This window comes from Treponema sp. B152 (assembly GCF_024181665.1).
Lineage (GTDB): Bacteria > Spirochaetota > Spirochaetia > Treponematales > Treponemataceae > Treponema_B > Treponema_B denticola.
The window spans coordinates 1,210,851-1,441,536 of record NZ_CP058668.1; the positions used below are offsets into that span (position 1 = coordinate 1,210,851).

General features: G+C 37.2%; 205 protein-coding genes, 3 tRNA genes, 1 other RNA gene and 4 pseudogenes (2 of these 213 only partly in view). 66 read left to right on the forward strand and 147 right to left on the reverse strand.

Features of this window, described 5'->3' with window-relative positions:
* The 4 genes in view from HYB91_RS05660 to HYB91_RS05675 are tightly spaced (at most 3 nt apart) and all read left to right on the forward strand, a layout consistent with a single transcriptional unit that may run on beyond the window.
* Positions 1-734, forward strand: the 3' portion of a protein-coding gene (locus HYB91_RS05660; protein WP_002678222.1) for a polyprenyl synthetase family protein. Its footprint begins 301 nt before the window's first position; the window shows 734 of its 1,035 coding nt (coding positions 302-1,035); its start codon lies beyond the left edge, outside the window; its stop codon occupies positions 732-734.
* 3 nt (positions 735-737) lie between these two features.
* The gene (locus HYB91_RS05665) at positions 738-1,262 is read left to right on the forward strand and encodes a tetratricopeptide repeat protein (protein ID WP_002671188.1); all 525 of its coding nucleotides are present in this window, start codon (positions 738-740) and stop codon (positions 1,260-1,262) included.
* A gap of 3 nt (positions 1,263-1,265) precedes the next feature.
* On the forward strand, positions 1,266-2,069 hold the full coding sequence (locus HYB91_RS05670) for a TIGR00282 family metallophosphoesterase (RefSeq protein WP_002678220.1): 804 nt from the start codon (positions 1,266-1,268) through the stop codon (positions 2,067-2,069).
* Positions 2,051-2,539, forward strand: a complete 489-nt coding sequence (locus tag HYB91_RS05675; protein WP_002678219.1) for a SoxR reducing system RseC family protein — start codon at positions 2,051-2,053, stop codon at positions 2,537-2,539. The genes HYB91_RS05670 and HYB91_RS05675 overlap by 19 nt, the downstream gene beginning before the upstream one ends.
* Before the next feature lie 38 nt (positions 2,540-2,577).
* Here the strand turns inward: HYB91_RS05675 and HYB91_RS05680 are convergent, their stop codons facing one another.
* The 16 genes from HYB91_RS05680 to HYB91_RS05755 form a co-directional block, all read right to left on the reverse strand.
* The gene (locus HYB91_RS05680) at positions 2,578-4,041 is read right to left on the reverse strand and encodes a hypothetical protein (protein ID WP_002678218.1); all 1,464 of its coding nucleotides are present in this window, start codon (positions 4,039-4,041) and stop codon (positions 2,578-2,580) included.
* A gap of 95 nt (positions 4,042-4,136) precedes the next feature.
* The gene (gene citX, locus HYB91_RS05685; RefSeq protein ID WP_002678217.1) at positions 4,137-5,432 is read right to left on the reverse strand and encodes a citrate lyase holo-[acyl-carrier protein] synthase; all 1,296 of its coding nucleotides are present in this window, start codon (positions 5,430-5,432) and stop codon (positions 4,137-4,139) included.
* Positions 5,433-5,449: 17 nt separating this feature from the next.
* The gene (locus HYB91_RS05690) at positions 5,450-6,478 is read right to left on the reverse strand and encodes a nucleotidyl transferase family protein (RefSeq protein ID WP_002678216.1); all 1,029 of its coding nucleotides are present in this window, start codon (positions 6,476-6,478) and stop codon (positions 5,450-5,452) included.
* A gap of 7 nt (positions 6,479-6,485) precedes the next feature.
* On the reverse strand, positions 6,486-7,049 hold the full coding sequence (locus HYB91_RS05695) for a Fe-S-containing hydro-lyase (RefSeq protein ID WP_002669045.1): 564 nt from the start codon (positions 7,047-7,049) through the stop codon (positions 6,486-6,488).
* A 14-nt stretch (positions 7,050-7,063) separates the two neighbouring features.
* Positions 7,064-7,909, reverse strand: a complete 846-nt coding sequence (locus HYB91_RS05700; protein ID WP_002671202.1) for a fumarate hydratase — start codon at positions 7,907-7,909, stop codon at positions 7,064-7,066.
* Between the two features lie 78 nt (positions 7,910-7,987).
* Positions 7,988-8,659 carry a DUF2259 domain-containing protein gene (locus HYB91_RS05705; RefSeq protein WP_002678215.1) on the reverse strand — a complete coding sequence of 224 codons (672 nt, stop codon included), beginning with the start codon at positions 8,657-8,659 and terminating at the stop codon, positions 7,988-7,990.
* 105 nt (positions 8,660-8,764) lie between these two features.
* Positions 8,765-9,976 carry an ABC transporter permease gene (locus HYB91_RS05710; protein WP_002678213.1) on the reverse strand — a complete coding sequence of 404 codons (1,212 nt, stop codon included), beginning with the start codon at positions 9,974-9,976 and terminating at the stop codon, positions 8,765-8,767.
* Positions 9,977-9,994: 18 nt separating this feature from the next.
* Complete coding sequence (locus tag HYB91_RS05715) at positions 9,995-10,444, reverse strand: FMN-binding protein (RefSeq protein WP_002678212.1); 450 nt, start codon at positions 10,442-10,444, stop codon at positions 9,995-9,997.
* On the reverse strand, positions 10,441-11,133 hold the full coding sequence (locus HYB91_RS05720; RefSeq protein ID WP_002678210.1) for an ABC transporter ATP-binding protein: 693 nt from the start codon (positions 11,131-11,133) through the stop codon (positions 10,441-10,443). Before HYB91_RS05720 ends, HYB91_RS05715 begins: the two co-directional genes overlap by 4 nt.
* A gap of 28 nt (positions 11,134-11,161) precedes the next feature.
* Positions 11,162-12,298: an ABC transporter permease gene (locus HYB91_RS05725; RefSeq protein WP_002678201.1), complete on the reverse strand. Its 1,137-nt coding sequence runs from the start codon at positions 12,296-12,298 to the stop codon at positions 11,162-11,164.
* A gap of 33 nt (positions 12,299-12,331) precedes the next feature.
* Entirely contained in the window at positions 12,332-13,609 is a 1,278-nt protein-coding gene (locus tag HYB91_RS05730) for an ABC transporter permease (protein ID WP_002678199.1), read from the reverse strand.
* A gap of 179 nt (positions 13,610-13,788) precedes the next feature.
* Complete coding sequence (locus tag HYB91_RS05735; RefSeq protein ID WP_002678197.1) at positions 13,789-15,057, reverse strand: Fe-S-containing protein; 1,269 nt, start codon at positions 15,055-15,057, stop codon at positions 13,789-13,791.
* Between the two features lie 88 nt (positions 15,058-15,145).
* Positions 15,146-15,772: an iron transporter gene (locus HYB91_RS05740; protein ID WP_002669021.1), complete on the reverse strand. Its 627-nt coding sequence runs from the start codon at positions 15,770-15,772 to the stop codon at positions 15,146-15,148.
* Positions 15,773-15,811: 39 nt separating this feature from the next.
* Positions 15,812-17,080, reverse strand: a complete 1,269-nt coding sequence (locus HYB91_RS05745) for an FTR1 family iron permease (RefSeq protein WP_002678195.1) — start codon at positions 17,078-17,080, stop codon at positions 15,812-15,814.
* Between the two features lie 125 nt (positions 17,081-17,205).
* A complete protein-coding gene (locus tag HYB91_RS05750) occupies positions 17,206-17,871 on the reverse strand; it encodes an ABC transporter ATP-binding protein (RefSeq protein WP_002678193.1) in 666 nt (221 codons plus the stop codon).
* Positions 17,872-17,902: 31 nt separating this feature from the next.
* Positions 17,903-18,298: a DUF4418 family protein gene (locus HYB91_RS05755; RefSeq protein ID WP_002678191.1), complete on the reverse strand. Its 396-nt coding sequence runs from the start codon at positions 18,296-18,298 to the stop codon at positions 17,903-17,905.
* Between the two features lie 217 nt (positions 18,299-18,515).
* Between HYB91_RS05755 and sdaAB the strand changes: the two genes are divergently transcribed.
* Together sdaAB and sdaAA are read left to right on the forward strand one after the other, a co-directional pair.
* On the forward strand, positions 18,516-19,178 hold the full coding sequence (sdaAB, locus tag HYB91_RS05760; protein ID WP_002671219.1) for an L-serine ammonia-lyase, iron-sulfur-dependent subunit beta: 663 nt from the start codon (positions 18,516-18,518) through the stop codon (positions 19,176-19,178).
* 19 nt (positions 19,179-19,197) lie between these two features.
* Positions 19,198-20,088, forward strand: a complete 891-nt coding sequence (sdaAA, locus tag HYB91_RS05765; protein ID WP_002671221.1) for an L-serine ammonia-lyase, iron-sulfur-dependent, subunit alpha — start codon at positions 19,198-19,200, stop codon at positions 20,086-20,088.
* A gap of 44 nt (positions 20,089-20,132) precedes the next feature.
* Here sdaAA and HYB91_RS05770 read toward each other — a convergent pair whose 3' ends face one another.
* The 6 genes and pseudogenes from HYB91_RS05770 to ppdK all read right to left on the reverse strand — a co-directional run bounded on the left by HYB91_RS05770 (position 20,133) and on the right by ppdK (position 26,148).
* The gene (locus HYB91_RS05770; protein WP_002678181.1) at positions 20,133-20,576 is read right to left on the reverse strand and encodes an NfeD family protein; all 444 of its coding nucleotides are present in this window, start codon (positions 20,574-20,576) and stop codon (positions 20,133-20,135) included.
* Positions 20,577-20,636: 60 nt separating this feature from the next.
* Entirely contained in the window at positions 20,637-20,840 is a 204-nt protein-coding gene (rpmE, locus tag HYB91_RS05775; RefSeq protein ID WP_002669000.1) for a 50S ribosomal protein L31, read from the reverse strand.
* 36 nt (positions 20,841-20,876) lie between these two features.
* Positions 20,877-22,142: pseudogene (rho, locus tag HYB91_RS05780) on the reverse strand (transcription termination factor Rho); the annotation flags it as partial.
* Positions 22,143-22,724: 582 nt separating this feature from the next.
* Positions 22,725-22,796 (reverse strand) — tRNA-Glu (locus HYB91_RS05785).
* Positions 22,797-22,891: 95 nt separating this feature from the next.
* A complete protein-coding gene (gene aroH, locus HYB91_RS05790; protein ID WP_002678162.1) occupies positions 22,892-23,269 on the reverse strand; it encodes a chorismate mutase in 378 nt (125 codons plus the stop codon).
* Positions 23,270-23,346: 77 nt separating this feature from the next.
* On the reverse strand, positions 23,347-26,148 hold the full coding sequence (gene ppdK, locus HYB91_RS05795) for a pyruvate, phosphate dikinase (RefSeq protein ID WP_002678161.1): 2,802 nt from the start codon (positions 26,146-26,148) through the stop codon (positions 23,347-23,349).
* Between the two features lie 95 nt (positions 26,149-26,243).
* Here ppdK and HYB91_RS05800 point away from each other — a divergent pair, with 95 nt between their 5' ends.
* Positions 26,244-27,497 (forward strand): CapA family protein, encoded by a 1,254-nt coding sequence (locus HYB91_RS05800; protein WP_002678160.1) that lies wholly within the window; start codon positions 26,244-26,246, stop codon positions 27,495-27,497.
* Positions 27,498-27,513: 16 nt separating this feature from the next.
* Here the strand turns inward: HYB91_RS05800 and HYB91_RS05805 are convergent, their stop codons facing one another.
* From HYB91_RS05805 to HYB91_RS05820, 4 genes are all read right to left on the reverse strand, one after another.
* A complete protein-coding gene (locus HYB91_RS05805; protein WP_002671232.1) occupies positions 27,514-28,956 on the reverse strand; it encodes a lyase family protein in 1,443 nt (480 codons plus the stop codon).
* Positions 28,957-29,047: 91 nt separating this feature from the next.
* Positions 29,048-30,607, reverse strand: a complete 1,560-nt coding sequence (gene bamD / locus HYB91_RS05810) for an outer membrane protein assembly factor BamD (RefSeq protein ID WP_002678159.1) — start codon at positions 30,605-30,607, stop codon at positions 29,048-29,050.
* Positions 30,604-31,020 (reverse strand): hypothetical protein, encoded by a 417-nt coding sequence (locus tag HYB91_RS05815; protein WP_002678158.1) that lies wholly within the window; start codon positions 31,018-31,020, stop codon positions 30,604-30,606. The genes bamD and HYB91_RS05815 overlap by 4 nt, the downstream gene beginning before the upstream one ends.
* Entirely contained in the window at positions 31,001-33,943 is a 2,943-nt protein-coding gene (locus HYB91_RS05820) for a chromosome segregation protein SMC (protein ID WP_002678156.1), read from the reverse strand. The genes HYB91_RS05815 and HYB91_RS05820 overlap by 20 nt, the downstream gene beginning before the upstream one ends.
* Positions 33,944-34,061: 118 nt before the next feature.
* Between HYB91_RS05820 and HYB91_RS05825 the strand changes: the two genes are divergently transcribed.
* Entirely contained in the window at positions 34,062-34,682 is a 621-nt protein-coding gene (locus HYB91_RS05825; protein WP_002671240.1) for a helix-turn-helix domain-containing protein, read from the forward strand.
* A gap of 29 nt (positions 34,683-34,711) precedes the next feature.
* Here the strand turns inward: HYB91_RS05825 and HYB91_RS05830 are convergent, their stop codons facing one another.
* From HYB91_RS05830 to HYB91_RS05845, 4 genes and pseudogenes are all read right to left on the reverse strand, one after another.
* Positions 34,712-35,152: a response regulator gene (locus tag HYB91_RS05830; RefSeq protein WP_002668975.1), complete on the reverse strand. Its 441-nt coding sequence runs from the start codon at positions 35,150-35,152 to the stop codon at positions 34,712-34,714.
* A 21-nt stretch (positions 35,153-35,173) separates the two neighbouring features.
* Positions 35,174-35,638, reverse strand: a complete 465-nt coding sequence (locus HYB91_RS05835; RefSeq protein ID WP_002668974.1) for a chemotaxis protein CheX — start codon at positions 35,636-35,638, stop codon at positions 35,174-35,176.
* 24 nt (positions 35,639-35,662) lie between these two features.
* Positions 35,663-36,997 carry a CheR family methyltransferase gene (locus HYB91_RS05840; RefSeq protein ID WP_002678152.1) on the reverse strand — a complete coding sequence of 445 codons (1,335 nt, stop codon included), beginning with the start codon at positions 36,995-36,997 and terminating at the stop codon, positions 35,663-35,665.
* A gap of 16 nt (positions 36,998-37,013) precedes the next feature.
* Positions 37,014-39,418 (reverse strand): annotated as a pseudogene (locus HYB91_RS05845) (chemotaxis protein CheW).
* A 129-nt stretch (positions 39,419-39,547) separates the two neighbouring features.
* Here HYB91_RS05845 and HYB91_RS05850 point away from each other — a divergent pair.
* From HYB91_RS05850 to gap, 3 genes are all read left to right on the forward strand, one after another.
* Positions 39,548-40,705 carry a hypothetical protein gene (locus tag HYB91_RS05850; RefSeq protein ID WP_002678148.1) on the forward strand — a complete coding sequence of 386 codons (1,158 nt, stop codon included), beginning with the start codon at positions 39,548-39,550 and terminating at the stop codon, positions 40,703-40,705.
* Complete coding sequence (locus HYB91_RS05855) at positions 40,705-41,547, forward strand: hypothetical protein (RefSeq protein WP_002668969.1); 843 nt, start codon at positions 40,705-40,707, stop codon at positions 41,545-41,547. Before HYB91_RS05850 ends, HYB91_RS05855 begins: the two co-directional genes overlap by 1 nt.
* A gap of 76 nt (positions 41,548-41,623) precedes the next feature.
* Positions 41,624-42,673: a type I glyceraldehyde-3-phosphate dehydrogenase gene (gene gap, locus HYB91_RS05860; RefSeq protein WP_002678146.1), complete on the forward strand. Its 1,050-nt coding sequence runs from the start codon at positions 41,624-41,626 to the stop codon at positions 42,671-42,673.
* Positions 42,674-42,789: 116 nt separating this feature from the next.
* Here the strand turns inward: gap and HYB91_RS05865 are convergent, their stop codons facing one another.
* From HYB91_RS05865 to HYB91_RS05895, 7 genes are all read right to left on the reverse strand, one after another.
* Entirely contained in the window at positions 42,790-43,533 is a 744-nt protein-coding gene (locus tag HYB91_RS05865; RefSeq protein WP_002668967.1) for a YebC/PmpR family DNA-binding transcriptional regulator, read from the reverse strand.
* 92 nt (positions 43,534-43,625) lie between these two features.
* The gene (locus HYB91_RS05870; protein ID WP_002668966.1) at positions 43,626-43,940 is read right to left on the reverse strand and encodes a winged helix-turn-helix domain-containing protein; all 315 of its coding nucleotides are present in this window, start codon (positions 43,938-43,940) and stop codon (positions 43,626-43,628) included.
* Positions 43,937-44,542, reverse strand: coding sequence for a hypothetical protein (locus tag HYB91_RS05875; RefSeq protein WP_002678142.1), 606 nt, complete (start codon positions 44,540-44,542; stop codon positions 43,937-43,939). Before HYB91_RS05875 ends, HYB91_RS05870 begins: the two co-directional genes overlap by 4 nt.
* 32 nt (positions 44,543-44,574) lie before the next feature.
* Positions 44,575-45,081, reverse strand: a complete 507-nt coding sequence (locus tag HYB91_RS05880) for a hypothetical protein (protein ID WP_002671262.1) — start codon at positions 45,079-45,081, stop codon at positions 44,575-44,577.
* Between the two features lie 167 nt (positions 45,082-45,248).
* The gene (locus tag HYB91_RS05885) at positions 45,249-45,473 is read right to left on the reverse strand and encodes a hypothetical protein (protein WP_002668962.1); all 225 of its coding nucleotides are present in this window, start codon (positions 45,471-45,473) and stop codon (positions 45,249-45,251) included.
* Positions 45,474-45,582: 109 nt separating this feature from the next.
* The gene (locus HYB91_RS05890; protein ID WP_002678140.1) at positions 45,583-47,340 is read right to left on the reverse strand and encodes an aminopeptidase P family protein; all 1,758 of its coding nucleotides are present in this window, start codon (positions 47,338-47,340) and stop codon (positions 45,583-45,585) included.
* Positions 47,341-47,442: 102 nt separating this feature from the next.
* On the reverse strand, positions 47,443-48,579 hold the full coding sequence (locus HYB91_RS05895; RefSeq protein ID WP_002678139.1) for a hypothetical protein: 1,137 nt from the start codon (positions 48,577-48,579) through the stop codon (positions 47,443-47,445).
* A 125-nt stretch (positions 48,580-48,704) separates the two neighbouring features.
* On the opposite strand from HYB91_RS05895, the gene HYB91_RS05900 reads away from it, so the two are divergent.
* The 12 genes from HYB91_RS05900 (at position 48,705) to HYB91_RS05955 (ending at position 58,678) form a co-directional block, all read left to right on the forward strand.
* Positions 48,705-49,124 carry a hypothetical protein gene (locus tag HYB91_RS05900; protein WP_002678138.1) on the forward strand — a complete coding sequence of 140 codons (420 nt, stop codon included), beginning with the start codon at positions 48,705-48,707 and terminating at the stop codon, positions 49,122-49,124.
* Between the two features lie 69 nt (positions 49,125-49,193).
* Entirely contained in the window at positions 49,194-50,195 is a 1,002-nt protein-coding gene (locus HYB91_RS05905; protein ID WP_002678136.1) for a DHH family phosphoesterase, read from the forward strand.
* Between the two features lie 73 nt (positions 50,196-50,268).
* Entirely contained in the window at positions 50,269-50,811 is a 543-nt protein-coding gene (locus HYB91_RS05910; RefSeq protein ID WP_002668953.1) for a hypothetical protein, read from the forward strand.
* 141 nt (positions 50,812-50,952) lie between these two features.
* Positions 50,953-51,813: a flagellin N-terminal helical domain-containing protein gene (locus tag HYB91_RS05915; RefSeq protein WP_002678135.1), complete on the forward strand. Its 861-nt coding sequence runs from the start codon at positions 50,953-50,955 to the stop codon at positions 51,811-51,813.
* A 280-nt stretch (positions 51,814-52,093) separates the two neighbouring features.
* A complete protein-coding gene (locus HYB91_RS05920; RefSeq protein ID WP_002668950.1) occupies positions 52,094-52,951 on the forward strand; it encodes a flagellin N-terminal helical domain-containing protein in 858 nt (285 codons plus the stop codon).
* A 202-nt stretch (positions 52,952-53,153) separates the two neighbouring features.
* A complete protein-coding gene (locus tag HYB91_RS05925; protein ID WP_002668949.1) occupies positions 53,154-53,525 on the forward strand; it encodes a flagellar protein FlaG in 372 nt (123 codons plus the stop codon).
* A gap of 44 nt (positions 53,526-53,569) precedes the next feature.
* Positions 53,570-55,528 carry a flagellar filament capping protein FliD gene (gene fliD, locus HYB91_RS05930; protein ID WP_002678134.1) on the forward strand — a complete coding sequence of 653 codons (1,959 nt, stop codon included), beginning with the start codon at positions 53,570-53,572 and terminating at the stop codon, positions 55,526-55,528.
* A gap of 9 nt (positions 55,529-55,537) precedes the next feature.
* Positions 55,538-56,146, forward strand: coding sequence for a hypothetical protein (locus HYB91_RS05935; protein WP_002671277.1), 609 nt, complete (start codon positions 55,538-55,540; stop codon positions 56,144-56,146).
* Entirely contained in the window at positions 56,143-56,403 is a 261-nt protein-coding gene (locus tag HYB91_RS05940; protein WP_002678133.1) for a hypothetical protein, read from the forward strand. The genes HYB91_RS05935 and HYB91_RS05940 overlap by 4 nt, the downstream gene beginning before the upstream one ends.
* 1 nt (position 56,404) lies before the next feature.
* On the forward strand, positions 56,405-56,836 hold the full coding sequence (tsaE, locus tag HYB91_RS05945) for a tRNA (adenosine(37)-N6)-threonylcarbamoyltransferase complex ATPase subunit type 1 TsaE (RefSeq protein ID WP_002678132.1): 432 nt from the start codon (positions 56,405-56,407) through the stop codon (positions 56,834-56,836).
* Positions 56,833-57,489, forward strand: a complete 657-nt coding sequence (gene tsaB, locus HYB91_RS05950; RefSeq protein ID WP_002678131.1) for a tRNA (adenosine(37)-N6)-threonylcarbamoyltransferase complex dimerization subunit type 1 TsaB — start codon at positions 56,833-56,835, stop codon at positions 57,487-57,489. Before tsaE ends, tsaB begins: the two co-directional genes overlap by 4 nt.
* Before the next feature lie 28 nt (positions 57,490-57,517).
* Positions 57,518-58,678: an HD-GYP domain-containing protein gene (locus tag HYB91_RS05955; RefSeq protein ID WP_002678129.1), complete on the forward strand. Its 1,161-nt coding sequence runs from the start codon at positions 57,518-57,520 to the stop codon at positions 58,676-58,678.
* A gap of 3 nt (positions 58,679-58,681) precedes the next feature.
* On the opposite strand, the gene hemW is transcribed toward HYB91_RS05955, so the two are convergent.
* Together hemW and lepB (HYB91_RS05965) are read right to left on the reverse strand one after the other, a co-directional pair.
* Entirely contained in the window at positions 58,682-59,854 is a 1,173-nt protein-coding gene (hemW, locus tag HYB91_RS05960; RefSeq protein WP_002678127.1) for a radical SAM family heme chaperone HemW, read from the reverse strand.
* Positions 59,854-60,555 carry a signal peptidase I gene (gene lepB, locus HYB91_RS05965; RefSeq protein ID WP_002668934.1) on the reverse strand — a complete coding sequence of 234 codons (702 nt, stop codon included), beginning with the start codon at positions 60,553-60,555 and terminating at the stop codon, positions 59,854-59,856. Before lepB (HYB91_RS05965) ends, hemW begins: the two co-directional genes overlap by 1 nt.
* A gap of 73 nt (positions 60,556-60,628) precedes the next feature.
* On the opposite strand from lepB (HYB91_RS05965), the gene smpB reads away from it, so the two are divergent.
* Together smpB and HYB91_RS05975 are read left to right on the forward strand one after the other, a co-directional pair.
* Positions 60,629-61,093, forward strand: a complete 465-nt coding sequence (gene smpB / locus HYB91_RS05970; protein WP_002668932.1) for an SsrA-binding protein SmpB — start codon at positions 60,629-60,631, stop codon at positions 61,091-61,093.
* Between the two features lie 3 nt (positions 61,094-61,096).
* Positions 61,097-61,963: a TP0183 family DNA metabolism protein gene (locus HYB91_RS05975; RefSeq protein ID WP_002671294.1), complete on the forward strand. Its 867-nt coding sequence runs from the start codon at positions 61,097-61,099 to the stop codon at positions 61,961-61,963.
* Here the strand turns inward: HYB91_RS05975 and HYB91_RS05980 are convergent.
* Together HYB91_RS05980 and HYB91_RS05985 are read right to left on the reverse strand one after the other, a co-directional pair.
* Positions 61,960-62,514 carry an L-threonylcarbamoyladenylate synthase gene (locus tag HYB91_RS05980; protein ID WP_002678121.1) on the reverse strand — a complete coding sequence of 185 codons (555 nt, stop codon included), beginning with the start codon at positions 62,512-62,514 and terminating at the stop codon, positions 61,960-61,962. The genes HYB91_RS05975 and HYB91_RS05980 overlap by 4 nt on opposite strands.
* Positions 62,489-62,938, reverse strand: coding sequence for a septum formation initiator family protein (locus tag HYB91_RS05985; protein ID WP_002671296.1), 450 nt, complete (start codon positions 62,936-62,938; stop codon positions 62,489-62,491). Before HYB91_RS05985 ends, HYB91_RS05980 begins: the two co-directional genes overlap by 26 nt.
* A gap of 139 nt (positions 62,939-63,077) precedes the next feature.
* Here HYB91_RS05985 and HYB91_RS05990 point away from each other — a divergent pair, with 139 nt between their 5' ends.
* The 7 genes from HYB91_RS05990 (at position 63,078) to HYB91_RS06020 (ending at position 74,343) form a co-directional block, all read left to right on the forward strand.
* A complete protein-coding gene (locus tag HYB91_RS05990) occupies positions 63,078-65,462 on the forward strand; it encodes a hypothetical protein (RefSeq protein WP_002678118.1) in 2,385 nt (794 codons plus the stop codon).
* Entirely contained in the window at positions 65,462-66,397 is a 936-nt protein-coding gene (locus tag HYB91_RS05995) for a hypothetical protein (protein WP_002678116.1), read from the forward strand. The genes HYB91_RS05990 and HYB91_RS05995 overlap by 1 nt, the downstream gene beginning before the upstream one ends.
* Positions 66,381-67,910, forward strand: coding sequence for a 6-hydroxymethylpterin diphosphokinase MptE-like protein (locus HYB91_RS06000; RefSeq protein ID WP_002678102.1), 1,530 nt, complete (start codon positions 66,381-66,383; stop codon positions 67,908-67,910). The genes HYB91_RS05995 and HYB91_RS06000 overlap by 17 nt, the downstream gene beginning before the upstream one ends.
* Positions 67,907-69,430 carry a motility associated factor glycosyltransferase family protein gene (locus HYB91_RS06005; protein ID WP_002678100.1) on the forward strand — a complete coding sequence of 508 codons (1,524 nt, stop codon included), beginning with the start codon at positions 67,907-67,909 and terminating at the stop codon, positions 69,428-69,430. The genes HYB91_RS06000 and HYB91_RS06005 overlap by 4 nt, the downstream gene beginning before the upstream one ends.
* Positions 69,430-70,860, forward strand: a complete 1,431-nt coding sequence (locus HYB91_RS06010) for a diguanylate cyclase domain-containing protein (RefSeq protein ID WP_002678097.1) — start codon at positions 69,430-69,432, stop codon at positions 70,858-70,860. Before HYB91_RS06005 ends, HYB91_RS06010 begins: the two co-directional genes overlap by 1 nt.
* 193 nt (positions 70,861-71,053) lie before the next feature.
* Positions 71,054-71,749: an ABC transporter ATP-binding protein gene (locus HYB91_RS06015; protein WP_002678096.1), complete on the forward strand. Its 696-nt coding sequence runs from the start codon at positions 71,054-71,056 to the stop codon at positions 71,747-71,749.
* On the forward strand, positions 71,746-74,343 hold the full coding sequence (locus tag HYB91_RS06020) for an ABC transporter permease (RefSeq protein ID WP_002678094.1): 2,598 nt from the start codon (positions 71,746-71,748) through the stop codon (positions 74,341-74,343). The genes HYB91_RS06015 and HYB91_RS06020 overlap by 4 nt, the downstream gene beginning before the upstream one ends.
* A gap of 3 nt (positions 74,344-74,346) precedes the next feature.
* On the opposite strand, the gene HYB91_RS06025 is transcribed toward HYB91_RS06020, so the two are convergent.
* The 5 genes from HYB91_RS06025 to HYB91_RS06045 form a co-directional block, all read right to left on the reverse strand.
* A complete protein-coding gene (locus HYB91_RS06025) occupies positions 74,347-75,480 on the reverse strand; it encodes a sensor histidine kinase (RefSeq protein ID WP_002678092.1) in 1,134 nt (377 codons plus the stop codon).
* A gap of 1 nt (position 75,481) precedes the next feature.
* Positions 75,482-76,096, reverse strand: a complete 615-nt coding sequence (locus HYB91_RS06030; RefSeq protein WP_002678086.1) for a response regulator transcription factor — start codon at positions 76,094-76,096, stop codon at positions 75,482-75,484.
* Positions 76,097-76,137: 41 nt separating this feature from the next.
* Positions 76,138-76,404: a type II toxin-antitoxin system Phd/YefM family antitoxin gene (locus tag HYB91_RS06035; protein WP_002671306.1), complete on the reverse strand. Its 267-nt coding sequence runs from the start codon at positions 76,402-76,404 to the stop codon at positions 76,138-76,140.
* Positions 76,405-76,466: 62 nt separating this feature from the next.
* On the reverse strand, positions 76,467-77,831 hold the full coding sequence (locus HYB91_RS06040) for a glycoside-pentoside-hexuronide (GPH):cation symporter (protein ID WP_002678079.1): 1,365 nt from the start codon (positions 77,829-77,831) through the stop codon (positions 76,467-76,469).
* A 1-nt stretch (position 77,832) separates the two neighbouring features.
* Complete coding sequence (locus HYB91_RS06045) at positions 77,833-80,157, reverse strand: alpha-galactosidase (protein WP_002678071.1); 2,325 nt, start codon at positions 80,155-80,157, stop codon at positions 77,833-77,835.
* A 112-nt stretch (positions 80,158-80,269) separates the two neighbouring features.
* Here HYB91_RS06045 and HYB91_RS06050 point away from each other — a divergent pair, with 112 nt between their 5' ends.
* Entirely contained in the window at positions 80,270-81,469 is a 1,200-nt protein-coding gene (locus HYB91_RS06050; RefSeq protein WP_002678070.1) for a transglutaminase domain-containing protein, read from the forward strand.
* A 23-nt stretch (positions 81,470-81,492) separates the two neighbouring features.
* On the opposite strand, the gene HYB91_RS06055 is transcribed toward HYB91_RS06050, so the two are convergent.
* The 5 genes from HYB91_RS06055 to HYB91_RS06075 all read right to left on the reverse strand — a co-directional run bounded on the left by HYB91_RS06055 (position 81,493) and on the right by HYB91_RS06075 (position 87,442).
* Complete coding sequence (locus HYB91_RS06055; RefSeq protein WP_002678069.1) at positions 81,493-83,949, reverse strand: endonuclease MutS2; 2,457 nt, start codon at positions 83,947-83,949, stop codon at positions 81,493-81,495.
* Between the two features lie 20 nt (positions 83,950-83,969).
* Positions 83,970-84,917: a ribosome small subunit-dependent GTPase A gene (gene rsgA / locus HYB91_RS06060; RefSeq protein WP_002678068.1), complete on the reverse strand. Its 948-nt coding sequence runs from the start codon at positions 84,915-84,917 to the stop codon at positions 83,970-83,972.
* Positions 84,918-85,061: 144 nt separating this feature from the next.
* Positions 85,062-85,877 carry a glutamate racemase gene (gene murI / locus HYB91_RS06065; RefSeq protein WP_002678066.1) on the reverse strand — a complete coding sequence of 272 codons (816 nt, stop codon included), beginning with the start codon at positions 85,875-85,877 and terminating at the stop codon, positions 85,062-85,064.
* Between the two features lie 26 nt (positions 85,878-85,903).
* Entirely contained in the window at positions 85,904-86,800 is an 897-nt protein-coding gene (gene miaA, locus HYB91_RS06070) for a tRNA (adenosine(37)-N6)-dimethylallyltransferase MiaA (protein WP_002678064.1), read from the reverse strand.
* Positions 86,801-86,812: 12 nt separating this feature from the next.
* On the reverse strand, positions 86,813-87,442 hold the full coding sequence (locus HYB91_RS06075) for a hypothetical protein (RefSeq protein WP_002678063.1): 630 nt from the start codon (positions 87,440-87,442) through the stop codon (positions 86,813-86,815).
* A 92-nt stretch (positions 87,443-87,534) separates the two neighbouring features.
* Between HYB91_RS06075 and HYB91_RS06080 the strand changes: the two genes are divergently transcribed.
* The 3 genes from HYB91_RS06080 (at position 87,535) to rlmB (ending at position 90,652) form a co-directional block, all read left to right on the forward strand.
* On the forward strand, positions 87,535-88,383 hold the full coding sequence (locus tag HYB91_RS06080; protein WP_002678060.1) for a hypothetical protein: 849 nt from the start codon (positions 87,535-87,537) through the stop codon (positions 88,381-88,383).
* Positions 88,384-88,457: 74 nt separating this feature from the next.
* Positions 88,458-89,870 (forward strand): MBL fold metallo-hydrolase RNA specificity domain-containing protein, encoded by a 1,413-nt coding sequence (locus tag HYB91_RS06085; RefSeq protein WP_002678058.1) that lies wholly within the window; start codon positions 88,458-88,460, stop codon positions 89,868-89,870.
* Between the two features lie 5 nt (positions 89,871-89,875).
* Positions 89,876-90,652 carry a 23S rRNA (guanosine(2251)-2'-O)-methyltransferase RlmB gene (gene rlmB, locus HYB91_RS06090; RefSeq protein WP_002678056.1) on the forward strand — a complete coding sequence of 259 codons (777 nt, stop codon included), beginning with the start codon at positions 89,876-89,878 and terminating at the stop codon, positions 90,650-90,652.
* Here the strand turns inward: rlmB and hisS are convergent.
* The 30 genes from hisS to HYB91_RS06240 form a co-directional block, all read right to left on the reverse strand.
* Positions 90,649-91,995 (reverse strand): histidine--tRNA ligase, encoded by a 1,347-nt coding sequence (hisS, locus tag HYB91_RS06095; protein WP_002678055.1) that lies wholly within the window; start codon positions 91,993-91,995, stop codon positions 90,649-90,651. The two genes, rlmB and hisS, sit on opposite strands and share 4 nt — an antisense overlap.
* A gap of 74 nt (positions 91,996-92,069) precedes the next feature.
* The gene (rfbB, locus tag HYB91_RS06100) at positions 92,070-93,158 is read right to left on the reverse strand and encodes a dTDP-glucose 4,6-dehydratase (protein WP_002678053.1); all 1,089 of its coding nucleotides are present in this window, start codon (positions 93,156-93,158) and stop codon (positions 92,070-92,072) included.
* Between the two features lie 18 nt (positions 93,159-93,176).
* On the reverse strand, positions 93,177-94,052 hold the full coding sequence (gene rfbA / locus HYB91_RS06105; protein ID WP_002678051.1) for a glucose-1-phosphate thymidylyltransferase RfbA: 876 nt from the start codon (positions 94,050-94,052) through the stop codon (positions 93,177-93,179).
* A 47-nt stretch (positions 94,053-94,099) separates the two neighbouring features.
* Complete coding sequence (locus tag HYB91_RS06110) at positions 94,100-95,089, reverse strand: NAD-dependent epimerase/dehydratase family protein (RefSeq protein WP_002678049.1); 990 nt, start codon at positions 95,087-95,089, stop codon at positions 94,100-94,102.
* Positions 95,090-95,094: 5 nt separating this feature from the next.
* Complete coding sequence (locus tag HYB91_RS06115) at positions 95,095-96,165, reverse strand: glycosyltransferase (protein ID WP_002678048.1); 1,071 nt, start codon at positions 96,163-96,165, stop codon at positions 95,095-95,097.
* Positions 96,166-96,202: 37 nt separating this feature from the next.
* Positions 96,203-97,177 carry a glycosyltransferase family 2 protein gene (locus tag HYB91_RS06120; protein ID WP_002678042.1) on the reverse strand — a complete coding sequence of 325 codons (975 nt, stop codon included), beginning with the start codon at positions 97,175-97,177 and terminating at the stop codon, positions 96,203-96,205.
* A gap of 21 nt (positions 97,178-97,198) precedes the next feature.
* Entirely contained in the window at positions 97,199-99,925 is a 2,727-nt protein-coding gene (locus tag HYB91_RS06125) for a YidC/Oxa1 family membrane protein insertase (protein WP_002678040.1), read from the reverse strand.
* Positions 99,922-101,136, reverse strand: a complete 1,215-nt coding sequence (locus HYB91_RS06130; RefSeq protein ID WP_002678038.1) for a CDP-glycerol glycerophosphotransferase family protein — start codon at positions 101,134-101,136, stop codon at positions 99,922-99,924. The genes HYB91_RS06125 and HYB91_RS06130 overlap by 4 nt, the downstream gene beginning before the upstream one ends.
* Before the next feature lie 26 nt (positions 101,137-101,162).
* Positions 101,163-102,185, reverse strand: a complete 1,023-nt coding sequence (locus HYB91_RS06135) for a glycosyltransferase family 2 protein (protein WP_002678036.1) — start codon at positions 102,183-102,185, stop codon at positions 101,163-101,165.
* Positions 102,186-102,187: 2 nt separating this feature from the next.
* Complete coding sequence (locus HYB91_RS06140) at positions 102,188-103,507, reverse strand: sulfotransferase family protein (protein WP_002678033.1); 1,320 nt, start codon at positions 103,505-103,507, stop codon at positions 102,188-102,190.
* A complete protein-coding gene (locus HYB91_RS06145) occupies positions 103,495-104,928 on the reverse strand; it encodes a glycosyltransferase (RefSeq protein ID WP_002678031.1) in 1,434 nt (477 codons plus the stop codon). Before HYB91_RS06145 ends, HYB91_RS06140 begins: the two co-directional genes overlap by 13 nt.
* A 25-nt stretch (positions 104,929-104,953) precedes the next feature.
* Entirely contained in the window at positions 104,954-105,961 is a 1,008-nt protein-coding gene (locus HYB91_RS06150) for a glycosyltransferase family 2 protein (protein WP_002678028.1), read from the reverse strand.
* On the reverse strand, positions 105,958-106,941 hold the full coding sequence (locus HYB91_RS06155) for a glycosyltransferase family 2 protein (RefSeq protein WP_002678026.1): 984 nt from the start codon (positions 106,939-106,941) through the stop codon (positions 105,958-105,960). Before HYB91_RS06155 ends, HYB91_RS06150 begins: the two co-directional genes overlap by 4 nt.
* Positions 106,938-108,278 carry a hypothetical protein gene (locus HYB91_RS06160; RefSeq protein ID WP_002678024.1) on the reverse strand — a complete coding sequence of 447 codons (1,341 nt, stop codon included), beginning with the start codon at positions 108,276-108,278 and terminating at the stop codon, positions 106,938-106,940. Before HYB91_RS06160 ends, HYB91_RS06155 begins: the two co-directional genes overlap by 4 nt.
* Positions 108,275-109,672: a glycosyltransferase gene (locus HYB91_RS06165; protein WP_002678022.1), complete on the reverse strand. Its 1,398-nt coding sequence runs from the start codon at positions 109,670-109,672 to the stop codon at positions 108,275-108,277. Before HYB91_RS06165 ends, HYB91_RS06160 begins: the two co-directional genes overlap by 4 nt.
* A complete protein-coding gene (locus HYB91_RS06170) occupies positions 109,660-110,766 on the reverse strand; it encodes a DegT/DnrJ/EryC1/StrS family aminotransferase (RefSeq protein WP_002678020.1) in 1,107 nt (368 codons plus the stop codon). The genes HYB91_RS06165 and HYB91_RS06170 overlap by 13 nt, the downstream gene beginning before the upstream one ends.
* 62 nt (positions 110,767-110,828) lie before the next feature.
* A complete protein-coding gene (locus HYB91_RS06175; RefSeq protein WP_002678018.1) occupies positions 110,829-111,836 on the reverse strand; it encodes a hypothetical protein in 1,008 nt (335 codons plus the stop codon).
* On the reverse strand, positions 111,833-112,264 hold the full coding sequence (locus HYB91_RS06180; RefSeq protein ID WP_002678016.1) for a sugar 3,4-ketoisomerase: 432 nt from the start codon (positions 112,262-112,264) through the stop codon (positions 111,833-111,835). The genes HYB91_RS06175 and HYB91_RS06180 overlap by 4 nt, the downstream gene beginning before the upstream one ends.
* Positions 112,261-112,653, reverse strand: coding sequence for a sugar 3,4-ketoisomerase (locus HYB91_RS06185; RefSeq protein WP_002678015.1), 393 nt, complete (start codon positions 112,651-112,653; stop codon positions 112,261-112,263). Before HYB91_RS06185 ends, HYB91_RS06180 begins: the two co-directional genes overlap by 4 nt.
* A gap of 7 nt (positions 112,654-112,660) precedes the next feature.
* Positions 112,661-113,680, reverse strand: a complete 1,020-nt coding sequence (locus HYB91_RS06190) for a glycosyltransferase family 2 protein (protein ID WP_002678013.1) — start codon at positions 113,678-113,680, stop codon at positions 112,661-112,663.
* A 37-nt stretch (positions 113,681-113,717) separates the two neighbouring features.
* Positions 113,718-114,764, reverse strand: coding sequence for a glycosyltransferase (locus HYB91_RS06195; RefSeq protein WP_002678010.1), 1,047 nt, complete (start codon positions 114,762-114,764; stop codon positions 113,718-113,720).
* Positions 114,765-114,778: 14 nt separating this feature from the next.
* Positions 114,779-116,125, reverse strand: coding sequence for a sulfotransferase family protein (locus tag HYB91_RS06200; protein WP_002678009.1), 1,347 nt, complete (start codon positions 116,123-116,125; stop codon positions 114,779-114,781).
* A gap of 74 nt (positions 116,126-116,199) precedes the next feature.
* Positions 116,200-117,123 carry a hypothetical protein gene (locus tag HYB91_RS06205; RefSeq protein WP_002678007.1) on the reverse strand — a complete coding sequence of 308 codons (924 nt, stop codon included), beginning with the start codon at positions 117,121-117,123 and terminating at the stop codon, positions 116,200-116,202.
* A 32-nt stretch (positions 117,124-117,155) separates the two neighbouring features.
* On the reverse strand, positions 117,156-118,418 hold the full coding sequence (locus HYB91_RS06210; RefSeq protein ID WP_002678005.1) for a CDP-glycerol glycerophosphotransferase family protein: 1,263 nt from the start codon (positions 118,416-118,418) through the stop codon (positions 117,156-117,158).
* 9 nt (positions 118,419-118,427) lie between these two features.
* On the reverse strand, positions 118,428-119,714 hold the full coding sequence (locus HYB91_RS06215; protein WP_002678004.1) for an ABC transporter ATP-binding protein: 1,287 nt from the start codon (positions 119,712-119,714) through the stop codon (positions 118,428-118,430).
* A gap of 8 nt (positions 119,715-119,722) precedes the next feature.
* Positions 119,723-120,574, reverse strand: coding sequence for an ABC transporter permease (locus HYB91_RS06220; protein ID WP_002678002.1), 852 nt, complete (start codon positions 120,572-120,574; stop codon positions 119,723-119,725).
* A gap of 4 nt (positions 120,575-120,578) precedes the next feature.
* Positions 120,579-122,429 (reverse strand): 2-aminoethylphosphonate aminotransferase, encoded by a 1,851-nt coding sequence (locus HYB91_RS06225; protein WP_002678000.1) that lies wholly within the window; start codon positions 122,427-122,429, stop codon positions 120,579-120,581.
* The gene (aepY, locus tag HYB91_RS06230) at positions 122,422-123,558 is read right to left on the reverse strand and encodes a phosphonopyruvate decarboxylase (protein WP_002677994.1); all 1,137 of its coding nucleotides are present in this window, start codon (positions 123,556-123,558) and stop codon (positions 122,422-122,424) included. The genes HYB91_RS06225 and aepY overlap by 8 nt, the downstream gene beginning before the upstream one ends.
* Positions 123,559-124,860 (reverse strand): phosphoenolpyruvate mutase, encoded by a 1,302-nt coding sequence (gene aepX, locus HYB91_RS06235; protein WP_002677993.1) that lies wholly within the window; start codon positions 124,858-124,860, stop codon positions 123,559-123,561.
* A gap of 323 nt (positions 124,861-125,183) precedes the next feature.
* Entirely contained in the window at positions 125,184-126,908 is a 1,725-nt protein-coding gene (locus tag HYB91_RS06240) for a cation:proton antiporter domain-containing protein (protein WP_002677992.1), read from the reverse strand.
* A gap of 150 nt (positions 126,909-127,058) precedes the next feature.
* On the opposite strand from HYB91_RS06240, the gene HYB91_RS06245 reads away from it, so the two are divergent.
* Positions 127,059-127,298 (forward strand): hypothetical protein, encoded by a 240-nt coding sequence (locus HYB91_RS06245; protein ID WP_002677991.1) that lies wholly within the window; start codon positions 127,059-127,061, stop codon positions 127,296-127,298.
* A gap of 23 nt (positions 127,299-127,321) precedes the next feature.
* The gene (locus HYB91_RS06250; RefSeq protein ID WP_002677989.1) at positions 127,322-127,987 is read left to right on the forward strand and encodes a DUF8091 domain-containing protein; all 666 of its coding nucleotides are present in this window, start codon (positions 127,322-127,324) and stop codon (positions 127,985-127,987) included.
* A gap of 122 nt (positions 127,988-128,109) precedes the next feature.
* On the opposite strand, the gene HYB91_RS06255 is transcribed toward HYB91_RS06250, so the two are convergent.
* Together HYB91_RS06255 and HYB91_RS06260 are read right to left on the reverse strand one after the other, a co-directional pair.
* On the reverse strand, positions 128,110-128,850 hold the full coding sequence (locus HYB91_RS06255) for a flagellar filament outer layer protein FlaA (RefSeq protein WP_002677987.1): 741 nt from the start codon (positions 128,848-128,850) through the stop codon (positions 128,110-128,112).
* A 21-nt stretch (positions 128,851-128,871) separates the two neighbouring features.
* Positions 128,872-129,582 carry a flagellar filament outer layer protein FlaA gene (locus HYB91_RS06260; protein WP_002668794.1) on the reverse strand — a complete coding sequence of 237 codons (711 nt, stop codon included), beginning with the start codon at positions 129,580-129,582 and terminating at the stop codon, positions 128,872-128,874.
* A gap of 207 nt (positions 129,583-129,789) precedes the next feature.
* On the opposite strand from HYB91_RS06260, the gene HYB91_RS06265 reads away from it, so the two are divergent.
* The 5 genes from HYB91_RS06265 to HYB91_RS06285 are packed head-to-tail and all read left to right on the forward strand — an operon-like array spanning position 129,790 to position 135,961.
* Positions 129,790-131,028 carry an HD domain-containing protein gene (locus tag HYB91_RS06265; RefSeq protein ID WP_002677985.1) on the forward strand — a complete coding sequence of 413 codons (1,239 nt, stop codon included), beginning with the start codon at positions 129,790-129,792 and terminating at the stop codon, positions 131,026-131,028.
* A 54-nt stretch (positions 131,029-131,082) separates the two neighbouring features.
* A complete protein-coding gene (locus HYB91_RS06270) occupies positions 131,083-131,784 on the forward strand; it encodes a late competence development ComFB family protein (protein WP_002668791.1) in 702 nt (233 codons plus the stop codon).
* Positions 131,784-132,599, forward strand: a complete 816-nt coding sequence (gene purQ / locus HYB91_RS06275) for a phosphoribosylformylglycinamidine synthase I (RefSeq protein WP_002677984.1) — start codon at positions 131,784-131,786, stop codon at positions 132,597-132,599. Before HYB91_RS06270 ends, purQ begins: the two co-directional genes overlap by 1 nt.
* A 34-nt stretch (positions 132,600-132,633) precedes the next feature.
* Positions 132,634-133,953 carry an SH3 domain-containing protein gene (locus HYB91_RS06280; protein WP_002677983.1) on the forward strand — a complete coding sequence of 440 codons (1,320 nt, stop codon included), beginning with the start codon at positions 132,634-132,636 and terminating at the stop codon, positions 133,951-133,953.
* 4 nt (positions 133,954-133,957) lie between these two features.
* The gene (locus tag HYB91_RS06285) at positions 133,958-135,961 is read left to right on the forward strand and encodes an ABC-F family ATP-binding cassette domain-containing protein (protein WP_002677976.1); all 2,004 of its coding nucleotides are present in this window, start codon (positions 133,958-133,960) and stop codon (positions 135,959-135,961) included.
* A 14-nt stretch (positions 135,962-135,975) separates the two neighbouring features.
* Here HYB91_RS06285 and HYB91_RS06290 read toward each other — a convergent pair whose 3' ends face one another.
* The 15 genes from HYB91_RS06290 to HYB91_RS06355 all read right to left on the reverse strand — a co-directional run bounded on the left by HYB91_RS06290 (position 135,976) and on the right by HYB91_RS06355 (position 152,667).
* On the reverse strand, positions 135,976-137,253 hold the full coding sequence (locus HYB91_RS06290) for an ATP-binding protein (RefSeq protein ID WP_002677975.1): 1,278 nt from the start codon (positions 137,251-137,253) through the stop codon (positions 135,976-135,978).
* Between the two features lie 169 nt (positions 137,254-137,422).
* The gene (locus tag HYB91_RS06295) at positions 137,423-138,046 is read right to left on the reverse strand and encodes a DedA family protein (protein WP_002668779.1); all 624 of its coding nucleotides are present in this window, start codon (positions 138,044-138,046) and stop codon (positions 137,423-137,425) included.
* A 10-nt stretch (positions 138,047-138,056) separates the two neighbouring features.
* Positions 138,057-140,009 (reverse strand): NAD(+) synthase, encoded by a 1,953-nt coding sequence (locus tag HYB91_RS06300; RefSeq protein WP_002677974.1) that lies wholly within the window; start codon positions 140,007-140,009, stop codon positions 138,057-138,059.
* Positions 140,010-141,017 (reverse strand): prolipoprotein diacylglyceryl transferase, encoded by a 1,008-nt coding sequence (gene lgt / locus HYB91_RS06305; protein ID WP_002677973.1) that lies wholly within the window; start codon positions 141,015-141,017, stop codon positions 140,010-140,012.
* Between the two features lie 15 nt (positions 141,018-141,032).
* Complete coding sequence (locus tag HYB91_RS06310; RefSeq protein WP_002677972.1) at positions 141,033-143,219, reverse strand: FapA family protein; 2,187 nt, start codon at positions 143,217-143,219, stop codon at positions 141,033-141,035.
* 11 nt (positions 143,220-143,230) lie between these two features.
* The gene (locus HYB91_RS06315) at positions 143,231-144,373 is read right to left on the reverse strand and encodes a nucleotide-binding protein (RefSeq protein ID WP_002677971.1); all 1,143 of its coding nucleotides are present in this window, start codon (positions 144,371-144,373) and stop codon (positions 143,231-143,233) included.
* The gene (locus HYB91_RS12995) at positions 144,364-144,762 is read right to left on the reverse strand and encodes a hypothetical protein (RefSeq protein WP_002677970.1); all 399 of its coding nucleotides are present in this window, start codon (positions 144,760-144,762) and stop codon (positions 144,364-144,366) included. Before HYB91_RS12995 ends, HYB91_RS06315 begins: the two co-directional genes overlap by 10 nt.
* 50 nt (positions 144,763-144,812) lie before the next feature.
* Positions 144,813-146,696: an alpha-amylase/4-alpha-glucanotransferase domain-containing protein gene (locus tag HYB91_RS06320; RefSeq protein ID WP_002677966.1), complete on the reverse strand. Its 1,884-nt coding sequence runs from the start codon at positions 146,694-146,696 to the stop codon at positions 144,813-144,815.
* A gap of 91 nt (positions 146,697-146,787) precedes the next feature.
* On the reverse strand, positions 146,788-147,327 hold the full coding sequence (locus HYB91_RS06325; RefSeq protein WP_002677964.1) for a hypothetical protein: 540 nt from the start codon (positions 147,325-147,327) through the stop codon (positions 146,788-146,790).
* Positions 147,324-147,917: a hypothetical protein gene (locus tag HYB91_RS06330; RefSeq protein WP_002677962.1), complete on the reverse strand. Its 594-nt coding sequence runs from the start codon at positions 147,915-147,917 to the stop codon at positions 147,324-147,326. The genes HYB91_RS06325 and HYB91_RS06330 overlap by 4 nt, the downstream gene beginning before the upstream one ends.
* The gene (locus HYB91_RS06335; protein ID WP_002677960.1) at positions 147,918-148,409 is read right to left on the reverse strand and encodes a hypothetical protein; all 492 of its coding nucleotides are present in this window, start codon (positions 148,407-148,409) and stop codon (positions 147,918-147,920) included.
* Positions 148,402-149,436, reverse strand: coding sequence for an RnfABCDGE type electron transport complex subunit D (locus HYB91_RS06340; RefSeq protein WP_002677954.1), 1,035 nt, complete (start codon positions 149,434-149,436; stop codon positions 148,402-148,404). Before HYB91_RS06340 ends, HYB91_RS06335 begins: the two co-directional genes overlap by 8 nt.
* Positions 149,433-150,719, reverse strand: a complete 1,287-nt coding sequence (locus tag HYB91_RS06345; protein WP_002677953.1) for an SLBB domain-containing protein — start codon at positions 150,717-150,719, stop codon at positions 149,433-149,435. The genes HYB91_RS06340 and HYB91_RS06345 overlap by 4 nt, the downstream gene beginning before the upstream one ends.
* A complete protein-coding gene (locus HYB91_RS06350; RefSeq protein ID WP_002677952.1) occupies positions 150,716-152,173 on the reverse strand; it encodes a hypothetical protein in 1,458 nt (485 codons plus the stop codon). The genes HYB91_RS06345 and HYB91_RS06350 overlap by 4 nt, the downstream gene beginning before the upstream one ends.
* 5 nt (positions 152,174-152,178) lie before the next feature.
* Positions 152,179-152,667 carry a divergent PAP2 family protein gene (locus HYB91_RS06355; RefSeq protein ID WP_002671411.1) on the reverse strand — a complete coding sequence of 163 codons (489 nt, stop codon included), beginning with the start codon at positions 152,665-152,667 and terminating at the stop codon, positions 152,179-152,181.
* A gap of 61 nt (positions 152,668-152,728) precedes the next feature.
* Between HYB91_RS06355 and HYB91_RS06360 the strand changes: the two genes are divergently transcribed.
* Positions 152,729-153,646: a pseudouridine synthase gene (locus HYB91_RS06360; protein WP_002677951.1), complete on the forward strand. Its 918-nt coding sequence runs from the start codon at positions 152,729-152,731 to the stop codon at positions 153,644-153,646.
* Here HYB91_RS06360 and HYB91_RS06365 read toward each other — a convergent pair.
* From HYB91_RS06365 to HYB91_RS06375, 3 genes are all read right to left on the reverse strand, one after another.
* Entirely contained in the window at positions 153,635-155,464 is a 1,830-nt protein-coding gene (locus HYB91_RS06365) for a methyl-accepting chemotaxis protein (protein WP_002677950.1), read from the reverse strand. The genes HYB91_RS06360 and HYB91_RS06365 overlap by 12 nt on opposite strands.
* 191 nt (positions 155,465-155,655) lie before the next feature.
* Complete coding sequence (locus tag HYB91_RS06370; RefSeq protein WP_253719657.1) at positions 155,656-158,121, reverse strand: heavy metal translocating P-type ATPase; 2,466 nt, start codon at positions 158,119-158,121, stop codon at positions 155,656-155,658.
* Between the two features lies 1 nt (position 158,122).
* A complete protein-coding gene (locus HYB91_RS06375) occupies positions 158,123-158,476 on the reverse strand; it encodes an ArsR/SmtB family transcription factor (protein WP_002668756.1) in 354 nt (117 codons plus the stop codon).
* A gap of 144 nt (positions 158,477-158,620) precedes the next feature.
* Here HYB91_RS06375 and HYB91_RS06380 point away from each other — a divergent pair, with 144 nt between their 5' ends.
* The 6 genes from HYB91_RS06380 (at position 158,621) to HYB91_RS06405 (ending at position 161,909) form a co-directional block, all read left to right on the forward strand.
* A complete protein-coding gene (locus HYB91_RS06380) occupies positions 158,621-159,238 on the forward strand; it encodes a V-type ATP synthase subunit E (protein ID WP_002677944.1) in 618 nt (205 codons plus the stop codon).
* Between the two features lie 3 nt (positions 159,239-159,241).
* Positions 159,242-159,793 (forward strand): hypothetical protein, encoded by a 552-nt coding sequence (locus HYB91_RS06385; RefSeq protein WP_002677942.1) that lies wholly within the window; start codon positions 159,242-159,244, stop codon positions 159,791-159,793.
* Positions 159,794-159,867: 74 nt separating this feature from the next.
* A complete protein-coding gene (locus tag HYB91_RS06390) occupies positions 159,868-160,512 on the forward strand; it encodes a YoaK family protein (protein WP_002677941.1) in 645 nt (214 codons plus the stop codon).
* Between the two features lie 56 nt (positions 160,513-160,568).
* Positions 160,569-160,751: a type II toxin-antitoxin system HicA family toxin gene (locus HYB91_RS06395; RefSeq protein ID WP_002671420.1), complete on the forward strand. Its 183-nt coding sequence runs from the start codon at positions 160,569-160,571 to the stop codon at positions 160,749-160,751.
* A gap of 10 nt (positions 160,752-160,761) precedes the next feature.
* Positions 160,762-161,151 carry a type II toxin-antitoxin system HicB family antitoxin gene (locus HYB91_RS06400; RefSeq protein WP_002671421.1) on the forward strand — a complete coding sequence of 130 codons (390 nt, stop codon included), beginning with the start codon at positions 160,762-160,764 and terminating at the stop codon, positions 161,149-161,151.
* A gap of 8 nt (positions 161,152-161,159) precedes the next feature.
* Positions 161,160-161,909, forward strand: coding sequence for a hypothetical protein (locus tag HYB91_RS06405; protein WP_002677935.1), 750 nt, complete (start codon positions 161,160-161,162; stop codon positions 161,907-161,909).
* 18 nt (positions 161,910-161,927) lie between these two features.
* On the opposite strand, the gene HYB91_RS06410 is transcribed toward HYB91_RS06405, so the two are convergent.
* The 4 genes from HYB91_RS06410 to HYB91_RS06420 form a co-directional block, all read right to left on the reverse strand.
* Positions 161,928-162,356, reverse strand: a complete 429-nt coding sequence (locus HYB91_RS06410) for a hypothetical protein (RefSeq protein ID WP_002677933.1) — start codon at positions 162,354-162,356, stop codon at positions 161,928-161,930.
* 22 nt (positions 162,357-162,378) lie between these two features.
* Positions 162,379-162,861 carry a pantetheine-phosphate adenylyltransferase gene (gene coaD / locus HYB91_RS06415; RefSeq protein WP_002668745.1) on the reverse strand — a complete coding sequence of 161 codons (483 nt, stop codon included), beginning with the start codon at positions 162,859-162,861 and terminating at the stop codon, positions 162,379-162,381.
* Between the two features lie 68 nt (positions 162,862-162,929).
* Positions 162,930-163,019 (reverse strand): type II toxin-antitoxin system YoeB family toxin, encoded by a 90-nt coding sequence (locus HYB91_RS12955; RefSeq protein WP_080612210.1) that lies wholly within the window; start codon positions 163,017-163,019, stop codon positions 162,930-162,932.
* A gap of 74 nt (positions 163,020-163,093) precedes the next feature.
* Entirely contained in the window at positions 163,094-163,552 is a 459-nt protein-coding gene (locus tag HYB91_RS06420; RefSeq protein WP_002677932.1) for a hypothetical protein, read from the reverse strand.
* A gap of 256 nt (positions 163,553-163,808) precedes the next feature.
* On the opposite strand from HYB91_RS06420, the gene HYB91_RS06425 reads away from it, so the two are divergent.
* The 6 genes from HYB91_RS06425 (at position 163,809) to HYB91_RS06450 (ending at position 172,237) form a co-directional block, all read left to right on the forward strand.
* Positions 163,809-164,471 (forward strand): HD domain-containing protein, encoded by a 663-nt coding sequence (locus HYB91_RS06425; RefSeq protein ID WP_002677931.1) that lies wholly within the window; start codon positions 163,809-163,811, stop codon positions 164,469-164,471.
* A 77-nt stretch (positions 164,472-164,548) separates the two neighbouring features.
* Positions 164,549-166,417, forward strand: a complete 1,869-nt coding sequence (locus HYB91_RS06430; protein ID WP_002677930.1) for a hypothetical protein — start codon at positions 164,549-164,551, stop codon at positions 166,415-166,417.
* A gap of 77 nt (positions 166,418-166,494) precedes the next feature.
* On the forward strand, positions 166,495-168,366 hold the full coding sequence (locus tag HYB91_RS06435) for a ribonuclease catalytic domain-containing protein (RefSeq protein WP_002677929.1): 1,872 nt from the start codon (positions 166,495-166,497) through the stop codon (positions 168,364-168,366).
* Positions 168,367-168,379: 13 nt separating this feature from the next.
* On the forward strand, positions 168,380-169,870 hold the full coding sequence (locus HYB91_RS06440; RefSeq protein ID WP_002677928.1) for a bifunctional ADP-dependent NAD(P)H-hydrate dehydratase/NAD(P)H-hydrate epimerase: 1,491 nt from the start codon (positions 168,380-168,382) through the stop codon (positions 169,868-169,870).
* A gap of 1 nt (position 169,871) precedes the next feature.
* The gene (gene uvrB / locus HYB91_RS06445) at positions 169,872-171,860 is read left to right on the forward strand and encodes an excinuclease ABC subunit UvrB (RefSeq protein ID WP_002677926.1); all 1,989 of its coding nucleotides are present in this window, start codon (positions 169,872-169,874) and stop codon (positions 171,858-171,860) included.
* Between the two features lie 8 nt (positions 171,861-171,868).
* On the forward strand, positions 171,869-172,237 hold the full coding sequence (locus HYB91_RS06450) for a nuclear transport factor 2 family protein (protein ID WP_002668728.1): 369 nt from the start codon (positions 171,869-171,871) through the stop codon (positions 172,235-172,237).
* Positions 172,238-172,253: 16 nt separating this feature from the next.
* Here HYB91_RS06450 and HYB91_RS06455 read toward each other — a convergent pair whose 3' ends face one another.
* The 4 genes from HYB91_RS06455 to HYB91_RS06470 form a co-directional block, all read right to left on the reverse strand.
* Positions 172,254-172,637: a VOC family protein gene (locus HYB91_RS06455; protein WP_002671440.1), complete on the reverse strand. Its 384-nt coding sequence runs from the start codon at positions 172,635-172,637 to the stop codon at positions 172,254-172,256.
* 37 nt (positions 172,638-172,674) lie between these two features.
* Positions 172,675-173,256 carry a CDP-alcohol phosphatidyltransferase family protein gene (locus tag HYB91_RS06460; protein ID WP_002677923.1) on the reverse strand — a complete coding sequence of 194 codons (582 nt, stop codon included), beginning with the start codon at positions 173,254-173,256 and terminating at the stop codon, positions 172,675-172,677.
* A 24-nt stretch (positions 173,257-173,280) separates the two neighbouring features.
* Complete coding sequence (locus HYB91_RS06465) at positions 173,281-173,859, reverse strand: TetR/AcrR family transcriptional regulator (RefSeq protein ID WP_002668724.1); 579 nt, start codon at positions 173,857-173,859, stop codon at positions 173,281-173,283.
* Positions 173,860-174,120: 261 nt separating this feature from the next.
* Complete coding sequence (locus tag HYB91_RS06470; protein WP_002677921.1) at positions 174,121-176,850, reverse strand: valine--tRNA ligase; 2,730 nt, start codon at positions 176,848-176,850, stop codon at positions 174,121-174,123.
* 346 nt (positions 176,851-177,196) lie between these two features.
* Here HYB91_RS06470 and HYB91_RS06475 point away from each other — a divergent pair, with 346 nt between their 5' ends.
* On the forward strand, positions 177,197-177,733 hold the full coding sequence (locus tag HYB91_RS06475) for a nitroreductase family protein (protein ID WP_002677918.1): 537 nt from the start codon (positions 177,197-177,199) through the stop codon (positions 177,731-177,733).
* A gap of 12 nt (positions 177,734-177,745) precedes the next feature.
* Here the strand turns inward: HYB91_RS06475 and HYB91_RS06480 are convergent.
* Positions 177,746-181,109 (reverse strand): annotated as a pseudogene (locus tag HYB91_RS06480) (hypothetical protein).
* 86 nt (positions 181,110-181,195) lie between these two features.
* The gene (locus tag HYB91_RS06495; RefSeq protein WP_253719441.1) at positions 181,196-182,500 is read right to left on the reverse strand and encodes an NCS2 family permease; all 1,305 of its coding nucleotides are present in this window, start codon (positions 182,498-182,500) and stop codon (positions 181,196-181,198) included.
* Positions 182,501-182,683: 183 nt separating this feature from the next.
* Between HYB91_RS06495 and HYB91_RS06500 the strand changes: the two genes are divergently transcribed.
* Complete coding sequence (locus HYB91_RS06500; RefSeq protein ID WP_253719442.1) at positions 182,684-184,051, forward strand: hypothetical protein; 1,368 nt, start codon at positions 182,684-182,686, stop codon at positions 184,049-184,051.
* Here HYB91_RS06500 and HYB91_RS06505 read toward each other — a convergent pair.
* A complete protein-coding gene (locus HYB91_RS06505; protein WP_002668712.1) occupies positions 184,048-185,103 on the reverse strand; it encodes an aldose epimerase family protein in 1,056 nt (351 codons plus the stop codon). The genes HYB91_RS06500 and HYB91_RS06505 overlap by 4 nt on opposite strands.
* A 75-nt stretch (positions 185,104-185,178) precedes the next feature.
* Here HYB91_RS06505 and HYB91_RS06510 point away from each other — a divergent pair, with 75 nt between their 5' ends.
* Entirely contained in the window at positions 185,179-186,174 is a 996-nt protein-coding gene (locus tag HYB91_RS06510) for a phosphate/phosphite/phosphonate ABC transporter substrate-binding protein (RefSeq protein WP_002677914.1), read from the forward strand.
* 64 nt (positions 186,175-186,238) lie between these two features.
* A tRNA-Met gene (locus tag HYB91_RS06515) sits at positions 186,239-186,311 on the forward strand.
* Between the two features lie 53 nt (positions 186,312-186,364).
* Here HYB91_RS06515 and rodA read toward each other — a convergent pair.
* From rodA to ispE, 18 genes are all read right to left on the reverse strand, one after another.
* A complete protein-coding gene (gene rodA, locus HYB91_RS06520) occupies positions 186,365-187,666 on the reverse strand; it encodes a rod shape-determining protein RodA (protein WP_002677908.1) in 1,302 nt (433 codons plus the stop codon).
* Positions 187,663-189,516: a penicillin-binding protein 2 gene (gene mrdA / locus HYB91_RS06525; RefSeq protein ID WP_002671463.1), complete on the reverse strand. Its 1,854-nt coding sequence runs from the start codon at positions 189,514-189,516 to the stop codon at positions 187,663-187,665. The genes rodA and mrdA overlap by 4 nt, the downstream gene beginning before the upstream one ends.
* Positions 189,503-190,021 (reverse strand): rod shape-determining protein MreD, encoded by a 519-nt coding sequence (mreD, locus tag HYB91_RS06530; RefSeq protein WP_002671465.1) that lies wholly within the window; start codon positions 190,019-190,021, stop codon positions 189,503-189,505. The genes mrdA and mreD overlap by 14 nt, the downstream gene beginning before the upstream one ends.
* 4 nt (positions 190,022-190,025) lie before the next feature.
* On the reverse strand, positions 190,026-190,889 hold the full coding sequence (gene mreC / locus HYB91_RS06535) for a rod shape-determining protein MreC (RefSeq protein WP_002668697.1): 864 nt from the start codon (positions 190,887-190,889) through the stop codon (positions 190,026-190,028).
* Positions 190,890-190,895: 6 nt separating this feature from the next.
* Positions 190,896-191,930, reverse strand: coding sequence for a rod shape-determining protein (locus tag HYB91_RS06540; RefSeq protein WP_002668696.1), 1,035 nt, complete (start codon positions 191,928-191,930; stop codon positions 190,896-190,898).
* A 17-nt stretch (positions 191,931-191,947) separates the two neighbouring features.
* Positions 191,948-192,883 (reverse strand): tetratricopeptide repeat protein, encoded by a 936-nt coding sequence (locus HYB91_RS06545; RefSeq protein ID WP_002677905.1) that lies wholly within the window; start codon positions 192,881-192,883, stop codon positions 191,948-191,950.
* A gap of 16 nt (positions 192,884-192,899) precedes the next feature.
* Positions 192,900-193,245: RNase P RNA component class A (rnpB, locus tag HYB91_RS06550), an RNA gene on the reverse strand.
* A 17-nt stretch (positions 193,246-193,262) separates the two neighbouring features.
* On the reverse strand, positions 193,263-194,090 hold the full coding sequence (locus HYB91_RS06555) for a zinc ribbon domain-containing protein (protein WP_002677903.1): 828 nt from the start codon (positions 194,088-194,090) through the stop codon (positions 193,263-193,265).
* A gap of 46 nt (positions 194,091-194,136) precedes the next feature.
* On the reverse strand, positions 194,137-195,996 hold the full coding sequence (rpoD, locus tag HYB91_RS06560) for an RNA polymerase sigma factor RpoD (protein WP_002677901.1): 1,860 nt from the start codon (positions 195,994-195,996) through the stop codon (positions 194,137-194,139).
* Positions 195,989-197,776 carry a DNA primase gene (gene dnaG / locus HYB91_RS06565; RefSeq protein WP_002671478.1) on the reverse strand — a complete coding sequence of 596 codons (1,788 nt, stop codon included), beginning with the start codon at positions 197,774-197,776 and terminating at the stop codon, positions 195,989-195,991. The genes rpoD and dnaG overlap by 8 nt, the downstream gene beginning before the upstream one ends.
* Before the next feature lie 174 nt (positions 197,777-197,950).
* On the reverse strand, positions 197,951-198,829 hold the full coding sequence (locus tag HYB91_RS06570; RefSeq protein WP_002677900.1) for an Rpn family recombination-promoting nuclease/putative transposase: 879 nt from the start codon (positions 198,827-198,829) through the stop codon (positions 197,951-197,953).
* A gap of 235 nt (positions 198,830-199,064) precedes the next feature.
* Entirely contained in the window at positions 199,065-200,675 is a 1,611-nt protein-coding gene (locus tag HYB91_RS06575; RefSeq protein WP_002677899.1) for a S1C family serine protease, read from the reverse strand.
* 64 nt (positions 200,676-200,739) lie between these two features.
* A complete protein-coding gene (locus HYB91_RS06580; RefSeq protein ID WP_002677898.1) occupies positions 200,740-202,779 on the reverse strand; it encodes a tetratricopeptide repeat protein in 2,040 nt (679 codons plus the stop codon).
* Positions 202,776-204,140, reverse strand: a complete 1,365-nt coding sequence (tilS, locus tag HYB91_RS06585) for a tRNA lysidine(34) synthetase TilS (protein WP_002677897.1) — start codon at positions 204,138-204,140, stop codon at positions 202,776-202,778. Before tilS ends, HYB91_RS06580 begins: the two co-directional genes overlap by 4 nt.
* Before the next feature lie 128 nt (positions 204,141-204,268).
* On the reverse strand, positions 204,269-204,904 hold the full coding sequence (locus HYB91_RS06590) for a 50S ribosomal protein L25 (RefSeq protein ID WP_002668686.1): 636 nt from the start codon (positions 204,902-204,904) through the stop codon (positions 204,269-204,271).
* Between the two features lie 70 nt (positions 204,905-204,974).
* Positions 204,975-205,047 (reverse strand) — tRNA-Gln (locus HYB91_RS06595).
* A gap of 85 nt (positions 205,048-205,132) precedes the next feature.
* Positions 205,133-205,414 carry a septation regulator SpoVG gene (gene spoVG / locus HYB91_RS06600; RefSeq protein WP_002677896.1) on the reverse strand — a complete coding sequence of 94 codons (282 nt, stop codon included), beginning with the start codon at positions 205,412-205,414 and terminating at the stop codon, positions 205,133-205,135.
* Positions 205,415-205,477: 63 nt separating this feature from the next.
* Positions 205,478-206,332 (reverse strand): 4-(cytidine 5'-diphospho)-2-C-methyl-D-erythritol kinase, encoded by an 855-nt coding sequence (gene ispE, locus HYB91_RS06605; RefSeq protein ID WP_002677894.1) that lies wholly within the window; start codon positions 206,330-206,332, stop codon positions 205,478-205,480.
* Positions 206,333-206,464: 132 nt separating this feature from the next.
* On the opposite strand from ispE, the gene HYB91_RS06610 reads away from it, so the two are divergent.
* Complete coding sequence (locus HYB91_RS06610; protein WP_002677892.1) at positions 206,465-207,505, forward strand: DUF2804 domain-containing protein; 1,041 nt, start codon at positions 206,465-206,467, stop codon at positions 207,503-207,505.
* 15 nt (positions 207,506-207,520) lie between these two features.
* Here HYB91_RS06610 and HYB91_RS06615 read toward each other — a convergent pair whose 3' ends face one another.
* From HYB91_RS06615 to HYB91_RS06650, 8 genes are all read right to left on the reverse strand, one after another.
* The gene (locus HYB91_RS06615; RefSeq protein ID WP_002677891.1) at positions 207,521-208,918 is read right to left on the reverse strand and encodes an SGNH/GDSL hydrolase family protein; all 1,398 of its coding nucleotides are present in this window, start codon (positions 208,916-208,918) and stop codon (positions 207,521-207,523) included.
* A 14-nt stretch (positions 208,919-208,932) separates the two neighbouring features.
* Positions 208,933-210,405: an MBOAT family O-acyltransferase gene (locus tag HYB91_RS06620; protein ID WP_002677889.1), complete on the reverse strand. Its 1,473-nt coding sequence runs from the start codon at positions 210,403-210,405 to the stop codon at positions 208,933-208,935.
* Between the two features lie 21 nt (positions 210,406-210,426).
* Complete coding sequence (locus HYB91_RS06625; RefSeq protein WP_002668666.1) at positions 210,427-211,053, reverse strand: periplasmic-type flagellar collar protein FlbB; 627 nt, start codon at positions 211,051-211,053, stop codon at positions 210,427-210,429.
* Between the two features lie 99 nt (positions 211,054-211,152).
* Complete coding sequence (gene hflC / locus HYB91_RS06630) at positions 211,153-212,211, reverse strand: protease modulator HflC (RefSeq protein ID WP_002677887.1); 1,059 nt, start codon at positions 212,209-212,211, stop codon at positions 211,153-211,155.
* A 5-nt stretch (positions 212,212-212,216) separates the two neighbouring features.
* Positions 212,217-213,173 carry an FtsH protease activity modulator HflK gene (hflK, locus tag HYB91_RS06635; RefSeq protein WP_002677886.1) on the reverse strand — a complete coding sequence of 319 codons (957 nt, stop codon included), beginning with the start codon at positions 213,171-213,173 and terminating at the stop codon, positions 212,217-212,219.
* A gap of 48 nt (positions 213,174-213,221) precedes the next feature.
* Positions 213,222-215,348, reverse strand: a complete 2,127-nt coding sequence (locus HYB91_RS06640) for a ribonucleoside triphosphate reductase (RefSeq protein ID WP_002668663.1) — start codon at positions 215,346-215,348, stop codon at positions 213,222-213,224.
* 31 nt (positions 215,349-215,379) lie between these two features.
* Positions 215,380-215,835: a transcriptional regulator NrdR gene (gene nrdR, locus HYB91_RS06645; protein WP_002668662.1), complete on the reverse strand. Its 456-nt coding sequence runs from the start codon at positions 215,833-215,835 to the stop codon at positions 215,380-215,382.
* Between the two features lie 112 nt (positions 215,836-215,947).
* Entirely contained in the window at positions 215,948-217,711 is a 1,764-nt protein-coding gene (locus HYB91_RS06650) for an ATP-binding protein (protein ID WP_002668661.1), read from the reverse strand.
* Between the two features lie 150 nt (positions 217,712-217,861).
* Here HYB91_RS06650 and HYB91_RS06655 point away from each other — a divergent pair, with 150 nt between their 5' ends.
* Genes HYB91_RS06655 through HYB91_RS06665 form a run of 3 tightly spaced genes read left to right on the forward strand, consistent with a single transcriptional unit; the run spans position 217,862 to position 220,198 of the window.
* Positions 217,862-218,302 (forward strand): hypothetical protein, encoded by a 441-nt coding sequence (locus HYB91_RS06655; RefSeq protein WP_002668656.1) that lies wholly within the window; start codon positions 217,862-217,864, stop codon positions 218,300-218,302.
* Positions 218,303-218,314: 12 nt separating this feature from the next.
* Positions 218,315-219,475 (forward strand): hypothetical protein, encoded by a 1,161-nt coding sequence (locus tag HYB91_RS06660; protein ID WP_002677883.1) that lies wholly within the window; start codon positions 218,315-218,317, stop codon positions 219,473-219,475.
* A 27-nt stretch (positions 219,476-219,502) separates the two neighbouring features.
* Positions 219,503-220,198, forward strand: a complete 696-nt coding sequence (locus HYB91_RS06665; RefSeq protein WP_002677881.1) for a FecR family protein — start codon at positions 219,503-219,505, stop codon at positions 220,196-220,198.
* Here HYB91_RS06665 and HYB91_RS13000 read toward each other — a convergent pair.
* Positions 220,175-220,294: pseudogene (locus HYB91_RS13000) on the reverse strand (YigZ family protein); the annotation flags it as partial. The gene HYB91_RS06665 and the pseudogene HYB91_RS13000 overlap by 24 nt on opposite strands.
* A gap of 82 nt (positions 220,295-220,376) precedes the next feature.
* Between HYB91_RS13000 and HYB91_RS06670 the strand changes: the two are divergent.
* Positions 220,377-221,093, forward strand: a complete 717-nt coding sequence (locus HYB91_RS06670) for a hypothetical protein (protein WP_002677880.1) — start codon at positions 220,377-220,379, stop codon at positions 221,091-221,093.
* Positions 221,094-221,131: 38 nt separating this feature from the next.
* Here HYB91_RS06670 and HYB91_RS06675 read toward each other — a convergent pair whose 3' ends face one another.
* The 4 genes from HYB91_RS06675 to HYB91_RS06690 are packed head-to-tail and all read right to left on the reverse strand — an operon-like array spanning position 221,132 to position 225,619.
* Positions 221,132-221,731 (reverse strand): YigZ family protein, encoded by a 600-nt coding sequence (locus HYB91_RS06675; RefSeq protein ID WP_002677879.1) that lies wholly within the window; start codon positions 221,729-221,731, stop codon positions 221,132-221,134.
* On the reverse strand, positions 221,728-223,302 hold the full coding sequence (locus tag HYB91_RS06680) for a ComEC/Rec2 family competence protein (protein WP_002677877.1): 1,575 nt from the start codon (positions 223,300-223,302) through the stop codon (positions 221,728-221,730). Before HYB91_RS06680 ends, HYB91_RS06675 begins: the two co-directional genes overlap by 4 nt.
* The gene (locus HYB91_RS06685) at positions 223,296-224,468 is read right to left on the reverse strand and encodes a hypothetical protein (RefSeq protein ID WP_002677874.1); all 1,173 of its coding nucleotides are present in this window, start codon (positions 224,466-224,468) and stop codon (positions 223,296-223,298) included. Before HYB91_RS06685 ends, HYB91_RS06680 begins: the two co-directional genes overlap by 7 nt.
* Positions 224,465-225,619, reverse strand: coding sequence for a PilZ domain-containing protein (locus HYB91_RS06690; protein ID WP_002677871.1), 1,155 nt, complete (start codon positions 225,617-225,619; stop codon positions 224,465-224,467). Before HYB91_RS06690 ends, HYB91_RS06685 begins: the two co-directional genes overlap by 4 nt.
* Positions 225,620-225,651: 32 nt before the next feature.
* Between HYB91_RS06690 and HYB91_RS06695 the strand changes: the two genes are divergently transcribed.
* Positions 225,652-226,146 carry a CPBP family intramembrane glutamic endopeptidase gene (locus HYB91_RS06695; RefSeq protein ID WP_002677870.1) on the forward strand — a complete coding sequence of 165 codons (495 nt, stop codon included), beginning with the start codon at positions 225,652-225,654 and terminating at the stop codon, positions 226,144-226,146.
* Here HYB91_RS06695 and HYB91_RS06700 read toward each other — a convergent pair.
* The 4 genes in view from HYB91_RS06700 to HYB91_RS06715 are tightly spaced (at most 14 nt apart) and all read right to left on the reverse strand, a layout consistent with a single transcriptional unit that may run on beyond the window.
* The gene (locus tag HYB91_RS06700; RefSeq protein ID WP_002677868.1) at positions 226,122-228,050 is read right to left on the reverse strand and encodes a motility associated factor glycosyltransferase family protein; all 1,929 of its coding nucleotides are present in this window, start codon (positions 228,048-228,050) and stop codon (positions 226,122-226,124) included. The genes HYB91_RS06695 and HYB91_RS06700 overlap by 25 nt on opposite strands.
* On the reverse strand, positions 228,031-229,893 hold the full coding sequence (locus tag HYB91_RS06705) for a penicillin-binding protein (protein WP_002677867.1): 1,863 nt from the start codon (positions 229,891-229,893) through the stop codon (positions 228,031-228,033). The genes HYB91_RS06700 and HYB91_RS06705 overlap by 20 nt, the downstream gene beginning before the upstream one ends.
* On the reverse strand, positions 229,881-230,417 hold the full coding sequence (gene lepB, locus HYB91_RS06710; RefSeq protein WP_002677866.1) for a signal peptidase I: 537 nt from the start codon (positions 230,415-230,417) through the stop codon (positions 229,881-229,883). The genes HYB91_RS06705 and lepB (HYB91_RS06710) overlap by 13 nt, the downstream gene beginning before the upstream one ends.
* A gap of 14 nt (positions 230,418-230,431) precedes the next feature.
* A protein-coding gene (locus tag HYB91_RS06715) for a helicase HerA-like domain-containing protein (RefSeq protein WP_002677865.1) crosses the window boundary here: on the reverse strand, positions 230,432-230,686 show its end. 1,293 nt of this gene lie beyond the right edge of the window; 255 of the gene's 1,548 nt are visible here — the last part of the coding sequence; its start codon lies off the right edge, out of view — the gene reads right to left on this strand; it ends in the stop codon at positions 230,432-230,434.

The window sequence follows — 230,686 nt, forward strand, 5'->3', positions numbered from 1 at the left end:
TAGAGGATAAATCCGATACCCGCAGAGGGGCTCCTGCGACTCACATAAAATACGGGCTTGATACGGCTTTAAATTCCGCCTCATGGCTTTATTTTGAAGCCCTTAATCCCCTGACAAATTATGAAACTTCCGAATCCGTAAGGGCCGAAATATACTCGCTTTACACGCAAAATTTAAGAAGGCTTCATTTAGGGCAATCTATGGATATAGGCTGGCATTCAAATCCCGATATAATTCCGTCAGTCGACGAATACATAACTATGATAAGCCTAAAAACGGGCTCTCTTGCAAAGTTGGCAGGAGAATTAGGCTTTATAGCTGCCGGTAGACCTATCAATGAAGTTCTGGAATACGGAAAACTTATGACCGATATGGGTATAGGTTTTCAGATCTTGGACGATGTAAAAAATATTACTGAAGGCAACGCCGGTAAAAGGCGTGGCGATGACATAGTTGAAGGCAAAAAAAGCCTCCCTCTAATTTTTTACACGGAAGAAAATCCTGAAGGTGCCGAAAAAATAAAGCTTTTATTTAAGCAGGCTTCAAAGGAAGGCATAGAATCTCCAGCAGTCGAAGCCTCGATTTCGGCTATTTGTTCTTCAAAGGCTGTAAAAAGGGCAGAAGATTACGGCAAAAAGATTGTAGAAGCTTCATTGATAAAGCTTCAAAATAATTACAAACAAAACGAAGCAAAAGAACTTATCTTCGATTTGTTTAACACGATATTGAGGTAGAAAATGCAAGAATCGGCTCAATTTTTTAACGATACGGGAGTGAGCATGTCTATGCAGGGCTTTCACAATGAAGCTATAGCCTGCTTAAAAAAAGGGCTTGCCCTTGAACCCGATAACAGCCTGATGTGGCTCAACCTAGGATTGAGCTACTATGCTGCTAAAAGACAAAACGACAGTAAGTTCGCCCTTTTTCAATCCTTAAAATACAATCCCTATGAGGCTGATGCTTGGGATTCATTAGGGCTTGTTTTATTTGAAACGGGAGACATCGATCAGGCAGAAAGAGCCTTTGAAAGTGCTATAAAACTGGAGCCCGAAAACGGAAGGGTTTGGAATAATTACGGAACGGTTTTGTTTAATAAGGAAAACTATAGGGCTGCACGGAGAGCCTTTGAATCGGCCGTTACACTTGACCCTGAAATGGGAGATGCGGTTTTTAACTTGCGTGATACCTATCTTGAATTGGGAATGAATGATTTGGCTGAAAGATGCAATAAAATTTTAAAAGAGATGGATTATCAAGAATAAATAATGAATATTTTATATATTGCCGAAATTACAGGCAAGGCCGGTGTATGGCTAGTAAAAACACAACTTCCAAATTTAAAAGAAAAATATAAGGCCGATTTTGTTATTGCTAATGCAAATTCGGCTACGGGCTCAGGGGGGCTTGGAAAACAGCATGCAGTCTACTTAAAAAAACTAGGCATCGACTGTATCACTTCAGGAGATTTAATCTTTCAAAAAAAAGACTTGGTAGATGACCTTCCTAAAACACCCCATGTACTACGCCCCTTTAATCTGCCGTCGGAATCTCCCGGCAACGGATGGAAGATTTTTAATTTAAAACCGAACAAAAAAATAGCCGTCGTTTCAGTCATCGGCAGAATAGGACATCACAAAATAATGGCTGAAAATCCCTTTACTGAAACCGAAAAACTTGTTTCCCGATTAAAAGAAGAAGCGGATATCATCTTTGTGGATTTTTCCTCTTTTGCAACTGCCGAAAAACAAGCCCTAGGCTTTTTGCTTTCAGGCAAGGTTTCAGCCCTGATCGGATCGGGAACAAGGGTGCAGACAGCCGATGAGTGTATTTTAGAAAATAAAACCGCCTACATAACGGATGCAGGCAGAACAGGAAGCCTTAATTCTGTGGGCGGATATGCGATTGAAGATAAAATAAGAGAATACCGCACCTGCCTTCCCGATTTCGGAAAAGACGCTTGGGCACGCCCCGTCCTTCAAGGCCTTTTTATCAAAACCGATGATGAGGGGAACGCAATAGAAATAAAAAGAATTTTTGAGGAGTCGGAACTTTGCAAAGATACGGAATAGTTACATCAGTGTGGACTGATAAAAACAATGTAGAAAAGATAAACATAGATTTGGATAATTCAAAGACTGAAAACGCCTGCTCCATAAAACAAAAAGATTGCTATGCGGTAAAAAGCTGTGCAACTTGCGGAGGCTGCGGTTTTGCCGGTAAGAATAAGGAAAGAGGGCTTTTGGCAGTCAGCGGAAATAAGATTACGGCCTTAAACAATAGCGGGAAAAATTTAAAAAAAGGAGACTTCGTTATTGTAGAAATTAATGAAAACCAAACAAGGATTCAAACCCTTTCTTCGGTTATTATTCCCATACTCCTAGCCTTTGTTTTCAGTTTGAGCTCCTACCTCATTTTTTACACCGAAAAAGCGGCTGTAGGAGGCCTTTTTTTAGGGCTTTTAACGGGAACTGCCCTAGCCTTTTTATTAAAAAATAAAATGGGAGATAAGGCCCTGCCTCAAGTAATAAGCAGTCTATAGACAGCCTATCGGCGGACTATAGACCATTACGGCTTATCTTAAGGATTGAATACTCCGGGTTGGGGAGCCCTGATTCTGACCAAGGCTGTAAAGGCATCAGAGTTCAAGCTCATAAATTGCTCTATTGAAGTTTCTTTTCCGCTTTCGTAAACATCAATATGAAAATTACCGAAAACGTCAAAATAAGGGAAAAAAGCGGCAATATGATGATATTGTCTAAGAGGCGGACTTCCTTTTTCAGGACTTACAGTACGGCTTACCGCTCCTAAATAAAAATGCCCCGGCTCGCTTATGGCAAGGTAATAAAGGAGAGCTTGCAAATACGAAGTCTGATAACCCGCTGTTTTTTCATATCCCTTAAACGAAGCAAAATCTTCTTTTACATTCTTTTGCTTTATGGGAGGCACAAGAGCAAAGGGTTCAACCGTAACATCAAGGCCCGAGCCTATGGGCTTTACAGTACGCTTTACGTTTAAACTTAACGCTGCAGCCGCAAGATTACGTATCCACTCAAGACCGAAATAGAGTTCTCTTTCTTTGTAAGGCTTGGTAAAATAAGTATCAGGTACATCGGTTTCTGTTTTAAGGCTTTTAATAAAGATACCCTGCCCTGCGATGGGCCGAATCATTCCGTCCACTATCCATTTGGCAAAACCTGAACAGTTTACGCCGCCTTTTACATCTTTAAGCCTTTGGTCGGGCCGAACGGCTTTAACAATATCATCTTCAGTCTGAGGCCTTCCGTCTGTTAAATGAATGGGTTCACCGAATTCATCAAAGGCTCCGTCTTGAATATAAACCAAGGTCTTTAACCTGTCCCGAATTGTATCTGAAGCTGCTTCAACACCGTTATAAAAAATGGGCGGATTGAAGATGTCCCAAGGGAGCATATCCTTTGTAATGTCCCTTAGTTTTAAAAGAGATAAATAATATAAATTCTCAAAAGGAATACCTACGGAAATATCTTTTCTGACATAAGTATTAAAAAGACAAATACTTATAAGCGATTTATCTTTTGATGATGAAGGTCTTATGCTTAAATAAAGTTCAGGATTTTCACGCGGATAAATTTTAATACATTCAGGAGCTCCCGTTTCATAATTCCGGTATAAAATCCATGTCCCTTGCGGAACCTTTTCGAGGTTTGAAAACTCGGTATCGATGGGGCTTATAACTACGGCAAGAAGCTTTTTCTCTTTTAGATATACCGATCTTATTTTAAAAAGGTTTCCGGCCGAATCCGCGTCAATGTGTAAATGCCGGGAAGCAATTTCTTCAGGAGCCGCTAAAAGCCATGATTTTGCAATATCCCTTCTAACCAAAGCGGAATCAGGCACTCTATCTAAAGGAACCAGAGGAATCAGCCCATCATCAACCTTTAAAAATTCGCTGTCATAAGACTCCTTAATATCATCATCAGAATAAACGGAAAAAAACGAAAGAGAAAAAAACAAAATAAAAATATATTTTTTAAAGTTTATATTAAAACTGCCCATGTTCATAGTATCGGCTAAATTAATAGGGAACTTAAAGTGAAGATATTAAAGAGTCTTAGCGTTTTTAGGGCTTATTTTTTATTCCATTCTTATAAGCTCTGTCAAACAAAAATCTCCCTCACCAACTCCAGATTATACAAAATGATAATTTTATCGGCGGTGCCGCCTGTGGAGATATTGTTTTTTTCGCACCATGCCGAGAATTCCGTGATAGCGATTTCTTGGGCCGGTTTATCGTTTATACAAAGAAGGCTGTGAGCTTTTTTTTGTACCTCAAGTAAGGCGTTTTCTCCTTTGCGTTTTATAATTGTAGTGTCGCAGGTAGTTTCAATCATCTTAACAATAATTTTTACAAAGTCCTCGCCTTCCGAAAAAGTTTTTTTATAGAGAGGTAGCCAATTTTGAAAGTGTTCTGCAAAGCCTGAAAGGGCTAAGCCCCTCACTCCCCCGCTCCCCAAATTATTAAAGGCTTGTAAAGAAGACGGGGAGCAGGCTTTAAGCTCAAAATCTTTTTTTAGGGGAAGAGAAAAGTCTGCAATTTCTTTGCTTAAATCGGTGAAGGCTTTTTTTTCTTTTATTATACGGAAGATGCAGGCATTTAAGATAAGAAGCAAAAATAAGGCACCCTTATAGGTGTTTACCCCGCCCGTTAAATCGAAAAGTTTTTTTTCTTGTTTTTTCCCGTATTCACGCAGGGCCTCAAAGGATTTGCAATCTTTTCCGCTTAAATTTTTAATTGCATTCCCTATCAGGGGAATACATTCAAGCATGAGTAAAAAATCCATATCCCTGTGGGAGCCTTGGGAATTAGCCGTAACACAGCCGAATCCCAATGGACGGCAAAGCTCTGCAAGGAGGGAGCTTTCGGTTAAATTACCCAAAAGTTCAAAAATATCCCCATCGTAAGACCAATTTTCATGAACTTTTTTTAAGATAAAATCCATTATTTCTTTTTGGGAATGAGCACGGCTCCTCGCACAGATCACGGCATCTTTTTCGCATAAAAAACATTTCCGCCTCTTATTCTCATGGGGAAAATCATTACGCGAAAAAAGTTTTTCCGAAGTTAAAACATCGATATCGGCAAGGCGGCCAAGGGCTTCATCATCTTCACTTTTTATGCTCAAAGCCTTCACTTCCAAGGGAGGTGCATTTACAATCAAAAAAAAGATTAAGCCTTCTTCATCGGTGTAGGAATGAAAAATTTTTAGCGGAGCCATCTTTTTTTTACATTCCAAAAAAATGCGGTATACAATCCAATTCGATTCGATTGAGCCCTTCTTTCCGCCCGGAATATTGGCTCTGATTACTACAAGTGTTTTAAAAGGAGAACGGCTTAAAAGTTCTTTTTCAAAAAAATCGGTTTTTTCTCTTTTTTCCAATAAAGATAAACTCATCTTTTCTCCGGTATCAATTAGTTTTTTTGTTTTAAAGACCTTAAAAAATTATAAGTCGTTTCCGGTAAAAAGGAACGCACTTCTTCAAGACTATTATTTTGAAATGCTTTTCTAACCTGCGTTGCGGAAATGATTTGCTGATTTTGAGTTTTTTTACGCTTAATTATTTTTACCTCACATTGAGGAGGGAGTTCATTCAATAGAGTTTGATTATATATTTCGGTACTCGGGTCTAAGGGTTCTTCTCCCAAAAAGCGAATTTTAATATTAAAAAGAGGTACAAAGTATTTTAAAAATATCCTTGCATCAAGCTGGGTTTGATTTTTGCTTATTAAACTTTTTTCTTTTAAAAAATAGGACGGAAATGTTGCTCCGCTTATTAAAAATTGAGATGAGGGAAGCACTACTACATTTTTTAAGTCGTCCGTATTTTTTTTGATAAGCATAAAACGGTCATTAAAAGAAAAAAAACTTTTGTCGGTCTCAACGGCAAAAACAAAAAGGCGGCTCTTGCTTCCGCAATAGTCTAAGGCTTTTTCTATTAAATATCTGTGGCCGAGGGTAAAGGGATTTGCATTCATAACTATGGCTGCATTTCCCTCATCGCTTATACTGTCAAGTATACTGTCGGGGCAATAAGGAAAAAGCTCATTCTTTAAAACCTCCTCTACGGTTTTTTCTCCCCTGTATAATAAGGAAGAATCATCCGATGAGGCTAAGTTTATAAATCCTGCCCCCGTAAAAAAGGAAACGCTTGATCTTTTTGTAAATATAAAAAAGAACTTATAACCTTCTCCGTAAGCGTCTTTTAAGAGGGCCGAAAGAATCTCATCGGTAAGACCGATGCCCTTAAATTCATCTTTTACGGCAAAGCATTTTAAGATATTTTTTTCTCGCCCTCCGCAGGCGGCCAAATTGTCGGCTTCATCAAAAATGCCGTAAACACTTTCAAGGGAGTCCGCAATAAGGCCGTTTTCTTTTAAAAGAGCTGTAAATTTTTCTTTTTGACTTTTAAGCTCTAGGTTAATTTTTTGTAAATTAGTCATCTACCTTTTAGTTTAGGCTTTTTAGGTATTCTTCGCGTCCCAGTTTATAAAGGTTGTTCCCCTTGGAATCGATTATGCAAGTTACGGGAAAGTCTTCAACATAGAGCTTACGGACAGCTTCAGCTCCCAAATCTTCATAGCAGATAACTTCGGCCGATTTAATTCGGCTTTTAATCAAGGCAGCGGCTCCTCCTATGGCGGCAAAATAACAAGCTCCATGTTCTATTATTTTTGCAACTACCTCATCGTTTCTTTTTCCTTTTCCGACCATAGCCATAAGCCCCTCATCTAAAAGCTGAGGTGTATAGGCATCCATTCGGTAACTGGTTGTAGGCCCTGCAGAACCTATGGGCTCTCCGGGCTTTGCAGGACTCGGTCCTACATAGTACATGACAGCCCCCTTTACATCTATGGGGAGTTTTTCTCCCTTTTCTAAAAGTTCGCATAGGCGTTTGTGAGCTGCATCTCTTCCCGTATAAATATAGCCGTTTAATAAAACAATATCTCCGGCCTTAACATCTTTTAAATCTTCCCTTGTAAATGGTGTTGTAAGTTTTTTCATCTCAGACATTTTTCCTTCCTCCCTTATAAAGTAACTTCCTTATGGCGTGTTGCATGACAGTTTATATTTACACAAATAGGAAGACCTGCAATATGTGTGGGATAGGTTTCGATTAAAACCCTTAAAGCCGTAGTCTTGCCTCCGTAACCTTGGGGGCCTATACCTAAGGCGTTTACCTTCTCAAGCATTTCTTTTTCGAGGTTGGCATAGAAAGGATCGGGATTATAACTATCCATCGGTCTCATCAAGGCTTTTTTTGCTATTAAGGTTACCTTATCTACGGTACCGCCTATTCCGACACCTACAACTATGGGAGGACAGGGGTTGGGGCCTGCAAGTTCTACAGTTTCCAATATGAATTTTTTTACCCCCTCAAGGCCGTCGGAGGGTTTTAACATTCCAAGGCGGGACATGTTCTCGGAGCCGAAGCCCTTTCCTGCAAACATAATATGAAGTTTATCGCCGGGTACGATATTATAATGAATTACGGCAGGTGTATTATCCTTTGTGTTTACCCTGTTGTAAACGGGATCGGCAACAACGGATTTTCTTAAATAACCTTCCGTGTAACCCTGTCTTACGCCCTCATTTATAGCATCTTCGATATAGCCGCCTTCAATGTGAACGTCTTGCCCAATCGTAACAAAAACTACGGCCATTCCCGTATCTTGGCACATGGGCGAATTCGTATTTTTTGCAATATCGGCGTTTTCTATAATCTGATCGAGAGTATCACGGGCTAAGCTCCATTTTTCAGCTTCCCGCGACATCTTTAAACTTGTCAATACATCTTGCGGAAGATAATAAGCGGCTTCAATAGCCATCCTCTTAACTTCTTCCGTAATTTTTTTTGCTTCTACAATGTGCATACTCAAAAATACCCCCAAAAGTTATTCTTGGGGGTAATTATAGAACATTAAAAGATTACTGTCAATTGATGAGGAGAGTTATAGCTTAATAGTTTCTACCATGTAGCGGATGGAGTTTCCCAGTTTATCATATTGATGTTTTTCGATTACAAAGATGAGGCTTGTGTTTGTGTTATCGATAATTACTTTTTTTATTGCGTAGTCCCGTACACCTGATCTGGTTTTTCCTTTTTGACCGGCTGCTTTTTTTATCTTATTGCCGTTAGGTTTGATGATTTCGACTTCAATATAGAAAGAAGCTTCTAAATTGGATTTTTTATCCTTGTACAGCATTACCTTATACTCGTCATTGGTTTCAAAGTCTTTAAAAATCAAGGTAGTTTCGTTTATTGTAGAATCCGTAGCTGCATAAATAGCCCTTCCCTCGTTTTTATCGCTTATCTTCCATTTTAAAAGAGAAGGATTAGCCCTATCCAAAAGGCTTAAAAATATATTTTTACTGTCTTTATCGGCCGTTTCAGATGTCGGACTTGTTATAAAGCGTCCTGAAGGTAAAAACTTATTTTCTGCTACATCTACCCCATAAATTTCTGCATAGGCACGATAGGTTTGATCGGTTAATCCGTATTGTCCGAAAGCAAATTTACTTCCGTCAGCCGAAAAACCTAAATTAACAAAGGTCGCAATATCGCCTGCAAACAGACAAAAAGAACAAAAAATAAAACAAAAAGAAATCATAGCTTTACGCATAATACACCTCTCATCTGCTTAAAATATCGGTTTTTTTAAAAATAACTAAAGCCTTTTTAAAATTGAGATAAAGTCAAACTTTTACACTTGCAATAAATCAGGCTTTTAAGATTTTGATAAAGCCGGTTCTTCTTTTGTAAAACTATACATAGTTTTAAGGGCTGCAAGGGGGCCTATTACCGAAATAAGGGCAAAGGTCAAAAGAAAGCAAACAAATGTCCAAAGAAAAGATGGGTTTAAAAAAGGCATCTTCATTCCTGTAACAATTGCCTGATTAAATAAAAACATAATCAAACATGAAAGAACCGTTCCTATAATTGCTCCCGACATACTTATCATAAGAGATTCTAAAACCGCAAGTTCAAATAACTTCTTTTTAGTACTTCCTATTATCCTCAACATTCCGAATTCTTCTTTACGCTCATTAAAAATCGAAGAAAAAGAAACGGCCAATACGATAAACGAAAGAACCCATAGGATCGCAATAAGGATATAAACATAGATATTTAAGCTTGAAATACTTGAAGATATATTTGTCATCATCCTCTTCGATATTAAAGGATAAATTTCTTCTCCCTTAAATTCTTCTCTTATTTTTTTGGCTACCTCACCTGCATCGTATTTCGGATTAATCTTTACCATAACACTTGAAATCAAATTTTCATTTTTTGCAACAGGATGCTGCATAATTCTTTCGTACTCTTTTGCAAGCTTCCTTGCATTTTCTATTGTCATAAAAATGGAATTATCAAAGCCCATTCCCGTTTTAGTCAAACGGCCTGCAATCACAAAGGGTTGATTAAAAAATTTTACTTGAGAATTATAATCGCCTGATATATTACTTCCGGCTACAATTTGATTATCCAAAAGAGGAAGTTTTATCTGTTTTTTAAGCCAAGGTTTTACATTAAAATCTGAATCAAAATCGATACCTATAATCTGTAAAGGAAAAGAGCAGCAGCCTGCAGAGAGGGTTGCAATAAAAAGCTGGGGAGATGCAAGTTCAACCCCTTCAATTTTTTTTACACGTTCTACGACTTCCGTATCAAAATAAAAACTATTAGGTTCTCCTCTCAATAAGGCGCTTTCAATCTTTGAGTCATAACCTTGGGGTACGACAATAATATCAGCACCCAGACGATTTGAAAGCGACAACATTCCGCCCCTTAAACTTTTTACCAAAAAACTGCCTGCAAAAAGACTAAAGGCTAAAACAGCCGTAAGAATAATTAGGCTTGCAGTTCTAAAAGGTTTTCTTTTGATATTTAATTTTGCAAGCTCAAACACGGTCAGTTTTTTTGTTTGTAAATTTTCCATAGTTTTTTAGAGGTTTCCTTAATTTTCTTTTGCATTTTGCATTGCACCCTGCAATGCATTTTCAACCGCATCTTTAAACAGTTTATAAGAAATTGAAGCACCGGCTATTACATCGACATCATCAATATTTTGAGTTTCAATTAATTTTTGACCGTACTCCGCAGCTTTTAAAACAGAGGCTTGAGCAATTTTATAAAGGCCCATATTTTTTATAACTCCGTCAACCTTTCCGTATTCAGGCCCTTTTAGATTGCCGTTTTTTTCGTAAGACAAAAATGTACACTCAACAATCTTACCTTCTTCAATTTTTATTTCAACCTCGGCTGTTCCGCCCCAATCGTCTTTAATATTGGCAAAAGACTTATAAACGCCGTCTTTGTATTTTATACTCTTCTTTGTTTCCGTTTTTGAACAAGAAAAAATACAGATAAAACACAGTGCAGCCAAAATAATTTTATAATTTTTCATACATTCTCTCCTCTTGAGGGTCTTACCCTGCTCATTTTTTCAATTCTTGCTATTTTACCGTGCTCAAGGACAACCATCCGTTCAGCCTGATCCGCAACCTCAGGATCGTGGGTTACAACTATGATGGTGCTTCCCGCATTATGGAGTTTTTCAAAAATTTCCATTACAAGTTTTTCGTTCTTTTCGTCAAGGTTTCCCGTAGGTTCATCAGCAAGCAGGAGCTTGGGATGATTTATCAGAGCACGGGCAATACAGACACGCTGCTGTTCTCCTCCCGATAATTGATTGGGCAGATGCTTGGCTCTTTCTTTTAAACCTACACTTTCAAGGGCATCAAGAGCTTCCTTTTCATCCGGGAGGCTGTGATAGTACTGGGCCATCATAACATTTTCAAGGGCTGTAAGATAGTTTACAAGGTGAAATTGTTGAAAAACCAAACCTATCATATCCCGCCTGACTATCGTCAATTCTTTAGAAGAAAGTTTTGAAATGTCCTGACCAGCCAAATCAATTTTTCCTAAAGAAGGCTTATCCATACAGCCGATTATGTTCATCAATGTGGTTTTACCTGAACCCGAAGGCCCCATTATGGAAAGCCACTCTCCTTCTTCAACCGTTAAATTTATTTTATCGAGGGCTTTTAGATCTCCATATATTTTTGAAATTTCGGTTAAGGTTAAAATATTCATAAATTAAAATTCTCCTTAAAATTTAAGATTACTCTCCGCGCAAAACAAGAGCAGGGTCAACATCCACAGTTGCCCTTACGGGAAAGAGGGAAGCAACAATAGTTATAACGATGGAAGAAATTACGGTAAAAGGTGCCAGCCTTATAGGAAAGGAAACTTCTCTTGCAAAGACACTTATACTTACATTATTTGCAAATAAGTAACCGAACCCTATTCCCAAAATACCGCCCATGAGCCCAAGCATAACCGCTTCTCCCAAAAAATCTATAACAACACTTTTATTTGAAGCACCTAAAGCTTTTTTTAAGCCTATTTCTTTTCTGCGTTCCACAACTACGGCCATCATGGTAGTGGTTACACATATCATAGTCAAAAACAAAACAATGATGGTAACTATCCAAACAAGGGCCTGAAGTTTACTTAAAACCGTATCCTGAGATTCGGTAACGCGCTTTACAAGACGGGGGGTAATACCTTTTACATCGTTTGAAACTTTTTCGGCAATTAAATTAAGATAGTCCCTGTTTCCGTCAATACTGCACTCAATTACATCGAAGGCATCATTATAGCCTATAATATTTTTTATATCCTCAAGGCTCATAAAGATAAACTCTTCTTCGACACCCCCTGTTGTAACTATGCCCGAAACCTTAAACTCGTTTACGGTTACATCTCCGTCAGGTTTCGGAGTGTTTACAATAAAATTATCTCCTATAGATAAACCTATAGCCTTACTTATTTCATGGCCTATTAAAACTTCCTTTTTTTTGTCAGGCCATTGTCCGCGTACAAGCCAATAGGGACTATTGTTCTTTGCACTTATAAGATCGGTAGCTGCTATCATATAGGGCTGCTCGTTTACCTTTGCAGGTTTGTAAATATAAGGAGCAAAACCTACAAGTTTGCCTGAGTCGATTTCTTTTTTTATTTTATCGATTTGCTCTTTTTTTATTTTTGCATCGCTTTCGGAAGGAAGAAATATCATATTTGCCCCGTATGAGCGGAACACCGTTCCCATCTGCCGCGGAATGTCGTAGTAAATAGTCAATAAGCCCGATAAAACGGTTGAGCCGATTGCAATAGCCATTAAAGCTACCAACATTCTTGAACGGCGCCGCAATAAAGAACTCATTATCATTTTAAAATACATCTTATTTTTAGTCATATCTTACATCCTTAACACCTTAAACGGGAATGTTTATTTTCCGTGCAAAACTTCCGTGGGGTTTAACTTTAATAAATATCTTACCGACGGAAGACTTCCCAAAAGGGTGATCAAAAAAATTATAAGTACCACAATAGGAATAACCATGGGAGCCGGCGGAATTGCAGAACCGAAAACGCTTCGGCCTATTATCTGCGTTAAACCCAATCCTACAAAATATCCGGCGGCACCGCCGATAATTCCTATTACCATAACCTCAGTTAAAACCGAAACGGTAACGGCCGTATTACTTGCCCCGATTGCTTTTTTTAAGCCGATTTCAGCCCTTCTATCCATAACACTCGCCGTTACCAAGTTTGAAATACCGAGAGCCGAAGCGATCAAACTTAAAACGGTAATTAAAAGCATTAACAAGCTTGTCTTATTTAAGATAGCACCCTCGGATTCGGCCACCTGTCTTATCGGCTTTGCAACCGCATCCGTTATAACCTCCTGAATCTGATAACAAATACTGCTTACATAGGCGGTGCAATACCATATTTCCATTTCTTTTATCGTTAAACTTAAAGGGTTTCTTGCGGCCTTTCTTGCCAAATCATTATCGGGAGTTGTCAAAGCACTTACTTCGATGCTTTCACAAACATTTGTCTTTCCTAAAAATTCTTGGGCCGTATGCAATGTAGTAAAAATTACCTCATCTTCATTGCTTCCCGAATTAAAAATTGCAGAGACTTTTAAAGTTTTAGAGGCTGCAGCACTTGTAAGTTTTATCTCGTCCCCTACTTTTAAGTTATTCCTTCCTGCAAAAAGACTTCCTACCATACAGGAAGAATTATCATCATCCGAAACCCAGTTTCCGTTTACTTCCCACCATGTACGCATTCTTCTTATTCCGGTTATAACTTCCTGCCCCGTATGTAAGTCTATCCTAAAATCGAACCATGTACCCGACAGGCGGACAGGTTTATCCGCTCCGTCATAATCTACTTGCACATTTAAAAAAGGTGCATAATCGACAATATTGTATGCCCAAAATATGGTTTTAATTTTATACAATTCATCTTCTTTTAAGAATTTTTTTGTGTTTCCGGATTCTTCTCCGTAAATATCATCTAAAAGAGAAGATTCTTTATGAGCAACATTGATATTGGCTCCGTATGTTTTAAGTTCTTGGTTTACCTTATCCCCTACACCAAGCATTGTGTTAAGCATAGAAGTTGAAAGACTTGCACCTAGGGCAATGGTAAAAGCTATCATCACCATTTTTCCTTTTTGTCTAAAAAGCGCCCCCGCTATCATTCTCCAAAACATAACTTCTCCTATAAAAACTTTTTGCAGCAAATATTAATTTGCGAAAAAAGTTTTTTCAAGCGGTTTGTTTACAAACCGTATACAATAATGCGATGTTTGCCGAAAGGCAAACTCGTCAGCTAAACAGAGAGGTGCCATTTGCACCGAACTGTTTAGCACTTCTCCCATAAAAACTTTTGCTATTTAAAACGATGAGCCTCGGACTCAAGGTCTGATATCTTTATTTTAATATTCCCGTCATGTACAATATAAGGAATCGGAACCGGATTACATCCTCCGGGAAAACCTATGGTAGCCTTATTCATAACTACATCGCAAAGTTTACAGATTACTTCATTATTCCGTTCAAAATAACCGCTGGGACCGCATATATCGCAGGCATCAAGGCCTACACCGTAAGAACCTTCACTTTTTTTTATGGCAATAAAACGCATACCGATTCCTTGCTCCGTTATATATTCATAGCGGTGAAGTTTATCATCTTCCAACTGCTCTAAAGAAATAACAGCCATACCGTCTGCAATCGTATAATTTTCAGGCGGAGACAAAGGAACTTCTCTGTCTACATAAAAACGCAAAAAAGATAAAGAAAAAATCGAAATCACTAAAAGGCTTAAAGAAAATCGAGCCCACCTTTTTGCATTACGTTTTTTTGCTTTTATTTTTCTTAATTCGGCATTGTTATTATATGCTTCCGTAATTTTAATATTTTTTTTCCATAAAAGAATCGGAGCAAACATTATAAACACAATGACGGCAAATATAAAAAAGTTTCCATTATTCACCACCATTGCAATAAACCAAAAAATAAAATTATTCCGCGGAATTATTCTTAAAGAATATAAACGCTGGATTATTACCACAATTTGAGTTATCCCTAAAATACAAAGAGAAGCTATTACAGTAATATTTAATTCGATATCGGATAACTTTATTAAGGTTTTATAAATTGAAAGACTTGCAAGAACAATAAAAACTATTCCGAGCAAGTAGCCTATAAGTCTATATAAAACGAGGGTGCTTACCGCACTTTCGCCGTAATTAACCAAGGTTGTAGAAAGAGTTATTATAACGGGAAGATAATAAAATATTGTTGCAGCCGTATATAAAAAAACGGTTGTACCGAAAATATTTTCGTACAATAAAGATTTTTTCGCTTTTGTTTTAAACAGTAAAAGAACAATTAAAATTAAGAAAAATATACTGACGGGAATCATCGACCAAAAGGCAAAATTGGTTCTATTTATGTAATTAGGAATAGATCTTAATATTGCAGAAACAATACTGCCGATAAATCCTGTGAGTATACCTAAAAAAACAATATACCGTTTTTTTTCGGGTCTTTGGGTTCTAAATGAAGCAAAAACAACTGCAAGAACTAAGGCAAAGCCTATGCCTGCTTCAATAACCCTTATATAAAATTTTAAAATGGTGCACCTCCAAAGCATCAAAAGTAACCGCCCAAGCTAAAGCCTCGGCGGTTACAAATTGAATGAGTAATTAGTATTAGATTATACTACTACCGATTGGACAAGTTTACCACTGAGGTCCTGTCCATTCAAAATCTTTCCATTCAACAACGATGGGTTCCGTCCAGAAACGTCCGGTAACGCCTGTTTCTTTGTCGACATGAAGAAGATAATCATTTCCCGGTGCCTTAATTTCAAACTTGATATTGTACTTACCTAAGCCTTCTTCAAATTTTACGTTAGCACCATAGTGAGGTCCGTCACTGGCATTCATCGGCATAAATGCAACTTCCTGTACCTTTGAAGAACCTACTTTTTGGATGTAAGCCTTAACATGTAAGTAAGGAACAAAGTCGCCGGCACCGTAACCCAATGTTGCGCCTTTTTCATTGGCAGAAATATCGGCTTCCATGTGGCAATCAGCTTCGTTCTTTGACAAACTGTTACCGGCAGGTTCCATATCTACAGGCTGAAAATAAACACCTGCAACCGTTAATATTCCGGCATCTTGCTCATCGCCGATGGGGAACTCGTCAAAACCGGCAGCGCCTTCCTCGTGGGGTTTAGGGGCAGCCGTTTTCTCTTCAGTAGGAGCAGGTTTCGCAGCCTGCTGTACCGCTTCTTTTTTTTCGCATGATGTAATTACAAAAGCAATTGCAAGCAATGCAAAAATACAAGATAAAGTTTTTTTCATTTAAAAACTCTCCTCTATATTTAATTTTTTTGGACTAAATTAATTATCCCCGCCTTCTTCTTTCTTTTTTAATTCGGCAAGAATCTTTTTATTTTTTTTGACATATAAACTTGAAAACACAATAATCGTAATTAAAACTATTATTTGAGGTATCAAGCTTTCATAGGTTGCATATATGCCTAAAAAATCCAACTCAAAACTTTGCATCCACGGGATTATAGTCTTTCCGACCACACCTGCAGCCTGCAATTCCGAAACGCCCTTTCCCGTAAACGAAAAACAAAGTATGTACATCAAAATACTTGTTACGGTAAAAAACGGCTTTAAGGGCAGTTTTACACTTAAAAATCTAAATGCAAGAAAAACACCGGCTAAAATAATCACCGATAATACAATAGCTAAAATCATAGCTCTTTGACCGCTTGCACCTTGAACGGGAACTCCTTGGAAGAATAAAATAAGTTCGGCTCCTTCCCTTGCTACGGCAATAAAGGCAGCAAAAATCAAGACCCACTTATTACCGGTCGATACCGAAGATTCAACCTTCTTTTTAATATATCTTTCCCATGCTTCCGTTTCCGATTTTGAAATCATCCAGTTGCTTACATAGAACAAAACTATTACGGCAACGAACATTCCGATGCCTTCAAAAACCTCTTGAGCTATACCGCTTTGCGCACCTGCCAATAAACCGAATAAAAAAGCTAAAACTATACTTACAAGAATACCGGCAAGAGCTCCGATATAAACGGAAGATATGTACTTCTTTTTTCCGGTTTTTACAAGATAAGCGATAATAGCCGCTATAACCAAAATAGCTTCCAAGCCTTCACGCAGTATAAGCACAAAGCAGGAAATAAAGGTTGCAACAGCCGCCGATTTTCCGCTTCCTCCCTTATCATTGGAAGTGCCGTCAAGCTCGGCTGCATCATGGTAGAGCATTGCAATAAGAGCATCCTTATGAGCTCTTATCATTTCGTTATCCTTATCGCTTTTTACGTTTTTCCTGTACTCATAAAAAGCATTTTCGACAGCCGTTTTGCGTGCACCGGAAAGATAGCTCATCGTTATCTTTTCCATTCCCTTGGATTCGTAATATCTAAAATAAGCAGCATTTACTTCGTCATAGGCTTCACGGGTTTTCCCCTGTGTATACAATTCGTATGCATTATTCAGGTGAATTTCCATTTTTTCGACTATTTTAGTCCAAGTGCTCAAGTCTTCTTTTTCTTTGGCTGAAACAGAAAACAAAAAGACAAAGAAAATCAAAAAAATCGATAAAAATCTTTTAAAACTATTATTAAACATATTAACTCCAATTTTGTAGCCAATACTTACAAAATTCTACTTAAAGTATATCAAGTCAAAAAAACAATGTCAAGATTCTCTTACATATTTTTTTAATTTTTTTAATAACATAAACGGTACTAAAATCAAGTTTTCGTTAATTCTCCATCATTCATTCTATATATGGTACTATTCTCATTTAAAATTTCAAAATCATGTGTTACAATCAAAACGGCGGTTCCCAGTTTATTAACACTTTTTATAAGATTCATAACCGTTTCAGAAGTTTCCTTGTCAAGATTTGCCGTAGGTTCATCTGCAATAAGTAATTTAGGAGAATTCATAAGAGCTCTTGCAATCAACATTCGCTTTAGTTCTCCGCCGGATAAATTGTGAGGCATCTCATTCTTTAAATGAGCTATATCCATAAGCTCCAAGAGGCTTAAAGCCCTACCCTCACTGTCGCCGTCCCTGTTAAATAAAAAAAACGGAACCCTTACATTATCAAAGACCGAAAGGTTCGGCAAATAAGCTAAAGACTGAGGAACAAAGCCTATCGACTCGTTTCGGTAAAAGCTTTTATCGGTATCATTCATAGAAGAAATATCCTGATCTTCAAAAAAAACCTGCCCTTGGGTAGGATCTAAAATACCGGATATCAAATTAAGAAAGGTTGTTTTTCCCGAACCCGAACGCCCTACAATGAATACAAAATCGGAAGCCGAAATGGAAAAGTCAACATCTTTTACCGCAAAAAAAGAGTTCCTGCCTCTGGTAAAGGATTTGGAAAGCGATTTTGTTTTTAAAAGCATTAAGTTTCCTTTTTATCGATTACTTTATAGATTATTCAAATTTTTCTTTGCGTGAAAGAACAACATAAACAAGACTTACCGCAATCAAAGCAATAGCCAATAGAATAACTATAGGCTTTGTATAAACATTACAGCTCATATTTGGGTGCTTACAGGTGCCTATAACAAGGGTTTCAAGTAAAATAAGACTTACTCCGGTTCCGATATTATAGACGGATATTCCAAAGCGCGATTTTTTACAAATAAAAAAAACAAGGCCAGATAAGGCTATCAGCCCCCCTAACAACCTCACAGCTTCTCCCATCCAATGACATTTCATAAAACTGCCGTCAGCCTTAGGATGACATACATGGGCAAAGCCGAACGGAGCAAATAAAACCAATAAACCGATTATAATAATAAGAGCACTGAATATATATCTTTTCATATTTTCCCTTCCTATACCTATAATTTATAAAATTTAAAATATCATATGGAGTATAGACTCATCAAAAAAAAATGTCAACATAATATTACATAAACAATGTTATTTTTTGCAATTTAATTTATGGTAACCTCTAAAAACTTCAGTTTTTAGAGGTTTTCCTTAAATCCAACTTGCGATATTGACCTCAGCAATTTTTTTTTATATAATATCGCCAATTATGGATATCTTTGATATTATAGGCCCGATTATGATAGGGCCGTCCAGTTCGCATACGGCAGGAGCCGTAAGAATAGGCTATTTAACAAGGGTTCTTCTTGCAGAACCTGCTATAAAAGCAAGAGTGTACTTACACGGATCTTTTGCCTACACCTATAAGGGGCACGGTACCGACAGGGCTATTGCAGCAGGTATTATGGGAATGAAACCCGAAAACGAGCGTATAAGAAACAGCCTAACCCTTGCAAAAGAACAAGGCTTGGACATCACCTTTGAACCTATAGATATTCCTAATGCCCATCCCAACACGGCATTGATTGAAGTTACCGGTATTGACGGAAAGGAGCTTTCAGTTCAAGGCTCCTCCATAGGGGGCGGGAATATTCTAATTACCAAAATAAACGGAAAACCTGTAGAGCTAAGCGGTAAAAACCCTACACTGGTAGTAGAATATCAAGATATCCCCGGAAGAATAGCCGCCATAACAAGCGTAACGGCAAAACACAAGATAAATATTTCGCAAATTCATATCGGAAGAGATTACCGAGGGGGAACCGCCACAATGTGCCTTCAAATGGACGGTTTAAGCGTCGGCCCGGAATTAAAGGAGGACATTTTGCAAATAGACCACATCTACAATGTTATCCTGATTCAGCCGGTATAATTTTAAAAGGGTATAAACTATGAAAACAATAGAGTATAAAAAAATAGAAGACCTGATACAAAAAGCAGCCGAAAACTCTTTAAGAATTTCGGATATTATTTTAGAAGACCAAAGCTCCGCCCTTGAAGAAACTAAGGAACAGTGCTTTGAGAGAATGCAGGAGCATTTAAACGTAATGCTTGAAGCAATTGACAAAGGAACAAACCCGGATATACGCTCTACAAGCGGGCTTACGGGCGGAGATGCCTATAAAATATACGAAAGATCGGAAAACGGAAAAGCACTCTGCGGCCCACTCCTTGCAAATGGCATAAGAATGGCAATGGCCGTTTCCGAATTAAATGCTTCAATGGGAAAAATAGTCGCAGCTCCCACTGCCGGCTCTTGCGGTATTCTCCCCGGTGCAATCGGAGCCGTTCTAAAAACAAAGGATGTAAAAAAAGAAGATGCAGTTATGTCTCTTTTTACGGCGGGAGCTATCGGCATGGTTATAGCCAACACGGCTTCCATTTCAGGAGCTGAAGGCGGATGTCAAGCCGAATGCGGCTCAGCCTCAGCCATGGCAGCAGGAGCCATAGTAGAAATGTGCGGAGGAACCCCTGAAATGGTAGGCCATGCAACGGCTATTGCCCTTAAATGTATCTTGGGTCTTGTTTGCGATCCTGTAGCAGGCTTGGTTGAAGTTCCTTGCGTAAAACGGAATGCTTCCGGTGTAAGCCTTGCCTTTACGGCAGCAGAGCTTGCCCTGGCTGGAATCAAAAGTGCTATCCCGGTAGACGAGGTTATAATAGCCATGAAAAAAGTCGGAGATTCTATACCTTCAGCCTTGAGAGAAACTGCCGAAGGAGGTCTCGCCTGTACAGCCACAGGCAAAAGACTTCAAAAAGAAATATTCGGAAAAACTTTATAAGATGGTATCTTCTAAAAACCGATTTTTTTAAAGGTGCCTAAAAGTTATTTTTCAGCCTTTTCAACAATGTAGGTAAGCCCTTCGCGTCTGAGAACCCTCACCATTGAGCCTGCAGGAATTTCTTCCGAAAGGGAGCGGGCACTCCATGTCGTACCCTGATACTTTATTCTGCCTTCCTTGTTATGAAAAACCGTTTCAATAACATCGGCAAACTCTTCCGCTTCTTTGTCGCTTTTTTTATCAGAATAGAAAATAGTACCTTTAAAAATAGGAGTAAATTTTTTACGTAAAAAAGCCAAAGAAAGAACCGAAAAAATAACAAATATTATTATTTGAAGCCAAAGAGCTTGATTAATAAAAGGAATTAAACTAAAAACGGAAGTAAAAACAGCTCCGAAGCCGAAGAAGATAATAACAAGGCCGGGAATTATAAGCTCCAAGCCTATACACAACACACCTACCAAAAGCCAGATAGACCACCATCCCATAAACTACCCCCTAGAAAAAGCATAAGCACGAGAAAACCCGTGCTTAGCTTATAAAGACAATTAGTCTTTAATATTGTATCGTTTCTTAAAGCGATCAATTCGTCCTGCAGTGTCAACAAGCTTTTGTTTTCCCGTAAAAAAAGGATGACACTGAGAGCAGATTTCAACCTTGATATCTTTTACTGTAGAACGCGTATTTATTACGTTTCCGCAAGCGCAAGTAACGGTTGTTTCTTCATATTTCGGATGAATATCTTTTTTCATACAAACCTCCCAAGGTAGTGTTATAATATACAATATTTACTCTTTTTGTGCAAGACCGGCATTCATTGATTTTAAGAAAGCTTCATTATTCTTGCTCTTATTCATTTTATCTATTAAGAATTCGATAATATCGGCATCATCCATCGAGCTGATGAATTTGCGTAATATCCACATAAGTTGCATTTCTGCTTCCGTTAATAAAAGCTCTTCTTTTCGAGTTCCCGAGCGCTTTATATTGATTGCAGGGAATAAACGGCGGTCTGAAAGTTTTCTGTCTAAGTTTACTTCCATATTGCCGGTTCCCTTAAATTCTTCAAAAATAACCTCGTCCATCTTGCTGCCGGTTTCAATAAGAGCCGTAGCTATTATCGTTAAACTTCCGCCTTCTTCGATATTTCTTGCAGCACCGAAAAAGCGTTTGGGTTTATGGAGAGAGTTTGAATCCACACCTCCGGATAGGACCTTACCCGAAGTAGGCATCGTCTGGTTATAGGCCCTTGCCAGACGGGTAATTGAATCCAAAAGAATAACTACATCCCTCTTGTGCTCAACGAGGCGTTTTGCCTTTTCAAGTACCATTTCAGCAACTTGAACATGGCGGGTTGCCTGCTCATCGAAGGTAGAAGAAATAACTTCCGCATTTACAGTGCGCTCCATATCGGTAACTTCTTCAGGACGTTCATCTATCAAAAGAACTATAAGATAAACTTCAGGATGATTGGCCGTAATTGCATTGGCTATCTTTTGAAGCATTATCGTTTTTCCCGTACGAGGAGGAGCTACAATCAATCCTCTCTGTCCTTTTCCTATCGGACAAAAAAGATTCATAATTCGGGTAGATATTTCCTGAGTAGTTGTTTCAAGGTTTAATTTTTCTCTAGGATAAAGGGGGGTGAGGTTATCAAACGGAATACGGCGCTGCGATTTTGCAGGCTCATCAAAGTTGACCGTTTCAACCCTTAAAAGGGCAAAATATCTTTCACCCTCTTTTGGAGAACGGATTTGGCCATAAACCGTATCACCCGTTTTAAGATTAAAAAGCCTTATCTGGCTGGGAGAAACATAGACGTCATCAGTTCCCGTCAAATAGCTGTTTTGAGGCGAACGTAAAAAACCGTATCCGTCAGGAAGGGTCTCTAAAGAACCGGAAGCGAAAATAGTACCGCCCTGATTGGTATGGTTTTTAAGAATGTGGTAAATCACATCCTGTTTTTTCATTAATGAAAGTTCATCCTCCGGTACTCCGTATTTAATGGCCATATCCCTTAAATCATGCATACGCATCTTTGTAAGATCGTTTATTATGATTTTAAAAGAACTATCTGATGCGGGCGGGACTTCTTCTTTTTCTTCTTGAATATCTTTAGGTATACGTTTTTTTGCGGTTACACTAGTTCTTTTTGCCGGTTTGGTTTCAGCTTCATCCGAAAAGCTTTCTGTTTTTTTTCTTCCGCGGGAGCGGACAACAACTTTTTTTTCAAGAACTTCATCGTCTGCTTCATTGTTTTGCTCAATTCTTGTCTGCTCTACAGCAGCTTGAATCTCATTTGCAGGACTAAGGGATGGATCATCAGCCTGTACATCGGATTGGCTAAAACCTAAGTTTTCATCGGAATTAATCCCCGTATCAAACAAGGTATCCTCAGAAACCTGCGGCAAAGTTTTTCTTTTTCTTATTGTCATCGGATTTTTCTCCTATGCTTGTAACTTAAATACATCATTCCAAAATTCAGTATTCGGCTTAAGGAACCGAAAAAGACATGTAAAATGAATTGTTACTGTTGAATAGATTTTTAGTCTAACAAATTTATTTTATTTTGTCAAGTAAAGCTTTTTTAGCTTTCAGACTTCTAAAAAAATACCCTCGATTAAATCGAGGGTATCCATCTCCTAGGGGAATTGAACCCCTGTTGTCGGGATGAAAACCCGATGTCCTAACCACTAGACGAAGGAGACATGGTAAAACGCATAACATTGAAACGCATTGCGTTGACAAGAAAGGAATATATCATATTTTTATAATTATGTCAAGCAAAATTACAAAAATTCTTTTATTTATCCGTCTTTCTTATCCAATCAGGTCTTAACACTTCTGCTCCGCCCATATAAATATGAATCGGCTTTTTCCTGGAATAATAATAGATTAAAATTCTAATAGTTTTAGGTAAGCCGCCCTTCATACCGGGTTCTAAAGCACAAAAAAGGGCCGTATTTTTTGCAAAGCCGTTCTTTCTTAAAGCCGATGCAGGATTTAAAGCCCTTATATCGGAGGTAACCGTAAAATGTATTGAAATTATGTCCTTTTCAGACAGGGAATTTTCCCTTAAGATTCGGCTATAAAGGTTTACAACTGCCGAAGATATACTTTCTTCACTATCTTCACAGCATACGGCCCCGCGCAAGGCTCTTAATTTTTTTATCAAGCTCATTTTTTTTGCTTAAAATCTTTAAATTAAAGCACTGCACCTTAGCTTATTACAATGGTGCAGTGCTTTAAAATTAATTGTTATTTGGCAGGCTTATTAGCCGGCTTTTTACCGGTTTTAGCCTTTGCTTTTTCGGAAGCCTTTGAAGTTTTAGCGGCAGGCTTTGCAGGTTTTTTTGCGGCCGACTTGGATTTTAAGGCTTCAACTTCAGCCTGAGCTGCGGCAAGTCTTGCTATAGGAACTCGTAAGGGTGAAGCGGAAACATAGTCCATTCCTGCTCTGCAGAAGAACTTAACCGAATTTAAGTCTCCTCCGTGTTCACCGCATACACCTATTTCCAAGTTCTTTTTAACTTCTCTTCCTTTTTGAATAGCAGTAGATACCAAGATACCCACGCCTTCTTGATCCAATGACTGGAAAGGATCAGCCTTAAATACGCCGGCCTTGTTTTCATCTACATATTCAGGGAGGAATTTACCTGCATCATCCCGGCTTATACCTATGGTCATCTGCGTAAGGTCGTTTGTACCGAAGGAGAAAAATTCCGCATATTCTGCTATTTTGTCTGCAAGAAGGGCTGCTCTCGGAGTTTCAATCATAGTACCGACCATGTACTTAAGTTTTTTATCCTTAGCTTTTTTCTCGATGATATCGTCTGCAACAGCTCGAACCCTCTTTTCCAAAATCCTAAATTCTTTTGCATCGATTGTAAGAGGAATCATTATTTCGGGTAAAACGGCAATTCCTTTCTTTTGAACCGTGCAGGCAGCATTTATAATGGCAGTAACCTGCATCTCAAGAATTTCAGGATAGGTAATGCTCAAGCGGCAGCCCCTGTGTCCCAACATAGGATTTGCTTCAGTCAGCTGGTCTACTCTGTTTTTAACACTTGCAAAACTTATATTAAGTTTTTCGGCCAACTTTTGCTGACCTTCTTTGTCATGAGGAACAAATTCGTGTAAGGGCGGGTCAATCAAGCGGATGGTTACGGGATATCCGTTCATAGCTTTAAAGATACCCTCAAAATCCTTCGTCTGATACGGAAGAAGTTTTTTTAGAGCCTTTTCCCTTGCTTCCTTGTTTTCTGCAATAATCATTTCACGGATTGCCTGTATCCTGCTCTCATCGCTAAAGAACATATGTTCGGTTCGGCAAAGACCGATACCTTGGGCTCCGTGGCCTACGGCAATCTTAGCATCTTCGGGCGTATCGGCATTTGTTCTTACCTTTATTTTTCGTATCTGATCAACCCATTCCATGATTTTTTTATAGGCTGCAGGAGGCTTGGGAGTAATTAAGGGTAACTCGCCCTTATAAACAGCTCCTTTTGAACCGTCCAAGGTAATGTAGTCTCCTTCTTTTAAGACTATACCCTTAGCCGAAATTGCTTTTTTCTCGTAATCGATTCTTAAATTTTCACAGCCTACTATACAGCATTTTCCCCAACCTCTGGCAACTACGGCTGCGTGGCTGGTTTTTCCTCCGGTTGCGGTTAAAATACCCTCGGCAGCATGCATACCGCCTACATCTTCGGGGCTTGTTTCATGACGAACAAGAACAGCTCTTTTACCGTCCTTTGAAGCAGCTTCCGCAGCCTCTGCCGAAAGACAGATTATACCGCGTGCAGCTCCCGGAACGGCAGGAATACCGTCAACAAGGTGAGAGCTTTTTATTTCGGAAGCTTTAGAATAATCCAAGGCCTTGTAGAAGACTCCTTCAATGTCTGAAGCCTTAATACGGCTAACAGCTTCTTCCTTGGTTATAAGTTTTTCTTCCACCATATCTACAGCCATCTGGAAGGCTGCTGCAGGAAGCCTCTTACCTGTGCGGCACTGGAGCATGTATAATTCACCTTCTTCAACGGTAAATTCCATATCCTGCATATCCTTATAATGCTTTTCAAGGATTTTGCGTGCATCGCAAAGTTTTTTATAAGCATCCGGATCTTTTTTTGCAAATACATCGAGTTTAATAGGAGTTCTGATTCCTGCAACAACGTCCTCACCTTGTGCATTAAAGAGGTATTCACCGTAAAAGTCGTTTTTACCCGAATTCGGGTCGCGTGTAAAGCAGACTCCTGTTCCGGAATTATCTCCTTTGTTTCCGAATACCATCTGCATAACATTTACAGCCGTACCGCGGATTCCTACAATGTTCTCAACCCTTCTGTAAGTAACGGCCTTATCGGACATCCAAGAACCGAAGACTGCTCCGATAGCACCCCAAAGCTGCTTTATGGGATCTTGGGGGAAGGGAGATTTTATTTCTTTTTCATAAAGTTTTTTGGATCTATCTATAACATCCTGTAATTCCGGTTCGTTTACATCGGTATCCGAAACCTTTGCAGTCTGAGCAAGATTAAGACGTTTTTTTGTTCTTTTTTCTTTTACATCATCAAAAATTTTATCGAATTTTTCACGTTCAATGTTCATTGCCGTAGAACCGTACATCAAAATAAACCTACGATAAGCATCCAGGGCAAACCTTAAATTTCCGGTCTTCTCGGCCAAACCTTGAACGGATTGGTCATTTAAGCCTAAATTCAAAATTGTCTCCATCATTCCGGGCATCGAAACGGGAGCCCCCGATCGAACGGAAACCAAAAGAGGATCTTTTTTGTCCCCAAGTTTTTTTCCGGTAATTTTTTCCAATTTTGAAAGATAAGATTCAACTTGAGTTTTTAGTTCGACAGGATACTTTCTGTTATTTTTATAATACTCTTCGCAAACCTCGGTTGTAATAGTAAATCCGGCAGGAACAGGAAGTCCTATAGCCGTCATTTCGGCCAAACCGGCACCCTTGCCGCCCAATACTTCCCTCATCGTACCATTACCTTCAGCGCTACCTCCGCCAAAAAAATATACATATTTTGACTTTGCCATTGCATTGTCCTCCTTGAACATTGAACAATTATTACAATATATTTATATATTGTATCTTGTATAATATCAATTGTCAATGTATAATTATAACAATTATGAAAAAAAATCTTAACTATTATTTATTTTTATTTATCACAGCGGCGGTTTTTGTTTTAAATTCCTGTAATTCAACCGAAATTTCCGAATCAAATTTACCTCAAAAAGAAAATGATATAAGCGAACTTGTTTTAAGCTTCTCAGGCGATATTATGGCTCATGACGTCAATTTTAAAATGAAAGACTATAATAGAATTTATGATGATGTCAGGGATATTCTTTTAAACGATGATTTAACTTTTGGAAATGTAGAAACACCTGTCTGTGAAGAAAGACCGCTTTCAAGCTTTCCATGCTTTAATATACATAAAGACTATCTAAGAGCCGCTATTGAAGGGGGCTTCGATGTTTTCTCGTTTGCCAATAATCACACTAACGATCAGGGTATTCAAGGAATAGACGGAACTATTAAAAGTTTTAATGCTTTAAAAGAAGAGTATAAAAATAAAGAGCTTTTTTCTTCCGGTTTAAAAAACAAAGAAGATGAAGACTTTAATCCTGTCTTAATCGAAAAAAAAGGCTGGAAGATTTTATTTTTATCGGTAACGGAACTTATCAACTCTCACGGCAAATCAAAACACAGACTTTATTACTCGGAACCCACAAAGACAGGAAGGGAAAAACTTCTTTTATCCATAAAAAAAATGAAGGAAGAAAATCCTTGCGATATTTTTATTCTGTCTCTTCATCTAAACGAGGCGGAATACGGCCTTAAGGTTTTAGCTAGTAAAAAGACATGGTTTAAGGCTTTAGCCCAAGCAGGAATAGATGTAGTCTGGGCTAATCATCCCCATGTTTTACAGGATTGGGAACTTTCAGAGGTGGAAATCTTAATCGATGATTCCAAAAAAGATATTATTCAAATCAATAAAGGAGAGAATAATGAACCTCTTGACTCTTTTCTCACACATAAAAAAAATGCCTTTTTTATGTACTCTATGGGAAATTTTATTTCGGGTCAAAGGTGGAAGGTAAACTATGCCGATCCGGCTTACTACAGGGAATATACGGGAGACTCAATAATAATGCAGTTACGCTTTAAAAAAATAGACGGTATTTTGCAGCCTGAGATAGAGGCAGCCCCTGTTTTAATTACAAACTATAACGAAAAAGATACGCCCGTAATAAAACGCTTTACCCAGGAATGGGTTGAGACCCTTTCCGAAAAAGAAAGGGCCTACTATCTTAAAAGGCTTGAACTTATGAGGGACTACTTACCTAAGCTAAAATCAACAACCCCGACGTACGAATAAAAAGTTTAGATAAAACTTACATTAAGGCCTTATACTTTTCGGCCAAGGCTTTTGCCTTTACATTTGCAAGACCTCGGTAGCGTTCGGGGTTTGCAAAAAACTCTTCCGGTTTATCAAAGTTAAGCTCTTTTAATCTTTCCGTAACAAGAGCAAAGACCTTTTCTTCGGCCTTTAAGGCCTCATAAAAACTTATCTTTTGATTTTCGGCAGCAAGGGTAATCTTGCGTATTACCTCGTGGGCATCGGAAACGCCGCATTCCGCCAAAAGGATATAAGCGGGCTCGGCCATAACGCCTCCCCTAACCTTTCCACCGCCCTGTAAAAGGTTTTTGAGCATATTTTCCCTATCGGCCTGTAAGCCCTTTAAAATTGAATTCATACGGTTAAAGGCCAAGGCAAGGCCTGTCAGATAATCGGCTATAAACCTTTGGCTTGCAGAGTTGGATAAATCCCTTTGGTGCTCCGAGATTTGGTCCATATAAAAACTCATTATGCGGGGAGAAAAAGCCTTCCACAAGCTTTTTACATGCTCGGAATTCCATGGGTTACGCTTTTGAGGCATAGTAGAAGAGCCTACCTGTGTTGCACTAAAATATTCAAAAACCTCCCCTATCTCGGTTCTTTGCAAATTGCGTAAATCGTCTGCAAGGTTTGCAATTATGCCGAAGGCAATATTTGCTTCAAGAAGGAGGCGGAGCATGTATTCGGGCTCCACAAGCTGATGAGAATATTCTGAAGGCTTTAAGCCGAGATAATCAAGGTAGATTTTTTCAAATCTCATCGGATCGGAAACTATTAAAGATGCCGCATTATAAGCCCCGACGGCTCCGGCAAATTTTCCGCGTAAATCTTTTACAAGCTCTTCCATTTTTAAAATCGACTTGCCTAAACGGGCTACATATTCGGAAACGGCATAACCGAAGGTAATCGGAACCGCATGTTGGCCGTGAGTGCGCCCGACTTGAGGCGTTTCAGCCTCTCTTTCAGCTATATCGCAAAGTAAAAGCTCGGTTTTCTTTAAAAGAGGAATTATTACTTTTATGACAGCGTCCCTTATCCTCATAGAAAAGGCCGTGTCGAGGATGTCGGCACTGGTAGCTCCAAGGTGAACCAAGGGAGCCGTATTTTCGGGGACTTTTTTCTTTAAGACATTTACCAAGGCTCTTATATTGTGCTGGGTCTTATGTTCTTCTTCATAAACTTCGGAAGGATCAATATTTAAGGCAATATCGTCCAATGTTTTTTCAAGCTCGCCGCTTAGTTTTGGAAGTAAAGAGCCTTTTTTTTCTTCTGCAATTTTAAGATGAGCCTTTACAAGGGCCATTTCGGCCATGGCACAATAAACGATGCCTGCTTCTTCCGATAAAAAAACCGACAGTTCATCATAAAGACCTCCTTGCGGGAGGGAATAACGATGATCTATCGGCGATATATTTTTAAAAATACTTCTAGTTTCCATGTCCGATATAATGACCTAAAGAAGATGTTTAGTCAAGCGGTTTAAAATCGGCTTATAACTTAGCCTTTACAATTACAACCACTAGTAAATCCTATTTTATATCGATATAGAATTTTTTTATGTACCTTATTCTTGCATCCGCTTTATCCCAAAATTTGCTTTCTGGATAGGCTTTAGTCAGGGTTTGATAGGCTTCCAAGGCTTTTTTTATGTTTTTATTCGGTCCGTTTAACTCGTATGCTTGACCGCGTAAAAATAAGGCTTCATCCAAATTTACCGAATAATTTTTAAAAAAATCTTCTGCCGAATTTAGAGCACTTGCTGCATTTCCTTCCGAAATATAGCCCCTTATCATATCCAACAACTCGGAAGCCGATTTAAAATCCTGTCCGGATGTTTTAGACTCTGACTTTTCGGTTACGGTTAAAAGATCGGGAGCATCATAAACCTTAGTATTCTCTCTTTTTTTAACTGAAGACTCCGCTTTTAACGGTGTTCCGGCCGAAACTTCATCCAATGTCTTAGATGAAGATGTATCATTATTAACCTTCCCTTTATCCGTACCATATTTACTTTCATTTTTTAAATCAGGTTTATTTTCCTTCTGAGCGTTTATAGATCCCTTATAGTCAGGTGCTTTAACCGTATTATTAAGCTTTGTTTTTGCTTTTTCAACATGAACGGCAATAGAATCCGAAATAAAGTTATCCGAAAAAACATCAAAATATGAAAAGTTAAGAATATATGAGCCTTCATCTCCAGCTCCAAAATGGAAGATAGAGGTACCGCTTTGAAGTTTTCTTTGTTGATACTTTATACCTTTTTGTGCAGTGGACTCACCTAAATACACCCAACCCTCTCCCGGGTATACAACTTCAAGCCTTTGTCCCGTATAAAGCTTTACCGAACGGGAGGCTTTTTCTTCTTTTGAGTCATCAGGTTCAGTGCTTGGAAATTCCGAAAAAACGCGGGTAGGATCACTACCATCTTTAATTTTTTCCTCGTTCACAATATTCTTATCATTAACACCTGAAACTTCCGGAGCTGAGGGTTTTGTTTCTGCAGCTGTAGGAGCTTTATCGGAACTTATTACGGGTTTTTCTAAAGATTCTTTTTTAATTTCAGGTTTCGTAACCTTATTAGGATCATCGGCCGGCTTTACTATTTGTTTTTTATCAGGCACGCTTATGGTGGCCTGATTAGATGTTGAAGGCGCCGAATCCTGAGGCTTTTTTTCTTCAGGCTTCTTTAAAGGCTCCGGTTCAATTACAGAAGGTAACTTGGAATCCGTATCTTTCGATGAGCCGGCTTCATTATTTGATGAGGCAGGTTCATTTTCATCTTCCGTATCAACTATCAGCTCCAATGCCGGTTTATCGGCAACAGGCTTAGGATCGGAAACGGATTCTACCGATTCGGCTTCAGGTACTTTCATGATTATAATCTTTTCGGAATTCTTAGTATTTTCAGAATCCTTGGAAGTATCAGTATCGGATTCCTTATCGGTTTCAGTTTTGGGCTCATTGACCGCAATATTTTCAGTTTTTTTATCTTCAATTAAAGTTTCGCCTGTATTTTTTTTGGTACTTGCACAGGAATTCAAAAAGATAAAAATCAAAAATAATATTAATATATAACGTATCGATTTCATGGAGCCGCCTCCAGTATTTTATCGGCAATTTTTTTGTTCTGTTTATGCAGTTCCTCCATATCCTTTTCGGCAGGAGGCTCATACCAATAGTCAACCTCTTCTTTTTCCCATATTTTATGCTGTTCCCGCGAAAACTGAATAGGAGGCAGATAAAGCGGTTCATCTATAATTTGCAGTTTATCCGTGTCTACCTTACCGGATTTAAAATCGGAATTTTTAGATGATAAGACAGCTTTTTTTGTTTCGGAATATGATGCATCATCTTTTTTTTGTGAAAATATAATCAAAAGGAGGCTTAACGTTAAGATAAAAATCAAGGCACATACAATTATAATAACCGGCTTTCTGTGATGAGAAAAAGAAACCTGCATGTTTTTAAAAATACCGCTTATTTTACTCTTGAGGTCTATCATTTTCTGAAATTTCCTCCTCATCGTTTACGGTTTTTATCCTTTTAGGCGGATGAGGCGGAATATAAACTCCCTCCTCAGGTTCAACTTCTTCTTCTACAAAGGGCTCATTAACCAAGTCTATAGTTTTTGATTCAAGTTCCGTTTCATTATCCAGCCTTATGGCTATAACCTTTGAAACACCGGATTCTTCCATGGTAACACCCAGCATGGCATTTGCACCCAAAACAGTCTTTTTATTATGAGTAATAACAATGTACTGGCTTACATTTGCGAATTCACGAAGCGTGGTAACAAAGCGGGTAACGTTTTGCTCATCAAGGGCTGCGTCAATTTCGTCAAGAAGACAGAACGGGGAAGGCTTAACCATATAGGTTGCAAATAAAAGAGCTACCGCAGTCATAGATTTTTCTCCGCCCGATAACAGACTGATATTTTCAAGTTTTTTTCCGGGGGGCTGTGCAAAAATTTCTATTCCCGATTCAAGCACATTTTTCGGATCGGTTAAGCGTATTTCAGCCCTTCCTCCTCCAAAAAGCCTTCTAAACATATTATGAAAATTCTTTTTAATCTTATTGTAGGTGTCCAAAAAAAGTTCGGTGGATTCGGCCGTAATCTCGTCTGTAATTCTCTGCAAGTCTGCACGGGCCTTATCAAGATCGCTTATATGTTTAGTTAAAAACTCATACCGCTCTTTAACGCTTTCAAATTCTTCAGGAGCCATAAAGTTTACTCTTCCTAAAGAATCAAGCTTTTGTTTAATTGAAGAAAGACTGTCTCGAAGATCATTTACCGATGAGGTAATAGTAAACATCCTCTCCTCAAATTCCATAAGCTCTCGGGAATGCTTTTCTCTAAAATTTTCTTTTGTGTTACGGATATCGGCTTCAATCCCTGCAAGATCCAAATGGAATTTTTCCAAAAGAGAGTTTGCTTTTGAAAGCTCTGCGTTAAGCTTGTCAACCTTCCCCCTCTTACTGGCAAGGTCGGAGTTTTTTATCGAGATTTCATTTTCAAGTTTTTCAAGCTCGGCACTTATCTTTCTTCCCTCATATTCCAAAGAATTTATCTCGCCTTCAAGTTCCGAAATATCTTCTTCCGTTTGCTTTAATTGTTTTTCTTCGGTAAAAAATTCGTTTTCAAGGTCATGAAGTATTTTTTTCTCTGAAGAAAGCTGACGTTCTAAAAGCTTAACCTGATCTTCGGCATTTTTTGCCTGAGCATCTACCTTGGCTCTGTTTACACGCAAGTCTTCAAGGGTTTTGCGATAGTCGTTTATCTTGACGGAAAGTTCGTTATTTTCTTCTATCAGAGCGGCAATTTTAGTACGGTTATTTTCGATAGATTGCCTGTTTTCCAAGATAGCGGCATCGACGGCTCTTTTTTTGGTAATAATACCTTCCGGGGCCAAAAACTCATCAATAAAACCTGCCGAAGATTTTTTATATTTTTCAAGAGCGTTTTGAATTTCATCGCTTATGGATAAAAGTGAAGAAAAACTTTGAACGGAATCTTCTGCGAATTTTTTTACATCATCTGCAGAGTGATTTTCTATCGAGGCAAAGTCGGAAAATATAGCCTTTTTTCCCGTAATTAAAACCTTTAACCGGTTTAAAGCACCATCCAAGTCTTTTTCGGCTTCCAAGCGATTTGCCGAGGAATAACCTGCCGATCTTAAATTTTTATCAAGTTCGGTAACAATATCTTCGGTTATGGACTTTAATTCAAGCTCCATATCCCCTCTCATATCGTCAAGCCTTTTTATATCGTCTTCAAGCCTTTTTACTTCTTCCTTGTTTGAAGTAATCTTATGGCTTGCCAAGTCTATGTTTTTTTCAAAGTCTTCGGCGTTTTTTTCTATTGCAGAAACCTGTTTTTTAAACTCAAAAACATCGGCATTTTTTTCGGAAATATCGTCTTCAAGGCTTTCAATATTTTCCTTGGTTGAAGAGGTCTTAGCCTCCAGCTGGTTAAGCTTTAGCTTAAGCTCGGAACGGCGTTTATTGTAAATTTGAACCTGCTCCTGCTTACCTTTTTGTTCTATGGCCAGGTTTAGAACCTTTGTTCGGTAAGCATTAAACTTCTCTTCCATTTCATTTACGATATCCATATTTTCCGAAAGGAGCCCGTGAATACCGTCAATTTGCTCCTGTATGGAATCTCTTTTTTCGGAGGCTTCTTTTAAGCTCTGTTTTTTTGCGGCAAGACCGTCTACAAAACTTTTTAAGCGTAAAAGCTGAATATCCCTTTCATGTTCAAAAACGGCATCTTTTAGCTCACGGTATTTGATTGTTTGTTCAGACTGAATTTTTAAGGTATCATAGGATCTTCGGACCTCGGCCAAAGCAGCTTCAATCTGTTTCATATTTTCTTGGGTTTTTTCGAGCTTTCTTTCCGCATCCTGTCTTTTTACCTTAAATTTCGTTATACCGGCAGCTTCTTCAAAAAGATAGCGCCTTTCTTCAGGCTTACTCGAAAGAATCTGGTCGATTTTGCCCTGCTCCATAACGGAATATGCAGCCTTTCCGACACCTGTGTCCCAAAAAAGCTCTCTAATTTCACGCAGCTTTGCCGGCTGGTTATTGATAAAATATTCGCTTTCCCCTGAACGGTAAAGCCGCCTCTTTATAGCTATTTCGCTTAAATCCAAATTCAAGAGGCCCTTTTCATTGCTTATAGTTAAGGTTACTTCTGCAATATTAAGCTGATTTCTCTTTTCGGTACCGTTAAATATAACGTCTTCCATTTTGTCGGCCCGTAAAGTACGGGACGATTGTTCTCCCAATACCCATTTTACTGCATCTACTACATTACTTTTTCCGCAACCGTTAGGTCCCAGGAGGGCTGTTATACCATCCGCAAATTCAATTTTTACTCTATCGGGAAAGGACTTAAATCCGAAAATTTCAAGACTTTTAAGAAACATAACCCGAACATCCTTTTAACATGTACATATAAAAGATTATACAATTTATTTGCTTGTTTGTCATTAGGAATTGAAAAGTTTTTAAGGGATAGGATAATTTTTCCGATAAAAGGGTGTTATGAAAGTGTTGGTTTTTGATAGAAAAATAGAAACTCTCGCCTTTTTGTGTGAAAAGCTGGAAAATCATGGAATTATAACTATTGCTGCAGAAAACGGCAGTAAATTTATATGTAATTATTTGGATCCCGAATTGGATGCCATCATTGTAGCGACAAAAGAATTGGCCCATTATAGTTTGAATGAAGCTCGATTGATAAAAAAGATATACAAGGATATTACAATTTGCACTTATTTTCACGAAGATTGCTATAATATAAAAAATATCAATATAGTGAGCTCTTCCGGAATACCTGAAAACATAAGAGGAAACGAAAAAATCCTCAAAATAATTCTTTCAAAATGTAAAAGAAGGCCGGATCTTAATAAGGACTATATTTACAGCCTGCCTAAAAAATCCGGAATCTTACTAAAGCATTTAATTATAAACAGACAAAAAGGATTAAGCGATGAAGAGATAAGCACAATTTTTTGGGGAGAAAAAATTCCTTCAAAACAAAACAGCATCTATAATCACGTTTACAACCTAAAAAAATCTCTCAAAAAAAGTTTTAGCAATAGATATACTATTTTAAAAGCAAACAAGCGTTACAGACTTATAAAACTAAAAAAAGAGGCTTAAACCATGAGATTTAAGCCTCTTTTATAAGATTAGGAAATACCTAGGACACCGGCGACACGCTCCAAAACTTTTTTGCGGTCAAGCGGCTTTACGATATAGTTTTTGGCTCCAAGTAAAAGAGCTTTTTTTACAAGTTCTTCCTTTCCCAGAGCACTTATCATAACCACCTTGGCATTTTTATCGAATGCCATTATCTGTTCCAAGGCAGTTAAACCGTCCATTTTAGGCATAGTAATATCCATTGTTACGAGGTCAACATTGGGACATAACTCTTTATATTTTTCAACGCCCTCAAATCCGTCAACAGCTGTAGCAACAACTTCATAGCCCTCGCTATTCAATATCTGTCCTATCTGCTTTGTAACAAATATAGAATCATCAACAACCAAAATCTTGTAAGGCGTTCCATCCGGTTTTTTCCCTTCAGGTGCCCTCTCGTTAATATTGGGAAAGTCCTGTTTCGATATCATAATAAAACTCCTTTAACTTTTTTATACTCGGTCACGAATTGCAACGTTGATTTCTACTCTACCTTGCGGAGCCGTCATCGGCACAATTAAAGCTTCGATATCATTATTGGATATCTTCATGTTTTCGCCCGTAAACAGAGCCGGAGGAGTTAAGTCAAACTTAAATCCTAAGTCATGAAGCTTTGTTACAGCCTGCGCCGTAATAAGATTAGCCAATTCCGTAATCGTTGCGCGAGCAAGCTCATCAAATTCTGCCAATTCCTCGTTATTCATTGCAGAGGCAATCTTTAAAGCCGTATCCAAGGTCATATCAAAGATGACTCGGCCCTCAACATCCCCGGCAAGACCTACAATAGCTGCGACGCCCATAACCGGCATACAAGTCGATTTTAGGTACAAGTCGCCGCGTTTTATATCCTCACTTAAAACTTGTGACAGGATATTGTAAGCAGCTTCGCTAAACGGATTAATATACTCTACACGCATTTATTTCTCCTTATCCTTTTATATTTATTCTTTTGTAAAAATTACAATATCACCTGAGCTGTTTCTCAGCCAGCCGTCCTGCTTGGGCATTGCCTCATTATGACCCAGAATTATAAGTCCGGAATCCTTAAGTTTTTCCCTAAATTCTTCTATCAGGGTTCTCTGAACATTTGGGTTCATAAACGATAAAACATCCCTTGCAACAATTATATCTACATCGGGAACGGCATTTTGATGAGTACAATCATGGTACTCAAAAAGAATCATATCTTTTATCTCTTTTGAAAATGTCAAATTTCCGGAAGCAGTCTTTGTAATATGGGGCTCATAAATACCGGAAGCAATATCATCGGGAACCGAAAGCATGGGAGCATTCGAAATAGCCAACAAATCCGAATCATTTGCATAAATCTTTACATGAGCACGAGGATAACGCATTTTTAATAGAACAGCAAGGCTGTATGCTTCATATCCTTGACCGCATCCTATACACCAAACATTAATTACGGAAGAAGCATTCTCCGGAAGCATTTTATAATAGGCATTTATATAGGCCTCGCTCCAAAAGCTCTTTGTAAAAGGTGACAAGAAAGAGGATAAAAATTCTCCGGCATCTTTTTCGGATTGAATTTGTAAGCTTCCTGAAGGACGCATATCCTTCCACTCCAAATACCTTTCCTTGACCCAATCTTCATTAACTGCAGAAATATAGAATTTACCCATAGCAGATAATGTATCGCCTATAAATTTTATATCCAGATTTTCTGAAGATTGGCCGCCTTGAAGCTTTACAGGTTCCTTTACTACACTTGCCGCAACCGGAGCCAAGTCTTCCTTGACTTCTTCTTTTTGACGCGAAGCAAATATCTTATCGACATCAAGAAGAATGTACAGATGACCTCCGTTTTCTACAACACCGTGAATATATTTAATATTTATATCGCCGAAGATAGGATGAGGGGGTTGAATTGTACTGCTGGATACACCCACAACCTTATCAATAAAGTCAACTACAACACCGAAGGTCTGATCTTGAACATTTATGATAACCATACTTTCAGGCTGGTTTTTTTTGCGGGCCGGTACCGGAATATTAAAGAAAATACGTAAATCGATTATCGGAATAATATCACCGCGGAGGTTGTATACTCCCAAAACAAAGGGAGAAGTATTGGGTACATAGGTAAAATTTCCGGCCTTTGCTATTTCCTTAACACGCATAATGTCTATTGCATAATCTTTACCGGCAAGAGAAAATGTTACCATCTTAAAATCTACAACAATCATCTGCTCGTGTAGAGAATCAGTATCTCCGATGCCTACGCCCGTATTTACCTTTAGTTCTTTCATTTCTTCCATAATGTCTTTCCTTAACCTACCAAATTGAAGCCTCGCGGCGCTCCCTAGCCTGCATTTCCTGCTTTAAGCCAAGCTCAAGCAGCTGTGCAACATCTATAATCAACGAAACGGAGCCGTCGCCTAAAATAGAAGCACCGGCAATTCCCGGAGAATTAGTAAACTGATCCTTCAAGGGCTTTATTACAACAGCCTCTTCACCAATCAGACTGTCTACCATAAGACCTACTTTTTTTTCTTCGGTTCCCACAACAACTATATAATTATATCCGTCATCATCGGTTTCTGCCGATGTAATACCGAACAGGCGGTTAAGCCTTAAAAGGCTGTATACCTCATCACGGACATTAAAAACTTCATAATTATCTATGCGGTTAATTTCATCCGGTTTTACCCTGTGACTTTCTATAACCGAAGTAATAGGAATCGAGTAAACTTCGTCCCCTACCCTGATCAAAAGCCCCTGTATAATAGCCAGAGTCAAGGGAAGTTTTATAATAAAACGGGTTCCGACATTGGGTTCGGATTCTACCATAACGGTTCCGTTTAATTTTTCTATATGAGTCTTAACTACATCAAGACCTACACCTCGGCCAGATACGCTCGAAATCGTTTTACTTGTCGAAAAACCGGGAGCAAAAACCAACTGGAAGGCCTCAACATCGGTAAGGCTTTTATTCGGGTGTAAAATTCCTCTTTCAACAGCCTTTTGCTTTACCGCTTCAACATCAATTCCATGACCGTCATCGGCGACTTCAATAACAATCATATTGCCTTCGTTACTGGCTTTAAGAAGAAGGATTCCCTGCTCCGGCTTACCAAGACCTTTTCTTACCTCCGGAGACTCAACACCATGATCAAGAGAGTTCCTTACACAGTGCATTATAGGATCAAGCAAGTCTTCGACAACCGACTTGTCAAGTTCAGTATCTTCACCTTCAATTACAAGTTGAACATTTTTATTTAAGTCTCTTGAAAGGTCTCGAACCACACGAGGGAAGCGGCTGAAAATCTGACTGATGGGAACCATTCGTATTTTCATAACCCCTTCTTGAAGTTCGCCGGAAATACGGCCCAAGTTTTGAGATGAAGACTTAAACTTTGTAACGGCAGCCTTCATTAAAGAGTCAAAATCTCCGAAAACCTCCAAGAGGCTTGAATATTCGTTTAAAACATCCTGTTTTATGGAATTGATATCATAACCCTGCTGAATTTTTTCAAGGTATTCGGGCATCTTATCCAATAGCCTTCTCGTTTTATCCTTGTAAATTGTACTGGAGTTTTGAAACTTATCGTAGAGCTCTGCAAATTCAATAGTGCTTTGATTTAAAGAGGCCTTAGTTATAACGGTCTCACTTACCAAGTTCAAAAGATAATCTATTCTGTTTGCATCTACACGCAATATGGAACCGGATGAATGGCCGCTTCCTTGCGGGCTTGTTTGAGACTGTTTTTTCTCAGGTTTTGAAGGCTGCTCTTTAGATTCTTCAGCAATTTTTTCTTCCGTCTTTTCGGAAACTTTTACCTCAGAAACGCTAGCTTCGGGAGCAGACTGTGCAGGAGCAGCCTTTGCAGGTTTGGGACTTTCAGGAGTTTTATCCTTAATGTCAAGTCTTTCGGCACTTGCAGAAAGAGTAACATCGCCTATAAAGGCTGCCTTTTCCAATATTTTGCTGTCCGATGCTGAAGATAAAAAGTAAATTACCGTTTCATGGAATTCGTCTTCATATAAGGCATCAAAATCGGGAACTGTTTTTAAAACGCTGCCATAATCTTTTAAGGCGGCAAAAACCTGAATACCGCCTACGGAATTCATTAAATTGGATTCATCGAATTTTACTATAACGGCATATAAGTCTTCACCTTTTTGGATTGTCTCTGCCAACTCAAGAATTTCATACTCTGAAAAATAATCTTTGATATCCAAATTTGAAGCCGAAGCCTGAACTTTCGGTGCAGAAACAGGAGAAACTGATGCAGGAATAGAAACCTTAGGTGCCGAAGCCTTACTGCTCTTTTTTTCTGCCTTTGCAGGAATAAATGATCTTAATTGATTTACAATACCGGACACATCATCCGAGTATATGGAACCTGAGGCTCTGGCATCCAACATAAGTTTAATTATATCTATGGATTTTAACAGCAAATCTACGGTTTCTCCGGTTACTTTAACTGAACCGCTTCTAATCTCATCAAGAAGATCTTCCATTGCGTGAGTAAATTTAGACAACTCCAACATCTCTACAGTAGCAGAACGCCCTTTAAAGTATGAGCAGCTCTGAATATCTCATCAATGGAGTTACGATCCTCGGGATTTTGCTCTATAACCAAAACATTGCTTTCAAGTATTTCGACCTGTTGTTCAGCTTCACTGAAAAAATCTTTTAAAAGTTCTTCGTTATTGATATCAAGATAATCACTCATACGTATATTCTATACTATTTGCAATATTAGTCAAGAAGAAAACTGCTTTTTTTTAGTTTTTTTATTTATAAGAGCTTTTTTTTAAACTTAACTAGATTTTTTTTTAAATTTATTGTAAAATATGCAGGTATGAGTATCAAAAGCAAAAAAATAAAATTTTTATTATTCTTCTTTTTAATAAAGACTTCCCTTGTTTTTTCCCAAGGATTTTCGGTCCCTCATTTTGAAAACACCAATACTTTTTACGGCTTAACTACCAAACCATATGTAACCGCCGACTCTCTAATACAGCTCAAACTCAGGATGGAACCGTCTAATAAGTTTTACTTTGATATGAATATCGATGCAAATATTGACAAGCTTATAGATTTTTTTTCTCAGGCTCAAGATCCGAAGTTCGATGGAAATTTCCGCTTTTTAGGAGCATCCCTCAATTTTCCTAAAATACAAAATCGCCCTCTTTCTTTTGCTGTCTTTACCGGCACATATGATACCTTAGGTTCAGACTCCATTTTACAGGAACACCTTAAAGTAAAAATGCCTGATCCCGAATTTAGGCGTTATCATCCCGCTTCGGCTTTCCGTCCGCGCAATTTTGTACAAGGAACCGGATTTGGAATTTATGGAGCCTTTTTTTCCGGTTTTTACCTTGGAACATACCTGACTTGGAATGAAAAATTGGGAGATAATCTTCAAATAAAATCGGATTTTAGAATGGGCGGAGCCTTTGACTTTTTTGCCTTTGATTTTTTTGCCGGAGCCTCTTTTCCAAAAAATGTGATAAAAACAAAAATCAGGTCAGGTCTTGCAATGCTTTTTCAGGCAGATGACAGCTATGACTTTTTTACCGAGGTAGGTATAGCGGAAATAAAAATCGAAAATATTGATGTTAAAGACTTTACTTCAAATTTTTATGCATCATTTGAGGCGAGAATAAAAAAAGATTTGATAAGATCAAACATAGCTTGTTTTGTAGCACCTGTTTTTTTACTTCCCAAAAGCATCAATGATCCCTTATTAAAAGATTCTTTTTTTACCGGTTTAAGCGCTGATGTAGGCCTTGGAAATCTTGAAACAAAAAACATGGAAGGCGGAATCCATCTGATGGGAACGGTAAATCCATTAAAACCTACAATGATAACCCCCTTCTCGTTTTTAATCAGTCCTTTTTATACCATAAGAGCAGACGGCTTTACACTCGATTTTCGTCTACCTGTAAATCCCTTGCTTTACAACGATATATCAAAAATGATAACGGCACAAATATCAATAAAGGCGGTGTATTAATGAAAAAGATACTGGGTATTTTAGTTTTTTTTACATGCGTGAGTATTTTGTTTTCTCTTGATGTTACGGCATCTATAACCGTGGGAAACACACCTTTTAACTCAAATGGTTATACAGGAAAAATACCTGACTTCGGATTTAAGTTGATCTTAAATGAAGATCTTGGTAAAAATGTAAACGGAAAATTAGCTATTGAAAGACATTTAGGCATAGGAAACATAATTTGGGGAAGAATAGCTTATACAACCGATATGATAAATATCGCAATCGGTCCGACGTTAAGTGTATTTAATGCAGGATTTGACAATAAAAATGTAAGCACAATCTTTCAGCCGGGTTTAGGAACATCCTTATCCTTTAAATTACCGATAGGTTTTTTTACATCATTGGATACAAATTTTTCGATTCCATTAGCATCGGTAAAAACTAAAAACGTATATCTTCAAAACGGACACTTTGACTTGGGCTGGAGATTTCCAAACATAATTGCATCCATAAAGTTGAGTCAAAAAAACAAAAGTATTGTTGACAATCCGGACGAAACGCATATTTCAATATCCGATATAGGATTTTATACGGTATCATATTCAAAACCGTCGGGAATAAGAATTCCCTTAAATATAATTTATAGAGTAAATCATTTTCAAAAGACAGGATCACTAAATGAAAAAATAGCCGATATTGTGTTGGAAACAGGAATAAGTCATTCTGCTTCGAGCGATATTGAGTGGTTTGTTAATTTAGGCGCTTCGGTATTTTCTTTTTCTTTAACAAATGCCGGAAGCCGGGTTAAAAAGTTTTTTTTCAATGCTGAAGCCGGTATTGTGTTAAATTTTAACTAAATGGCATGAACTTAAATAAAGTTGACATATGACCTAATATAGGTTAATATAAAAACAATAAAAATAAGGAGTTTTTATGAAAGTAGCTATCAACGGATTCGGAAGAATCGGAAGACTTGTTTTTCAAGCCTTGGTAAATCAAAACTTGCTTGGAAAAGACAAATTCGATGTTGTTGCGGTTGTTGACCTTTCAACGGATGCAAAGTATTTTGCCTATCAACTAAAATACGATTCGGTTCAAGGCAAGATGGACGCCAAAATAGGCACTGACGGAGATGATGTCCTTGTAGTAAACGGCCATAAAATTAAGTGTATATCGGGAAAGGGATTAACTCCCGCACAATTACCGTGGAAGGAACTTGGAATAGATGTTGTAATTGAAAGCACCGGTATTTATACAAATGAAAAGGCCTATGAACACCTTGAAGCCGGAGCAAAAAAGGTTATTATCTCCGCTCCCGGAAAAAGTAAGGATCCTGCAAAGCCAATTAAAACATTTGTTATGGGCGTAAACGAAAACGAGTATAAGGCATCAGAGCATCATGTAGTTTCAAATGCAAGCTGTACTACAAACTGCCTGGCTCCTGTTGTGCACGTTCTTTTAAAAGAAGGTTTCGGCATTGAAACAGGTCTTATGACAACCATTCATGCCTACACGGCAACTCAAAAAACTGTAGACGGTGTTTCTCTAAAAGACTGGAGAGGCGGACGGGCTGCAGCCGTAAATATTATCCCCTCAACCACAGGCGCTGCAAAAGCTGTAGGAGAAGTTCTTCCTACTACAAAAGGAAAACTGACAGGTATGTCCTTTAGGGTTCCTACCCCCACAGGCTCCGTTGTGGACTTAACAATCCGCACAGAAAAAAATACCTCTATCGAAGAAATTGATAAGGCAATAAAAAAAGCCTCGGAAAGCTATCTAAAAGGTGTTTTAGCCTATTGTGATGAAGAAATAGTTTCTACCGATATTATTCACGATCCTCATTCTTCAATCTATGACAGCAAGGCAACTTTACAAAACAACCTTCCAGGTGAAAAGAGATTCTTTAAACTTGTTTCATGGTATGATAATGAGTGGGGTTATTCCAATAGAGTAATCGATTTGCTTAAATTTATAACAAAGTAAAATTTGATTAAGAATAAAAAAGCCCTTGCAGTTTTTGATTAAGCTGCAAGGGCTTTTTTTATAGCCAAACCTTTAAAAACTTAAGTTTCTAGAGGCTGCCAAAGCATTTTCGAACATTATTCCGGCATCTCAAAACCTTCAGGGATTTCGATATTTGAGGAAACGGTCTGAACATCATCATCTTCTTCCAATTTATCGATCATCTTTAAGGCTTTTTGAGTCGTATCGGCATCCAAGGCTACATAGGTATCGGGAACCATCGATACGGCAGCAGAAACCGATTCAAATCCCTTTTCCTGTAAAGCTTCAAGAACCGAAGCAAAGTCGTTGGGATCGGTTGTTACGGTAATAACACCGTCTTCAGTTGCAATATCTTCGGCTCCTGCCTCAAGAGCAGCTTCCATAATTGCTTCTTCACTGACCACCTCGGCATCATACTCTATAACACCTTTTCGGTTAAACATATAAGCTACGGAACCTGTTGCACCCAAGTTTCCGCCGCTCTTTGTAAAAATATTTCGAACACTGGCTGCTGTTCTGTTTTTGTTGTCCGTTAAAACTTCAACCAAAACGGCAACTCCGCCGGGGCCGTAGCCTTCATACAAAAGCTCCTCATAGTTTACAGCTCCAAGCTCTCCTGTACCCTTCTTAATTGCTCTTTCTATGTTGTCTTTAGGCATGTTTGCAGCACGAGCTTTTAAAACAGCTGTTCTAAGTCTTGGGTTAGTGGCCGGATCTCCGCCTCCCATTTTTGCAGCAATTGAAATTTCTTTGATAAATTTAGTAAACAGCTGACCTCTTTTAGCATCAGCTGCGCCCTTGGCATGTTTAATTGTCGCCCATTTACTATGTCCTGACATGAAAACTCCTTACTCTCTTTCTAAAAAAAATAGATTTTAATATTACACAAAAAGACAAAATATGTCAATGGAGCCTGAGAAAAAAACACTACCTATTCTATAAGGGATGTAAGCTGTTTTATATAATTTTTTACGGCCTTACGCCCCTCATCCGTCACAGAATAAAGGGTAAGGGGCTTGCGGTTTACAAAAAGTTTTTCAACCTTCAAATATCCTGCATTTTCCAGCTTTTTACAGTGTGCGGTTAAATTGCCGTCGGTTGCATTTACCTTTTCCCTTAGCAGGGTAAATTCTATTTTTTCACAGCCGATTAAGACGGACATTACCGCAAGCCTAAGACGAGACGATAGCTGTTCATCAATAAGACGATGATCAAAAGAAGTTTCCGTATTATCGGGTATACTCATTTCGCTTTTACCGTTTTTTTCCGTTTACCTATAACTATAGCAACAGCGGCAGGTAATCCGAGCAATATGAAGGTTGCCACTCCGATTATAAGAGGAGCCGTATATTGTGCGGCAAAAAGACAGACAACTCCACATCCTGCCCAGCACAAAGCTTCAATACATAAAAAAAGGCGCAGTTTTTTTTGTACCATAGCTGCGGTTGCGGCATGACCTATGGCAAGACAAAGGCCGATATTAAAAAAGTTTGTATTAAAATCAAGTTTTCCTAAAATACCCAGTATCATGCCTAAAATAAGGCCGACACCGATACTTCCCCACAAGGCAGCAAGAATCCTGTCGGTAGCCCTTTTAATCTTTATTTTTTGCTTACGCTTCATAAAAAGAGCTAAAAACAATTGACATGCCGTCATTATAAAAAGCCAAAGCAGAGGGATAAACAAACTAAAACCTGACTTCGCCAAAAAATAGGATATAAAAGTGCCTATAGGAATCGTAATTCCGTACAGTAAAAAAGGCACTATCATATCTTCAAGCCCTTCTTGAACATCTTCAGTTAATGCACTTATTAGAGCCAACCTTTCTTTTATCTCTTTATCATTCATAAAAGTTCCCTTACAATACTAAAAAGTTAATGCTATTTTTCACGATACAGCATCGGAAACGTATAACGTAAACCGGTCTTTGCAGTAAAACCGAAGCCTCCGCCGCCCATTTCTATAAAAAAGCTCAAACCAGCCGGGCTTTTTCCCATAAAAAACTCAAAACCGAAAAATCCTTGTCCCGTTACAAGCACCTTGGGCTTATTTTTTTGAACCGGAAAAATTAATATGGGACCTCCTCCTCCGTAAACTCGGATGTTTGCTGTTTGCATCAATGACCCGCCAAGAACAGAAAAATCAAGCACATAATATGGAGTTCTTCGCTGTGAATTAGGAAAAAAACAATCAGCATTTAAGTGTAATGCAAAGGCATTATGAAAAAGCCAAGGAGAAGTAATGGCTAGCGATATACCGAAATCACTTTGCCTGCCGATAAGCCCATACTCTAATGCAAGGCCGGTAACATCACGGTTTTCCTGCTCCGCATGAATAAAGGTAAAAACACTTAAAAACAAACAGATAGAAAGAATATTTTTTTTCATTATGAACCTCCTTAGATTCCTATATGATAATAGCATACCTACTTTATTTTGTAAAGTACTTTATTTTATAAATTTATAATTCTACCCTGTTGTGATTATTTTTATTAAAGGTTTAATCAAAAAAAAAGACCCGATTACATATCGGGTCCTTTTCAAACCATAATCTCTTATGGGCGTCTTGCAGCAACACCTTTTTCAATAAGTGCTATGAACTCATGTTCATACCAATCTTGAGAATAAGGAAAATGCTTTCGGATAATGGGTTTTAATTTAAATTCGATAGCATCTTTACAAGCTTCACAGACGTCATATTCGCGGATATGCCAGTAAGTCATTCCCGTAACAGGATTCACCAGCTCTTTTCTACAAATATCACAGTTTAATGTCTTCATAATAATACTCCTTACTTTGTTTATATCAGTATATAACATTCTATATCATTTTTCATACTTTGTCGAGTAAAAAAATGATTTTTTTCAATTTTAAAGCATTTTTTATAGCTTAAATTGCCTTTGTTCTTTCTTTTAAGAAAATTTTATGATCTTCATCCAAATAAGGTATAAGTCTTTCACAAACTTCTTTATGATACTCATTAAGCCATTTAATATCCTCATCCGAAAGAATTCCTGGTACAATAGGTCTTGTATCAATTGGACAAAGAGTTATTGTTTTAAATTGATAGAATTCTCCGTCTTCGGTGGTTTTAAATTCGGTGGTAACAACTAGACTTTCAATTCGGATTCCATGGCTTCCGGCAACATAAAGGCCGGGCTCATTGGATGTTACCATACCAAGCTTCATAGGAACATCTAAAAAACGGCTTGAAATAGATTGAGGTCCCTCATGAACTGAAAGAACATAACCTACCCCGTGACCCGTACCATGTTTGTAGTCCCTTCCATAAGCCCAAAGATGCTCTCTGGGGATAGTATCTATGGCATGGCCTGTAGTTCCGGCCTTAAACTTGGCCCTGGCAAGAGAAATATGAGACTTTAGAACAAGTGTATAGTCCATTTTCTCTTGTTCTGAAAGTTCTCCAAGCTTAATGGTTCGAGTAATATCGGTTGTACCGTTTAGATACTGACCGCCGCTGTCCAAAAGCAAAAAACTTTTGGCTTCAAGTTTTGCAGAATTGGAAGGTGAAGGAGCATAGTGAATAATAGCTCCGTTCGGTCCGTAACCTGAAATAGTTTCAAAACTTTCTTCCAAAAAATCCTTGCCTTCGGCACGGAATTTTAAGAGCTGTTCGCTTACATCCCATTCGGTAATACCCTTTCCGGCATTTTCTTCTACCCATTTTAGGATTTTTACCATGGCAGCGCCGTCTTTTTCCATAGCATAATCGAAGTTTTTAAGTTCAACTTCATTTTTTATTGCTTTAAGAGTCGAGGTTAAGTTTAAGCCCTTTTCGGTTTTAGCTTTTATTTGGTTGTATAGATAAACATTTGTTCTTGCAGGATCTATGTAAACTTTCCCTGTAAGTTTTGCGGCTTCTGTAAATACGTCTTCATATCCCATCACCGTAATACCTTGTGAAGCAAAGTATGACTTAACATCATCAGTTAATTGCTTCTCCGAAATAAAAATAACGGCTATTGCTTTATCTACCAGCGCATACGCAGTAACTACGGGATTGCATCTTATATCTCTTCCTCGGACATTAAAAAGGTAACAGACGTCCTCCAGGGCTCCGATAACCGTAGAATCTGCCTTTTTTTCGGCAAGCATTGAGCGGACTTCTTGAATCTTTTCTTTTGCCGATTTTCCGGTATATTTTTCATCAAGTATAAAAGCCTTGCTTAAAACTGCCTGAGGACGGTTTTCCCATATTTCGCCTATTAAATCGATATTGGTAACAAATTCTATACCTTCAAGCTCCTTTTTCATGGAATCAAAATTGAACACTGAAACAACCTTACCATCCATTCCGAGTTTTTCACCCGATTTTAAGCCGGATTTTAAAAACTCGTTTATGGTAGGAACACCGGGTTCAAGCATTTTATAAAGTTCAACAACCGAACCTTTAAGCTGTTTTTCAGCCTGTAGAAAATACCGGCCGTCAGTCCATAAAATAGCCTTATCCTTTGTAACAAGGACGGTTCCTGCCGACCCTGTAAAACCTGAGATAAACTCCCGTGTTTTATAGTTTTCAGGTAAATACTCGCTCTGATGGGGATCAGAGGACGGAATTAAATAAGCACTTAAAGAATGCTCTTTCATTTTTTGCCTTAAAGCGGCAACTCTATCATTTACAGTCATATAAAACCATCCTAAAGATTTATTTTATATTGAGTATAATACTATTTATATTTTATGTAAAGCCGTTTACGGTTAGAAAGGGCAAACAATATCAATAATACATTATCGGTTTAAATGATATTGATAAATTCTATAAACTATATCCCTTTTTGCTCCTGTTTTCTCAATATCGGTAATCATAGGAATATTATACTCCCAAATAGTGGAACCTTCGCCTTCCAGATAGCCTTTTTTTATAGCCGCTTGGTAAAGACGGGAATAAATAGCTGCCGAAACACCTTTATTGTGATACTGAGGATCAACAAAGAGAACAAAGGTTCTAAGACGCTTCATTTTACTCTTGTAATAAAGGAATTTAAAGATACCGAACGGGAAAAGTTTTCCTTTAAGGTGTTTTAATACATCGTTATAGTCAGGAAGGGTAACATTAAATCCGATGGGCTTGCCCTCATTGCTCCTTGCAATAAAAATTAGCTCCTCATCTGCAAATGAAATAAGCTGTTTTACAACCATATCTATTTCTTTGCGGGTCATAGGCATAAAGTCTTCCCACTCTTCCGGCTCGGAATTAAGGAGGATTGAATGAATATCGCCGGCCTCACGCTCAACATTATGTTTTAAATCGATATTATCTACATGAAAGCCGTACCGTTTTTCTACCAAGGGAGCTAAGCGGACATAGCGGCTTGCATCTACATCATCAAAACGGGCATGATAGGCATAGCAATCCCAATATTTTTCAAATCCGTACTTGATAAAAAAATCGTTATAATATTTTTTGTTATAGGTATTCATTATATAGGTACGGGTTTCAAAATTGTCGGTTATAAATCCGCGGTTATCTTCCCCTCCCGGAAGAGAAAGAGGCCCTTTAATTCTATCCATACCTTTTTGTAAAAACCATTCTTTTGCCGCATTAAGCATTTTTTCGGCAACAGCATAGTCTTCAATACATTCAAATTGAGAAATATAACCGACCTTCATTTTTTTATAGTCATTCAATTTCTCATCAATACCGTACAAAATACGTCCAACCGTTTTGCCTTCAATCTTAGCAACCATTTTTACGTGAGGACCTACATCACATAAAGAATTATCGGCTCCGGACACGTACTTTTTGTATTCGCTTATAATAGGCGGTACCCATGAGCTATCATTCTTATAAAGCTCAAAAGGTAAAAGAGCAAATTCATTTAATAATTTCGAATTATTAACTTCAAATAAACTAATTTTATCCATTTTTTATTCCTAGGTGAAACAAAATAGCATTTTTTATAAGTCTTTGTCAATATTGTAAGATTTTTACGCCTTTACGCTTGCAAAATTCATAACTTATGTGTATAATGGGGTAACTGGAGGAATATATGAAGAAATCAATATTAAGCTTGGTCTTTTTAGTTCTAATTTTTTCCCTTTTTACGATTGCCCCGGCTTTTTCACAAAAGATTGAGGAGGCGGATGTTTATTATGTAAATGTTCAAATTTTGAAAATATTTACACATTCAGATGGTTATTATATTATTTACCGAAGAGCGGGATTAAAACATGCAGAAGTTTTTATTCCAAAATCTTGGCTTGACCCTAAAGACGGACGAGCTAGGCTGGAATTGGTAAACACCAGAGTTAATCCGTATTTATCTTTTTATCTTAAAGACGGAAAATTTGATCGTATAAAAATAGCTGCTCCCAGAGATTTGGGAAGCCCCATATGGGGTGTATTAAAAGATCCGAATAAATATAACGGCAAATTTGACGGCGTAGAAAGTCTTGAACTAAAATTTTAACATCTAAAACAATCTAAGCTATTTACATCCTCTAAGGTAACCACCTTAGAGGAATTTTATGAGGAGTACATGCATAACAATAGCAGCTCAACAATCGGGAAACCTTTAATTCCCCAAAAATTGCCGGAATTTTTAAATGCGTATGAAAATTTTATAATTGCAGGTCATAAAGAGCCCGATGGGGATTGTATCGGAAGCTGCCTTGCAATGTCTTTCTTTTTGAAGAGAAAAAATAAAAATTGTATTTTAATGTCGGCGGGACCTTTTAAGCGTACCGAAATAAAGGAATATGAACATCTTTTTACGGATAAGCTGAAAATTTCCGATAAAATAAATCCTAAAACTACGGGGCTGATAATCCTTGACTGTTCAAACTTTGACCGCGTAGGTGAAATAGCAGAGCTTATCAGCGGTTTTAATTACATTATAATTGACCATCATGCTACCAATACCGAAAAATCGGATACTTCTCTTATAATGCCGGAAGCCCCTTCTACAACCTATCTAATTCAGTCGATAATTGAAAAAATGGGAGAAAAACTTACAAAAGAAGAAGCCGATGCCCTGTTTTTCGGTCTTTGCACGGATACGGGATTTTTTAGACATTTGGATGCAGGAAGCGCTGAAGTTTTTGCTCACGCATCCCGTCTTATTGAAGCCGGAGCCAATCCAAAACAAACCTTTATGAAAATAAACGGAGGTAAAAAATTTGAATCACGCCTCCTTATTTCCAGAATTCTAAACAGAATGAAGACCTATTATGACGGAAGACTTGTTGTTTCGTATGAAACTTATGATGATTTACTGGAATTCGGCCTTGAAAGCAGAGATTCCGATATATTGTATCAATTGATTCAGTCGATAGAAGGGGTCGAGGCAATCTGTATTGTACGACAAGACTCTCCAAGCCACTGCTCGGTAGGTTTTCGATCCTTGGATAAGATTGATGTAAGCAAGATAGCCGCATCATTTGGAGGCGGAGGTCATAAACAGGCTTCAGGCCTGTACATAGAAGGGAAATTTGATGATTTAATTCCAAGGTTTGTTGAAGCCTTTGGAACTCAAATGTAAGTTTTACATTGTTTTTTTTTTAATAATGTGATAGAATACTTTTTATAATTAAAGTTTTTATGGGAGAATAGTCTTGAATAATGATGAAATTTTGTTTCCACTATTAGAAAAAGGTGATATCAAACGTACAATGGAGCTGGCCTCGAATGAGAACAAAAAACCTTTTGAAATCGTCTCTGAAGGCATGAACATAGTGACGGCGTCTATTTTAGCAGATATACCCTCAGTTTATAAAATGGATTTGATAAGAAAGGTAGGCGCCCTTTTTTCTACTCAAGAGTATTGTGAACTGCTAAATCAAAAAATGTTCACCCTGAAACCTGAAGAACGCGATAAACTAAAAGATCAGGGTATTCTTATAAATAGAGAAACGACCCTTCCCTATTGCCAATGGTTTAATATTTTCGAAATAGCCTTTCCTTGGCTGCCCCTTTCCGTTTTTGAAGATTTTGCGTTATATCTTAGAGACGAAAAAAAACTGATACTTGATAAAGAAACTATTGAAATTGTAAGAGATAATTTTTCAATATCAAAACGATATTCTGAAAGGGAGCTTTCCCGTCTTTTTGATTCAAATGCACTAAAAGATCCGGCAGATATCGATGATGAAGCTTAAAACCTCATTTTTTTTTAATTTTTTTTAAAAAAAGCCTAAAGTTTTAGAAACAGAAAACCGAAGATAGATAATGAGGGTTTTCTATCCTCAAAACAAAGCAAGGATGCTTTGTAAACACATTATTCCAGGGAGGAATATCTTATGATTATCAATCACAACATGAGTGCGATGTTCGCACAGAGAACGCAGGGTGTTACCAATGTACGCATCGGTAAAGACATCGAAAAACTTTCATCCGGTTTACGCATTAACCGTGCAGGCGATGACGCTTCCGGCCTTGCAGTTTCCGAGAAAATGAGAAGCCAGATTCGAGGTTTAAACCAAGCTTCTGCAAACGCTTCAAACGGTATTAACTTTATCCAAGTAGCCGAAGCTTTCTTGCAGGAAACAACCGACATCATGCAGAGAATCCGCGAACTCGCTGTTCAGGCTTCAAACGGTATCTATTCTGCCGAAGACAGAATGCAGATTCAGGTCGAAGTTTCGCAGCTCGTTGCCGAAGTTGACCGTATTGCAAGTTCAGCCCAATTTAACGGTATGAACATGCTTACAGGCCGCTTTGCACGCGAAACCGGTGAAAATGTTGTTACCGGTTCTATGTGGTTCCACATCGGTGCCAACATGGATCAGAGAATGCGCGTCTACATTGGAACAATGTCAGCTGCAGCTCTCGGTATCCGAGATATCGGTGATGAAAAAATCATGACAATCGAAACAGCCGATGCTGCAAATAGGAGCATTGGAACAATCGATGCGGGTCTTAAAAAGATCAACAAGCAAAGAGCTGACCTTGGCGGTTACCAGAACAGAATGGAGTTGACGGTTGTCGGTCTCGATATAGCCTCGGAAAACCTCCAAGCTGCCGAGTCCAGAATCCGTGACGCAGATATGGCAAAACAGATGGTAGAATATACCAAGAACCAAATCTTGTCGAATACCGGTGTTGCAATGCTCGCTCAGGCTAATAACAACAGCCAGCTTGTAATGTCTCTTTTAAGGTAACAAATTTGTAAAATACTCTTGTATTTTTTTGATTATAAGAGTATAATGTGTTAGGCGTCAGGGGAAATTCCCCTGACACTTAAAAGATCTTTGAAAAAATGCCCTTGATGGGCGGCCCTTATGAAGCCCTGTATTACAGTATTATTAGCAGTTTGAATAAAATTGTTAATAATACTGTCTTTATAATTTGTATAAAAGGCGCAAAATTTTATGCAGTTATAAAATACAGGAGTATTTTTCAGCAAAGGATGCTGAACTATAGGACTTCAGGGAGGGTCATATGATTATTAATCACAATATGAGTGCAATGTTTGCACAGAGACAGGGAGGAGTCAACGAACTTCATCTCGCAAAAAACATCGAAAAGCTTTCCAGTGCACAAAGAATCAACCGTGCAGGTGACGATGCTTCAGGTTTAGCCGTATCCGAAAAGATGCGCAGCCAAATCAGAGGTTTAAACCAAGCCGGACAGAATATTCAAAACGGTGTTTCTTTCATTCAAGCAACGGAAGGTTACTTAGGTGAAACGACAGATATAATACAGAGATTAAGAGAGTTGGCTATACAGGCCTCAAACGGTATTTACTCCGCCGAAGACAGGATGCAGATTCAAGTTGAAGTTTCACAGCTTGTTGATGAAGTAGACAGAATCGCAAGCCATGCTCAGTTTAACGGAATGAATATCCTAACAGGCCGTTTTGCTCAAGATTCCGTAACAGGACCTATGCAGCTCCATGTCGGTGCAAATATGGATCAAAGAGAAAAGATCTATATAGGAACAATGACAGCTACAGCACTCGGTATTATAGGAGCACAACAAGGCGGAGAAGACAAGATGATTTCAATGTCTTCAGTAGACGGTGCAAATATGGCATTGGGAGCCCTTGATAATGCTCTTAAGCAGATTAACAAGCAGCGCGCAGACCTAGGTGCATATCAGAATAGGTTTGAAATGGCATATGACGGTATAGCAATTGCTGCCGAAAATATGCAGGCTGCCGAATCAAGAATCCGAGACGCAGACATGGCTAAAGAGATTGTAGACTATACAAAGAACCAGATCTTGATCCAATCAGGAACTGCTATGTTGGCACAAGCCAATGCTCAGCCTCAAGCTGTTGTTAGGCTTCTTCAATAACAAAGCAGATCTTGTAAAGGCCGATACTGAAAGAGATAACCGGATGTCATCTCTTAAAATTAAAGACCTTTAGAATCTTTAGGAAGAAAGAAGATGCGCCCTTCTTCTTCCTTTTTTTTACTGCTAAGAGTTGATGCTTAAAACGTTAAACTATATTTAGATGTCACGGATGATGTCTATTTTAAAGCCAAGGAGGTTTTTTATGAGTATAGAAATAAACGGCATAGGGCACCAAGCAGCATTACAACAAAAACGTGATACAGTGATTAACGGCTCAATGAGAGCTGCATCGGATGTAATAGTACAAAAGGAAGCTGCCGAACAAGCCGAAAATCAAAAAACGCTGGTGGACCCGAATGAAATCTCAAAAGCGGTTGCACAAATCCAAAAGTTATGCGACATGTGTGATCGAAAATTACAATTTAGAGTAAATAAAGAAACAAACCGTATCGTTGTTAAGGTAATAGATGCAAATACCGACAAGGTAATAAGGGAAATACCATCCGAGGCAATACAAAGACTGCAGGCAAGAATACTTGAAACAGTCGGCCTTTTATTCGATGAATCAATATAGTCGGAAATTTCCCTTTTTTAGGTATTAAAAAAATAGGGGTTTAAATGTCCGATTTAAGTATACCGGGAGTCAATAATACATACGAAAAGCTCGTTGAAGCTTTGATGAAAAAGGAAAGAATTCCTCGCGACAGAGAAGCCGAAAAACTCGAGCGTTTAAAATTGCAGGATGATTCCTGGAGGCAGGTAAATAAATTTTCTCTTGAAGTACGAAATGCCGCCAGAGACCTATATTCTTTTAATAATCCCTTTGTAGAAAAAATAGCAGAATCCTCAAATGAAAGATCCTTTACCGCAACAGCTTCAAGAGGAGCTAAGGATCAAAATGTAAAACTTAGTATAGTTCAAGTTGCAGAATCCGATAAATTTTTAAGTACTGAAATCAATAACGACCTTCAAATAAAAAAAGGAATATATACTTTTAAGGTAGGAGAAAAAACCATATCCGTAAACTGGAAGGGCGGAAAATATAAGGGTTTTATAGACCTTGTAAACTCAAGAGCAAAAGAAATTTTAAATATAAGCGAAATAAAAATAACCCCGGATACGAAGTCCTTACTTTTTTCATCCAACATAACAGGAGCAAAAAACAGATTGGAGTTTGCAGATGATGCCCTACCCTTTGCCATTGAAATGGGACTCATCAAAAAGAATGATACATCTGCCATAAAAACTTCAGTTTCCTCCATTGAAACTAAGCCCGAGACCTCTCAAAAAATAGATTTTTCCGAAACTGTAAGAGCCAAGGGGCAATATGTCATGGAACTTACGGTTTCAATTAAGGAACCGTCAAAAGAAACCGTAAAAAAAGAAGAAACGGGCGAAAAAATTTATGAACAAATAGGCTCAATCGCATACAGAGGCATTGTGATACAAAATGAACCTTCAAACGACGGCCTTGAAAAAACTAAAATGGAACCCAAGGAAACCTCAGGTCCAAAAGTTGATATGAATATTTTAGCCTTAGAATCGACAAGAGGAGTACTTATTCCCCTACCCCCTCTTTCGGAAAATGCCGAAAAACAGACAATTACGATTCCTTTGGCTGAATACGGAGACGTAAAAGCTCTTGCAATAAACAATAATAATTCAGAAAAGGCCGTCTTTATAGAAAATATTAAAATATTTGATCCTAAGGCAGCCGGAGACTATGTTCCCGTAAACCCGGTTTCAACGGCACAGGATGCGATAATCAATTTTGAGGGCATTCAAATTAAAAGAGAAAAAAACGATATCGACGATTTAGTGCCTAACGTAACCATTCATGCCAATGAGTCTTCGGAAAAGCAGGAAAAACTTACCATAAAACCGGATATAGATGCCGTCAAAAATGCGATCATCGAGTTGGTAGCCAAATATAACCGTGTTTTTGCTCAAATAAATATTTTAACACAAAATAAGCCCGAAATCATAGAAGAACTGACCTATCTTTCAGAATCGGAAGTTGAAGATGCTCAAAAAAAATTAGGTTTAATGTATAGCGACTCTACTCTGATGACATTAAAATCCAATTTAAGACAAACAATAAATACCGCCTATAAGCCTGCAGATGATTCCAAAATATTTATGTTGGCTCAACTTGGAATTTCCACAAAATCCGATTCTTCGGGCGGCATAGACATGTCGCGCCTTCGCGGATATCTGGAAATTGACGAAAAAAAGCTTGATGAAGTCTTAAAGAACAATATGGAAGAGGTAAAACTGTTTTTCGGCTTTGATTCCGACGGAGATATTTTAATAGATTCAGGCCTTGCTCATGCAATGTATGAATACATAAACCCGTACACGCAAAGAGGCGGTATCTTCGGCATAAAAACCGATTCTTTAAAACTAAAGATGGATTCTTCCCAAAAAAGAATAGAAAACTACGACAAAAAACTTGCCGAAAAAGAACTGGCGCTTAAAAAGAAATACGGAATAATGGACGGTACCTTAAAAAGTTTACAAAAACAGTCCCAAACGATGGATAATTTTAACAAGCAACTTCAAAATCAAAATAAATAAGGAATAAAAATGAAAGTAAAATTAAACGGACAAGAAATTAAATTAAAACTTGAACAAGAAATAACTATAGGTGATGTTCTTGGGAATATAGAACAAGAATGCAGAAATCATAAAAGCACTATAACCCAAGTCTTAGTGAATGGAAATGAATTAACTTTAAACGAACTTGATGAGCTTTTTCAAGATTCTCATCAAATGGAAATAAATATTGAACTGTTTACAACAAGCGGAGAGGATATACGGACACTATTAAAAGGACTCGGTGATGAATTTATAAAAAATTCGGAAGAAATCGAGAAAATTCCCATTAAAGTTCAAACGGGAAACGATGTTGAAATTATAAAGACAATTGAAACCTTCTCTATTAATTTGGCAAAACTCTATGAAACAGCTAAACTATTTGATATTGCGGAGATTAATGAAGATTTAAAGTTAGGAGAGATGACCCTCTGCGAATACCAAAGAGAGATATCTTCTAACTTGGACGCTATTATTAATGCAATTGAAGATACCGATACGGTAGAAATTTCTGATATTGCAGAATACGAATTGGCACCGCTTGTAAAAAAGCTTGGAAATGGGTTATTATCAATAAAAGCAGGCGGAGATGAAAAATGATTGTTTCTGAAATAAAAAATATTGAAAAAGAAGATACACATATATATTACAGACAAAAATATATAGGAACAGCGATATATACAATATTCGGCAAAGAACAAAATGGAAAGGTAGAATTTTTTGTAGAACACAAGCCTACGGGAGAAACCGAAATACAGGTACAGATGATAGACAAAATAGACTATCCTGTTTTACAGATAATGATGGAATTAAAAGCCTGCGTCCGCCGTTTAATCGAAGCAAGGAAATTACCGTAAGATGGAATTTACAGTAAAAACCGAAGACGATACTATTAATTTAGGGAAAAAAATAGGAAAACAGTTAAAAAAGGGAGATGTTGTAGCCCTTGACGGTTCTTTAGCAGCAGGAAAAACCTATCTGACAAAGGGTATAGCCCAAGGATTGGATATTGAAGAAGATATTACAAGCCCTACTTTTACCCTAATATCGGAATACTCAGGTCGTCTGCACCTATATCATATGGATGTATACAGACTTGAAGGAGTTGAGGATTTTTTGGACCTTGGTACTGAAGAAATGTTATATGGAGATGGAGTTTGCGTGATTGAATGGAGTAAAAAGGTAAAACAAGTATTACCCCCAAACACTATTTATATCGGCATAATGGTAAATGATGATAATTCCAGAAAAATCATCATCGATAACAAAGACTTCTGTGGGGCTTTATGAACATAGTTTGTATCGATACATGTTTTTCCTCTGTTGCAATAACGGCTCAAGGAAATGCCGGTACATTTACCTCCGTTTTTACACCGGCTAAAGCCAGACATTCTGCCATACTGATCCCCGCAATAGAAACTGCCGTAAAACAGGCAGGTTTTTCTATAAACGAAACCGATGTTTTAGTATGTCCTCAGGGACCGGGAGGTTTTACCGGTTTAAGACTTGCTTACTCAACAGCAAAAGCGATTCAGCTGCAAACTAATGCCCGGTTTTTTTGTGTTTCTATTTTGGAGGCCATTTGTTCTAAATATGGCGATAAAAATCAGTTTTTATCGGTTATTGATGCAAAAAGAGACTGCTTTTATGTGCAAGCATTTGAAAACAAAAAGCCGATCTCGGAAGCTTTTGATATAAGAGCAGAAGATGCTCTTAAACTGATTGACAAAAACAAAAAAACTATTATTTGTGGCTTTGGGACTGAAAAATTTAATGAAGAAGCGGGAGCATCTATTGAGTCGAATAATATTACCTTGATAGAAGCAGACAAAGAAACCCTTTCAACAACTTTACTTGATTGTTTTCTTACAAACAAAAATTGCAAAAAAGTTGAAGATCATGAGGGACCCGTGTATATCAGAAAGAGTGATGCAGAGTATTAGGTATTTGAATTTATAAGGATTTTAGCCTATGAAAAAAAGGAAAAACAAAAATAAATCTAAAATAAAGAGCAATGAAAAAGACTTTCTAACCCTCGATGAAGTAGAAATGCTTGATGAAGTAGAAGAAGAATTGGAAGAAATGAAGGAAGATCTTTATCAAGACGATCAGGACAATCCGATGAATTTTAACAATACTGAAATTAAAACCGAGGTTTTAAAAACAGCTGTAGACTTACTCGCTACACCTACTGTTTGCTCAATGCTTCTGGATAAAAATTTTTTAATATTATACATAAGCGATGCAGTAAACCATCTTTTTGAAGGGTATCACAATATAGAAAAAAAACCGTTTTTTAACATATTCGGAAGTACACTTGAAAAATCCGCTCTCGACGACCTTTTAACAAAATTAAAAAGTCCTAATCGCGGCTACTCATGGTCAGGAGTTTTAAGGCATAAAACAAGATACCGTAAAACTATGTATACAAAGACAAACATATTCCCTTTATTTGATAATAATACACTCAACGGATACTGGGTTATGTTTGAAGATATAAGCAATTCTTACTTAAGTCAGTATAAGGGTATGATGGAAAGTCTATTAAATGCCTCAAAACTAAAGGATAATGATACGGGCTTTCATAATGAAAGACTTAATTATTATTCAAAAACCCTTGCAGAAGCCTTGTTTAAGGAGAATTTATTTCCTCAAATAGATGCGGATTTTATAGATAATATTTCATCACTAGCTGCCATCCATGATATAGGAAAAATAGGAACTCCCGATTATATTCTACAAAAAAAAGGGGCGCTTAATGATGTAGAATGGGCGGTTATGAGAGAACATACTATTAACGGAACCCTTATCCTTGCAAACTATCCTATCCATATGGCAAAAGAAATTACTCTTAGCCATCATGAGCGCTGGGACGGAAAAGGCTATCCTTATAAGCTTGCAGGTGAAATGATTCCCTTATCTGCACGTATAGTGGCTGTAGCCGATGTTTACGATGCACTTCGAATGAGAAGATCCTATAAAGAAGGGATATCTCATAAAGAAACTATCGAGCATATTATAAATGGAGCCGGAGCCCATTTTGACCCTACTATAATTAAAGTCTTCAAAACCATAGATAAAGAATTTAGTTATATATGGGAACAAAATAAGGATCAAAATCATGCCGTATAAATTTTAAAATAAGGAATCAATTTCTTGAAATAGTTCCTGTAAAAATAAATTCAAGTAAAGAAATCCTTTTTCCGTTAAATAAAATCTTTTTTCCGTCAAAACAGCCTCATTCCTATCCAGCCATTTTGAAATAGTTTTTCCTGCAAATACCGAAATATCCTTACCAAACCTCGATTTAAAAAAAGACCTGTCAATACCCTCGGTAAGTCTTAAGCCCATCATAAAAGCTTCTTCTATAAATTCTTTTTCATCAATGGTTTCGTACTCATACACTTCATCCCTATTTTTTAAGGTCATCCATTTTTCTATATTTTTAATAGCTGAAAATCGCAATGCGTTAGCATGTGCGTGAGAAGGTAAAGCATCTTTATCAAAAAAAATTGAGCCGAAGGCTCCCGGGCCTACCCCTATATAATCCTCCAATCTCCAATACTTCTCATTATGTATACTTTTGTATAAGTTTTTATATGAAAAATTAGACACTTCATACTTATTATAGCTGTTTTTCTCCAAAATATCCTTACCATAGCTCCATAACTCGGCTATTTCATCATCTTTTTCGGGCGGTAACTTTGTATTTGAACAGAGGGCGTATAGTGAAAAATGCTCCGGTTTAAAATGTAATAAGGTTTGGATATCATCTTTTAAAATACCTAAGCTTTGTTTATTTAGCCCTGCGATTAGATCACAAGAAAGGATTAGACCTTTTTGACTGCGTAAAAGCTCAAGGGCCGAAAGGCTCATTTTTCTACATCCCCTCCTCTTACAGGCACTTAAAACCTCATCATTAAGAGATTGAATTCCTACGGAAAACCTATTAATCCCTCCACTGACTGCAGCGGACAAAAAATCTTTAGTTAAATCTTCAGGATTAATTTCGACGGTAAATTCTCTATGAGGATTTTTTTGAGCAGCCGGTATTTGAGATGAAAGATAATAAAGATCATCAGGAGATAATAGTGACGGAGTTCCGCCTCCTATATAGACGGTATCCCATTCGTTTATGGAATACTTATCCGCTTGAATTTTTATATCTTCAGCCAATCTTAAAACAAAGGGGCTTAAATGACCCGATAAGATATTTTTAAACCGGCCGGCACGAACAGAAAAAAAATCGCAATAATTACATTTTTGGAGACAAAAAGGTATGTGTATATAAAGGCCGGCCTTTTTCATCAATAGGATTTGAATTCTTTAAACGGCCAATATTTTAGGATAATTTTGCCGTATATTTTTTTATCTCCTTCAACAGCTCCCCAAAGACGGGAATCATCAGTGATTATCCTATTATCGCATAATACAAAATATTCGCCTTCTTTTAGAACCGTCTCCGGGTATGCTCCAGAAAAGGGTAAGGATGAATCCCAATGCTCCGGTAAATCCTTAACTTCAATATCATAATTTTGTTGAGCTAACTCAAATTCGGTCAAAAAATGACTCGAATCCTTAGTTTTTATGTGCAATACAAAATTTTCCATATAAAGAGTATCTCCGGGTAAGCCTACAATTCTTCGTATGGAATAGGCGTCTTCACTCTGCAAATCAAAGGGCCTTAAAAGCTGAAATGTAAAAAAGCCTGTAAGGGTATTTACAACCGATTTAAAAAAAGACTTATTTTGCGATAATGTATCATCGATGACAACCAAATCGCCGCGTTTAGCCGATGCCTGAGAATAGATAGGAGTCATTAAAACCATATCTCCCGTAGAAATTTCAGGAAACATGGTGTCGGTCTGTAATCTATAAGTTTTTAACAGATATGATGTTATGAGTATATATGAAAGAAAAGTAAAAACCACCAAAAAAACAATAAAAAAAACTTTGTTTTGGTATTCCCTCTTTGCCGTATATGAAAAATTTCGATATTTTGCAGTCATTATTATCCCTCAATGCATAATATCATTTTCCGCTATCGTTGACAAGTGTCTAATCTATGAATATAATGTGCATATGGAGAAAACACCTGTAAAAATCATAGCAAAAAACAAAAAGGCTTTTTTTAATTATACCGTTGAAGAAAAAATAGAATGCGGCCTAGTCTTAAAGGGTACGGAAGTCAAATCTCTCAGAGAAGGAAGGATATCTTTTCCCGATGCCTTTGCCGAAATTAAAGATAATGAAGTATGGGTTAAAAATTTTCATATTTCGGAGTATATTTACTCTTCCGTTTTTAATCATGATCCCGAAAGGCCAAAAAAACTCCTTTTAAAAAAGGATGAAATAAAAAGATTAAAACGAAAGGTTGAGGAAAAAGGTTATACCCTTGTTCCCTTGGAATTTTACTTTAAAAACGGTATCGTTAAGGTACTCTTAGGTGTTTGTAAGGGTAAAAAGACCTTTGATAAGCGGGCAGACATAAAAGATAGAGACATAAAAAGAGATATGCAAAGGGAGATAAAAATAAGGGGTAAGTAAATAATGAAGATAAAAAAGTGTTACGGATTTTTAATATTTTTGCTTTTAATGCTTTCTATACCGGTTGTCAGAGCCGGAAGCATGTTGTATGCATCACCTACTGTAGGTGTTTTTAAACTTGAATCTAAAAATATAACAGAACAAACAACGGCAACAATCAGTAATGCTATTTTCAGCTTTGTAAAAGAATTAAAAAAATACGATATTGTAGATATGCGTTCTACTCCGGTTACCGAAACGGATGCTCAGCAGCGCTTCGATTATGTTTTTGCAGGTAAAATCACCGGACTGGAAAACGGAATACAGCTTGAACTTATGTTGAAAAACTCGTCGGATAAGATCACAAGACGGATATCTAAAATTTATCAAAGCGTCAATTTAATTCTATTGGACTCGCGGGTTCTTGTATCGGATATTTTTGATAAGTCGGTTAATTTATCGGTTACCTATAATCCGGAGGACTCGGATTCTAAGGAAAATTCAGAAGTAGAAGAGGTAAAAAACATCGATATACTTTCAGGCTCATGGCAAGGAGAAGAAGGACTTGAAAGGGTTGAACTTATGAGGGGTGGAAGAGGGATAGCCCTCCTTTCGAGCGGAATAACTATCCTGCTCCAAATAAGGATACATGAAGGCTATTTAACAATAAATCAGTCAGGAAAGCCCATGCCAAGACAATTTATTAACTTACCTGACGAAATAGCCAAAAAGGCCGCAGAGATGGGGAAAACCCCCTCATGGAAGTTTTTGGTTTCTGCCGACAATAAGATTTTAGTCGGAGAAAAAACAGATATTGAAATAATCTACCACGGAAATACCCTTGTTTCGGTAAATGAAGTTATAAAAAAAGTACGCTGGATAAAAAACTAAAAACTTATTTTTAAGGCACCCTGCCTGATTATACAAGGCTCCTTATCGGTTAAGCTTACAATCGTGGACGATAAGCCTTTTTGCTCTCCTCCGTCAACTATCAACGAAACCTTATCTTCAAACTCGCTTATTATATCCCTAATATCACTTAAAACTGGCTCTCCCGAATAGTTTACGCTTGTAGAGTAAATGGGGAAACCCGTCTTTCCTATTAAATTTCTAAGCCAGACATCATCGGGGCATCTAAAAGCCGAAGTTCCCCTGCCCTCCTTATCCCTTACTATTATGCTTAAAGGAGCCGGCCAAAGATTTAATAAGATTTCGGGAACAGGAGTATCCGTATATTTATAAATATCTTGAGGTTTTTCAATGAGGCTGATAAAACTCTTTTCAGCCCCTCTTTTTTTGATTTTAATGATTTTTTCTTTTGTAAAAGGCATTATACCCGAAAAACCGTAAACGGTATCGGTAGGAACTATTATAATTTCACCCTTTTTTAAGACAGAAGCTGCTGTTTCTAATGATTTAGGATCTTTTTTTAAAATAACCATCTTTTCTTACCGCCAACATCTGAAAAATGATAACAATTATACCTAAAGATGCCGCTATTGTTTTGCATATGTAATCTGAAAGAAAATACGGAGTTTCAATTTTTAAGATTGTTCCGGGATTTAAGCCCTTCCCAAATCCGGAATTAAAGTTTACAAGCTTAATTATTCCCTCATTATCATATATATAACCCAGTTCATGGGCATAAATAGCAATTGTTTCAGGATCATAGGTTAAATTTCTTATCAAACTGTCCAAATCGTCTCCGGTTTGCCTAAGAGAGCGGACATGGTTTACAAGAGTATCCCGCTGAGCTTCTATAAAATGCTGCGCATATATTCCCTTAGGACCTAAAAACACGGTCAAAACAGTGTAAGCAAAAACAGTAATAAAAATGGGAATAAGTACTTTAAAATAGATTTTCATAGTCTAAAATATATAACGGCATTTTATGTTTTTTTCTTGAATTTTTTGACAATTTATTTAGACTAAATAATTTAAGGTTATTTACAAATTCTGTCGATATATAGTATAATTATAGATATAAGTTATACGGGAGAATAGCATGGCATTAGATTTTAACAAAATTGAAGAACCGGATGATTCGGTTTTTCCGGTAAAACTTGAAGATGATTCAAATCTCGATATGTATGGTGTATGGGTTAAAAAAAGGCCTGAACATAAAGACGGTTATGAAAGTGTGTTGCCTGTAGAAAATGAGAATGCTGAGGCTCCTTTTGGAAACGACATATTGGAATTTGACGACCATGATATTATAAATCTAGATAATTCGGATGAGCCTTTAGAGTTTGAAGAATTAACAACATTGAATAATTTTGAAACTATAGACAATGAAGGTAATAAAACTGAAGAACATCTTGAAGATTTAAGTATTACTTCTGAGGATGATATTTATGGAGATGAATTCGATATTTTTGATGAAGCTGATGCCGTAGTAATTGATGAAGATGTTAAGGATAGTTTTGATATTGATCTTGATGTAATGCCGAAAGTTGAAGAAGAAACCGCATCCGATATAAATGAATTTGAAACTCTTGATTTAGATGACTTCCTAAGCGATTCTGAAGCCCTTGAATCAACCGACAAAAATGAGAATAAAAATAAAGACGGAAGCCTTGAACCGGATAACAATATAAAACTGGATCTTTCTTTTGACGAAGACTATTTGGAAACAAAGGGAAGCGATGCCATAGATTTTGAAGGAAACGAAAGCTTTGAAATAAGCTCAGATGAACCTGATACAAGTGAAACCTCAGCAGAAAACAAAACTTTAGATATTGAAAATTTACCTGAAAGGACAATTGACGATATATCCGACTTTGATGAAATTTTAGACGAGCTTGAAGCTGATAGTGAAACCGATAAAGAAAATGTAGAAGAACTCACGGATGAAATTCCTCTTAATATTACAGTAGATGAATACTCGGATATAAGCTCTCTTGCAGGTAAAACTATGGGCGGCGATGATGACTTAGAAGATGTCGAAATATTCAGCGGAATTTCCGAATTTGAAGAAGCAAAAGAACTTGAAAATACTGAAGAAAAAAAGAAAGAAGATGACGGCTTGGTAATAGAAAGCACCATAATAGAAGCAGGTAATATAGACGAAATTCGAAAAGAAAATCAAAAAATTATGGCTGACTCTTCTGCTGCAGATATGGAAGAAAAAACAGAAGTAATCGATGATTTTGACTCAATGTTGGATAGCGTTATGGGAGAGTCGGCAGCCCCGGCAGAAACGGAAACAGCCGTTGAAGAGAATGACAATATGTTTTTTGACGATATTGAAGCCCTTGAAAATGATCTTTTAGACTCAGAAAACCAAGAAATACCGGAAGAATTTACGGAAGACCTTTCAGTAATTCAGTCCCACAAAAAGAATGACGGGGCACAAACGGCAGCAACACAATCCAATATGATTGCAAACGATAAGGCTACCGAAATCTTAACCCAAATTGCAAGCGAATTAGTAGACATCAAAAATGAACTTGCAAATATGAAATTTGAAATGGCCCAAACACAACAAAAATTGGAAGAGTCAAAAATCTCGGCATCTCAAGAAAATACTATAACCGGCAGCATTTTAAATGATGTAGCTGAGAGCGATAAAACAGGATTCTTTAATGATGATGACGGAGATGAAACAATCGCCCTTACAGGAGATGAACTTAATAATATATTGATAACGGCCGATTTCACGGAAGAAAACACGGAAAAAGATTACGAAATCCCCGAAACATTGGATGAAATCGATGAAGCTTTCCTCGATGATGATAACATTGAGAAAGATACTAAGGATGAGCCCGAAGTTTTTGCCGATGATGACCTATTAAACGCTGTAGAGCCTGAACATATCAATGACTTAACTGATGACATCAGCTATCTTGATGAAGATGTAGAGCTACACACTGAAGATGAACCGGATGAAAAAATCGAAGAGATTGAAATAGAAGACTTCCTTTCCGATGATACGGAAGAACCGGCTTTAGAAGATCATAACTTGGATGAACCCGGTACTGATGATGGCGGAATTCTGGATGACTTTGACATGAATATTACAGAGCTTGAACTGCCTGACGGACAAAGTATTCCGCTGGGAGATGAATATAGCGGTTTTGAAGCCATTACGGAAAATATTGAAGAAGTCCATGACGAGACTTCGGACTTTGAAGATGCGGTATTTTCACCGGAAGAACTTGATCAAGCCGCTAAAGATATTCCAAGGCTTGAGCTTGATGAGAGTGCAGCAGAAGAACAAAAAGTAAAAACCGAAACCTTACCGATTCATTTAAAAGACGAGATCAAGTCTGTTCTAACATATATGGACCAGCTCTTGGAAAGCTTACCTGAAGAAAAAATTGAAGAGTTTGCAAAGTCGGAATACTTTGATACTTATAAAAGACTTTTTGATGAGCTGGGGATATCCTAATGGGATTGAGGCAGAAGGCGGAGACCGTAAGCATAAAAACTTATCGGTCTCCAAAAGTACCGACTGAAAGGCCTCATTCACCTTTTTTTGCTGCAAAAAACAATTTTCAAGCCCTGCTTAAAAATCTCCACATTGAAAAGGGCGGTTTTTTGATAAAAACTAATGAAGATTTTTATAACCTCTGTTTTGCTGCAGGTGTGGATATAACTACTTTTCATAGGTGCATGATACCTTCAAACATTATAGAAGGGTTTGAAGTTAAACAAAATAACAGATATTCTCTTACAAATAATGATTTAAGCTTGATAAAGAATTTCTTTTCTTCTCAGGAGTATATAAGCATTACCGATCTTATTTTATATCCGGTTGAAGAAAATAGGAGTTTTTTGTTTTTAATAAAATCACAAAAAGATGTTTATAGAGAAGCCTTTGATTTTGAAAAACCAGATAAACTTGTAAGAGAATTCTTGCCCTACTATGCTCAATATAAACAGATTATAGAAACGGCAAGACCTGTATACCCTTTTCAGTATGGTACGGACACAATAATGCTTAAAATAAAATCGGCCTTAAACCTTAATAATACAGCCCATTTACTGACAATCTCGTTTTTACATGTTTTTACCGATAGGGTAACACTGCAAAGCGATTTAAATACTCTAGAACTTTATTATTCGATAATAAATAAAATTCTTAGCCTGATAGGAAAATCCAATATGGCAATGTTAGGTATGGATAATTATCTTTATACATCAATATTCTCATCAGAAACCATGCCTATGGATATTTATACACAAAAAATAACGGCAAGCTTATCCAAGATTTATGGAGAAGACATCTGCTCTAAAATCTTGATGGACTACACAGGAACCTCAAAAGATATAAACGAGATAAAAACTTTTTTTAAGGCCGTGATAAATGATAAAACAAGTTAAATTACACTCTTCATATAACCCGCAAAAAGAAGCCGAAAGATTTTCCGATATAATACAGGGAAATCCTAAAATTATCGTTATCACGGAACCAGGAGAATCCTATCTTGCGTCAGCTTTGCGTAAAAAATTTCCTAAAGCTAAATTGATAGCCATGAGGTACACGGACAATTATTTTTTGGAGTCGGATAAATTCTGGGACAAGGCTTGGAGACCGGCTTCAGGAAATCCGTCTTTTTTTTTGGTTAATAATATTCCGGATGAATTTTTATCGTCTACCTTGTTTTTGCCTTGGAAGCCGGCAGAAAATGTTTGGCCTGATTCGGCTACTTGGGTATGGAAGGAAATATCCGCAGCAGTAAAAATAATACAGAGCCTAATAGCTACAAGAAGTTTTTTTGGAAAAAGATGGCTTAAAAACATGGGCGATAATTTTATCTTTACCGAAAATCCCGTCAAGCTCGATTTTTTGGGTGAAAACAATATTGAAAATAAAAAACCTTCTTTTTTTGCAGGGGCCGGCCCCAGTTTAGATGAGGTCTTGGATAATTACTCTGACAATATAAACGAAATATTTAACATAGCCGCGGCTTCAGCCCTGCCGGCAGTCTTAAGCCGAAATATAAAGCTTGATCTATGTATATCGACTGACGGGGGATTTTGGGCGGCAAATCATTTAAAGTACTTAAAGGATGAAAAATTTAAAGAGACTGCCCTAGCCTTCCCATTGGAAGCAAAAATTCCTTATCATATTCTAAAAAACAATAATTGTCTTTTTTTAAGCTACGGCTCAAGCCTTGAAACTCTTTTTTTTACAAGTTTAGGTATTACTCCAATTCCGGCAAAAAGAAACGGAACGGTGTCCGGCACGGCAATAGAACTTCTCTTAGACAAGACCGGGGGAAAAATCTTTATTGCAGGCTTGGATTTAAAGGAATCAAAGGGCTTTTCCCATTGTTCTCCCCATGAAAGTCAAATACAAAAAGAAATTAAAGCAAACCGCTTAGATCCGCTATCCAATTTTGCAGCTATATCGAATTTTGATCTGCGCTCCTTAAAAACTTACGAAAAATGGTTTAGCCGAATACCCGTACCGCGGGCTGAGAGGCTTTTTAGAATAGGAAAAAGCCTTCCGCCTTTAGGGAATATAAAATCAATAGCCGGGGAAGATTTTAAGGCTCAAGTAAGCGCTCAAGAAAACACAAATAAAAAAAATACTCAGGTAAGGCAAATAGAACACAAAACTCCTAAAGAAAAAAAAGCCCTGCTTTCAGAAATTTACCGAAATATAAAAGAGGAAATAAAAAACAAGACTTTTTTTGATAAAATAAAAATAAGTGCAAAGGAAAAAGAATTAAGCAGTCCTGAAAAAGAATTATGTGAATTTATTTCTTTTCAAAATTATATGACCTTTTTAAAAGAAAAAGATACTCCCAATGAAGCGGAAATTAAACTAAAACTTGAAGATGAAATAAGTTCCTTTTTAGAAAATCAAATTAGAAGGCTTAAACCATGAATTTTTTTGACAAGAATATAGAAGCATTAAAAAAAATAAATTTAAAACTTGCCGAAGGTATTATAAATTCCAATGATAAGTCGGATTACTCTTCCGATAAGGAAAGCTCTAAAACAGGACTTGACCTTCCTTTGTTAAAAAACGGCAAACTCCTTCATTCTAAATATGACCCATTAAAAGAAGCATCGAGATTTTTTACAGGAAACGAAAATTTTATTCTCTTTTGCGGATTGGGGGCAGGTATTCAAATAGAGTTTTTTTTAAATAATTTTGACTCAAAGTACTGTGCCGTAACCGAAGCAAGTTTTTCAAATTTTAAAAGCTTATTTAAAATAATAGACTTTTCTCATCTTATTCTAAATAAGAACCTATCTTTTTTACCGCCATTTGAATCTGAAAACTTTGAAAAAGAATTTATCAATAGCTATATTCCGGCCATACACGGCAATTTTGAGATAAAAATTTTAAGGCCTTGGGAAGACTTTTACAAGGAGAAAATTTCAAAATTCGAAAAGAAAATTCAAGCCTCATTAGAAAAAATACAGGCAGATGTTTCAACTCAGGCAGCCTTCGGTAAAATCTGGATGCGGAATATTATGCAGAATTTAAAAACGGCTTCTCGAATAAGACCGTTTATTCCTAAAACGGATCCTAGTAAAAAGGCCTATATTTTAGGAGCCGGCCCAAGCCTTGAATCGGCTTTGGAAAATATAAAAAAAAACAGGGACTCCATTGTTCTTTTTGCTTCAGATACGGCCTTTCCCATTTTAATATCAGCCGGCATAGAAGCCGATTTTTTTGTTACGATGGACCCGCAAAATATTTCTTATGCTCATTGTTTTAAACCTTTTACAAAAAACACCGTAGGTATATTTGACCTTTGCTCAAATCCGATTCTTGCGAGGGAATTCTTAAAAAACGGCAACTCTTTTTTCTTTACAAAAAGTGCCCATCCCTTTGCTCAATATGCTTCCTTTTTTTCTGCCTTTCCTTATATGGAAACAGGGAGCGGGACTGTCGCACTTGCAGCAAGATCTGCAGCCCTTTCCCTTGGATTTAAAGATTTGGAATTTTTAGGTCTTGACTTTGCTTATACCGACGGTAAGGCATATGCAGCCGGAACATATCTTTCAAAACAATTTGAAAAAACGTCTTTCAAAACTTCTCCTTTGGAAACAAAATTTTGTGACCTTATGTTTAGAACAGAAGTAAAAAAAACGGAAAAAAACGGAAAAATAACTTATACTACAACTCTTTTAGACGGGTATAAAGCTTTTTTTAAAGGGGTAATCAGTCTTAATTCCGCTTCCCCTCTATGGAAAAAAGAAGAATTTTCCATCTTTCCATATGTGGAATTTATAAATCATCTAAAAAAACAGGCATGCAAGGATAAGGAGATATTAACAAGGGCTCTTTTACCTTATTTTACATATTTAAGTAAAAGATTATCTAAAAATATCTCGAATTTTGCCGATGTAGAACTTGTACTATCTCAAATTCTGGAGTATACTGTAAGTTAATGAAAAAGATGTATATTGGCATATATGCCGCAATAGCTTTATTGATTATAGTAGGAACATTTTCATGGTTTGTATATGGGATTATAAAGGATTCCGATACCGGTGCGGAGGAAGCCAAATCTACATTTGCTTATTTTGCAAAACAGATTATAATCTCATCCGAAAAGGAAAACTTTGCCCAAAGTGAATATAATCAAAGATTATATTCACTTGCCGAAGAGCTGGAAATCAAGGCCTTTGTTATTTCCAAACCTTCTAAAAGTATTGTAATTTCTTGGCCCAAAGATTCCAACCTAATAAGCTATGATGAAGGCGGAAGTTTTGTTATAAAACCGGCATCCTTATTTATAAAAAATCATAGCGGAAAAATAAATGTAAAAACAATGAAAAGTTATGATACCGAGCTTATATTGACAACCTCTATCCCGACATTAAAGCCGGCAGTAATCTATTTGAGAATCAGAAGTGCATTTTTTATAATATTGGCCGTAACAATTTTAACCGTAATCATAATTCTTTCTACAAGCCTTACTCATACTCAAGACAGAGTATATGCAGATATAAATAAAAGAGCCTTTGAGGACGATTTTAAAGACGATGGAGACTTCTCCCCCAAAACATACGCTAAAGAAAATAAATATTATGAGCCTGAAGAGGAAGTCTATCCTCATGACTATACCGAAGCAAAAGAAGAAGATGAATCCCGTTTAAAACCAGTCGAAGATATTAAGAGCGGCAAAGATGAGGACATCTACGGCCTTGAAGATCTGGATAATTTAAAAATTACACAGCAATTTCCTTATGAGGCAGGCAAAGAGACCGCTCTAAAGGAAGAAAAAGGCATTGCCTATGTAAGTTCTGATTCGGAAGAGTACAATGATGTTAAAACATCGTCTTTCGGCACTGTAAATGCAGAAGCCATAGAAAAAGTTCGAGGCCTTTATTCCCCTATTACAGGAATAAGCTGGCAGGAATATCTGCCTGAATATCTGGAATCGGAACTCCGAAGAGCTGCATCATCCGAACAGGACATAGCCTTAGTTATTATGAAGCTTAAGGATTTTACTCTCGAAAGTCTAATAGGAAAAAAGATTGCAGCCCTTTTGATCGATTTTATAAAATTTAGGGATATGATTTTTGAATTCGATGAAAACGGATTCGCAGCTATTCTTCAAGACACCAACTTAGATGAAGCTATGAAAAAAGCGGAGGAAATATACAAAGGAACTAAGAGTATATTAAATGAATATGATATCTCTGAACCGGTTTCGATAGGTATCACAACAAGAACCTCCCGTCTTATTTCTTCCGGAAGAATGATTGAAGAAGCTCAAGCAGCGGTAAACCGTGCCATAAATAATAATGAAGATCCAATAGTCGCCTTTAGGGTAAATCCTGAAAAATACAGGGAATTTATTTCGGATAATTAAGTCGGAATCAGGTACCTGTAACCAAAAATACAATTAAAACGAACTTAAAAAGTCTCAAATCATCAGTGCAAAATAGAAAAGTACATAAGCCGGCTTTTTCAGAATATTTTAGAAGTGTCACATAAATGTAAGGTTTATATGTTATGGTGTTCACCGGAAAGAAAAATTCTTATTATTTTTATTGTGAGGTTTTATGGAAATTATACGTATTGAAAATGTGTATAAGGCCTACGGTTCAGAGGATACACTGGTAAAAGCATTGGACAATGTTAGCCTTTCGGTAAACAAGGGCGAATTCGTTGCAATTGTCGGTTCTTCAGGGAGCGGCAAAAGTACCCTCCTTCATATTTTAGGAGGGGTGGATTCGCCCGATTCGGGGAAGATTTTTATTCAGGGTGAAGACATTTCACAGTACACGGAAGATGAGCTTGCTCTTTTCAGACGGCGGAAGGTCGGACTTGTCTATCAGTTTTATAATCTTATTCCGAACTTGTCGATTGAAAAAAACATAAGCTTACCGCTTATCCTCGATAAGCCGCTTATCTTCAATAAGCAAAAAATCGACAAGGATAAACTTATGAACCTTGCCGAAAAACTAGGCATAAAAAATAAGCTAAACAGTTTTCCGCATGAGCTTTCAGGCGGACAGCAGCAAAGAGCGGCAATTGCACGAAGCTTGATTTATGCTCCCGCCCTTCTTTTGGCGGACGAGCCTACCGGAAATCTTGACCGTAAAAACACCGACGAGATTATGAGCCTGCTTCAATATGCACATAAAACATATAATCAAACAATTTTGATGGTAACACATGACGAACGCCTTGCCCTTTCCGCTTCAAGGATTGTGGAATTGTCGGACGGTAAAATTGTGAAGGATGAAGCGGTATGAAAAAAATCGGTCTAAAAAAATACGATATGAAAAAAAACGGAGCCGTCCTCCTCGCCGTTACGATGACCGGTATATTTTTTTCGCTCTTTGTAAACATAGCTTATTCTTCTTATACAAGCAGAATTGTTTCAATCAAAGAGCGCTTTCCTTATGATGCAGTTACGCGCAAAACCTTTACACGGGAAGTTCGCAGTCTTATTGCCGCCCATAAAAATGTCAAGGAAACTTACCTTATTCGTGATTTGATTTCGATTCAATATAGGGGCATTTTGTGTACGCTTGAAGAAGCGGAAGGCAGTATGCTCACCCGTGATGCTCTGATTGAAGGGAGCTTTCCGCAAAACAACACGGAACTGATAATCTCTTTGGAATTTAAAGAAAGGTTCGGCATTGCAACGGGCGATACATTGACTATAACCGCAGGAAAGCGCATTGTTAAGCTTAAGGGAGCCTCAGGGAAAACTTCCGCCGAAGACGGCAATGAACGGATTGTTTCTGCGGGTGAATATCCTGCACAAGATGAAGTATTCCGCCCTGAAGAAGAACGCTCTTTTACTGTTACCGGTATTTTTAAAAACAACAGCGCATTTACGCCGGCAAATCCCGTTATTAAAACACGGGCTTTAGGTGATGCATTTCGGGAAGGAAAAGCTGCAAACATCGCCCTTGTTTTTGCAAATAAGTGGAAGGGATATGATACCGTAAAAGACCTTGCCTCCTTAATTGAACCGGAAACCGAGGACTACAGCGATATCTTTTTTGTCAACGATATTCTTCTTTCAGTTTACGGAGCCTTTGACCGTGAAGAAATTTCAGTTAATCAAATTCTTACGGTAACGCTTTTTCCCCTTTATCTTGCCTTGGGAAGCGTTCTTGTCTTTGTGCTGATGCTTAAAAATATTTACAGCATTTGGGCATTTGATAAAATACGGATATTTGCAATGTATAAAAGTATCGGCTGTTCACGAAGGCAGCTTGGAAAACTTGTGGTAAAAGAAGCATTGCGGCAAGCTCTGCCTGCCGCCCTTATCAGCCTTATTCCGGGTAACATACTTTCATATCTTATTATCGAATTTATAAAAAAGACTGTGGGAAGTGCTCCTTATAAAATAATTTCAGACTATCGGTTCAGCATAGTGGTGAACCTTATTACGGCAGCCTTTGTTTTTATTTGTGTTGCACTTTCTGCAAGTCTTCCTGCACGTAAGCTTTCCCGTATGGGTATTATAGAAGCACTGAAAGGCGGCTTTGAGCTTAAAAAAGATAAGCGGAGACGACAGGCGAAAAGCCTTGAAGAGGAATTGCGCAAAAATAACTTTGTTGTTTTTAAAGCGAGCACCGCCCTCGTTACCTTTTCTTTTACCATCATTTTTTTTGTTTTGCTTATGGGAACGGGGCTTCACATAGAACGCAATTATTGGGAAAGAGAACGGTTTTACGATCTGTGTCTTTTTTTGCGTACACATAGGACGGGCATTCCCGCCCCCTTTCAACGGCTGGCGGAACAATTAAACAAAAAGGATTATTTAATTTACACGCAAAAATATGCATTTATGTATCCTGAAGCGTTTTTGTCGAGCGAATTCAAAAAAAAGGGATTTTATAAAAAAGCGGACGGTAAACTTTTTAAACGGGAAAACGGTAAGGCTGTTATCTCGGTATATTTTGCAGGCCTTTTGCCTGAAGATTTTAAAACCCTAACGGGACACAGCGACTACCGCGGTATTGTAGTGCTTAACTGTGTCCGAAAAAATCTTGAAGATGAAGTTTCAAAGGCTCAATACATTCCCTATTTTGACGAAAGCATAAAAAGTCTTCCCATAACTCTTTACGGAATGGGCAGTACCGAAGACGATATGCCGGAAAAAGAATTCACTGTTGAAAAATACATTAGGGAACTTCCTTCCGGCTTTTTATATGATAAAAACGTTATAGCAAGCGATTATGATTTGACCGTTTTTCTTCCAGCGGAAGAATTGGATCGTATTTTGAATGAAAATTTTACTCCGAAAAACGAATATGATTATACATTTACTCAGTATTTTATGAATATCCGCACCGAAAAACATAAAAACACGCAGCTTGCAGATGAAAACTATTATAACAATCTTTTAAAAAATTATATATATGAAGAAGAGCGATTTAGTGTTGACGGTGAAAAGTCGCGTATACTCAATAAATCGGCTTCCGATGCGTTGTCTCTTTTATTATATTCGATTTGTGCCGTCTGCGTACTAATTACCCTTGCCACCGTATACGCAGCGGTAAATATGTTTTTTGCGCGCCGACGCCGCGAAATATTTTTGCTTAAATCATGCGGCATACGGGAATCGGAATTAAAGGCTCTCCTTATGCGCGACTACTTTTATTTTATGCTGCGCTCGGTACTGTGCACCCTGCCGCTCTGTATGGGTTTAACATTATGGTACGGAACATTGAGCCTTTCGTTTACATTTAAACGCTTTTTAATCGGTATGAATTACCCGGCACTCGCTGCCATTATCGCCCTCATTGCCGCCGCCGTCTACCTCTTTTTCCGCTTTGGAGCAAAACGCTTCCAAGGCATAAACATAGCTGAAGAAGTAAGGGGATAAAATTTAAGTTTTATAAAATGAGAATTTAAATACGGCGCCGTTTTCGTTGTAGGCGCAAAGGGTGCCGTTGTTTTTTTCGGCAATGGATTTTGCGATATGTAAGCCTAAGCCGAAACCATTGGAATCGGGAGTTTTATAAAAGCGGTTAAAGACATAGTGCAGAGCTTCTTTTTGAATTCCTCTCCCGTCATCTTTAAAAACAATTTCCGTGTACAACGGCGTTTCGTTAAAAAAAACATTTACAGAGTTTCCTTTTGAAAGATAGGAGGCGGCATTTTTAAAAATGTTCATAAAAGCTTCGGTTATCCAGTAATAGTCGGCACTTATAAGAGCATCGTTATGCTCAATATGAACGGCAATGCCTTTTTGTTGAAAAAGATTTTCACAAGCTTCATAGGCTTCCAAACAGGCTTCATAGGCAGAAAGAGGAGATCTTTTCATCTGCTTAGTTCCGGATTCAAGGCTTGCCGAATGGAGGAGCCTATCGGTAAGTTCATTTAAACGGTACAGCGATTTTATCATCGAATTTACCGTCGCATTTAGCATTGAGGCATCCGTACAGGTACCCCGCTTCGAAGAATTATCGGCGGTAAGGCTTGAGTTTTCCAAAGAGAGAAGCATCGCCGTAATGGGTGTTTTTATTTGGTGAGCTATATCTTCCAGATTTTTTTGAAATTTAAGTTTTTCGGCTTGAGCATTTTCCCGTTCACAAAGAAGTTCGGTATAAAGTTTGTAGAGCTTATCATGAAGCAAAGTTCCGTTTTTAGTTATCAGTTTTCCCGCTCCCTTTTCCAGTGAATCAAGATAGGAAGATATGTTTTCTATTTCTTTTTTTTGCCGCCGCCTGTAAAAAAAACTTTCCAAAAGGCAGGCACTTAAAATCAAAACAAAGCCGGCACAAAGCATAAAATAAAAAAAGGAGTTGTCTTCCCGATAGCCGAGTTTTTCAAGGATTTCGATTTTTATGTTTCCCGTCTTTATATTTTGTAAGGCTTCAATCTTTTGTTCATCGGGAAGATACTGTAAAACGGCGGAAAGAGAGAGCGTATATTTTGTCTGATAACTTTTGTAAACAAAAAAACTGAGAGCCGCCAAAATGCAAAAATAGACGGCAAAGCGTATTTTTAAGCCGCACATGTTAACCCTTCCACCTGTAACCTATTCCTCTCACAGTTTCTATCCTTGAGCTGCCTATCTTGTTTTTTAGGCGGCTCATCGTAACGGTAAGAGTATTATCTTCAACAAAGACTTCGTCCTTGTCCCAAATGTGTTCCAAGATAAGGTCACGAGTCAAAACCGTACTTGAATTATTTAAAAAAAGGGTCATTATTTGATATTCTTTTTTTGTCAACACAATTTCTTTATTGTCGATGAGGATTATAGGCTCTCCGTTTTTCAGTTTTAAATCAATATCTTGATTATTGTTCCTGCGTAAGATTGCATGTATCCGAGCCTTTAATACATTGAGACTAAAAGGCTTTGTTACATAATCACAAGCCCCATCTTCCAAGGCTTTGACAATGGTTTGCTCATCATCTTGAACGGAAATAACTATACAAGCCGATTTTATTTTGCAAATAAGCGGTAAAGATGATTCTCCGCCAAGATTCAAATCGAGGAGTACAATATCGTAATCAAGATAAGGTAGAGCTTCTTTTATCGAGGAGGCTTCTGCAATATCGAAATCCGCCTTAAAAAAGGTTCTTATTTCTTTGCGTATCTGTTCATCGTCTTCAACTATAAGAAAGGTCATAAATCTTTACCGTTTTTTCCAGTAAATTACCTATTTATACATTATTCACTAATAAGCTTTTGAATTTCTTCAAATACATCTTTTGATGAAAAACGTTTTCCTGTTAAAGAAGCTTGTTTTTCAGCTTCCTGTAATTTAGAATAAATATCGCTTTCAAATTTCATATCTTCAAAAGTTTCCATACTCATTACAACCATATCGCCGTAGCCGTTTTTAGTTAAAAATACCGGTTGTTGACTTTGATGTACAATCTTTGAAATATCGGCAAAATTATTACGCAAATCTGAAACAGGCCGTATTGTATTCATAGCAAACCTCCCATACTTAATTTATCATAATTATGATAAAATTTCAATAACTGTGTCTTTCCTTACTCCTTTTTAACCAGCTCGCCCCGCTCTTCAAGTTCAGTTAAGATGTGCGCATAGGTTTTTTCGTCGATTTTATAGCGGAGGCGGTAGAGGATGTAGCTGCCGGCTATACAAAAAAGAGGGAAGACGAGCATGGCTGCCTTCATCATTAAAAGGCCTTCCTTTGTAACCTCGGCAGCGGATGAAGCCTCTTTGATTCCTGAAAGGATGACGACTGCGCTTACGATGCCGTTTCCGATAGCTCCTGAAAGTTTATTGATAAAGGGCTGAATCGAAAACGAAATGCTGTCATTCCGTTTGCCCAATTTCCAATGACCGTAGTCAACACAATCGGCAAGGAACATGAGCATCATAAGCTGAATAAAGGCCTGACCCACAAAGAGAAGAACTCCCGAAATACCGATAAAAAGCATGGTATTTGTAGGAGCAAAAAAGAAGAGGATGTAACCTGCCAAAACCATTATTATCGAAGCCGTATAAATTTTTTGCCTTACAAAAAATTTACTTAAAATCGGAAAAATAATCAGGGCCGAAATTTGGGAAAGACCCAGGATAATTGCAAAGACGGAATACATGCCTTCATCGCCGTAGGCATACTTAAAAAAGTAAAGGCCGAAGCCGGTTGTGGTCATATAACCTATCATAAAGAGAGTCATGGCTATTGCAGTCAAAAGGAGCTGGTCATTTTTTACTATAACGCTCAAAAGCTCTTTAAGAGAGGTATGTTTTTGAGGTTTTGTTATTTTAGGTTCTTTTACTCCTATTAAGGTTATAATTTGACCGAGCCACATAATTAGGGTAACCATAATTGCAAAGAAAAAATATCCCTTTGCAAGGCTTCCCATCTTATTACCCCATGCGGTTGTAATGGGAACTATGCCTGCAACAACAAAGAAAAGCCCCACATTTGCGCAAATACGGGCAATAGATCCTATTTTTTCTCTTTCTTTTTGATCCACACTTAAGGAAGGAAGCATTGACCAATAGCTTATATCGTTTGTGGTAAAAGCAACACCCCATAAAAGATAGATAATGCCGAAGAAGACTGCATAGGCACCTCCCTTAATCCCGAAATCCGTAAAAAGAAGGATTGTAAAAATCCCTGAGGCCAAGGCTCCGAAGGCTATCCAAGGCTTAAATTTTCCGTACTTGGTTTTGGTATTATCTACTATCAGACCCATAATCGGATCGTTACAGGCATCAAATATGCGGGCTGCAAGAACAATAACCGTAATACTCCATAATACATTTGTAGGAACATAAATTACATCGGTCATGTAAAAAATAAGGTACATGCTTATCAAAGAGTACACCATATCTCGGCCTATAGTTCCAAGGCCGAAAGTCCATCTGTTTTGTTTCATTTTAAATGACCTCCTTTGTTACAAATAAACAGGAACCGAAGTCTCCCCAAAGATGAGTCTTATCATTATAATAAGTGCCCATAAACTGATTATTTAAAAGAATACCGTAGTCCAACAGCTTTCCTGAAGCTCGATATTTTTCTACACAATCTAAAAGAGCATAATACTTGTTTACCGTTCTTAAAACAAGCCCCTCAGGGTTTAAAGAAATGGGCAGCACATGTTTAATCAAACCTCCGAAACGCTTTATATAGAGGCGTTGAGGTTTTGTTTCAACCTCGTATAAGACATTTTCCTTCATTCCTTTAACTTTTAAAATACTGTGCCCGTCGGCAGTCCGTGCCTTCATCTGAAAAAGGCCTGATACGGCAGTCCTGCCGTCAGAACATTGCCAATGCCTCTGATTATCTTTATGAGTACCTATAACCGAAAAAGAACCGAACTGAAAAATTTTTCTGTATTTTTTATAAAAAGAAACTTGTTCTTTTATTTCTTTTTTTTCGGCATGGGTTAAAAATTTTAAATCCAATTCATAACCTAAGACACCGAAACAGGCGGTATTAAAGCGGGTGCTCAAGGAAGTTTGCCTTAGGGTCTGCTGATGTGGCGAGGCCGAAACATGGGCACCCATTGCAGAAATCGGATATAGAAGGCTTAAAGAGCCTTGTATTTCCTGCCTTTCCACAGGGTCGGTATTATCCGAAGTCCATATCTGGGGAGAAAAGCAAAGCATTCCAAGATCAAAACGGTTTCCCCCTGAAGAACAACTTTCAAGCAGGATATGAGGACGAGGAGAAAAAATCCTCGTTAAGACTTCATAAAGGCCTAAAATATATCGGTGATAAAACTCTCCTTGATTTTTTAAAGAAGGAGAAAAAGCTGCCGATATGTGGCGGTTCATATCCCATTTTACATAAGAGACATCCGCCTCATCTAAAATCCGTGAGACATTTTCAACTATATAATCCCTCACTTCTTTAAGACAAAGGTCAAGGACGAGCTGGTGCCTTCCTCTGACCGGCTCCCTGAAAGGCTCTTTTAAGGCCCATTCGGGATGAGAACGGAATAGATCGCTGTCCTCGTTTACCATTTCAGGCTCAAACCAAAGCCCGAAGTCAAGCCCTATTTTACGCACCTTATCGGCAAGTTTTTTAATTCCGCCGGGAAGCTTTTTTGTATTTACCCGATAATCGCCGAGACCTGCACTATCGTTATTCCGGTCTCCGAACCAGCCGTCATCAAGCACAAAAAGCTCAAGCCCCAGCTTTTTTGCCTGACGGGCAGAGCGTAAAAGGCTTCGGCGGTTAAACTTAAAAAAATCGGCTTCCCAATTGTTTATTAAAACAGGCCTTTCTTTTTCTTTCCATTCACCCCTTACAATACACTTATTTATAAAGCCGTGCATATTTGAACGAAGCCCGTTAAATCCCCTATCGGAAAAAGAAAGAAGAGCCTCAGGCGTTTCAAAGCTTTCACCTTTTTTTAAATCCCAAGAAAAACAATGAGGACTTATCCCGATACCGATGCGGATTAAGTCCAAATGACTTTTTTGAACAAAGCCGAAATGATTGCCGCTGTAGATAAGGTTGAACCCGTAGACCTCTCCCCTATCCTCCTCTGCCCCATGAGCTGCAACAAGAAAGCCCGGATTGTGACGGTTAGAGCTTGCTCCGGTTGTAGACTCGTTTACCCACATCCCATAGGAAATTTCTTTTTTGTGTAGATGAGCTTCTTTAATCCAGCTCCCGTCAAGGGTGAACATATCGAAGCCCCTGTCCGTAAGATCTATCATCATACTCATAAGGCGGCGTATTTCCAAGGCTTTTTCATTATTATTTGTCAAGACGTCACGTCTTGTTATAAGATTAAAGGACGGAAACACCGTATAGTAGAGTGCAATACTGACATCATTTATATCTTTTAAATTTATGATAAGGGTTTCGGCGTCCTCATTTCCGTCAATGGCAGAAGGAAGGGACTGCATAGATTTCGAGCCCTTTTCTATCTTATGGGATTGATAAACAAAATCGTGCGTAAAAGAAGAATCGGGCATTCTTATTTCGCAAGGAGAATAACGGTAGTCTCCTCTGCCGTTTCCCGACCATTGCAAGGGGATATTATCAAGCACATAGAGGGGGTCTTTTTCGTCATAGCAAACGGAAGAACCTGTCTGTGCCGTTCTTTTTACAAGAAGTCCCTGTATATCGCCTCTTTCCATCTTTTTACCGTAATGCACGGTTTCCAAGTGGCCGTAAGGACTTATACGGAACCAATAGCTTGAGTTCTCGGTTTCCAGATAAAAAACATCATTTTCAAATTGAATCATAGCCCGAACAGTATAACATAATTTTTAAGGATATGCAAAGTAAATTTTATATTAAAACTATAGTATTATTATTAAAAATAAGTTATAATTATAGGGCGATATGAGGAAAAAAATGAAGAAGAAAAACGTTTTATTATTTTTTTTGTTTCTAAGCTGTTTCTTTTTTTTAAGTGTTTCTCTTTCGGCGGAACAAATGTATTCCCCTTCATGGGGCTATGCACTCGACCTGCCTGAGGATTTTGTTTTAGCCAATAGAGAAGGAAATGAAAGATATCTTTTTCAGCATGCTATTCTGCCGGTTGATTTACAAATTGCCTTGTATGAAGAGCCCCAATTTAAGAGCGTAAAAGAAGCGGCAGAACATGTTTTTAAACAGCTAAAAATGACTCATAAGGATGTGCCTTTTGTATGGAGAAATAAGGAAGCTCTTTTATCGTCGGTATCGTTTTTATATTCGCCTTCCGAAAAATATAAACCTAAGGAGCTTTCAGGCTGGGTTTTAAGCCTTGAGCTGCCCAATAAAACCGGCTGGCTGGTTCTTCTTACCTATACCGACAAGGATAAGGCAAAGGAATGCGAAAACCTTATGATTTCTTCCATTGACACGGTTTATACCGATACAATGTCTTATTTTGAGCCCGGGCCGGTTACAACAGCCCTATATCCTAAAACAAAAGAGAAAACTATCGAGTATACTTTTAACAATAAAAACATATCCTTTACGATAAACGAATCCGATGCGGAAGCAAACAAGTCTGTAATTGACAGGGAATTTTCTGTTTTGACTATGTATTTAAATCATGATAATTTAATCGCAGCTTGGCAGCGTTTTTATAAGATAATTTTTAGGGATGCATGGAACCGCATAGCTCCTGCTTCCTTTGCCGTATATACTTCGCTCTTTGATGAAAACAATCAAAACGGATTTGCCGAAAAAGCGGCAAAAGAGCTGCTTTTTTTAGTTCAAAATTTTAACTATGAAAGAGACAGAAAAGGAAGCGATTTTATAAACTTACCTCAAGCCCTTACAGAAAAGAGAGGAGACTGCGACAGCAGGGCTCTTCTTATGGTGCTAATGCTAAAACAGATGAACATAGATGCCGTCCTTTTGGTTTCTCCGAATAAATCCCATGCCATAGCCGCAGTAGACTGTCCGGGAAGCGGAACATGTTTTACTCACAACGGCAGAGATTACCTTGGCTGTGAAACTACGGCCCATGTTCCTATAGGAGAAATAGCCGATGAAATAGCGGCTCCCGAAAATTGGTTCCCCGTAGATTTTTATGTAATAGAAAATTTTGAATCAAATTAGCCCGCGTTAGCTGCGGTACTGACTTAGCCGAGGCTTACTATCGTCTTTCCCGATCCGCCTTCTTCCGGCTTTGCAAAACGGAAAGCCTTTACATAGGGACTTCTCTTTAAAAAATCGTGAGACAATTCTTGAAGAATTCCATGCCCCTTTCCGTGAATAATGGCAAATTCGGTGATACCGTGCACCAAGGCAAGATCCATCTGATCCTGCAAGGCCTTTTGAGCTTCCTCAGCCCTCATTCCTAAGAGGCGGAGCTCAAAAGAAGGACGGGAAGAAGGAGCACTTGTATCGCTTATAATGCTGACAAGGGGTTTGGAAAGTTTAAGCTTTTCCTGATTTTCGCAAGCCTCCATGTCGTCCTCTGCAATAGTAAGTTTTAAGTTATCTACGGCAACTAGCCACTTTCCTTTTTTTTCTTCACGGATAAGCTCTCCATTACGGTTGAGGCTTTTTATTATAACCCTTGTGCCTTCGCGGAGCTCAGGATTTTGAGGGGCCTTGTTTTTTTCTTTTGAAGAATGAAGTCTTTCGTCTATTTTTGTTTGTTCAAGTTTAAGTGCTTCATGTTCTTTGCCCAAATCTTTTTCAAAATCGTCAATCCATTTTTTGACGCTTAAAGTTTTTTCTCGGCTTAGCTCTCCCTCTCTCAGCTCCCGCACAAGGTTTTCAAGAAATTTTCTTTTTTCTTCAAAAAAGAGATCGAGCCTTTTTATTCCGTCTTTTTTCAGCTCCAATTCTTTTTGTTTTAATTGAAGTTCTTTTAAATCGGAACGCCGCCTATCTTCTTTAAGTTTTAATTCTTCTTCTTTTTTTTGAAGTTCAAATTCGTTTAGGTCTTCATGCTTTTGAATAAGGCCCTTTATAAGATCGGAAACATCGGCCCTGTTATTTCCCAAATAGGTGTGAGCTTTTTCGATTATATGTTCCGGAAGACCGTTCCGCTTGGCTATGTCAACGGCATGGCTTTCTCCGGGAACGCCCATTAGTATCCGATAGGTGGGGCTCAATGTGTTTTGATTAAATTCGACCGAGGCATTTACACAGGACTCCTTACTATAGCCGTAATTTTTTAAGGCACCATGATGGGTTGTAACAAAGACAAAGGCTTTTTTTTCTAAAAGATCATCGAGAACTGCCATAGCTATTGCACAACCTTCTTGAGGATCCGTGCCACTTCCAAGCTCATCAAGAATTATAAGACTTTTATCCCCTGCCCTCCTTATAATTTCGGAAACATTTTTCATGTGAGCCGAAAATGTAGAAAGGGATTGATCCATAGACTGCTCATCACCTATATCGCAGGCTATAAAATCAAAGTAAGGAAGACGGGTCAAAGGGCCTGCAGGAACCGGCCAGCCTGTTTGGTTTATCAGAGCAAAGAGAGCTGCCGTTTTTAAGCTTACGGTTTTTCCTCCGGTATTCGGGCCCGTTATAATAAGCACCCTATCATCTTTAGATAATTTTAGGTCTATAGGAACCGCCGATTTTCCAAGCAGGGGATGCCGGGCTTGATGAAGATAAAAAGCAAGAGGGGTTCCTTTTGAATCATGGCTTCCGTCCTTGCCTATTGAATGGCTTAAGCCTAAATCTATACTGCCTGCAAAAACACAATTATTGGAATGAGCCCATCGGGAAGCGGCGGCAACACAATCCAATTTTGTGATTGCTTCACAGGCCTCTTTTATGTTTTCGGTATGCTCTGCAATTTGGGAAGTCAAGTCCTGCAATAGCCTTAAAAGCTCACGCTCATATTCGGCATGAGCGGCGATAAGGTCATTATTCTTTAAAACTATTTCTTCCGGTTCAAGATAAAAGGTTTGCCCCGATTGAGAATACTCATGAATGATACCCGGAATCCTTCCTTTAAAATTTGATCTTACGGCTATAACCTGCCTTCCGTCTTTGACCGTAGGAAGATTGGATTGAAGCATTTGACGGGTTGCATCATTTGTAAAATAATTCCGCATAGTTTTATCTATGTCGTCCTCTATAGAGCGTATCTTATTTTTTATTGCCCTCAAAGAAGGAAGGTCTTGCAATTCGCCGTTTTCATCTATAAAAGAAAATACAAGATTTTTTAGATGGAGCATATCGGGTATTTTTTTTACAAAGGAAACAATCGAGTTTTCATTTAGGTCTTCATTTTCTAAAAATGGGCTTAACCATTCGTGTAAAGAAAAAACGGATAAGGCTAAAAGACCGACCGAATAAACGCCTTCAATATCAAGGGCAGCTCCTTCAACTTCTATTCCTTCAAGAAAGGGAAGAACAGGGGGCCTATATTTGATTGGAGGAGCCTTATATGCCCTTAAAAGACTTAAAAAATCAATCCCTAATTTTTTTTCTTCTTCTATTTTTTTAATATCCGTATCCGGATTCTTTTTTAAACAAAATTCTTTTCCTTCATCAGTTACACAATAGGAGGCAATAATTTCTCTTATCCTCGAAAACTGCAAAACTTCCAGCGTATGTTCAGTCATATCTCACTCCTACCCTACGATTAATACTTCTTTACCGTTTCTTGTAATTCTTTATGTATAAGCTCAAAACTCGTATACCTATCCTTATGAATATTTCCTTTTTTAAGGGCTTCCAAAATGGCACATCTGGGTTCATGGGTATGGGTGCAGGAAAGGCCGAATTTACATGAGCCTATAAGCTTTTCCATTTCGGGAAAATATAGGGCCGTATCTTCAGGCTCGATGCCGTAAATGGCAAAATGCCTCACACCCGGTGTATCAATTATGTTTATCGAATGTTCTTTTCCATCTGAAGTAAGAGCCTTTATTTTAAAATACTCCCCTTGCGTTGTCGTGTGGGTGCCTCGGTCATACTTATCCGAAATTGCAGAAGTTTTTAAATTTAAATCGGGGGCGATAAAATTTAAGAGAGTACTTTTACCTACTCCCGACTGTCCTACGAGGGCAGAAGTTTTAGCAGAGAGGCTTTCAATTAAGTTATCCATTCCCCTGCCCTCCTTTGCCGATACTTCGATGGTTTTATAGTCCAACCTTTTCCAGTCCTCTATTCGCTCTCTTACATCAGCCGAGATTTTTAAATCACACTTATTTATAACAATTAAAACCGGAATCTTTTGAATCTCGGCTTGCACTAAAACCCTGTCCACAAATCGAGGGCGGAAGGGAGGATTAGCAGCAGAAACAACACAAACAAGCAGGTCGATATTTGCAGCTAAAAGCTGGGGCATATTCAGTTTTTGATTTAAGCGTAAAAAAGAATTTTTTCTTTCTATTAAACCCGTTATCAAGCCTTCATCATCAGAGTGAGTATCGGGCTCAAGATTTACAAAATCTCCGGCAGCAAGAGGATTATAGTAAAGAGCAGAATCTTTTAGAACCTTCCCCTTAATGGAGCAGCTTCTGAATTTTCCGTCTTCACATTCAACATAAAAAATATTATTAGATCCTTTTAAAACCAATCCTTTCATTTTAGAAGTACCTTAAAACGAACATCGAAAAACTTCAGCTTTTCGATGTTTTCCTTAGATTTATTTGCGATGTTTTTCATAAGTCATTGATATATAAAAACTTATGAAAAACTCGTCGGTTACTTCTAAAAAACAACAAGTTTTTTAGAAGTAACCCAAAGTCATATTAAAGAGTTCCGCATAAGCGGAATATTTTTTTGTACTCTCTTCAGTTTTTTCCGAGGTGATATAAAAAATATCTTTTTGAATATTTTTTAATTTTTTATCCGTTTTTGATTTTTGAGGAGGAGATATTTTTAAGGCTTGATTTACAACCCCATCCAAAGAGTCCACAATCTTTATATCCGGTTCACACTCGGATTTAAACTCATCTCTTAGGTGGAGAAAATGTGTACAGCCTAATACAGCAGTATCCGTTCCCGCCGATTTAAAAAACTCAACCGCAGGACGGATTCCGGCCTTTTTATCTTCCTCAGAACCTGACAATAAGGTATTCTCTATTTTAGAGACCAAAACGGAATCTGCACGCATAAAAAATTTACAATCGGCTCCGAATTCCTCAATGAGATTTTGAACATAGATATCGTTTACCGTTCTTTCGGTTGCAAGGACGGCAATTTTTTTATTTTTACTTGTTAAGGCCGCAGGTTTTATAGCAGGAACGGTGCCCACAAAGGGTATCTCGAATTTTTTACGCAAATGTGAAAGAGCCGAAACCGTCATCGTATTACAGGCTATTATTATAACGGAGGGTTTAAGTTTTTCGATTATTTTTTTTACAAGGCCCTCAGTATATTCTATTACATCTTCGAGTGTTTTTTCTCCATATGGAAAATGTTTTGTATCTGCGACATAGGCACAGGAACTTTGAGGTTCCAATTCTTTTAAATGCCTTAAATAAGGCAGTCCCCCTATGCCTGAGTCTATAAAAACATATTGAACGTTTTGTTTTAAAGTCAATTTTCCCTCCAACGCTAATTAAAAACTCACTTCAATATCCAGTTTATTTTTACCCCGTTTTTTTCCATACGGCGAAACCAAGTTTCCTGCCTCTTCGCAAACTGACAAATAGCTCGGTAAAGAGAATCGATATACGCTTCCCTCGATCCTATTTTGCCTTGAAGATATTGGGCGGTAAATTTATATTCAAGCCCCAAACTTTCAAGCCTTTCCCAAGAAAAGCCCTCCTTGTGAAGGCTCTCGGTTTCTTCTATCATTCCGTCTTTTATACGATCTAAGAGTCTAAGCCTTATTCTTTCCCTTAAAATTTCCCGCGGGTATTTAAGACCTATTATAAGGGGGAGGATATCGGGGCGGTTTGCATTTAAGATTTCAGCTGCATCGGGATGGGTCTTTTTATATTCCGCAATTTCAATAGCCCGCATAAGCCGATCCATATTTTCAAGGTCGGTCTTATTATGCATCGGAATATTGTATTCAAAAAAAAACTTTTGCAGTTCCGTCAAATCCTTACCGGCCAAAGAAGCTCTCAGTTCTTCATTTTTTGGAACAGGAATAAGTTCGTATTCCCTTATAAGAGCATCAAGATACAGCCCCGTTCCTCCCGCAAAAATAGGAAACTTTTTTCTCCTCTTTATATCTTCAAAAGCCTTGTAAGCATCATTTTGAAAATCAAAGACATTGTACTCCCTTTCCAAAGTACAAATATCGATTAGGTGATGGGCCACATCGCCGTACTCTTTTAAGTCCTTTCCTGTACCTAGGTCAAGGCCCTTATAAACCTGCCTTGAATCCGCAGAAATAATTTCTCCTCCAAGCTCTTTTGCAAGGCCTACGGCATAGGAAGTTTTTCCCGTCGCTGTAGCTCCCAGCACAACAACCGAATTATGTTTATCCGATAAAGACAAAAAACCGAGATTCATAAAATGAAAAACTTACAACCTATTCCGGACAATATTTAAAACAACTCCCACCAAAAACATACCGCAAGAAACAAAAGTATGCATATTTAAAGATTTGGATAAATACCAACTTGCAAGAGCATATGAGCCTAAAAGGCTGAAAATGATAAAAGAAATAAAGGCTATCGCATAAACCATAAAATCCATGGAAATCGTTAAATTTGCCGATAAAATATAGTAAACAAAATCAAAAATAAGGATTATGCCTGTTATTATAAGAAGAAATAAAATAAGTTCGGTTGAGTCGGGCGTATTAATATTCCTGTAAAATAGATAGGCAAAGACGGCACTAAAAATACCGAAAAGAGCCGACAAGCTATTGCTTAAAGTTTCTTCAGAAAGAGACCATGAAATCAAAAAGAAAAAAGCCAATCCGAAGAGAGCGTTTAAGAAAAAGTACTGGAAGAAAAAGCGGCATAAATGGGAACTCAAATAAGATGAAATTTGCAGGCTGGAAAAAGGGAAAAAAGAAACAATTATCAATGACACTATTCCACCCAAAATACCGAATAAAAAGGCTGCAAACTTACCGCCTTGTTCCTTTGAAAATGAGGCATAGAGTAAAAAAACTAAGGGTAAAACTAAAATAAAAACAAAGTTCATAAGGCTTATTTTACCATAAAAATACCAATATATCAAGTATTTTTGAATAATTGCCTTTACAAATATTTTTTTTACTGGTATACTGCTCTAATATGACAATTGCAGGAAGAAACAGAGCGCGCCTAGTCGCCATATGTATTGCAGCTTTAATTCTTATATTATCCTTAATATCCTTTGTAGGTATTGTACTTAACGGAAACCTTGATAATTCCTTGGTAACGGGCACAAAATCTGCAGAAAGCTCGGGAATTACTGAATTTATACTCAGCCTTTTAAGAAATAATTATAACGGCTATGCGGTATTAATAAGTATCTTGGCCTTTCCGTTTTTATCGCTTGGCTTTTTAATCTTCGTCTATTTTACATTTAAAAAGACTCATGCAATCGAAATATCCTTTTTTGCCATGTTTACCTTATGCATAAGCTTTGAAAGTATAAGGCTTGTTTTTCCTCTATATAGCTTTTCCAATATAGTGCTGGATAGTATAGCAAATCTATCCCGATTGGTATATTTTTTCAGATTAGCCGGAATTATGTCCATCTTTATGGCAGGCATCTTTGCCAACAAAATAATAACTAGAAAGATATCGTCAGTCTTCTTTTTTATTTTTTTTATATCTTTTTTAATATGCTTATCAATGCCTATAAATAATTTTTATATAAGCAGATACTTTCTTTCGGATATTAAGGCAGGCCATTCATATATATACCTGTTTTTAATAGCTGCACTTTTAGCCTGTGTAAATTACTTTTTTGTCTATATCACAAAAAACATAAAAGAGTATTTATTTGCAGCCCTTTCGCTGACAGGGGCCTTAATAGGTTATGCGGTTCTCTTATACACATCATCTTATACCCTCCTGGGTATAGGCCTTGCCTTGTTTATTTTAGGAAATCTTAGTTTTATAAAGTACATACACAGCTACCACATATGGCAATAAACCTCTAGACCATCTATAACAATAGCTAAAAAATAGGACTTGATTTTTCGCCGATTATGATGTATGCTTAAGCTATGGCAATTAAATTTTACTCGCTAGGTGCTGCAGAAGAAGTTACCGGATCTAAACACATTCTTGAAGTTGACGGACATAAATATTTGATAGACTGCGGAGCTTTTCAAGGAAAAAGAGCAGAAGCGGACAAGAAAAACAGGGATTTTAATGTTCCGGCTCCTGAGCTGGAAGCCGTCATTTTAACCCATGGTCATTATGATCATTGCGGTTTATTACCCTTGCTGGGAAAGCATGGATTTACAGGCAACATATATGCAACCCCTGCCACCAGAGATATAGCAAACCTTGTGATGATGGATTCTGCACGAATTCAAGCCAGAGATAGGGAGTATCTATCCAAACAAGCTGCAAAAAAAGGAGAAACCTTTAAATGGGTGCCTCTTTTTGATGAAGCCGATGTAATTCAAACAGTCAATCAGTTTGTAACAATTTCATATCATAGGCCTGCATGGATAGGCCCCAATGTTCAACTGGAATTCTATGATGCAGGGCATATTTTAGGTTCAGCGATGGCTGTAATTACCGCCAAAGACTCGGATGGGAAAGAGGTAAAAATAGCCTTTACAGGAGACCTAGGCCGAAAAAATAAGGCTATTATCCGCGATCCGGATATTATTCCTCCTGTAGATTATATAGTTATTGAAAGCACATACGGAAACCGGCGCCATGAGGAAACCGACAATGCTTTAAAACTTCTTGCCGAAAAAACACAGGAAATTGTACAAAATAAGGGAAAGATGATTATTCCCGCCTTTGCCGTTGAAAGGACTCAGGAAATCGTCTATTATTTTCACCTCTTAGTCGATAAAAAAATAATTCCCGATATTCCGATTTATGTAGATTCTCCCATGGCCGTAAACGCAACTAGTATATTTCAGGTACATCCCGAATGCTATGATGCACAAACACATGAGGCCTTTTTAATTCATCATAAAAATCCTTTCGGCTTTAACTCGCTCAAATTTATAACCAGCGTAGCCGAGTCCAAGGAATTGAACAATATTGACGGTCCCATGGTTATAATAAGTGCGGATGGAATGTGCGAATTCGGACGAATTACCCACCATCTTGCAAACAATATCGAAAAGCCCTCGACAAAGGTACTGCTGGTAGGTTTTATGGCAGAAGATACTCTCGGCCGTAGACTCCAAAACAAAGAACAAGAAGTAAAAATTTTCGGTGAATGGCATCAGGTACGAGCTGAAATTTTGCAGATAAACGCCTTCAGTGCTCATGCCGACTATTTTGAGTCCAGAGAGTGGCTGGACTCCTTGAAGAACCCTAAACTTAAAACGATATTCTTGGTTCACGGAGAACCTAAGGCTCAAATTTATTTTACCCAATACTTAAACGAAAATGGTTATAATGATGTAAAAACGGTAAAATATGGAAAAAAATACAATTTGGACTAAAATTTATGAAAAAAATAATTACGGGTTTTCATGCTATAGACGAGATTTTAAGAGCGGAAAAACTTAAAATAGAAAAAGAAAAGAACCGGAAGCCGAGCCTTGAAATTTTTTACTCTAAAGAAGGACCAAGGGTAAAAAAAATTTTGGAAGCGGCTCGTAAATTGAATCTAAAAGTTGAAAAACAGGACAATCAATTTCTTGATTCCATTACCAAAACCTTGCCGGAGCAGTTAAGGGATCACAGGGGTATTGTTCTTGTAACTGAGGCTGAAGATCAAAAAAAAGGAATGAGCATCGATGAGTTTTTTGCAAAACTTGCAGAAAAAGGCTCGGCTTTTGTGGTAATCCTCGACTCCGTTACTGATCCTCACAATACGGGTTCCATTATACGAAGTGCGGACCAGTTCGGAATAGACGGAATAATAGTTCCGGAAAACAAAAGTGCGGGAGGCTTTGAGATTATAAGCAAGGTAAGTGCAGGAGCTTTGGCCTGGGTTCCATTCGTGGAAGTAACCAATTTGGTAAGAACCGTAGAAAGGCTAAAAAAGGAAGGCTTTTGGATTTACGGGGCAGATGCAGGAGGCAAGGCCCTACCCAATCTTACGTTCCCAAAAAAGACAGTCCTTATTATGGGAAATGAAGGAAGGGGAATGAGCCGCCTTGTAGAAGAAACCTGCGACGAAATAGTGTCAATTCCGACAAAGGGAAAACTTGACAGCCTAAATGTTTCCGTCGCAGCAGGCATTCTATTATACGAAATAAGCCGGAAAAAAGAGGTTTAATTTTTTGAAGCTCTTATCTTTTTTACGGCCTCGCTAAGAGGCGTTTCATCCTCTGTTCTATTAGTCATATCCTTTAATTTTATCTTAAACCCTTGAGGGGCCTTATCGAATTCTTCCACACAAGAATCTTTATCTAAGAAAAGCCCCCACCTTATGTCTTTTTTTTCGGCATAGGTGTACTGATGATTCATCTTTTTCGGTTCAGGATATACTTCAGCATTTATTTTTTCGGCTTCAAAAAAGTTTACTATCGTATACGAAAGGACCTGATCATCTTCAGGTAAAGAAAAAATAAGGAGGTCGGTAAAGCTGGCCTTTGTTTTTTGACGGCCCAAGAGTTCAAGGGCAGCTAAAAGCCTGTCAAGCCCTATGGAAGCTCCCACTCCTGTAATAGATTCCTTCATGTAAAGAGCCGTAAGGTTATCGTACCTTCCGCCTGAGCAAACAGAGCCTATCGATGGTAAATCGGTTAAAAAGGTCTCAAATACAACACCGGTATAATAATCCAGGCCTCGCGTAATTGAAGGATCAAAAACAATTGAATCTTCAATACCTACAGCCTTTACCAAGGCATAGATATCTCTCATGCGTTTTGTATCTTCGTCGGGGCCGCCTGCGAGGTTTTCCAAGTGGGAAAGAGTCTTTTCAAAGTCTTCGCTTTTTAACTCCTTGCTTACACCGGAAATATAAGCCAATATTTTTTTGGCACTTTCTTCGGAGCTTATATCAGTAAGGAGTTTTAAAACCTCGTCCTCCCCTATCTTAGCAAGTTTATCTACAATACGCAAAACCTCTTCGCTGTCTTCCGATAGGTTTAAAGACTTTAAAAAACGGTTAAATATACCCCTATGGGAAACGTGTATTTTAAAATTGGAAACACCTAATTCGTTTAAAGCTTTTTTAATAAGACGCAAAATTTCAAAATCAACGGCAGCCGAATCGGAACCCAATGTATCAAAATCGCATTGCAAAAATTCCCGATACCGTCCGGCCTGAGGCTTTTCACCGCGCCAAACTTTTCCCAAATGGTAACGCTTAAACGGGAAATATATCTCGGACTTATGCTCTGCGACAAATCGGGCTAAGGGAACGGTTAAGTCAAAACGCATAGCAACATCCCGTCCGCCATTGTCGCTAAACCGGAAAACCTGCTTTTCGGTCTCTCCTCCGCTCTTTCTCAATAAAATCTCAGAATATTCCAAGGCAGGGGTGTCTATAGGTACAAAGCCGTAATCCCTAAAAACCTTTACCAGTCTTTCCATAAGAAGATCTCTTTCAATCTCGTCCGCCGGAAGGAAATCTCTAAATCCTTTTAAAACTTTCGGTTGTATTAAATCACTCATAGTTTTTATTTTACAATATTTTTTTAGATTGGACAAGGGTCAAATTGACGAAGTCATGTTGACTACGTCAATACCTATCTCTCTTTATAATTTTTTTCTATCCAATTTCGGTACTCACCGGAGCGGACATTTTCTATCCATTTCTTATTATTTAAATACCAGTCAACAGTATTTTCAAGTCCGGTTTCAAAATCAAAGTTACGCTTCCAATTAAGTTCATTTTTTATCTTGGTACAGTCAATAGCATAGCGGCGGTCATGTCCAAGCCTATCGGTTACATGTGTAATAGTTTTTCTTACATTTTCTTCCTCAAGACCTGTCTTTTTGCAAACGATTTGAATGAGCTTATTTAAAAGCTTTATATTTTCCCATTCATTTTCGCCGCCTATATTATAGGTCTTCCCCGCTCTCCCGTTTTTTAGTATAAGCCTTACAGCCTCATTGTGATCTTCAACATGTATCCAGTCTCTAATCTGCTTACCGTCACCGTAAACGGGAAGATTTTTACCTTCAAGCATATTTAAAATCATAAGGGGAATCAATTTTTCAGGGAATTGAAACGGCCCATAATTATTGGAACAGTTTGAAATAGTAATAGGCAGCCCATAAGTATGGAAGTAAGCTTTTACCAAGTGATCACTTGATGCCTTACTTGCAGAATAAGGAGAACGCGGATCATAGGCGGTAGTTTCTTCAAAATAGCCTTCAGGCCCCAAAGAACCGTAAACCTCATCCGTACTGATATGGTGAAAAAGAACATCATCACGCATTGTTCCGTCAGCTTTTTTCCAAAATTGCTTTGCAGTTTCCAAAAGGTTAAAGGTGCCCAAAACATTTGTTTTTAAAAAAACCTCAGGCCCCAAAATAGAGCGGTCAACATGACTTTCAGCTGCAAAATGAACAACAGTGTCAATACTATATCCCGTAAAAATTGTATTTATAATTTCTTTATCGCAGATATTTCCATGAATAAAAAAGTATCGGCTTCCGCCGAATTCGGATTCTACATCAGAAAGGCTGGCGGCATTGCCTGCATAGGTAAGAGCATCAAGGTTTATAATACGCCCCGTAAATGCGGCTTCTTTTTTTAATAGGCTTCTGATAAAATTAGAACCTATAAAGCCCGCACCGCCGGTTACAAGTATATTTTGTAAACTTCGCATTTAGAATAGCTCCTTAACTTAACAATTTTCTGCAATATATTTTAGATAATCTCCATATTCATTATTATAGGATGAAGATAAATTTAAAAGCTGAGTCTTTGAAATCCATTTTTGTAAATAAGCTATTTCTTCTATACAGGAAACATACATTCCCTGCCTCTTTTGAATTGTTGCTATAAAATTTGAGGCTTCTAAAAGACCGTCATAAGTCCCTGTGTCAAGCCAAGCCATGCCTCGCCCCAGCTTTTCAACTCTTAATTTGCCCATAGCCAGATAAGCATTATTTACGGATGTAATTTCAATCTCGCCTCTAGCCGAAGGTTTAACCGATTTTGCAATTTGGATTACTTCATTATCATAAAAATATAAGCCTGGGATTGCATAATTTGATTTTGGATTTTGCGGTTTCTCCTCAATACTCAAAACATTTCCTTTATCATCAAAATCAACAACTCCGTAAGCTCTCGGATCCTTAACATAATAACCGAAAATCAAGGCTCCTCCATTATCTTTTATGGAGGAAACTGCATCTGCCAAAGTGCTGCTGAAACCTCTTCCATAAAAGATATTATCGCCCAAGACCAAAGCACAAGAATCAGAACCGATGAACTTTTCACCCACTATGAAGGCATCAGCAAGCCCTCGAGGTTTATCTTGAACGGCATACTCAAACCTCATCCCCAACCAATTTCCATCACCGAAAAGTTCCTTAAAAAGTCCTATATCCCGCGGTGTAGATATAATTAAAACTTCACGTATACCGGCAAGCATCATAACCGACAATGGATAATAAATCATGGGCTTATCATACATTGGTAAAATTTGTTTTGAAACAGCCTTTGTAAGCGGATATAAACGGGTTCCGGCCCCTCCTGCTAAAATTATTGCCTTCATAAAAACCTCTATTAAAAATTGATGATATAAAAATTTATAATAAGTTTCTACTCAGTATGAAAAACATGATCTTCTATCTTATCAATGAATTCATATTTTATAGTATTGTATAAGCCCTCGCTTAAAGGTACGGGAGCTTTAAAATCGGTTTTAGGTATATTGATCGTATCAAAAAGAGTATCGGCACAGAATTTTTTTACCCTGATTGAACTGATTGCTAATTTTTTTCTCGATATTTTAGCAAGTAAGTCAAAGCAAAGACCACCGAAATAGCCCAGCCAATAGGGCCAATGAAAAATTTTATGATTCTCATTTCCTAAGATTTTATAAACTTCATTGGCAAGAGAATTCATATCAAAATCGGGCTTATCGATATAGTTAAATAAGTGTTCACCTTGTCCGTTATTTAAACAAAATTCGATAAAGGCAGCTACATTTTCAACATAGGCCATTGATTTTTTATTTTTACCGTTTCCGACAAATGGAAAAAAGCCTGAACTGATTTGTCTTAATAGATTATAAACATTGCCCCTATTTTGCTCTCCGAATACAACGGTAGGTCTTATTATCGTAAGCGAATTTTCGTTATCGTTTTCAAGCCACGCACGATATTTCCCTTCAGCGAACCATTTTGTTCTACCGTAATCATTAAAATAATTTATTTTACCTGTTTCGTTCGTATTTAAAGGTGCAAAACCGTATACCGCAACAGAGCTTGTAAAAATAATTTTTTTTATTCCCAATTCCGAACAGACCTTGCATACATTTTCTGCACCGTCAACATTTACTTCATCATATAAGCTTTTAGGTTCAACATCATCGCGATGTTCAGCCGCCAAGTTGATAACGCAGTCTAGGCTAGAGGATAATTCTTTTTTTAAAGAATCTATATCCCTTACATCAGCAAAGACTCTCAAGTTGGGATAGTATTTACTATCCTGTTTATCAAGAATTTTAATTTTATGTCTGGACGCCAAAAGCCTCTTTGTTAGTCTTGTTCCTATAAAACCGGAACCGCCTATTATTGCTATGTGCATTTGTTTTAATCCTTTGTAATCTCTTTATATAAACTACGATAATTTTTCCACATAATATCCAAAGTAAAAAACTTTGAAAATTTTTCAAATGAAGCTTTTCCCGTTTTAGCCTTTTTTTCGTCATCTTGCAAGATAGCACCTATTGCCTCAACGGCACCGTCATCGGTTTCAATTAGAGCACCATTTGTAACATCAACTAACTCAGAAATTCCGCCTACATTTGATGCAACTATAGCCTTTTTATAAGCCATGGCTTCTATAATAGTCATCGGAAGCCCCTCATAGTTGCTAAATAAGACAAAAAGATCACAATACGGCAAAAGGCTTGATGCATTTGGATAGTCTCCAAGCAATAAAACATTGGAAGGGATAGAATAGTCCTTTTTTATCTCATCCATCGATTTTTCGGCAGAACCGCCGACCCAGACAAAGAGGTAATCTTTCATTACAGGATCTGAAGCAATAGATAAAAAACTTTCAAATCGTTTTTGCCTGGAAATACGGGCTATTGTCATAATAACTTTTTTATATGAAGAGGAGTCAAAAGGTTTCGGAGAATCAACAGAATTTAAACTTATACCATTGTAAATTGTCTTGATATTTTTAGTAATTTTTTCTTTATATAATTTTTTTTCGTCATATTTAGAAACTGCAACTATTGCACCGCAGAATCTTTGTAAAAAACGTTCAAGCGGTAAAAAAAATCTATGATGGAGACGGATGGAATCAAAACCGTGCACGGTATAAATTATTTTTTTTCTATATTTAAAGCCCGCAAGACGGCCTAAGGTTCCGGCCTTACTTGAATGTAGATGAATAATATCGGGGGCAAATTCATTAATTACCTTTTTTAGCTCAAAATAGCATTTCAAATCCGGTAACAATCTAATAGCCTTTATCATATTTTTAATCTTAAATTGAATAACCGAAGAACTTAAATTATCCCATAGATATCCGCCATTCATTGAAGCTACAGCTACTATGTTTCCTTCATCAGATGCCATATTGGCCAAAGAAATACATACGGTTTGAGCCCCGCCGAGTTCAGTGTTAGTAATTATGTGTAAGATTTTCATTACTTTACTTTATCTTAAAAATAAAATTATATAATAACTACTTAAATATTTTTAATAATAGACGAAGCGGTACACAACGAGCAACGAGTATTGCCATCCTATTAATAAATCTACCTTTTATGCTTTTATATAAAAAAAACTTATTTTGAATAAAAATTTTATTTATTTCTTTATCTTTTACATTTGACTTCAAATAAGCAACCAAATTCGCCAGATATAGATTCGCAATAAAAAAATTTGCTTCTTTTTTTACCAACGAATAATATTCAGCGTTATCAATTATCGTATCACGAACAATTTCAAAAGATTTTATTCTATCCATATTATAACTTTTATACCCTTGCATTACAGAATCATCACGTATCTGATAAATAAAACAGATACGTTTAGAATAATATGCACTATTTGATTTTGTAAAAGCGTTAACCATAAAAACTAAATCACCGCCTATTTTTATACCAACCGGAAAAAACAGATCATTGTCATAGATAAAATCTTTTTTGTAAATTGAACTGCAAATACAACAAGGCATCTTTTTTGAAAGAAAGTTCTTTTTTATACTATTGTCATTAAAGTGTCGTTTATCCAGTTGAGCGGATGAAACAATTTTACAAACTTGACCATTTCTTTCTACTTCATAACCAAAATTAAAAACATCTATATCGTTACTTCCTAATAACAACTGTTGAAAGAAGGCAAGAGTTCCGACAGGAATAGTATCATCACTATCTAAAAAATACAGATATTTACCTTTTGCACATTTTATACCTGTATTCCGTGCTCCACACTCCCCTTTATTTTCTTGATTAATAACAGTTATAAAAGGATACTTATTTGAAAAATCTTCAGCAATTTTTTTTGTAGAATCTTGAGAGCCGTCATTAACAATGATAACTTCAATACTGTGTTTCTTGCACTCAAACACTTGCTCGACCAAAACGGAAAGCAAATTATGCAAAAAACGTTCTGCATTATATGCAGGAATAACAATTGAAAGCAACATATTGTTCATAATTTTTGAATTCCTTTTTTACTATTCATTTATAAAAGCTTTTTTACTCCAACATTTCGGATCATACACATTTTCTTTTACATAAACCCAATCCGTTGCCGTAGTTTTAAACTGTGTCAATTTTAATTGATGGCCAGCCTGCCAATCACCGCCGTGCATAGCTTTTATAAGGATTTTATCTTGAGAAGATTTAAACGGTAAACCACTGAACGGATTTTTTTGCAATTCGGGAGCAAGTCCTTCTGTTGCTAAAATCGGAATATCGGCTAAGGTCATAAAGGTATAATCCTTTTGTAATGGGCCATCTGTGTTAAAATCTTTCATCATAATTAAAGGAATCAGACTTTCAGGAGAAATACCGGTATCGTCAAAGCCGTTTAAAAAACTCATATCGATTGTACGTATTGAAGATCTTCCATGATCGCCTGCGATGATTATCCTAGAATTATCCCAACAATCATTATCTTTTAAAAAACGGAAAAACTCAGCACAGGATTCATGTGCTAAATAATTTGCATAAAAATGTTCAGCTGTGTATTCGTTAAGACAATATTTTTTTGCAAGAGGAATAAGTTCTTCCCGCCGTATAAATTGTATATCGCTGTCCTTCGGCGGCTCATGCGTTGTATTGTTTACAATAATATTAAGACAGTCTCCCTCAGGTACAAATTCAACTTCTTTATATAAATTCTCAAGGGAAGAATATGCATCTATAAATAACATTTTAATATGATTGGATACATCAGGTGCCGTATAAGCACCGCTATTATAAAATACTTTTCTTACTTTTGAAGGCAATATCCTAAAAAAGGAAAAATAGAGCATGTTGCGTACAACAGGATTTGTCTCTTTGTCTCTTTGTCTCTTTGTCTGTTTGTCTATCCGTGCCAAAAAATCTCTGCTGTACTTTCCAGCCCCATCGATATTTTGAGCACGCATATCATATTTTGCAAATACGGATAAATCGGGTATCCATGAATAGTTTAGCCATGAGGGGTCCGTAAAGCTTACCAACCAATTATGTTCGCTGAACAGCCGCGGCAGCACGCTTAAGGCTTCATTATGTTTGTCAACCAATAATTCATTAGAGCGTTTATTTATGTTTTCCGGCGTATATTCATAGCCGCCGAAAAGAGACGGCGTACTCATATTGGTACTTATGCCGAAAGCTATGCTGTTTTCAAAAACGGTAAATCCCGTATATTCTTTTTTTACCAGATCATTATGTTCGAATACTGGGTCGATAAAAAAATTCATAGACCTGTCAAGCATCAAAATAAAAATATTTTTTCCGGTTTTCGAGACCCTATATACTTTGTTTACCTGTTTTTCATTGATTTCGCCAGCCAGCATACGCCGGTAAGATTTTTGAATTGAAATGCAAGAAAAACCTGTTATAACCAAAAAAGTTAAAACTACAATATTAAGAAGTGAAGGCAATAATTTTGAGAATTTTGAATATATTAAGGCGATTACTACGGCAAATCCTGCAATTATTGCCGCCATATTTACGGCAAAATACCGCATAGAATGTCTTAGTCGCGTTGCATCGTCAAAAATTAAAATATTACTGATATCACCGTAATTACCCGTAAAAATGAATGCATCTATAAGTGCCGCCGTGAGCAACAGTATCGCCGTATATGCAAAATATTTCTGTACATTTTTTGAAAAAAGTTTATATATGCACAGCAGCCAAAACAAACAGCCCAAACTTTGAATAAACGGATAATACAGAACATTTAAAGGATGTTTAAAGTTGCCAAAATTTGAAAATTCTTGCGCCGAACTTGCTATCGTTGCCGACGGAATAACCAATCCAATAAGAACACACAGCGCAATTGCTGCGGATAAAAAGATATAAAAACATTTTTTATCGTTGTTAAAAACAGATGCTGATCGCCTTTTTTCAAAAAAACAAAACAGCTTTTTAATTAACGGTATTACTACTATGCCAGCAGTTAAAAGACCTGAAAGAGCCGCAGGTCTTTTAGTTTCACTGATCGTCATTACGGTTGTAATGCTCGTTACAATTATCATGGCAATTACGGTAATTATATACCATGTTTTGCTACTTAATTTTACTTTATAAAAAATATTTTTTAATAGAGAAAACAGATTGTTAAGCGTCCAATAAAAAACCAATCCCGACGGCGAGTTATAAAGCAAAAGTAAAAAAATAAGAGCCGTAATGTAAAGCGTTAATTTGTCTTTCAATTCAAGCCCTTTTGTATATACGGCTGAAGCGGCTATATTTATAAGCGTCATTATAATAGGCAGAATATTTACCGAAATATTTCCTAAGCTAAGCAGCTTATCGGGAGAACCTAAATCGGTAAAAAATAAAAACGAGCTTTTAGCCATAATCGGTGAATCGGACAAAAGCTTATACGCCGCAATAAAAAAAGGAATCTGAATAAAGAGCGCGAACATACTGCGCAAAGCGTAGAGCGGATGATAATTGTTTTGACGGTAATATGTAGAAAGCATTAAATATCGTTCATCGCCTTTAAATACCGCCTTTATATCGGTAATTTTAGCTTTCATCTTTTTTTGAATGGCGCGCTCTTTTTCCTGCCATTGTTCGGCTACATTATACATCGGAAGACATATTATATTGATGCCGAGGCTTAACAGTACAATCGAAATACCGATATTGCCGTTTGTAATGATGTTCACCACAAAAAAGACAAATTCGACAAACAAGTAGACCGGGTAAATTAAAATCGTATACAAAAAATTTATCATATTGTTTTTATCTCCGTTAAAAAATTGTAAACCGCTTTTCCCGCACAACCTCTGTTTTGCCATGCAGTATCTTTAGCTTTCAGTCTATTTTCTTTGAGCGTTTCACTTTTACAAGCTTCGGAGATAATCTCTTTTATATGATCAAAGCTATTAGAGTTAAGCTCCAGACCTATTTCCTTTAAGACGGAAAACTTCCACGGAGTCTCTTTTAAATCGCCTGAATCATAAGGGCGATGATCGAATTCGTTGTTACAGTATAAGAACGGCTTATCAAAAAGAAAACAATAATCAAAAATAACACTGGAAAAATCGGAAATCATAATATCAGCTTTTGAAAGTGAATCGATGTTTTCAGAATTATAATCCCAAACAAAATTCGCGACATCTTTATATTTTTCCTCCAATCTTTTAAGCATATCGGGTTCCGAAGTCTTGCTTTGAGGATGCGGGCGGATAATAATATTCCAACCGGTTTCTACAAGCGGAGTAATTAATTGTTCGCCGTATTTTGATAAGATGCCGCTTGCGCCCCAAGAAGGCGCAATTAAAACTGTAAAATCGGAACTTTTTTCAGGCAAATTTTTTATTTTTTCGCTTAATACGTCAAGATAAGGACAGCCGACTACACGCAAGTTTTTTGGAGGAAGATTACGTAGGCTTTCCAGTTCACGAATTCCTTTTACCTGATACTCACCCGATAAAAGCACTGAATCAAAATAATCAAGACCAAAAAGCCGGTAACTTGTTGCATCATCAAGCGCATGAAGAATATGGCTATAATGCCTGACATGCTTTGAGCGTTTCAGCTGATATACGTCCAATCCCGGTGTCGTCATCAAACAAATATCAGCTTCAAGCATATTAAGACGAGCAAAAGCTTTGTTGCCTTTGCCGATATATTCGGGCTTTACATAGGTATAATGTTGTTCAAATACCGGATCATCTTCCGAAGATGTATAAAAAACAAGTTCTTTTTGATGTTCTTCAAACTCATTACATATAGGCAAAAACACATTCCAATAACGTTTACCTTCAGAATAAATTACAATGGTATTTTTATTACCGGAACCTTTTGCCTTATCTTTATATACAGCGACTTTTAGTTTGATAAAAGCGGTTTTCGCTACAAAATACAACGTTGTAATAAGACCTATCACAATGGAAAAAAGTATACTACCCGTACCCGGATCGATGTATAACAAAAGAATCATAATGCCTAATGTAAAAATGGGCAGCTTTATTTTTGCTGCGGCTTTTTATCATACCTCCTGATTATCTTTTTTATCATTTCACGTAATTTTTTAGAAATGTATCTTTTTATTACGGCTCTTATTTTATACATTACGGCATCACGTGTTACCGCCGGTTTTGTTTTATTAAAATACGGTGCAGCAGCCTCGGCACTGAAATAATCTTTAAGCAAATCAACTGCCATTTTTCTATCCGTTTTGTTCGTCTTCAGTAAAATAAGGTTATAATATACATACCGGATGTAATAGCTTTCTATATTTAAAATAGCCTCTTTATGTTCGGCAGCGTACGATTCAAAAAAAAATCTAAAACCATTTAAAATAGCCACAACCGAATCCAAGTCTTTTTGTATACTTGCAAGGTTTTTACGTGTATTTGATATACCGCTTTCATCATTGTAAATAACAAGAACATCGTCTATCGACGAATAACTTTTTGCATAGTATGCAATAATCACAGATTCATAAAAATCCTCACCCATCACGGCATGAAAGTCTGACATTTTACTAAAAGCATTTTTCAACAATTCTGTTTTATATGCTTTATTCCAAACAGTACCTGCACGGGGGTACCGATCATACACAAGTGAGCTAAAAAGTTTATCTACCGTTATGGCAGAATCGGGCACAGTGTTTTCATTTGCGTGAATAGAGTGATATCCATACTCAAGAACTTCAACGGAATTTTTACAAAGTGCATTATAAATAACTTCGACGGCATGAAGAGGCAATACATCGTCGCAATCTAAAAATAAAATATAATCACCTGATGCATTCAGGACGCCTGTTTTACGCGCCAAATAAAGCCCTTTATTTTTGGCGTGAGTCAGTACTTTAATACGCAAATCAGTTTTTGCATAGTCTTGCAAAAGAACTGGGCTTCTATCTGAAGAACAATCGTCAACGCATATGATTTCCAGATCGGTATAAGTTTGCCTTATAACACTGTCAAGAGTTTCGGGGATGTACTGTACTCTGTTAAATATGGGAATAACAATAGTGAATTTCATTTTTATCTTTTTTTGTATTTACAATATATAAATACAGAATACATATACTCAAATAAAAAACTACACAAAAACACTCCACATTTAATAAGACCTTTTATTTTTGTTTTTAGTGTATTGCGATGCGCCAAACTTTCGAATGCTTCTCCAAAATTTGTTATACCAAATAAAAATACAGGCAACTTGTGGTTATATTTAAGCGGTAAGTTTTTTTTACTTTGAACAGCATCTGCCGATTTTATACAATCCTCTATCGGTTTATTTGTGTCTACATTGATTTCCTTGCTATCGATAAAGTCATCAGGGAAATGATAGCAATACTCAGACAATTCATATTCTATTTTTAAAACATCATCTTTCCATTGAGGATAATTTTTAAATTTATAGGTATTTTTAATCGATTGAGCGGGATTAAAACATTTTAGTTTTTTTATATGATCTTTATCGGTAAAATTAAGAAAGCATTTGATTTCGTCCAGAGAAGTTTCATAATTAAAAATAAGGTCCTCAAAATGGAGCAATAGAACATTTTTATTTTGTACTTCTTGCTGTTGTGAAAAACGGATACCGCGATACCAGCGTATAAAGGTATCAACATCATCAGTTGGAATATACGATTCACCCCACGAACTTTTATTTAATACATACATGTCGCGAGGATCCCTGTCAACAATGATAACTTTGGTATCCGGTGCATAATTTAAATATGCCGATATATCATAGGCAGGGAAAAACTGATCAATTAAAATTTTTTCGCCGTCTACGTGAACTTCTATTTCTGCAATTAATTTACCTATATATTCTTGTGCTTTAAGATAAAACAAATCGGTAAAATGCGCATAGTAAGACTTATTTCGCATATGATAGGCAGGATGCCATGTATTCGGTTCAAAGAGCGAGTAACGTGAATATGAATATTCATTTAAGAAAACCTGTTTTGCTAAATTATAATACAGTAAATCTTCTTTTGAAAGTTTAATCGTATCTGTTCCTCGGTGCCAATTTCCTTGCCATTGAGCAATACAAATTGAATCGATAAAAGATTTGGAATGCCGTAGAAAATTGCCGTTGAAATATTTTTTGAATGAGCGCTGCTTATTCAACACATCCGCAAGTCTAAGAAACCGTTTTATAGCGAGGTCAGTCTTTAATCGATGGCCTTCGCGTAAGGCACTTTCCAAATCACGTATTCCATCCGGTTCATGTAAAAATGAACATTCAAATTCCGCACTTAAACTTTTTACACTTTCGAATTCTTCGATAATATTCGTTACCGCAGAGCTTCCTGTAGTACCATAACCCGTACATGTTATTATTTTAGGCATTTTTCGTCCTTAAAATGATTTTCCGACCGCTGCAATATAGCCGGTTGTGTAAAAAAACGGATCGGTAATGCAGGAATATAGAATAATAACCTGAGCAAATAGTATCCGACCAAAGCAAAATTCCTTATAGATGGTTTCATAAAAAAGGTACTTATCGAAAATCGCAATCTCTGTATAGCAAAATTAGGACACCAGATATAGGCTCTACGAATCTTTTTTACAGCTGTTGCTTTATCAATACGCCGAAATCCAGAATTACCTTTTTCAGGTAAAGAAGAAACAAGTTCATCAAACCGAATAACCGTGTTTTCTATAGAAAATTCTTTGATTTTTTTAATACAATTTTTTGACATCCTATCGTAAAGATCTTTATCGGTTAGCAAAGTTTTTATCTTTTCCGCATAATCATCGACATCCCAATCCGCTACTAAGCCGCAATTTCCATTATCGGCCAATTCTTCGGACGCACCCGCAACAGGTGTAGTTACAAATGGTTTTTCTAAAGTCATAGCTTCCAAAACAACGGTGGGGAAACCTTCGGCAAAAGATGAGATGCAAAGCATGTCTGCAATTTGAATATACGGCAAAGGATTTTGTTTATATCCTAAAAAAGATACAACTTCCGTCATACGCAACTCATTTACTAAACGTATTAAGTTTCCTTTTTCTTCTCCATCTCCTATAATAAGCACATGACAACATATATTTTCTTTTTGTAATTTTGCGGCAGCTTGTATAACAAGAGAGAAATTTTTACGCTTTTCTAATCGCCCTACGCAAGCCAAAATCGGATAGGTGTACCGCATACATTCATCGATGTTTACTTTTGATGCCTGTACTTTTGCATTTTCTATATCAAACGCATTATAAATTATTTTTGTTTTATTCAAATATTGAGGGAATATATCTTTTAATGATTGTAATGATTTATTCGATATTGTAACTATCCTATCAGCATAGTTCCATGCACTATCTTGCAGTTTTAAATTATATTTATCATTCAAAGACATGAGTTTCGGAGACAAATCGTAAATATCAGTATGAAACCAACTTATCGTCTTCTTATCAGGAAATGCTTGAATCATAAATGAAGGTATTTGGTAATTCCATGTAACAATGACGTCATACTCATCAAAACTCTTTATTGCACGTATTAAAACGGGATATTTTTCAATACAATACTGAGTAAAGTGTTTATTAAAACGGGACTCATGCGTACCATCTATAAGCGGCGTAAGCAATTTAATATTACTGCTAATAGGCTCTTGTTTTACATAAAAACCGACTATTTCCTGTATAGCTATTTCATATTTTTTAGTATCCAAATTATTAACAAGGGTTGTTAAAACCTTTTCGGCGCCTCCGCCGTTTGAATGAGTGTAGGTAATAAAAAGGAGCTTTGTTTTTTTTTGGTTATTCATTTTATTAAAAATACATCTAGACTTATCAGTTACTAGAAATACATACTTTATTCTTCCGTGCAACTATTAAACACACAAATCCATACGGTAATATATTCTTGATAAGCTGTTTAATATTATGCATAAGGAATCTCTTGAATATCGTTAATCTAATAGCATGATATTCATTAGGCAATTGTCTTATTACGAACATAATACTATGTAGTGAATTAGTCCAATACGCAAAATTAATATACAGTTCCCTAATATAATCTTTTACATATTGTACATATTGTTGTTCATTATTTTTTTCAAAAAATGAAACAAGATTTTTTTCAATATTTTGAAAACTTTCAATGATGCGTATGAGTTTCTCTCGGTTACTAAAAGTATTATTTGATGTAATACCAATATATCGAAAATAATTATAAAGCGGAATATCAATAAATTTTTTCTTGTTCGAAAAATATTCTATAATCACTGATTGATAGTAGTCTTCCGCATAAACTGCATAAGAATTGGAAATTGTATCGTAAATTTGTTTTAAAAGTTGTGCGTTATAGCACTTATTAACAAGATTATGTATAGCTTTATTCTGCAAAACATCTGCTAAAGTTTTATGCGTTTCATCTTCTAAAACCGAATGGTAAAGCGATTTTTCACAACCCAGTACATTATATATCCTAAACTGTACATAATCCGGTTCATCGATAAGACTATCAGACAGAATTCGTAAACCATGCACTTCTAATGAATCATCTGCATCCAAAAATAAAATATATTTCCCAGCCGCTTTCTCAACAGCAGTTTTGCGGGCTAAAAAAAGTCCTTCATTTATATTTTTCACGATATATTGTATTGATAAGCGGCTTGAATATTCCGCTATTATTTGATCACACTCCTCTGAACAAGGTGAACCGTCGTTGACAATAACCGTTTCTATTTTTTTTGTATCAAAGGTTTGATTTACTATAGAATCCAATGCACGAGGCAAATATGGTTCCGTATTATAAACAGGAATACAAATCGAAAATAAATAATCGTACATACTCATCTTCCCAACAAACGTTTTAGACCGTTAAACGGCTTTTTCAGCAACACCGCAAAAATATGCAAAGGACGATACTCCTGTTCATTTTTGACGATTTTTGTATGCAATGCATTTATCTCCTGCATCAATAAAGGTATCATACCGTCAGCACCAAACCGATTTTGTATAATATTGATAACTTCAGGCGAAGCAGTACGTTCCAAAATTTCCAAATAGATTGTGTTAAGATAACGCCGAACATACTGCATATATTCCGAACAATTTTCTTTTTCAAAAAACCAAAAAAGATTTTGAGTTATATTATTCAAACTTATGTCGATATTTTTTACCTTTTCAAGGTTATCATAATATGGAATATTGCTTATCCCCGTTGTCATTCGATAATTATAGAGGGGAATATTAATAATTTTTCGTGTTTTAATATGACATTCGATTATTACCATCTGATAATAATCTTCGCTAAATACAGCATAAAAATCCGGTAAAGAATCGTAAATTGGTTTTATAATATTCGCACTATAACACTTATTCCACAATGTATGATTAGCTTTTGATAATAACACATCAGTAATTTCTTTTGTCTTATCTTCTTTTGAAAAACGCCATATTTTTTTTTGCCCATTAGCATAAACCATATAATAGCCGAATTCTATATAATCAGGTCTACTGTTACTCAACTCTTTTGCCAATATTTTTAATGCGTCACATTCCAACCAATCATCCGAATCCAGAAACAAAATATAATCGCCCGAAGCATTTTGTACTCCAACTTTGCGTACACAATGAGGTCCTTTATTAGAATAATTATGAATTAGTTTTATTTTATCCGCAAATGCAGACAAGATTTGTGCCGAACCATCCGTTGAACCGTCATTAACACAAATAAGTTCATAATCGTCATAAGACTGATTTAAAACGGATAAAATAGCAACTTCAACGTATTTTTCGGTGTTATAAACAGGCATTATAATCGAAAATTTCATATATTACCTCTTCGAGAATAAAAAAAACAAAAAGTAAAAAATATAAATTCAAACGGAAAAAGCGGTAAATATATGCACAGTTTAATAACGCCTTTACATTTTAATTTTTTGGTTTTGCGCACTTTAAAACTTTTTATCGTTGATACAAAATGGGTAGCATTGACAATAAGAGAAAATGTTTTTTTTGTATATTCTTGCGGTAATTTTCCATGATATTGCACATATTCAGAAGCTTTTTGAATATCCCCAATAAAAATGTGCGTATCAGGGAACTCAGGTATCGATATCGGAGGATAGTTTTCAAAAGGAAAACAAAATTCCTTTAATTCATTTTCTATTTTTTTTATATCTTCTTTAAGCGCCGGATATCTTTTATAAACTTGAGTGTTTACAATTGATTTCGCAGGATCAAAATATTTCTTTTTCCATGCATGTTCCTCTGTTGTTAATCCCGTAAATGTTTTTATCTTTTCAAGTGAAGCATCATAATCATATATAAGAGATTCAAAGGAAAGAAATAACGCCCTATCTTTCCATTCGGTGTTTATTTTGTGTCTTTCAAAACGAGTAGCACGATACCAGTTTATAAATTCATCAACATCTGAAGGAATAAACCCCACTCCCCATTCACTTTTATTTACCGAATACAAATCACGAGGGTCTTTATCTATTACCAGTATTTTTATGTAATCAAAATACCGGCTATAGTTACCGATGCTGTATGCCGGCAACAACTGGTCAAAGACTACATATTTTGTTGAAATAGGAAGATTTGAAAATACATTTGCTATATATTGTTTTGCTTTTTCATAAAAGTCATCTTTTTTAAAACCGTAGTAATATGGTGATACAGGGTGATAAGAAGGAGTCCAGCTGTCAGGCTCATAACTGCTAAAATGTTTTTTTTCGTATAGTTTTTCAAAAAATAGTTGAGCAAAAAAATAACGCCAATATTCTTTTGCAGATATTTTTTTTGTTTCCAGCGAGCGGTGCCACCAGCCGTTCCATTTACAATCAATGATTGATTTAATAAATTCTTCTGCAGAAGAATAAAATAAATTGCCAAAATATTTTTTATAATAGTATTCATTCTGTAAGTTTTCAGCTAAAGTTAAAAAACGTTTTATCGCTAAATCCGTTTTTAAACGATGCCCTTCCGTAAAAGCTTTTTCCAAATCAAAAAGCCCATCAGCCTCATGCAGAAAAGTACATTCAAAACCATTACCAAAACTCGTTACGGAAGAAAACTCTTCCAAGATATTTGTTCCGGCAGAACTTCCCGTTCCGCCAAAACCTGTTGATGTTAAAATACTAAAAGGTAATGCCTTGTATTTCATAAGGAATCCTTTCGTAATAACACTTTTTTTGCTGTACATATTCTTACCGGAGTACAAAGTATGTAGCGGAACAAATTCAAAATATGATAACCTAAAAGCATAAAATGATAAAGAGTTTTACGGGAGGCAAATCTTGTAATTGAAAACTTTATCCTTTTTATTATTTCATCGGGGTGCCACACATATACAGCTTTTACTTTTTTAAAGGCTTCTTGTTTTGAAAGACAAGAAATTTGTATATCCTTTTTCTCAGGTAAAGAGGCAATAAGAATATCAAACTGCTTCACAGTATTTTCTATAGAAAATTCTTGTATTTTTTTAATACAATTTTCCGACATTCTATCATAAAGAGTCTTATCGGTTAATAACATCTTTACCATTTCAGCATAATCGTCAACATTCCAGTCGGCAACCAAGCCGCATTTTCCGCCGTCAGCCAGTTCTTCAGAAGCCCCTGCGACGGGTGTTGTTACAAAGGGCTTGCCTAAAGCCATAGATTCCAAAACAACAGTAGGAAAACCTTCTGCCAGTGATGACACACATAACAATTGTGCCCGGCTGATATAAGGTAAGGGGTTTTGCTTATAGCCTAAAAAAAAGACTGAATCAGTTATACCCGATTCAGCCGCTAATCGCATAAGCGATTCTCTTTCTACCCCTTCGCCGATGATAAATAAAACACATTTAACATTCTCTGTTTTCAATTTTGCAACGGTTTTTACAGGAAGTGAAAAATTTTTATTTTTATCTAATCGTCCTGCGCAAACTATAATCGGTAAATAACAGTTTTCATAAATGTCTTCAATTTTTTCGCTTGCTTTTATTTTTGAAATTTTTGCATCGAACGCATTATAAATTATTTGCGCTTTGTGCATATATTCCGGAAAAACGGTTTCCAGAGACTGCAGCGATTTATGTGAAATCGTAACGACCTTATCAGCAAAGCCCCAAGCGTTTTTCTGCAGATTGTACCTACTTTTGACAGCAGCTAAATTATCTGAAATATCCAAATCATCAATAGCTCCGTGAAACCAGGCTATCGTTTTTTTTTCGGAAAAAGCAGGAAGCATAAATGATGGTAATTGATAATTCCATGTAATTATAACATCGTATGCATCAAAATTATTCAGAGCTCTGATAATTTCCGGTTTTTGTTCAAGGATATAGTCTAATACCTTAATTTTATAATCTCGATCATTACAATGGTAAAGCGGTGGGAGTAATTTAATATTTGAATTTACAGGTTCACATTTAACATCATACTTTACTATTTCAAAAATAGAAATATCGTATCTTTCCGCATCCAAATTATTAACAAGCGTTGTTAAAACCTTTTCGGCTCCGCCTCCGTTCGAATGTGTGTAAGTAATAAAAAGAAGTTTCAGTTTTTCCATTCGTTTACTTTTTCAATTACGTAATTAACTTCCTCATCGATTAATAAAGGGCTCATCGGAAGACTAACCACTTCTGCATGTATTTTTTCACTTATCGGTAAGTAAAGATGAGAAAACTCTTTATATGCTTTTTGTTTATGGGGCGGAGTCGGATAATGAATAACCGTCTCTATTCCACAATCTTTTAAATAATTAATGAAGGTTTTTCTGTTTTGAACTCGAACGCAATAGATATGCCACACGTGTTCTTCTTTTTGGTGCAGTTTAGGTAAAATAACAGCTTTATTTTTTATTCCGGCATTATACATCGCTGCGATTTGACGGCGGCGATTATTGTCCGCATCAAGTCTTTGCAGTTTTACCGAGAGCACGGCGGCCTGTATTTCGTCAAGACGGGAATTTTCTCCCTTATATTCGTGCACGTATTTTATACTTGACCCGTAATTTGCCAGCTTTCGTACGACATCTGCAAGTTCGTCATAATCAGTTGTAACGCAGCCGCCGTCGCCTAAACAGCCCAAATTTTTACCCGGATAAAAACTAAAACCTGCGGCATCGCCGAAAGCTCCGCTTCGTTTTTCGGTTTGTTTTGCGCCGTGTGCTTGAGCCGCATCTTCAATCACTTTTAAGTTGTGCTGCTTTGCAAAGGCAGTAATAGCCTCCATATTACAAAGTCTGCCGTATAAATGCACCGGCATAATAGCCTTTGTTTTTGAACTTATCTTATCTTCTATTTTTTTTACATCAATTAAATAATCGTCAATATCCGGTTCTACAAAAACAGGCGTCAAATTTTCGGCACTCACTGCAAGAATAGTAGCTATAAAAGTGTTTGAAGGAACAATAATTTCATCACCTTCTTCAAAAACACCAAGCAACTTGTAAGCACGGAGAATCAATTTTAAAGCTTCAAGACCGTTTCCTACGCCAATGCAATACTTAACTCCGCAAAATTGTGCAAAGTTTTTTTCAAATACTTTACATTCCTCGCCATGAACATACCAGCCGTTTTTTACAACTTTATTTATTTTTTGAGAAAGAACCGGTTCAAAACTTTCAGTTATTTTTTGCAATGATAAAAAAGGGATATACATACTTACCTCGATATTTGATTTTTTGTTTTATAATCTTTTCCATATTTTTCTATATCTCGCATTTATATCTCCAGTGTTAACATTTTATAAAAAGTTTTATTTATCGAATAAGTACTGCCGTAGGATTCTTTATTTTTTAATAAACCTTGATTCAAAGTGCGCCCGAAATTCTCGGTTGAAACGCCCCAAGAAATTCTTTTATAATTTATTTTTTTTGCTTCAACTATCATAGAATAATACATAAAACTCATTGGGCTTAATTTTGCAAATTCTTCCTTAGAACATAAATACTGAGTATGTATCGTTTTTGTTTTTGGAAAATAAAAAACTACGGCTCCGGCAATTATATCTTCCTTTAACATACATTTAAAAAAAGAAATATTATCAATAATGTATTTTTCTTTTAAGTCAATAAACTCATTTAATGAATGAACAGGGGAAACTCCATATTTTCGTAAATTTAAACTTATAAGTTCATGTAATATTTTTATTTCATTATTTGATTCTATTTCTTCACATTGCAGTTCCATCTTCAAGCAATTGTTTATATTTGTTCTTTTGCCTTGAGAAAAGTTAGAAAGAATATCTTCATCATAATTTTCCAAATCAATATATGTATTCAGTTCGGAATATTGTTGATATTTTTTATAATACAAAAGATATTCCAAAAGAGCAGGACTTTCAATAGATAAAATATCCGGTGTTATTTTTAAATAGACGAAAGCATATCTATTCTCTATTAAATACCGTTCAAAAGATTCAATTATTTCCAAAAGGCTATTACTGGAATAATGTTTTTTATCAATAATTATGCCGCCGTAGGTAGAACCTTTGTGAGAAAAAAAACAAGCCGAATCCTTAGGATCCTTACAAGCAGGAATTACAGCCGCCAAGTTATCCTTTTGATTAAAAATTAAAAGAGAACAATCTTCAAATCTATCTTCAGGATGATAATTTAAAAACCTTCGACTTTGTAAAAAAGTTCCGTTAATCGATTTATTTAAAACAAAATCATCCCAAAGCTGCTCGTATTTTTTTTCATACGATTCTATTCTGAACACTTTTGTCATATCCCTAATTCATTTATTTTTCGATATTTTAAAAATTCACCATAGTTTCTGATATAATCGGTTTCAGTATAATATTCAGATGTAAGCACTAAGCAAATAGCTTCCGATGAAAAATTTTTCAAATCTCGCCAAATACCGGGAACAATTAGCAAACCCTGATATGGAGAATTTAAAGTAAATCTTTGTTTATTCAATCCATCATCCAGGCATATATCAAAAGAACCTGAAACTGCAATCATTAACTGTATTAAATTTTTATGAGCATGCGCTCCTCTTTTTTTATTGTTTGGAACATCATATATATAATAACACCTCTTAACCTGAAAGGGAATATTTTTATTATTTCCGATGCCAAGCATATAGCCGCCCAATAAATATTCTTTTTTCAGTTCAATAACAGAACAACTGTACACATTATATTTTTTCATTTATTTAGCAAATTTAAAAACTCATCATAATCATAAATGCAATCTATTTTATCAATTTCAGAAGAAGTAATAACCAGCAATATAAAGTCTTTGGAAAAATTTTCTATTTTACTCCAATGTAAATCAGGTATATATAATCCATAAGAAGGTTTAGTAAGCATATATTTTTTTTTTATTTTTCCATCATCAATAATAATGTCACAATGACCTGATAACGCAACTATAAATTCTTCACTCTCTTTATGTGCATAATCTTGTCTTTGACATCCATTAAATATCCAATATGAGGATTGAATTTTAAATGGAATAGGATTATTTTCTTCAAAGAAAGATAAACTTCCTCGAGAATCTGTAATTGTAAATAATTGTATTATCTTTGCTCTTCGCATATATTGTCTAGAAATTGTTGTGTAATTTAAAATAACTTTTAATAGAGCTTAAAAACTTCATAGGCTTAGTTAACCGACTTGCTATTGGTAACAAGGCTCTATATCTTGTCATATTATGAGACAAGTTTTTATATTGTTCGATTAAATATTTATGAAGATACTTATCATCAATTTTATCTAAAGCTATATCAATCACCATTGTATTTGAAGTTATATCTAAGGCATCTATATAAAATTTATTATAGAACTTATTTAGATAAATATCATAGTTATAAATATTTTTAGAATGAAAAAACTCATAAATATTATGAAAAACATTTTCAACACTTATTTGCATTTTAAGAAATATTTCAATATCATCATAGTGGCGTTGTGAAGAAACTCCTATATCTAAATAACGATTATATAAAAATTCCGGAATAGAAATTTTACTTTTTGAATAATATTCGCATATAACACTTTGATAAAAATCTTCAATTGTTACAGCATAAAAATTATTCATATTTGAATATACTTTTTTTAAAAAGTCAGTATTAAAACACCGATAACACATTGATGTCCATATTTCTTGTTGTAATAATATATCAAGGTTTCTATTATCACATATAGGATATGTGTAAGGTTTTTTTCTACTTCCAATTTCATAAATTTGAAATTCAATATAGTCCAAATCCTGCTCTTTATGTTTTTTTAACACATTAAAAAGTGTTTCATAAGCCTCAGGAGTATGTTCATCGTCAGCATCAAGATTTAAATAATATTTCCCATGTGCATTTTCAACACCTGTCTTCCTTGCTAAATATAATCCTTCATTTTTAGTTTTTTTTATGTAGGTAATATGAAGAGTATTTGAATAATTAGTTACGATTTTATCACAAAGATCGGTATTAGGAGAACCATCATTGACAACAATTACCTCCACTTTGTCTAAATCAAAACTCTGATTTACAATTGAATCTAAGGCACGAGTTAAATAACATTCCGTATTATATACGGGAATTAGAATCGAAAAAACAGGACAATTCATCAAAACCTTCCAATGATTTTTTTATATATAGTACTCTTTATAGCATCTTGTACAATCTACCGATCGTGCTTCTAATTATTTTTTTCAGCATTTTTATTAGCTTTTGCTTACGTGTAAGCTGGGTATAGTTAAGCTTTATCCTTTTCTTATATAAGTCTATATAATCAGTGTATTGAAAATTAAAAACATTGTTAGTAAAAAAATCACGGTTATCATCTAAATATTTTTGGATCCTGGAAAACCCCCATTCATTTAGATCGTGAGACTGCGAAAGACAAGCCTCTTTTATCAAAAGAAAATCGGTATACTCAGTATTACCGACATTAGTAAACTGAGGGAAAAAGGAGGTAAACTCATCTTTAGGTATAGAATCAAAAATAATATCTCTAACGATGTTGCGCTCAAAAACTTCACAATTATGCTGCCACTCACCGAGAGCACTAAGATTTTTTTTATTATCAGAGAAACGCCTATAATAAACAGTTATTTGAGGTAAAATTGTAAATCGCCCATATACAACCGTTTTTATATTTAGTGCATAATCATGCATTAAAATTAAACCAGTATTAAATAGCCCAATTTGTTTAAAAAACGTTTTATTAAAAGTAATCCCTGGAGCGGGAAAAATATTACTAACATAAAAGGCTTGTCTTATTAAGCTGTATTTATCTTTGTTTGTATTAATCCTTCTTTCATTCGTGATATTATTGTTTTCATCAATTACAGCCAATCTTGAAAATACGACATCTAAATGTTCATCTTTCTTAAATTCTTGCATTATCAGCTCTAAATGATTGGGTAATAAAATATCATCGCTTGCAATAAGCGTAACATATTCACTCTGCGCCTTTTCTATTCCATCATTAAAAGTTGCACCTGGTCCCCAATTTGTTTTATGTTTAAAATATCGTATCTTGTCAGATAGGTATTTTTGCACCACACCCTCTGTGTTATCGCTTGAACAATCATCAATTATAACAATTTCAAAATTTTTATACGTTTGTTGCAAAACGCTTTCGATTGTCTGAGAAATAAAATCGGCTTTATTATAGGTAGGGATTATTACTGTTATCGTATCATTCATGTTTATAACTTATATTATTTAAATTCCACAACCTTATCTTTGTTTTTGGTTTGATATTCATTAAGAAACTTAAGTTGCTTATAAAAATCCGCAAGATAATAAGGAAAAAACAATATCAGCTTTATTATGCCTTTTATCTTTGAAAATATCGTTTTTCTGTCTTTAAAATTTTGTATTAGTTCTCCTAATTTTGAGAACAAAAAAGCGCCTTGTTTATTTGAAAACGGCAGCTTTCCCGTTTTTTGAAAAATACAAACGGTTTTGCGTATATCTTCCAGTGTTTCTCTATTCTCACCTTTTATTTCCTCAGGAAGAAAATGACGTATTTGTGTTTCGGAGTAAGGATAACAAAATTCAGGCAATTCCTTCTCTATTTTTTCAATATCTTTTGCATATTTCGGATATTTTCTAAACAACTGCGTATTTGTTTTTGATTTTTCCGGAATAAATATTTGTCCTTTTTTTATATGTTCCGAATCTTTTAAGTCTAAAAATTTTTTAATTTTTGCTAAACTTCCTTCATAATTATAAATTAAATCTTCAAACTTTAGTTGCAGAATTGTATCAAAATGCTCTGCATTTCTTCTATTACAGCTCCTATAGGTTTTAAACCAATCAATATACGTTTCAACTGTCCATGTAGGAAGATATGGTTCTCCTTTATACATTTTATTTATCACATATAAATCTCGTGGATCTCTATCGCCAATTAAACATTTTGCATTTAAAAACCAATTTAATTCATGTATTACGCTTTCTGGACGAAATAGAGCATCTACCAAAATAAAACGTTTATTTTGAGCTATTGGTGTAAAAATTTTTGAAGTATATACTTGTGTTTTTTTATAAAATTCATTGTCAAATTTTCCATAGTATTGTTCAGTAAGTGTTTGAAAGGATGGCCTCCAATAATATTGCTCATAAAGTTCATATTTATTTTTGTATAAATTATCAAAAAGGAATCTTGCCCTTTTAAAATTCTTAATTTCTTCCTTAGGAATTAAATCAGCGTCTCTTTCTGAATACATTCCTCCAAGCCATGAACCTGTGACAGTCTTTATATATTCCATTGTGGAATTAAAAAAGAAATCTTTTCCAAAATTCGTTATATAGAATTGATCATTTGATGCGAGTTTTGCTTGATATAACATTTCTTTAACAGCGGCATTTACAAAGAGCTCATTTCTCAAAGCTGTTTCCAATTGAAATAAGTTATTACTGAAAAATTTACATTCAAATGTTGCACCCCCAATAACAGTTGAAACACATTCAAATTCTTCCAGTATATTTGTTAATGCGGAACTGCCAGACTCACCAAAACCTGTCGTTCCTATAATAGTGAAGTCATTATATTCTGACATTAATTATTTCCCTATAAAATTCTATTTAATAACCGCTATGGAACACTATACATCTTTGATAAACAAACCTATACTCAAATAAAAATTTTCCGAGATGAACTTTCCAGCATTCTATATATCTGATACGCAAAATAAATATCATGCAAAGCAATTCCAATATTATATGAAATAATCCTTTGACAATCATTTTGCCGCCCTTTACTTTCGTTTTTTATAACATTCACAAGTTCGTCATAGTATCTAAAATTATTAAAGTATTCAAATTTTTTCAAATGTTCTGTATCATCTCCAAATATTCTGTCAAAAACTTTATCGCAATTCTGAAACCCTCTGGTATGAACAGGCACAAGCAATATTCCTTTAGGAAACAATTGTTCATCTGCAAAATATTTATCCGCAAAAGTAACGCAAGAAATTATAACATCGGAAGACCCAATAAAATTTTTCTTGTCTTCAGCCTGTATAATGTTAAATTTAATTCTTTTGGAATCACTAAATTCATTTGCGAATATTTCCGCTTGATTTTTATATTTAAACAAATTAATTTCTATTTTTTTCTCTTTAATTATAGGCAACAAACTATTCATAACAAACCTTGCGACAGTACCTAAACCTACAAATCCTATAGTTTTAAAATTTTTCTTTGCTAAAAGTTTTACTGCAATAGCAGTTGCTGCTCCTGTTCTAAGATTTGTTATCAGTGAACCATCCATAAAAGCTATAGGCTGACCCGTTTTTAAAGAAAATAAATTTATAGTACTCTGTACTAACGGCTTACGATCTGGATATCTTGAAACAATTTTTACGCCCCCAACTTCTTGATCAGGAATTATACAAGGCATTGTTGTAATAAATGCACCTTTAAACGGAACCTGTACAACTTTCGCAGGTAAATCAGAAGAAGTTTTTAGCAAAAAAGAATTAACAATCCACTCTTCAGTAGTTTCAGGCCAAAGATTTAAATCTTGGATTTCTTTTTGTGTAATAACAGATATCATTCATCATCCTCTAATCTATATTCAAACTATATTTATGATAACAAAATCTCCAATATTTTTTCTGAAGCATTCATGTCAGAAAAATATAAATCATTTAATTGTTTAATTGTTTTTTTCAGCAGATGTTTACCTTCCCTAATAGAATTTAAAGTATCAAAAAGCTCCTCTTTATCCGATACTACATAAAAACCTTTTGAAAGATCTTCGCCAAAGTTATTAAAAATATTTTTTTTATGTGTATAAATAATAGGTTTCCTCATAGGAAAAAATTCATACATTAAAGAAGTAATATCAGCTATCAATATATCTGCTTCATTAAAACTGGGCAAATAATTACTTGACATATCTAGTACAAATTTTTCTCCGGAAAATTTATTTTTAATGTTATCAACTTCATTTAATGTCAACTCTCCGGTTGCAATAAAATTTTGAAAAGCCAAAGGGTGTGGACGAAAAATTAATCTAATGTTTTCATTTTGTTCCGTATACTTTATAAGCGAATCGTAATAATCAAAAAATGTACACACCCCTTCTTTTGTATTCCACCGCGGTGTCCACAATATTGTGAAATATTTTCCTCTTTCTGAATGCTGATAGTTTTTATATAATTGTTCAATTTTTGTCGAACCCACTGCAATTACATTTTGATTTGCAATAGCCCCACCTCTATCCTGTAATGAGACAATTAAATTCTGTTTATGCATTTCAGTTTCAACAAAACAAAAAAAAGCATTATCAAAAAAATCCATAGGGTGAATAGTTTCTTCTATTTCTCCTTTCGTTAGAGACACCCCGTAAGGTAGATAGCATATTTGTGCAAAGCGACTTACATAACCGCTTTTTAGAGTTTCAGGATACATCCCGTTATAAGGGGCTTGATAAAATACATAATCAGGACGCAATTGAAATAAATCAAGCCATGTATTTGTTTTTTCGTTGTACCCATAAATATATGGAACGTCAATACTGTCAAGATATTCTCTTAAACCGTCATCCTTATAAACACCTTCCGGCAATGTTGAATGTGCATATGGAATAACAAAGACTGTCATATTTATTTTTTCAGATTTACTAAATGTTTCATATATGGATTGAAACATTAACCATGTTTCAGGTTCAAATGCAATTAAAACAACATTTAATTTCTGCTGAGTATTTTTTTTCAACAGAATTCTATTTTCTACAAGCATTCTGGATATGTAGTAGTCATTATTTATACTTAATTCATTATTTAGTTTATTAACATAATTTATGGAATTATTTAGTTTTTTTAAAAAATTAATTACTTTTCGCATAGTTATTCCTTAATGCATAATACTCCAATTTTTATTCGTAAAAAGAATTGATTTTCTATTTTTGTAAAGAGGCATACAGCTTTCATTAGGTAATAATGTGATTACCAATTCTATAGTGTTATAATCTATAATATATTCAATATTTTTTATAGATGATAAAATTTCAATCCTATACTTTCCAGGCATTAAGTCTTTCGTAGGTAGTTCAGCAATAACAATATTATAGCCCTCATTTAATACTTCGCTAACTTCTTTACCACTATCAGAAAAAGCAGATTCCACTACTTTTACTCCAAGTTCAGTATATATGATATAATAAAGAGTTAATAAAGGGTTTTTTTTATCTATAAAAATATTAAATTTTAAAAAATAGCTATTACCCTGTATTAGATACTTTTCTATATTGTTAGAATCAGGTCGTGAAATGATTTTAATATTATCTATCGTAATAAATTCACTTTCTAATTTGTTTACATTTTGCCAAATATATTCTTCTGATACTTTAGTAATATTTAAATCCTGATATTTTCCAATCGCTTCATCAATATTATCACTTGTGAATTTCAACCTACCTTTCTCAAGAATGACACCCTTATTACACAAACTCTTTACTGCTGCCATATTATGACTGACAAAAAGCACTGTACGCCCTTGAGAGGTCGAAAGATCGCTCATTTTTCCAATAGCTTTTTTTTGAAACTCTGCATCACCTACAGCCAGCACCTCATCGGCTATCAGTATATCACTATCCAAATGAGCGGCAACAGCAAAGGCAAGGCGGACATACATACCGCTTGAATACCGTTTTACAGGTGTATCTATGTGCTTTTCAATACCTGAAAAATCTATAATTTCATCCAGTTTACGGTCAATCTCCCGTTTTTTCATACCAAGAATCGCACCATTAAGATAAATGTTTTCACGTCCGGTAAGTTCACCATGAAACCCCGTACCCACTTCCAAAAGGCTTGAAACCTTCCCCTTTATCTTTACAGCACCTTCAGTAGGAGTAGTTATACGGGAAAGCACTTTTAAAAGAGTCGACTTACCGGCTCCGTTCTTACCGATTATACCAACCCTGTCCCCTTGCTTAATATCAAAAGTTAAATCTTTTAAGGCCCAAAATTCGGTATCGGAGTCTTCATACTTATCAGCCCCTATTTTTCCGTGAGGGTCTTCCTTTCCTCGTTTTAATGCCCACCAACTTTGAATATCCCTAAAAAGAGCTCCATTATTGATAACCCCAAGCTTGTACATTTTTGAAAGATTTTCTATCTTTATAACTGTATTTGACATTTCAATCTCTACACCACATCAATAAAATTACGCTCATTTTGATTAAACATAATAAGCCCTAAAAATAAAAATAAAAAGGTCAGCAAAATACTTGAAATAATTGCCTGGGAAGGAATTCCTCCGGCTCCATAAAACCAAACCCTAAAAAGTTCAATAGGAGCATTCATGGGATTAGCATATAAAACCCAATGGAATCGTTGAGGAATTTGAGATACCGGATAAACTACAGCCGTAGCATACATTGCAAGATTTAAGGCAAAATTTACGAGGAGTCTCAAATCCTTATACTTAGTTGTTAAAGCTGAGATAACCATCCCCATACCCGTTGCAACAGCTGCAATCCAAATCAAAATAAGAGGAAAAAGAAGAGCTAACAAAGAAGGTCTTAAAACATCTGAAGTTACTAAATAATAAACAAAAAAAACCATCAAACACAAAAACTGCACCAATATTCTTGTAACATTACTCGCAATATTGCTTATAGGAACGGTTAAACGCGGAAAATAAACCTTTCCAAATAAGTCCTTATTGTTGACAAAAATATTTGTTGCATCGGTAAAACAACCTGCAAAAAAAGACCATAGCATTGTGCCTGCATAATAAAATAAAATATGAGGAACACCGTCAGTACTTAGTTTTGCCAGATTACCGAATACGAAAGCATACATTACCGTTGAAATAAGCGGGTTTATAATAAACCACAATGGCCCCAAAATTGTCTGCTTATACTGTGTAACAAAATCTCTCTTTATAAAAAGAGCTATCAGATCCCTATATCTTATTACTTCACGGATTGGTATATCCAAAAGCTTACGCTTTGGTTCTATAATTAAATCCCAAGATTCCTCACATGTTGGCATATAATTACACCCCTACCCCAATTCCATTCATATATTCTTTAAGTTTTACCGTAAAGCGGCGCATTTCTTCAGGTTGGATATCGCCGATATTGGCAATGCGGAATGTATCGATATTACCAAGTTTACCGGGATAGATGGTAAAGCTGTGTTCTGCAGCAAAATCATGCAAGGCATCAAAACTGTATTTAGGAGTTTCAGGTTCTAAAATTGCCGTAATAAAATGACTCTGGTGTTCTTCTTTTACCAGCATTTTAAGACCGAGCTTTTTAACGGCTGCAACCAAGATACTCCAACATGCGGTATAGCGTTCATAGCGTTTTTGCACCGTTTCCTGTTTTGTTTCAAGCACGGCCTGACGCAAGGCATACATGGTTTGTACAGGCGGCGTAAAACGCGTCTGATGCGTTTTTGCAAAATAGGCATATTGGTCATAAAGATTTAAATAATAGTTCCGTATTGGATAATCTTTTGTTTTTTCAAGCTCTGCCTTATTGCAAATCACAAAACCGACACCGGCCATTCCTTGAATGTTTTTATTGCTGGTAGAGGCCATAAAATCGATACCGAAGCTTTTTAAATCCATTGGCATTCCGCAATATGCGCTTACAGCATCCACAATCGTAACCATTCCGTATTTTTTAGCCATAGGACAAATGATATGTAATGGGTTTAAAAGTCCTGTAGTAGTTTCATGGTAAACACAGGCAAGGTGGGTATATTTTTTTGTTGCAAATTCAGCTTCCAATTTTTGTAAATCAATCGCTTCATAAGTAGAGCTTTTAAAAACATCCATAGGAATTTTATAAATATCGGCAATTTTGGCCATGCGGGCGCCATATGACCCATTGTCTATTACCAAAAGCCTTCCCGTATCAGGCACGCATGAAGAAACCATAACCTCATCGGCACCGGTACCGGAACAGCCGAACATCACGGTTTCATATTCATCGGGATTGGTTTCGGAAGCGAGAGCAAAAAGTTTTAATTCATCACAAAGCCATTGCATTAACTCACCGAATACTTTTTCACGCGGGCAAATATCGGCAGAAACTTGCGCATATTTTACGCTGTCCGTAGTGGTTGCGGGACCGGGATTAAGTAAGACCTCACGGCGTACCGCACGCAGCTGCTCGTTTTCAACAATATGAGGATAAATATTTTTTACAGCCATCTCTAAATGGTCTTCGTTATCTATTTCGCGCCAAACAAAATATTCTATTCTTTTTATTGCGACAGGTACCGTTTTTGCCACTTCCAAAAGTGCATGCTCATATTCCATCTTAGGTAAATCACTGTGATGTATTTTTGCATAAGCACACATCTTATCCAATGCGCTCTTGGTTAATTTGGTAATACCGACAAGCTCTCCAAAAATATTTTTTAAAGCATCCCTATTTTTAGAAAGACCTGTAAGACAATCTCTTTCATCAGCTTCAAGATAAACCTCATCACCGGATTTGGTAGCACCGCTTGCCAATATTAGATTTTTACGCTCATCGTTTATAAGAGAAAATAAACCGGCTGAATCATAAATGAGATCGGATTCTAAAAGTAAAAAAGACTCGTTCACAAAGGAAGCACAAACTTCAAGGGTACCCATGCTGCCGGTATTTGCATAGTTTTCATTCTTTACCGTGATAATCGCTGGATATTTTTTTGCGAGGTTATCATAGTACTCATTGCAATGTCCCGTTCCGATTACGATTTTTTCAATTCCGTGAGCAAGAAGCTTTTGTACGGATTGCTCCACAATTGCAGTGCCGCCTATCTCCAAAAAGCCTTTCGGCATAGTTTTGGTTTTATCTTTTAAGCGCGAACCTAAACCGCCCGCTAAAATTACAGCTTGTTTAATCATGTTTCTCCTCCAAAAATTCCATAAATGCTCTTTTGTTTTCGATAGGCGATGATTTAGGTCTTCCTAAATCCGCTCTTGCTCCCTTTGACACCAACACTTCGATAAGAAAAGATCCTTCAGCTGAAGATAAATATTCTAGCTGAGTTTCAAGTTCTTTAATGGTTTTAACAGATACCACCTTAGTGTAACCACAAGCAAAAGCGATACTGCAAAGATTTATTTTTCTTCCGACAGTGGGCTGTCCTCCAACCGAATCATGTGCACCGTTATTTAAAATGATGTGCACCATATTTTTTGGCCTTTGTGAACCTATTGCTGTCAGCCCCCCCAAGTGCATAATAGCAGCTCCATCTCCATCTATACAAAATATCTTTTTATCGGGTTTACTCAAAGCAATACCAAGAGCAATTTGTGAAGCATGACCCATAGAGCCGACAGTTAAAAAATCTTTGGCATGACCTTGGCTGTGTTTATCACGCAGCTCATAAAGTTCCCGCGATGCCATTCCTGTGGTAGATACAAAACAAGCATTTGAAGGAGCATTAAGTATTATTTTTTCGATTGCATCCTCGCGGCTCATCTCGGCAGGAACAGCCTCATTTGTTTTTAACTTATAAGAATCAAAAATTCCTTTACGCACTACAACTGCGTAAGGAGAACTTGAAGCTTTTATATGAGAGTAAGCCTTTTCAAGCTGAGCTCTTGCCTCAGCTTCTTCATCCGAAAGAATACAATAGGGAATTTCCATTGCATCAAGGAGGGAACAAGTAACCCTGCCCTGCTTTATATGCTGAGGCTCATCATGCACATTAGGTTCCCCGCGCCAGCCGATTACCAGCAGCAGAGGAACTGAATATACTTCTCTGTCTGCAAGCGAAAGCAAGGGATTGACCGTGTTTCCTAAACCGGAATTCTGCATATAAACAAGAGGAACTCTTCCTGTCGCAAAATAATGTCCTGCGGCAAGCCCTACGGCACAACCTTCATTTGCTGCGATAATATGATTTTTACCTTCTACATTATCGGTAATATAAGCACAAAAGCTTTTTAAAAGGGAATCGGGAACACCGGTAAAAAAAACTGTTCCGTTTTCTTTTAACAGCTCATAAAAAAACTGAGGTCTTATCATTTATTTAGTCCCCGGAATAAGTTCCAAAATTTGTTTAATCGAAAGGCACATATCATTTACCTCTAAAGAACGCTCGGCCTCTAAAATTGTCTGAGCCGCTTTAAGCATTGCAGGATATGAAGCTCGCAGCATGTGATTGGCATAGATAATTATATTTGCCCCCCAAGAAGCCAATTCCTTTTCGGTAAATTGATTATATGTTGTGGGTACCAAAACTATCGGCACCTTTTCATATTCCTTTCTAAAGCGTTCACAAAATTCTTTTATATCGTTTCCATGTTTTTCTTTGCTGTGAATCATAACGCCGTCGGCGCCGGCTTTTACATAGGCAAAGGCACGCTCCAAGGCTTCATCAACCGAATGACCTGCTATAAGAGATTCAAGACGGGCTATTATCATAAAGTCCTTTGTAACTTGAGCCTTTTTTCCCTCGGAAATTTTATGACAAAAATCTTCGACATCTGCCAATTCCTGCTTTGCTTCCGTGCCGAAAAGGCTGTTCTTCTTTAAACCAACCTTATCTTCGATTATGATGGCAGAAACGCCGTTACGTTCAAGAGTTCGGACGGTAAAAACAAAGTGCTCTGTTTTTCCTCCGGTGTCCCCATCATAAATAATAGGCTTGGTAGTGCATTCAAGAATATCGGTTAAACCTTGCAAACGGGTTGTAAGGTCAACAGCTTCTATATCTGGTTTTCCCTTACTGGTGGAGTCTGTCAAGCTGGAAGACCACATTCCGTCATAGCGGTGAACACCGTCATCTTTTTGCACTTCAAGATTTTCTATGATGAGCCCCGAAAGACCTGAATGGGCTTCCATTATGCGGACTATCGGTTTAGCTTCAATAAGCCGCCGTAAGGTTTTCATCCTGATTTCGGGGGTAGTACCTATGCTATGCATATTTGAAGCAAGAGCGCTTGAATTAATCCCCTTGGTGTACGGGACTTCAATAACCTCGCCGCCCCATTCTTTCATCACTTCGATAACCTCATCCCGAATCTTACTTAAAGAACCGCTTTTCCAATCATCGCCGTGAATAATAAAATCGGGCTTAAGTTTTTTTAAGTTCGGAATATAAGACCAATCTTCCTGAGGAACAACTTTGCTTACACCCTTAATATTTTCGACTACCTGTTTACGCTGTTCATACGTGAGATATGGAAGCCTTTTATGGGAAACGATTGCACTGTCTGTCAATAAACCGATTATCAGCTGCCCATGTTTTGTACCTTCATTTATTATGTTAATGATACCCGGGTGAATAATATCCGCAGTAAGCCCTAAATAAACCCTTTTTTCCATAATTAAAATTCCTTAATGTAATCTAAATTTTCTTTACTATAACAAAACTATGCCCCGCCATATCAATATGCTCCTTATACTCTTCTACAGTCAGCTTGAAAAGGTTTTGCATATAAAAAAGCTCTTTTTTTTCAAAAGAGCATAAGAAACCTTTGCTTTTTTATATTTTTTATAAAAAAGCTCATCTTAAAAAAATGACCAGCTGCCTGCAAAAGATCGCCGAAACAGATTCCAATGCCGGAAAACTTCAATATTCCGTGATAATACAACAAAAAACAAAGATTTTCAATAGGTTACAGCTATTTAAAACAAAATGTCTACATTTAGTCCAAACCATAGGCATTTTTATGCAGTTCTATTATTTTTCCGTGTAAAAAATGATCTACAGCATCTTTTTCAGCCATACCTAAAGGCTCGCCATTATCTCCGATTATAGGAATAGCGTAGGTGTCTTTTTCGGTATAAAGTTCATATAGATCTTTTAAACCTGTTTTTTGAGAGCAGACAATATCGGCAGGCTGCATTATGTCCATGGCAAAAACACAGTCATAGATAGCAGTCATTGTCAAGGTTTCTTTTAAATGTTCCAAACTTATTACACCGGTAAGCCTTCCGTCATCACCTTTGACAGCATAATTTAGGTTAGGACTATGGCTAAAGGAATTTATTATCTCATTTAAGGGCATATTTTCAGAAATGATGGCAGGAGATTCGGGAGAACATATAGCCTTGCCGTTCAACATAACATCCCCAAGAGATAATGTAGTAATCAAATCCTCTTCGGTAACATCAAGCCCGCATTCTCCCGATTTTTTTACCCCGTATTTTACAAAAATAGGTCCGACCAGTTGAACTATAAAGGTTGTGGCCGTAACTATAAGCAGGATTGTAGGCCCTATGGTATCCGAAAAATCCTGACCTGCCGAAATTGAAAGGCCGATGGCAACACCGGCCTGGCTTAACAGACAAAACGGCAAGTATTTCTTTACGGTTTCCGGAGCCTTTGTAAGCATGGAACCTAAAATAGCGCCTATTGTCTTTCCAACGGTGCGCAAAATAACATATAAAAGAGCCAGAAGACCGATAAAGGGCGTTACATTCCAAATGTTCAATTTTGCCCCGACCAAAACGAAAAAAAGTACATAAATAGGAGGGGTAAAATTTTCTACCAGGGTAAATGTGGAACGGGTTTTTGCAGGAGCAAAATTAACCATAAAAAAGCCTAAGGCCATTGCAGCTAAGATAGTATCCAGAGCAAGAAGATAAGCAATACCGGTAGAAAGGAGGAGGCAGCCCAATGAAAAGCCCAAAATTCTGCCTGAATCCGTCATCATATTTCTGATAATCAAACTCAACAAAAAGCCTATCAGGCTTCCCAAACAGATAGATCCGAAAATATTATAAAGAAGTAAAAGGATTTGTTTTCCGAAACTTGCCGTTTGAGCTCCCAAAAGAGAAGCAGCTATTGAAGAAGCAAGGGCATATAACACAAGGGCAACGGCATCATCCATTGCAACAATACCTAGAACAGTAGTTGTTAAAGGGCCTTTTGTTCTGTTTTCGCGTAAAACATCTGTAGTTGCCGCAGGAGCCGTCGCAGAGGATATGGAGCCCAAGACTAAACCTATAGAAAAGGAAGCGGCAAAATTCTTTGTAACAAAATATGCAACAAGGGAAATTACGATAGAGACAGTTATAAAAGGAACTATGGACTCAAAAATCAAGATACCGACAAACTGGGTTCCATATTTTTTGATTACCTTGGTTTTTAACTCCCCTCCGATTAAAAAGCCGATAAGAGCTAAAGCGATACTCGATAAGGGATCCAAGGCAGTAATTATTTGAGCCGATAAAATCTGAAAACCGGACTGCCCTATTATTATGCCGATTACAATATAACCTACAACCTGAGGAATTTTTAGTTTTTTAAAAACAGTTCCTCCAAGAGCACCTAAAAGCAATATTATGCCTAAAAGTAAAATAAGATTTGTATTTTCAAGCCGTGAAAAGTGCATAAAAGCGGGAAGGAATTCAGCCAATTTATTCATATCCGTAGATACTACCCCTTTCAAAAAAAAAAGTAAAGAAGATAACGGAAGAAAAGCTTGAATTGTTTAATATTTATTTTTATCGGATAGATCGAATTAAACCTTTTAAGGTAAATTGACAAGGACTTAAAAAGAGTGTAAACTCCTCCTATGACCCTTTATGAATATTATATCGTTTACCCTGACGGAGAAAAACAAGAAATAGGAGACCCCGTATCCGTAGGAGCCTTTTTAGACATCAATGGAAATGAACTGCCTCAAAGACTTCCTACGAATAAGATGATAGTGTATCAGGTACAAAGTAAACGTACTATCGAAAACCGCGGAATAGTCCAAATTATTTATGTTGTCGAACAGCTTGATGCCGAAGAACTTTTAGACTATGTTTAAAAACCGAAAACCACTTACATCAAATGATAAATACCTACAATGAAAGTGATTTGCACAAAAGTCTAAAAGAACACTTTTGCCCAAAAAACGGAGAAAAAGAACAGCCGCTTTTAGGAAGCATCTGCGACATTCTTTGCGATGGGGGACAAGTAATCGAAATACAGACTTCAAATCTAAGCGCTCTAAGAGTAAAGCTAGAAAAATTTTTACCTTCGCACAAGGTTTTAATAATCTACCCCATAGCTGTCGATGCCTATATACAGGTCTTAAATGAAGACGGTTCAACAAGACATAGAAGAAAAAGCCCCAAGCACGGCTCCTTTTTTCAAATTTTTAGAGAACTTTCCGGTCTTTATCATCTGATAGATAATAAAAACTTGAGTTTTAAACTTGTATATATAAGCTGCGAGGTTATAAAAGCCGATACAGGGCCTAAAAAAAGAAGATCTTATCGACCCGGAGTTATAAATAAAAAGCTTATTGAAATCCACAGCACCGAAGACTATAAGAATATGAAAGCTATATGCAAAAAGACCTTAGATCTTCTTCCCGAAGAATTTACAAATCAAGACATAAAAAATATCGGAGCAAAAAGCTATGCCTCTTATACAAGCTGGTTTTTAAGCAAGGCAGGTCTGACAAGTTCTGAAGGCAAAAGAGGAAGGTTTAAACTTTACAAGAAAATTTAGATTAAAGCTCTTTTATCGATTTACAGCCCTGAGTAAAAAAGAAGGTTAAAAACACCCATAGGAGTTTTTAACCTTCTTATGATAAAACTTAAAGTTTCAAGATAAAATTATCAGGTATAATTTTACCAGTTATCAGACATATCGTCCTGATCTCGCATATCAACTTCGTATAAGTCGCTTACAACGCGAAGATCATCAAAGTAGATGTAATAATGTCCATAAGCCTCTTCCGGATCACATTCAACACGGAAACCTACGATTTTAAGCCCCATGCTTGTGCCGTAGTGATAATCCTTTTGGATGATACCCGTCTTTCCGGCAGCGTTCTGCGGGGGAATAGCGACAGTCATAAGCTTCCAACCGGAATGATTGAGTTTTCCAACATAAAGTTCAAATCTCTTTCCCCAAAAGTCTTCTACTATTAATTTCATTGTGTGGGGATAACTTCGGCCTACAACCCAAACACTTGCAGTTTTTGCGATTCCTTCTACGGGGAGAGCCTTTGTTGCATGAACTTCAAACGAGTTATATCCGCGTCGGTAAAAAGAAACTTTTACACCCAGAACTTTCTCATCTGCAAGCTCAAGTCCTTCTTCTGCAGGAATCGGTTTTTTGTTCAAGGGATTACCGTTAAAAAGTCTGGCACGTACTACACCTTCATCGGCAGACATCATTGCGTACCAAGTACCTTCGGTTTCAAATTTTTCAATAGAAACTTCTTTAATTCTCTGCCCTGCAGTATCAACACCGACTTTATTAGGATCGGCAGCATCTATTGTAGAAAAATCATTATTATTTTGCTGGGCAAAAGAAAATGCAACAAAACCTACCAAAAACAAAATTATAGCTATACTCTTTTTCATTATCTAACCTCCACGCTGAGCCTATTCGGTTTTTTCACCGTCAAAAGATTGATCAGCCAATTCGTAGCCGTCATAAGAATCAACATAGACATCTGTCAGGGCTTTAAATTCATCAAAAAATATCTTAAATGAATCAACTCTTTCAAAAGGTGCCGTTCTGATTCTAAAAGCTACAAAAGTCATCTTATTTTTATTTCCAATATATCTGGATGCCTGAGGTATGTTTGTAGGAACAGTCACATGCATATTTTTCCAGCCTTTAAAGTTAACATAACCTAAGGGAAGAGCATGAGTTCTTCCTTCACAGTCCCGAACAAGAATTTCTATGTTATAGTAATATCCGGCACCCCAAACCCACATATCCAATCGGTGAATATTCCCTTTAAAGGGAATTTCATAGGGTTTACCGTCTTTGGTGGGAACAACATCTACCCAGTTATCACCTTTTCGGTTAAATTTAAACTCAAGCCCAAGAAATTTAGCATTTTCAGCATCATCATGCATTACCTTTACTGCATGAGGCATTCCGTTAAGATATTGAACCTTGGGATAGCCTTCAGTAATAAATTTACTTCCAACAGCCTGATAAGCCCAATCTTGGCCGTCAGGATTATCAAATGTATCGACCATATAAGTTTGATAATTAATCGAACCTTGCTGCGCCGTTAAAGGTGCAAAAGCGAACAACAACATTAAAGCAATGCCCGCAAAAACTAAACCGCCATGTTTCATTTATAACTCCTTTTGTTTCGTTTCAAACTCTGTGTTGTATTATATTGTAAAAAACATTATTTGTCAAACAAAAAACAACATTTTCTACAAAAAATAAATACACATAGTGAGTATCGGCAAATTCAATCCGTTTCTACAGGGGTATTCAAATATAAAACCTCTGTTATCGACATTATACCAAATTTATGTTAGAATATCAATTACCTTATGATAGAATTAAGCGATTTTTCAAAGCCTATTCGAGATCCGATATGGAAACATATATGGATGAATGATGAATTATATGCCGTAACAAAGACAGACTCTTTTATGCGTCTATATAATATAAAACAGCTGGGCCCGACAGAGCTTGTTTATCCCGGTGCCGGCCATACAAGAGCCGTCCACAGTATCGGAGTTTACAACATAGCCCTAAAAATGCTCAATATTTTGTTAAAAAAGGGGGCGGATTCTTGGGTTTCAAAAGAAGGCTCTATGTCCTTTTTAGCGGCCGCCCTACTCCATGACCTCGGCCACTTTCCGTTTACTCACTCCCTCAAAGAATTAAAGTTAAAAGAGCATGAAGAACTTACCGGAGAGCTTATCTTAAAAGAGCCTTTGCGTTCTGTAACAGCCAAAACAGGAGCAGTCCCTGAGCAGACGGCCGCTATAATAACAGGTAAAGGCAAGGAGGACTCGGAAACCGTTTTTTTTCAAAAACTTCTTTCAGGCGTCTTAGACCCCGATAAATTAGACTACCTAAACAGAGATGCTTTTTATTGCGGGGTTCCTTACGGGATTCAAGATACCGATTTTATCCTTTCACAGCTTCTCCCCGATAAAAAAAACGGAATAAAAATAGAATCTAAGGCAATCTTAAGCGTTGAAAGTATCCTGTTTTCAAAATATCTTATGTATAAATCGGTTTACTGGCACAAAGATGTGCGGATTGCAACGGCTATGATGAAAAAAGCCATATTTACAGGACTGGAAAGGTCGGAATTCTCACCTCAAGACCTGTACCACCAAGATGATGATGGCATTTTCAGACTTTTAGAAAAAAGCAATTACCCCGAAAAAAAATTAGCAGAAGACTTAAGACTTGGTAAAATATATCGCATAATAGCCGAGGAAGCCTTTCAAAGCGATAATCCCAGACACCGCAGCTTAGAGGACCTGCATAAACGCCGAGCAGCAGAAGAAACCTTGGCTGAATATTTTTCAAATAAAACGGGGAGCAAAATAGGCAGTGAAGACATTATTATAGATATACCTGAACGTATTTCTTTTGAATCCGATCTCTTTATAGAAGATGAAAAAAAGATATTCAGTGAAAGCTCCACCGTTTTCTCAAAAGAATTTATAAAAACTCTTGTACCTTCTTTAAGAAAAATAAGGATAGCCGTTTCGGATAAAATTTATAAAAAAGTCATAAATCTTAAGCAAACAACCTTGCCGATTTTTTAAATATAGGGTAAAATAGGTTGGCACCGATATGCCGATTAACCTAAGGAGAGTATTATGATCATTCATAACGTTATGGAAGACTTGGTATATACCGAAGTCAACAAACTATTTGATGAAGCCGAAGAAAAAAAAGAAAGCTGGCTTACATGCAGTTGTATGCAATGCAGAGTTGACACCATGTGCTATGTACTCAACCGGGTTAAACCCCGCTATATAAAATCGGGGAGAGGCCTCGCTCACTTTTTAAAATTCGAAAAAACGGAAAAAGTACAGATTATGGCCGATATTACAAGTTTGGTAATTGAAGGTATGCACAGGGTTCTTTCTACAAAAAGGCCTCATGACCATGAACCCATATTCGAAACCGAAAACACACCCGTTTTTAATTTTCCTGCCATAACAGGCAATATTTTAAATGGAAGCAATTTTAGACCGATGGAAGATGCTACGATAAGCCTTAAAATGAACGGAGAGCTGGTATCCCAGATGAGCATTCTTTGGGATAATCCTTATACAATATCGGAAAAGACACCCGGAGCTTATACCTTTTGTCCCAAAGCAATTCCTGCAAAAAATGCGGGAGATAAGGAAAAGTTTATTTTTGTCCTTAAAGCTGAAAAAGAAGGCTTTGATCCGACTAACTTTTCATTCGATATTGAATTAACGGCAGAAGACATGGTAAAATCTCCTTTGGACTCTTCAAATTTTTATCAAATCAAAAATTTGTTCTTATGCGAACACAGTGAGGAAGAATGATGATGAAACCCAGAGCCCTAGTATTACACGCAACAGGCACCAATAGAGACGGAGATGCGGCAAGAGCCTTAGAACTTGCCGGAGCTGCACCTGAAATTGTACATATAAACAAACTTAAAGCAAAAGAAAAAAATTGGAAGGATTATGAAATTCTTGTAATTCCGGGCGGTTTTTCCTATGCAGATGCTCTCGGGGCAGGTAAACTCTTTGCCCTCGATTTAAGCAATTACTTTTTTGACGAGGTAAGCGAATTCGTAGCGGCAGGAAAGCCGGTCATAGGTATTTGTAACGGTTTTCAGGTTTTGGTAAAATCAGGCATCCTTCCCGGAAAAGAAAAAGATGGAAAGGTAATTTTAGATAAGGACGGCTATAAAAACAGACAGGCTACCCTAACCTATAATAAACAAGGCAGATTTGAGTGCCGCTTTACAACTATGATTCCTCAAAAATCAAACTGTATCTGGACAAAGGACCTAAAGGGCAATATACACTGTCCCATAGCCCACGGTGAAGGACGGTTTTTAACCGACTCTCAAAAAACTCTCGATGACTTGTTCGAAAAAGGACAGATTGCTCTGGTTTACGGAGGAAAAGATGCCGAAAAAAGCATTCCCGCAAACGGAGAGTATCCTTTTAATCCTAACGGATCTCTTGCCGATATAGCCGGCATATGCAATACTAAGGGAAATGTGCTTGGCCTCATGCCACATCCCGAAAATAATGTAGTTATAAGAGAAAGGGATTCTAAAGAAGAAAAAGAACGCACAAAACTCTGCCTCGATATGTGGAAGGCCGGAGTCAACTATGTTCTATAAAAAAATATTTTAAGAAATATTTTGAGGTATTTACATGAATAATTTTTTTCAAAAACGAAAGCTGTTTATTTTTATCGCAGTGATTGTTGCATCGTCAGCTCTTTTTTTGAGCTCATGTTCAAAAAAGCTGGGTTACGGTGTAGTAAACTGGTCAATTCCCGAATATAACCTTACTGCAGGAGATATAATTCCGGTTTATGTAAAATCGAATATTGAAAAGGTTTACATTGTAGGCCTCAACGAAAAAACATCCTTAAGAGTCGAGATTCCTCTTTGGAAGATAACCTTTTTTGAATCAAAAAAAGATGCCGCCAGGTTTCAGGCAAGGTTAAGCGAACATAAACACGCTTATGCAAGGGTTAAGTTGGACGGTCTTCCGATGCGGTCAAACCCCGACAATACCTCAAATCAGGTTTACCGATTAAAATTAGGACAACCTGTAAAAATTCTTTGGTTTGGAGAAGGCGTTCCGGTTTTAAAGGGCGGAAAGCCTATGGACGGCCAGTGGTATGAGGTTATAACCGAGGACGGCGTAAGAGGTTGGTGCTTTTCATATAATCTAAGCATCTATGATGAAAGAGAAAACGAATCCTCCGAAGGCACAAATTTAGCCCAAGAAAAAGATGCAGAGCTTGAGGCGGTTCTAAACGAATTTTGGTATCCCGAACATTACAGAAAAATGATAAACAACAGGCAGGTTGATCTCGATAAAATGAGCCTTACTTGGGGCTTTTTCCCCGGTTTACGGTCAGGCATTGCAAGAGTCGAACTCCAAAACACAAGGCTTTCTTTTCCATACACGAAGGTTGTCAAAATCGGAAACAAATACCTCTTTGAGGGCACCAACCTTTCGATGCAGATAAGGGGTAAGGATATCATCACTCTCGAATTTTCCGATACTAACGGAAAACTCAGGCAGGAAAATTTTATCACCCTAAATGCCACACCGGAAAATATTATCAATAACGAAATAAAAAGAAGAGAGGCAGTCATACAAAAGATAGCCAAAACTTCAACCGAATTTACATCGGAAAATTTCGGGTCTTTGAAAATACTGCCTGACGGTCAATTTATTTGGAGCGGTTATAACCTTATTTCCCCCTCCATTATACCTTCGGGAGCAGGATCTTCAGGAAAAGTAAGCTTAAAACATTTTTTGGACAAAAAACTTTTATCCGACTATGAAGGTGTTTTAAGTTTTAAATTTGAAAAAAGCCCTGAGCCGGTTGTATTTATGTACAGTATTTCCTCCAAGGGGCTCCGCCTTGAAGCTGTAGAGTCTTCAAGTATACAGGATAATATTGTAACACGCCGGAGTTTAGATCCGGTAATATTATTCTTTGCAGCAAAATAAAGCCATGCCCTTTATACAGCTTTCAAAGATTTCTCTTGCCTTTGGGGACAGAGATATTCTAAAGGATATAACCCTCATTTTAACGGCCGGAACAAAGGCCGCCCTTACGGGAGCAAATGGCTGCGGAAAGTCTACATTAATGAAGATTGTTGCCGGTCAAATAAAGGCTGATTCAGGGGATATAGCCACAGAAAAAGATACGTCAATAGCATACCTTCCCCAATCGGGAATCGTCCACAAGGGCAAGACCTTGGCAGAAGAGGCCGAAACAGCCTTTGCCTACGGCTATGATATTATCAGGGCCATGGATGAGGTCGGCGAAAAGATGAAAACCGAAAAAGATGAGCAAAAACTCCTCGCCTTGGCAAACGATTATCATGCCTTGCAGACAAGGCTTGAAAATTCCGGCTGGAATTCAAAAAAGGGTCTTATTGACGAAACCTTACGAGGCTTGGGCTTTTCTTCAGCGGATTTTAATAAGAACACGGAAGAATTTTCGGGCGGCTGGCAAATGCGTATAGCCCTTGCAAAGGTTCTTTTACAAAATGCCGACATAATTGTTCTTGACGAACCCACAAACTATCTCGATATCGAAGCCCGATCTTGGCTTGAGCTTTGGCTTAAAAAATTTAAGGGAGGCTTTTTGCTTGTAAGCCATGACCGCTACTTTTTGGATCAAACTGTAACCGAAACTTACGAGCTTTTTAAGGGAACCTTAAAAAAATATAAGGGAACCTACAGCGATTATGAGAGGATAAGAACTATCGAAGTTGAAGGCCTTATAAAGGCATATGAGCAGCAGCAGGAAGAAATAGCCAAAACCGAAGACTTTATCCGTAAATTCAGATATACGGAAAGCCGCGCAGCCTTGGTGCAGGACAGAATAAGGCGGCTCGAAAAAATGGAAAGAATAGAGCTTCCCGAACACCTAAAAAAAATCCGCTTCAGCTTTCCTCCGGCACCCCATTCGGGAAAGATAGTCCTTCAGGCAGAAGGAATAAGCAAGGCGTATAGCATGGCCTCTGGCCCGGCTGTAAGCCCGACCCACAGCCAAACCGGCGGCCTTCATAGGGTAATCGAAAATTTGGATTTAACCGTCGAAAAGGGCGAACGCCTTGTTTTGGCAGGAAAAAACGGAGCAGGAAAATCGACCCTTCTGCGTATTCTTGCAGGAGAGGATAAAAACTTTACAGGGAGCTTAAAAGAAGGTGCCGGAGTTAAAATGGGCTATTTTTCGCAAGATGAATCCGAGACCATTACGGGGAGCGAAAGCATAATAGACCTTCTCGAACGCTCGGCTCCTACCGATCTTGTTCCTAAGCTTTACGATATGCTTGCAGCCTTTTTATTCCGAGGGGACGATATTTATAAAAGCCTTTCGGTCTTATCGGGAGGAGAAAAATCGAGGCTTGCCCTCCTCCTTCTTCTTTTAAAGCCCTTGAACCTTTTAATATTGGATGAGCCCACAAACCATTTGGATTTACATTCAAAGGATGTGCTCTTGGATGCCTTAAAACGATTTGACGGAACCGTAGTCTTTGTATCTCACGATAAGGGCTTCATACAGGACCTTGCAACAAGGGTATTGGAACTCAAGGCTGACGAAGAGGGCTTAAAACCCTCAAGGATAAGGAATTTTCCGGGAACCTATGATTATTATCTTTATCGGATCGAACAAGAGGAGGCCGAAGATAAAAACGGGGGTATAAGAAAAACCGATAACACAAATCCTTCAAAGACTTCAGCCAACCTATCCTACGAGGAACAAAAACGCCTCCGCTCGGAAAGAAGAAAACTAGAAAAAGAAGAAGAAAGGCTTTTAAACGAAATAGAAAAATGCGAAACGGAAATAGCGGAAAATGAAGCCCTCTTAGCAGAGCCCGAAGTCTACTCCAACGGCGAAAAAAGCAAGGCGGTTCAGAAAAAAATAGAGGAACTACGGTCAAGAGCTGAAGAACTTTCGGAAAGCTGGGCAGAGGCAGCTTCAAAATTGGAAGCGAGTGTTTAAATCGGAAAGACCTTTTACCACTTTAACGAAGTTATCGGAATTACAAACACCCCGTCTTTACGGCAGTAAGCAGCATTTGCTAAGCCGCATATAACACCCATAAACTTAGGATAGCCGGCCCCTTCAGCTTTTAAACTGTCCCTTATCCTAATAAGATTTGTGGCAGCCTCATCTATTTGATTTGCTCCAAGTTTAATTTCAAATGCGGCCCAAGAACCGTCCTTCATTTCTATAACGGCATCTATTTCCCGATTTTTATAATCTTGATAATGATAAACCGATGCATCAAAAGTATCGGCATACACTTTTAGGTCTCTTTCGCATAGAGCCTCAAACAAGAAGCCCAATGTTGATAAATCGGATAAAAGAGTTTTTTCTCCGGCCCCAAGTAAGGCACAAGCCAAAGACGGGTCTGCAAGATGCCTTTTTTCCATTTGTTTGATACGTACGGAAGACCTAATATTATGAGAGAAAGGTAATTGATTATCGGTTAAAAAAAGGCGATCAAAGATATTAAGATAAGTTGCAGTAGTTTCTATATCAATATCTTCGTAATCTATTGAGCTGATATCGTTTTTAAGGGTGCGGTTCGATGCCGTACTGCTTTCATTGCGGGCAAGGGATTTAAGAAGGAGCTTCATTTTTGATGCATCTCTTTTTATACCGTCAATCCTAAACACATCATCTGACAAAATAGCATGGAGATATTCTGCTGCCGTTTTTGATGAATTTTTAGCACTATAACCTACATTTGCAGGCCAACCGCCTCTGATTATTAAATTTATAATATCAAGCAGGCTGACTTCTTTTATCGGAGAAGAACAAGATGAGCCCTCACAAATAGCCTTTAGCGAAACCTCCCCTGTAGAATCCTTTGACTCATACAAAGACATAGGCCTCATCCTCAATCTGCCTATCCGCCCCGCACCGCTGTGCAAAATCCCTTTATGATTAGGTGTGGCGGAACCGGTAAGTATAAATTGACCTTTTTTGCCCCTCTTATCCACTTCAAAACGTACAGCATCCCATAAAAGAGGAACATCCTGCCATTCATCTATAAGACGGGGTGTTTCACCCAAAAGGACAATATCGGGTGTCATCTCGGCCATTTTTCGATTTTGAAAAGAGCCTTGAGGTGAACCTAGGTAAAAAGAGCTTTTACTGTGATAGGCTGATGACCATGTTTTACCACACCATTTAGGCCCTTCGATGCAGACAGCTCCAAAAAGAGTCAAATATAAATCTATTTTATCATCTACAGCACGGGGTATATAATTTTGAACCTTTATCATATAAAATTCCTAGTAAATAAATTATATACCAATCCTATATATTTTGCAATGCCAATCCGATAGATTTTTGAATATCAACCCAATATATTTTGCAATGCCAATCCGATAGATTTTATATCAAGTAAAGATTCACATAGAAAAAATAAGCTAAATCAAAGTAAAAAAGGTGTTATTTTTTTTCTTGGTCGAGTTTTTTATCGGCAAATTGGAAGAGCTTTCCCGAAGTTACAAGATAGGCACCGGCAGCCAAGAAAAGGACAAACATTACAATTCCGAATATCTTCATAAAATCGCCGCCTTTCCTGCCAAAAAAGTAAACCAGACTGTACAATACGGTAATATTACATATTGCAGCTATTAAATCATAGATAAAAAATTTATAGAACGGATATTTTACGAAGCCGCTCGTCATCGATACCACATTGCGGACTCCGAAGGGGATAAAGCGGCAAATTATAAATGTAAAAATGCCGTGTTTTTGAAGGGCTTTTAAAAGGCGGTAAGTATTTTCCTTTGTTATAATTTTTGAAAAAAGCCCCGTCGATATCGATCCCTTAGCAATCAACCTCCCCCAACCATATACCATACAGTCGCTTATAAAAGCCCCTGCATACAGAGCTGCCAAAAAATTCGGAATGGAAGCCTTTTCGCCTTGAGAAAAAATAGCCGACATTGCAACAAGAATATCTTCCGAAATAGGTATATTAAAGCCTCCGAGCAGCAGACCGATAAAAGCCACAAGAGGAAAATAAGTTATATAGTTACCTATCCAGTTCAAAAACGCCGTCAACATGCAGGTTATGTTACATTATTTTAAGTAAAAATTCAAGCTCTGTCAGCCATATTTTTGCAGATATTTCGGACGGCATAAGCCATTCACCTCGAGGAGAAAGCGAAAAACCGGTAACCGAAGCTCCTTCGGGGCAGCAGGATCTTTTAAACTGCTGTGAGAAAAATCTTTTATAAAAAAGACTCAGCCATTTTAAAATTTCGTCCTTGGAATAAGAGGAATTCTTAAAGGCTTCACAAGCAAGAAAATAAACCTTTTTAGGCGAAAAACCGTTTCCTATTGCATGATAAATAAAAAAATCGTGAAGTTCATAGGGACCTAGTATATCCTCGGTTTTTTGAGAAATTTCTCCGTTTTCAGGCGGGAGAAGTTCCGGACTTACAGGCGTATTTATTATATTTGATAGAAGCTCAAAAAATGCGTTGTTTTTCTTTTCATCTTCAAAAAAAATCTTATTTTCGGCAAAGGCAAATATACAATCTTTTAGAAGAGTCTTTGGAATTGAAGAGTTGACCTCATACATCGACATCTGATCCCCTCCGTAGGTCATCCATCCCAAGGCCGACTCAGAGAGGTCTCCCGAGCCCACCATTATACCGCCGATTTGGTTTGCCTTATCCATCAAAATCTGAGTCCTCTCACGAGCTTGGGCATTTTCATAAGCAATATCATGATTATCGATTTTCTGTCCTATATCGGAAAAGTGCTGCAGCATAGCCTTTTCAATAGGGATTTCCAAAAGCGTACAGCCCAAGGTTTTTGCAAGAGCCGAAGCGTTGGTCTTTGTTTTTTCGGTTGTGCCGAAACCCGGCATGGTAATGGCATAAAGATTTTTAAAATCAATATTTAAAAGTTTAAGGGCATAGGCACTTGCAAGGAGGGCCAAAGAAGAATCCAAGCCTCCGGAAATACCTACAAGGCATTTTGAACAGCCTATAAACTGAAGCCGCCTTGCAAGGGCAGAGCTTTGAAAAAAAATAAGTTCCGAAAAGAAATTCTTATAGATAAACTTTTTATGAAGTTCATCGCAATCAGGTAAAAAAGGATTTTTTTGTACATGATAGTTTAAGGTCTTCTTGGTATTAAAGCGTTCTTTTTCGATCAAAATCTCCCAATCGGAATCAGTAGTTTTCGAAAATCTTGAGCTTAATTTTTGTATATTTAAAAATTCCGTATCAATGTCGGAAGATATGTAAAAATCTTTTGCAAATGATGTAAACTCAAGTTCTTTTCCGTTTTCAAAAATACCGCATTCGCCTGCAAAAAAATAATCCGAAACCGACTCCCCCATTCCGCAGTTTGCAAAAGCAATGGCCGATTTTTTTGCGGCTGAAAGAGCCTTATACCCTTGCCGCATAGCAGAAGAACCAAGAGGCTTTGAAGGCTCTGCAAGAGGATTTAAAATAAGATCGGCACGAGAAGAAGAATCAAATGAAAATGAAAAGCCTGTGTTAAAACCGCAAGAATCCTTATAGCTTACAATAAATTTAAATTCCTTTCCAAAGGGAATATTTTCTCCGCAAAGCGGAATCAGGCACGGAGCATCTTCAAAATCGCAAAAATAGGAACTTAAAAATCCGTAAGGAAGATGCGGAACAAGGGCTATAAGTTTTCCGTTTTCGATTACGGCCGAACAAGTATAAAGATTTTGCCTATATAAAAAAGGAAGACCGATAACAGACACAATAGAAAACTGCTTAGTTTTTTCGGCTAATATCTTTACCGCGTCAAGGGCTTTTTCGATTAAAAGAGACTGTTTAAAAACGGAACCTAAGGAAGCCCCCGTAATTGAAAGCCGAGGAAAAAGAATAAGATTTGCACCATCTTTTTCGGCTTTTTTTATCTCTTGAAGATGAATATTCACATTTTCTTCTATGTCTGCAAGAGAAATTTTAGGCGATGAAACCGCAATACGGTAAAAGCCGAGTTCTTCAATACAAAAGTTAGAGTCCTTTTTTTTATCCATCTATATTTCCTTTTTTTCTTTTAACTTTTTTTCTTGCAAATAAAGAATTAACATCGCAGCAAGAGAGGCTAAGATCATCAAACTACATAGAATTTGCCCGGTAGATATGTTTTTCCACGATTCATAAACATAAATATTGGCGGCCCCTGTCCCAAAGGATATTGGGTAGCCCTTATTGGCATCCGGCTGGCGGAAATATTCGATAAAAAATCTAAAAAAGCCGTAACCCAATGTATAAACACAAACCAAAAAGCCGTCAAAGGGCTTTTTCTTGCGAAGCAGCCATAAGATAAGCCAAAGAATAATCCCTTCAAAAAAGGCCTCATAGAGCTGGCTCGGGTGGCGGGGCAGATTTATCATAGAGGCTCCATCCTGTACAAGCAAACCTGCTTGTTCTGCAAAATCCCTGACCCAACTTTCGGCCAGATAAAATCGGTCGGAAATTGGAGTTTGAGGAAAAATCATTCCTATCTTACTCGTCGTTATGCGGCCGTAAAGCTCACCGTTTGCAAAGTTACCGAGACGTCCGAATGTGTAGCCTAGAGGAATTGAAACAGCCATAAGGTCTGCAACTGCCGCAAATTTAAATTTAGATTTTTTTGTCCAGAGGATGACCCCTAGAAAACCGCCTATAAAGCCTCCGTGATAGGACATACCTTGAAAGCCCGTAAAGGTTAGATTCCCGGCTCCATCCCTTGCAAATGGCCAAAAAATAAGCCAAGGAGCTTTTAAGTAGGTTTCAGGATTATAAACCAAGGTTCCGAAAATTCGCGCGCCCAAAATAAGCCCTAAAATTCCCCAGATAAAAAGGTCTGCAATATCATCTTGTGTCATAGCTTTTTGACAGCCTGAATATCGTTCAAATTCGCCCTTGTTTACCTGATAAGAAAACAAAAAATAGGCTATTCCAAAAGCAACAAGATACATAAGACCGTACCAACGTAAAAACGACAGCCCCGGAATAATTTCGGGATGAAGCCATGAAGGATATTGTATAGCTAAAAGCATCGCCAACCACCTTTATTATTCTAATTCTACTTCAACTTCTTTAATAGGTGAACATATAATTTGTCCGTTTTTTTCATCGAACTCAAAAAATACGTTATGATGAGTTTCCATAACTTCAAAATAGCGGCCGTGACTTTCAAGTACAACGCCCGGATAAACCGAACCTGTAACCTTTATTTTTGAAGGAATGTGAAATTCAAAATTTTCTTTTAGATTAAATATGCGGACCGTAAGAGCACTGTTTCTTTTTAAAAGCTTAACCTTTTTCTGTCTTAAGGCATCGACATCAGGGGGATTTGCCTGCAAGTCTTTTTCGATTTTTGCAAGCTCGGCATTATTATCTTCTATTTCTTTTTCACGGACTTCAATTTCATCTTTTATCAAGTAATCCTGTCCGAACGAGATAATTGTCCTTATGGTTTTTTCGGCCCCCAAGTCATGAACCGAAACACCCTTTGCAGCATGGATGCTTCCGCCTAACAGTACCCCGGGGTTGCCTGTCAAATGAACGGTACCGTTTGTTTTTACCAAACACTTAAAACAGTAAGAAGCTATACTTATATCGCCGCCCGAAAAAACTCTGGCATTTTCCGCATATTGTAAATCGGTTTTATCCTTAGCCCAAACGGTTCCCCTTCCCTTTCCATTTATACCGCCGTTTAAGGTAAGAGAATCCTCAGAATAAATCAGAGCTTTTTCTACAGTTCCGGTAATTGTCAATTTTCCCTTTGATTTTACCTTTACGTCATCTTTAATATCTCCGGTAATAATCAGGTTGCCGGGAAAACTTATATCGCCGAATTTGGTATCTATATCGCTTTGAATGGTTTTAAGCGAAGAGATTACAAGGGCATTGTTAAAAAAAGAAAGCTCTCCCGATTCTGCAGCAAAAAACTTAATAACGTGCTTTTCTTCGGTAACTTTTATTGTTTCATCATTAGCAGGCAAATCTGTGGGCTCGGCATTTTTAGGGTCAATAAACTCACCAAAAACATTTTTACCCTTTTCTCCCTTAGGTAAAAGACGGGCCGTTAAAATCAGGGCATCTTTCTCGACAGTTGCCGTACTAAGCTCTTCATTAAATTTAACCGACCATTCAAGCCTGTAAGAGCCGGGAGCAATCGGAGGAGTTCCGCTTAATATTACAAACTCGCATTCATCGTTTAACTTTCTTGCAGATTCTATAATTTCGTTTATTTTTGCGTCCGAAATTGAGTCGAGAAGGTTGACCTCGTTTAATGCCGTTTTTACGCCTATTACCGAAAGTCTTTCTCCTGCACCCAGTCCCGACTGCAAAATAAGAGAAACTTCCATCTTATCGCGGCTTACTACGGCTCTTACCTTTGCATCCCTATATGGAACTATACGGATCTTTAAACCTCTTTCGGTATTCGCTATTAAAAGAAGACCGGTTTCTCCTGCACGCAGCTCTGAATGGTTTTGTACTATGTTTCGTAAATCCAAGAAAAAAGGATCATTGCCTGGAAGCCCGGGAATAGATTGACCGTATACATCAACACCGGCCTCTCCCAATCCGGCATCTTCAACCTCATAGATAAGATCGCCTTTTTCGACAACCGTAAGGGTTTCAGCTTCGGAAAGAGGATAATCTTTGTCTGTCGTGGGGTTTTCCACATCAGGGGTACGTAAATCGGGCCTCTTTAAACGGTCTGCCAAACGCTGTACCTCATGGTCAGGTATTTGTTCAAAATGAGTGATAAGTTTTTTATCGGGCCCTCGTTTTGGGGGAGAACCTTCGGCAATCTGCATCGAGAATTCCATCTCTGAAGAATTTATAAAATCGTTTAAACCTTCTTTTACCTTTTCCGTATCGATATTTGCAATATTACTTCTCTGGAGAAGTCTGTTTATAGTAGACATGTCCACTTCGTTAGCGGAATCGGCAGCCTTTCTTACATAGAGATAGGCCGCCGTTTTGTCGTTATTTGTTGTAATTCTTGCATCAAAGTTGGAATCAAGCTCAAGCGGCAGTGAAACGGGTTCTATGCCGGAGCCGGTATGTTTTTTTAAATAGTCCTCAATAGTTTTTTTACTTACCAGAGATGAGCTTTTTATTCCCTTTCTTTTTGCCTCAAGAAGAATCTCATCGGCTGAGGGGCAATTTTCAGGCTCAAGTAAGGCTGTAAATGTTAAAAACCACTTCCCACTGTTATTTTTCTTTAATGTCCACAACTTTTCCATAAACTTTTTTCCTATACTTTAAAGCCCTGCTTAAGAGCCTTTGCTATTTTTGTTTTTAATAATAAATTTTCATTCCTAAGCACATTTATCTCGAATTGCTGAGATTTTATAATTTCGCTCATTTCACCCGAAGACAAGACCTCTCCTCCTATCAAATCATCCAAATATTCCATTTTAGACTTAAAGTCCGTTTCAGCTTCGGCTTCAGCCGACATAAAAGAATAATCGGAAAATTCTTGAAAGTCTTCTCCACTATAATTTTCGGCTTCAGATTGAATAAGTTTATCGGCTATTCGGTATATAGCCTGAGAAATCATAGACTGAGGTTTATACCTGATTACCGGAAGCCTTGACGCAAGAGCCTTATCCTGAACGGCATCCGTATATATTACACCCAGATGCTCAAGATCAATATTTAGGTACTGCTTAGCAGAACGGCGTATCTTCATAGCCTTCTCCGCATCCTTTGGATCATCCATCATGTTCATTATAATGCGGGGTTTAAAATGTGAAAATTTGCTTAAAAACTTTTTGGTATTGTCAGGGTCAATAGTCATTAACTCTTGCGTTATTGTCGGGATATAAAGACGCTGCATTCCGGGAACATCATTTTTTAGTTTTTCAAAAAAAACACCGCCATTAGACTTTGCAGGAAATGAAGAACACATCATCCTAAACACAATGTTTTTTAAAAACACATAGGCATCAAGAGTAGAGGTTACCGAAGGGGATGTAATTATTATTCCTTGCGGGGACAGTAAAAAAAAGTCTAAGATGCCTAAGTGAGTTCCGGCACCTAAATCCAAAATCAAAAAATCGGCATCGAGTTTTAAAAGCTCTTTTACCAAAGAGTTACGCTGATATATTTTTAAAGCGGCAAAGCCGGGAATTTCGGAATCTCCCGGGACAAATCTTACATTTTCATAATCCGTGTCGATTATTATATCTTTAAATTCGGCTGCCTTTGTTAAAAAAGTGCCTATGCCGTTTTTGCGTCCTTGAACGCCTAAAACTAAGTGCAGGTTTGAAGCTCCCAAATCAAGGTCGGCCAAGGCTACCCTCTTACCGGCCTGCCCCAATGCAATTGCAAGATTTGCAGCTATAAGACTTTTACCCACACCGCCCTTTCCGCTGGCAATAGGAATTATTTGCATAAAGACCTCTCCCTTTTTAAGCATAAAATTAATATCAAAGTATCAATATACAAAAATAACCTTGTTACCCGAGTTTGGAAAATAAACGCATCGGCAGTCCAATCCGTAAGGCTTACAAAACGTGCAGTTTTTATCAAAAAAAACCATGCCGCAATAATGGATAAAAATTTAATACCGGCAATAATCCTTAAAAGCTGGTGAAAATCTTTTTCTTGATGTAATAATAAAAAGAAAAACACGGCCGGCATACATAAAAAAACGAAGGCAATCCAATCAACAATACTTAAGGGCCAAGGCTGAGCCTTTTCAATATAAGTAAACAAGAGAACTCTGAGTATTTCTATTGCCAATGCCAATATATAAAGCATATAAGCCAAAGCGCGTCCCATACTTACAGTTTACGTAAGTAAAGCCTTGCGGTCAAGAGGGATAGAGGGCTTTATTTTTCTTTTCCCGCTTTTTTTGCATCTACCTTAAAGAAAAGAAGCTTTTCCGTTTCAAATCCGGAATTTAAATCGACCTTCCAAAAAAACAGATTTCTTATTCCCATAATAGGATTTTTTGCCTCAGAGATTTTCTCGTATATGGGAAGAATAATACACTCTGCAGCCTCATTAGATTCTATGGTAAAGACAGTCTTCCCTTCAGGTTCCGTTATCTGAACCCAAGAAACCTTTGAAAAGGTATTTTTTTCTTGAGAAGCCTCATATTTTTGATCATCTGCATAAACTGAAACGCTTGCAAGTTTTTTTTCAATAGGGCTTACGGACAGGTCTATTTCCACCATAAAATAAGCTGAAAGATTAAAGGGACTTTCATTTTTTAAAATATATTGAACTTGGACACCCTGATCATTGAAGCTGTATTGTTTGCGCAAGGATACCAATTGATTAAAACTGCGGAAGCTTCCTTCGGTTTTCATTAGAAGCTCAAATTTAACCCTGTCAAATTTTACATCCTGATAAAGATTTTCGCAAAAAACCGGCTTGGCAACAGCAGACTTAAAGTCCCCCTTTCTAATTGTTTCAAGCTCATCCGAAGATATAAGATGGTCTACAAATAAGCCGGTCTCTTCGGAGCAGATATCTGCATAGTTTTTATAGGCGGAAAATACATCCATCTCAAAAATCTTTCCGCCTAGAGCGTGAATATACATATTAAGATGTTCCCGCTGGGATATAAACTCCTTAATGCCATCCAAATCAAAATCCAAACTGGTTAAAGAATCTGCAAAAACACCGGGGATTCGAGTCTGCTTTTCGGCTAAAAGCAGATTTCTGTAGCAGTACTGCCTTAAATCTCTGTTATATTTTTTATTTTTACAATCCAAATTAAAAAGTATTCCGCTTTCAGCCTTCCACAAATCCAATGAGGAATTATTTTTGCGGGCCTTATCACCACGCACCTGGTTTACAAGACTATGGACATAGATCATCTTTGCATACATGGCATAGACATTGGGTTTATTGGCTAGAAGCTGTTTTACGGAGCTGTTTACAAGTTGATTTGAAAATATTGCATTTGAGGATATAAAGCCTTTTTGATATATTCTTTTATTTTTAATTATTTGTCCGGTATGAGTGAGCGAAATAACGGAGTCGGGAGACGAAATACGTTCAAGAAATTCCTCCATCCACGATTTTTTGCCCTTTGATTTGTCTAAAAATCGAACTGCTGTTTCTACGGATAAGAAGACGACAACGCTTGTTTCGGTAACTACACTTGCATAATTGCATAATAAGTCATAAAAGGCTGCCGGCTGCAAATCGGTATTTTCAAATTCATAAGTAGAAGGAATACCGAATAATATTTTTCCGCCGTCTTCCATACAAACCGGAGCAAATGCATTTAAGCCGGCCTTAATAAAAAAACGGAAATCAAGAAGGCAATACTCCATTCCGCATTTTTGTAAATTGGGAAGAATATTGGGATTCCATGCAAAATAGGGCAGATACATACCGCGGGGCCTCTTATAAGAATGTTTACGCAAAGTATCAGTCATGTACTCTATCTGCCCTATGAGGTCGGATGAAGGAATCATCGAGATAAATGGCTCATAAAAGGCATTTCCCAAAATCTCGACTTGTTTTCTATTGTGCATTTCGTAAATAACATCAAAAAAGGAGGGGTTTTTACGCTGTATCCATTCTAAAAATCTACCGCTAAAGACAAGAGTAAAGGGAATAGAAGGAGAAGCATATAAGCTTGAAAAAAAATCTTTGTAGTCTTGAGTATAATCTTCTTTTGAAAACTCATCAATTACGTTATAGTCTGCATGAACGGCAAAACATATCTCCAGTTTTTTTTTACTGTTCTTTTCCACAAAAACCCCTTTACATTTTTACAATGGTTCAATTATAAATTATAAACAAAGCCTTGTCAATCCTGTAATACTTTTCAAAAACGGTTAAAAATTAAAAAAAGGGCGATAGATCAGTAAGATAAAAAGCCGATAACATCAGCCCCATGCTTATCAAAAATAGAGACGCTTTTTTCCATTCGGTAAAAGATTCTTTATCCGCTGTTTTTTGCTTTATTGCATTTAGAACAAACAAAAACACAAAAAGACTAAAAAAACCCGAAAAAATCAAAGCGAGACATTCTCGATATGTAGATGCCTGATAAAGGCAAAAAAATACGAGTCCCCAGCTAAAAATCTTTTCTTCAGGTTTTAAACCGCTAAACTTAGGCCATACAAGCTTAAAAATCAAATTCAATACCTCTAAAAAACTTATAGTCAAAACAGGGAGAAGAAAACCGGCACCAAGAGGGTTTAAAATATAACGGCATAAAGCCCAAACCAGACTAACCGATATCAAAACTACTATGACATTTTTAATAAAAAATGCATATACTTTTTTTGGGTTTTCAAGATAGATATAGAGGCATTCCAAACCTATTCCATATACAAAAACAATCGAAGATACAAAGGTATAAAATATAATCAGACTCATTCTTCCTCTCCCATCTTAACAGCCGGCAATTCTTTTGTAACGGAAAAATAAATCCATATTATAAGCCCGAGGATAATAAAGGCTCCGGCAGTGGTCCCTAAAAAACGGAATAGAGGATGATTTGAAAAATAAGGCAGCCGAAGCGATAAAAAACCCGATGAAACAGGAAAAGAAAGCGAGCCGAAAGCAAAAAATTCCCTTAAAGCAGATAAACTCAAAATCAAGACGGAATACCATATAGGTAAATCCAATGATTCAGAGTCTTCATAATATTGTTTTAGGCCCAAAAAAATAATGTAGGAAAAGGTTAATATATACGTATATACTTGAAGGGGGCCGTGTATTATAGGTAATATACCTTCCAGCAAGGCATTGACCAAAGCCGTACCGGTAATCATAAATATACTTACAAACACATAGTTAAAACGGTTAATATCTATCAGCTTCCCTACATAATTTCCTAAAATTCCCAAAAAAAAGATAACCCACAATGAAACGGTTAAGACAATTCCGTATGCAAAATTTGAAGCAGCAGGAATTATGGGGCATAAACCGAAAAGAAAGACGATCAACTTCTTATTTGCAGCCATTTATTTTTTCTCCTTATTGTTTATCTCAAGCCGTTCAAAGGCAGAGGCTAATTTTTGCTCGGAAATGCTTATACTCAAAGGGATTATGCCGTAATATATAGCCGGTCTATCGGCAATTCCTCCCCCCAAACCGCAAAAAAAGCATTGTCTTTCCTCTTTAAAGTAGAGAAACATTCCTTGATATATTCCGTATTTTCCGCTCATATTTATAAAAGCGGCATAGCCTTTTTTCTCCTTCATCTTGACTTCAAAAACCGCATTACAAAAATTCATATTTAGCGAAGAAGGTTTTAAGGTTTTTATAAATTCTACACCTTGATGTTTCGAACAAAGCGGAGAGTTTTTTAAAATATAGTCTGCATCCTGTAAATAGGCATCGTTTTTAAGTCCTGAAATTATATAACCGCTTCCCCACAATATAAGTCCCGATGCAATAAAAAAAGCAAAAAGGAGGAGGTGTTTTTTTATTTTTTCTACATTCGAATTATTCATAAAGACTCCTTTTTTTAGCCTGTATTTTTATCTCAAGTCTTTCGATAAGAGGAGAAATTATATTGCCGAGGATTATGGCAAAGAATATTCCTGCAGGCGATGCTCCATGGGCACATATAAAAAAGGCAAAAACTCCTGTAAAAAAACCGATCATAGCCTTTCCATATTTGGTTTTGGGAGAAGATGCAGGCTCCGTCATAACAAAAAAGGCTGCAAATAAAATGCCGCCCGTTAAAACAGCCGACAGTATGTCTCCCGTAAAATAAATATTTGAAACAGGGATCATTCCGAAAATCCAAACTAAAACAGCATAGGTTGCCAAAAAAAACGCAGGAAGAATATAATCCACAGCCCTGATAGAAAACAGTATTATCGACGACACCAATGTAACTATATTGTAACGGAAAGCAGGTATTGATGATGTAGAATTTAAAAAGAGGCTTATATAGCCTTCAGGAAGGGTTACGCCTACACCGTGTAATAAAATGGAATTAAGAGCAGAGGTAACGGTAAAATCCGTTTTAAGTTTTAAAAGGCCGTTTGCCTCCATCACGGCAAAAAAACTGCCTTTTTCAGCTAAGAGTGAAAAATCTGAAATCAGCGGCGGAAAGGCCTCCGGCCGGGAAATATATGCAGCACAGACTGCAAAAGCAACAGGGTTCAGCCAATTTCGCCCTGTTCCGCCGAACACGGTTTTTACAATAAATACCGAAAAAGCACTTAAAATAAAAACAAAAACAAATCCTATACCCGTAGGCATAAAGAAACCTATCAGCAGACCTGAAATTATCATTTCGAGGGATAAACCGAATTTTGAAGAAGCCAAGTATCTAAGTAAATTTTCTACAAATAATACGCCCATAACGGCAACAAAAATATTTAACAGAGCATAAAGGTCGGCACTCAGCGCCAAAATCAAAATTTGGATACCTAAAAGAGATAAAACGACAATATTAATTTTAAAAATGGGAAGGCGTGTATACACAAATGGAGCTGCCGTCAAAGACAAGTTAGAATAAGATTTCATAAAAGATTTCCTTTTTTAATTTTTTTTGACATCTCTAAAATAATGGAACACAGGGGAATCCTTGAAGGGCAGCAGGAAGAACAACAAGCACAACCGCTGCAAATCTTTATTTGTTTTAAAATGTCCTCGTTTAAGTCCTCAGCTTCAATGGATTCGACTATTTTTTTAGGTTCCAAATATAGAGGACAAGAATTAAAACATAAACCGCAATTTATGCACTCTTCTATAGAGTGTTTTTTTATACTATCCTTCCCCGGAATATGAATTGATTTTAAGGTACTCGTTACAGGTATATCCAAAGTATCGGCAGATATTCCGCCGATAAGCCCGTTCAATATAATTTGTGCCGGCACGGTTTTAAAGCCTCCACACTCTTCTATAAGATTTCCTATAGGTGTCCCTATCTTAACCTTTAAGACCTTGGGTTCATTGATAGCCTTACCCGTTACAAGAACATAAACAGAGGTTATAGGATTATTTGTTCTTACAACCTCATATGTATACATAGCAGTAGGAATATCTATTAAAAAAGGATTTTCCTTATTTGCAAAATAATTTTTTTGAACAAAGGGATAATCATTAGATGCATTTATAAATTTTACCCTACAAAAAGGCTCACAAGTTTCTGAAATTTGCTCTAACTTGTAAAGATCTTTTTTTGCCAACTTATGAATACAGGTGACAGAAGCAGCATTGAGGATTTTCGCCATTATACCAAGCCCCTCTGCAACATCTTCAAAAAAATGATCAAACAAGATTGAATCAATACCTGAAGAAGGGTCCTTATCGAAAAGGTTTATATAGATATCGGCCTCTTCCTTTTTTAAAGCATTTCTTACCTGATAAATAAGGGGCACTGTTGAAAAATCAGCCGTATTTAAAATTCCGGAATAACCTATTGCTCGAACAATTTCGGAATTAGAAGAAGTCCTCCACGGATAATCGGCAGATGGGCGGCCTAAAATATCAAAAGCCCCTTCAAGTTTTACGGCTGCAGCATGAATATGCTTTCCGTCCGGAAGGGTAAAGTCAATAAAATCATATAAAATTCCGGGAATAGAAGAGTATATGCCGACCGAAAAAGGTTCCTCAGTACGGGCTATAATTTGACCTTCTTTTACGGTCTCTCCTTTCATAACAAGGGTTTCCGGGCGCTTTTTAGAATCAAAAGCTATAGGTATAAAGGCCTTTTGAGGTAAAAAAGCATTGCCCTCAAACGAGGCAGGCAGCTTAGGATATTCTAAAACTTCTTTACCCCGTTTAAATCTTAAAAATTCCGTCATTTTTCAAACACTCTCAATAATATAATCATTAACGGCATTATAGCCGAAACAAGGGCAACAAGCAATGCTGCACTATTATAACGGTTAAGCGGAAATTTCTTAGGTGCATAAGAAGCCGTAATAAACCTTCCCTGACTGTAAAGCAGGTCTTCGATAGAAGGGCTGGTCCTAAAAGAAATAACGCTTTTTATAAACTCATCATCAAAATTGAATACAAGGCCGTCTTGTTCCGTAACTACACCGTTTTCATCTACGGAAAAATCGTTAAAACTGACCCTGTCATTTTCTTGAGGAGAAAGACCCAGGCGGGTAAAGGGAATAACCTTTGCATTCCATGTATCCGAAATAAGGTTTCCAAGATCAGGAAGGTCATCTCCCGTCCTTATTTTTTTTAATTCATCAAAGGCCTTTTTTGAAAAGCCGGGAATTCCGACCGAGGCCTCAGGCATAGGCAGATATAGGGTATTTTGATATGCCTTTATGGTTTTATTAAAACTGAAATATAAAAACAAGGCTGAAAAGACAATAGAAAAAAGGGCACAAGAAGAAACGACAAACAAATGCCTTGTATGCCAAAATTTTGCGATAGATTGCGGATTCATCACATAGGCCCGTATTGTTTTATGAATTTTTTGCGTATCCATCTTCTCTTCAGCAAAAAAACTAAACCTTTCAATGATGTATGTAAAAGAGGCTGAAGCCGATATTGCAAAGACAAAAAGAACAAGCGAAATATTACTGTTGAATTTTGCAATTATCAAAGCAACAAAGGGGAAAAAAACTAAAAGAGGATTTTTTTTGATTCTGGACACAAGCTGTTCTCTTGTAAATTTTAAAGAGGAACCTATGGCTTCCATCCAAAACGCAAGAGTATACATAATTATAATTGAGGAAGAAAGAGCTAAAATTCCCCTCTGAAAGGCTGCGTAAATAACAAAGGGAAAGGCTGCAGAAAAATAATTTTTTTTACGGCTTGTATAAAAAAAAGATACTGCAAAAAATATTAAAGCAATAAAAAACTGAAAGGCCGAAAAAGAAGTATCGTTTTCTATAAAAAAATACCCGGTATTTTTCTTTAAAAATCTAAAAAAGTCCTTAGTTATATGCTTATCGGATGGAATATACATATATCTTATATTTTCCTGATCATTTACGAACCACTGAGTGTAACGCTCCTTATCGGTAAAGGGATAGCCGGTATAACCTTGTTCTTCCAAATCCGAAAAACGGGTTTCTATGGTTTGAGAAGAAATTATCCCCGTAATACCGTGTTCTTCGGCTGCCTGTAAAATTGCAGGTTCATCTACTTCCATGGGTAAAAAAAGGACACGGTAGTCCTTCCACAATGTAGACATTGAGCTCATCGGAACAAATATTAACAAGAAAAAAGAGAAAATCAATAAAAAACCTGCAATAATATCAAAACAGAAGATGTATTTTTTAGGCTGATTCATAGCTCTTATCCAAAATAAGCAAATAATATTGATGTGATTATACCAAGAATAATGCCGGCAACAGCTTCAACGGGCTTGTGTCCTTGGATTTCCCTTACGGCCCTAAAATGATACCCTTCATTCTTTTCGGCAAACTTTGCACCGAGGTCATTTAGAGCCTTAGCCTGCAAACCGCTGGACCTTCTTACGCCTACAGCATCCCTTATAACTATAAGTGACATAAAACAGGCAAAAATAAAAAGATCCGAATCAAACCCCTGCCTTATACCTATGCTGACGGTTAAAGATGCTACAAGAGCGGAGTGACTTGAAGGCATTCCGCCGGTACGCCAAAACACCAGCTCAAAAAAATCTATAGGGGTCTTTATTGAGGCATTAAATAATGCAAAAATAGTCTTTATAATCTGACTCATCATCCAGCTTGTTATAGCGGACAAAAAAATCGGATTAGAAAAAAACATAATCCACTGCATTTTATACATCGCTTCCAACATATCTTTAATTCTCTACAAAATAGCTCTTTTGTCAAGTCTGTAAATGGTATATAATGTATAAATGAGTAAAGAAAATAAGATTTTTTATATAGGCGAAGATGATTCAGGCAGGAGACTGGACCGTGTAATACGAAAATTTTTAGGAAAGATGCCCCTTTCCGGCGTATATTCGGCAATACGCAGAGGGAAGATAAGGGTCAACGGTAAAAAAGAAAACGGAGCCTACTTAACCCAAAAAGGCGATGAAATTTCAATGGATTTGAGCCTATTCGGCTTAACTGCACCCGCCTACGAAGAACAAGTAAATTCTGCAATTTTAAAACCTGATGTCCTATTAAAAACCGATGATTTACTCTTTATAAACAAAAGATCCGGAGAGCTTGTACATGGAGAAAAAAGTCTTTGTGAGGCTGTTTTAAAATATTTTCCGTCAAAAGAAAAAAGTCTTTCCTTTAAAGTAGGAGCCCTGCATAGACTGGATAAGGATACAAGCGGAATTCTAGCCTTTTCTCAAAGTTTAAAAGGAGCCCAAGAATTTTCAAGGGCCCTGCAGGAAGGAAAGATAGGTAAATTTTACATCGGAATAACTGAGGGGCGTCCTTCTTTAAACGAATTTAAAAGCTCAATCGACGGAAAAGAATGTCTTTGTCTTATAAGAGTTCTTGATTTTTCAAAAAAAGAAAATTTAAGCCTTGTTCTTTTTAATCTTATAACCGGAAGGAAGCACCAAATAAGAATGCAATGCTCTCAGTTCGGCACTCCCCTTTTAAACGATAAAAAATACGGCTCAAAACAAAAAAAAGCATTTTCTGAAGATTTATCAAAAAAAACTACATATTTTTTACATGCCTATAAGTTAATATTTTCGGAACCGTTTTTAGACGACTTACCAAAGGAGATTACCGCCCCCCTTCCCGAAAACTTTAAGAGGGCGGTCAAAAGTTTATTTGGTATAGATTTGGTAAGCTTAAAAACTTAGTTGAGACAGGTACTTCATAACCTTAGTGACAGCCTCTTCGTTCTTTTCGCTTATTCCGCTTACCTGAGTTATAATTTCATTTATTTGTCCGGTATCGTTTCCTATACCATCCATACCTTGGTTTATCAGTTTAGAAATTTCTACCAGTTTTGAAATTTCTTTGCTGACCTCAGTATTTCCTTTAAGTATTTCCAAGGAACCGCTTTTTACATCATAAGTTATATCGCTTATTTCTTTTATGGCATCCAAAACTTGACTGCTTCCGGAACTTTGCTCTGTCATAGCATGCATTATAGAGCTGCTTCCGTCATTTACCGTCGAAAGAATTTTCATTATTTCGGCAAATTGCACTTCCGTAGTCTCGGCGGCAGAATTAAGCTCTTCAATCTTAGTTTTGAGATTATTTAATACGGTTGTAATTGTTTTTCCTTGAGTACTTGATTCTTCAGCCAGTTTTCTGATTTCGTCAGCAACTACGGCAAAGCCCTTTCCCGACTCTCCCGCATGAGCAGCCTCAATAGCCGCATTCATTGCAAGAAGGTTTGTTTGACTTGCAATATGCTGAATAACATTAGAAGCCTCCAAAAGTCCATCCGAATCATCGGTAATATTTTTTGCTATAGTGTGTGCGGTCGAAACGGCTTGATTGCCTGATTCGGCAGAAGCATTTAGTTTTTCGATGGAGTCGACATTTTCTTTTACGGTTTTTGTTACGGACTGAATATTGGAAACCATTTCTTCTATCGTTGAAACGGATTCCGTAACGGCTGCAGACTGACTTTCAATATTCTTTCCTAATTTTTCTATACCTGAGGCCATTTGATTTAAGGTCCCCTGCATCTTTACAACACCTGAAGATTGATCTTGGATATGATTTCTGGCTGAAGAAATATTATCGGTTATTTTTCTGACTGACTCGGATGTTTTATCCATATTTGACAAAAGAAATTCGGCCGTATCTCCTGAAAGGCCTACACTTTCATTAAGCTCCTTTATAAAAGTTTTGTTAAAAGTCAAAAGCTTACCGATATCCACCAGTAAAAGAGCTATCTCATCCCTGTTCCAGCTTGCAACAGGTTCCCTCTTATAATTTCCATCAGCCAGATCCTTTATTATTCTTTGAATCAAAAAAATTCTAACTTCGATAGATTTGACAATAATCCCTAAACTTAGCACCGATAAAATTAAACCGTAAATGAACAAAGGTAAAACGGAATTTATAAGTCTTTTATAAATATTCTGATTTTCAAAACGGACAATAGGAGCAAGTACAAGAAGAATAACGGCTATAATACAAGTAATACTTGCAATAGTAACTTTTTTTATCATTGAAAACGACAGGTATTTTTCTTCGACAGGAATAAAGGAAACCCATTTTTCAAAAGCTCTAATAGTACTTGAAGAAAATATAGTACCCAACAAGAATATATTCCCTATAGTACTAAAAAGAGAAGATAAAAATAAACCGGTTTTATCAATAATTCCAATTTCCAAAGATATAAGGGGAACGATAGCGGTAAACAGCAACGGTATGACCAATAAAAAAGTTTCATACCTTAGGATGTTTTTCTTTGCTTTTTCAGGATTTTCTTCCCAGTTTATAATTGCAGGGAAAAAAAGTTTTTGTTTTACGACGGGACTTAAAACGGCAATCAGAATACCTATTATAAAGACCTTTGAGCTCACAACAGCCTTCAAATTAGATGAACTTCCGACAAAAATAGAAGTAAAAAAATTACCGGCAATCCAACCAAGATTGGTAAATAGATCAAAAACTAAAATCTTTTTTGGCGGATGGGGAACATTAACTTTTTCCATAAAAACTTTCTCCTTTGTTTATTATATCAATTTTAAACCTTTTCTTTAAATTCTGCAAGATAACAATTTGATTTATTATGAATATAAATAAGTAAAATGAGGAAAACAAAGGGCTATTAAGATAAACCGGCCCTGAGCCAAGTTAAAAGCTGAGCCGGTTTTTTTTAATTTTGTAATTTATCAATATTGAGCTATCTTTTTGCTCTTAAAGAATTAAATACGGCCAATAAGGCAACTCCGACATCGGCAAAAACAGCAGCCCAAAGGTTTGCAAGACCGAGAGCGCCCAAGGTTAAAAAGCCGATTTTTATACCAAAGGCCAAAGCTATATTTTGCCAAACTATTTTTCGGGTAAACCTTGCATGTTTTACGGCCGCAGCTACAAGACGGGGATTATCGTTCATAAGAACAACATCAGCCGCCTCAATGGCAGCATCGCTTCCTATGCCTCCCATAGCTATACCTGCATCCGAGCGCGCCAATACGGGAGCATCGTTTATACCGTCTCCTACAAAGATAACAGAAGCCTTCTTATTCTTTGCTTTTACTTCATCGGAAATTTCCTCGAACCTTGAAACCTTTTCATGGGGTAAAAGCATTGAGGTGTAATTTTTTATACCCAAATCTTCTGCAATCTTTTTGGCCGATTTTTCATTATCGCCGGTAAGTATTTCTACCCTTGAAAGCCCCAATTTATTTAAATCGGATATAGCTTCCCTAGCTTCATTTTTAAGCGTATCGGTTAAAATCAAGCAGCCGATGTACTTGCCATCATAAGCGGCATAAACTTGAGTTCCGCCTATCTCATCTCCATATAAAGGAATTTCCTTTCCTATGTTTTCGCTTATAAAGGAATTTTTTCCGGCTAAAAGGCTCTTTCCCTTGTAATTTACCGAGATGCCTTTTCCTGCCTTTTCGTAATATTCTGTAAGCTCGGCATTTGGAAAAGTCTTCGTTACCTCTTCGGACAAATTAACTAGGGCACAATCTTGAATAGCTTTAGCTATAGGATGATGAGAATTGAATTCGGCAAGGGCGGCCAATTTTAAAAACTCATATTTTTCTACATTTTCCGCAGGCATTAAGGTCATAACCTTTAGAACACCCTTGGTAAGAGTTCCCGTTTTGTCGAAGACGACGGCATCGGCCTTTGAAAGAGAATCTATGTAATCGGCACCTTTAATCAGTATACCTCGTTTTGCAGCTCCTCCTATTCCGCCGAAATAGCCCAGCGGAACCGAAATAACAAAGGCACAAGGACAGGAGATTACCAAAAATACAAGGCCGCGTGAAATCCATGGGGCAAAACTTTCCCAGCCGTTAATAGGCGATGAAAAAATAAGAGCACTTAAAAGAGGCGGTAAAACCGAAAGAAGAACCGCTCCTATCGTAACTATCGGAGTGTAAACCTTTGCAAAGGAGGTAATAAACCGTTCTACCCTAGCCTTTCTGTTTTGTGCGGACTCAATCAGCTCAAGCATCTTTGAGGCAGCGGTATTTTCTAAAGAAGCTGTTGTCTTTACCGTTATAACCCCCGTTAAATTTACAAAACCTGCAAGTACGGGGCTGCCTTTTTCTGCAGTACGCGGAAGGCTTTCTCCCGTCATGGATGAGGTATCAAGTTCGGCACTTCCTTCATAAATTACGCCGTCCAAGGGGATTTTTTCACCTGCTTTTACAAGAACCAGGGAACCGATTTTTACGCTTGCAGGATCTACAAGTTTTTCTTTAGAATCGGAATCATAAAGGCGGGCAAAGTCCGGGCGGAGGTCCATAAGATCTATGATTGAGCGCCTCGATTTTTCGACGGCCGAGTGCTGTACCACCTCGCCTAAATTGTAAAAGAGCATAACCGCTGCACCCTCGGTCCAGTCGCCTAAAATAAAAGCTCCGATTGTTGCAACAGACATCAAAAAATTTTCATCAAAAACTTGACCTTTTAAAATATTTTTTACCGAAGTCAACAAAACTTTGTAGCCTGCTATCAGCCAAGCTATGACAAATAAAACCGTCGAAAAAGCTGCATAAAAATTCTTAATTTGTATTCCGGCTTCCGCAAAAAAAATACGGGTAAAAATACCTCCGACAAAAAACAAGGCCGAAATACCGAATTGTACTACCATCTCTTTTAAAGAGCCGTGATGATGTTCGCAGCCACAGCCTGAATGATCGTGCCCGTGATGGTCGTGGTGGTCATGTCCACAGGAACAATGTTCATCGTGGCTATGTTCGTGATGATCGTGATGGCCGTGTCCATGGTGATCATGTTCATGGTGGTCGTGGTGTTCATGCCCACAAGAGCAATGTTCATCGTGCTTATGCTCGTGATGATCGTGTCCATGATGATCATGTTCATGGTAGTCGTGGTGTTCATGCCCACAAGAGCAATGTTCATCGTGCTTATACTCGTGATGATCGTGTCCATGATGATCATGTTCATGGTGGCCGTGGTGTTCATGTCCACAACTGCAATGTTCATCGTGCTTATGCTCTTGATGGCCGTGTCCATGATGATCATGTTCATGGTGGTCGTGGTGTTCATGCCCACAAGAGCAATGTTCATCGTGGCTATGTTCGTGATGTTCATGCTCATGGTGGTCATGATGTTCTTCATGGCTGTGCTCATGTTTGTGTTCGTTTTCTTTTTTTAAATCCATATTACCTGCCCTCCCTAATGTGCTCCAAACCGACGGAATATAGGATTCCGACATGGTTGTCATCTATTGTATAATAAACCTGTTTTCCGTTTCGGCGGCTTTTTACTATCTTAGCCTGCCTTAAAATTCTAAGCTGGTGAGAAACGGCCGAAGCCGACATTTCCAAAACTTCTGCAAGGTCGGCTACACAGAGCTCGCCGGAAATAAGAGCGGAAACAATCTTAATCCTTGTAGAATCTCCGAAGTTTTTAAAAAAATCTCCCAAGTCGCTCATTGTCTGCTCATCGGGCATCTTAGCCCTTGCATGAGCCACAGTTTCTTCATTAGAAACACCTATTTCATCATCTTCTATCATATTTCATCACCTATTCATATGAACAAATGCTCATATGTTCATTTATAATTATAATAAATTTAAAAAAATTGTCAAGCCCTATCTTGCTAAGAATTAGTTTTTCTGTTACAATGTTGAAAGCATAACTTTGTTAAGGAGACATATATGGAAGTTCAATTGCAAGAGCTTGTTGATAAGATAAAAAAAGACGGAGTTGCCGCTGCCGATGAAAAAGCAGCTGAAATTATCAGAGCAGCAGAGGAAAAAGCAAAAAATATTATCGAAAAAGCCGAAGCTGAAGCTCAGGAAAGCGTAAAAAAAGCTGAAGCTGAAGCTCTCAGATTCCAAAAAGCTGCCGAATCTTCAATAGACCAAGCCGGCAGAAATACTCTTATTTCATTCAGACAAGGTCTTTTAAATGAACTTAATGCCATTATAAAGGCTGAAACAGCCAAAAATTACGATTCCGCAGTTCTAAAAAATCTGATTCCCGAAGCAGTCAAGGGCTGGGTAAAAACCGGCAATACCGAGAATTTATCCGTAATTCTTGCAGACAAGGACCTTAAAGAGCTTGAATCCTCTTTAAGTGCAGCCTTAAAAGATCATATTGCTAAGGGCATGGAACTTAAAGCCGACAGCAAGATATCAGGAGGATTTAGAATCGGTACTAAGGATGGAGCGGCTTATTATGACTTCTCGGCAGAAGCCGTTGCGGATTTGTTCTCATCATATCTAAGCCCCAAAACAGCCGAAATTTTAAAGAATGCGGCAAAGGAGCTTTAAAAGGTGGCTTCCTACTATTATTTGACGGCTCAACTGCCTTCAATTTTTCCTAATCTACAGCCTCCTATGAGCTTTAAAACCTTTAAAGAACTGGCTTTGCGTTCTCTTTCAAAAAAAGATGCTCAAATTTTGGAAAATCTATCCCTTGAGCCTCCAAGAGAAGAAAAAAGCACAGGTTCCGCCTATTTGGATAAGTGGTATGAGTTTGAGCGTTCTCTAAGAATAGCCCTTGAGCAGGTACGCTCGGCAAAGCTAAAATGGGAAGCGCCTATTTCCTATGACGAAAGAGTTTTGCTTTCTTCGGCTTTTACACCGGTACAAATTGCAAGAACAGCAGCTTCAATTCAAAATCCTCTTGAGGCCGAAACTTTTTTGGATAATGCTAGGTTTCAGGCAGCCGATACGGTAAGAGGAGCCGAAAATTTCTCTTCCGACGGAATTTTTGCCTACGCTGTTAAACTCCTTTTGAGGGAAAGAGCCTCCAGATTCGAAATGGAAAAAGGGAAAGAAGAATATTCTTCAATATATAACACTATCCTCGATGAAAAAAAATAAGCCGCGTATTTATAAGCTGATTATAAAACCGGTTCTTAAAACAAGCTGCCGGATTTTAAGCCGATAGGTTAATTATGACCGACACCTTAAAAGACCTGCGATTTAAAATCTGGATCGCCTTTTTAACCTTCTTGTCAGGTTTTATAAATGTAGGAGCAATCCGCAGCTTTTCTTTGCCTGTAAGCCACCATACGGGGAATGTAAGTCATCTTGCCATTTCAATTGCACACAAAAATATAACGGAAGTTTTTATAATCTGCTCGGCTATTCTTGCCTTTTTTGCAGGAGCTTTTTTTTCGGGACTTTTATTCCACCAAAGAAAATTCGGATTAAAGAAAAGATACGGCATTTTGCTGATGGGCCTGGCTGGGATATTTTTAAGTTTGGCATTGTTTAAAACACCCCAAATCTTCAAAATATCTGCCCTAAGCTTTGCAGCGGGAGTTCAAAACGCCATGTTTATCTTCTATGGAGATATCCTTGTAAGAACCACCCACATAACAGGCTACCTAACAGATGCAGCTTTTGCATTGGCTATGTGCCTTAGGGGCAAAAAAGACAAATTCCGATTTTTTTTGTTTTACAGCCTCAACATTCTTTTTTTCTTAGCCGGAGGAATTACAGCAGGCCTTATCAAAATCGGCTCATTTTTTATAAGTTCTGCCTGTCTTTATCTTATCGCAGGCCTTTACTATTTTATGATGAGGAGAAAACAGTAGATTGAAAATAAATTTCACCCATTGACATACGCATTTTTTATACGTATAATTTATATATGACGGCAAAGGAAGTGTTAAAGCTCTTAAAACAAAACGGATGGTATATTTGTGAAACTAAAGGTTCACATTATCAATTAAAACACTTGAAAATAAGAGGAAAAATAACTATTCCCTTCCATGGCGGAGATTTAAAGGCTGGAACATTGAATAGTATTTTAAAACAAGCAGGATTAAAATAAGAGGTATAAAATGAGAAATAAAACATATTTGGCTGTTTTTGAACCGGCAGAAGGTGGTGCATATAGTGTATATTTTCCGCATGTTTTAGGTTGTGTAAGCTATGGAAAAGACTTTATTGATGCACAAAAAATGGCAAAAGAAGCTTTAGAACTTCATATATATGGAATGGAAAAAGACGGAGAAAAACTGCCTGTTGAGGAGTTTTCAGGCATACAGACAAACGATGGAGATATAGTTTGTGCCATTACTATTTACCCTGACCTCGTAAAAAATGAAATAGATAGCAGGCGTGTTAGGACAAACTGTACTATCCCCTATGGTTTAAAGCTAAAAGCAGAACAACAAGGCATAAATTTTTCTCAAGTCTTGGAAACATCATTAAAAGAATTGGTATTATAATAAAACATATGGAATATGCATATTCAATTAGAAGCATCGATAAATTTAAAGAATATAATTTATTTTTAGAAACTCATAAAAGTAAAATAGCGGCTTATATTGATTTTATTCAAAATTCCTACAGTGTAAAAGATCTGCCTGAATATATAGTTTTTGCAGATTTTGATATGGCAACAAGGGTACACAGCAGCATAAGTATTCCGGCATATACCAATGAAATTAGAATGGTTATCACACCTGAACTTAATATTTGGAAATCCATATATTTAAAACAACTCGAAGTCTACGAACTCAAGACTGTGGAAAATATTCAAAGTTACTATTCAAATGACATAAATGAAAATAGTATTTTGCAAATAATAGGACATGAATTAATGCATCAAAGCGAACTCTTTCTTGACGATTTCGAAGATGAAAAAAAATTGACAGAAGGCATTTGGTTTGAAGAAGGGATGGTCGAATATATAAGCAAAAAATTTTTTCTTACAACCGAAGAATTTGAAAAAGAAAAACAAATTAATACTAGTCTGGTCAAACTTTTTGAAGAAAAATACGGCATTTCATCTATAGAAAGTTTCGGACAAGAAACCTATGATGAGAATTATACTTCAATTTTTTATAATTACTGGCGTAGTTTTTTGGCAATCGATATCTTGGTTCAAAAATTCCATATAGTATCCAAGGTTTTTGAACACTACCATAATTGGAACAAGGCAGGACGGACCATGCCCTTATCAAAATGGTTTCAAATAGAATAATCATAAATTGAAACCGTCTTAAATTATCTTAAATCCGTTTGATTTTCCTGTATTATAAGAAGTCCAAAACCACCCTTTTGAGCAAAAAGACTTGTGTATTTTTATTCCCTTTATAATAAATATAAGCATAAAAATTAGAAAAAACAGGCCTCCGGCTATCGAGATATATAAGCGGAAGGATTTAAGGAAGAGCCAAAGACTATCAATAATCAGGCTTATAGGTGCAAAGATACAAAAAAATTTTAACCACAAGCCGGAAAGCAGGGTAAAAGAGTCTTCCCAAACCTGTTTTGAGCTCCATTGATATTTTTGGGCATTAATACGGCATCCGGGTAAGACAGCCCTATCGTATTTATCTATTAAATAACGATTGTATAAATACCCTAAAAAAAATGCAATGGACCACACCAAAAGGAAAATAGGAACTAAAATTTCTATAATAAACATCGATACCCCTACGCAAACGGTTTTATATTTCCTCTATTTTTTCCTTTAAGGCTTTTTCGACTATGGGAGGAACCATACCTGAAAGGTTTCCGCCAAAGGCTGCCAATTCTTTTATGGAGCTTGAACGCAATACAAAGTACTTTGTGTCGGGAACCATAAATACGGTTTCTATCTTCTGATTTAAGCCTTTATTCATAACGGCAAGATCGAATTCATAGGAAAAATCGGAAACATTCCTCACTCCGCGGATTAAAACATTGGCACCGATTTTTTCGGCGTAGTTTACTATCAGCGAATTCCAAGTATTTACAAAAACATTATCCCATTTTTGGGTCAGTTCTTCCATCATATGCTTACGTTCTTCACCCGAAAATAAATAATTTTTATTGTTATTTACGGCGATTACGACATGTACCTCGGTGAATATCTTTTGAGCTCTTTCAATTACGTTTAAATGCCCGAAGGTGGGCGGATCAAAGGACCCTGCAAAAACAGCTTTTACCATTGGCCTACTCTAACATATTATAGGGCCTTTAATCAAGCAGACCGGAGAAACTATGGAAATAGATTAAATTATTTTTCATAGTGGTACCTAAAAGAAATAAACACTAACTGCTGCTTTTCTACTTGATATACGATTCTATGTTCATGATTTATCCGCATCTTGTGTCTTATTGATTGTAAGAAAAAGGCGGGCTTGACCCGCCGTATAAAAGCACCATGCTATTTAATTGTTCTTAATGATATGTGAACTCAGCAACTTTGCTCCACGAACTATCTGAAATACTGTTGCTTGCACTTGTTACTTTTATCCAAAAGTAATACTTTGTTCCAGAAACGGGAGTAAAATTAGAATAGTTGACAGTTCTTGTATTCTCTCCTACGTCTACATTAGCTGTTGAAGTGGCTATTCCCCCAACGCTTTCATACATAGCTGTAGAATAATCATTTGTGGTTGAGTAACCTAAAATTGCAGAAGTCGCCCCATCTAGGCCTATCTTTCCATTGTAGATAAATGTACAATTAACCTTGGTAGTGATGGGACCTTTTGTTATCGAATTAATAACTAAATTTGTGGGTGCTTCAAGTTTGGTCACCTTGTTACCTTCGTTTGACGTCGGCTGTTTGCATCCGACAAAAACAAGTGCCAATAATACAGTAGTTAGTAATACTGTAAGCTTAGAAAACCGTTTCATAAAATCCTCCTATGATTTTATTTTCCTTAGTCAAAAATATGTTTTGATTGGTTCCGCACCTGCCTACTTTCAAACAGGTCAACCCGACATATTTTCACACATTTTTCATTATACCCCCCCCCATTTTTTGTCAACCCCATTGACAATTTTTTTTATATTTTTTTAAAAAAATGCAGAATAACTGCCGAAAACCGTCAAAGATAAGGGCATCATCAGTTCTCTTGAATTTTTCCGAGTATTTAATTATACTTCCGCCATGAAGTGCGAAATAAATAATATATTGATTGAAAAAACAAAGACCTTTCTAAAAAGAAAATTTGATGAGAGTAAATACTTAAGCGGACATCCCGAAGAAAAAGCATACAGGCTTGAACATTCTTACCGCGTTGCAAATATCGGCAAAGCTATCGCCGAAAAAGAAAATTTTTCCGTTACGGAAATGATAATTGCCTGTCTTCTCCATGATGTTTCTTACTGCGAAGAATTCTGCGGCAAAGAGGATTGGCTTAACCATGGACGGAATGCGGCAAAAATTGCCCGACCTTTTCTTAAAGAATTGGAATTGCCTGAAGACAGGATTAACGATATATGTTACGGAATAGCGATTCATGTAGACGACAAAGCCGATTTTGAGGGAGAGCGCACCTCATTTGCTCTGACGGTAGGAGATGCGGATAATATTGACAGATTTGATGTGTATAGGATTTATGAAACTCTGCATAACAATAATTTTAAAGATATGAATATTTCGCTTAAAAAAGATTATGTTGAAAAGAGACTCAATGAGCTTTACAAATTGTTAAATATAAAACCGGGAACAAAATCTGCGGAAGAGCTATGGAAAGAGAGACTGGTATTTTACATTGAGTTTTACGAAAAACTAAAAGAGCAATTAAAAATAAGCGAGGATGTGTTTTAATCGATATGTATTGCCATTGATACAAAACCCAATGCGAAAATCTTGCTAAAAATCCGATATTGTGCTATTATATGCAAATGATGAAAAGAAAATTTATACGGAAACTTTGTTGTTTTACTCTCATTTTAACGCTTTTTCAGGGCTATACTCAAGTTTTTGCCCAAGAAAATGACAAGTCAATTAAAGAAATACGAACCGAAGCCATGGATTTTTATCGAAACGAAATCTCGGCGGCCTCAATCAATGAAATATCCGGCGAAAATTTAGGAGTTTGGCAGGAAGTGCTTAATGCCTCCCTTTTTATGCTCATAAGAAATAACGAGCTTTACCGAGGCAGAATGCGCCTCATTATTGAAGAAAGTCAAATAATCAAATGCGGAATTTATCCTGATGGAACAATCTTGATAAGTACGGGACTTTTCGATTACATAGAAGCTCGAATTGCCGAAAATTTAACAGCTTCTCCGCGAAGAATAAAAAACTTAAACATTGAAAGAGAAAAAATGCTTTCAGCTTTTTTAGCCCACGCAGCGGCATCTTTTGCCCTTGACAATAAGCTGGTCTATTTTTCGGACCCAAGGAGAAGCGGAGAAAAAAACAGCGAGCTTTTAAAATCATATAATTTGACTGCTGACAGCTTTACCTTAATTCTTTTAAAACTTGCAGGTTACGATTCAAACCTTTTTTACAGTCATCTTGAAGACCTAAAAAGAATCCAAGCCGATCCTAATTACGCAAAAAAATTTGAAAGCTTTTTTACCGACAACTTTTCACCGCAACAGCGTATAAGCAATTTACTTAAACATAAAGATGAGGCAGAAGCCGTTGCCGATGAAATTTTTTATGTGCTTGATGCAGTCAGAAGTGATGATGAAAATGCTATCGAAGATGCAAAGCAAAGAGTTTCTGCCCTAAGAACAGCCTTTCCCAACAATATGTATTTTAAAAGATTGGCAGCTATAACAGCACATAAAAAATGGGCATCAGGTATTTCAAATAAAGGACTTTTAACCGCCTATCCTGCAGCTGCACAAGATTCAAAAACAGCGAAACAAAATTATGAGATTTTAAATTTCGATCCCAAAAGTCTTTTGATAGATCAAAAAAACGAAGAAACGGAATCGATTCCGGGAAATATAAACGATTATGATGAAGCCGTAAGAGCTTATAAAAGCTACCTAAATTCAATTCAAGAATCCGGGATGGAGTCCTCCTATGCAATGCTCCTATTTTATTCTCCCAATATCAATGATAGGGCTCAAGCTCTTTCCCTTGCCGAAAAAGCATATTTGAGCGAGAGCGGAACGGAAAGTCTCATTGCAAATACAAATTATGCATCCCTCCTCTACCTTTCACAAAAAGATTATACTAAGGCAAAACTACTTTTGGAGTCGATGATAAAAAATACAACTGCAAGCACTGACAGCCTTTTTTTAATTACAGGAAGCATAATAGATAAAAGAATTATTATCTTTAATTATGCAAGAATGCTTTTCGGTTTAGGTGAATCGGAAAAGGCCTTAAAGGTGCGGGATCAATTACGTAATTTAATTTTCTCTATGGAAAAATATAATCCTATAATTTTAAAAAAAATTAAGCTTGAAGATACCACAGATGATTTAATCGAATATTGGGGTAAACCTTCAGGAATAAAATATAATTATTTTTCTGAAAAGTGGTATTACGATTTTTTAAATGCCGAGGTTTCAATTTCAACTGCAACAAACAATAACATAGAAAAGATTTCGATTTTTGCAGATTCCAATTTATCGTTGCCCAATGATTTACGGGTAGGAGAAACAAAAAAGTCTTTTGAAAGTTTTTTCGGTAAACCGATTTATACGGCAGGAGATTGTGAAAACTATTTTTATAAGTCGAATAAGATTCAAGTTTTGTATTTAAACGGATTTATAAGGCAAATATCCATAACAAAACTTGAATTCTAAAATTATTGTAAGCCGTTTATTTTAAGCAGCTTATTTTAAACATGCTTATTCTAAGCGGCTTATTTTGAGGAACAAAAATGAATACTAATGCAATCGTCTTATATAAAAACCGTCCGGCTCTTATAAAAGGACAGGCTGACGGGAAATTTGAAATAGAAACGGAAACGGGCATCAAAAAGGTGCGCGAAAAAGATTTTTCCGTTTTGGCTCCAAGTAACTCCTCATCGCTAAAAAACATTTTGACCGCGGCTTGTCCCGAACCTGACTTTAATGAAGCCGCCGACTTTTTTGAAGAAGGAACAGCCCTCTTCTCTGAAATAAGCGAATTGGTTTGGGAAAATTTAAATCCCGAACAAATGTGGGCAGCTTGGCTTTTAGTTTCGGCATCTCCTCTTTTTATTGCAGAAAGCCCTGACCTTCCGATTAAGATAAGAACAAAAGAAGAAGCTGAGTCCATAGCCGCTGCAGCACTAAAAAAAGAAACCGAAAAACAAGCGGAAGAGCAAGAGCGGAAAGAATTTATAAGCAGCCTATCAAAATTTATAAAAGAAAAAAAGGAAGAAAATTTCGACTTAAAAAAATACTCTCACTTTTTGCAGGAAATAGAAGCCCTTGCCTTAGAAAAAACCGACAAGTCAAAACTTTTAAATGAGGCTCACTTAAAAGAAACTCCCGAATCTGCTCATAAGATTTTAATTAGTACAGGTTATTGGAAAATAGAAAAAAACCCCTACCCCACCCGCTTTAAGCATCCTTTAAATTCGCCGAAGCTGGCATTGCCTCCTATCGAGCATAACAAAAAATACGAAGACCTGACTCATCTTACCTCCTATGCAATCGACAACGAAGGCAGCACCGATCCCGACGATGCCGTATGCTTTGACGGAGAAAACTTATGGATTCACATTGCAAACCCTGCCGACATAATTACCCCCGATTCCAAAAGCGATATGGACGCAAGGAAACGGGGTGCGACCCTTTACATTCCTGAAGGCGTATCCCGAATGTTGGGAGAATCGGCAGTCGATGCCTTTGCCCTCGGCCTGCATGATGATTCCTATGCCCTATCGTTTAAACTTAAGCTAAATGACTCTGCTGAAATTCTCGATGTAGATATTTTGCGTACCAAGATAAAAGTAAGCTGTATAAGTTTTGAAAAGGCCGATGAAGAAAAGACAAGTGCAAACCTAAAACCTCTTTTTGAAATAGCCGAAAAAAACAGAAAAAAACGGGAAGCGGCAGGAGCTGTTTCGATAGATATGCCCGAAGTTCAAATCAAGGTAGAAACCGAAAATGACAACCAAAAAGTTTTTATAAACCCTTATAATTTTACGGAATCTTTTTTGATGATAAAGGAAATGATGCTCCTTGCAGGAGAGGCCGCTGCCCGCTTTGCTTTTAAAAACAATATTCCCTTTCAATATGTAAGTCAGGAAGCTCCCGAATTACCGAAAAAACTACCCGAAGGCCTTGCGGGCGAATACCGAAAAAGAAAAGCTATGAGGCCGAGAAATGTGGGTACAATTCCTGCAATGCATTCAGCCCTCGGAATTGCAATGTACAGTCAAATTACAAGCCCCCTCCGCCGCTATGGGGATTTGGTTGCCCATCAACAGCTTTTAAAATTTATCGACGGAAACGAGGTAATGAAAACCGATGACCTTCTTATGAGGATAGCGGCGGGAGATATTGCAGGCAAAAATTGTTCCTATGCTGAAAGAGCCTCGCGTCAACACTGGACTTTGATCTATCTATTACAAAACCCTGACTGGCAAGGAGAAGCAGTAATCTTAGAAACAATAAAAAACAATGCACGCATTTCCATTCCGTCTATCGGCTATGAAACCGAAATGAGATTAAAAAAAGAATTATCGATTAACGAATGCATAAATATAAAAGCCGAGGATATAGATATTCCGAATCTGACTGTAAGATTTGTGCAGGTGTAAAGGGAAAGAACTTATGCAAAATATTTTTTATTCTTTAAGGGAATTGGATAAAAGAGCCGAAGAAGATTTTAATTTAAAAAACGGAATCTTAATGGAAAACGCAGCCCGCGGTTCAGCAGAAAAAATTAAAAATCTTTTTCCGTTAAAAAAAGGAGAAGCAAAAAAAACTCTACAGATTGTCTGCGGTTCGGGAGACAACGGCGGAGACGGGCTCGCTCTCGCAAGAATCTTAGCCAATGATTTTAATATTCATGTCATAATTTTAAAGGAGCCGAAGTCGGAATTATGTAAACTACAATATGAAAGATTAAAAGCCTTAAATATAAGGACAGCCAAAAACATCTTGCCCGAATCGGATATTCTCTTTGATGCATTTTTAGGTACCGGCTTAAAAGGGCTTTTAAAAGCCGAGGATAAAAAAACAATAGAGAAGATAAATAAGGTCAAGGCCTTTAAGATAGCCTGCGATATACCTAGCGGCTTAAACCTTGACGGAGAAGCAAGCCCTAATGCAGTTCTATGTAACATGACCTTTTCAATGGGAGCCTTAAAGCAGGCCTTTTATTCGGATGAGGCAAAGGATATTACGGGAAAAATCGAAGTCATAGACCTAGGCCTCCCCCGCTCCTCATACGAACAAAGCGAAAAGCCCAATATTTTTTTACTCGAAAAAGAAGATATGCTTCTCCCTTCAAGAAAAAAACAAAACACCCATAAGGGAAGTTTCGGTCATGCAGGAATAATTGTAGGAGAAAAAAACGGGGCAGCACTTTTGGCAGCTTCTGCCGCCTTGGAATTCGGTGCAGGTCTTGTAACATTGATAGGAGAAAATCGGGAAAGGCCTAAAAACCTAAAAGCCGATTTTATGTATGACGGCAAATTTGAAACCGGCAAATTCAATGTTAAAAAATTTACAAGCCTAGCCATAGGTCAAGGACTTGGAAGAAAAAACGATGAACTTTTTTCTATCATAAAAATGAAAGAAACACAATCAATGCCAATGGTTATAGATGCGGATATCTTTTATTATGCCGAACTAAAAAAAATCTTACCCAAATTAAGTGCTGCCGTTTTAACCCCTCACCCAAAAGAATTTTCTTCACTTTTAAATATTGCCGGTTTTGGAAGTTTAAGCATTGAAGAAATACAAAAAAAACGCTTTCCATCGGCCTTAAGTTTTTCAAAAAAATTCCCTAAGCTTGTGCTTGTACTAAAGGGAGCTAATACCTTAATAGCCCATAACGGAAAAATATTTATCAATACTTTAGGCTCTCCCTCTCTTTCAAAGGCGGGTTCAGGCGATGTGCTGACAGGTCTTATATGCTCCCTCTTGGCCCAAGGCTATAAACCTCTTGATGCTGCAATTACGGGGAGCTTCGCCCACAGCCTTGCTTCTCGTAATGCAGGAGCAAGCTATAGCTTAACGGCAAGCAGGCTCATTAAAAATTTGGAAAAATTAGAAGCAGAGCAATTTAAAGAATCAAAGGCACGACAGGTAAAATAATATGAAGCAGTTTAAACTTATTTCGGATTATAAACCTTCAGGTGATCAGGGGGAAGCTATCAAGGCTCTTTCGGACGGAATAATTGCAGGCGACAAATTTCAAACGCTCAAAGGTGTTACGGGATCGGGAAAAACTTTTACAATGGCAAATATTATTCAAGCCGTACAAAAGCCGACCCTAATCATAAGCCACAACAAAACCCTTGCCGCTCAGCTTTACAGGGAATTTAAAACCTTTTTCCCTGAAAATGCCGTCGAATACTTTGTTTCATATTACGACTACTATCAGCCTGAAGCCTATGTTCCCGCACGCGACCTTTATATAGAAAAAGACGCTTCAATAAATGACGAGATCGACCGCCTCCGCCTATCGGCAACCTTCAGCCTTATGGAACGCCGAGACGTAATCGTCGTTTCCACCGTTTCCTGTATTTACGGTTTGGGGCTTCCCGAATCGTGGCGGGACTTACGCATAACCATAGAAAAAGGCGAAAACATCGAAATCGAAAAATTAAAAAAACAGTTGATAAGTTTACAATACGAAAGAAACGATGCAGTCCTTGAAAGAGGCCACTTCCGCGTCAAAGGCGATGTTATGGAAATTTTTCCGGCCTACATGGAAGATGCATACCGCCTTGAATTCGATTGGGAAGAAATTGTGCGCATCAGAAAATTCAATCCGATTTCGGGTGAGGTAATACAGGAATACGAAGAGCTTTCAATTTATCCTGCAAAACACTTTGTGATGCCGGAAGATGCAATTCCCAATGCTCTTGAAAGAATAAAAAAAGAATTGGAAGAAAGGCTGAATGTTTTAAATAAGGAAGGAAAGCTCCTTGAAGCGGAAAGGCTAAAAACCCGCACCGAATACGATATCGAAATGCTTTCCGAAATGGGCTATTGCCCCGGCATCGAAAATTACTCGGCCCCAATTGCAAACCGGAAACCCGGAGAGCCTCCCGCTACCCTCTTTCATTATTTTCCCGATGACTTTCTATTGTTCATGGATGAAAGCCATGTAACATTTCCTCAAGTGGGAGCCATGTATGAAGGAGACCGCAGCCGCAAACAAAATCTTGTAGACTTCGGTTTCCGTCTTCCTTGTGCCTTAGATAACCGCCCTTTAAAAATCGACGAGTTTGAAAAGATGCTTAATCAGGCTGTTTTTGTTTCTGCAACCCCCGGCCCTAAAGAAATAAAATACTCTACCCGCATTGTCGAACAAGTAATACGCCCTACAGGCCTTTTGGATCCGATAATCGAGATTCATAAAAGCGAAGGCCAGATGGAGCATATCTACGGAGAGGTAAAAAAACGCATTGCTCTAAACGAACGCAGCCTAATTTTAACTCTTACAAAAAAAATGGCGGAAGACTTAACCGATTATCTTACAGAGCTCGGTCTCAAAGTAAAATATATCCACAGCGAAGTTGAAACAATTGAGCGTGTCGAAATTCTAAAGGGCTTGCGTGCAGGGGAGTTTGATGTGCTTATAGGAATCAACCTTTTAAGAGAGGGAATCGACTTACCAGAAGTTTCTTTTATCGGGATTCTCGATGCAGATAAGATAGGCTTTTTGCGTTCTACTACAAGTCTTATTCAGATTGTAGGACGGGCAGCCAGAAACGAAAACGGTAAGGTAGTTATGTATGCCGACAGGATAAGCGATGCCATGAAAGAAACCATCGAAGAAACAAACCGCCGCCGTGCTATTCAGGAAGCCTACAACAAGGAACACGGTATAACACCCAAGACAATCAAAAAAGCAATTGAAGATATTTTAACACGGGAAAATGAAATAAAAAAAGAAGCGGCCCTTGCAGAAGCCGGCCCCCTTATCAACAGCCTAAACATTTTAAACCCTGCCGACAGAAAAAAACTTATCAAAAAACTTGAAGCTCAGATGGCCGAATATGCCGACATGCTCATGTTTGAAGAAGCAGCAGTCATAAGAGACAAGATAGAAGAAGTAAAGCGGATAGGAAGTTAAGGAGAAATATGGAATTGGATATAAAAAAATTTTGGAAAGCAATTGCGGAACAAGATGCCGAAAAAATACGTTCTTATTTTAATAAAACTGCAACTATCAGATGGCATAATACAAATGAGCAATTTACTTTAGAAGAATTTATCAAAGCTAATTGTGAATATCCCGGCAAATGGGAAGCGGAAGTTGAGAGAATCCAAAAAATAGAGAATCTAATCATTACTGCCGTAAAAGTATTCAACAACGATACATCGGTTCACGCAACATCTTTTATAAAAATTGAAGACGATAAGATTATTGCAATGGATGAATATTGGGGAGATGACGGCAAGCCTCCGCAATGGAGACTTGATATGAAAATAGGAACTGCGATTAGATAAGTTATCATTTTAAAAATTAAACAGTTATCTCGATTTGGTTGCCTTCGGGACCGATGATACAGCTTTCATAATATCCGTCTCCGGTTGTTCTTGGACCCGATAAAACTTTGTATCCGTCATTTTGTAAAATTTGTGTTAATTCATCTACCCTTTTTTTTGAACCCACACTAAATGCAACATGACTTAAGCCTGTCCTTCGAATCTCCTTATTCGGATCCTGCATATCAGGATGATTCATAAGTTCAAGCCTTGCTCCATCATCGAAAGTCAAAAAATAAGAACGAAAATTCGTCGTTTTATTGTGATAACCGTCACTGGAATTTGCTTTAAAATATTTAATAAAAAAATTCTTTGCATTTTCAATATCATTTACATACATTGCTATATGCTCTATTCGCATTATTTACCTCTCTTATTTTGTTGGTTCCATTTGAAACTTATATCTTAATTTTATATCGAATTATTTTACTTACTCTTGCATAAAATGAAAGAATAGATAAAAATCCTATCGTTATATATACGCAAAACAAAATAACATTAAACAGATATTTGTTCAATAATGCATGTAATATTAATATTATAATCGGAATTGAATATAATATAACGGCAACAAAACGGCCTATTTTATCGAAAAATAATAATTTATTCTTTTTTAGTTTTTTATCAAATAAATATGATGTTATACAAAATTCTGTAAATTTAATTAAAATTATTATGATCATACCTACAGGTAACAAACCTTGTTTATACATAACACAAGCTGTAGTAAAAATAAAGAAAAAGTCGGTTGTAACATCTAATACAGCGCCTAGCCTACTTTGTACATTATAATAACGGGCAAGTTTTCCATCAAAAAAATCCGTTAAAGCTATTACCAAAAATAATATGCCGTAAAGAAAGAGTCTGCGTTCTTCATATAACAACATGACATTAAACATAATAGAAAGAGGTATTCTTAATAAAGTCAAGGTATTGATAAAAATCTTTTTTTGTATATCAAAAGTTTTATTATATATCATAGAACATCCCATTAAATACAAATATTATCTAGCGGAATTTTCATATACCAAACCTTTTACAAAATATACTGTAAGAAGTTTAATTACTTCACTGCAGCCTTCAAAATCAGAATCCGTTACATGGCAATCAATATAATATAAAAACTCATATACCCTCTTTAACTGAACAGCTAATTGAGGCTTAATTTTTAATTCTTTCATTTTTTTATCAATCACAGTCATCAAAAAATTGTGAAATTGATTATCCTTTTTTCCTTGTTCTGAAAAATAGTATTTACGTAGAATCTTTGATATTTTGGGATTACTCCATTCCGCCATTATCTTATTCCCAAATAAATGTTTTGAAGTTACGAAAAACAATGATTCAATAATCGATTCGATCGGCAGCTGCCAATCAACATGTTCCATAACTAATTGCCTCACTCTCGTATTTTCAAGTTTGTAAACCTCTAAAAATATATCTTCTTTGGAAGAATAATATTTGTAGAAAGAACCTGTTGCAACATTTATTGATTTTGTAATATCCGAAATATTTGTTTCCTTATATCCCTTTTTTGTAAAAATGGCATGTGCACTAGCCAAAAGTTCTTCTTTTTTATCCATTTCAACCTCTTTATGAATGAATATTTATAATTATTCATTCATAATTTACCATATAATTTTATTTATGTCAAGCCGAAAGATTAAATTTATAAAACTATGTTGATTTTTATGGATCCTATCCACATAAAGAGGTGTTTCGAGAACCGATAATATTTAAGGGAGCCCATAAAAACTGATGCTTTTATAACCCCCTTAAATCACCTTATAAGAAATTTTTAAACCAAACTGCACATTCCTTGAGTCGCTTGCAGTTAAAAATCTCTACCTCATCCCTTCCAAATAACCTTTTAGTTTTTCGATACGCCTTAAAAACTCGGCGTGTTTTTCTTTTTCGCCTTCGATGACTTCGGGAGGAGCGTTTTTAACGAAGTTTTCGTTTTTGAGCTTAGAATCTATCTTTGAAGCATTTTGTTCATTTTTTTCAAGCTCTTTTTCAAAACGCTTTTTTAATTGATCGATGTCTATTGAATCTCCCGTTATCAAAAAAGCCTCAAAGCCCGCTCCTACTACACCGATTGAAGAGGCAGGTTTTTCTTGAAGAGAATCGATAAAGTCTAAACCGGAAAGGCCTGAAAGCATTTCGATTATTTCGGAATTTTCACGGGCAGCTTCCGCAGGAGAGTTTTTCTCAATATAAAGAGAAACCTTAAGCTTTAACTGAGGGTCTACGCCGCATTCGGCCCGTAAGGCTCTAATATTGCGGACAATTTCCTGCAAGGTCCTAAAACGGATAGAGGCGGCCTCATCTATGCGTTCTTTTTTTTCTTCGGGGTAATCGGAAGTCATTAAAATCTTGGCACGAGGCAAGGCGCCTTCAGCACAATTGCCGGGCAGCTTTGAATAAATCTCTTCGGTAACAAAGGCTAAAAACGGATGAAGCAGGCGTAAGGATTCTTCCAAGACGGCAAGGAGTACCGAAGCCGCCCTATCCTTCTCTTTTTCGTCCCCATACTTAAAAGAAAGCTTAGTACCTTCAACATACCAATCACAAAAATTATTCCAAAAGAATTCGTAAACCTTTTGAGCGGCTTCATTATAACGGTAAGAATCGAGGCTTGAGCGAACCGTTTGAGCCGCTTCGTTTAGTTCATGATAAATCCAGCGGTCAAGTTCTTTTAAGCTGTTTTGGCTGCCGTCCCGTACGACAGGCACAATGGTTCTGCCTGCAAGATTTCCTAAAATATATCGGGAAGCGTTCCAAACCTTGTTTGCAAATTTTGAGCCGAGCTTAAAACTTTCCATGTCGATTAAGAAGTCTTGACTTTGAGAACCGCACATAAAGGTAAGGGTGAACTTCATAGCGTCAGCCCCAAACTCTTCGATAGCTACAAGGGGGTCAATACCGTTTCCCAAGCTCTTACTCATCTTGCGGCCTTGTTTATCCCGAACCAAACCGTGAATAAAAATATCTTTAAAAGGAGCCTTGCCCGTAAACTGCAAGGATGCCATTATCATTCTTGCTACCCAAAAGAAAATTATATCGTGTCCCGTAACAAGGGCCGATGTCGGAAAAAAGCGTGCGAGATCTTCGGTTTTTTCGGGCCAGCCTAGAGTTGAAAAAGGCCAAAGCCAGCTTGAAAACCAAGTGTCTAAAACATCCTCATCCTGCTTTATGTTTTTTGACTTACAGTGAGGACATTCCGTAATATCCGTACGGCTTACGATAGTTTTTCCGCAATCGGCGCAATACCAAACAGGAATACGATGCCCCCACCAAAGCTGACGGGAAATACACCAGTCGCGAATATTATTCATCCAGTGAGCATAGGTGTTTTCCCATTTTTGAGGATAAAAAACAACATCGCCTTTTTTCCATGCATCTAAGGCTTTTTGAGCCAGGGGCTGCATTTTTACAAACCATTGTTTTGAAACATAGGGCTCTATACTTGTATGGCAGCGGTAACAGCAGCCTACTGCATGCTTTATTTTTTCTTCATTTTTAAAAAGGCCCAGTTCTTCCAAATCTTCGATAACGGCCTTGCGAGCTTTTTCCGTTGAAAGGCCTCGGTATTTTTCGGGAACTGCATCGTTTAATGTTCCGTCGGGGTTTAAGATATTTAAAACCGGAAGATTATGTCTTTTACCTACCTCCCAGTCATTGGGGTCATGGGCAGGAGTTATCTTTACAACCCCCGTTCCGAATTCTTTATCGACATAGGAATCGGCAATTACAGGAATCTTCCTATTTGCGAGAGGGAGAATTACTTCTTTTCCTATGATGAACGCATAGCGTGGATCTTCGGGATGAACGGCTATGGCGGTATCGCCCAAAAGGGTTTCAGGGCGGGTGGTTGCAATTTCTATTTCTTGTATTTTTTCGCCTGCTTCATTTTGTAAAACAGCCCCGTCTGCCAATTTATAATAAATATGGTACATGCCGCCCTTTCGGTCTTCATGTTCAACCTCATCATCCGAAATTGCCGTACCGCATGAAGGGCACCAGTTTACAAGGTAATTTCCCTGATAGATTAGCCCCTGTTCATATAAAGAAACAAAGACCTCTCTTACAGCTTGAGAAAGCCCTTCATCTAAGGTAAAGCGTTCCCTATCCCAATCGACCGAAACTCCCATTTTGCGGAGCTGCTTTGTTATAATCGAGTGATGTTCATTTTTAACTTCCCAGACCTTTTCGATAAAAGCGACCCGTCCGAGGTCACGGCGGTTTTTGCCTTCGGCCTTCAGTTTTTTTTCTACAACGGATTGAGTGGCAATACCTGCATGATCGGTTCCGGGAATCCAAAGGGTTTCGTCCCCTTTCATGCGGTGATATCGGACAATTACATCCTGCAAGGTTTCATCAAGGGCATGGCCTACATGGAGAACGCCCGTAACATTGGGCGGAGGAATTACGACAGTAAATGTATTTTTTGTGTTTTTCTTTTTTATCGGGCTAAAGCACTTATTGGCTTCCCAAAAGGAATAAATACGCTCTTCAAATTCTTTAGGATTATAAGATTTTTCCAATTCAATCGCCTGCAATTTTTCGCTCATTGTTTTCTCCAATCGTTTTAAAATACGAGGAAAGATTATAATATGAAAAAGCCAAGTTTTCAAGTGGGACAGATTAGGGGAAGGGAGGAACCCCCGTTCAGAGCAGGGGTTACCTCCCTTCCCCTATGACCCCATCCCTCTTCCCCGCGCTGCTTAGGGCTCTGCCCTAAGAACCCGTAAGTTATGGCAAATTTACAATAAACTCTTTAGTTGCGATAAAAACAGAGGAAGATGTTTAAATCAAAGGTTGGGAAATTCATTAAACTTATAAGTTAAGTCTGTATATTGAAAAAAATTAATAATCCTTACGATTGACTTTATTTTACGATTATTACATAATAACAATATGAATTTTAATGATTTTTTATCGCTTATGAAAAAAAGGCAAAGCTGCAGGAGCTTTGATTATTCTAAACCTGTTTCAAAAGAGGACTTGATTTCTATTTTGGAGGCAGGGAGGCTTTCGCCGTCGGCCTGTAATTCTCAGCCTTACGAGGTTTTCGTTGCTCAAGGCGAAAATGCCAAGATAATTGCAGATGCTAAGATGGGATCTTTTAACAAGTTCATCGATGACTGTAATACTTTTTTGGTAATAGCCGAAGACAATTACAGCCTGCCTGCAAAGATAGGTTCGCTGATAAAGAAGGTAGACTTTAAGGCCATAGATATAGGCATCTTAACGGCAAACCTTGTAAATGCAGCCTCAGCCCTAAATTTGGAAACCTGCATCCTCGGTGTCTTTGACGAAAAACGAATCCAAAAGCTCATAGAGCGAAAAAAAAGGATCCGCCTTGTCATAGCCCTGGGCTATCCTAAAGAAGGATACCCTTTGAGGGAAAAGACAAGAAAGGACTTTGACGATAATATGCACTTTTTAGCCTAAAACTAAAACTTTTTAAGGTGCCGAGATAGTAAGATTACCGGAAGAATTTACATACCATGGTGTGCCTCCATTAGACTTTACTTTAAACTTTTTATAGTTTGCAAAATTGGATATATCGTCGGCAAGAACTTTTATATTGTTACTGCCTGACGGATATCTTTGAGGATTTATCATGGCCGCAGTTCCTTCAGCAGTAAGCTTACTTAAAATATTTATCGTCCTATTTGTAGGAAGATATACATCATTGTTTTCGTCTATTTTTGCACTACCCGACATTGTAAATGAGCCGCCTGCGACATAAACGCCCTTACCATTACTATTAACACTTTGGTTGTTTTCTTTGATACGGCCGCCAATCATTTTAAATGTTCCGCCATTTATGCATACACCGCCGCCTTCACCATTAATATTTGTTTTATTGTTTTTTATTTCGCCGCCGATCATTGTAAAGGTTCCTCCGGCTATAAGAACACCTCCTCCACGTACGGCGGATACCTTATTTTCCGTTATAACACAATTAGCCATCTCCACTTTACCTTCCGTATAAATTGCACCGCCTACTTTGGTACCGCTATCTGCGCCCTTGAGGGTAAGCCCTTCAATGGTAAAATCCGCTCCATTATATACCTTAAATATTCGGTGTTTAGTTATATTTCCACCTGTTCCATAGTTTGCATTTAAGATGTCAGAATCTGAACCTGTAAGACCCATGATTGTAAGCTTCCAGTCTACACCACCCGTAAAGTCGTCCGGCTTTTTTATCTCAATCGCTCCAAAATTACTACCTGAACTGCTAGCTTTAATTTCTCCATCTATATAAATAACGGCATCTTGATGAGCATTAGCTACGGCATTTTTGAGTGTCGTCCATGAATCGGATGACTTCTTCACTAATTGGGCAAGATTACCTCTTTTATCTACCTTCCAATGTGTAGAACTTTTGTCGGGTACCTTGAATTTATCATTACAGGCTGCGGCAGCAGAACCTTCAAGCACCTTAATAACCGTATTTCTATCAGGATATTTTTCAGGCGTAATTTTAGCACCAAAGTCCCCTAGATCAGAAGTTTCAACTTTTATTGTTTTTTGCTCTTTTAGATAGACATCATTGTTCTCATCTATTTTTGCACCGGCCTTCATCTCAAAAGTTCCATCGGCAACATATATACCCTGCCCCTCACCGGAACTTCCTACAGTGTTACCATTTATTAAGGTATGTTCTATTTTTACGGTACCGCCGGCAATATAAATACCGCCCCCTTTCTTTTTACCGGGCTGACTACTATTTGCCTTACAGCCTGAAATAATAACCTTATCGGATACGGTTCCTTGAATAGTAAGATTACCTACGTCATTATAAATACCGCCCCCGTTTTGGGCTTTATTGTTTTGTATCTTTACACCTTCTTTTATTGTACAGTTTCCCGCACCAAAAACAAATATACCACCTCCAAAATCTTTTGCTTCATTCAATTCACCGGAATTACCGCTACCTATAATAGTTCCCTTGTTTATAAGACAACCGTCTCTTTGCGTAGAGGCGGCATATATACCTGCTCCGTTTACAGCTGTATTAGAATATATTTTTGTAGTCTGATCTGTTTCAGTACCTATTTTACATTTTCCATTTACACCTATATAGACAGCACCGCCTATATTTGCATTATTTGAAGTAAATTCGCAGTTATTGATTGTAGTCTGTCCGGTTTCAATATAAACAGCACCTCCTGCTCCGGCAAGATTAGAACCTGCTTCATTATCTTCAAACTTACAGTTTTTAGCGGTAAAACTTCCTTTAGAATATACGGCAGCTCCATTGGTTTTATCAGTTATACTACCGCCGCCTGTAAGGGTAAGACCGTCAAGGGTAAGATTTCCTGAAGTTTCTATCTTAAATATCCTGTGATGAGGTTTACCTCCCGTATCTTTATTTGCATTGAGTATGTCGGATACAAAACCTGCCTTACCTTGTATTGTAAGGGTTCTGTTTACCGTAATTTCACCATAATTATTTGAAGCATTTTCAGCCTTAATTTCGCCGTCAATGATGATAAGATTAGGCCCATCTAGTGCTTCTACGGCAGCTTTTAGTTTTTTCCAACCGTCTGTAGATTTAATTGTTACAGTACCGCCTTCAATCAGCTTAACATACCTTATCTGCCAGTCACTCGGCGTAAAACCGCTACCTTCGGCCCTAAATTCAATCTTATAAAAAACATCTCCCGATACGGGTTTAGGCAATTCTATATCTACACTAGTTTGAGAAAAACTATCTATATTTGCAAAATCGATATATGTACTTCCATCATATTTTTTAACTTTTCCTTTGATAATAGCACCTGTGGTAGCAGTTTTAGCCGTTAATTTTATTTTATCCCCGCTAATATCTTTATAAGCAATTGTGTAAGGAGAAGTATGACTATTTAGAGGAATTTCATTGGAAGAGGTAACTGTCTTATCGTAAAGCTTTGCATTATCAGGCTTGTTGGCAGGTGTTGATACAGTCTTTTTATTAGAAGAAGAAAGCTTTTTTCATCGCCGATATATAAAGTATAATCCGTCTTTATACCGCCTACTACAGCATTAGTTTTAAAATAAAGATTAGCATCAGGGATTGGACTACCATTCAAAGACAAAACATCAGTTTTAGCAATAAAATTCGAATCGGTTGTAGTAAAGCCGGTTCCTGAAGAGTTTAGTTCTATAGGGTATTCGGTTCCATTTATAATTATACTTTTAATATCTTTATGAAGAAAATCGCCGCCCATCTTTTCTTTTAATTTATCGGAATCGCAGCTTATACAGAGCACATAGTACGCAGGATCAGGTGAGACTAAGGGGACACGGGTTTTACAGATAACGGCATCGGTTATATCGGGAGGAGAGTATTACAACGCAGTTTAAATGTACGTGTCTCGAATTTTCTGCCTTCTTTACTGATAAAAGTTATCCTAGGACTTAAATCCTGATTACCATACTCGTATTTTTTTAAAAAAGCTTTCTTATATTTTAGGCGAATCTCGTCAAAACCGATTTGTTCAAGCTCGTAGTCCTTGCCATGCACGGGAACACCGCCGTCAATACCTTTGACACCGCTTTCAAACGTAATTATATCGGTATAAGTACCGGGCCCTTCGGGCATTTTTAGACTGTGTCTTCGCGAATTAAGTAATTTTAATGTTACCGTTTGATCGGAAGCACTAGGTATACACAGGTATGACTGTCCATCTTTCGGACTATCAGGAATTATTTCTTTTATCAATACCGTAGAAACCCAATTTTCAAAATCTTTTTCAATATCGGAAATAAATTGTTCACAAGCTGTTAATGTCAATATTAAAATTATAAATATACTGCCATAAAAAAATTTGCGCAAACCGACCTCCGGCAATTATTTTCAAATATAAGATCTTTAGATAAGAAACCCCTGCCTAAATTCGGAAGGGGTTTCTTTATTAAGTATTAAAATTTAACAAAAAATCTTAACGTAAAGATAACAAAAAGTATCCATGTAACAACAGGGATTTCCTTGAATTTTCCTTTAATACATTTTAAGATAACATAGGCCAAAACACCGTAGACGATACCTTCGGCAACACTGTAGGTAAAGGGCATCATAATCATTGTTAAAAATGCGGGGATACCCTCTGTAGGATCCTTATAGTTTATTTCGCCGGCTTGGGTCATCATCAAAAAGCCGACTATTATTAAAGCAGGGGCTGTGGCTGCGGAAGGAATCAATAAGAAAATCGGAGAAAACAGCAAGGCAATAATGAACATACCGGCTGTAACCACAGAGGTTAATCCGGTTCTTCCTCCGGCAGCAACACCGGCCGTACTTTCTACATAACTTGTTACCGTTGATGTTCCGATGGCGGCACCTACCACTGTTCCGATAGCGTCCGATAAAAAGGCCTGCTTAATCTTAGGAATATTTCCATCCTTATCTACAAGGTTTGCCTGAGTTGCAACGCCTACAAGGGTTCCTACCGTATCAAAAATATCGACAAAGAGGAATGAAAAAAATACAATAAAAAACTTAAAAGAAAGAATATTCGAAAAGTCAAAATTGAGTACGGCAGGAGCCGAGGGGAGACTTATAGGAGACCAGCCTTCCCAGCCCCCGAATGGAACCGTAATCTTTAAGGGAATGCCTATGATGGTTGTAATTAAAATACCTATCAATATCGCTCCCGGTACTCTTAAAATAAAAAGAGCACAGGTTATAATTAAACCTATCATGGCTAAAACGGCAGGAGAGCCCCAAGTGAATTTTCCGAGTCCTACGAGGGTTGCAGGATTATCGACAATTATTCCGGAATTTTGAAAAGCAATAAAAGTAATAAAGATACCGATACCTGCGGCTACAGCTTTTTTAAGATTAAGAGGTATGGATTTTACAATAGCTTCACGGACGTTTACAAGTGAAAGCAAAATAAAAAGAACGCCCTCTAAAAACACGGCTGTTAATGCCGTAGACGGGGAATAACCTAAGCCGATAACAACGCTATATGTAAAAAAGGCATTTAATCCCATTCCTGAAGCAAGAGCAACAGGCAGGTTAGCCAAAAGCCCCATAGCGAGGGTTGCAATAGCGGCTGACAGAGCGGTTGCAGTAAAAACGGCACCTCTATCCATTCCGGCTTCACTTAAAATGCCGGGATTTACGGCCAAAATATAAGCCATTGCCAAAAAGGTAGTGATACCCGCAATAACTTCGGTGCGCACGGTAGTATTGTGCTCTTTAAGTCTAAAAAATCTTTCCATAACTAAGAAATTCTCCTTGGCGCATTCTAACACAATTTTTTATTTACAGCAATAGATAAATTTTAGATATTTTTAAATAAAAATCAAATTTCCATTAAAAAAATTAGTCTTCAATACAAAAAAAAACTATATATAAGTATGAAGACAAAAAATATTTTTATTAAATCCTTTAGGATTTGCTCAATGATGTTGCTATGCAGTATCTTTTTAAATGCGGAAATACCTGTAGAAAAAGCAAATTTTTCTCTTACACAGAGTATTGATCTTAACTTTAACTATAACCTAAAAGCGGAAGCAAAAAATCCTTTTTTTGAGCTTTATACAGAAGCAAAAATGCGGGAATACCGGCCTAAATTTGCTCTTATACCGCAAGGGTTTAGCTTAAAATTCAGTCCCCTTCTATACAGGGAAAAGAAACAGCTTTATCCTGCCCTCTCGTTTTTTTATGGGGGAACTACAAAATCAAGCTTTTTAAACCTGATGCTTTTAAAGGAAAGTTTCGAAAAAAAGCCCTTTTATAAAGGAATCGGCTTTGCACCTAAGTATTTAATAGGTATCTCAAAATCCAAATTCGATGCAAGTCTAGGTGCCGAATTTGCAATAAAAAATTTTAACTTGGTATTTTTTTCCGAACAAAAGCCGAAAGAACTATGGCCGGATCTTTCTTTTTGTACTGTTTATAAAAAAGAAAATGAAACAGCATTGTTCAATATGAGCTTTTTTTCTTCTTTAACAAATTCCGCCTACTCGCAATTTAATCTAAAAGCACCTGCTTATGATCAATTTTATTCGGGAGAATTTATATTGGCCGAAAAGGGAACGGTATCTTCCGTATTTTTACTAGCCGGCGGAATAAAAATTCCTTATGGAAAAACATTGGGAATCGGTGAATCCGATTTCAATTTTTTAGGTAAGGCCGAGTACAATTTTCAAAGCGAGTATTTTGAGGCTAATACGGGGACTATGTTTGAAAATGATGGAACCTTAAAAGCCTTTTTTCAACCTAAAATTTCAGTTGATGCTTTGGATCTGGGTTTTTCGTATAATTTTTTACGGAAGTATTTTGAAAAGAAAAAGCTGTTCAAAAATTTTCATTCGGGAGGAATCGGTTTAGGTCTTAGCTTTACAAAATGTAAATTTTCCGGAGAAGTTTATTATAATGACTCTTCATGGGACCTTAAAGGACAAATAAAAATTCCTATAAACCTTTTTTTCAACACCCTCTTTTCAATAAAAGGAAACACAAAACTGGAAGAAAAATCTCAAAATCCCTTTATAGTAAAAAACTATTCTTTTTTATCGGATATTAAAATAAAATTTAATAAGAGTTTCAATCTAAATATTTCCGCTTCTTTTATGCAAAAAAATAAAACGGTAAAGATAAATAAGAGTCCATATATAGTTTGGGAAAAAGGAGTTTTTAACTTTTCTACTCAGGCAGAATTTATAAAAAAGACAAGGCTGACATCAAACTCTTTTAAGGGAGAAATAATATTGGAAACCGCCAAGCCTTTTATAAAAGGAAGCCTTGCATATAAAATAAGTTTTTAAAATGCAAAATGCCAAAGAGTCTCGCGTTCATAAACTTCACCCGGCTTAATTACGGTATTGGGGAAATGAGGCTGATGTAACGAATCCGGGAAGGCTTGACTTTCAAGGCAAAGGCCTGCAAATTTATTATAGACGTCTCCGTTCTTGCCTAATTCGTTGTTAAGAAAACCGCCCGTATACATTATAAGAGCAGGTTGTGCCGAGTAAACGGTTAAGGTTCTTTTGGTAACGGGCTCTTTTACTATTGCAGCCAAGGTTTTATGGTCACTGACTTCTTTTTTTATAACCCAGCTGTTATCAAAACCCCCGCCTATTTCTTGTACGCCCTCGCTCAAAAGCTTAGGTTTTCTAAAGTCATAGCCCGTATTTTCTACATTTAAAAATTTACCCGTCGGAATAAGCTCTTGGTTGATTTCAAGGTATTGCTCGGCGAATATTTGAACCTCATGATTTAAAACCGAAACATAGGAGCCGTTAGACTGCATTCCGGCAGGATTTAAGTTAAAATAGCTGTGATTTGTAAAATTAACCGGTGTCGTTTTATCGGACACGGCCTTATATCTTATAATAATCTCATTATCCGGCGTAAGAGAATAGCTTACTTGAATTTTTAAATTTCCGGGAAAGCCCTGCTCCCCATCGGGAGAGGTACGAGAAAAAACGACACCCGCTTCTTGCCTGTTTTTAAAGGTTTTTGCCTCATACAGCATTTTATCGCAATACGGATAACCTCCATGAAGGCAGTGTTTACCGCCGTCATTAGGCGTTAAAAGATACTGCTGGTTTCCTAAAGTAAATTCCGCATTTGAAATTCTGCCTGCATATCTTCCTATAAAAGAACCGAAATGCGGAAAATTATTTATATAGCCGATAAAGCTTGAATATCCTAAAACAACATCGTCAAAGCCGCCGTTTTTTGACGGTAAAAGAATTCCCGTAATACAGCATCCGTAATTAGTACAACAGAGCATCATCTTACCGTTGAAAATCGTAAATAGTAAGGCCTTATTTCCGTTTGAAAAAGTTCCGAATTCGGTCGTTGTAATCTTCATATCTTCCTCCCAATATTTATAATTAAGTATAGCATATTATTGCATTATATGATAGAATGCGGCCCGGAGAATTTTATGAAACACAAAATTATATTAGTTTTGGCAGCTTTCTGCCTACTTTTCGGCTGCACCAAAAACGAAACACAAAAACCGGTTACCATGGTATTTTTACCGAATGAATCAAGCGATGCTATGAAGGATGCGCGGCAAGCTTTTATGGAAATAATAAGCGAAGCAGTAGGCCGTCCCGTCGAAATCAAAACGACAACTGATTATAACATAGCCCTAGAAGCAATTATATCCGGAAATGCAGACATGGCTTATATCGGAGCCGAGGGTTATATAAATGCCCATAAAAGAAATCCGGCAATTGTACCGGTAGTAACGAATTCGGGACCGAGCGGTACATTGGAAGATGCACTATACTACAGCTTTATAGCAGTAAGAACGGAAGATGCGGCTCAATATAAAGATGGAGCCGGCTATGACTTAAACCGTTTAAAAGGAAAAAGCATTTCATTTGTTTCTACAAGCTCGACATCGGGCTTTGTAATTCCTGCGACCCTTCTCGTAAAAAAATTCGGATTAACAGGTACCGATGAACTTATTCAGGGAAATTCCGTTTTTTCTAAGGTGCTATTTGCAGGTTCCCATCAAGGCTCTCAGGTTAATCTATTTAGAAAGGATGCAGATGCCGCAGCCTTTGCAATTCCTCAAACAATAGGCGTCTATGATTTAATTGAAGGAGAAGCCTATCAGACAGGAGCCGCTTACAAGGTTGTAGAAGGAGCTATAGAACCCTTTGACAAGTTTCCCGGAAGCGAAATTACCATAATCCAATCGATTCCGGTTTTAAATGCTCCAATAGTCATGAATACAAAGACCCTGACCTCCGAAGAACAGAAAAAAATACAGGAAGCCCTTACCTCAGAAAAAACGGCAAATAATCCCGGTATTTTTAAAATAAAAGACTCCGAGAAAAAAGGAATGTATCCCAAATACACGGAAAAAACAAAACTTGTTAAAACTACAGACGCTTGGTACGATAAAATCAGAAATTTAACAAAATAAGTTTGAGAAAGTTTGTAGAAAGGCTTGACATAATGCTGCTTATATGCTATACTCTTCCCCACATCGCAGGGTAGAGCAGTTGGCAGCTCGTCGGGCTCATAACCCGGAGGTCGGAGGTTCGAGTCCTCTCCCTGCTAACTAAAATTAAAGGCACTCAGATGAGTGCCTTTTTTATTGTTTAGCCGTTTTTTTACAGCTGGCGTAAGTTTATTCCTATAACGACGCCGACGGAAATCATAGCCGTCCAAAGGGAAGAACCGCCGTAGGACAAAAACAAGAGAGGTATTCCTGTAATAGGCATTATCCCCATAACCATGCCTACATTTACAAAAAAATGGAAAAAGAACATTGCCAAAATACCGGAAACAATGAGTTTGCCAAAAAGATCATCACATCGCTTAATCGAAAGGAAAAATCTAAAAAAAACTATGCTGTAAAGGAAAAAAACAAAAATGCCGCCTAAAAAGCCCCATTCTTCCGATAAAATACTGAAAATAAAATCCGTACTTTGTTCAGGTAGGTATCGGTAATGACTTTGAGTTCCCATAAGATAGCCGCGTCCCATGAATCCGCCTGAACCGATAGCTGTAATTGACTGAATTATATTCCAGCCGTGTTTTAAGGGGTCTACCTCAGGATCCAAGAAAATAATTAAACGCATCATCTGATATTCTTTTAAAGCCCTCACCCCGACTATAGAACCTGCAAATGCCAGAGTAATAAGCGAAAGAACATAGGCTATCCAATAATAATATCTTCTTTTTAGTAAAACATTACCTATCATTGCAATGACGGTTGAAATACCCATTGCAAATAGAATAATAATGGAAACTTGAGAATTTTTTAAAATATTTGTCATAACATGACTTGTCTTTAAAATTATTTCCTCCCAAAGAGGCATAAGGGTAAACACTATTGTTAATACACCAAGAAAAAAGACATAGAGGATAAAGCGCAGCGGAATACCTGCAATAAAACACATTATCAAAAAAATCGGAATATATACGCTTGCCGTTCCAAGGTCAGGCTGTTTTAAAATAAGGGCAACAGGAACAATCATTATCGCAATCGCCTTTATAAATCGTTTCAGAGGTTCTTCATTTTGCGATTTATCCAAATAATAGGCTAAAAAAAGAATAAAAATAAGTTTTATAAATTCTGAAGGTTGAATACCCAGGTTCTTTAAACCTATCCAGCTTCTTGCATTATGCCTGACAGTTCCAAAAATACCGGTATAGAGCAACAAAATCATTCCCACCAAATAAATTAAAAAGGTTCTGTCCTTTATCCGCCTGTAATCGTAAATGCAGGAAAGCAATAATAAAACGATACCTGTACACACCCATAAGATCTGCTTAACATACTCCTTAGAAACAAGTTCTCCGGCAGAATTTATTCCTGAAGAATAAATAAAAAGTACTCCTATAAAAGACAAAAGAACAACAGCCAAAAATAATAGATAATCAAAGTTTGTAATTTTGCGTATGTTCATTCGCTTCTCCTTACAACTGCAGGAAGATGCCTAAAGCCGAGATAGTCTATAGTTTCATCATAGGTTTGATTTGCAAGTGTTCCATGCAATATTATATTGGCAGCATAAGGAGCCCACCATTCCCACTCGTTTACAGCCTCTACAATAACGCTGACTACTATGATGTCCTTAGGAGGTGCGTCATAGGGACCGTAAGCTACCATCCATGAATGCCACCTATCATGTAAGCCGACTTCAGCTGTTCCCGTTTTACCTGCAAAACGGAACATGGGATTTTTCATAGGATAGCGGGCCTCTCCCTGTATCGTAACAAGATTCATAGCCTGTCTGACTTGTTCAAAAACTTCCTTACCGATATTTTCTTTATGCAGAATTTCAGGCTGAACGGTTTTTATAACCTCACCGCTTGAAGGATCCCTTATTTCTTTTAAAAGGTGGGGCTTATAGATTACACCATTGTTTATAACCATACATGCCATGTTTGCTACCTGAAGCGGAGAAGCAAGAGTAAAACCTTGACCTATAGACATATTCATTGTATCTCCGTTAAGCCATTTTTCATGGAAACGACGCTCCTTCCATCTAGGCGACGGAACAAAACCATCGGATTGACTGGGCAGGTCTATCTCCGTGGACTGACCCAGCCCGAAACGCTTTGCATAATCGACAATTTTTTCAACACCCAAATAATCGCGGCAAACCGTCCAATAATAAATATCACATGATTTTGCCAAAGCCTCGTTTAAAGCCAATTTTCCATGCCCCGGTTTTCTTATATGACAGCGGAATACTCGGTTTCCGTATTCAATTTCTCCCAAACAAGGCACCGTTGTTTCAGGCGGAAAGGCTTTTTCGTTTAAAATGGCGGTGTTCATAATAACCTTAAATGTTGAAGCAGGAGGATAGGCAGCATCTACAGCCCTGTTTAAAAGCGGCTTATCGGGATTTTCAAACAATTCTTTTGCAAGAGAGCTCGAAATTTCCTTGCCGAAAATATTTTGATCAAAAAAAGGATAGGAAACCATTGCCAGGACCTCGCCTGTTGTAGGTTTTAATACGACAGCAGCCCCTATTCTGGGGCCCAAAGCATCTTCTGCCAGTTTTTGAATTCTCTTGTCGATAGTAAGAACAAGGTTATTTCCCATCTTAGGCGGTGTTACAACTGTGGTGTTTTCTATGTATCTGCCCTTGGCATCTACAGTCCGGTATTCCACCCCATCGGTACCGCGTAAAATTTCGTCATATTGTTTTTCGATTCCGGCCTTGCCTATTATGCTGTTTGAGGTATACCCCTTATTATAAAAGCGGGTTAATTCGTCCGTAGTTATATCGCCTACATAGCCTATTATGTGAGAAAAAGAACGGGTATCAACATAGTTTCTGACAGGTTTTGAGTGCCATGAAACCCCCGGAAGAGAATCGATGCTTTCTGCCACTTGCACAACCGTGGAATAATCGACATTGGATTTGATTTGTATCGATCTAAAATCCCTTCTAACACTTACCGGCAATTTTTTTTCTATCTGTGAAACAGGAATTTTTAAGATTGAACTTAATCTGTTTATTACGGTATCGAATTCCTGACGAGGAACCTCTCCGGGTACAATATCAACAGCGAAGGAGTCGATGTTTAAAACCATCGGCGTATTTGCTTCTCTATCAAATATCTCGCCTCTTTGAGCCGGTATAACGGTTGTCCGCTTTGAAATATTTTGGGACTTTTGCTTAAACTGATCTCCGTGAATGATCTGCATTGAAAACAGTTTATAAGTATAAGCTATCAAAATAAAAAAAACGAAGATTGAAAATAACCTAAGCCGTGAATTTAAACTATCTTCAGTATTTTTCATATTGTACTATACTCCTCGATATAAAGGCTTGAGGAAAAAGATTAAAAAATAAAAATACAAAGGGGGTAAAAAAAATATTTACCGCAGCCTCTATGGCAAAGTTTATCGAAAAAATATTATAGGTATGAATATTTTGCCCAAAAAGTATTTTTAAAACAAACAAAAGCAATACCTTAAATACAAAGCCTAAACCGCCTAAAATACAAGGGAAAATTACCTTGTTTAAATTATAAATACCGTAAAATTTTCCTACAAGGTAACCTGTTAAAGTAAAAATAAAGGAATGTAAGCCTATGGGAGCTGCCGACAAAAAATCGGCTAAAAGGCCTGCAATAAAACCGCAAATCAAACCTGTAAGAGAGCCGTTTGAAATTGCAATATAAATAACGGTAAGCAAAACCAAATCGGGCAGCACCGTAAAAAAAGATATATGAGAAAAAATAGCTGTTTGAAGCAGGGTTATAAAGAAAACGCTTAAGGAAGTCCACAAAATAACTTTTTTCAATTTATTAAAACTCCTTTTCTATTTTTGAAGTATCAAGTACAAAAACATATTCCAAACAAGAAAAATCTATTATAGGATTTACAGATAGCTCAAGCGAAGTTTCATAATCATGTGTCTTAATTTTAGAAACAAAACCTATGGGAATATTTTTTGGAAAAATTGAGGAATCATCGAAGCCGGAGGTAATTATTTTATCCCCAATCTTAATGTCATCTCCAGCCCTCTTCTTTATGTACTTCATAATTAATGGAGAGTCCTCAGAGCCTTGTCCGCTTACAACACCGCGGTGGTTTACAAGGTCCACCTTCGCAGCAACATGACACTGATAATCATAGATAGGAATAATCATAGATGAGCCCCTTCCTACCTGCAAGATTTTTCCTACAAGGGCCATATTTCCGTTTTGAAAAGCAATAACGGGCATGTCTTTTCTGACACCGTGCTTTACGCCCCTGTTAATAATCATTCCTGAATAAAGAGCATTAGGATCATAGCCTATTATTTCTGCAGGGATATTTGCAATCTGAATGCTATCGGTAAATTTAAGAAGGGTACGAAGTTCATTATTCTCTCTTTTTATATCGGCGTTGGAACGCTCCAAAAGTTCGTACTTTTCAAGCTGTTTTGTAAGTTCATTATACTTTGCTTTTAGATCCCATAATTCCCTTACGGAAGAAACGCTTTCTCCCACAAAGGAAGAAACATTGTAAACAGCCTTCTCCGTTCCGGCACTTACCGAAAAGGCCATACTCTTAAAATCCAAAATAAAAGAACCTCCGGAAAAGGCCATAAAAACAGATGATATGAGAAGAAATAAAATTAAAAGAAAAACTTCTAGATTTAGTTTAAGCGAAAGTTTTTTCTTCATAAGGTCTTAATTATTTAAACTGTCATAGAGACTGCGGTCAACAGTCATATCCCTAAACACTTCGTAATATCTGCCGGCGCCTATTGCAACGCAGTCCATAGGGTTTTCGGCCAAGATTACGGGAACACGAGCTTCTTTTGCGATAAGTTTAGGAAGACCCTTTAACAAGGAACCTCCTCCGGTCATTACAATACCCCTTTCAACAATATCGGCAGTAAGCTCAGGCGGTGTCTGGGCTAAGGTCCGTTTAATTTCTTCGACAATCTGTGTAACAGGTTCTTTTAAAGCTTCTCTGACTTCGACAGAGTCTATTTCCAATCGGCGGGGAAGTCCGGTTATAGCATCGGTTCCCTTAATTTCGACCTTTTCTATTGTCTTTTCGGGCGACGCATTGCCTATGCTGATCTTTACCCTTTCGGCTGTTTGTTCTCCAATGATGAGGTTATCAACGGAACGGACATGCTTAATGATGGCTTGATCGAACTCGTCGCCTCCTACGCGGATTGCATTTGTTACAACCATACCGCAAAGAGATATAACCGAAACTTCGGTTGTACCGCCTCCGATATCACAAACCATATTTCCGGCAGGCTCATGAATAGGAATATTTGCACCGATAGCCGCAACTAAAGATTCTTCCAAAACTTTAACATCTCCGGCTCCGGCCTTCATGGCACTTTCATAAACCGCATTGCTTTCAACATCCGTAATACAGCTTGGAATACCTATAACCATTCTCGGTTTTACAAAACGGTGCTTAGGCAAAATCTTAGAAACAAAATAACGGATCATCTTTTCGGTAGTGTCCATATCTGCAATAACTCCGTCTTTTAAGGGCCTGATCGCCACAATATTTCCCGGAGTTTTCCAAAGCATTCTTTTAGCCTCGGAACCGACGGCAACCACTCTCTTTGTACCCCTTTCAACGGCAACAACAGAGGGTTCGTTTACTACTATACCCTTTCCATTCACATAGATAATAGTATTGCAGGTTCCCAAATCTATTCCTATATCTGTTGAAAATCTTTTAAAAAAGCCCATATCATCCCCCAAAATTTTTATAAATTTAGTTTAGCCCGTGTTTTTACATGGAGCGGATCAAATTTAAGAGCCTTCCGCCACTCTGCACGGGCCTTTATCATATCTCCTTGAAGTTCGTATACAACACCCAAGCCGTAATGAGCATCGGCAGAGGTCATATCCTTTTCAAGAATGGTATTAAATTCCTTTACAGCATCATCTATCTTATTTTCTTCAAGAAATAAACTACCCAATAAATATCGGCATTTTAATTCTAAAAGTGTATCCTTCGTTTTATCTATTGTTTCAAATAAATACAACTTTGCATTTTGTTTATCCGAAATCTTAATATAATTTTCGGCAAGAGCAAAAAATAATAAATCCGAAGGGTTATGGGAGAGGGCATCCGAAAAAGCATCAATAGCTCTTTCCGGCTCGCCCAAAAGAGAGGCCGACATACCCCTGAATTCCGATAAATCGGCAAATTTCTCTCCGGAATTATATGCCATATCCAAGTATTTTAAAGCGAGGTCTGCATAGTAATATCCCTTTTGATAATAAGCTTTTCCTAAAACGTAGGCAATTTTCGGCTGTTGAGATTTTGAAACACAATACATCGCTTGTCTTAAATTTAAAATAGAATCATTTAGATAAGAATAGCTTACCGAAAAATCCGTCTGTTCGGCAAAGATATAATATGAGGCAAAGCCTCTCATAGCCAAAGCCTCACCGTCATATGCTCTTCTTTTTAAAATACTCGCAGTTTTTTGATATACGCTCTCGTAATTTTTTTCGGCCCAATCGGCATACACCTCTTTCATTGAAGGTATGCCTGCATAGTTCTTATTATAGATATATAAAAAATAGACGGCAGAAGTCACGCACAAAAGAAAAAGTAAAACTATAAGAATCTTTTTAAAACTTCTTTTTTTGTTTGAGAAATTTTTATGTGATCTTCCTTTTGAAAATTCCATTTTTATAATACCTTAAAAAAGGGATTAATAAGCCGGATTCTGTTTCTGTAAAACAGACGGAACCATCTTTCTTAAACCAGCTTTACAGCAAGTTTTTATCGCGGTTAACCCGTAAATTAAGAATCGGAGATTCTTTACTGCTTAACCTTGCTCCCGATGAGGTTTACATTGCCGTTTCCGTCACCGAAAACGCGGTGGGCTCTTACCCCGCCCTTTCACCCTTACCGCAAAATGCGGCGGTTTACTTTCTGTTGCACTGTCTGTAAACGGAAACTTTAATTTCCGTTCCCCGGCCGTTAGCCGGCATCGTTTCCGAAGGAGTCCGGACTTTCCTCTGCAAATGCAGCGGTTCCCTTAATCCCAAAATTATTTATTCTTTTTAATCTTCGTCTTTATCTTCAAAACTTGCAAGGAAATCCTCATTTGCGGAATCTCCAATATCAAGTAAACCTTCCATATCGGAATCATTAAAATATGCTTCCTGCTCGGCCGTTAATTCGGATTCTTCATAGAATAGAATACGGCTGCAGTAAGGGCAGAATTTTATATCCTGATCCGACCTGACTTCATTTACAAACTGAGCGGGAAGAATCATGTGGCAGCCCATACAAACATTTCCCTGAACGGAAACGATACCGACACCATGTTTATTTTTAATAATTCTGTCGAATTTAAACATTGTTTCATCACTCAAACCCGGAGACAGTTTTTTTTCTTCCAGCTTTAACTCTTCGACCTTATTTTGCTTTTCGGAAATCTCCGAGTCCAAGAGATGTTTATGCTCTTCAAGTTCTTTCTCGGTTTGTGCAATAAGATCTTCTTCCTGCTTAATATTTGCATCCAAAATCTTAAACTGACTTTCGAGCCTCAGAAGGTCCTTTCTTATAGTTTCGGCTTTTGTAGTAGAATCATCGATTTCTTTTTGCAAGATTTCATACTCGCGCTGAGTTTCGATATTATCCATTGCTTTTTCGGCCTTTTCTCTCTTTTGTTCAGCTTCAAAAAGATCAGCCTTAAAAACGGCAATACCTTTACGCAGCTCTTCATACTCGCTGTTCATTTGGATATAACCGGACTTTAACTTTTCCAAAAGCTCTTCCTGCTGTGTAAGAGCCTTTGGGGCATCCAAAATCTCCGTTTCAAGTTCATTTTTTCGAGCAAGAATATCCTGTAAAGCTCTCAATTTTTCCAATACATCATTATCCATAAATTACAACCCCTTTAATTATCAAGATAAACGATTATAACCATAATCAATTGTCAAGATAATCTTTTAATTTTCTACTACGTTTAGGATGGCGCAGCCGTCTTAATCCCTTTGCTTCTATTTGCCTTATTCTTTCACGCGTTACGTCGAAATATAAACCTACTTCTTCAAGGGTAAGAGGATAGCCGCCCTCAATACCGAAGCGCATTTTTAAAACTTCCTGCTCACGCTCAGGCAAACTCGAAAGCACCATTTCAAGCTGCTCCTGCAAAAGAGTAAGCTCCGTTCTGTTTGAAGGATTTTCAACACCCTTATCTTCGATTAAATCTCCCAAGAGCGTATCTTCTTCTTCACCTATGGGCGTTTCAAGAGAGATAGGCTCCCTTGCAACATTTTTAACCTGCTTAACCTTTTCGATTGACCAGCCTAGCTGCAAGGCTATCTCATCATCATTGGGTTCACGGCCGAGTTTTTGCATGAGCTGGCGGGATTCCCTGTTTACCTTGTTGATTTGTTCTATCATATGGACAGGAACCCTTATCGTACGTGCCTGATCCGATATTGAACGCGTAATGGCCTGCCTTATCCACCAGGTAGCATAGGTAGAAAATTTATATCCCTTCCTGTACTCAAATTTTTCAACAGCCTTTATAAGCCCGATATTTCCCTCTTGCACAAGATCAAAGAACTGTAATCCCCTGTTGATGTACTTCTTAGCAATAGAAACAACAAGGCGCAAGTTTGCATTTATCAGCTTATCTTTTGCATTTTTAAGCATTCTCTGGCCGTTCTTTATCTCTGAAGTAAGATCAATAACTTCATCTACAGTAGCTTCAAAATCATATTCGATCTTTCGGATTTTTCGGGTCAAGACCTGAATTTGAGTGTATATATCCTTTACTTCATTAGCCGAAATATTAAGCTCTTTTTCCAGTTTTTCTCTTTCTCTCGGAATTGCAAGCCGTTTACCCAGTTTTCTTAAATCGGCATAGCTTTTAATACCAAGCTGTTTTTCTTTTCTTTCTTTTTTGTGTTGGTAGTCCTGCACTTTTTCGGTAGCTTCAATAAAGCGGTCCGAAATTTTTTCTATTTCTTCCGATTCAATGTGAATACGTTTAAGACTGTTAAACATCTTCTTTCGCAAAGCTTGAAGTTCAGGGCTCTCCAAAAAGCTTTCCAAGCTTTCTCTATCATAACAGTGCTTTTTTAAGGACATATATTGTTTAATTTCGGAATATATGTTCCGTAGACTGTCCCCATAAACCTGCTTGAGACGCTTTTTTTCGGCCATTTCTTCACTTAACTCTTTGCGCGGCTTATTGGACTCAGCGGGATCGAGTTTTGAAAAAGCCTTTTGTCCGATTACAAAAAACTCTGGAATCAATATACCGGAATTTTTTATAACCTTTTTTATGATAGCTTCCCCGTCTTCCATACTTTTTGAAAGAGATACTTCTTCATCGGCAGTTAAAAGATCTTCCTTGCCTATCTCTTGAAGATAAAGCTTAATCGGATCGTCAACTCCGGCTTCGTGAGAAGTTCTAACCAGTTTTTTTGCCGTTTCATGCCTAGGCTTTTCTTTTTCGATATATGGAGTCTCGATTTCATCGGAATAAGGACTTTTTATATCGTCATCCTCTTCTTCGTATGTATCATCCAATAATCGGTAGTCTTCATCATTGCCGCTCTGAGAATCGGAGTCGGTTTCTGAATTAGATTCGGATATTCCTTCATTTTTTATTTGAATGCCGGCACCTTCCAAAATATCCAGAATATCAGGTATAGTTTCCGGAGACATTAAGTCTTCGGGCAGTAGATCATCAAGATCACCCAATCCTATTGTGCGCTTCCTTTTGGCATATTCCAAAAGTTTAATAATCGCAGGATTCTTTTCGAGATCAGTCATACACCTTTCCCTTTAATTTGTTTAATTGAATATCGATACTTTTTTTTTCTTCCATTAATTCTTTTGTCAAGTTTACGGTATCGATATTCTTTTCTCCATGTAATAATCTCAGTCTGCCTATGATTTTGTCTTTTTGTTTTTGTAGAACGTTTTGTTTTATAAAATTTATGCCGTCATCGACTATCTTTTCAGAGTTCTCGGCGAATTCACCCTTAGAAATTGTTTGAGAAACAATTTCTTTTAATTTTTCTTCCCCGCATCTGTGCATCAGATTCGCATAAGTATAGGCACCATCTCTATAACATTCTTCTAAAACAATAAACAAATGTCTGGCATAAAAATCCTCAAAATCATCGGGGCTCAATTGTGAACGCAAACGAGAAAACAGATCCGTATTTGCCGTAACGGCAAGAACCAATCGTAACTCGGCATTCATCCTTATATCTACCGGCTTTTGTTTTACTTCGTCAACTATATGCCTTAGAGCCTTTTTTTCGCGGTTCACATAATCGCTGAAAATTGCTTGTTGACTGACACCAAAAGCCGATGAAAGTTTAGAAATAGCAGACTCCCTTTGAATATCGGATTCCAGGACCTCAATATACGGAAATAAAAAGGCTATAGCTGAGGCCTTTCCTTCCGGACTGCTTATATCAAATCTCATGGATGCAATTTGTATAAGATAATCATCGTCTACTATAGCACATTCCAAAAGAAATTTCAAGCCTTCTTTTCCTTTTTTTTGTAGAATTTCGGAAGGATCCTTTCCGTCTTTCATGTATAGAACACGAACATTTACGCCCATACTGCGGCAAATTTTTATAGCCTTGTAGGAAGCTTCTTGTCCGGCCTTATCCGAGTCAAAGGCAAGATAAAAGGTTTCGGCAAAAGATTTTAAAAGTTTTACCTGATCTTCGGTAAGGGCTGTCCCTAAGGGGGCTACGGCATTTTCGATTCCGGCCTGAAAAAAGGCTAAAACGTCCATGTAGCCTTCACATAAGATTACCGATTTTGATTTTCGAATTTCGGCTAAGGCGTGGTGAAAGGCAAAAACCGTTTCACCCTTTTTATATTGCGGCATATCCGAGGAATTGAGATATTTAGCCCCATCGCCTTCCAAAATGCGGCCTCCGAAGGCTATCGTTTTACCGTGACGGTCGCAAATAGGAAACATAAGCCTATCGGAAAAAAAAGCCATCTTTTTATAGTTTTTAGAAAAAAGGCCTGTCTTTTCTAAAAAGTCTTGAGAATAGTTTTTTGACAATAAAAAACTATGGAGCCATTTTCTATCCTTTGGAGAATAGCCCAGATTAAATTTTTCGATTATTTCCGGAGAAACATTTCTGGAAAGGAGGTAGTCAAGAGCTTTTTTCCCTGTAGGATTTTGGGTCAAGAGAAAATGAAAACTCCCTGCGACCTTGTCGTAAAGATCTAAGATTTGGTCTTTAATTTTTGCTCCTTCGTCCGGAACGTAGGAACCGCCTTCATAGATAACCTCGATGCCTGCATTTTTTGCAAGCCGTTCCACGGCTTCCATAAAGGAGAGCTTTTCCATTTCCATCAAAAAGTTGATTGTTCCACCGCCCTTGTGGCAGCCGAAACAATAATACATCTTTTTATCGGGAACGACATTAAAGGAAGGCGTTTTTTCGTTATGAAAGGGACAGCAGCCCCACCAATTTGCTCCCCGTTTTTCCAAGCGGGTATAGTTCTCGACAAGGGATACAATATCTGTCATTTCGGTTACTGCATCGACTGTTTTTGAACTTATCTTAGGCATTTACCCCTCCTTAAGTTTTGTAAGTAAGTGATTTTACTATAAAGAGGTTTAAAAATCAAGGACTGAAGTTTTATAAATTGTAAGAGGTTAAATTTAAATAAACCGCGGAGAACGCAAAGGGCGCAAAGGAATTTTTAAGAGTCTTTCTCCGTAAAAGTGGGGGCGCTCCCCTAATCATAGCTTTTCGATTTCCTCTTTCTTTAGACCTGATATTGTGCAAATATCACTAATCGGATAATTCATATCTTTCATTAACTTTGCCGTTTCAAGTTTGGCTTGGTAGGCTCCTTGGGATATTCCTCGATCAATTCCCTGTTCAAGTCCTTGTCGATAACCTTCGCTTATACATGAAGCCCTGTCGTGTTCATATTTCATACGGGAATCATATAGCCATTTATCTTTAGGGCTCATTTCCATTACAGAAATAGCGGTATTTGCTTTTGCCATCATCGGCGATTCCTGTTCTAACATTTCCCTTACCTCCCTGTCATCAGTTTCGATAAATTTCAGCCAGTTTAATAAGCGTTTAGTTTTATTATCTTTACATTGACCTTCTTTTAACAGCTTTGCTTTTTCAAGGTTCAATATATGAATCTCAAGTTTTGAAACTAAAGGCTCTTTTGTATCTTGTTCAAGAACAAGATACTTGTTGTGCAAACGCTTATTTTTATCAAAGTCTTTTCCTATCAAATTTATTGTAATACACTTTGGCAGTTTTGTATAGTCTTGACCTTGTTTTATGTTTTCATTATACATTTTAGACCAATAATACAAGGTTCTTTCAGGAAAATCAAAATGCCAACTGTTTTGAATTTCAATATCGACAAAGGTGCCGTCTTTTAGTCTTAACTTAATATCCAAGACTCCTAACTTTTCACTTAAAAGTTCCTTATGAAACTCCTTATCCAAGAGCTCCAAACCTGCGATTGTTTCAGGGGGAATGTCTAGTATACATTCCAGCAAATCCTGCAGAACATCTTTGTTTTCTTCCACTCCGAATACACGCTTAAATGCGTAGTCGTTGCGTAAAGTTATTTTAAAAAGTTTTTGCATAATTAAGCCTCGCTAATAATTTTTTTAAAGAAGAAAAATTTTTTCCCTTTCATAATTATTGTAGAGATTATTTAAAGTTAATAGCAAAAATTTAAAAAAAGAATTAAATTTTATTGATAATTTAACCGCAGCGGACGCAAAGGGATTTTAAGGCAGAATTATTTTTATTAACAAGCAGGACTTTCTAATCAAAAATATGGCAAACAAAACTCTAATGCGGGTATTTACATGTTTTTTAAAAGAAAAGGGGATTGTCAAGATAGGCACTTAAAACCATAAAGCTGTCCATATAACCTGCCCTAACCTTTTTTGTATAAATATTTACATGAATAATCTCTTCGTTTTCATTATCCCATCTTTTTCCGTTAATCTCAATATAGTCATTTACACCAAAGGCATTTTCAGATGCAAAGCTTCCGGGGATAACCTCTGCAACCCTATAAGAATTCTTTTTTCCCACCGATTCAAGTTTAAATCCGAAAACGGGAAGCATGGATCTTGCTATACTGTCCTTTCTAAAAACGGAATTTCCCGGATATAAAGGACGTTCGGCACATAAAACAGGCCAAGTTTTTTCTTCATAAACACCTGCTTCATTTTTTTGATAGCCTTTAATGAGGACTATAGTTTCAGGAGCTATAGACAATAAATTGGCCTGTATTTCTTCAACCGAATTTACCGGAATACCGTTAACTTCTTTTATTACGGTACCCTCATTTATACCTGAAATTGAAAAAGGGCCGTCAGGAAGAACATAGTTTACAAGAACTCCGTCAGAAACTCCGCCTGCATTACCGGAGCCGCTTTTTTGGTTTTGACCGTGACAGCCAAGCCAAGTATGCTTAACTTCTCCGCCCTTATATAAATCGGGAAGAACAGCCTTTAAAAGCTCAACAGGGATTGCAAAATTAAGGCCCTCGTTTCTTTCGAGACCGGCAAATACTACAGCTTGAACAAGACCCTTATCATCCACTATCGGTCCGCCCGAATTCCCATGATTGACGGCAGCATCTATCTGCATTATATCTACCATAGAAAAAAGCCTTCGGTATTTTGCCGATACTATACCTGAGGTAAGGGTTTTTTCCAAACCTGCCGGAGAACCGATTGCATAAATACGGCTTCCGACTCCTAAATCCTTTGAAGAGCCCAGATTAAAAATAAACTGAGGCGTGTACTCGGTCTTTACCAAGGCTAAATCAAAAAGAGGATCCCAGCCTACAACCCTTGCAGGGATTTTTATATTTGGATTATCGGGCGACTTAATATAAAGTCTGGAATAGCCGTTATATTTTTTATCAACCTCGCTTTGAATAACATGATAATTCGTAATAAAATAACCGCGGGAATCTATAAAAAAACCCGAACCTATAACAATGTCAGGCGAGGCATAACCTCTTTGTATGCGTGTTCCCCTATTCACCCAAACGGTAAGAGAGCCCTTTATCATCTCATCTATATTTTGAGGAAAAGAAGCTGAACCGGCTGAAGGATTTTTTTTATTTTGTAAGTTTAATAAGGGAAGATCGGCATTCTTTTTCCATAAGATATTCCTCTCTTCAAAAAGCCGCTCCTCTGTCCATCCGGCAGGGCGTTTTCCAATTGAGGTAAGAGACCTAAAATACCTGACAGCCTCATCCCAATTTTTTTCCTCTATGCTTTGTAAAAATGCGGCTTCCGTTTTTTCTATCGACTTTAAATTAATCTTGTCCACTTCTTCAAAATTTTTTGTGTTAAGATGAAGAATCCGGGAGCGGATTAAAGCATCCGTTATCTTACCCGATTTAAGGAGTTTTTCTGCGTAATCAACCTGATACAATACACTGGATCTATCCGAATAATCCACATAATGGACCTCTTTGGTTGAAGTACAAGAAAAAATCAATAAGAAGAAAAGAAAAAAACTTATTTTATTCGTTGACGATTTCAGCAAAAACAAACCCTCCGGAGCGCACGGCAAAAACTTCGATATTATTTATACCAAACATATAGGAAACAACCGGAAGGGTCGTTTGGTTAAATATTTCTATAATTTTTTCGTTTACTTTTTCAATATTTGCAGGACTCCGATTAAGCCAGAACAGGTTTCCCTTATCCGAAGGAATGAGCAGAAGGTTTTCTTTTCCGTCAAACAATTGGAAAGGAACACCGTTTTTATAACTGACACGGATTTTTTTATTCAGCTTGGGATGAATCCATTCCGTTTGAGAGTCCCCATTTCCATATTGCGTATATGTAATTTCGTAGGAACCGTCCTCATCGCTGTCCCAAACCTTTGTAACGGAGCCGTCTTTTTGATGGTATTCGGAATATTCATAGAGTTTATTTTTATTTAAATCCATATCTATCCTTTTTAATACACCCTTTGAATCATACTCAATCCTTGTTTCAAAATAACCGTCTCCGTCTTTATCTATATTTTCAAAAACAGGTAAGCCTTTTCTGTAATTAGTTTGCGAGTACGGCTCCCCTAACACAGTTACTTCGGCCTTTATTGGGATGCCCTTATCAAAGAATACTTTTTTTATGCCCCCGTTTATGTACGAAGTATTTTCTTCAGAAAATGCAGCGGAGTAAATCAATGCACCTTCATGAAGACTTCTTACATTTTTGCCTACTTTTAAAGAAAAAAAGGCCTGCTGTTTTTGGTGCATGCCATACAGCTTTAGGTTTAATTCTTTTAACTCTATCGGCGCCCAATTCAAGTCAAGGGGACGCATGGTATACTTTTTACCGTTTTTGGTAAAATTTTTAACGGCCGGATATGAATCATAGGACACCGAATATTCATTTTTTTTGCCGTGAATTACAGAGGGAATACCGAAGTTACATTCCACAGTGTATTCGGGATATCCTGTTTGGAGGCTGTCAAATTCGGCACACCAGGGTCTGCCGTTTTTATAATAGATTTTAGAATCTATAATCAGATCCCCGTTTTCATCATCGACAATCAAACCTTCATAGACCGATAAAAACTTTTTAAGCTCATTTCTTAATTTGGAATCTACAACCAAGCGTAAAAGCTCGACCAAATGGGATTCATACATAGCCTGAGTAAGAATATACTCCTTCAAAATCGGGTTAAAATAATAAACCTTAGCCGATAAAAATTCGTTTACAGCCGTTTGTTCATCTATTATACCGTACCTTAGACAAAGCAATGTAGAATAAGAGCGGTTATATAAATCGTTAAGATCATAAGATTCGGTAAAAGGCAAATACATACCTCGATATAGTTTTAGCCGTCTGATATTTTCTTCCGATTTTGTTTCAAAGGGACTTGCAAGCAAGAGGAGAGACGGTTCCTCATCCTGCCACGCGTAAAGGCGGGAAATTATATGTTCGGCCAATTTTTTGCCTAAAAAGTTTACCTTTTTTCCGCGTTCCCGTAAAAAAAATAATTTTGCAAACGAGGAATTAAAGGCCCAGCGGTCAAGAGCTTCGGAAATAAGCTGCTTTGCCTCATCATATCGCCCCAAGCCATAGAGGGCATCTGCCCTTACATAGTCCGACTCGGCAGATTCAAAGGGTAAACGTTTGACAAGATCCAGAGCTTCCTTGTATTTTAACATACGTGTATTGACTTGAGCTGCCAATAAGCGGCCGGCATTTATATCGTATAAACGCCAGATCATTCCATCGGTACAGGCAGCATTAACTTTTTGCAATACATCTTCATTAGGATAATTTAATTTTAAACTGCATACTGCCTGAATATATAAAAAATCGGCGGTTTTCGAATCATAAACTTCGCCAAGCTGGGCCTCAAATAAGGCATCCTTCCATTTTTCTTCGGTAAAGAGCTTAGCGGAATTCTGCAAATATGATAGGGCAGCAGATAAATTTACCCCCTCAGTTTGATTTGCATAAATACCTATACAAATTAAAATAAAAAAAGCACATAATCTATGCTTGAGTTTAAAACACTTAAATCTACAGGAATATTTCATCTCTTTACTCCTAAATCCCCTACAACATACCAATTTTTTTTGCCGAAAACGGCTCCGTATATAGCTTTAACTACCCCGCCCTCTTCGATTATCGGCAAAATATTTCTATTTTCATAGTCTATATTCCACTCATTTATAATCTTTTTTACCGATTTTTTTGAGCCCGAAGAGATCTCAATTTCATCTCCAAAGAGGCGTGAACGCACACAAAAAGGAGGCTTAAAAGGACCTATACCGCAAGTTTTATCGCTTTCATGCACTATAAAAAAGCCGTCATCATTTTCTAAGGCCTTAAAATTTCCGGCAGGGGTATCAAAGGAGCAAGGCTTATCAATCCAGATAGAATAAAAAACTTCGCTTGTCTTTTCTTCGGTTACGGCCTTAAAAAGCAATACTTCATCTCCTTCTTTTTTTATACAAAATCCGCCAGAAAAAATTATCTTTTTAGTATCGGAGAGCTTCATCAAATCGTCAAAGACCGAGTAAGGGATCCTTCTTTTTCCTTTTAAAAGAATAAGGCCTTCTTGAAGAAATTTAAGTTTTAAGGCTTCTTCAAGGCTTAGAAAAAAAAGAAATTTACATCGGCAGCAATCTTCCTTTTTATCCAATACCCATGTTTCTTTTTTTATTTTATATGAGGCGATAACAAAATCGTTTTGAGCCTTTATTTTTGCCAAACTTTTATCCAAGCCGCTTTGCCAGCCGTCAAAGCAGATACTCAAAACAGGAAGAAGATTATGTCTGACCTTGTTCCTAAGATATGAGGTTTCAAGATTAGTAGCATCTTCTCTCCACGGGATATTTTTTTCTTTTAAATATTCTTCTATTTCCGAGCGGCTGATATTAAGCATGGGCCGAATAAATCTTCCCCGTCTCGGCGAAATACCCATAAGGGCTTCAGGCTCGGAACCTTGAAAGAGCCTCATCAAAACCGTTTCATAATTATCGTTTTTATTATGGGCCGTTAGAATATAATCGGCATTTAAGGAGTCGGCGGCCTTTTCAAACTCATTGTACCTTAAAAAGCGGGCAGCATCTTCAATTCCCGTTTTTCTATTCCCGGCTTCATCAAATACCGTATTTTTAGGAATTTCGGCTAAGATACATGGACATTTATCTTTACAAAAGTCTAAAACAAATTGGGCATCGCCTAAGGTTTCTTTTTCGGGTCTTATATTGTGGTTTACAGTCAGTACAAAAATTTCGGCATTTATATCGCTCTTCAATTCCAAAAAGGCTGAAAGCATGGCCATAGAATCGGCTCCTCCTGAAACGGCAAGCAGGAGTCTCAAAGGTGCCGCCGTTCTATCGCATAAGGAGGAAAAGCCTAAAAGCACATCTTTTAAAAACGATTTTGCCATAAGATAGATTTTACACAATTTCTAAAAATGGTCAACAGTCAAAAAAAAATGCAGAAAAAGTTATAAAGACATAAAAAAACTTCCGCCCTTTAAATGGAACGGAAGTTCTGAAATATTAAGATTAAAGCTTATTTATCCTCTGCAGCAGGTTCGGGTGCGGCAGCGGCAGCTTCGGTTTCTTCACCTTCAGTTGCAGCCGGTGTTGTACTTTCAGCAGCAGCAAATTTAATAGCAGCAACCGTTATATCATCGCTTGTTAAAACGGTAACGGCTTCAGGAAGCTTAATATCCCTGACATGAAGCGATTGATTTACATCAAGAGCAGAAACATCAACGATAATTCTGGCCGGTAAATCTTTAGGCAGACACTCAAGTTCAAGTTCGGTAATACCGGTCTCAAGAATTCCGCCATGGCGTACACCTTCGGGAGAACCTTCAAGTCTAATCTTAACCTTTGTACGTAAGGTCTTTCCTCTTTCTACTTCATAAAAGTCGATATGTTTAATCTTATCCGAAACAATATCATGCTGAAAATCTTTAATAAAAACTTCGTAATCCTTTCCCGCTGCATTTAATGTTACAATAGTACTTTCGGTAACAAGTTTAAAAAGTTTCATAAATTCTCTTTCATCAACATCAATAGGAACGGATTTGCCGTGTCTATCATACATTACTGCGGGAATTCTTCCAGCCCTTCTCATTTTTACAGCGGCATTTTTACCATATGTTGATCTTTCATTTGCGTTTAACAGTCTCTGTTCCATAATTCCAGAACTCCTCTAATACCAATTATTTAGTTTGCAACAAGGGCCGCCGATAAAAGCAGCCTCAAAACTGGGACGGTAGGATTCGAACCTACGGAATGACGGCACCAAAAGCCGTTGGCTTACCACTTGCCGACGTCCCAAAATATATACAAAAAGCCGAAAGCTAAATTGTATCCAAAAACAGAAAAATAAAACTAGTATTACGTCACAAATTGATTGCTAAAGCTAGATTTCAGCCTCTTGCCCGGGCATAACAGGTGTTTTTTCGTAAACCTCCAAAACAGCCTTTGTCATCTTTTCCCTAAACTCGGCAGTGATAGGATGAGCTATATTTTTAAACTCACCGTTACTCAACTTCCGGCTGGGCATTCCAATGTACAAACCGTCATTACCCTCGATCACTCTTACATTATGAAGGACAAAGCAATCATCAAACGTAATATTAGCATAAGCCTTTAAACTATTCCCCGGACTCACTCTCTGAACACGGACTTCTGTAATTTCCATACTGTCCTCCTTGCATAATAATATTGGTAATACTTACCTACCAATATTTTACTACGCTTTCTATCAGAACGCAAGTAACAAAAAGAAAAAACATCGTCCATATTCGGCTAAAAGCTTGGAATAAGCATTTTTGACGGTTTTTTCATTTTTAAAAAGCCCGAAAACTGAAGAACCGGCACCGCTCATAAGAGCAAAATCAGCCCCGTTAGTTAAAAGGTCTTGTTTTGCCTTTTTTATTGCAGGATATTCCGTAAAAAGAACGTCTTCAAAACTGTTAAAAAAAGGCCATTCACGGCAATCTTTACCGCAAAAAAGCTCAGGATTAAAAGCAGGATTCAGTATCTCCGATTCTTTACGGCCTAAAAGGCTGTAAGCCCTGGGTGTTGCGCTTTTTATTTCGGGATAAATCAAAATCCCAAAATAATCTGAAAAAACTGAAACTCTTTTTATCGTTTCTCCGCGGCCTCTTACAACCGCAGCCTCATTTCCCAAAAAAAAGGGAACATCGCTTCCTATTTTTAAAGCTATAACCCTTAAGTCTTCTTCCGTTAAACCGGTAGAAAACATATCGTTAAGCCCCCGCAAAACCGAAGCGGCATCGGAAGATCCGCCCCCCAAGCCGGCACCTTCAGGGATTCTTTTTAAAATCCTAACGGAAACGCCTTCAGAAATACCGGTAAAGTTTTTAAACTCTTCATAAGCTCTTGTAATTGTGTTTTCTATCGGCAATTCAACCGAAGGAGATAACACCTTACATTCTTTTTTATCCGGTTTTCTTTGCATTAAAAGCTCATCGGCAAGAGAAATCGGAGCAAAAACACTTACAATGTCATGAAATCCGTCGCTTCTCTTTCCTAAAACTTCCAAATGCAGATTAATTTTTGCATGAGCTTTAAGGCTAATCGCACTTTTAATCATGTCTTAAGCATTATATCCAATTATAAAGTTTTGTCAATACAAAATAATGGAAATTTACGTAATTTATAAGAGCATTTTAATCGGTTTTAGTGTATAATGGACATCGCAAATAAATCGATGGAGGAAAAATTTATGAATCATGAAGTCAAGGAAAAACAAGATTTACTCAATGCGCAGGGTCATATCATCGAAGAAGGATGGGCAAGATTTCCTGTATGGAACTATGATAGAACTAAGATTAAGGCCTCTGCATTTAAAATAAAGGAATGGGACTATTACAGCATAACCAATTCCAAGGAACTTTGGAGCTTAAATACTACAATGGCAGACTTAGGTTTTGGAGCCTTATTTTCAGTTTCATTTATTGACTTAAAAAAGAAAGCTTTTTCACAGGAAGATGCTATGACGTTCTTTACATTCGGTAAAACAGGATTAAAACCTTCATCCCTAATGGATCACAAGCTTGAGTTTAAAAATAAAAAAATGAAACTGCTTTTTTGTAAGCAGGGAGAAAAAATTATTATACAAACAGATGTGCCTCATATGCACCTGCCTTGCGGAAAAACAGGGCTTAAAGCAGATATTGAGCTTACACGAAATCCGAATGATGAGAGTATGAACATAGCAACTTCATGGAAAGAAAACCGTAAGTGTTTTTACTTAAATGAAAAGGTCAACTGTATGCCGGTAAGCGGAACCGTAAGCCTTGGAAACGATAAAATCACTTTAGAAAAAAACAGCTCTTGGGCTGTACTGGATTGGGGCCGGGGTTTCTGGACAAGAAAGAACCGTTGGTATTGGTCAAGCGGGAGCGGTATAGTCGAAGGTAAGAGATTCGGCTTTAACCTAGGTTATGGTTTTACCGATAGGAGCCCTGCAAGCGAAAACGTAATTTTCTATGATGGAAAAATACATAAACTTACAGATGTGGAATTTCATATTAAAAATGATGAGTATTTAAAGCCTTGGAATTTCATATCAAGCGATAAACGTTTTGAAGCCGAGTTTATACCGGCTGTAGACCGCTCGGCAAATACGAATTTAGGGCTTATAAAAAGCGTTCAACACCAAGTATTCGGCTTTTTTTCAGGTCAGGCAGTATTGGACGAAGGCAAGATTGTAAAATTCGAAAATTTTCCTGCCTTTGCTGAGGACGTATTAAATGTTTGGTAAAACTATGGGCTTAAATTAAGGCGTACAGGGTTCCAGATCCCAATCCTTATAAAGCAGCTCTAAAAAGGGCTGCATAATATATTCACCGCCTGAAACCGTATAATGATGCCCGTCATCTTTCATAAGTCTTATTTTTTTACCTTCGGCGGTTTTAACGGTATCGGTATAAGGAACCCCTTCTCCGGGAGCGATACTGCTTAGAGAAAATTTATTAAGGATTATACTCGAATATTCAGATGCTATTTTTTTCTGTAAGTCTTCAATATAGAGTAATTGGGCATTGTATATTTTATCCCGTACAATAGGCATGCCCAGCCAATACACCTTTTTTGTATTTGCAAATAAAACGTCCAAATGTGTTATTACCTTATCCCTATAAGCCGATTCCCAGTCTTCAGTTTCTTTTACAAGAACTTTGCCATTATCTGCATAAAAATTTTGATAATCATTCATTCCTAAAAAAATGACGGCAATATCATAGCGTTCGTTTTGACTTTCTTCAAACACATTCTTTAACTTTTTAGGCCAATTGTAATAATCACCTCTTATAAAACCTGAAGAGTGAACCGAAATTTCTTTTACCCTTATGGAAGAGTTTTGACCTGTAAGCCTTAAAAAGCCTGCAGCAATACTGTGCATCTGAGAATCCCCTATCATTAATATACGCAAGGGTCTTTCCGTATTATAGGTATAAACTTTTTTAGGCGCCTCAGCCTGCTCTACATTTGATTCTTCTTCCTTAGCGGCAGTTTCGAATATATCTTCTTTTCTTAATTCCAACATTTTTTGTGTGAGTCTTATTTTTTCAAGCTCCGCAATTCTAGCCTGCTCAATGTCCTTTAACCTATCCAAAACCGTATTTACATTTTCAAGTTTTGCCTCAAGCTCATCTATCATTTTTTTAACGGCGGCAACATCTTCCGGTTTTGATTCTGCCGGTAAACCGTCTTTTGCTCTTTCTAAGTCTTTCTCAAGATTATCTATAGAAGATTTTTTATCTTGAGATTTATCTATAGCCTGCCCTAAGTTTTCCAAGGCTAAAAGTCTTTCCCGATGAATTAATTCTGCAGAATCCATATAATAAAAAGAATCCCAATCGCTTAAACCTTCAAGACCGGCATAGCGTAAAAAGAAAGTTCTTGCAGAAGGAATCAGATTATCAAGTTTCAATTTTTGAGACAGTTCCGAAACGGGTTTAACGGCAGTCCTGAATACCTCTGCGGCATAAGGATTTTTTATTTTAGATGAAAAATTGTCTAAAGATTTACCTAAGAGCAGCATGAAGAAAAAAATACAGAGTAAAAAAAACGAAAGAGCTTTGTTTGCAGAATAAAAGATAGATTTTTTATCTTTTAGTTTTATTTTAAAAGGAAGAACATCATTTAGTTTTTTTATTATATCTTTTAGCTTCATATGTCAACTTTCACCTAAAATGCAAAATAAATAAACGGCGGTATACCCGAAGTTGAAACCGCATAAAGAGAGGCTAAAAAACTTACGGTGATAACAACCTTAACAATCATCGGAAGACGGCTATATATTGTAAAAGCTTTTTTCCTTAAACTTTCCGAAGGAAGCTGCAAAGAAAGGCCTGCAAAAAAGATTAAAAGAATAAATGGACTTATAATTTGAAATGGCTGAGAAATATTGCCAAGAGATATTAAATATAAACTCAGTTCCGATAGTGACGGCGAAAAAAACACAAGCCAGCTGATATTTACGAATATAAAAACCGGTATAATTCTCAAAAAATCAAAACTTTTTTTTGCGTCTTTTTCTTCATCTAAAATTTCTTCTCCTATAGCTTTACGTTCTTTTATTTCCGAAAAAATCTTTTCGATACACAGCATTGTCCCCTGCATAGCTCCCCATATTAAAAATGTCCATGAAGCCCCGTGCCAAAGTCCTGCAATGAGCATCGTAAAAAAAAGCGCAAAGAGAGCTCTGGCAAGACCAAATCGGGAACCGCCTAGGCCGAAATAAAGATAATCTCTAAGCCAAGAAGAAAAACTTATATGCCACCTTCTCCAAAACTCGGTGATAGACTTTGAAACATAGGGACGGTTAAAGTTTGCAGGCGTATTAAATCCCAAAAGGATTCCTATACCTATCGCCATGTCGCTGTAGCCCGAAAAATCTGCGTAGATAATTATCGTATAGCATAGTAGTCCGAAAATAAGCTCCCATGTATTATAAAATGAAGGATTTGCAAAAATTTTATCGGTAACAAGTATAGTCAAAAAATTTGAAATTATCATTTTTTTATACAAGCCTGAAATTAAAAACACGATAGCACGGTCAAAGGCTATGGGTTTTGCTCCTTTTTCATTATCGCAGTTAAGTGCCCGAGAAAGGTCCTTAAAAAAATACTCGGCCTGAACAATCGGCCCTGAGGACAGTTGAGGAAAAAAAGATACATAGAGTAAAAAATCCCAAAAAGATTTTACATGCCTTATCTTACAAAGATAAATATCGAAGACATAACTCATACATCGAAAAGTATAATAAGAAATTCCAACAGGAACCAAAAGAGACCAAGAACGCAGAGTTAAAAGAGTAGAATTAACAAACATATCCGGAAAAAATTGGTTTAAATATGAGAGCAGGGTGTAAAGGTATTTAAAAAATCCCAGATATAAAATATCGATAATACAGATAATGATTACGATAGCCTTTCGAGGAGCATAATTTTTTTCTTTATCGAGAAGAAAACCGTAAAAATAATTTATAAGGGTAAAAACAAAAAGCAGAATACAAAAACGCCAATCCCACATTGCATAGAAAAAATAAGAGGCGGCCGTTAAAAGGATTTTACGTTCTTTTTCCTGCCTAAAAATATACCAGTATAAAAAAAAGACTGAGAGAAAAAAAACTGCAAAAGAAATCGTCGGAAAAAACATGCTTGAATTTTAAATTACCGATTACGGGAAGGTAACAGGCTTATTTGCCATCTTACGCTGAATCTCCGCAGCCCTGGAGGCCGGCATCAAAGAAAACCAATAAGCAACCGAAGAGTTTTTACCTTCTTCTGCAGCTATTTTTTCTACAGCCCTAAGCACGTCAATTATATCCTGATCGTCCATGGCTATAAGATTTGAAACGGCTTTTTCAGGGGGCATACCGTTTATATATTTAGCGATTTGGATTATGTTCGCCTCACGGGCATCCCGCTCCACAACCAAAAGATTATAGTTCTTTTCTTTTTCTTCTATAGCCAGTCTGCGGTCATCGAGCTCCTCGGCAACCTGTTTATTTTCATTTTCCTGAGTTTGAACATCTTCCTCCCGCTTATCCAATTCCTGAGAACGCAGCTCTAAGGCCATCAAGCGTTTTTCGTAGCGGTCATTTTCCAAATTTGCCATTTCATCCGCATCTAAAGAAGCAATACCCTCAGGCGTTTTTAAACCGAAAAAGGAGTAAATAGGAGAAAACAAGCTCCTTGAGCTGATCAGGCCTAAATAATCAAACCATAATAGACCTCCGAACACAAGTAAAACAATCAATATCAAAAGAACAATAATACGTCCTATAGTTCCGCTTCTTCTCAAAATTTTTACCTCCCATACAATCAATAAACAGTGAGGCAGAATTCCTGCCGAGCTGTTTATCGTACCTCCTATATAATATCGGAAAAACTTCTTCTAATGTTAATGCCTATACAGATACTGAAAATATTCCATATCCGTTGAGAGGACTTTTTCGGTCTCGGGCAAGGAATTTTTATAAATCTCCATGCTTTTCCAAAAGCTGTAGAATTCGGGAGACTTACCGTAGCTTTCGGCATAGATTGCAACAGCCTTTGCATCGGCATCTCCCTTTATCCTTTCTGACTCGGCATATGCTTGCGACAGGATAGTCCGCTTTTCGTTTTCCAACTCTCCTAAGATTTTAAGTTTTTCACCGTCGCCTGTAGACCTAAAGGTTCCTGCGATCTGATTCCTTTCTTTTATCATGCGGCTGAATACGGAATGCTCAAGCTCATCCGAATACTTAATTCCTTTAAAAATCAGGTCAACCACCTCCAAGCCGAATTCACCCAGCTGGCTATTGGCCTTGGCCAAAATTTCATCAGCCAGAGTTTCCCTGCCCTTTTTTATCACAGGAAAGTTTACTTTTTCCGTCTTTAAGGAACCAAGGTCAACTTCGGCATTTTCAAGGTTAAACTCTTCCGTTTTTTTGCTTTCATTTATAATATTTGAGCTTCGTACAACATCGGCAAGACTGTTTACAGAAATAATATCTCTAACAGATGAATCTACAATATCCGAAAGGCGGGAATAAGCGCTATCATAGGTTGTAAGGGATTCATAAAACTTTTTTACGTCAACTATACGCCATCGGCTGGTAGTATCTACCTTAAGATACTGTTTTTCTAAAGTAAGAATCTTTTGAGGATCGCCGTCAAGACGTAAGAGCTTTGCCGTGTATTTGTTTACCGTATGAATCAAGGGCATTTTAAAATGAAGCCCGGCCTCTTTTTCCGTTTTTACTACAGCTCCGAATTTCGTTATAATGGCAACATTGCCTTCATTTAAAATATAAAACGGCTTTAGGAAAAAAAACAAAACAAGAAGTATAACCACAAAGAAAAACAATCCGAAACCTTTTTTGTCTTTTTTTGTTTTTTCGGGTTTTATCTTATTTTTGGAAGAAGGACTTTCAAATCTTACATCTTCAGTGTTTTCGGTATTTTCATAGTTTTCCATAAAAATCAGTTGCCTCCCTTATTTAATTCTTTTAAAGGTAAAAAGTTTTTTAAGTTTTTGTCTATGAGGGTAACATTTTCATTATTTTTAAAAATAGCATCGAGAGTTTCAAGGTAGAGCCTTCTCCTAGTAATATCGGGCGCCTTTACATATTCCGAATAAACGGCGTTAAAACGGGCAACATCTCCCTTTGCCTTGTTTATTCTTTCGGAAGCATAGCCCCTAGCTTCTTCAATCATTTTTTGTGCCTCACCCTTTGCCTTAGGAATCTCTTTATTGTAGGCTTCTTTTCCTTCGTTTATAAGCCTATTCATATCTTGAATAGCTATGTTTACATCCTCAAAGGCAGCTTGAACTTCATAGGGCGGAACAATATTTTGTAATTGCACCGATGAAACGGAAATTCCAAGGCCTATCTGCTTATATTTTTCGTTCATTTTTTCTTGTGCTAAAATGGCAATACTGTCACGATCCAAGCTGATTATATCCATGATAGCCCTGTCGCCTACCAAGCTGTTGACAACGGATTTTGAAATATCTCTGACGGTTTTATTTCTTTGATCTTCGTCAACATTAAAAAGCCAAGCCTTAGGGTCCACTATTTTATACTGAATAACCCATTCAACATTTATGATGTTTAGGTCTCCCGTAAGCATCGAGGACTCATTAAGCATGGAATTTTGATATTCGCTCCTTTCTCCTGCCTTGGAAGTTCTAAAACCGAATTCTTCCTTTTGAACGGTTTTAACCGGAACCTTATAAACCCGATCTACAAAGGGAATTACAAAATTAAGCCCCGGTGAAAGGGTATTTGTATATTTACCGAAACGGGTAACAACTCCGTTATCCGTTGTAGGAATAACCTTTATTCCCGAAAAAGCTATAAGAGCAATTACAATAAGTATTATTACCGTGCGTAAAGCTCCTAACATCTTTGAAGGATCAACCTTTTTTTGCTTCATTTTTTCCTCCATGAAGAATTTATTTTTTTTTACGCCCATCTAAAAACATTAAATTTCAGAAGAAGCATTCAAGACCTCGGCCCTTTCTTTTTCAAGCTCGGCCAGTTTCAGTTCAAGTTTTGCCTGTTTTTCGCGCTTACAATAAGGGCACTCAAAATGTTCGCCCTCAAGATAGCCGTGAACAGGACATATCGAAAATGTCGGCGAAATCGAAAAATAGGGAATACGGTAATTGTTTGCAACAGCCTTAACCAAATCCCTGCAAGATTCCCAATCCTTGATAGATTCACCCAAGAATATGTGAAAAACCGTACCTCCCGTATACTTACGCTGTAAACTTTCTTGATGATCCAAGGCTTCAAAAACATCGGTAGTATAGGCAACGGGAAGCTGGCTTGAGTTGGTGTAATAAGGCTCGGCATCTCCCGAACTTATTATATCGGGGAACTGATTTTTATCGTGGCGAGCCAGTCTGTAAGAAGTACTTTCAGCCGGGGTTGCTTCAAGATTGAATAAGCTGCCCGTCTCTTCTTGGAAGTCTGCAAGGCGGTTTCTCATGTAGGTTAAAACCTTTTCGGCAAAGGCCTTTCCCCTAGGGCTTACAATATCCTCACCCAAAAAGTTTAGGCAGGACTCGTTCATACCGCAAATTCCTATAGTCGAAAAGTGATTGTTTAGATGATGTAAATACCTCTTAGTATACGGGAAAAGGCCTCCCTCCAGTAGCTTTTCGATTACCTTCCGCTTTATCTCAAGACTTTGTTTTGCGATGTCCATAAGATAGTCCAAGCGGTCAAAGTAGTCCTTTTCGGTTTTTGACAGGTACCCGATTTGAGGCATATTTATCGTAACTACCCCTATGGAGCCCGTAAACTCATCGGAGCCGAAAAGTCCGCCTCCTCTTTTACGCAATTCCCTTTTATCGAGTTGAAGACGGCAGCACATGGAACGCACATCCCCGGGATTTAGGTCGGAATTTATAAAGTTTTGAAAATATGGCGTACCGTATCGGGCAGTCATCTCAAAAAGCAGTTTTGCATTCGGACTTGACCAGTCAAAATCGGAGGTTATATTGTAAGTGGGAATTGGATATTGGAAACCTCGTCCTGCGGCATCTCCTTCAAGCATAAGTTCAATAAAGAGCTTATTTATCATATCCATTTCTTTTTGACAGTCGCCGTATGTAAAATCCTGTGTTTCGCCCCCGACAACAGCCTTTTGGTTTGCAAGGTCGGGCGGACATACCCAGTCCAAGGTTATATTCGTAAATGGAGCCTGAGAACCCCAGCGGCTGGGAGTATTTACACCGTAAACAAAGCTTTGAAGGCACTGTTTTACGTTGGCTTCACTCATCTTATCCTTTTTTACAAAGGGAGCCAAATATGTATCAAAGGAGCTGAAGGCTTGAGCTCCGGCCCACTCGTTCTGCATAATGCCTAAAAAGTTGACTATCTGCTGAATAAGAGTCGATAAATGCTTGGGAGGCTTTGAGGTAATCTTATCGGGAACCCCGCCTAAGCCCTCATGGATAAGCTGCCTAAGGGACCAGCCTGCACAGTAGCCTGAAAACATTGAAAGGTCATGAATATGAAAGGCTGCAGTTATATGGGCTTCGGCAATGGCAGGTGTATAAATATTTTTAAGCCAATAGTTTGCCGTAATAGTACCTGAGTTATGGAGAATAAGACCGCCTAAAGAAAAGTTTACGTTGGCATTTTCTTTTACGCGCCAGTCGGATTGACTTAAATATCCGTCCATGGTGCTGTTTATATTCAGCATGAGGCTTTCCGCATCCCGCACGGCCTCTCTCTTGGCCCTGTAAAGGATATAGGCCTTTGCAAGACGGGCTTCCTGCTGTTCAATTAAAACAAGCTCCACAACATCCTGAATTTCTTCTATTGCCGGAATAGAATGGGCATAGCGGGAAGCCATAATATTTTTAAGCTTTTCTTCGACCTTGTCCGTTAAAAACACAGCTTTTTCATCATTTGGGCTGCCTTCAACTGCGGTTATAGCCTTATTGATTGCCTGTTCTATTTTTTTTCGATTATACGCCTCAATTTCCCCCGAACGTTTTACTACCGAGCGCAATATCTCAGGCTTTGCCTTCTCCATTGTCCCTAAAAAGGACTTCCATTCAGGAAAAACAGTTTGATTTGTACTTTTCCCCTCCATAACTTTTAATACCTCCCAATTTATTTACAATTTATTTTCTTACTTTTTTTACCTCGTTTACAAATTCATCCAAGTTGCTGAATTGTTTATAAACGGAGGCAAAGCGGATATATGCCACTTTGTCTATTGAATACAAATGAGATAGAACCATCTCGCCCAAAGCAGTAGTTTCTATCTCTTTGTTAAGACCGGAACTTAAAATAGCCTGATCTTCAATTTCAGTAACAATATTTTCTATACTGTTTAAGGAAACAGGCCGCTTTTCAAGAGCTCGTTCAATACCTTTTTCAAGCTTTTTTCGGTCAAAGGGTTCCCTGCGGCCGTCTTTTTTGATAACCATAAAAGGTTTTTCTTCAATATGCTCATAACTTGTAAAGCGGTAACCGCAGGCAAGACACTCCCGTCTCCTTCGGATACAATCCCCTTGAGCCAGAGTTCTTGATTCCATAACCTTATCATCGCAGTTTCCGCAATGCGGACATCTCATATTTTACTTACAGGATGCCTAAAAGCCGGCATCCCTCCCTCCCAAAAATAGCGTATCTAATTATACACTACAGGATAACACACTATATATAGCGTGTCAAGCCGATATTAAATTATTTTTCTCCTAAAAGCTGTTTTATTTCGAAAATTTCCGAAGACATGGCAGAGCGCTGCATGGATTGGTATTTTTTCGGAACCATCTCCTTGCTTGTGCACTCGATTGCTGCAACTAAATTTTGCAGCTCTATCTCATAAGGATAAGAAGGCGGAATAAAATCGGCTATAGTTTCTTCCAAGTCTTTTTGTATAACCATTGCCCTGCCTTCTACAGTGGCGTTCATCTTAGCACGCACAAGTATGGCTTCTATATCAGCACCGGATACATCGAATTTAATCTTTTTTATTATCGAATTTAAATTTACATCATGGAGCTTGATGCGGAGCTTTCTTTGAAGGGTTTCAAAAAGGTCGAGCCTTTCGGCATCGGTTTCGGGATAAAAAAGAGCCAGATGTTCTTCAGCCCTGCCCTGCCTTTTTAAGTCGACGGGAATCAGGTCGGGGCGGCAGGTAATCAAAAACCAGATTATCTTTCCCCTGTAAGCCGTGTTTCCCATAAAATTTGCTATTTGAGCAAAAACCCTGCTAGAGGTACCGGATATATCGTTCGCGGTGCGGTTTCCGAGCACAACATCGGCCTCATCTATCATAACTGCGACAGGCGACATAGCCCTCAAAATATTCAGCACCTTTTCAAGATTCGATTCGGTAGCCCCCTGCCATTGAGAGCGGAAATTGCGTAAACGCACCATAGGAATGCCTATTTCGCCGGCAAAGGCGGACACTATAAAGGTTTTTCCCGTGCCTATTGGACCGGAGATAAGATAGCCCATGGGAAGAACATCGGTTCGGGCGGCCTTTAAAGCCTTAGCCGCAATTTTAAAGCGCTTTTTTACAAAATCATGGCCCGAAACAAGGGATAGGTCATAATCCGTATCTATAAATTCCAAGAGGCCTCCGGCCTCATTTTCGATAATCTCCCTTTTTTTGGTTGCCAAATAATCCAAACTTATAGGCTTGTCGTCCTGATAAGACTCTCCTACAAGCTGATATAGGTTTAATAGGTTTAAACCGGAGGTTAAAGCGCCCATTCTTTCAGGGCTCAAGCCCCGCTCGGCTAAAAGGATTTCTTCAGTCCGTCGTAAATGTTCTAAAAAATTAACCCTTACGGCTGCATCAGGCAGAGGAATACGCACCTTTATTGTAGAAGGAGAAGCTGTAAGACGGGGGTTTAGGTCTGTCAGGTTTTCGGTAAGCATTATTATCGAAATATCTTCCCGAGTAAAAGAAGGCTCATGGGACCATCTGTTTAAGGTAACAAGGCAGTACCTATCGGTTTCATCCAAATTTCCTATCTCATCGGCAGGAATTATGGTTTCGGCATAATCTACAATAAGAACAATCCTCAAATTTTTGCCGAAATTTAGAACAAAATACCTTTCAAGGTAAGAAAAAGCCTCCTCAGGATCGCGGGATAAAAAGTTTTCGGGAGGTACATCAGGATAAGTCATATGCATTGTCTCAAGATAAGCTCTTTCCATATCGGAAGTACAAAAAGAAACGCCTCCGGACTTATCGTAGTACACTATTATGTCCTGATTTCCAAACAAAACTTCGGAAATATAGTCTCTTATTTTTACGAACAAGAAGTTATGCCCGTATTCGGTTATTTGATGGGGCAAAAAATCCCTTATATTTCCATGCACAAAGTAAAGGTTTGCCGTTTTTGAGCAATATTTTCTGGAAAGCTCCTGTGCCCATTCCGGCAAAATATCTATGTAGGCACTGTTTTCTTTAATCAGCTGTTTTCCCGCTGCCATAATCCCTCCCGCCTTATAATCACCATACAACAAAAAAAATAAAATTTCAAGAAGAAAATAATTTCATTTTTTTTATATTCCGATTGTTGTTTTTTATTTTTTGTGATATACTTATATATAAGTAAAACTGTGATAAATAAGGGAGGCTGTATGAAAAGAATATCAACAATTCTTATATATTTAGGTATTGGAGCAATTCTTTTTGCTCAATCGGCAGAAAAGGTGGATGAGATTTTAGCATCAAAGACCTTAACAATAGGACAGGCATGCTATCTTGTAGGTACATCTACCGGAGAAGTCGATGATAAGAGCTCCTATGAAACGGCCTTTAATAAATTTAAGGGGCTTAAAATGTTCGAAAATAAAAAGCATGATGAGCCTATTAGATTTGACGAATTTTCTAATTTGGCTTTGCAGTATTCTTCGATAGAGCATGGCTTATGGTATGGAATTGCAAAAAATCCGCACTACGCTTTTAGACAGCTTAAAACAATGAAGCTGATTCCCCATAAAACGGTTCCGTCTTCACATATTACGCCGTTTACCGCAATCAATCTATTGGCCAAAATAATGCCTAAAGAGGACAAGTAAGGAGGATAGATAATGAAAAAAGTAAAATTGTTTATATTTTTGTTTTTAATTATTGCATTAAACCTTTCAGCCTTTGAAGGAGGCGGAATGCTTAAAACGGGTCTAGGCATTGACCTTGGTAAAAACAAAACAAACTTATCTCATTTCGATAGTCTGTCTCTTTGGGCTAAACAAAATCTCGATAAAGAAGGGAATTATAATTTTGCTATTCAGTCTTCATATTTGTTCAATTTAAAAAAGCCTATAAAACCTGATGGAAAGTTGGATTTAGATCATATTGTTAATTTGGATATGCTTAAATTCTCATTCCTAGTCCCCATAGGTAATGACAGTTTGACCATTGACGCCGGCAGGTACAATATCTCCGATATAACTGCTGTAATTTTAAATCAAAACATTGATGGTGTATATATAGCATACAATAAAACCAATTTTTCAACATATTTTAACCTAGGATACACAGGGCTTTTAAACTCCTATGTAAATCCTATCAATGCAGCAGGTATAACATCAATATTAAAGAAGCAAACAAAAATTTACAATCTTGTACCGTCTTTTGTTCATATGTCTGCTTTGTTTCATGTTCCTTTTCAATCATTGCGTCATGCCATTGACTTTGATTTGAACTCGTTCATGGCAACGGAAAATCCGAAGACAACAAATAATTATGCCTCAATATCGGTAAACGGTCCGATAGTTAATAGACTTTTTTACCTTGCATCAGTATCAACATCCATTTTAACACGGGACAAAAGAAAACCGCAAACAGGCTTTTTTTTAAAAGGAGAACTGGACTACTATTTTGAAAAATACGATTCAAAACTAGGTTTAAAAATGCAATTATTCTCAGGCGGCAAGATGAGCTTTAAATCTTTTACGCTTTCAACTATGTCAAAGGTTAACTTTATGGAGCCTACGGATTTATTGAAAATAAGTTTAGATGGCAGCATAAAACCTGTAAAAAATTTGTTTTTAAGTACGGAGGCAGCTATTATGGCTTATGCAGCAACTCAACCTAAGGGTAGAAGCAATTTTGCCGGTTTTGAGTGGAACGTATCTGCCAATTATACAATACTTCAAGATATATCCATTAGTACCGATCTAGGTATGTTTGTGGGAAAAAACGGTAAGTTTGATGCAGTGTTCAAATTAAAGGGCATCATTTCGTTCTAAAATTTTTATAATAACTAGGAGAAAAAGATGAAAAAGGTATTTCTTATTATTAGTTTGGTTTGCTTTGTTTTAACTCCGCTTTTGGCTATTAGCGGTGAGGTTGTTGCAGTCAAGGGAAAGGCTGAAATAAAGCAAGGCGGAAAATGGCTTCCTGCAAGGGCTGGAAACAAAATAACATCGGGACTTATGATTTCGACAGGGTTTAAATCCGAACTGACTTTAAAGATTGACGGTTCCGTTATTACGGTTAAACCTATGACAAGGCTTACAATCGAAGAAATCGCCGAAAAGAATGAAACCGTTTCTTCGGAAGTTTACTTAAATGTAGGTTCCGTAAAGGCCGATGTAAAACCGGCTTCAACAAAAAAGGTTGAGTTTAAGGTAAAAACACCTGTTGCAACAGCTTCCGTTCGAGGAACATCCGGAGAGATCGGTTCTGACGGTCTTTTAATCGGAACAAGCGGAATATGGTCGTATGTAAACAATGATGGAATTGAAACAAGGGTAAATATCGGCGACTCTGTTATTATAAGCGATACGGGGATGGTAACTCCGGCTCAAAATATCAAGGCTAATGAAGTTTTACCGGCATCAGTCGCGACTCTTGCAGAAGCGGAAGCCAATTCTCCTACGCTTACCAACCAATCACCCGGCATTGAAGACGCAATAAATACGGCGGCTTCAGTTTCAACACTATCTTTAAGTATAGGCTGGAAAGACTAAACTTATACCGCCCTTTGAAGCATTTTCAATAAAGGCTTCAAAGGGTGCTTTTTTTTCTAAAGGAATTTGTCCGTTTATTGTTACCTTATAGGAATAAATACTCATTTACTCAATTAAATAATCTCGATTTAGGAACGAAAAGCAGCCTATTTTGATTAACGTTGAGGAGTTTTAGCTAATGAAAACTAAACACGGTATTATATTTTTATTTTTAGGAATATTTATTTTTTCATCATGTATAACAGTAAAGTATTATGGAACCGATACTACAGCATTTGAAACAAAATATTTCGGAAATATTATTGAATTTAAAAAGTCAGCCGTTGCTGATTATAATGATATTATTTTGAATGGAAAAGAAGACTTTAGGTTAGGCTTTGATCCTCTTTATCCAAATGAAGTAGACCTCATGAAATGGACAGGACAGGTCCGGCTTAACGATATTTTTTACGATATTCAAATTAACTATCGGCAAAAGAAAGGAAACTATGGAATTGAAAATATTCGAGAAGTTGATATTCAAAATCTCCCGCCTATCTATAAATTTGAAAAATTCAATATATCCGGTTCTCAAGCGATTTGGGAAAAATCCGTACATGAGTCGGAATTACCGGTTAAGCTTGCAACTTTTTCTATTGGAGACGTTGAATTTTATGTACTGTTAACAAGCATGTATACCGTAGCGACAATGAAAGATAATATGAGTTCTTTTATTCAGATGGTTAAATCAAAAGATCAGGTGTTCCATATTGTTAGTTCAGACGGAATAATCTATGCAGAATTTACTAAAGATAAATATAAAATATTTAAGATGAATAATTCAAAATTGGTTTCTAAAAAATTATGGCCTTGTATAGCAGTATTTTCGATTGTAAGAATTATCTGTTCCAAATAGAATTTATATACGACATATTTGCAAATTCTCAAAACCTGTCATACCTTGAGAAAAACTAACTTTATACCGCCCTTTGAAGCATTTTCAATAAAGGCTTCAAAGGGTATTTTTTTATCTAAAGGAATTTGTCCTCGAAATCTTATCTTTTCTTCGTAAGATAATTCTAAATGTTCAACAGAAAATTCATCAAGGTGACGCTTTAAATTTTCCCATTCGGAATAAGAGCATTCAAATTGAAAGGTCTCTTTTTTGATAAGATCTTCGGTTGAAGCTTCTTGAAGAACAAGTTTTGCAGAATCCGAGTAGGCCTTTACCAAGCCGCCGGTTCCCAAAAGGGTTCCTCCGAACCAGCGTGTAATTGTAAGCATTATGTTTGTGATTCCTGAACCCTTGAGCACTGCAAGAGCCGGCCTGCCGGCAGTTCCCGAAGGTTCTCCGTCATCGGAACAGCCTAAAACCTCTCCGTTTTCACCTGCAACAAAGGCATGGACTACATGGCGGGCATCTTCGTATTTTCCCTTTTGGCTTTTTAAAAGTTCTCTGGCTTCGGCGGCCGAATTTATAGGAAAAATTTCCGCTAAAAATCTTGAGTTTTTTACGGTGAGCTCACTTAAAGCATATTGCATTAAAACTTTCATTTTAAAAGGCTCTCCCTCTTTTTTAATTTCCTGTCGGCATAAAACATACACATTAAGCCGCCCGTAAAGGGAAGTATTGCAAAAGTTAAACCGGCAAAAAAAGTATCTGCCGTCATCAGCGGAAAAAGGGCAAAAATTCGAATAATAAAAAATATCAAATCATAGAAAGCATTTAAAAAGTAAGAAAAAATAAAGCCTGTAAACGGAAATAAAAGAGAAATAAAAATTGCCGCAAGGCCTAAAATTAAAAAGGCAGATATAAGAGGGCTTACAATGACAGAAGCAATTATACCTACGGGTGCTAAGACTCCTATCTTGCTTATTACAATGGGGGCGGTAAAGGTTTGAGCTCCTATTGAAGCCGAAAAACTTCCCAATATTTTAGGAGGTATTTTTCCGGTTAGAATATCATGTACTGCACTTCCAAAGATGAGAATTCCGGCCAAGGCACCGTACGAAAGCATAAAGCCGAGACTTAGGGCATCATCAGGCTTTACTGCAATATGAAAAATAAGCATTGTACATAAAATCGAAATCATAGGAGGCTGGAGCCCCAAGGACTTTCCTATAATAATTAAAATCATCATGCCGAGGGCACGATTAAGAGAAGGTGCAGCTCCCGCAAACCAAACAAAGAAGATAATGGAAACTAATGAGAATTTTATCGCGAGGCTTTTTTTCCCAAATATAGAACCCATCTGCAAGGCAGCTAGACTTACCAAAGAAACATGCATCCCTGAAAGGGCTAAAACATGAGCAAGCCCTGCATTTCTAAAAGCTTCCGAAACAGGAAGAATCAAAAAATCCCTGTTTGCAGAAAGGAGGGCTAAAAGCAAGGCACCGGCACTCCCCCACCCTGCCAACAAACGCATAAGATAAAACCGTAAAAAAGCCCTGAATCTTAAAACATGCGATTTCCAACCTAAAAATTCGGGAACGGATTTATCTCCAAAAAAAGCCAAGGGGCTCATAGCGTTTTTCTTTGCTCCGAAACGGCCCGAAGCTTCAAATATTACGCCCTTGGAAAAATTGGCTAAAGCTTCTTTTCTTGAACCGGTCTTATAGGGCGCCGAATCAGCGGCCTTGTAGACCGTCTTGTAGACCGAAATTCCGTAAGCATTATTTTGTAAGACCATATCCGAAGGAAAAAATATTTTTATATTTCCCTTTGCAGAAAATTTAGCCCCATTATTATATGAAAAAGAAATAAGTTTAGCATTTGCAGCATAGTATTTTTCACCGGCAGGATAGGCTTCTCCCGTAAGCTCGGCTTGAATACTTTTAACCTTATTTAATTCGGCAAGGGAAAAAGGCTCCGCATAGATAAAAAATAAACGCAACACAGCAAGGCTTCCTATAAAAAGCCCTGCAAGGATAAAAAAGAACTTCTTTTTTCTAAATATAAAACCGATTATAAAACTTAAAATAAAAATAGAAATTATCAAAAATTTATTAAAATAATTTCCTATTGCACAAAAAAAATAAAAAGATAAAACAGCCGCACAGGCTGAAACTACAATCGGTTTTAATACAAAAAACTTATTACGTGTTAATTTGTTTTCATTTACCACTTTAACTCCTCTATGGCATTTCGAGAAGCTTGTTTAACCGTTTCAGAATAATTTAAGTATTCAACATACAATAGATAGTCAAATGCGGTTTTATCCCCAAGCTTTCTCAAAGCCGTAATTACACTGAGCACTAATGGCTCACTGTATTGCTTTGTTTTTTCGGTTTCCGAATTTAACACACCTAAAAATATCGACAAATTTTGAGAACACTCGATTGTACCTAAATTTCCCATACAATCGATTATCTTAATAAGCAATTCATCGCCCCGCGGGCTTGTTTTACGCAAGCCCTGAGCATAGTAAAAAAATTTGTTTACCTGCGAAGAAGCCTTACTCCACTTCAATGCAGATAAAACAGGTAAAGTCTCTTCAATCAAGTTTTCAGAACTCTCAAGATCCGCTCCTTTTAGATTTTTAAGACCGTAATCAATGACAAGCTCACTAATCCTGCCAAGCTCAGGGCCCTCAATACGCTTATTTTCTTTTGCCAATAAATACAGTGTCCATATATATTGTATGTTTTTTTGCATTGTTTTAGCAAGAATTTCATCAAAATAATTAAAAGAAATATTATTTAATGCAGTTTTTACCGTATCCTTTAAACCATCGTTTACAGGATAAAATAAGGTTTTAATCAAGACGTCAAAAGAAGAAGGATCTGCAAAATTCCCGAGAGCTTCGGCGTAGACTCTTAGAAGATTAACGTTAGACGCCTTGCCTGAAAGTAAATCGGATAAACCTGAATCATAAAGAGAATTCAGATAATCCGTAAAGGCGGAATCTTTTTGAACCAATTTGCTTAGACTTTTTAAGCAGGCTATTTGAAAATCTTCATTTTCAACCGTAGAAAACAAGTAGCGGATACTTGCAGAGGCCTTTAATTCGTTTAGCTCTCCAAGCTTGGTTACGGCAATTATACCTATATTTAACAACCTGTCATCATTTTGTAATATTGCATAAGAGGTTTTAACATATTCCACCGCATCTTGATATATGGGAATTAAGCTTTTATCCTCTGACTGTGAAAGTGAACGCAAAATAACAGCCTTCACATCTATCCCTGCAGAAATAAAATCTTTACGCAAATTTAAAAGCTCATCTTGGTCTATAGCAAAAATAGAAAAAACACAAAAGATAAAAACTAAAACAAAAACTATTCTTTTCATACAGACCCCTTACTTTCTGCAAAATCATAGAGCATTTGACCGTCAGTTAAGCCGTCTTCCAAAAAATTCTCATCTTTTATTTTTTGGTCTGCCGCTGAATGATCATTATTTTCTTCTTTTAAAATATTGTTTATAAATTCGGTGTTATCATCGGTAGTCGCTATATTATATATATAGGATAAAATAACATTTTTCATTTTTTGGTCTAAAAATTCACATTGAAAATGTACTCGCGATTTATTTAGAGGTTGGTCATAAACGAAACGGACAATCTTACCGCACATTACAATTTCGGTATTTTTTAGTTTAAATTGCAGCTTCATTCTGATACCCTTTGCAGCCTTGCCTTTTACAAAAAACATGGCTCCGTCTTCCGATATGTCCTTTATGTTTGATTTTACTCCGCCCTGAATTTCATAATCGGAGTTATAAGGATCTCCAGCCCTAAGAGGAAACATCAAGCCTTCAATATCACATGAAGCTCTAACCGATTTTCTTTTTTGTGTACGAACAATTTTTTTTGAATGCTTAATATAAATTTCTATTCGGTCCTCTATTTTTTTTGCTTTGACGGCTTCAGAACTAAAGACATATCCTGCATCATTTTGTTTCCAAAAATAAACCCTTACAGCCTTATTTTGCCAATTAACTTTTTCGGCTCTTTCTGCAGATGCATCAAAGAGGGCAAACACAAGCTCATTCTTTGTATTTGCCATAAGTTTGCCGTAAACGGTTGTTTCTCGCGGCACAAAGATAATACAAATTTGGCCGATATAAATCTCATGCGTCGATTCAATTCTTCGTTTTTTTTGAACTTCTTCCAATTCAATTTTTGTGCGGTAATCATAGAGTTTGTTAAGTAAAATTTGCATTTTTTGAGAAACATCGGCATCCAGCTTATTTTCAACCTGACGGGCAATAAAGCGTATACATTCATCTAAGGCAGCAACCGACCAAAAAAGACGGGTTTTATCTTCAAGACCTACATAATTGGCTGTCCGCCACAACAATAAGAGATTAGAAAATAAAAATCCCCTGTCTTTCCCTTCGGTAAAAAAACGGATTAAATCCAAAAACCGTCTCCCCGGAAGAGTGAACGAGAAAGCCGTAAATAAAAGAAACACAATAATAAAAACTACAAGAATATACATATTTATCTCTTTGTGATATAATACCATAAATTATGCATTTTGATAAGAAGACTCTAAGGTTTTTACTTGAATTTATCTTTATTTTCACCATTTTTGTCCTTCCTCCGATGTTAAATAAGAGGGATTTTACCCCGCCGCCTCAGCCGGAAGGTATCTTTTATGTTTTAGTCTTTATATCGAAAATAGTTTTTTTTGCAGCCTATGAAGAAATTCTATACCGAATATATTTACCGTATAGAATAAAAAGCTTTTACGGAGAAAATCCTGAGAGCTTTAAATCAGCCTTTGCTGCCTATGAAATTCTTCCGGTCATTTTTTTTGCTCTGGCTCACCGTTATTTAGGTCCCTTTAATGTGCTTTATGCTGCGGCCGCAGGAATAATTTTTAGAGTATTATATGTTCTTATACAAAAAAAAGCCTCTACAAAATGCAGCATAACAACGGCAAGTATAAAAGCGGCTCTTTGCGTTATAGTGCTTCACTCTGTCCATAACGGAATCATCTATCTTTTGATTTTTAAAGGATAAATTAAGGCACAGGTTTCGTATATCTTTTTATAAATTAAAAAATTTTCTTCGTAAACGGAGGTAAAAGATTTGCTCTTAAGAGGCTTGTTTTCATCTCCATCAAGCAAGAGATCAAAACCTATTATGGTATTGGTCTTATCGGTTTTTATTTTTTCGTCGATAAGGTTTAAGTTTTCCATACTTTTTTTTATGATAGAATCTTCAAGAGGCTTTCCGGTTTTTAAAGAGTCTAAGAGGTTCAGACATATATCCATACCCTCTTTTGCAAGCTTCATGGTTTTTTCCAAATCGGTACTTAATTCTTTTAAGGCAGAGGAAAGGTTTGGAGAACTAAAGCTACCTTCTTTTTTATAAGAAGACAAGTCAGGTAAAGCACCCATCTTTTCGATTTTTATTTTTTTTGAAAGAGGCGAAGCTTTTGCTTTAAGTAAAAACTCTTCCATACTTAGAGCCGGCATATTCGGAATCTTTAATCCCCGCGGTAAAAGCTTATAGGTTTTAATATCGGGGAACTCGGCAATCTTACTTTCAAACCACCAAGCATACATCTGCATTCTCTTGTCGCTTAAAACCTTTCCCTCATAGCCTTCTTTTAATTGAGGCGAGGCGGAATAAAGGCTTATATGAGAAGCTGTTTCCGAAGGAAAAAATCGGTTTGAAAAAGCGTTCACATCTTCTTCAAATCGGCTTCCCTTAAAGTGGGTTTGAAAATCGGGAAAGGCTAAATCGAGGCCTGCAAAAATAATTTCAGAACAGCCTAAAATTCTTGCAAAATCCCAGCAAGCTGTTGCAACGGAACCGCCGGTAACAAGTTTACCCTTTTCGCCTATAAGTTTTTCTATATATTGAGCAAGGGGAAACATGGAAGTACATAAAAACTTGGCTTTTGTTTTAAGCCGGAAAACGGCCGGATATACGGAAGATTCGGTAATAAGAATCGAATCCGAAATGTCGAGGTCTGCAAGATGAAGATAATTCCAATATTGAGCATCCATTAAAAGAATAAAGTCGGGTTTTAGGCCATGCCTATGACAAGCCCTTACAGCCGTATCTGCTGCAATAGTTATAAACTTATCTTCATTTTCTTTTACAAGATTTATCGTGTCATCTAAGCCGGGGCCGGCAGCAATTATCAAAGCCGGACAAGAAGCAAAAATATTTTCTATTTTATTGATACCAAAAAGACCTTCGGTTTGTTCCATATTTTTTAAAAAATTTTTAAGCCAAAGTTTTCCGAATTTTTTTAAGGTATTTTTGTTTAAATTTGTTTTTTCATTCCTTCGTTTTTTTAAGGCCTCAAACTCTGAAAACCAAGAAGAACTTACATCAATCAAGGACTGAATTTTAAAAATCGGAGTATCAAAAAAAGATTTGCTTTCAAAAAAATCCAACACATCTTTCGGATAAAGACCTAAAAGAAGTATCAGATTTTCGTGCATAAAAAAATCATCCAATGGACGGCTTTGTAAAAAAAGAAAAAAAACAAAGAGGTCGGGCTCGATTATAATCAACGAAGATTTAGGATATTTTTTTGCATAAAGCTCTTGAGCATAGCCCAAACCAAGGCCGCAAAAAACACAAGAGCTTTTAGCCTTTTTATCTTCAAAAAAATCAAGAGAAATATTTTTTTCGGCCTCGCTTATAGGATTATATTTTGAATGAAGGTATTTTCCGTTTATGCGTGCAGTAAAAATCTTTTTATCTGTTTCTTTTAATTTTGCTTCTTCAAGATAATAGCTTTCAGGAATTCTTTCGGCAAATTGTTTAATACCGATTTCTGAGTCAAGGCCTAAGGCCGCAGAGAGCTCAGGAAACCGGCAGGTAAAAAGTTCCGCATTATAAAAAAGGTTCTTATACAAAATTTCACGATTACCGGCGCTTTCTTTATTCGAGATTGAGCTCAATTTTCATTCCTTTTTTAAGAGGTGTTCCGGGCGGAGGAGTTTGAGAGACGACATATCCGTCACCTGTAATTTTTACCGAAAAGTCTTTTTGTAAAAGAAGCTCAAGCAAAAGTTTTTTAGGAACGCCCGTTAAGTCGGGCATCTTATCTTTTAAAACGACAGGTTTATTTTCGCTTATGGGAATCCGGCCGGTGTGTTCAACGGTAGGAGCATTTTCTCTTGCAAGTCCGAGATAATCTATAATTTCGTTCGAGGCCTCGGAAATTACGGGAGCCGCAATAACGGAGCCGTATATTTGTCCGACAGGTTTTATGACTGCCGTATACAAAATAATCTTTGGGTCATCTGCCGGAAAAATTCCTATACAGCTTGAAATAAAATCGGTCTTACTGTAGCCCCCGCCTTTCTCATTTGCCATCTGAGCTGTTCCGGTTTTTACGGCAATGGGAACTCCGTTGATAGAAGCCCTCCAAGCTATACCCTCTATGGAGCCCGTTCTCATATAGCTTAAAAGCAGATCGGCATTTTTTTCGGATATAACCTTGTTTAAAACCGAGGGCTTATGAAGATAGACGATGTTTCCTTCCTTGTCGGCAACCTTTGAAATAAGAGAAAGGCGCAAAGTGGAACCCTTATTGGTAAAGGCCGTTGCAGCTTCAACCAGCTGCAATGCTGAAACTCCTATTTCCTGTCCTATAGCAATTGTGTGCTTTGTGCGGATAGACCAGTTTTGAGGGGAGGCAAGAAGACCGGCCGTCTCTCCCGGAAGCTCTATATTGGTTTTAGAGCCGAAACCGAAAAGTTTAATCTTTTCATAAAAAGCATTTTTTTCGGTAATATCGGCAATCTGAGCAGTTGCATCGTTACATGAAAGACGGATTACATCCCGCGGGCTTACCCTTCCATGAGTCTTTAAACAGGTTATTGGTTTTACATTGGGCTTGTTAAATTCAAAAAGAGCATTACAATCGTATACTTGCCCGTCCTTAGTAGTGCCCAATTCCAAAAAGGCGGCCATAGAAAATATCTTAAAAACCGACCCCGGTTCATAAACATAGTTTGCAGGACGGTCAAGACGCTGTTCAGGCGTACTTTCGATAAAGTTTGCAAGGGAGGCAGAAGGAGAGTTCACATAGGCGAGAACCTCTCCGGTCTTTGCATCAACTGCAAGAAAAACGGCAGATTGAGCCTTTGTTTCTTCCATCGTTTTCGATATAATTTTTTCGAGCATGTACTGAATGTTTCCGTCTATGCTGAGATAAACGTCGTAGCCTTTGCCAGTATAGCCCTTTGTTTCAGGAGGGGGAGAGAGAATATTTTGAAGGGAGTATTCTACGCCTGTTTTTCCCCTGCCGTCATCGCCTAAAAAACCTACAACTGTAGAGGCCAATGTATTTTCGGGATAGGTTCGGTTAAACACAGACTCAAACCTGATACCGCTTAATTTATTTTCATCTATAACGTTTTTAACCAAATCCCTTTCACTTTCGCTCATTCTTTTTTTTAAATATAAAAAATTTGATTTGGAATCTTGAATTTTTTCCAAGAGATCTGATTCGTTTTGCATTAAAACAGGGGCCAAGACCTTCGCCGCCTCGGCAGGATTTTTCATAAGGGTTTTATCGGCATAAAGATTATAGATAGTTGTCTGAACTGCAAGGATTTTTTTATTTCTGTCATATATAGTTCCCCTTTCAGTCGAAACCTTAGGCGTAATCACTATAGGTTCTTTCATTATCATGTACTTTGCAAATTGGAGTATAAGCAAAACAACAAAAATAATTACAAGACTTATAAAAAACCAAAACCGGGGCTTTGAAATAAAACTATCTACTTCTTCCATATAAAAACCTTACCGTAAATACCGTCAACGAGGACAAAGCCGTAATCGCGGGAATCATAAGACTCTTTTAGATTATCTCCCAAGGCTAAAACATAGCCCGCCGGAACCCGCACCTTTTCTTCATCGGACATACCGCCTAAATTGCGGAATTGTATAGCCGTCAAGGGTATATCTTTTCCGGAAACCTTCATCGAATAATCGTAATTGTACCCTAATTTTTTAGAAAATTCTATAGGTTCTTCCGAAATACCTAAACATCTTTTTACGGTAAAATGCCCGTCCTTTCGGTACACGATTATATCGCCGCTTTTAGGTCTTGCCCAACGGAAAATATACTTATTTTTTAAAGGATGCTTTATACCGTAGGCGGCTTTAAAAATAAATACACAGTCCCCGTCCTTTAAAGACGGCTCCATAGAAGGGCCGGAAACCTTCTTTACATCAAAGACACAAGCCTTGATAAAAGCAAAAAAAAATATAAAACAGAAAAAATAAAGGAGTTTTCTTTTAGGTTTTTTAAACACCTTTTAGCCTTAACCTACTTAAACATTTTTTTTATCGAGCCGAAAACTCCGCGGGTAATTTCTCTGCCTACCGTACGGGTCATGCTGTCAACCAAGACACGGCCCAGCCTTCCGGCCTCGCTTCTTTGTTTTTTATTTTGACTCTCTTCCAAACGGCGCCTTGCATTTTCTGCCCGTATTCTGGCATTCTCTGCCCTGATTAAGGCAGCTTCTTCCTTTGCCTTTGCAGCGGCCTCCTTGGTAAGGCGTTTTTCTTCAAGTTCTCTTTC

Bases quoted from the DNA above. Each gene is read 5' to 3' on its own strand.
- HYB91_RS06040 (WP_002678079.1), bottom strand. From the start codon at position 77,831: ATGAAACAAAACAGATGGACTTTCGGCCTTGGAACTATAGGCCGAGAT.
- HYB91_RS06555 (WP_002677903.1), bottom strand. From the start codon at position 194,090: ATGGATAATGATGTATTGGAAAAATTGAGAGCTTTACAGGATATTCTT.
- HYB91_RS06345 (WP_002677953.1), bottom strand. From the start codon at position 150,719: ATGACGGAATTTTTAAGATTTAAACGGGGTAAAGAAGTTTTAGAATAT.
- hemW (WP_002678127.1), bottom strand. From the start codon at position 59,854: ATGAAAAAGGCCGGCCTTTATATACACATACCTTTTTGTCTCCAAAAA.
- HYB91_RS05680 (WP_002678218.1), bottom strand. From the start codon at position 4,041: ATGAACATGGGCAGTTTTAATATAAACTTTAAAAAATATATTTTTATT.
- HYB91_RS05980 (WP_002678121.1), bottom strand. From the start codon at position 62,514: ATGGTTATTTTAAAAAAAGATCCTAAATCATTAGAAACAGCAGCTTCT.
- hflK (WP_002677886.1), bottom strand. From the start codon at position 213,173: ATGAAGCAAAAAAAGGTTGATCCTTCAAAGATGTTAGGAGCTTTACGC.
- HYB91_RS06435 (WP_002677929.1), top strand. From the start codon at position 166,495: ATGAATACTAATGCAATCGTCTTATATAAAAACCGTCCGGCTCTTATA.
- HYB91_RS06695 (WP_002677870.1), top strand. From the start codon at position 225,652: ATGCATTTTGATAAGAAGACTCTAAGGTTTTTACTTGAATTTATCTTT.
- HYB91_RS06220 (WP_002678002.1), bottom strand. From the start codon at position 120,574: ATGCCAACATGTGAGGAATCTTGGGATTTAATTATAGAACCAAAGCGT.
- HYB91_RS06020 (WP_002678094.1), top strand. From the start codon at position 71,746: ATGAAAAAAATCGGTCTAAAAAAATACGATATGAAAAAAAACGGAGCC.
- HYB91_RS05990 (WP_002678118.1), top strand. From the start codon at position 63,078: ATGGCATTAGATTTTAACAAAATTGAAGAACCGGATGATTCGGTTTTT.
- HYB91_RS06030 (WP_002678086.1), bottom strand. From the start codon at position 76,096: ATGACCTTTCTTATAGTTGAAGACGATGAACAGATACGCAAAGAAATA.
- miaA (WP_002678064.1), bottom strand. From the start codon at position 86,800: ATGAATCTCGGTTTTTTGTCTTTATCGGATAAACATAATTCGGTTGTT.
- HYB91_RS06665 (WP_002677881.1), top strand. From the start codon at position 219,503: ATGAAAAAGGTATTTCTTATTATTAGTTTGGTTTGCTTTGTTTTAACT.
- HYB91_RS05690 (WP_002678216.1), bottom strand. From the start codon at position 6,478: ATGACTAATTTACAAAAAATTAACCTAGAGCTTAAAAGTCAAAAAGAA.
- mreC (WP_002668697.1), bottom strand. From the start codon at position 190,889: ATGAAGAAAAAACTTTCGCTTAAACTAAATCTAGAAGTTTTTCTTTTA.
- HYB91_RS06620 (WP_002677889.1), bottom strand. From the start codon at position 210,405: ATGTTTTTTCCGACGATTTCTTTTGCAGTTTTTTTTCTCTCAGTCTTT.
- HYB91_RS06160 (WP_002678024.1), bottom strand. From the start codon at position 108,278: ATGAAATACAAGGCATTACCTTTTAGTATTTTAACATCAACAGGTTTT.
- HYB91_RS05920 (WP_002668950.1), top strand. From the start codon at position 52,094: ATGATTATTAATCACAATATGAGTGCAATGTTTGCACAGAGACAGGGA.
- smpB (WP_002668932.1), top strand. From the start codon at position 60,629: ATGGAGAAAACACCTGTAAAAATCATAGCAAAAAACAAAAAGGCTTTT.
- HYB91_RS06280 (WP_002677983.1), top strand. From the start codon at position 132,634: ATGAATAATTTTTTTCAAAAACGAAAGCTGTTTATTTTTATCGCAGTG.
- HYB91_RS06170 (WP_002678020.1), bottom strand. From the start codon at position 110,766: ATGTATATCCCTTTTTTATCATTGCAAAAAATAACTGAAAGTTTTGAA.
- HYB91_RS06690 (WP_002677871.1), bottom strand. From the start codon at position 225,619: ATGTATATTCTTGTAGTTTTTATTATTGTGTTTCTTTTATTTACGGCT.
- HYB91_RS05940 (WP_002678133.1), top strand. From the start codon at position 56,143: ATGATTGTTTCTGAAATAAAAAATATTGAAAAAGAAGATACACATATA.
- gap (WP_002678146.1), top strand. From the start codon at position 41,624: ATGAAAGTAGCTATCAACGGATTCGGAAGAATCGGAAGACTTGTTTTT.
- HYB91_RS06465 (WP_002668724.1), bottom strand. From the start codon at position 173,859: ATGGATAAAAAAGAAGAACTTTTGGCTAGTGCACATGCCATTTTTACA.
- tsaE (WP_002678132.1), top strand. From the start codon at position 56,405: ATGGAATTTACAGTAAAAACCGAAGACGATACTATTAATTTAGGGAAA.
- HYB91_RS05875 (WP_002678142.1), bottom strand. From the start codon at position 44,542: ATGAATGATAAAGAGATAAAAGAAAGGTTGGCTCTAATAAGTGCATTA.
- HYB91_RS06705 (WP_002677867.1), bottom strand. From the start codon at position 229,893: ATGGAAGAAGTAGATAGTTTTATTTCAAAGCCCCGGTTTTGGTTTTTT.
- ispE (WP_002677894.1), bottom strand. From the start codon at position 206,332: ATGATTAAAAGTGCGATTAGCCTTAAAGCTCATGCAAAAATTAATCTG.
- HYB91_RS06510 (WP_002677914.1), top strand. From the start codon at position 185,179: ATGAAACACAAAATTATATTAGTTTTGGCAGCTTTCTGCCTACTTTTC.
- dnaG (WP_002671478.1), bottom strand. From the start codon at position 197,776: ATGCCTAAGATAAGTTCAAAAACAGTCGATGCAGTAACCGAAATGACA.
- HYB91_RS06355 (WP_002671411.1), bottom strand. From the start codon at position 152,667: ATGTTGGAAGCGATGTATAAAATGCAGTGGATTATGTTTTTTTCTAAT.
- HYB91_RS06440 (WP_002677928.1), top strand. From the start codon at position 168,380: ATGCAAAATATTTTTTATTCTTTAAGGGAATTGGATAAAAGAGCCGAA.
- rodA (WP_002677908.1), bottom strand. From the start codon at position 187,666: ATGAACATACGCAAAATTACAAACTTTGATTATCTATTATTTTTGGCT.
- HYB91_RS12955 (WP_080612210.1), bottom strand. From the start codon at position 163,019: ATGCGGATAAATCATGAACATAGAATCGTATATCAAGTAGAAAAGCAG.
- HYB91_RS06035 (WP_002671306.1), bottom strand. From the start codon at position 76,404: ATGAATACAATACGGCCTGTTTCAGATTTGCGTAATAATTTTGCCGAT.
- HYB91_RS06045 (WP_002678071.1), bottom strand. From the start codon at position 80,157: ATGATTCAATTTGAAAATGATGTTTTTTATCTGGAAACCGAGAACTCA.
- HYB91_RS06450 (WP_002668728.1), top strand. From the start codon at position 171,869: ATGGAATTGGATATAAAAAAATTTTGGAAAGCAATTGCGGAACAAGAT.
- HYB91_RS06380 (WP_002677944.1), top strand. From the start codon at position 158,621: ATGGAAGTTCAATTGCAAGAGCTTGTTGATAAGATAAAAAAAGACGGA.
- HYB91_RS05825 (WP_002671240.1), top strand. From the start codon at position 34,062: ATGAAAGTGTTGGTTTTTGATAGAAAAATAGAAACTCTCGCCTTTTTG.
- HYB91_RS06130 (WP_002678038.1), bottom strand. From the start codon at position 101,136: ATGATTCTTTTGTTATACATCGATCCGGGTACGGGTAGTATACTTTTT.
- HYB91_RS06005 (WP_002678100.1), top strand. From the start codon at position 67,907: ATGAATTTTTTTGACAAGAATATAGAAGCATTAAAAAAAATAAATTTA.
- HYB91_RS06460 (WP_002677923.1), bottom strand. From the start codon at position 173,256: ATGATATATAATAAAACTTTTGATATACAAAAAAAGATTTTTATCAAT.
- HYB91_RS06670 (WP_002677880.1), top strand. From the start codon at position 220,377: ATGAAAACTAAACACGGTATTATATTTTTATTTTTAGGAATATTTATT.
- HYB91_RS05715 (WP_002678212.1), bottom strand. From the start codon at position 10,444: ATGAAAAATTATAAAATTATTTTGGCTGCACTGTGTTTTATCTGTATT.
- hflC (WP_002677887.1), bottom strand. From the start codon at position 212,211: ATGGAAAACTATGAAAATACCGAAAACACTGAAGATGTAAGATTTGAA.
- HYB91_RS05805 (WP_002671232.1), bottom strand. From the start codon at position 28,956: ATGGAAACTAGAAGTATTTTTAAAAATATATCGCCGATAGATCATCGT.
- HYB91_RS05835 (WP_002668974.1), bottom strand. From the start codon at position 35,638: ATGCGTGTAGAGTATATTAATCCGTTTAGCGAAGCTGCTTACAATATC.
- HYB91_RS05895 (WP_002678139.1), bottom strand. From the start codon at position 48,579: ATGGATAAAATTAGTTTATTTGAAGTTAATAATTCGAAATTATTAAAT.
- HYB91_RS05815 (WP_002678158.1), bottom strand. From the start codon at position 31,020: ATGATAGACCTCAAGAGTAAAATAAGCGGTATTTTTAAAAACATGCAG.
- HYB91_RS05665 (WP_002671188.1), top strand. From the start codon at position 738: ATGCAAGAATCGGCTCAATTTTTTAACGATACGGGAGTGAGCATGTCT.
- HYB91_RS06340 (WP_002677954.1), bottom strand. From the start codon at position 149,436: ATGAAATCTTATTCTAACTTGTCTTTGACGGCAGCTCCATTTGTGTAT.
- HYB91_RS06660 (WP_002677883.1), top strand. From the start codon at position 218,315: ATGAAAAAAGTAAAATTGTTTATATTTTTGTTTTTAATTATTGCATTA.
- HYB91_RS06135 (WP_002678036.1), bottom strand. From the start codon at position 102,185: ATGAAATTCACTATTGTTATTCCCATATTTAACAGAGTACAGTACATC.
- rlmB (WP_002678056.1), top strand. From the start codon at position 89,876: ATGAAAAAAATAATTACGGGTTTTCATGCTATAGACGAGATTTTAAGA.
- HYB91_RS06085 (WP_002678058.1), top strand. From the start codon at position 88,458: ATGGCAATTAAATTTTACTCGCTAGGTGCTGCAGAAGAAGTTACCGGA.
- spoVG (WP_002677896.1), bottom strand. From the start codon at position 205,414: ATGGAAATTACAGAAGTCCGTGTTCAGAGAGTGAGTCCGGGGAATAGT.
- HYB91_RS05850 (WP_002678148.1), top strand. From the start codon at position 39,548: ATGAGTATCAAAAGCAAAAAAATAAAATTTTTATTATTCTTCTTTTTA.
- HYB91_RS06675 (WP_002677879.1), bottom strand. From the start codon at position 221,731: ATGAAAGTTTTAATGCAATATGCTTTAAGTGAGCTCACCGTAAAAAAC.
- HYB91_RS06185 (WP_002678015.1), bottom strand. From the start codon at position 112,653: ATGCGAAGAGCAAAGATAATACAATTATTTACAATTACAGATTCTCGA.
- HYB91_RS06350 (WP_002677952.1), bottom strand. From the start codon at position 152,173: ATGAATCAGCCTAAAAAATACATCTTCTGTTTTGATATTATTGCAGGT.
- HYB91_RS06650 (WP_002668661.1), bottom strand. From the start codon at position 217,711: ATGGCAGCGGGAAAACAGCTGATTAAAGAAAACAGTGCCTACATAGAT.
- HYB91_RS06265 (WP_002677985.1), top strand. From the start codon at position 129,790: ATGATAGAATTAAGCGATTTTTCAAAGCCTATTCGAGATCCGATATGG.
- rfbA (WP_002678051.1), bottom strand. From the start codon at position 94,052: ATGAAGGCAATAATTTTAGCAGGAGGGGCCGGAACCCGTTTATATCCG.
- HYB91_RS05935 (WP_002671277.1), top strand. From the start codon at position 55,538: ATGAAAGTAAAATTAAACGGACAAGAAATTAAATTAAAACTTGAACAA.
- sdaAB (WP_002671219.1), top strand. From the start codon at position 18,516: ATGGATATCTTTGATATTATAGGCCCGATTATGATAGGGCCGTCCAGT.
- rsgA (WP_002678068.1), bottom strand. From the start codon at position 84,917: ATGAAAGGATTGGTTTTAAAAGGATCTAATAATATTTTTTATGTTGAA.
- HYB91_RS05915 (WP_002678135.1), top strand. From the start codon at position 50,953: ATGATTATCAATCACAACATGAGTGCGATGTTCGCACAGAGAACGCAG.
- HYB91_RS06325 (WP_002677964.1), bottom strand. From the start codon at position 147,327: ATGAGTCTGATTATATTTTATACCTTTGTATCTTCGATTGTTTTTGTA.
- HYB91_RS05985 (WP_002671296.1), bottom strand. From the start codon at position 62,938: ATGAAAATCTATTTTAAAGTACTTATTCCCATTTTTATTACTGTTTTT.
- HYB91_RS05885 (WP_002668962.1), bottom strand. From the start codon at position 45,473: ATGAAGACATTAAACTGTGATATTTGTAGAAAAGAGCTGGTGAATCCT.
- HYB91_RS06615 (WP_002677891.1), bottom strand. From the start codon at position 208,918: ATGAAGCTAAAAGATATAATAAAAAAACTAAATGATGTTCTTCCTTTT.
- HYB91_RS06365 (WP_002677950.1), bottom strand. From the start codon at position 155,464: ATGGAAAAAGTTAATGTTCCCCATCCGCCAAAAAAGATTTTAGTTTTT.
- HYB91_RS06110 (WP_002678049.1), bottom strand. From the start codon at position 95,089: ATGCACATAGCAATAATAGGCGGTTCCGGTTTTATAGGAACAAGACTA.
- HYB91_RS05700 (WP_002671202.1), bottom strand. From the start codon at position 7,909: ATGCACATTGTAGAAGCAAAAAAAATTACGGAAGAAGTTAAGAGGATG.
- HYB91_RS05955 (WP_002678129.1), top strand. From the start codon at position 57,518: ATGAAAAAAAGGAAAAACAAAAATAAATCTAAAATAAAGAGCAATGAA.
- HYB91_RS06400 (WP_002671421.1), top strand. From the start codon at position 160,762: ATGAGAAATAAAACATATTTGGCTGTTTTTGAACCGGCAGAAGGTGGT.
- HYB91_RS06195 (WP_002678010.1), bottom strand. From the start codon at position 114,764: ATGAATGATACGATAACAGTAATAATCCCTACCTATAATAAAGCCGAT.
- HYB91_RS06430 (WP_002677930.1), top strand. From the start codon at position 164,549: ATGATGAAAAGAAAATTTATACGGAAACTTTGTTGTTTTACTCTCATT.
- HYB91_RS05925 (WP_002668949.1), top strand. From the start codon at position 53,154: ATGAGTATAGAAATAAACGGCATAGGGCACCAAGCAGCATTACAACAA.
- HYB91_RS06075 (WP_002678063.1), bottom strand. From the start codon at position 87,442: ATGAACTTTGTTTTTATTTTAGTTTTACCCTTAGTTTTTTTACTCTAT.
- HYB91_RS06405 (WP_002677935.1), top strand. From the start codon at position 161,160: ATGGAATATGCATATTCAATTAGAAGCATCGATAAATTTAAAGAATAT.
- HYB91_RS06545 (WP_002677905.1), bottom strand. From the start codon at position 192,883: ATGGAATTTTCAAAAGGAAGATCACATAAAAATTTCTCAAACAAAAAA.
- HYB91_RS06010 (WP_002678097.1), top strand. From the start codon at position 69,430: ATGAAAAAGATGTATATTGGCATATATGCCGCAATAGCTTTATTGATT.
- HYB91_RS05800 (WP_002678160.1), top strand. From the start codon at position 26,244: ATGAAAAAAAATCTTAACTATTATTTATTTTTATTTATCACAGCGGCG.
- HYB91_RS06640 (WP_002668663.1), bottom strand. From the start codon at position 215,348: ATGGAGGGGAAAAGTACAAATCAAACTGTTTTTCCTGAATGGAAGTCC.
- HYB91_RS05695 (WP_002669045.1), bottom strand. From the start codon at position 7,049: ATGTCTGAGATGAAAAAACTTACAACACCATTTACAAGGGAAGATTTA.
- HYB91_RS06590 (WP_002668686.1), bottom strand. From the start codon at position 204,904: ATGGAACAGAGACTGTTAAACGCAAATGAAAGATCAACATATGGTAAA.
- HYB91_RS06115 (WP_002678048.1), bottom strand. From the start codon at position 96,165: ATGAAAATCTTACACATAATTACTAACACTGAACTCGGCGGGGCTCAA.
- HYB91_RS05820 (WP_002678156.1), bottom strand. From the start codon at position 33,943: ATGTTTCTTAAAAGTCTTGAAATTTTCGGATTTAAGTCCTTTCCCGAT.
- aepX (WP_002677993.1), bottom strand. From the start codon at position 124,860: ATGGAAAAAAGGGTTTATTTAGGGCTTACTGCGGATATTATTCACCCG.
- HYB91_RS05740 (WP_002669021.1), bottom strand. From the start codon at position 15,772: ATGAAAAAAACTTTATCTTGTATTTTTGCATTGCTTGCAATTGCTTTT.
- HYB91_RS06180 (WP_002678016.1), bottom strand. From the start codon at position 112,264: ATGAAAAAATATAATGTGTACAGTTGTTCTGTTATTGAACTGAAAAAA.
- uvrB (WP_002677926.1), top strand. From the start codon at position 169,872: ATGAAGCAGTTTAAACTTATTTCGGATTATAAACCTTCAGGTGATCAG.
- HYB91_RS06050 (WP_002678070.1), top strand. From the start codon at position 80,270: ATGAAGAAGAAAAACGTTTTATTATTTTTTTTGTTTCTAAGCTGTTTC.
- HYB91_RS06255 (WP_002677987.1), bottom strand. From the start codon at position 128,850: ATGAAAAAGAGTATAGCTATAATTTTGTTTTTGGTAGGTTTTGTTGCA.
- HYB91_RS06015 (WP_002678096.1), top strand. From the start codon at position 71,054: ATGGAAATTATACGTATTGAAAATGTGTATAAGGCCTACGGTTCAGAG.
- HYB91_RS05705 (WP_002678215.1), bottom strand. From the start codon at position 8,659: ATGCGTAAAGCTATGATTTCTTTTTGTTTTATTTTTTGTTCTTTTTGT.
- aroH (WP_002678162.1), bottom strand. From the start codon at position 23,269: ATGAGCTTGATAAAAAAATTAAGAGCCTTGCGCGGGGCCGTATGCTGT.
- HYB91_RS06250 (WP_002677989.1), top strand. From the start codon at position 127,322: ATGATAAATACCTACAATGAAAGTGATTTGCACAAAAGTCTAAAAGAA.
- HYB91_RS06455 (WP_002671440.1), bottom strand. From the start codon at position 172,637: ATGCGAATAGAGCATATAGCAATGTATGTAAATGATATTGAAAATGCA.
- HYB91_RS06000 (WP_002678102.1), top strand. From the start codon at position 66,381: ATGATAAAACAAGTTAAATTACACTCTTCATATAACCCGCAAAAAGAA.
- HYB91_RS05855 (WP_002668969.1), top strand. From the start codon at position 40,705: ATGAAAAAGATACTGGGTATTTTAGTTTTTTTTACATGCGTGAGTATT.
- coaD (WP_002668745.1), bottom strand. From the start codon at position 162,861: ATGGTAAAAGCTGTTTTTGCAGGGTCCTTTGATCCGCCCACCTTCGGG.
- HYB91_RS06335 (WP_002677960.1), bottom strand. From the start codon at position 148,409: ATGAATAATTCGAATGTAGAAAAAATAAAAAAACACCTCCTCCTTTTT.
- rpmE (WP_002669000.1), bottom strand. From the start codon at position 20,840: ATGAAAAAAGATATTCATCCGAAATATGAAGAAACAACCGTTACTTGC.
- HYB91_RS05725 (WP_002678201.1), bottom strand. From the start codon at position 12,298: ATGACTAAAAATAAGATGTATTTTAAAATGATAATGAGTTCTTTATTG.
- HYB91_RS06685 (WP_002677874.1), bottom strand. From the start codon at position 224,468: ATGAAAAGAATAGTTTTTGTTTTAGTTTTTATCTTTTGTGTTTTTTCT.
- HYB91_RS06290 (WP_002677975.1), bottom strand. From the start codon at position 137,253: ATGATAAAGGTTCAAAATTATATACCCCGTGCTGTAGATGATAAAATA.
- HYB91_RS06140 (WP_002678033.1), bottom strand. From the start codon at position 103,507: ATGCCTAAAATAATAACATGTACGGGTTATGGTACTACAGGAAGCTCT.
- HYB91_RS06200 (WP_002678009.1), bottom strand. From the start codon at position 116,125: ATGTCAGAATATAATGACTTCACTATTATAGGAACGACAGGTTTTGGT.
- HYB91_RS06390 (WP_002677941.1), top strand. From the start codon at position 159,868: ATGACCGACACCTTAAAAGACCTGCGATTTAAAATCTGGATCGCCTTT.
- HYB91_RS06190 (WP_002678013.1), bottom strand. From the start codon at position 113,680: ATGAATTGTCCTGTTTTTTCGATTCTAATTCCCGTATATAATACGGAA.
- HYB91_RS05870 (WP_002668966.1), bottom strand. From the start codon at position 43,940: ATGAGTATACCCGATAATACGGAAACTTCTTTTGATCATCGTCTTATT.
- HYB91_RS06475 (WP_002677918.1), top strand. From the start codon at position 177,197: ATGAATTTTAATGATTTTTTATCGCTTATGAAAAAAAGGCAAAGCTGC.
- HYB91_RS06125 (WP_002678040.1), bottom strand. From the start codon at position 99,925: ATGATAAATTTTTTGTATACGATTTTAATTTACCCGGTCTACTTGTTT.
- HYB91_RS06145 (WP_002678031.1), bottom strand. From the start codon at position 104,928: ATGAATAACCAAAAAAAAACAAAGCTCCTTTTTATTACCTACACTCAT.
- HYB91_RS05755 (WP_002678191.1), bottom strand. From the start codon at position 18,298: ATGAAAAGATATATATTCAGTGCTCTTATTATTATAATCGGTTTATTG.
- sdaAA (WP_002671221.1), top strand. From the start codon at position 19,198: ATGAAAACAATAGAGTATAAAAAAATAGAAGACCTGATACAAAAAGCA.
- HYB91_RS06210 (WP_002678005.1), bottom strand. From the start codon at position 118,418: ATGCGAAAAGTAATTAATTTTTTAAAAAAACTAAATAATTCCATAAAT.
- mrdA (WP_002671463.1), bottom strand. From the start codon at position 189,516: ATGAAAAATACTGAAGATAGTTTAAATTCACGGCTTAGGTTATTTTCA.
- citX (WP_002678217.1), bottom strand. From the start codon at position 5,432: ATGAGTTTATCTTTATTGGAAAAAAGAGAAAAAACCGATTTTTTTGAA.
- tilS (WP_002677897.1), bottom strand. From the start codon at position 204,140: ATGGCAAAATCGTTTTTAAAAGATGTGCTTTTAGGCTTTTCCTCCTTA.
- HYB91_RS06500 (WP_253719442.1), top strand. From the start codon at position 182,684: ATGATGTTGCTATGCAGTATCTTTTTAAATGCGGAAATACCTGTAGAA.
- HYB91_RS06205 (WP_002678007.1), bottom strand. From the start codon at position 117,123: ATGATATCTGTTATTACACAAAAAGAAATCCAAGATTTAAATCTTTGG.
- HYB91_RS06655 (WP_002668656.1), top strand. From the start codon at position 217,862: ATGAAAAGAATATCAACAATTCTTATATATTTAGGTATTGGAGCAATT.
- HYB91_RS06570 (WP_002677900.1), bottom strand. From the start codon at position 198,829: ATGCAAAAACTTTTTAAAATAACTTTACGCAACGACTACGCATTTAAG.
- HYB91_RS05670 (WP_002678220.1), top strand. From the start codon at position 1,266: ATGAATATTTTATATATTGCCGAAATTACAGGCAAGGCCGGTGTATGG.
- fliD (WP_002678134.1), top strand. From the start codon at position 53,570: ATGTCCGATTTAAGTATACCGGGAGTCAATAATACATACGAAAAGCTC.
- hisS (WP_002678055.1), bottom strand. From the start codon at position 91,995: ATGAGTGATTTAATACAACCGAAAGTTTTAAAAGGATTTAGAGATTTC.
- HYB91_RS06175 (WP_002678018.1), bottom strand. From the start codon at position 111,836: ATGACAAAAGTGTTCAGAATAGAATCGTATGAAAAAAAATACGAGCAG.
- HYB91_RS06310 (WP_002677972.1), bottom strand. From the start codon at position 143,219: ATGGAAAAGTTGTGGACATTAAAGAAAAATAACAGTGGGAAGTGGTTT.
- HYB91_RS06155 (WP_002678026.1), bottom strand. From the start codon at position 106,941: ATGAAATTTTCGATTATAATGCCTGTTTATAACACCGAAAAATACGTT.
- HYB91_RS06420 (WP_002677932.1), bottom strand. From the start codon at position 163,552: ATGAAACGGTTTTCTAAGCTTACAGTATTACTAACTACTGTATTATTG.
- tsaB (WP_002678131.1), top strand. From the start codon at position 56,833: ATGAACATAGTTTGTATCGATACATGTTTTTCCTCTGTTGCAATAACG.
- HYB91_RS06270 (WP_002668791.1), top strand. From the start codon at position 131,083: ATGATCATTCATAACGTTATGGAAGACTTGGTATATACCGAAGTCAAC.
- HYB91_RS06165 (WP_002678022.1), bottom strand. From the start codon at position 109,672: ATGGAAAAACTGAAACTTCTTTTTATTACTTACACACATTCGAACGGA.
- HYB91_RS05865 (WP_002668967.1), bottom strand. From the start codon at position 43,533: ATGTCAGGACATAGTAAATGGGCGACAATTAAACATGCCAAGGGCGCA.
- HYB91_RS06120 (WP_002678042.1), bottom strand. From the start codon at position 97,177: ATGAACAATATGTTGCTTTCAATTGTTATTCCTGCATATAATGCAGAA.
- HYB91_RS05840 (WP_002678152.1), bottom strand. From the start codon at position 36,997: ATGGAAGAAATGAAAGAACTAAAGGTAAATACGGGCGTAGGCATCGGA.
- HYB91_RS06505 (WP_002668712.1), bottom strand. From the start codon at position 185,103: ATGAAGATTACAACGACCGAATTCGGAACTTTTTCAAACGGAAATAAG.
- aepY (WP_002677994.1), bottom strand. From the start codon at position 123,558: ATGATAAGACCTCAGTTTTTTTATGAGCTGTTAAAAGAAAACGGAACA.
- HYB91_RS06055 (WP_002678069.1), bottom strand. From the start codon at position 83,949: ATGACTGAACATACGCTGGAAGTTTTGCAGTTTTCGAGGATAAGAGAA.
- HYB91_RS06245 (WP_002677991.1), top strand. From the start codon at position 127,059: ATGACCCTTTATGAATATTATATCGTTTACCCTGACGGAGAAAAACAA.
- nrdR (WP_002668662.1), bottom strand. From the start codon at position 215,835: ATGAGATGTCCGCATTGCGGAAACTGCGATGATAAGGTTATGGAATCA.
- lepB (WP_002668934.1), bottom strand. From the start codon at position 60,555: ATGACTGCAAAATATCGAAATTTTTCATATACGGCAAAGAGGGAATAC.
- HYB91_RS06300 (WP_002677974.1), bottom strand. From the start codon at position 140,009: ATGGATAAAAAAAAGGACTCTAACTTTTGTATTGAAGAACTCGGCTTT.
- HYB91_RS05710 (WP_002678213.1), bottom strand. From the start codon at position 9,976: ATGGAAAATTTACAAACAAAAAAACTGACCGTGTTTGAGCTTGCAAAA.
- HYB91_RS06260 (WP_002668794.1), bottom strand. From the start codon at position 129,582: ATGAAACATGGCGGTTTAGTTTTTGCGGGCATTGCTTTAATGTTGTTG.
- HYB91_RS06540 (WP_002668696.1), bottom strand. From the start codon at position 191,930: ATGGGCTTTTTTAAAAGATTTTCAACAGATATAGGAATAGATTTGGGA.
- lgt (WP_002677973.1), bottom strand. From the start codon at position 141,017: ATGCTTTTAGCTATACAATATCCTTCATGGCTTCATCCCGAAATTATT.
- HYB91_RS05770 (WP_002678181.1), bottom strand. From the start codon at position 20,576: ATGGGATGGTGGTCTATCTGGCTTTTGGTAGGTGTGTTGTGTATAGGC.
- bamD (WP_002678159.1), bottom strand. From the start codon at position 30,607: ATGAAATCGATACGTTATATATTAATATTATTTTTGATTTTTATCTTT.
- rfbB (WP_002678053.1), bottom strand. From the start codon at position 93,158: ATGCGAAGTTTACAAAATATACTTGTAACCGGCGGTGCGGGCTTTATA.
- HYB91_RS05830 (WP_002668975.1), bottom strand. From the start codon at position 35,152: ATGATATCGAAACAGGACTTTCCCAATATTAACGAGAGGGCACCTGAA.
- HYB91_RS05880 (WP_002671262.1), bottom strand. From the start codon at position 45,081: ATGAAAAAAAATATTCTTTCTATCTGTTTGTTTTTAAGTGTTTTTACC.
- HYB91_RS06410 (WP_002677933.1), bottom strand. From the start codon at position 162,356: ATGTTTATTATAGAAATTTTAGTTCCTATTTTCCTTTTGGTGTGGTCC.
- HYB91_RS05975 (WP_002671294.1), top strand. From the start codon at position 61,097: ATGAAGATAAAAAAGTGTTACGGATTTTTAATATTTTTGCTTTTAATG.
- HYB91_RS06580 (WP_002677898.1), bottom strand. From the start codon at position 202,779: ATGAAATATTCCTGTAGATTTAAGTGTTTTAAACTCAAGCATAGATTA.
- HYB91_RS06025 (WP_002678092.1), bottom strand. From the start codon at position 75,480: ATGTGCGGCTTAAAAATACGCTTTGCCGTCTATTTTTGCATTTTGGCG.
- HYB91_RS05730 (WP_002678199.1), bottom strand. From the start codon at position 13,609: ATGTTTTGGAGAATGATAGCGGGGGCGCTTTTTAGACAAAAAGGAAAA.
- HYB91_RS12995 (WP_002677970.1), bottom strand. From the start codon at position 144,762: ATGGGACGCGCTTTGGCTTATATGCTTTATATATTGGCATTGGCAATA.
- HYB91_RS06080 (WP_002678060.1), top strand. From the start codon at position 87,535: ATGACAATTGCAGGAAGAAACAGAGCGCGCCTAGTCGCCATATGTATT.
- HYB91_RS06240 (WP_002677992.1), bottom strand. From the start codon at position 126,908: ATGAATAAATTGGCTGAATTCCTTCCCGCTTTTATGCACTTTTCACGG.
- ppdK (WP_002678161.1), bottom strand. From the start codon at position 26,148: ATGGCAAAGTCAAAATATGTATATTTTTTTGGCGGAGGTAGCGCTGAA.
- HYB91_RS06360 (WP_002677951.1), top strand. From the start codon at position 152,729: ATGAGTAAAGAAAATAAGATTTTTTATATAGGCGAAGATGATTCAGGC.
- HYB91_RS05745 (WP_002678195.1), bottom strand. From the start codon at position 17,080: ATGTTTAATAATAGTTTTAAAAGATTTTTATCGATTTTTTTGATTTTC.
- HYB91_RS06215 (WP_002678004.1), bottom strand. From the start codon at position 119,714: ATGTCAAATACAGTTATAAAGATAGAAAATCTTTCAAAAATGTACAAG.
- HYB91_RS06285 (WP_002677976.1), top strand. From the start codon at position 133,958: ATGCCCTTTATACAGCTTTCAAAGATTTCTCTTGCCTTTGGGGACAGA.
- HYB91_RS05735 (WP_002678197.1), bottom strand. From the start codon at position 15,057: ATGCTTTGGAGGTGCACCATTTTAAAATTTTATATAAGGGTTATTGAA.
- rpoD (WP_002677901.1), bottom strand. From the start codon at position 195,996: ATGACTGATCTCGAAAAGAATCCTGCGATTATTAAACTTTTGGAATAT.
- HYB91_RS05995 (WP_002678116.1), top strand. From the start codon at position 65,462: ATGGGATTGAGGCAGAAGGCGGAGACCGTAAGCATAAAAACTTATCGG.
- HYB91_RS05890 (WP_002678140.1), bottom strand. From the start codon at position 47,340: ATGACTGTAAATGATAGAGTTGCCGCTTTAAGGCAAAAAATGAAAGAG.
- HYB91_RS06470 (WP_002677921.1), bottom strand. From the start codon at position 176,850: ATGAGCGAAAAATTGCAGGCGATTGAATTGGAAAAATCTTATAATCCT.
- HYB91_RS05905 (WP_002678136.1), top strand. From the start codon at position 49,194: ATGCATAACAATAGCAGCTCAACAATCGGGAAACCTTTAATTCCCCAA.
- HYB91_RS06495 (WP_253719441.1), bottom strand. From the start codon at position 182,500: ATGGAAAGATTTTTTAGACTTAAAGAGCACAATACTACCGTGCGCACC.
- HYB91_RS06425 (WP_002677931.1), top strand. From the start codon at position 163,809: ATGAAGTGCGAAATAAATAATATATTGATTGAAAAAACAAAGACCTTT.
- HYB91_RS05720 (WP_002678210.1), bottom strand. From the start codon at position 11,133: ATGAATATTTTAACCTTAACCGAAATTTCAAAAATATATGGAGATCTA.
- HYB91_RS05750 (WP_002678193.1), bottom strand. From the start codon at position 17,871: ATGCTTTTAAAAACAAAATCGCTTTCCAAATCCTTTACCAGAGGCAGG.
- HYB91_RS06370 (WP_253719657.1), bottom strand. From the start codon at position 158,121: ATGGATTTAAAAAAAGAAAACGAACACAAACATGAGCACAGCCATGAA.
- purQ (WP_002677984.1), top strand. From the start codon at position 131,784: ATGATGAAACCCAGAGCCCTAGTATTACACGCAACAGGCACCAATAGA.
- HYB91_RS06315 (WP_002677971.1), bottom strand. From the start codon at position 144,373: ATGCAAATAATTCCTATTGCCAGCGGAAAGGGCGGTGTGGGTAAAAGT.
- HYB91_RS06330 (WP_002677962.1), bottom strand. From the start codon at position 147,917: ATGGCTGCAAATAAGAAGTTGATCGTCTTTCTTTTCGGTTTATGCCCC.
- HYB91_RS06225 (WP_002678000.1), bottom strand. From the start codon at position 122,429: ATGATTAAACAAGCTGTAATTTTAGCGGGCGGTTTAGGTTCGCGCTTA.
- HYB91_RS06295 (WP_002668779.1), bottom strand. From the start codon at position 138,046: ATGTTGACGGCGTTTTTGAACTGGATAGGTAACTATATAACTTATTTT.
- HYB91_RS06375 (WP_002668756.1), bottom strand. From the start codon at position 158,476: ATGATAGAAGATGATGAAATAGGTGTTTCTAATGAAGAAACTGTGGCT.
- HYB91_RS05900 (WP_002678138.1), top strand. From the start codon at position 48,705: ATGAAGAAATCAATATTAAGCTTGGTCTTTTTAGTTCTAATTTTTTCC.
- HYB91_RS06150 (WP_002678028.1), bottom strand. From the start codon at position 105,961: ATGAGTATGTACGATTATTTATTTTCGATTTGTATTCCTGTTTATAAT.
- HYB91_RS06395 (WP_002671420.1), top strand. From the start codon at position 160,569: ATGACGGCAAAGGAAGTGTTAAAGCTCTTAAAACAAAACGGATGGTAT.
- HYB91_RS06610 (WP_002677892.1), top strand. From the start codon at position 206,465: ATGAATCATGAAGTCAAGGAAAAACAAGATTTACTCAATGCGCAGGGT.